166 protein-coding genes, 2 rRNA genes and 1 pseudogene (1 of these 169 cut by a window edge) are annotated in these 178518 nt (G+C 29.0%); 127 read left to right on the forward strand and 42 right to left on the reverse strand.

Annotated features, from left to right (window positions below; translation table 11 throughout):
• The 11 genes from K292_RS0102265 to K292_RS19015 all read left to right on the forward strand — a co-directional run.
• On the forward strand, positions 1 to 261 hold the 3' portion of the coding sequence (locus tag K292_RS0102265; protein WP_027398480.1) for a molybdopterin-dependent aldehyde oxidoreductase. The gene continues 2457 nt to the left of window position 1, outside the view; 261 of the gene's 2718 nt are visible here — the last part of the coding sequence; the start codon falls outside the window, past its left edge; the stop codon is at positions 259 to 261.
• Between the two features lie 68 nt (positions 262 to 329).
• Positions 330 to 2606, forward strand: coding sequence for a pyridine nucleotide-disulfide oxidoreductase/dicluster-binding protein (locus K292_RS0102270; RefSeq protein ID WP_027398481.1), 2277 nt, complete (start codon positions 330 to 332; stop codon positions 2604 to 2606).
• Positions 2607 to 2688: 82 nt separating this feature from the next.
• Positions 2689 to 3162 carry an NADH-quinone oxidoreductase subunit NuoE gene (nuoE, locus tag K292_RS0102280; RefSeq protein WP_037372225.1) on the forward strand — a complete coding sequence of 158 codons (474 nt, stop codon included), beginning with the start codon at positions 2689 to 2691 and terminating at the stop codon, positions 3160 to 3162.
• On the forward strand, positions 3155 to 4948 hold the full coding sequence (locus K292_RS0102285) for an NADH-quinone oxidoreductase subunit NuoF (protein ID WP_027398483.1): 1794 nt from the start codon (positions 3155 to 3157) through the stop codon (positions 4946 to 4948). The genes nuoE and K292_RS0102285 overlap by 8 nt, the downstream gene beginning before the upstream one ends.
• A gap of 5 nt (positions 4949 to 4953) precedes the next feature.
• Positions 4954 to 5712 (forward strand): 2Fe-2S iron-sulfur cluster-binding protein, encoded by a 759-nt coding sequence (locus K292_RS0102290; protein WP_037372227.1) that lies wholly within the window; start codon positions 4954 to 4956, stop codon positions 5710 to 5712.
• A 372-nt stretch (positions 5713 to 6084) separates the two neighbouring features.
• Positions 6085 to 7113, forward strand: coding sequence for a GGDEF domain-containing protein (locus tag K292_RS15630; RefSeq protein ID WP_037372229.1), 1029 nt, complete (start codon positions 6085 to 6087; stop codon positions 7111 to 7113).
• A gap of 220 nt (positions 7114 to 7333) precedes the next feature.
• Positions 7334 to 8236, forward strand: a complete 903-nt coding sequence (locus tag K292_RS0102300) for a radical SAM protein (protein ID WP_027398485.1) — start codon at positions 7334 to 7336, stop codon at positions 8234 to 8236.
• 66 nt (positions 8237 to 8302) lie between these two features.
• Complete coding sequence (locus K292_RS0102305) at positions 8303 to 9553, forward strand: coproporphyrinogen-III oxidase family protein (RefSeq protein ID WP_027398486.1); 1251 nt, start codon at positions 8303 to 8305, stop codon at positions 9551 to 9553.
• 191 nt (positions 9554 to 9744) lie between these two features.
• Positions 9745 to 11082, forward strand: coding sequence for an amino acid permease (locus K292_RS15635; protein ID WP_037372301.1), 1338 nt, complete (start codon positions 9745 to 9747; stop codon positions 11080 to 11082).
• A gap of 39 nt (positions 11083 to 11121) precedes the next feature.
• A complete protein-coding gene (locus K292_RS0102315; protein WP_027398487.1) occupies positions 11122 to 11313 on the forward strand; it encodes a YgaP family membrane protein in 192 nt (63 codons plus the stop codon).
• A gap of 258 nt (positions 11314 to 11571) precedes the next feature.
• Positions 11572 to 12330, forward strand: coding sequence for a prepilin-type N-terminal cleavage/methylation domain-containing protein (locus tag K292_RS19015; protein WP_245570816.1), 759 nt, complete (start codon positions 11572 to 11574; stop codon positions 12328 to 12330).
• Between the two features lie 159 nt (positions 12331 to 12489).
• Here the strand turns inward: K292_RS19015 and K292_RS0102325 are convergent, their stop codons facing one another.
• From K292_RS0102325 to K292_RS15645, 3 genes are read right to left on the reverse strand one after another with little or no spacing between them, the layout of a single operon-like run.
• Complete coding sequence (locus K292_RS0102325) at positions 12490 to 13089, reverse strand: type II secretion system protein (protein ID WP_027398488.1); 600 nt, start codon at positions 13087 to 13089, stop codon at positions 12490 to 12492.
• Positions 13090 to 13096: 7 nt separating this feature from the next.
• A complete protein-coding gene (locus K292_RS0102330; protein WP_027398489.1) occupies positions 13097 to 13531 on the reverse strand; it encodes a type II secretion system protein in 435 nt (144 codons plus the stop codon).
• Entirely contained in the window at positions 13528 to 15738 is a 2211-nt protein-coding gene (locus tag K292_RS15645; protein WP_037372232.1) for a hypothetical protein, read from the reverse strand. The genes K292_RS0102330 and K292_RS15645 overlap by 4 nt, the downstream gene beginning before the upstream one ends.
• Before the next feature lie 253 nt (positions 15739 to 15991).
• On the opposite strand from K292_RS15645, the gene K292_RS17645 reads away from it, so the two are divergent.
• From K292_RS17645 to K292_RS0102400, 12 genes are all read left to right on the forward strand, one after another.
• Positions 15992 to 16351: a prepilin-type N-terminal cleavage/methylation domain-containing protein gene (locus K292_RS17645; RefSeq protein WP_051280165.1), complete on the forward strand. Its 360-nt coding sequence runs from the start codon at positions 15992 to 15994 to the stop codon at positions 16349 to 16351.
• A gap of 151 nt (positions 16352 to 16502) precedes the next feature.
• Positions 16503 to 16970, forward strand: a complete 468-nt coding sequence (locus K292_RS19230; RefSeq protein ID WP_037372238.1) for a prepilin-type N-terminal cleavage/methylation domain-containing protein — start codon at positions 16503 to 16505, stop codon at positions 16968 to 16970.
• A gap of 80 nt (positions 16971 to 17050) precedes the next feature.
• Positions 17051 to 18661, forward strand: coding sequence for a hypothetical protein (locus K292_RS0102350; RefSeq protein ID WP_027398490.1), 1611 nt, complete (start codon positions 17051 to 17053; stop codon positions 18659 to 18661).
• A gap of 15 nt (positions 18662 to 18676) precedes the next feature.
• Positions 18677 to 19324, forward strand: a complete 648-nt coding sequence (locus tag K292_RS0102355) for a hypothetical protein (protein ID WP_027398491.1) — start codon at positions 18677 to 18679, stop codon at positions 19322 to 19324.
• Positions 19321 to 20112: a prepilin peptidase gene (locus tag K292_RS0102360; protein WP_027398492.1), complete on the forward strand. Its 792-nt coding sequence runs from the start codon at positions 19321 to 19323 to the stop codon at positions 20110 to 20112. Before K292_RS0102355 ends, K292_RS0102360 begins: the two co-directional genes overlap by 4 nt.
• Positions 20113 to 20152: 40 nt before the next feature.
• The gene (locus tag K292_RS0102365) at positions 20153 to 21829 is read left to right on the forward strand and encodes a GspE/PulE family protein (protein ID WP_027398493.1); all 1677 of its coding nucleotides are present in this window, start codon (positions 20153 to 20155) and stop codon (positions 21827 to 21829) included.
• A 16-nt stretch (positions 21830 to 21845) separates the two neighbouring features.
• Positions 21846 to 22877, forward strand: coding sequence for a type IV pilus twitching motility protein PilT (locus K292_RS0102370; protein WP_207637150.1), 1032 nt, complete (start codon positions 21846 to 21848; stop codon positions 22875 to 22877).
• Between the two features lie 14 nt (positions 22878 to 22891).
• On the forward strand, positions 22892 to 24157 hold the full coding sequence (locus K292_RS0102375) for a type II secretion system F family protein (protein ID WP_027398495.1): 1266 nt from the start codon (positions 22892 to 22894) through the stop codon (positions 24155 to 24157).
• Between the two features lie 190 nt (positions 24158 to 24347).
• On the forward strand, positions 24348 to 24998 hold the full coding sequence (locus K292_RS15660; protein ID WP_051280167.1) for a pentapeptide repeat-containing protein: 651 nt from the start codon (positions 24348 to 24350) through the stop codon (positions 24996 to 24998).
• A gap of 150 nt (positions 24999 to 25148) precedes the next feature.
• Complete coding sequence (locus K292_RS0102390; RefSeq protein ID WP_027398496.1) at positions 25149 to 25634, forward strand: PH domain-containing protein; 486 nt, start codon at positions 25149 to 25151, stop codon at positions 25632 to 25634.
• Positions 25627 to 27027 (forward strand): PH domain-containing protein, encoded by a 1401-nt coding sequence (locus K292_RS0102395; protein ID WP_027398497.1) that lies wholly within the window; start codon positions 25627 to 25629, stop codon positions 27025 to 27027. Before K292_RS0102390 ends, K292_RS0102395 begins: the two co-directional genes overlap by 8 nt.
• A gap of 101 nt (positions 27028 to 27128) precedes the next feature.
• On the forward strand, positions 27129 to 27833 hold the full coding sequence (locus tag K292_RS0102400; protein ID WP_051280168.1) for an SIMPL domain-containing protein: 705 nt from the start codon (positions 27129 to 27131) through the stop codon (positions 27831 to 27833).
• Positions 27834 to 27911: 78 nt separating this feature from the next.
• Here K292_RS0102400 and K292_RS15665 read toward each other — a convergent pair whose 3' ends face one another.
• Positions 27912 to 29348: a glycoside hydrolase family 18 protein gene (locus K292_RS15665; protein ID WP_051280170.1), complete on the reverse strand. Its 1437-nt coding sequence runs from the start codon at positions 29346 to 29348 to the stop codon at positions 27912 to 27914.
• Between the two features lie 272 nt (positions 29349 to 29620).
• Here K292_RS15665 and K292_RS0102410 point away from each other — a divergent pair, with 272 nt between their 5' ends.
• The 10 genes from K292_RS0102410 (at position 29621) to K292_RS0102455 (ending at position 41293) form a co-directional block, all read left to right on the forward strand.
• The gene (locus K292_RS0102410; protein ID WP_027398499.1) at positions 29621 to 29881 is read left to right on the forward strand and encodes a hypothetical protein; all 261 of its coding nucleotides are present in this window, start codon (positions 29621 to 29623) and stop codon (positions 29879 to 29881) included.
• 121 nt (positions 29882 to 30002) lie between these two features.
• A complete protein-coding gene (locus tag K292_RS17650; protein WP_051280174.1) occupies positions 30003 to 30878 on the forward strand; it encodes a type II secretion system protein in 876 nt (291 codons plus the stop codon).
• A 253-nt stretch (positions 30879 to 31131) separates the two neighbouring features.
• On the forward strand, positions 31132 to 31935 hold the full coding sequence (locus K292_RS0102420) for a class I SAM-dependent methyltransferase (protein ID WP_027398500.1): 804 nt from the start codon (positions 31132 to 31134) through the stop codon (positions 31933 to 31935).
• Positions 31936 to 31952: 17 nt separating this feature from the next.
• Positions 31953 to 32489, forward strand: a complete 537-nt coding sequence (locus tag K292_RS0102425) for an FmdE family protein (RefSeq protein ID WP_027398501.1) — start codon at positions 31953 to 31955, stop codon at positions 32487 to 32489.
• Positions 32490 to 32492: 3 nt separating this feature from the next.
• On the forward strand, positions 32493 to 33584 hold the full coding sequence (locus K292_RS0102430) for a FecCD family ABC transporter permease (protein WP_051280176.1): 1092 nt from the start codon (positions 32493 to 32495) through the stop codon (positions 33582 to 33584).
• The gene (locus K292_RS0102435) at positions 33581 to 34333 is read left to right on the forward strand and encodes an ABC transporter ATP-binding protein (protein WP_027398503.1); all 753 of its coding nucleotides are present in this window, start codon (positions 33581 to 33583) and stop codon (positions 34331 to 34333) included. The genes K292_RS0102430 and K292_RS0102435 overlap by 4 nt, the downstream gene beginning before the upstream one ends.
• A 40-nt stretch (positions 34334 to 34373) precedes the next feature.
• Positions 34374 to 35486 carry an iron ABC transporter substrate-binding protein gene (locus K292_RS0102440; RefSeq protein WP_027398504.1) on the forward strand — a complete coding sequence of 371 codons (1113 nt, stop codon included), beginning with the start codon at positions 34374 to 34376 and terminating at the stop codon, positions 35484 to 35486.
• Between the two features lie 247 nt (positions 35487 to 35733).
• On the forward strand, positions 35734 to 37935 hold the full coding sequence (locus K292_RS17655; protein ID WP_051280177.1) for a diguanylate cyclase: 2202 nt from the start codon (positions 35734 to 35736) through the stop codon (positions 37933 to 37935).
• A 451-nt stretch (positions 37936 to 38386) separates the two neighbouring features.
• On the forward strand, positions 38387 to 40561 hold the full coding sequence (locus tag K292_RS17660; protein WP_051280182.1) for a sensor domain-containing diguanylate cyclase/phosphohydrolase: 2175 nt from the start codon (positions 38387 to 38389) through the stop codon (positions 40559 to 40561).
• 114 nt (positions 40562 to 40675) lie between these two features.
• The gene (locus K292_RS0102455; protein ID WP_027398505.1) at positions 40676 to 41293 is read left to right on the forward strand and encodes an HDIG domain-containing metalloprotein; all 618 of its coding nucleotides are present in this window, start codon (positions 40676 to 40678) and stop codon (positions 41291 to 41293) included.
• A 65-nt stretch (positions 41294 to 41358) separates the two neighbouring features.
• On the opposite strand, the gene K292_RS18445 is transcribed toward K292_RS0102455, so the two are convergent.
• Positions 41359 to 41526 (reverse strand): hypothetical protein, encoded by a 168-nt coding sequence (locus tag K292_RS18445; protein WP_156900444.1) that lies wholly within the window; start codon positions 41524 to 41526, stop codon positions 41359 to 41361.
• A 61-nt stretch (positions 41527 to 41587) separates the two neighbouring features.
• Between K292_RS18445 and scfA the strand changes: the two genes are divergently transcribed.
• Positions 41588 to 41737, forward strand: a complete 150-nt coding sequence (scfA, locus tag K292_RS18160; RefSeq protein WP_084145869.1) for a six-cysteine ranthipeptide SCIFF — start codon at positions 41588 to 41590, stop codon at positions 41735 to 41737.
• A gap of 87 nt (positions 41738 to 41824) precedes the next feature.
• On the forward strand, positions 41825 to 43228 hold the full coding sequence (gene scfB, locus K292_RS15685) for a thioether cross-link-forming SCIFF peptide maturase (protein WP_084145878.1): 1404 nt from the start codon (positions 41825 to 41827) through the stop codon (positions 43226 to 43228).
• Between the two features lie 205 nt (positions 43229 to 43433).
• On the opposite strand, the gene K292_RS15690 is transcribed toward scfB, so the two are convergent.
• Positions 43434 to 43775 carry a NifB/NifX family molybdenum-iron cluster-binding protein gene (locus K292_RS15690; RefSeq protein ID WP_051280184.1) on the reverse strand — a complete coding sequence of 114 codons (342 nt, stop codon included), beginning with the start codon at positions 43773 to 43775 and terminating at the stop codon, positions 43434 to 43436.
• 442 nt (positions 43776 to 44217) lie between these two features.
• Between K292_RS15690 and K292_RS0102475 the strand changes: the two genes are divergently transcribed.
• Positions 44218 to 44727, forward strand: coding sequence for an O-acetyl-ADP-ribose deacetylase (locus tag K292_RS0102475; RefSeq protein WP_027398506.1), 510 nt, complete (start codon positions 44218 to 44220; stop codon positions 44725 to 44727).
• A 129-nt stretch (positions 44728 to 44856) separates the two neighbouring features.
• Here K292_RS0102475 and K292_RS0102480 read toward each other — a convergent pair whose 3' ends face one another.
• Positions 44857 to 46452, reverse strand: a complete 1596-nt coding sequence (locus tag K292_RS0102480) for a zinc-binding metallopeptidase family protein (protein WP_027398507.1) — start codon at positions 46450 to 46452, stop codon at positions 44857 to 44859.
• 198 nt (positions 46453 to 46650) lie between these two features.
• Here K292_RS0102480 and glgB point away from each other — a divergent pair, with 198 nt between their 5' ends.
• The 9 genes from glgB (at position 46651) to rpmB (ending at position 59977) form a co-directional block, all read left to right on the forward strand.
• Positions 46651 to 48555 (forward strand): 1,4-alpha-glucan branching protein GlgB, encoded by a 1905-nt coding sequence (gene glgB / locus K292_RS15695; RefSeq protein ID WP_037372317.1) that lies wholly within the window; start codon positions 46651 to 46653, stop codon positions 48553 to 48555.
• The gene (locus K292_RS0102490; protein ID WP_084145879.1) at positions 48539 to 49762 is read left to right on the forward strand and encodes a glucose-1-phosphate adenylyltransferase; all 1224 of its coding nucleotides are present in this window, start codon (positions 48539 to 48541) and stop codon (positions 49760 to 49762) included. Before glgB ends, K292_RS0102490 begins: the two co-directional genes overlap by 17 nt.
• Positions 49763 to 49764: 2 nt before the next feature.
• Positions 49765 to 50895 (forward strand): glucose-1-phosphate adenylyltransferase subunit GlgD, encoded by a 1131-nt coding sequence (gene glgD, locus K292_RS0102495; protein ID WP_051280186.1) that lies wholly within the window; start codon positions 49765 to 49767, stop codon positions 50893 to 50895.
• 9 nt (positions 50896 to 50904) lie between these two features.
• On the forward strand, positions 50905 to 52326 hold the full coding sequence (glgA, locus tag K292_RS0102500) for a glycogen synthase GlgA (protein ID WP_027398510.1): 1422 nt from the start codon (positions 50905 to 50907) through the stop codon (positions 52324 to 52326).
• Between the two features lie 24 nt (positions 52327 to 52350).
• On the forward strand, positions 52351 to 54786 hold the full coding sequence (locus K292_RS0102505) for a glycogen/starch/alpha-glucan phosphorylase (protein WP_027398511.1): 2436 nt from the start codon (positions 52351 to 52353) through the stop codon (positions 54784 to 54786).
• Positions 54779 to 56590 carry a glycoside hydrolase family 13 protein gene (locus K292_RS15700; RefSeq protein WP_051280188.1) on the forward strand — a complete coding sequence of 604 codons (1812 nt, stop codon included), beginning with the start codon at positions 54779 to 54781 and terminating at the stop codon, positions 56588 to 56590. The genes K292_RS0102505 and K292_RS15700 overlap by 8 nt, the downstream gene beginning before the upstream one ends.
• A gap of 150 nt (positions 56591 to 56740) precedes the next feature.
• Entirely contained in the window at positions 56741 to 59086 is a 2346-nt protein-coding gene (locus tag K292_RS0102515; RefSeq protein WP_027398512.1) for an anaerobic ribonucleoside triphosphate reductase, read from the forward strand.
• A complete protein-coding gene (gene nrdG, locus K292_RS0102520) occupies positions 59083 to 59574 on the forward strand; it encodes an anaerobic ribonucleoside-triphosphate reductase activating protein (RefSeq protein ID WP_027398513.1) in 492 nt (163 codons plus the stop codon). Before K292_RS0102515 ends, nrdG begins: the two co-directional genes overlap by 4 nt.
• Before the next feature lie 211 nt (positions 59575 to 59785).
• Complete coding sequence (gene rpmB / locus K292_RS0102525; protein WP_027398514.1) at positions 59786 to 59977, forward strand: 50S ribosomal protein L28; 192 nt, start codon at positions 59786 to 59788, stop codon at positions 59975 to 59977.
• A gap of 41 nt (positions 59978 to 60018) precedes the next feature.
• On the opposite strand, the gene K292_RS18450 is transcribed toward rpmB, so the two are convergent.
• The gene (locus tag K292_RS18450) at positions 60019 to 60195 is read right to left on the reverse strand and encodes a hypothetical protein (protein WP_156900446.1); all 177 of its coding nucleotides are present in this window, start codon (positions 60193 to 60195) and stop codon (positions 60019 to 60021) included.
• Between the two features lie 3 nt (positions 60196 to 60198).
• Positions 60199 to 60360, reverse strand: a complete 162-nt coding sequence (locus K292_RS18455; RefSeq protein WP_156900447.1) for a hypothetical protein — start codon at positions 60358 to 60360, stop codon at positions 60199 to 60201.
• Positions 60361 to 60508: 148 nt separating this feature from the next.
• Between K292_RS18455 and K292_RS0102540 the strand changes: the two genes are divergently transcribed.
• The 10 genes from K292_RS0102540 to rpmF all read left to right on the forward strand — a co-directional run bounded on the left by K292_RS0102540 (position 60509) and on the right by rpmF (position 69033).
• Positions 60509 to 60898, forward strand: a complete 390-nt coding sequence (locus K292_RS0102540) for an Asp23/Gls24 family envelope stress response protein (RefSeq protein ID WP_027398515.1) — start codon at positions 60509 to 60511, stop codon at positions 60896 to 60898.
• A 22-nt stretch (positions 60899 to 60920) separates the two neighbouring features.
• Complete coding sequence (gene recG, locus K292_RS0102545; protein WP_027398516.1) at positions 60921 to 62966, forward strand: ATP-dependent DNA helicase RecG; 2046 nt, start codon at positions 60921 to 60923, stop codon at positions 62964 to 62966.
• A 92-nt stretch (positions 62967 to 63058) separates the two neighbouring features.
• Positions 63059 to 63265, forward strand: a complete 207-nt coding sequence (locus K292_RS0102550) for an alpha/beta-type small acid-soluble spore protein (protein WP_027398517.1) — start codon at positions 63059 to 63061, stop codon at positions 63263 to 63265.
• A 129-nt stretch (positions 63266 to 63394) separates the two neighbouring features.
• The gene (rsmD, locus tag K292_RS0102555) at positions 63395 to 63973 is read left to right on the forward strand and encodes a 16S rRNA (guanine(966)-N(2))-methyltransferase RsmD (protein ID WP_084145871.1); all 579 of its coding nucleotides are present in this window, start codon (positions 63395 to 63397) and stop codon (positions 63971 to 63973) included.
• Complete coding sequence (gene coaD, locus K292_RS0102560) at positions 63970 to 64473, forward strand: pantetheine-phosphate adenylyltransferase (protein WP_027398519.1); 504 nt, start codon at positions 63970 to 63972, stop codon at positions 64471 to 64473. The genes rsmD and coaD overlap by 4 nt, the downstream gene beginning before the upstream one ends.
• Positions 64473 to 65003 (forward strand): ATP synthase subunit B family protein, encoded by a 531-nt coding sequence (locus tag K292_RS0102565; protein ID WP_027398520.1) that lies wholly within the window; start codon positions 64473 to 64475, stop codon positions 65001 to 65003. Before coaD ends, K292_RS0102565 begins: the two co-directional genes overlap by 1 nt.
• A 42-nt stretch (positions 65004 to 65045) precedes the next feature.
• Positions 65046 to 66257: a hypothetical protein gene (locus tag K292_RS0102570; protein WP_027398521.1), complete on the forward strand. Its 1212-nt coding sequence runs from the start codon at positions 65046 to 65048 to the stop codon at positions 66255 to 66257.
• On the forward strand, positions 66232 to 67449 hold the full coding sequence (locus K292_RS0102575) for a nucleotidyltransferase (RefSeq protein WP_027398522.1): 1218 nt from the start codon (positions 66232 to 66234) through the stop codon (positions 67447 to 67449). The genes K292_RS0102570 and K292_RS0102575 overlap by 26 nt, the downstream gene beginning before the upstream one ends.
• A 128-nt stretch (positions 67450 to 67577) precedes the next feature.
• The gene (locus K292_RS0102580; protein WP_027398523.1) at positions 67578 to 68780 is read left to right on the forward strand and encodes an acetate/propionate family kinase; all 1203 of its coding nucleotides are present in this window, start codon (positions 67578 to 67580) and stop codon (positions 68778 to 68780) included.
• Between the two features lie 70 nt (positions 68781 to 68850).
• Positions 68851 to 69033 (forward strand): 50S ribosomal protein L32, encoded by a 183-nt coding sequence (gene rpmF, locus K292_RS0102585; RefSeq protein ID WP_027398524.1) that lies wholly within the window; start codon positions 68851 to 68853, stop codon positions 69031 to 69033.
• 178 nt (positions 69034 to 69211) lie between these two features.
• On the opposite strand, the gene dapB is transcribed toward rpmF, so the two are convergent.
• From dapB to K292_RS0102600, 3 genes are read right to left on the reverse strand one after another with little or no spacing between them, the layout of a single operon-like run.
• Positions 69212 to 69964, reverse strand: a complete 753-nt coding sequence (gene dapB, locus K292_RS0102590) for a 4-hydroxy-tetrahydrodipicolinate reductase (protein ID WP_027398525.1) — start codon at positions 69962 to 69964, stop codon at positions 69212 to 69214.
• 32 nt (positions 69965 to 69996) lie between these two features.
• Positions 69997 to 70875 (reverse strand): 4-hydroxy-tetrahydrodipicolinate synthase, encoded by an 879-nt coding sequence (gene dapA / locus K292_RS0102595; RefSeq protein WP_027398526.1) that lies wholly within the window; start codon positions 70873 to 70875, stop codon positions 69997 to 69999.
• A 45-nt stretch (positions 70876 to 70920) separates the two neighbouring features.
• On the reverse strand, positions 70921 to 71913 hold the full coding sequence (locus tag K292_RS0102600; RefSeq protein ID WP_027398527.1) for an aspartate-semialdehyde dehydrogenase: 993 nt from the start codon (positions 71911 to 71913) through the stop codon (positions 70921 to 70923).
• A 399-nt stretch (positions 71914 to 72312) separates the two neighbouring features.
• On the opposite strand from K292_RS0102600, the gene K292_RS0102605 reads away from it, so the two are divergent.
• The 13 genes from K292_RS0102605 to trpA all read left to right on the forward strand — a co-directional run bounded on the left by K292_RS0102605 (position 72313) and on the right by trpA (position 87916).
• Positions 72313 to 74895, forward strand: coding sequence for an FtsK/SpoIIIE family DNA translocase (locus K292_RS0102605; protein WP_051280191.1), 2583 nt, complete (start codon positions 72313 to 72315; stop codon positions 74893 to 74895).
• A gap of 12 nt (positions 74896 to 74907) precedes the next feature.
• Positions 74908 to 76224, forward strand: a complete 1317-nt coding sequence (rimO, locus tag K292_RS0102610; protein ID WP_027398529.1) for a 30S ribosomal protein S12 methylthiotransferase RimO — start codon at positions 74908 to 74910, stop codon at positions 76222 to 76224.
• A gap of 1 nt (position 76225) precedes the next feature.
• Positions 76226 to 76756, forward strand: a complete 531-nt coding sequence (pgsA, locus tag K292_RS0102615; protein WP_027398530.1) for a CDP-diacylglycerol--glycerol-3-phosphate 3-phosphatidyltransferase — start codon at positions 76226 to 76228, stop codon at positions 76754 to 76756.
• 16 nt (positions 76757 to 76772) lie between these two features.
• Positions 76773 to 78014 carry a competence/damage-inducible protein A gene (locus K292_RS0102620; protein WP_027398531.1) on the forward strand — a complete coding sequence of 414 codons (1242 nt, stop codon included), beginning with the start codon at positions 76773 to 76775 and terminating at the stop codon, positions 78012 to 78014.
• Positions 78015 to 78051: 37 nt separating this feature from the next.
• Positions 78052 to 79563, forward strand: a complete 1512-nt coding sequence (locus K292_RS0102625) for a stalk domain-containing protein (protein WP_027398532.1) — start codon at positions 78052 to 78054, stop codon at positions 79561 to 79563.
• A 355-nt stretch (positions 79564 to 79918) separates the two neighbouring features.
• Positions 79919 to 80968 carry a recombinase RecA gene (gene recA, locus K292_RS0102630; protein ID WP_037372251.1) on the forward strand — a complete coding sequence of 350 codons (1050 nt, stop codon included), beginning with the start codon at positions 79919 to 79921 and terminating at the stop codon, positions 80966 to 80968.
• Positions 80969 to 81536: 568 nt separating this feature from the next.
• Complete coding sequence (gene trpE / locus K292_RS0102635) at positions 81537 to 83009, forward strand: anthranilate synthase component I (protein WP_207637151.1); 1473 nt, start codon at positions 81537 to 81539, stop codon at positions 83007 to 83009.
• The gene (locus K292_RS0102640; RefSeq protein ID WP_027398535.1) at positions 83009 to 83602 is read left to right on the forward strand and encodes an anthranilate synthase component II; all 594 of its coding nucleotides are present in this window, start codon (positions 83009 to 83011) and stop codon (positions 83600 to 83602) included. The genes trpE and K292_RS0102640 overlap by 1 nt, the downstream gene beginning before the upstream one ends.
• Entirely contained in the window at positions 83580 to 84593 is a 1014-nt protein-coding gene (trpD, locus tag K292_RS0102645; protein WP_027398536.1) for an anthranilate phosphoribosyltransferase, read from the forward strand. Before K292_RS0102640 ends, trpD begins: the two co-directional genes overlap by 23 nt.
• A 2-nt stretch (positions 84594 to 84595) precedes the next feature.
• Positions 84596 to 85381, forward strand: coding sequence for an indole-3-glycerol phosphate synthase TrpC (trpC, locus tag K292_RS0102650; protein WP_330364912.1), 786 nt, complete (start codon positions 84596 to 84598; stop codon positions 85379 to 85381).
• Positions 85374 to 85973 (forward strand): phosphoribosylanthranilate isomerase, encoded by a 600-nt coding sequence (locus K292_RS0102655; protein ID WP_027398538.1) that lies wholly within the window; start codon positions 85374 to 85376, stop codon positions 85971 to 85973. Before trpC ends, K292_RS0102655 begins: the two co-directional genes overlap by 8 nt.
• Positions 85966 to 87150, forward strand: a complete 1185-nt coding sequence (gene trpB / locus K292_RS0102660) for a tryptophan synthase subunit beta (protein ID WP_027398539.1) — start codon at positions 85966 to 85968, stop codon at positions 87148 to 87150. The genes K292_RS0102655 and trpB overlap by 8 nt, the downstream gene beginning before the upstream one ends.
• Complete coding sequence (gene trpA, locus K292_RS0102665) at positions 87143 to 87916, forward strand: tryptophan synthase subunit alpha (RefSeq protein ID WP_027398540.1); 774 nt, start codon at positions 87143 to 87145, stop codon at positions 87914 to 87916. The genes trpB and trpA overlap by 8 nt, the downstream gene beginning before the upstream one ends.
• 130 nt (positions 87917 to 88046) lie before the next feature.
• On the opposite strand, the gene K292_RS15705 is transcribed toward trpA, so the two are convergent.
• On the reverse strand, positions 88047 to 88358 hold the full coding sequence (locus K292_RS15705; protein WP_027398541.1) for a helix-turn-helix domain-containing protein: 312 nt from the start codon (positions 88356 to 88358) through the stop codon (positions 88047 to 88049).
• A gap of 168 nt (positions 88359 to 88526) precedes the next feature.
• Here K292_RS15705 and K292_RS0102675 point away from each other — a divergent pair, with 168 nt between their 5' ends.
• The 10 genes from K292_RS0102675 to K292_RS0102720 all read left to right on the forward strand — a co-directional run bounded on the left by K292_RS0102675 (position 88527) and on the right by K292_RS0102720 (position 99244).
• Positions 88527 to 88709, forward strand: coding sequence for a helix-turn-helix domain-containing protein (locus K292_RS0102675; protein WP_027398542.1), 183 nt, complete (start codon positions 88527 to 88529; stop codon positions 88707 to 88709).
• Between the two features lie 158 nt (positions 88710 to 88867).
• Positions 88868 to 90622, forward strand: a complete 1755-nt coding sequence (locus K292_RS15710) for a HAMP domain-containing methyl-accepting chemotaxis protein (RefSeq protein WP_051280193.1) — start codon at positions 88868 to 88870, stop codon at positions 90620 to 90622.
• A gap of 192 nt (positions 90623 to 90814) precedes the next feature.
• Positions 90815 to 91645, forward strand: coding sequence for an HD-GYP domain-containing protein (locus K292_RS15715; RefSeq protein ID WP_051280195.1), 831 nt, complete (start codon positions 90815 to 90817; stop codon positions 91643 to 91645).
• A gap of 227 nt (positions 91646 to 91872) precedes the next feature.
• On the forward strand, positions 91873 to 92802 hold the full coding sequence (gene rbsK, locus K292_RS15720) for a ribokinase (protein WP_037372254.1): 930 nt from the start codon (positions 91873 to 91875) through the stop codon (positions 92800 to 92802).
• Between the two features lie 461 nt (positions 92803 to 93263).
• Complete coding sequence (locus K292_RS0102695) at positions 93264 to 93818, forward strand: hypothetical protein (protein WP_027398543.1); 555 nt, start codon at positions 93264 to 93266, stop codon at positions 93816 to 93818.
• A gap of 107 nt (positions 93819 to 93925) precedes the next feature.
• On the forward strand, positions 93926 to 94414 hold the full coding sequence (locus K292_RS0102700; RefSeq protein WP_027398544.1) for a flavodoxin family protein: 489 nt from the start codon (positions 93926 to 93928) through the stop codon (positions 94412 to 94414).
• Positions 94415 to 95038: 624 nt separating this feature from the next.
• Positions 95039 to 96532: a long-chain-fatty-acid--CoA ligase gene (locus tag K292_RS0102705; RefSeq protein ID WP_037372257.1), complete on the forward strand. Its 1494-nt coding sequence runs from the start codon at positions 95039 to 95041 to the stop codon at positions 96530 to 96532.
• Positions 96533 to 96719: 187 nt separating this feature from the next.
• Entirely contained in the window at positions 96720 to 97175 is a 456-nt protein-coding gene (locus K292_RS0102710; RefSeq protein ID WP_027398546.1) for a hypothetical protein, read from the forward strand.
• 317 nt (positions 97176 to 97492) lie between these two features.
• On the forward strand, positions 97493 to 98422 hold the full coding sequence (gene cysK / locus K292_RS0102715) for a cysteine synthase A (protein WP_027398547.1): 930 nt from the start codon (positions 97493 to 97495) through the stop codon (positions 98420 to 98422).
• 231 nt (positions 98423 to 98653) lie between these two features.
• Positions 98654 to 99244 carry a hydrolase gene (locus tag K292_RS0102720; protein WP_027398548.1) on the forward strand — a complete coding sequence of 197 codons (591 nt, stop codon included), beginning with the start codon at positions 98654 to 98656 and terminating at the stop codon, positions 99242 to 99244.
• Positions 99245 to 99332: 88 nt separating this feature from the next.
• Here K292_RS0102720 and K292_RS0102725 read toward each other — a convergent pair whose 3' ends face one another.
• Positions 99333 to 100064 (reverse strand): acyl-ACP thioesterase domain-containing protein, encoded by a 732-nt coding sequence (locus tag K292_RS0102725; RefSeq protein WP_169515414.1) that lies wholly within the window; start codon positions 100062 to 100064, stop codon positions 99333 to 99335.
• An 835-nt stretch (positions 100065 to 100899) separates the two neighbouring features.
• Between K292_RS0102725 and K292_RS19500 the strand changes: the two genes are divergently transcribed.
• The 10 genes from K292_RS19500 to K292_RS15735 all read left to right on the forward strand — a co-directional run bounded on the left by K292_RS19500 (position 100900) and on the right by K292_RS15735 (position 110454).
• Positions 100900 to 101010, forward strand: coding sequence for a hypothetical protein (locus tag K292_RS19500; protein ID WP_408605242.1), 111 nt, complete (start codon positions 100900 to 100902; stop codon positions 101008 to 101010).
• A 34-nt stretch (positions 101011 to 101044) separates the two neighbouring features.
• A complete protein-coding gene (locus K292_RS15725) occupies positions 101045 to 101995 on the forward strand; it encodes a TRM11 family SAM-dependent methyltransferase (protein ID WP_037372259.1) in 951 nt (316 codons plus the stop codon).
• Between the two features lie 2 nt (positions 101996 to 101997).
• Complete coding sequence (locus tag K292_RS15730; protein ID WP_037372261.1) at positions 101998 to 102231, forward strand: hypothetical protein; 234 nt, start codon at positions 101998 to 102000, stop codon at positions 102229 to 102231.
• Between the two features lie 338 nt (positions 102232 to 102569).
• Positions 102570 to 104090 (forward strand): ABC transporter substrate-binding protein, encoded by a 1521-nt coding sequence (locus K292_RS0102750; protein ID WP_027398550.1) that lies wholly within the window; start codon positions 102570 to 102572, stop codon positions 104088 to 104090.
• 74 nt (positions 104091 to 104164) lie between these two features.
• The gene (nikB, locus tag K292_RS0102755) at positions 104165 to 105091 is read left to right on the forward strand and encodes a nickel ABC transporter permease (protein ID WP_027398551.1); all 927 of its coding nucleotides are present in this window, start codon (positions 104165 to 104167) and stop codon (positions 105089 to 105091) included.
• 9 nt (positions 105092 to 105100) lie between these two features.
• Positions 105101 to 105961, forward strand: coding sequence for an ABC transporter permease (locus K292_RS0102760; RefSeq protein WP_037372263.1), 861 nt, complete (start codon positions 105101 to 105103; stop codon positions 105959 to 105961).
• A complete protein-coding gene (locus tag K292_RS0102765) occupies positions 105954 to 107522 on the forward strand; it encodes an ABC transporter ATP-binding protein (RefSeq protein ID WP_027398553.1) in 1569 nt (522 codons plus the stop codon). Before K292_RS0102760 ends, K292_RS0102765 begins: the two co-directional genes overlap by 8 nt.
• Positions 107523 to 107534: 12 nt before the next feature.
• On the forward strand, positions 107535 to 108266 hold the full coding sequence (locus tag K292_RS0102770) for a class I SAM-dependent methyltransferase (protein WP_027398554.1): 732 nt from the start codon (positions 107535 to 107537) through the stop codon (positions 108264 to 108266).
• A gap of 56 nt (positions 108267 to 108322) precedes the next feature.
• Entirely contained in the window at positions 108323 to 109075 is a 753-nt protein-coding gene (locus K292_RS0102775) for a class I SAM-dependent methyltransferase (protein WP_037372265.1), read from the forward strand.
• A 20-nt stretch (positions 109076 to 109095) separates the two neighbouring features.
• Complete coding sequence (locus K292_RS15735; protein WP_037372267.1) at positions 109096 to 110454, forward strand: MATE family efflux transporter; 1359 nt, start codon at positions 109096 to 109098, stop codon at positions 110452 to 110454.
• Positions 110455 to 110487: 33 nt separating this feature from the next.
• Here K292_RS15735 and K292_RS0102785 read toward each other — a convergent pair whose 3' ends face one another.
• Positions 110488 to 111933, reverse strand: coding sequence for a sensor histidine kinase (locus tag K292_RS0102785; RefSeq protein WP_027398556.1), 1446 nt, complete (start codon positions 111931 to 111933; stop codon positions 110488 to 110490).
• A gap of 4 nt (positions 111934 to 111937) precedes the next feature.
• The gene (locus K292_RS0102790; RefSeq protein ID WP_027398557.1) at positions 111938 to 112633 is read right to left on the reverse strand and encodes a response regulator transcription factor; all 696 of its coding nucleotides are present in this window, start codon (positions 112631 to 112633) and stop codon (positions 111938 to 111940) included.
• 164 nt (positions 112634 to 112797) lie between these two features.
• Between K292_RS0102790 and K292_RS0102795 the strand changes: the two genes are divergently transcribed.
• The 7 genes from K292_RS0102795 (at position 112798) to K292_RS0102830 (ending at position 118981) form a co-directional block, all read left to right on the forward strand.
• Positions 112798 to 113826, forward strand: a complete 1029-nt coding sequence (locus K292_RS0102795; RefSeq protein WP_027398558.1) for a hypothetical protein — start codon at positions 112798 to 112800, stop codon at positions 113824 to 113826.
• A gap of 188 nt (positions 113827 to 114014) precedes the next feature.
• Positions 114015 to 114353, forward strand: coding sequence for a DUF6054 family protein (locus tag K292_RS0102800; protein WP_027398559.1), 339 nt, complete (start codon positions 114015 to 114017; stop codon positions 114351 to 114353).
• Between the two features lie 181 nt (positions 114354 to 114534).
• Positions 114535 to 115398: an AAA family ATPase gene (locus tag K292_RS0102805; protein WP_027398560.1), complete on the forward strand. Its 864-nt coding sequence runs from the start codon at positions 114535 to 114537 to the stop codon at positions 115396 to 115398.
• A gap of 17 nt (positions 115399 to 115415) precedes the next feature.
• Complete coding sequence (locus K292_RS0102810; RefSeq protein ID WP_027398561.1) at positions 115416 to 116240, forward strand: VanW family protein; 825 nt, start codon at positions 115416 to 115418, stop codon at positions 116238 to 116240.
• Positions 116241 to 116301: 61 nt separating this feature from the next.
• Positions 116302 to 116538, forward strand: a complete 237-nt coding sequence (locus tag K292_RS0102815; RefSeq protein ID WP_027398562.1) for a hypothetical protein — start codon at positions 116302 to 116304, stop codon at positions 116536 to 116538.
• Between the two features lie 419 nt (positions 116539 to 116957).
• Positions 116958 to 117986: a potassium channel family protein gene (locus tag K292_RS0102825; protein ID WP_027398564.1), complete on the forward strand. Its 1029-nt coding sequence runs from the start codon at positions 116958 to 116960 to the stop codon at positions 117984 to 117986.
• 95 nt (positions 117987 to 118081) lie between these two features.
• Positions 118082 to 118981 carry a ribonuclease Z gene (locus tag K292_RS0102830; RefSeq protein ID WP_027398565.1) on the forward strand — a complete coding sequence of 300 codons (900 nt, stop codon included), beginning with the start codon at positions 118082 to 118084 and terminating at the stop codon, positions 118979 to 118981.
• Positions 118982 to 119024: 43 nt separating this feature from the next.
• Here the strand turns inward: K292_RS0102830 and K292_RS0102835 are convergent, their stop codons facing one another.
• Positions 119025 to 120824, reverse strand: a complete 1800-nt coding sequence (locus K292_RS0102835; RefSeq protein ID WP_027398566.1) for a sigma-54 interaction domain-containing protein — start codon at positions 120822 to 120824, stop codon at positions 119025 to 119027.
• 207 nt (positions 120825 to 121031) lie between these two features.
• Here K292_RS0102835 and K292_RS0102840 point away from each other — a divergent pair, with 207 nt between their 5' ends.
• From K292_RS0102840 to K292_RS15765, 31 genes and pseudogenes are all read left to right on the forward strand, one after another.
• A complete protein-coding gene (locus tag K292_RS0102840; RefSeq protein ID WP_037372271.1) occupies positions 121032 to 122426 on the forward strand; it encodes a transaminase in 1395 nt (464 codons plus the stop codon).
• Between the two features lie 241 nt (positions 122427 to 122667).
• On the forward strand, positions 122668 to 123942 hold the full coding sequence (gene uvsE, locus K292_RS0102845; protein ID WP_027398568.1) for a UV DNA damage repair endonuclease UvsE: 1275 nt from the start codon (positions 122668 to 122670) through the stop codon (positions 123940 to 123942).
• A gap of 34 nt (positions 123943 to 123976) precedes the next feature.
• Positions 123977 to 124705, forward strand: coding sequence for an AAA family ATPase (locus K292_RS0102850; protein WP_027398569.1), 729 nt, complete (start codon positions 123977 to 123979; stop codon positions 124703 to 124705).
• Between the two features lie 43 nt (positions 124706 to 124748).
• Positions 124749 to 124928: a hypothetical protein gene (locus K292_RS0102855; RefSeq protein ID WP_027398570.1), complete on the forward strand. Its 180-nt coding sequence runs from the start codon at positions 124749 to 124751 to the stop codon at positions 124926 to 124928.
• Between the two features lie 207 nt (positions 124929 to 125135).
• A pseudogene (gene rplU / locus K292_RS19025) lies at positions 125136 to 125441 on the forward strand (50S ribosomal protein L21); the annotation flags it as partial.
• Between the two features lie 277 nt (positions 125442 to 125718).
• Positions 125719 to 125979, forward strand: coding sequence for a 50S ribosomal protein L27 (gene rpmA, locus K292_RS0102865; RefSeq protein ID WP_027398571.1), 261 nt, complete (start codon positions 125719 to 125721; stop codon positions 125977 to 125979).
• A gap of 100 nt (positions 125980 to 126079) precedes the next feature.
• Complete coding sequence (gene obgE, locus K292_RS0102870) at positions 126080 to 127369, forward strand: GTPase ObgE (protein WP_027398572.1); 1290 nt, start codon at positions 126080 to 126082, stop codon at positions 127367 to 127369.
• A gap of 144 nt (positions 127370 to 127513) precedes the next feature.
• Positions 127514 to 127714 (forward strand): stage III sporulation protein AC, encoded by a 201-nt coding sequence (spoIIIAC, locus tag K292_RS0102875; RefSeq protein WP_330364913.1) that lies wholly within the window; start codon positions 127514 to 127516, stop codon positions 127712 to 127714.
• A 22-nt stretch (positions 127715 to 127736) separates the two neighbouring features.
• Entirely contained in the window at positions 127737 to 128132 is a 396-nt protein-coding gene (locus tag K292_RS0102880) for a SpoIIIAC/SpoIIIAD family protein (RefSeq protein WP_051280198.1), read from the forward strand.
• Positions 128133 to 128162: 30 nt separating this feature from the next.
• On the forward strand, positions 128163 to 129257 hold the full coding sequence (gene spoIIIAE / locus K292_RS0102885; protein WP_027398575.1) for a stage III sporulation protein AE: 1095 nt from the start codon (positions 128163 to 128165) through the stop codon (positions 129255 to 129257).
• On the forward strand, positions 129248 to 129415 hold the full coding sequence (locus tag K292_RS18170; RefSeq protein WP_084145874.1) for a stage III sporulation protein AF: 168 nt from the start codon (positions 129248 to 129250) through the stop codon (positions 129413 to 129415). Before spoIIIAE ends, K292_RS18170 begins: the two co-directional genes overlap by 10 nt.
• Before the next feature lie 38 nt (positions 129416 to 129453).
• A complete protein-coding gene (locus tag K292_RS0102895; protein ID WP_027398576.1) occupies positions 129454 to 129906 on the forward strand; it encodes a hypothetical protein in 453 nt (150 codons plus the stop codon).
• Positions 129907 to 129959: 53 nt separating this feature from the next.
• On the forward strand, positions 129960 to 130622 hold the full coding sequence (locus K292_RS17665) for a SpoIIIAH-like family protein (protein WP_051280200.1): 663 nt from the start codon (positions 129960 to 129962) through the stop codon (positions 130620 to 130622).
• Between the two features lie 119 nt (positions 130623 to 130741).
• Positions 130742 to 131107, forward strand: coding sequence for an Asp23/Gls24 family envelope stress response protein (locus K292_RS0102905; protein ID WP_027398577.1), 366 nt, complete (start codon positions 130742 to 130744; stop codon positions 131105 to 131107).
• A 3-nt stretch (positions 131108 to 131110) separates the two neighbouring features.
• Complete coding sequence (gene nusB, locus K292_RS0102910) at positions 131111 to 131515, forward strand: transcription antitermination factor NusB (RefSeq protein ID WP_027398578.1); 405 nt, start codon at positions 131111 to 131113, stop codon at positions 131513 to 131515.
• Entirely contained in the window at positions 131508 to 132482 is a 975-nt protein-coding gene (locus K292_RS0102915) for a tRNA (adenosine(37)-N6)-threonylcarbamoyltransferase complex transferase subunit TsaD (RefSeq protein ID WP_027398579.1), read from the forward strand. Before nusB ends, K292_RS0102915 begins: the two co-directional genes overlap by 8 nt.
• Positions 132473 to 133684 (forward strand): exodeoxyribonuclease VII large subunit, encoded by a 1212-nt coding sequence (gene xseA, locus K292_RS0102920; RefSeq protein WP_027398580.1) that lies wholly within the window; start codon positions 132473 to 132475, stop codon positions 133682 to 133684. The genes K292_RS0102915 and xseA overlap by 10 nt, the downstream gene beginning before the upstream one ends.
• A complete protein-coding gene (xseB, locus tag K292_RS0102925; protein WP_037372275.1) occupies positions 133684 to 133899 on the forward strand; it encodes an exodeoxyribonuclease VII small subunit in 216 nt (71 codons plus the stop codon). Before xseA ends, xseB begins: the two co-directional genes overlap by 1 nt.
• Before the next feature lie 17 nt (positions 133900 to 133916).
• Positions 133917 to 134813, forward strand: coding sequence for a polyprenyl synthetase family protein (locus K292_RS0102930; RefSeq protein WP_027398582.1), 897 nt, complete (start codon positions 133917 to 133919; stop codon positions 134811 to 134813).
• A gap of 33 nt (positions 134814 to 134846) precedes the next feature.
• Entirely contained in the window at positions 134847 to 136727 is a 1881-nt protein-coding gene (dxs, locus tag K292_RS0102935) for a 1-deoxy-D-xylulose-5-phosphate synthase (RefSeq protein ID WP_027398583.1), read from the forward strand.
• A complete protein-coding gene (locus K292_RS0102940; protein WP_027398584.1) occupies positions 136711 to 137505 on the forward strand; it encodes a TlyA family RNA methyltransferase in 795 nt (264 codons plus the stop codon). The genes dxs and K292_RS0102940 overlap by 17 nt, the downstream gene beginning before the upstream one ends.
• A gap of 31 nt (positions 137506 to 137536) precedes the next feature.
• Complete coding sequence (mutS, locus tag K292_RS0102945) at positions 137537 to 140161, forward strand: DNA mismatch repair protein MutS (protein WP_027398585.1); 2625 nt, start codon at positions 137537 to 137539, stop codon at positions 140159 to 140161.
• Between the two features lie 30 nt (positions 140162 to 140191).
• The gene (locus K292_RS15755; RefSeq protein ID WP_037372278.1) at positions 140192 to 140677 is read left to right on the forward strand and encodes a DUF6054 family protein; all 486 of its coding nucleotides are present in this window, start codon (positions 140192 to 140194) and stop codon (positions 140675 to 140677) included.
• A 24-nt stretch (positions 140678 to 140701) separates the two neighbouring features.
• The gene (mutL, locus tag K292_RS0102955) at positions 140702 to 142675 is read left to right on the forward strand and encodes a DNA mismatch repair endonuclease MutL (RefSeq protein WP_051280202.1); all 1974 of its coding nucleotides are present in this window, start codon (positions 140702 to 140704) and stop codon (positions 142673 to 142675) included.
• Positions 142676 to 142679: 4 nt separating this feature from the next.
• A complete protein-coding gene (miaA, locus tag K292_RS0102960; protein WP_027398587.1) occupies positions 142680 to 143612 on the forward strand; it encodes a tRNA (adenosine(37)-N6)-dimethylallyltransferase MiaA in 933 nt (310 codons plus the stop codon).
• Between the two features lie 47 nt (positions 143613 to 143659).
• Entirely contained in the window at positions 143660 to 144787 is a 1128-nt protein-coding gene (locus K292_RS0102965; RefSeq protein WP_027398588.1) for a tyrosine-type recombinase/integrase, read from the forward strand.
• A gap of 66 nt (positions 144788 to 144853) precedes the next feature.
• Positions 144854 to 146146 carry a methionine gamma-lyase family protein gene (locus K292_RS0102970; protein WP_037372281.1) on the forward strand — a complete coding sequence of 431 codons (1293 nt, stop codon included), beginning with the start codon at positions 144854 to 144856 and terminating at the stop codon, positions 146144 to 146146.
• A gap of 24 nt (positions 146147 to 146170) precedes the next feature.
• Entirely contained in the window at positions 146171 to 146902 is a 732-nt protein-coding gene (locus tag K292_RS15760; protein ID WP_051280204.1) for a TVP38/TMEM64 family protein, read from the forward strand.
• 379 nt (positions 146903 to 147281) lie between these two features.
• Entirely contained in the window at positions 147282 to 147590 is a 309-nt protein-coding gene (gene yneA / locus K292_RS0102980; protein WP_051280206.1) for a cell division suppressor protein YneA, read from the forward strand.
• Positions 147591 to 147877: 287 nt separating this feature from the next.
• Entirely contained in the window at positions 147878 to 148786 is a 909-nt protein-coding gene (gene speB / locus K292_RS0102985) for an agmatinase (RefSeq protein WP_027398591.1), read from the forward strand.
• 26 nt (positions 148787 to 148812) lie between these two features.
• On the forward strand, positions 148813 to 150330 hold the full coding sequence (locus K292_RS15765; RefSeq protein ID WP_051280208.1) for a BCCT family transporter: 1518 nt from the start codon (positions 148813 to 148815) through the stop codon (positions 150328 to 150330).
• 875 nt (positions 150331 to 151205) lie between these two features.
• On the opposite strand, the gene mprF is transcribed toward K292_RS15765, so the two are convergent.
• The 5 genes from mprF to K292_RS0103015 form a co-directional block, all read right to left on the reverse strand.
• A complete protein-coding gene (gene mprF / locus K292_RS0102995) occupies positions 151206 to 153782 on the reverse strand; it encodes a bifunctional lysylphosphatidylglycerol flippase/synthetase MprF (RefSeq protein WP_027398592.1) in 2577 nt (858 codons plus the stop codon).
• A gap of 22 nt (positions 153783 to 153804) precedes the next feature.
• A complete protein-coding gene (ruvX, locus tag K292_RS0103000) occupies positions 153805 to 154239 on the reverse strand; it encodes a Holliday junction resolvase RuvX (RefSeq protein ID WP_027398593.1) in 435 nt (144 codons plus the stop codon).
• Positions 154240 to 154352: 113 nt separating this feature from the next.
• Positions 154353 to 154601, reverse strand: a complete 249-nt coding sequence (locus tag K292_RS0103005; RefSeq protein ID WP_051280210.1) for an IreB family regulatory phosphoprotein — start codon at positions 154599 to 154601, stop codon at positions 154353 to 154355.
• Positions 154602 to 154716: 115 nt separating this feature from the next.
• Positions 154717 to 157338 carry an alanine--tRNA ligase gene (gene alaS / locus K292_RS0103010; protein WP_027398595.1) on the reverse strand — a complete coding sequence of 874 codons (2622 nt, stop codon included), beginning with the start codon at positions 157336 to 157338 and terminating at the stop codon, positions 154717 to 154719.
• Between the two features lie 278 nt (positions 157339 to 157616).
• Positions 157617 to 157805 (reverse strand): hypothetical protein, encoded by a 189-nt coding sequence (locus K292_RS0103015; protein ID WP_027398596.1) that lies wholly within the window; start codon positions 157803 to 157805, stop codon positions 157617 to 157619.
• 156 nt (positions 157806 to 157961) lie between these two features.
• Here K292_RS0103015 and K292_RS0103020 point away from each other — a divergent pair, with 156 nt between their 5' ends.
• Positions 157962 to 158918 (forward strand): aldo/keto reductase, encoded by a 957-nt coding sequence (locus K292_RS0103020; RefSeq protein ID WP_027398597.1) that lies wholly within the window; start codon positions 157962 to 157964, stop codon positions 158916 to 158918.
• A 111-nt stretch (positions 158919 to 159029) separates the two neighbouring features.
• On the opposite strand, the gene K292_RS0103025 is transcribed toward K292_RS0103020, so the two are convergent.
• The 20 genes from K292_RS0103025 to K292_RS0103120 all read right to left on the reverse strand — a co-directional run.
• Positions 159030 to 160355: an HD-GYP domain-containing protein gene (locus tag K292_RS0103025; RefSeq protein WP_051280212.1), complete on the reverse strand. Its 1326-nt coding sequence runs from the start codon at positions 160353 to 160355 to the stop codon at positions 159030 to 159032.
• Positions 160356 to 160385: 30 nt separating this feature from the next.
• A complete protein-coding gene (gene mnmA, locus K292_RS0103030; protein WP_037372285.1) occupies positions 160386 to 161471 on the reverse strand; it encodes a tRNA 2-thiouridine(34) synthase MnmA in 1086 nt (361 codons plus the stop codon).
• Between the two features lie 4 nt (positions 161472 to 161475).
• Entirely contained in the window at positions 161476 to 161928 is a 453-nt protein-coding gene (gene nifU / locus K292_RS0103035) for a Fe-S cluster assembly scaffold protein NifU (RefSeq protein ID WP_084145880.1), read from the reverse strand.
• An 8-nt stretch (positions 161929 to 161936) separates the two neighbouring features.
• Complete coding sequence (gene nifS, locus K292_RS0103040; RefSeq protein ID WP_027398601.1) at positions 161937 to 163106, reverse strand: cysteine desulfurase NifS; 1170 nt, start codon at positions 163104 to 163106, stop codon at positions 161937 to 161939.
• Positions 163107 to 163228: 122 nt separating this feature from the next.
• Positions 163229 to 163678: a hypothetical protein gene (locus K292_RS0103045; protein ID WP_027398602.1), complete on the reverse strand. Its 450-nt coding sequence runs from the start codon at positions 163676 to 163678 to the stop codon at positions 163229 to 163231.
• 91 nt (positions 163679 to 163769) lie between these two features.
• The gene (locus K292_RS0103050) at positions 163770 to 163973 is read right to left on the reverse strand and encodes a DUF896 domain-containing protein (RefSeq protein ID WP_027398603.1); all 204 of its coding nucleotides are present in this window, start codon (positions 163971 to 163973) and stop codon (positions 163770 to 163772) included.
• 20 nt (positions 163974 to 163993) lie between these two features.
• Positions 163994 to 164806: a sporulation transcription factor Spo0A gene (gene spo0A / locus K292_RS0103055; RefSeq protein WP_334290769.1), complete on the reverse strand. Its 813-nt coding sequence runs from the start codon at positions 164804 to 164806 to the stop codon at positions 163994 to 163996.
• A 132-nt stretch (positions 164807 to 164938) separates the two neighbouring features.
• A complete protein-coding gene (gene spoIVB / locus K292_RS15770) occupies positions 164939 to 166048 on the reverse strand; it encodes a SpoIVB peptidase (RefSeq protein ID WP_084145876.1) in 1110 nt (369 codons plus the stop codon).
• Between the two features lie 11 nt (positions 166049 to 166059).
• Positions 166060 to 166569: a hypothetical protein gene (locus tag K292_RS0103065; protein WP_027398605.1), complete on the reverse strand. Its 510-nt coding sequence runs from the start codon at positions 166567 to 166569 to the stop codon at positions 166060 to 166062.
• A gap of 24 nt (positions 166570 to 166593) precedes the next feature.
• Entirely contained in the window at positions 166594 to 167307 is a 714-nt protein-coding gene (locus K292_RS15775; RefSeq protein ID WP_051280214.1) for a helix-hairpin-helix domain-containing protein, read from the reverse strand.
• Between the two features lie 128 nt (positions 167308 to 167435).
• Entirely contained in the window at positions 167436 to 168134 is a 699-nt protein-coding gene (locus K292_RS0103075; protein ID WP_051280216.1) for a TIGR03936 family radical SAM-associated protein, read from the reverse strand.
• Entirely contained in the window at positions 168131 to 169975 is a 1845-nt protein-coding gene (locus K292_RS0103080) for a TIGR03960 family B12-binding radical SAM protein (protein WP_027398607.1), read from the reverse strand. The genes K292_RS0103075 and K292_RS0103080 overlap by 4 nt, the downstream gene beginning before the upstream one ends.
• Positions 169972 to 170772 (reverse strand): site-2 protease family protein, encoded by an 801-nt coding sequence (locus K292_RS0103085; protein ID WP_156900451.1) that lies wholly within the window; start codon positions 170770 to 170772, stop codon positions 169972 to 169974. The genes K292_RS0103080 and K292_RS0103085 overlap by 4 nt, the downstream gene beginning before the upstream one ends.
• 107 nt (positions 170773 to 170879) lie before the next feature.
• Positions 170880 to 171533, reverse strand: a complete 654-nt coding sequence (locus K292_RS0103090) for a M23 family metallopeptidase (RefSeq protein ID WP_027398609.1) — start codon at positions 171531 to 171533, stop codon at positions 170880 to 170882.
• A gap of 59 nt (positions 171534 to 171592) precedes the next feature.
• Positions 171593 to 172129: an HD domain-containing protein gene (locus tag K292_RS0103095; protein ID WP_027398610.1), complete on the reverse strand. Its 537-nt coding sequence runs from the start codon at positions 172127 to 172129 to the stop codon at positions 171593 to 171595.
• 109 nt (positions 172130 to 172238) lie between these two features.
• Positions 172239 to 172784, reverse strand: a complete 546-nt coding sequence (locus K292_RS0103100; protein WP_027398611.1) for a manganese efflux pump MntP — start codon at positions 172782 to 172784, stop codon at positions 172239 to 172241.
• A gap of 247 nt (positions 172785 to 173031) precedes the next feature.
• Positions 173032 to 176211 (reverse strand): AAA family ATPase, encoded by a 3180-nt coding sequence (locus K292_RS0103105; RefSeq protein ID WP_027398612.1) that lies wholly within the window; start codon positions 176209 to 176211, stop codon positions 173032 to 173034.
• Positions 176211 to 177365: an exonuclease SbcCD subunit D gene (locus K292_RS0103110; protein ID WP_027398613.1), complete on the reverse strand. Its 1155-nt coding sequence runs from the start codon at positions 177363 to 177365 to the stop codon at positions 176211 to 176213. The genes K292_RS0103105 and K292_RS0103110 overlap by 1 nt, the downstream gene beginning before the upstream one ends.
• Positions 177366 to 177794: 429 nt before the next feature.
• Positions 177795 to 177911 (reverse strand): 5S ribosomal RNA (gene rrf, locus K292_RS0103115).
• A gap of 296 nt (positions 177912 to 178207) precedes the next feature.
• Positions 178208 to 178518: ribosomal RNA gene (locus K292_RS0103120) — 23S ribosomal RNA — on the reverse strand; the annotation flags it as partial.

Genomic DNA, 178518 nt, shown 5'->3' on the forward strand with positions numbered 1-178518 from the left:
TTATCAGAGGACTTTGAAGATTTAAATAAGCATACTACACTTTTAAGATGTGGGATTCCTCGTATTAAAGATGTGCCAGATACTATTGATATTATTCATCAGGAGACTAAAAGACCAAATGGACCATTTGGTATGGCAGGTTCGGGAGAAATGCCTCTTTCATCACCTCATGCAGCAATAATAAATGCAATATATAATGCTTGCGGAGTACGTATAACTAAACTTCCTGCATATCCTGAAAAAATAATGGCTGCTTTATAAATTGAAAATGGTATAGATTTTATGTGGGCAAAACGGGACAGTCTGTATTTGCCCACAGGGAGGTATATATGGATAAGAACCTTTTTGAAGAATGTGAAAAATGCATACAAGATGAACCTGCAGCATCTACAGCTTGGTGTCCTGTTCATGTTGATGTGGCATTGCTTAACAGCGAAATAGAAAAGGGCGATTTCAGGAAAGCATATAGAGTTCTGGAGAAGAAAATTCCTTTTGCTGCAATTATTTGCAGCATATGTGATCATCCATGTGAAAAAGTTTGTGTCAGAAATAAAGTAGATCAAGCAATAAATATATCTGAATTAGAAAGAGCAGTTGTTCATTATGGTTATAAACCATTTAAAAAAGGTGTTTTACTACCTAAAAAAAATGGAACAGCAGTTGTTATCGGAGGAGGCATAAGCGGGATTATCACAGCTTTTGAACTTGATAAAAAAGGTTTTCAAGTAACCATATATGAACAATCAGAAAGATTGGGTGGCAGAATTTGGGATTATAAAGGAATACTGCTTGATGAAGATATAATAAATGAAGAATTACAAATTATTAATAAGCTTGGTATAAAAGTCAATTATAATAAAAAAATTACAGAAGATGGATTAGAAGAGCTTATTAAAGAATATGATGCGGTATATCTTGGAACTGGAGAATGGAAAAGAGAGCTGAATATAAACCCCGAAACCTTTCAGGTTTTAAACCTGCCTATATTTGCAGGAGGCAGACTTTATAACAAAAATGATTCTGTAATATATTCAGTGAGTTCAGGCAAAAGAGCTGCTGTTTCAATGGAAAGATATATAAAAAAAATATCTTTAACAGCTTCACGTGATAGAGAAGGTTCTTATGAAACTCCCCTTAAATATAATTTAGATGACGTTAAACCCAATACTAGAATTGAAAAAACTGATAAAATTTACACTGAAGAAGAGGCAATAAAAGAAGCAGGAAGATGTCTTAAATGTCGATGTATTGAATGTTTTAAAGCATGTAGTCACATGCAAAAATTTAATATTACACCTAAAAGTTATGCAAGACAAATTCAAATTAATGAAAATGTAATTATGGGAACGCGTTATGCAAATAAGATGATTAATTCGTGTACAATGTGCGGATTATGTAAAGAGCAGTGTTTTCTTGATATTGGAATGAAGGATTTAATTCATCAAACTAGAGAAAACATGGTTGAAAAGAATAAAATGCCTCCATCTGCGCATGATTTTGCACTCTCAGATATGGAATTCAGTAACAGTAAGAGATTTTTTATGGTGAAATCACCTCCTCCAATAAAAGGTACAAACAAGATAGATTATATTTTTTATCCGGGTTGTCAGCTAGCAGCATCATATCCAGAATATGTGGAAAAATCCTATAAATATTTGATCTCTCAAATTGAAGGTGTTGGTATTATGCTTGGATGCTGTGGTGCTCCTGCAGATTGGGCAGGCAGAAAAGATCTTATGAATGAAAGTATTGAAAGATTTAAAAATATATGGCTTGAGAATGGAAAACCTGTTTTTATCTTTGCTTGTTCCAGCTGCATAGGTATTTTTGAAAAATATCTGCCTGAAATATCTTATATCTCTTTGTGGCAAATATTTGAAAAATATGGCTTACCTAAAAAAGTAAATTCAGAATATAATCATGTTTTAAATATACATGATGCTTGCAGTACAAGATACAATAAAGAAGTTCAGGAAAGCATAAGAAATATTGTTTTGAATCTGGGATATGAAATAGATGAACTGAAATATAGTAAAGCTAAAACCAAATGCTGCGGTTATGGAGGTTTAGTCTATTATGCAAATAAAGAACAAGCAAAAGAATTCGCAGAAGACAGAATAAACGAAAGCAAAGAAGATTTACTAGTATATTGTTCAATGTGCAAGGATATTTTTGTTGATAAGGGAAAGAGGACATTTCATATATTGGATTTGATTTTTGGAGAGGACATGGAAAAGCTTTCTCTTAAGAAAATGCCGAACCTTTCTGAGAGACATTCAAATAGGGCAAGTTTAAAAAATAAGCTTCTTAGAGAATTATGGGAAGAAGAACCTGAAACAGATTTACAAAAAAATGATATGGATCTAGTAATTTCAAAAGAAATATGGAATACCATGGAGGACAGGTTTATTCTATTTGAGGATATAGAAAAGGTTATAAGACATTCCCAGATATCTAAAGAACGCTTCTTTAACAGCTTAGATTCAAGTTACCTAGCTAATTTACGTATTAAAAATGTAACTTACTGGGTTAGATATAAAGAGAAAGAGGACGGTATTTATATAGTAAGTGTTTACAGCCATAGAATGGAAATAGCAAAGGAGTAAAACATGCAGAACGAAAGTAGACATTGTGAGCTTTTTCTCGTAGATCGCGAGATTAAGATTTTTGTGAATAGGGGCGGTAAATATGGAGAATGAGAAAAGGATTGAAGAAATAATATATGGATATCCTGCTGAAAAAAGATTTTCTTTAGCTATTATGCAGGATATACAAAGGGAATTTAATTATATTCCAAGGAATGCAATGGAAACCATTTCAGAATATCTGTTGATACCACTTAGCAAGCTTTATGGCATGGCAACTTTTTATAAAGCGTTAAGTTTAAATCCAAAAGGTAAATATATTATTAAAGTATGTGATGGTACAGCCTGTCATATTAGATCATCTATGGTAATTGTTTCAGAATTAGAAAAAATATTAGGAATAAAAGTTGGAGAAATTACTCCGGATGGATTGTTTTCTATTGAAACTGTTAATTGTGTGGGAGCATGTGCTCTTGCACCCGTTATGGTTATAAATGGTGAATATCATGGAAAATTGACACCTCAAGATATCGCCGGCATTATTAACATGTATAAGGAAGGTGAAGTCAATGAGTGACAGAAAAGTGATGGTTTGCTGCGGAACAGGCTGTCTTGCTAATGGCAGTAAAAAGGTACTTGAAGCTTTTAAGGATGAAATAGAAAAACAGAAGCTGAATATTGAAGTTGTTCCTTATGTTAAATCAACGGGTTGTAACGGGCTTTGCGAAAGAGGACCCATTGTTAAAATTGAGCCTGACGATATTGCTTATTATCATGTTAAAACAGAGGATGTAAAAGAAATTGTATCTAAAACTATTGCAAAGGGAGAGGAAATTCAAAGGTTATTATATTTAGATAGTAAAACAAAAAAAAGAATACGTTCACATAAGGATTCAGATTTCATTAAAAAACAGACTAAAATTGCCCTTAGGAATATTGGTGAAATAGATCCTTGCGATATTAATGACTATTTGAACGCAGATGGATATAAAGCATTAAAAAAAGCTCTTTTTGAAATGTCAAATGAAGATATAATTAATGAAATTAAAGCTTCTGGACTTAGAGGCAGAGGCGGCGGTGGATTCCCTACTGGGGTAAAATGGGAAAGCTGCTATAAAATTGACAGACCCCCTAAATATATTATTTGCAATGGTGATGAGGGTGACCCTGGTGCTTTTATGGATAGAAGCATTATGGAAGGTGATCCGCATACAGTATTAGAAGGAATGATTATAGCATCTATCGCACTTAATTCTCAAAATGGATACATTTATATTCGTGATGAATATGGTTTAGCATTAGAAAATATGCATAGAGCCATAAATCAAGCTAAGGATTTAAATTTTTTAGGAGATAATATTTTAGGAAGCAATCACAGTTTCGACATAGAAATTGTAAGAGGAGGAGGTGCTTTTGTATGTGGAGAATCTTCGGCATTAATGGCATCGATAGAGGGAAAAGCCGGAGAACCTAGGGCTAAATATATAAGGTCAGCTGAATTTGGACTTTGGGGACAGCCAACAGTTTTAAATAATGTTGAAACTTGGGCTAATGTACCTGTTATTATTCAAAAGGGGAGTGAATGGTTTTCAAAAATTGGAAGTCCTAAAAATTCCGGAACAAAAGTATTTTCTCTTGTTGGAAAAGTTAAAAATACAGGTCTGGTTGAAGTTCCTATGGGTATTACATTACAAGAACTTATTTTTGACATTGGTGGAGGTATCGTAGGAGATAAAGAGTTTAAAGCTGTTCAGACAGGAGGACCTTCAGGAGGTTGTATACCTAAAGAATTAATGAATTTAGGTGTTGATTTTGATACGTTGAGTGATGCCGGATCAATGATGGGCTCTGGAGGAATAATTGTTACAGATGAGAGAACTTGTATGGTTGAATTTGCAAGGTATTATGTTGCATTTCTTGCTGAGGAGTCATGCGGAAAATGTGTATCTTGCAGAGAAGGAATACGGCAAATGCTTAAGATACTTACCGATATTTGTGAAGGTAAAGGAAAAGAAAGTGATCTTGATCTTTTAACTGAAATAGCTCATATGGTTGAGCAGGCTTCTCTGTGCGGACTTGGTAAGACAGCACCAAATCCTGTAATGAGTACATTAAAATATTTTAGGGATGAATATTTGGAACACATTATAGATAAAAGATGCAGAGCAGGAGTTTGTAAGGCATTGACAGAATTTTATATTGATAAAGATAAGTGCATTGGCTGTGGTCTATGTAAACGAGGATGCGCTCCTGAAGCAATTGAAGGAAATGCAAAAATGCCTCATATTATTGATCAGGATAAATGTATAAAATGCGGTAACTGCATAGATCTGTGCAAGTTTAAAGCTGTGAAAGTGAGGTGAGGTCATTGGATAATGTAAAAGTAATTATTAACGGAAAAGAGTGCATTGCAGAAAAAGGCGAATTGTTAATGGATATAGCGAGCCGCAATGGAATTTATATTCCACATTTATGTCACCATGAATCACTTAGAGGGCAGGCTACTTGCAGAATTTGCATTGTAGAAGTTATGGAAAATGGAAAAAAGAAGATAGTTACGTCTTGTATTTTCCCTGTAGTGAGAGACATTGTTGTAGAAACTAATACTGAAGATATAATAAATATGAGAAAAACTTTATTCAGCCTTCTTATGGCAGAAGTTCCCGGTAATGAGACAATTAGATCAATGGCTGAAGAATATGGGATAAGAGAAAATTTACGTTTTTATAAGAGTAGGGGAAATGAGTGTATTTTATGCGGTTTATGCGTTAAAGCATGTGAAGAATTAGGATGTAATGCCATCGCCACTGTAAGTAGAGGTACTACAAAAAAAGTGTCAACACCGTATGAAGAACCATCAATAGAGTGTATTGGCTGCGGGTCATGTGCTTCTGTATGTCCGACAGGATGCATTAAAATAGAAGAAGGTTATGGCAAACGTAAAATTTGGAATAGAGAATTTGAAATGATTAAATGTAGCGTTTGCGGTAAGTATTTTATAACAAAAGAAGAATATGATTATATAAACGAAAAATGTGAAGTGCTAGAAGCTCCTGTTTGTAAAAGCTGTAAACAAAATGAGGTTGCAAAAAAAGTATTAGAATCATTAATGATAGAAGAAAAATAAAGTTTGAAAAGAGCATTTCTTTTGATATACTCTACCTTATAGTGGATAGGTTTTTTAAATTGTTTACCATAAGAGAGATATTATAGAGGTGCTTTTTTTAATTTTTTGTATTAATAAAAGCTATAAGATTAAAGTGTGTAAAGTTATGTTGTAAAAGTATTAAAATATAATTTAAAAATAAGAAAACCTGCTATTATAGAATTAGTTTGAATTAAGATGTATAATAAATTTACTTTTTTATAATGAGCTGAAATAAATTTGTTATCCCCCATATTAATGATGAAATAAAAGTTTGACATAATTGAGCTTATAGAATAAACACAAGTCCATTTATAATAAACTGAAATTAAATATTCAGTTAAGGAGGAAAAAATGAATCAGGCAGATATTCAACTACGTCTTTATAGAGCAATTTTGCTAGCAGGAGCAAGTCTGTCCATTATTAGCATTATCGGAAATTATTTTACTCATTTTCCATTTTTAGCAAGTGTGAAATGGATAGTACTTTTTTTTATAACTGTTGTTGCTTTTATACTATCAAACAAAAAATATTCTAACCATATTATGTTTGGTGTATTTATATTCTTAAATTTCATTTTTTTACCTTTTGCATTTATAAATTCAGGGGGAAGTAATAATAATGCTATGGGTTACATTTTTCTTCTTTTAATAGCAATAACTTATCTTTTTAAGGGATGGAGAAGAAATTTTTTGATTATTACACTTATAATTATTTTTATGGTCATGCATGCTTTAGAATACTATTATCCGCAACTAATTCTCATTTATACTGGTTGGAATCAGTTTGTTGACCGCATGCTTCAAATTCCATTACTATTATTTGCAGCTTTTCTTATAATTCTTCAATTTTCTAAAGAATATGAAAGGGTAAATAAAAAGCTTAAAGTTTTTGCAAACTTTGATGAATTAACAGGTCTTTATAATAGAAGGATGTTTAATAAAGCAATGGAAGAAGCTGAAGAGAATAACAATAAATTTATTCATCTTGCTCTTATAGACATTGATAATTTTAAAGAAGTAAACGATAAACACGGACATTATGTTGGGGATGAAGTTTTAAAAAGATTATCATTTCTTCTACAAAATACATTTGAGCTTGATAAACATATTGTAAGTCGTTGGGGAGGAGATGAATTTGCTATTATCTATTATGGAGAAAAGGTTGAGTTGATTCAGAAAATGGAAGAAATCAGAGAGTCTTTTAGAGATTATGTTTCTGCATATGAGAAAGAGACAAAAGGCATAAGTATGAGTATCGTTTCAGTTAGTGATTATGATAAAGTATCGCAATCATTAATAGAGGCAGATCATCTTTTATATAAAGAAAAAGAAAAAAAGACATTAGGAGGTAAAGACCAAAAAAATACTATTGAAAAATAACTAATGTTATTGATTAATTTATACTCTATTTTAATACTATAACTTTAATATGCATTAAAATCATATGGTCTAATGAAGTGATTATAATACCTAAATCATAAATACTATCATTATTAATATTGTTGACATCTATTCACTTATAGTGTAATATTACACTATAAGTGAACGGCAAATTTGATTAAAACTGTTTGCCTTAAAAATTTATACAAAAGGGGTTAATATGAAAATAACATCTTTAATAAAATTTTCAATTTTTGGGATCAGCAGTATAGTATTTAAAAGAAAAAAGCCTATACTTGGTACTATTATTTTAACAGATAAATGTAATTTAACTTGTAAGCATTGTTCTGTTAATAATTTAACTGCAATTATATATCCTTATGAACAGATCAAATCAGAAATGAGATTATTATATAAAAGAGGTATCCGTATATTGTTTTTTTGTGGGGGAGAAACTTTTATGTGGAATGATGGTTCAAAAAACATACGTGATCTAGTTATTGAAGCTAAATCTATGGGATTTTTAATCGTAAATGTAGTGACTAACGGTACTTTTAAAATTGACCTGCCCGAGGCAGATCTTATTTTACTTAGTCTTGATGGTGACAAAGAAAAGCATAACATTATTAGAGGGGATACATATGACATAATAATTAATAATATTAATACTGCCACATCAGGTAATATTTGTTTATATATGGCGATTAATCAAATTAATATAAATACAATTGAAAGTGTATGTAATGTAGCAAAAAATATGAAAAATATAAGAGCGGTATCATTTAATTTTCATACTCCTTATCCGGGTACAGCAGAATTATCTTTAACAGCTTCGGAAAAAGAAAGATGTTGTAAAGTAATTGAGAAAATGATAAAGAGAGGATATCCTATTTTCAATTTAAAAAGTGCTTTTCCTTATTTAATAAATAATACTTTTCCAACTCCATGCCACCAATGTGTTGTTATGGAAAACGGAAAATTATCTATTTGTGGAAGATGCATTGATATTCCAGGTCTATGTAAAAAATGCGGATATTTTTTCGTTGCAGAATATTCACTGATTTTCAGAGGAAATCTTCGTGTAATATTTGAAATGTTTAAGACATATTTACGGTATATATAAACGGCATATATAAATAGTATAAGAAAGGATAGATCCAATTTACATAGTTGGATTATGTATTATAAAATGAGTATAATAACAACCGTTACAAGAATGTGGCTTACAAGATCAACAAAGCCATTTTTATTTGTTAATGATTATGATAACAAATTACAATATGTGAAAACAAATAATTTAGGGCTTTATATACATATTCCATTTTGCAAAACTATTTGTAGTTTTTGTCCCTATTGTAAAGTTGAATACAGAGAAGAGCTTGCTGAAAAATATGTAAATGCTTTAATTAAAGAAATTAACCTTGTTTGCGACTCAAAGGAAAGAAAAGAAATTACAAGCTTATATTTTGGAGGTGGTACACCTGCGCTATTAATAGATAAATTAGATGAAATTATAACTGTAATTAAAAAATATTTTATTATTAGTGAAGGTATAGGAATAGAACTTCATCCAAATAATGTTTCAATAGAAACACTAAAAAAACTAAAACAGTTAGGTATTACAAAGATTAGTATTGGTATACAATCTTTTCAGGATAAATTTTTACATATTCTAGGAAGAGAAAAAACGGATTATTCAAATATGTTTAAAGCTTTGGAAAGAGTATCCTTTGAAACAGTATCAATGGACTTTATATTTGCTTTACCTGGACAGACTTTTGAACTCATAAAAAGAGATATTGATATCGCTTTTCAAAACGGGGCAAATCATATTGCAATTTATCCTTTTATTGATTTTTCATTTACAGAAAGTACTTTAAAAAAAATGAGTAATAAAGAAAAACGAAAACTTCTTGATGATATTACAAATTATTGCGTAGATAAAGGATATATCAGAGATTCTATATGGACATTTGCTAAGAACAGCAATAAAAAATATTCCTCAATGACAAGAGATAATTTTTTGGGATTTGGGTGTTCTGCCACAACTTTACTGGATAAACAATTTAAAATCAATACTTTTTCAATAGAAGATTATATAAAACGTGTAGATAATAGGAAAATACCAACTTCATTGACATTAAGATTTACAAAAAATCAACGAATGATATATTACTTATTTTGGACCGCTTATACAACAAGAGTAAATTTAGCAGAATTTGAAAAGTTTTTTAATATAAAGCTGAAAACCCAATATGGTTTTGAAATATGGCTTATGAAGATTTTAAAACTAATAAAAGAACGTGATGGCTATTTGGAAATGACATTAAAAGGTGCATTTTATTATCATTATTATGAGAATTATTATACACTTGCATATATTGATAAAATGTGGAGCGTTATGCGTAAGGAGGCTTTCCCTAAAGAATTAATATTATAATTCTTTTCGTAATTAAAAATAAGAAATTAAAAAATAAACAAAAATAACGGATGATGAAATAAGCATAAATTAAAAAATCATAAAGGTAATTTTTCTATATCCTTATATATTTCTAAATTTATGGAATAATAGTATAAAAACTATTAAATAAAAAATAATTTTATTTTTAATATAAAATTTAGGAGATTATAATGGATAAAGATGAAAAAGGTTTATCTGCAGGTCATCTTACTATGATGGCATTAGGTACTGTAATAGGAGGCTCTTTTTTTGTTGGATCATCGGTTGGTATTCGTGCGGCAGGTCCCTCTATTGTGATATCATATATTTTAGGTGGTATTTTGGTTTATCTAATACTTCTTGCACTATCAGAGATGACTGTTGCAAATCCTGATTCAGGATCTTTTAGAACTTTTACAGCGCAGTCTTATGGCCCAGGGTCAGGATTTATTGTTGGATGGGTATATTGGACAGGAATGGTATTAGCTATGTCCAGTGAAGCCACGGCTGTATCTATTTTAATAAGTAAATGGATTCCTAATATTTCTATTCCTTTTCTTGGTAGTGTAATTATAATTTGTGTTACTATGCTTAACCTTCTTGGAGCGGATAAGTTAAGTAAGTTAGAAAGTAGTCTCGCTGCGGTAAAATTATTAGCTATAATATCTTTTATAATTATAGCAATTTTGTTAATAGCAGGGTTATTTTTTAAGACATCTCCAATTGGAGCAGGGGCATTAGCAAATGAACCATTTATGCCGGGAGGTATAAAAGGAATCGCAGGCAGTATGCTTATAGTTATGTTTACTTATGCAGGATTTGAAATAATAGGTTTAGCTGCTTCAGAAGCTGACAATCCCAGAGAAACAGTTCCTAAAGCAATTAAATACACTGTTTTAAGTTTGGTAGGATTATATATAATTTCTATTGTATTGATTTTTCCATTAATTTCTACACAGAGCATAAGTCAGGATGTAAGTCCTATTGTAGCAGCTCTTAATAATCAAGGTATCGGATGGGCTAGTATTGCTATTAATTTAGTAATGATTACAGCGATAATTTCCACAATGCTGGCAGCAATGTTTGGAATTGGCAGAATGATGAGATCTCTTGCAGATGAAGGTCTTGCTCCCGTTTTTTTAAAAGATAAAAAAGATGTACCATATCGTGGAATATTGTTTTCCGGTTTTTCTATGATGTTAGGTTTAGGTATAGGAATATTTTTACCTAAGATTTACATTTTTTTGGTAAGCTCTGGTGGATTTGCATTGCTATTTACTTATGCAGTAATTATGGCAACACATATAAAATTTCGTAAAAAAAATGGTTGCCCTCCGGATGGAAAATGCCAAATGTTTGGTTATCCATATACATCTTGGATAGCTCTGATAAGTATAGTGATTATTATTTTCAGTATGCCTTTTATTCCAGGGCAAGTTTCTGGGTTAATAGCAGGAATTGCTATGGTTATCTTATATTTTTTAATTTATATTATTATGAAATATACAAGAAAGAATCAATTGAATTAAATTAAAAATTTTGTATAAAATATTCATGAGGTGATTTAATTGAAATGTAATGTAGGAAAAACAGAACAGATTATTAGGATTATAGTAGGTATAGTAATTATTTTTATAGGTATTTACTATAAAAGCTGGTGGGGGCTAATTGGCATAATACCTATAATAACAGGATTAATAAGATATTGCCCAATTAGTGATATTTTAGGAATTTCAACTTGTCATGTGAAAAAAAATTAGCAATTAAAAAAGACAATAATATTATATAATATTGAGCAAAAAGAACCTAGACTATATTAGGTTCTTTTTGTAAAACTTAAAATTATACTTTTAAAATAAAAGAATTATGGTATAATTTAAAAAAGTAATTTTTATTAAATTTATATTAAAATATTTCTGTTCAGATTATATAAATAAAAAAGTAAGAATCATATAAATGTGATAACTAATAAAATTATTTATAAAATACAGTACAGTTTATAAGAAAGGAAATAAATGATGAATAAAAGGAAAGGATTTACTCTAATAGAATTGATTGTTGTAATTGCAATTTTAGCTATTCTAGCAATTATTGCAATTCCTGTTGTATCTGGATTTGTTAAAAAAGCTGAAGCAACTACCTGTCAAACTAATAGAAATACAATAGAGAGATCGTTTGAATTATATCGTATAGATCATGAAGATTGTACGCTTCAAGATGTGTTAGACGGTAAATGTAAAGATTTTCCTGTGGATATGACGAAAGAATTATGCCCATGTGGAGGCTCATACTCGATTAAAGATGGTGAGATAGTATGTAGTGTACATAATGAGGGAAACAGTGATGAAGAAGATGATAATAATAATGACAATGATGATGGTGATAACAACAATGACTACTATCCTGGCACTGATATAGCTTTAATTGATAATTATTGGCCTGAAGCTGAAGATTATGCAGATAACCCAGATGGAAACAAAGAAGTTTCTCCTCGTGGAATATTTAAATATAAGGATGGCAATTATTATGTTGTTACAAAAAAATATTCATTGTCAAAGGCGCAAGCTAGTACAGGACCTGGAGGAAATTTATATAACTGGTATGGCTCAGAAAAAATTACAGGAAATATAGTTACTTTCCAAGACAATGAAGATAAATATGTAGTCAGAGGTGATATGTGTAAGATTGGCTCAGATTATTATGTCTTTAATGATGGCGGTATAGTTGGACATAACCCGAAAACTCATCCAAGTCAATGGTATAAGTTACCTAAATAACATATATTGAAAATATTATTTATTGAACGAAAAAAGTCTTTGAATTTCAAGGACTTTTTTCATTTTTATATTCAATTCATTAAGATTTGTTTAACAGAGAATTAATTATAATGAGGCTATGATTCCTAATTTATAACAATATTATTATGTTAACTATCATCATTCGTTGGGAATAAGAAAATTTAATGTTAAAGGAGAAGTATATCCATTTGGGTTATCTTCCATATATTTATCAATAGTTATATTATTTAATATAATACCTCCTTCAATATAAAAATTACCTTTTTCATCACTGCTTTTTATTTTATAATTAAGTTGGCTTCTAATACCTAAAGGAATAACTTGAATTGCAAATTCATCTATTGCATCAAATTCCATTTTTAAAGGTGAACCGTTTTTTAATACATTATTGTATATAAAAACTTTAAATATTGGAGAATCTGAATTTGTATTATCAAGGTAGAAGCTGGAATACAATTTATTTCCAATATAGCCGCTGTTATGTGAAGCAGGATTTTCTCTGATTTTTAAAGATTCAGTGGTAGAAGCAGCATTTTGCAGCATACTTTCCAGTGAGCGGGCCTGATTATAAGCAGCAGAAGTTTTGCTTGTTTTTATAAAGGTTTCAGTACCTGAATACCAAGCTAAAGTTGCAGCTCCAAAGATAAGCACAACAAAAATAAGACTTATAATTAACTCCGTTAAAGTAAAACCTTTTTTTGAAATTTTTATTGAGGGCAATATAAATTTTTTTATCATAGGTTAATTACCATCCTTTGTGAGAAAAACAAATTAACTCTGACATTTCTCTTTTGTTTTCAGAGCCATAATATATTCTTGTTGTAATTTTATAGAGATCTGAAGTATCATCAGAAGGTTCTTCAATAGTAAATTGAATATTATCATTGAATTTATTAAAATCATCTTTAGTTGGACAATAAACATATTTATTGTTTTCTCCACGTGAGGATTTGCTAGCTTTGCTTATATCGTTTCCATTTGTAATTTTAGAATTAATATAACACATAATTGCATCGGATGCAGCTTGCACCTCAGCTGCATAAGCGTCCTTAGTGCTGCTTGTTTGTACGATAGTTCTGGAAAAGGTAAGCATATAAATTATAGAAGTTGATATAATGGCTAAAATAATTGTTGCAGCTAATACTTCAATAAGGGTAAAACCTTTTTTATTATTTTTCATTTATAAATTCCTCCCATAGTAACTTTAGGAATATTTATAGAAAAGTAAGGGTCTTTTTTTACTTCTGAGCCTGGAATTATAAATAGAGGATCGATAGGTATTCCTATCATTGCAATACCTTCATAACCTTGATTTGGAACCCCTGAAGGGGCAGTACTTCCATCACCGATTAAATTCTCAATTTTTAAAGAGTTGCTATTAATATTATAAAATCCTGATTTTATTAAAAAGCTTCTTTTTTTCTGCCATTTTTTGCCCTCTACAGTTACTAAAGTATCTTGCGCCCAGTAAACAGTAATTGATTCATTCTTATCAGATTCAAATTCAAAAGACCCGGTTTTTCCATTTCCATTAGCATAAAAATAAATATTAGGACAATCTATTGTTGCGCAAGCTTGATTTTCAATGTTGATGCTATAAGTATTAGGAATATATAAAGTTTCTTTTTTAAAATTAAATATTACATTTTTGCTTTTATCATCATCAATATATATTCTTGATTTGCCACGAGAATCAATTATTGTAGTAATTTTATCCTCCAGAAGATTAAGCCCGGAAGGAAAAAGATAGTATCCTTGTGGGTATATAATATCTCCAATTTGGCTTGCTCTTTCAAAATAAATAGGCACAGCAGAATTTCCGGAAGGAGAGATTACTTTAAAGCTGCCGCTGGGTTTCCATTTTCTTGCTGAATAATCATATTTATATTCTGTCGATAAAGGTTTTCCGTAATAAGTAAGTAAAGCAGTATGGAAAGATAATGATTTATTTGATGGTATAATAAATTTCTTCATTGGTTTATTATTATAATCAGTTACAAAGCGAATTTGTTTTGCTGAATAAGATAAATTTTTATTATCCATTTTTTCGGCATATAGCATAACTAAGTCATTTGGAAAAGTGTTCGTACTACTTTTAAGAGAATATGAATCCCATAAAGATGTTGACGGAGAGACTTTATTTGTCCATCCTTCGTTGTTGCCTGATATAATATTTAAAGATATATTATTTTTTTGGATTACATAAGGATCAAATTTTTGTTTGATTTTTTCAGCTGAAGTTCCTGTTATCTTCATAGAGTCATCTATAAGTTCTTCACTAGGTATTTCCGGATTATAATCATAAGCAATTTCATCAAGTCTCTTAAATTCGAAAAGACAAAGATTAGTATTTCCATTTGAAATCAGAGGTATTTTGTAAATGCCATTCAGCTGTTTTGAACTTAATTCGTTGGAATCCTTTATAAAATGAAATGTAACATTGTCAAAATACGCATAGCAATAGTTTTTTTCAGATGTAGGTGTTAATTTAATGGTAGCATAGTTACCAATAGATGCATCAGTAAAATCAAAATTCATGTTCCCGGACATATATATATAATTTGCAGAAAGCTGTATATCAGTATCATTATTAACATTTATGTTTCCCAAGCTTTTATTTGTAAAATATATTTTATCGGCAGTAATGTGCCCGTTTGAGCCGGATAGTGTTTTGGTAATTACTGCGCAGTGGTAAGGAGTATTTATTTCTCCTTGTATCATATTATCTTTTGATAAATATTGAGTTAGATTTGCAGAAATATTAGAATCAATTAAGAAATCACTAATTTTTGTACCTCCGCCAACAATATTGTTTCCTCCCCCAATGATACCAGCTTTTAAAGGTTCTATATAATATTTTAATTTTATCTTATTATTTTTACCCCAAATAGATGAGCTTTTATTTAAATCAGCAGAAGATATAACATTTACTGTCATATTATAATCATAATTTATTGTTTCTACAGGCTGACCTTCTATTTCTGTGATTGCAGAAGAAGATGTAACTTCATGATTAATTTTACAAGTAATCTGTATCTCTGCATTTTTATTTAATTTATCATCATTATGAAAACCATTTTTGCTACCTGAAGCATAAATGTATTCTATAGCAGGAAGAGAAGTAACATATTCTGGATTAGCAGATATATTTGATTCAATTATTGATTTTTTATTTTCTATTAATACTTTTGAATATTCGATTCCTGATTTTGCATTTAAATAAGATTGTCTTGACTTAATTCCATTGTGAGCAGAATTATTTGTACTTACAGCTAATAGTGTAGCAGAAGATACTAATATAAAAAGAACAGCAGCTATGATTATTACATATATTAATACTGCACCTTTTCTATTATTTAATGTTTTTATATCGTTATTAAAATTCATAATTTTAGTCCTTTATCAAAGTTATATAAAAATTTTTTAATAATAGTTTCTAATGATAAATAAGTTATTTTAAGTTATTTAATGTTCATAATTTTATTTTATATCTATAAAATAAAAAAGTAAATTAAAAATAATTTAATAAAAAGATAAAATATGAAAAAGTATTGACAAAACTAATGTAAGATATATAATAAAATTCTAGTGAAAGATAATAAAAATAATAATTCTATATGTTAGAAAAGGGGGGAATCGAATGAAAAAGAAAAATAAAAAAGGATTTACTTTAATTGAACTTATTGTTGTTATTGCAATCTTAGCGATCTTAGCAATTATAGCAATTCCTGTAGTTAGTGGACTTGTAGATAAAGCAAATGATTCTGCGATGGCAGCTAATGCAAGAACTTTAGAGTTAGCGGCTAAAGCTTATTTGACAGAAGAAGATGATTCTAGTCTTGATTCAGATGATTTAGATAATGCTTTAGATAGGTTTGAATTAAAAGAGACTGATATTACTGATAATGGAAAGTTCTCTTATACTATAAATTCAAAAGGAACAGTAACTCAATCTACTAAGGCTAATACTAATGGAAAAATTTCAGTAAGTAATCAGTAAATAATTAGAATTATTTATACATAAGATAAAAAGTATTATTACTTAAAAAGATAAAAGCCCGAACAATGTTCGGGCTTTTAAAGTTAATAAATAACTTACAATAATAAGTAAAATTTAGAAACATATAGAAACAAATTGAGGTATTAAAATTATGAAAAATAAAAAGGGATTTACATTAATAGAAATTATGTTAGCTGTAGTAATTATTGCAATTTTAGCTGCTATTGCAGTACCATCAATGTCAAGTGTATTAAATAATGCAAATAAATCTACAGATAAAACAAATGCTATTATATATGAAAATGCACTAGAAAATTATGTTTCACAAAAAGTACAGCAAAGAGAATATGTTTATATTGATAAAACAAATTCTAATACCAGCGGAGAAGGAAGTAAATTTGAAGTTGCAAACAGTATTGCAAAAATCCTTGATCAAGGGATTTTAGAGTTTAAATGTAAAACAAAAGGATGGGCTTTTTATTATAATCCTGTTACTTTGCATATAATAGCAATGAAATATACGGGCAATACAGAAGGGGAATTTATTTCGTTTACTTATAAAAACGGAGAGCCTATTGAAGGAGATCCTACTGGTGCCACTTTAAATATAAAAGAATAAATTAAATTGTAATTTATATAGTTTTTTAGTAAAATTATATATAGTATATATAATTAGTTTTGACAAAAAGGGAACACGATATGAATTTATTAACAATAAAAATTGAAAAAAATATTATACAGTTTGCTGAAATAAATAGTAAAGCTAATTCTACTCATATTAAAAAAGTTAGATTTTTTATTATGCCGACAAACTTAGAAAATGGTGGTTATTTAAATAATAGTGAAAGCTTTGCAGATTTTATTGTTGATTGCATTGAAAAAAGTAATTTTGATAAGAAAAATAAGATAATACTTCTTATGGATGTATCAGGTGTTTTACAGAAAGAATATACCCATGAAAAAGTTAAATTGCCATATTTATTATCTCTTGCAAGATTGGAAGCAGAGGCCATTTTACCTGAGAATGAAGGGGAATTTATTGTTGAAAATGAAAATTATGGAGAAAATTTAAACTCTCAAGGATTACAAACAAGTGTAATATATGCTGTTAGTGAAAAATTTATTGTAGAAATATCTGAACATATGAAGATAAGAGGGACATCTGTAGTAGCTGTATTTCCAACTACTGTTGTTCATAGCAAAATTATGGAAATTTTAATTAGTCCTAAGATAAGTGCCGAAGAATTTTGGGGGAAAACTATTTTAGCACTTGATTTATCAAATTATGAAGTAAGAGCCGCAATTTTTAATGATAGGCAATTATTTCATCAAAGAGCTGATGATATTTTAATTGAAGAATTTTATAGAGATATAGCTGAAATTTACCATATTTCAATAGATGAAGCCATTGGATTTTGTACAATAAATGGATTTGATTTAAATAGTAAAGAAAATAAAAAAAATCCGGAAGCTTTTGCTTCTATGATTCAAGCAGGTAATTCTCTTTTTACAAAGTTATACAGATCTCTAAAACTCATTCTATCTGCTGAAAAATTAGAACTAGATGAAGTTATTCTTTCTGGTACTTTAGCTTCCATATCAGGCATAGAAGAAATAGTGGAAAGCTGTATGGGGGTTAAGTGTAGAAAGTTAAATGATTATTATGAAAGACTAAGTGAAAAAATTATTTTAGAAGATGAAATGAAAGAACGAGAATTTTTATTTCAAGAAATATTTTGCCTTGCAGGAATAGATTATAAAAAAACAAAAGAATTAAATTTTTTATATAATATCATTTCAAAGAAAAAGAATAAAATATCAAATATTATTGTTTGTATTATTATTTTATTATCAATGTTATCAGTTATGGCTATATTGCCTGTAATGTATTATATTACTAATCAAGATTATAAAAATAATGAGAAGGCTATTAACAGTGCTTCCTATGGAGAAGCGAGAGAGTTATTGAACGAAAAAAATTCACTGCAAGAAGACTTAAATAAACAAAAAGAAGAAAAGGTAGATTTTCAAAATGCCCGGTCAAATATGTCTTCTTTACTTTTAGAGTTACAAAACACCTTATTGGTTAATAATACAATTTCTAATATAGTTTATGATTCCAATAAAGATACATTTGAAGTTGTTGTTAAGACTACAGATCTTGATAATTTTATAGAAGCAAAAAATAAATTGAATAAAGACGAAAGATTTAATGTATCAATACCTTTGATATTATCAGTTGTAGACGGAGAATGGAATTGTCAAATCAGTATTGAAATTCTACCATATGATGAATCAGATAGTAAATAATAGAGGAACGTTTATATGAAAAATTCAAAAGTGATAACACCTACTTTGGTATTTTTAATAGGAGTACTTTTATTAAGTGTATTATACTATAGTCTAGTATACAAACACTTAAAAACTGCATATGATTCTTTAAGCATAAGTAATGATTTGCTAAAAAATGAAAGAATTGAATTAGAGAATATAATTAACGATAAAGTAGCTTTTAATGAAAAACTTAGCGATTTAAAAGGGCAGATTGCAGAAAATAATGTAAATCAAATTATAAATGCAAAAACTTTTTCTGATGATATAAATATAAAAGCAAAATTAGCAGGAATTTCTTTATCTAAAATTACTGTAGGAGAGCCGCAGATATTTATGGGAGATGAAGAAAACCAATCATTATTAAGTATTATAGGATCTATAGCTTTTACAGGATCTTATGAAAAAGGCATTGATTTTATAAATAACTTTGAAAAAAGTGAAAATAGCGTATATAAAGTCATTAACCTTGAGATAAGAGAATCGGAACTAATGGATTTAGAATGGTATTTAGATTTACAGCTTATTTATTATGGAAATGCAGATACTGTATCAAAGGTATCAAGTAATGATAATGAGAAAGATTCTCAAGATCAGAAAGACAATGATGATCAAGGGGGAAATAATACGTGGGCGCAATGACAGTAAAGGTAATTTTGGCAATTATTATAGGAATATGTGCTGGATTTTCTACCATCTATGTATTTAATATTATACCCCCACGCTGGTTATGTGATTATGGTGAGGAACCAAAAGAGGAAATTACGGAGTTAAGAATTAAAAAAAATCCATGGTGTATATTTTCTTTTATATTCTTTACATTAGCTTCATTTAAGCTTATGGAACACCCCTCATTCGTTATATTTTTTAATAAAGAGTTGTTTATGGTTACTTTATTATCCCTTGTATCCCTGATTTTGAAAACAACTATTCTTTGGCTATTATTACAAATTGCTATTGCTGACAAAAAGTACATGATAATTCCTGATCAATTTATAATAGGGATTGCAATAATAGGATTTATCTATATAATAACTGATTTTATTATATACGGAGATACAAATAGACTTATAGATTTTTTAAGATATAACTTTTTACATCATTGTTTTGCTGCATTGATTGGTGGAGGAACATTCTTTTTTATTGGTATTCTTGGAAGTATTATTTTTAAAAAAGAAGCTATGGGATTTGGAGATATAAAACTGTTAACTTCAGTAGGATTTTTTGTAGGTATTTCCGGTATTATCAATACTTTGATTTTTACTATTTTTGTAAGTGCTTTTGTCTTTTCTATAGGTATTCTTATTAAGAAAATAGATAATAAGGCAGAGCAGCCGTTAGCACCATTTATAGTATTTGGAGCTATAATTGTAACTTTATTTAAAACCGAAACGGATGGATTATTATATAGTTATTTAAATTTATTATAAATAAAACTAAGATTATATATTTTAATTTGGAGAGAGAAATATGAAATATACAACATTAAAATTAGGGCAAATTTTAGTTAAAGATGGCTCCATTACGGAAGAAGCCCTGCAAAATGTACTAAAAGAGCAAAAAGACAGTGGAAAGCGTATTGGTGAGATTTTAATAAATGGAAATTATATTACAGAAAAAGATCTTATAAACTCTCTTTCTTCTCAGTTAGATATTGATTATATAGATTTAGATACAGTAAAACTTGATAAAAGCTTATCTGAATATGTACCTGAAACCCTTGCAAAATCGAATATGATAGTGCCAATAAAAAAAGAAGGGAAAATCTTAACCATAGCTGTTACAGATCCTTTAGATTATAATATTATAAGTGACGTTGGTACTTATTCAAAGTTAACTGTAAAAATTGTAATTTCGGAAAAAGCTAAAATACAACAAAAAATATATGAACTTTATGTTTCACAAAAGGCTTTAAAAGCGGCTAATGAACTTTCCAAAAGTATTATGGTTGTTCCCAAGATTGAAGAAACAATTCAAAATTCAGATCAACCAATAGTTAGATTGGTGAATATGATGATTGAAGAAGCTGTGATCTTAAAGGCAAGTGATATTCATATTGAACCTCAAGAAGAAAAATTGAGAATACGCTTTAGAATTGATGGATATCTAGTTCCATATATAGAAGCAAGTTCTAAAATTGCTCCTGCTGTGGTTTCACGTATTAAGTTTATAGGTTCTATGAATATAGCTGAAAAACGTATTCCGCAGGATGGACGTATTAATTATAAAAGTGCAGGACAAGACGTTGATTTACGTATTTCTTCAATTCCCTCAGTTTTTGGAGAAAAAATAGTAATTCGTATTGCATCGGCCTTAGATTTAAATTTAAATAAAGGTCAGATTGGTTTTATACCTGCTAATTTAATAAAATTTAATAAAATAATAAATAAAGATCATGGGATAGTTCTAATTACAGGACCAACAGGAAGTGGTAAATCTACTACGTTATATACGGTATTAAGAGAAAAACGCAGAGATGATATTAATATAATTACTGTAGAAAATCCCGTTGAAACTATCATTACAGGTATTACACAAGTAGAAGTAAATACAAAGGCAGGACTAACTTTTGCTTCTGCTCTTCGTTCAATTTTAAGACAGGATCCAGATATTGTTATGGTTGGAGAAATTCGTGATGAAGAAACAGCAGACCTAGCAATTGGTGCTGCAATTACAGGTCATTTAGTATTTAGTACCTTACATACATATGACGCTTCCAGTGCTGTAATTAGGCTTATTGACATGGGAATAGAACCATTTATGGTTTCTGCAGCCCTATCAGGTGTAGTATCACAAAGATTGATTAGAAAGATTTGTCCTAAATGTAAGATTAAATATGAAGCTACACAAGAGGAGATTGAGATTTTAAATTTAGATAAAGATAAAAAATTATATTTATATAAAGGTGAAGGCTGTGAATATTGCAATGGTACAGGGTATAAAGGAAGAACTGCTATTCATGAAGTAATGTATATTTCTTCTAAAATAAGAAAAGCCATATATGAAGGTCAAAGTGTAGATGATATAAAAAAAGCTGCTATTGAGGAAGGCATGATTACTCTTTTTGAAAATGTTAGGATAAGAGTTTTGGAAGGCGTTACCACATATGAAGAAATGTTAAAACTTTATTCTAATGATGTTTTATAAATTATAGGAGGAAATAATGAATTTTTATGAAATGGCCCAAAAAGCTTTAGAAGTAAACGCTTCTGATATTCATTTATCTTCGGGTAATTATCCTGCCGTTAGAATAAATGGACAAATTATGTTAATTGGAGATAGTCCTTTAACTAAAGAAGGAGTAGAATCGATTGTGCAAATATGCATACCTCCTGATAAATTTAAGGAATATAATAGAACTGGGGATATAGATTGTTCAATTGATATGGAGAATATTGGTAGATTTAGAGTAAACGTATTTCGTCAAAATAAAGGAACAACAATTGTTTTTCGTACTATAAAAGCTAAAGTCCCTGATTTAAAAGAATTAATGCTGCCACCTCAGATCAATAAAATCCTTGAATTGAATGATGGTCTTGTATTAGTTACCGGACCAACGGGAAGTGGTAAATCAACTACTTTAGCAGCACTTATTAATGAAATGAATAAAAACAGAAGATCGCATATTATTACAATAGAAGATCCAATAGAATATGTTCATACTGCCAAAAATTGTATTATAAATCAAAGAGAGGTAGGTTCAGACAGTAAATCATATGCAAGAGCATTAAAGGCAGCACTTAGAGAAGATCCTGATATAATTTTAGTAGGAGAAATGAGAGATCTTGAATCTATTTCCATTGCTCTCACTGCTGCCGAAACGGGTCACTTGGTTTTATCAACTTTGCATACTATGGGAGCAGCAATGACTATTGACAGAATGGTTGATGTTTTTCCTCCGCAGCAGCAGCAGCAAATAAAAACACAGCTCTCTTTAGTATTAAAATCTGTTGTATCTCAAAGATTATTGCCAAAATCAAGCGGTAATGGGAGAATTGGTGCTTTTGAGATAATGTATGTAAATAATGCTATTAGTAACTTGATAAAAGAAGGTAAAACTTCCAATATAAATCAAATGATTCAAACTGGCTATTCAAGTGGAATGATTACTTTAGAAAGAAACATTAAATATCTTGTTGATAAGGGAATTATAACTGAAGATGTGGCTTCTACTGCAACATATGACATTAAATAGAGGAGATTTAACAATTGGTTTTTAATTATAAAGCAGTAAATGAAAAGGGTAAAAAGAAAACTGGTCAAATTAATGCAGACGATAAGGCTGCTGCTGTTTCTATGCTTAAAAATCAAGGTTTTGTACCTATTACAATTACTCAGGTAAATAATAAAATTTCCCAAAATAATAATTTTGAAAAATTAGCATTACAAAAGAAAAAGTTAAGTGAAATAGAAGTACTGGAAAAAGATATACATAAGGTAAAGATAAAGAAAAAGAAGATATTATCAATATTAAATCAATTTGCAATTATGATGAGAGCAGGGGTAAGCTTATCATTATGTATGGAAGTGTTATTAGAGCAAGAAAAGGATAGACAACTAAAAAAAATATTACAAGAAATAAAATCAGACATGTATTCAGGACAGACGCTTTCTTCTTCTATGGTAAAATTTAAAGCATTTAATCAAATTATAATTAATATTATTTCTGCTGGTGAAGTTAACGGAAGACTGGATATGGCGTTCGAAAGAGCTGCTAAAATCATGGAAAATGAAATTAAAATAACATCAAAAGTGAAGAATAGTTTAAGTTATCCATTATTCTTGCTAATTATAACAATAGTAGTTGTAATTATTATGAACATTGTAGTTCTGCCAATATTCTCTGATATGTTTTCAAATATGGGCGCGGAATTGCCTTTAATTACAAGGATGGTCATAGGATCATCAACTGCAATAATACATTATTGGTATTTAATTGTACTTACTGTCCTTTTAATTACTTTCTCGTATATATATTCAAGAAAACGTTTTGAAGATTTTAAAATCGAAACTGACAGATTAATATTAAAAATTCCATTAATAGGCAATATATTAATAAAAATGTATATTGCTAGATTTTGCAGGGTAATGGCATCATTAGTGGAAGCTGGAGTAGAACTTGTATATGCCTTGAAGGTTTCTTCTGACATTGTGCCAAATTCATATGTTAAAAGGTCTTTAGAAAAAGTTCGTGATGATGTAAAAGTAGGTATAGCAATTAACCAAGCTATGAGTAAATTGCCAGTGTTTGACTCTTTACTTGTATCTATGATTAGAGTAGGAGAGGAGTCTGGTATGCTATTTGATGTTTTAGATAAGATGGCAGATATGCTTGAAACGCAAACTGAAGAAAAAACAAAACAATTAACAGCATTATTAGAGCCTAGCATGACTATTATTATTGCATTACTTGTTGGTACGGTGGTTATTTCAGTTGTAATCCCAATGTTTGGTCAATATAAGCTAATGATGTGATTTTATAATAAAATAAGATACGTCCTTTGATATAGGGGATTTTATTAAAAATTGCAGTTGAAAGATAAAATGAAACTTTTTGCCCTCCATAAACTTTACGATAAAATAATTATGGTAAACTTATGGCGTTTTTATTAAATGTATTAGCGTAATTAAATTGTTGAAAATCATATCTATTTAAGAGGTTATAATGATTACTAAAAATATTAAAACTGAGGAAAATTTTGAAGTGAGCAATGATTTGTTTTCTTTTGTATCCCAATATAAAGAACAAGAGTGTGATATAAGGTATATTAGATTTAAAGATATAAATATTACTAATTGCGATTTGGACAATCTAGCATTTGATAATGTTATTTTTGAAAAATGCAATATAACAAATTCTTCTTTTAACAGAACTGATTTTACATATGTTATTTTTGATTCATGTGATATTTCAAATAACGATTTTAGTAACAGTTGGTTTAACAAATGTAAATTTAAGAATATAAAAAGTTTAGGATCAAAATTTAATGATTGCAGTTTTAAGCTTGTATCTATTAATGACAGTAATTTTAAATATTCTAATTTTACTTCTTCAAAATTAAATGATTTTTCTGCTGAAAACAGTAATTTTAATAGTTCATTTATTACAAATTGCAAACTTAAAGATATAAATTTTGATAATGTAAATTTTATAAAATCTGATTTTTTTAATACTCCGCTAAAACAAGTTGATTTAACTTCTTGTGAAATAGAAGATATAATTATTTCTTCTGATTTTAAAGAGCTAAAAGGCGTAAGATTAAATGTATATCAAGCAGCAGAAATAGCAAAGATGCTAGGAATCGTAATTATGTAGTGAAGATATAGAGGGGAAAAATATGAATGAAAAAAATTTGTGAAAGCTGCCGTATGCCAATGAAAGAAATTGTCAAAAATGCCGGCTTGAAAAAAATATTTTTAAGTTAATTTATACAAAAAGATATGCTTATTTATAAAGGGGATTTACATGGATTATAGTAAAATTAATAAAAATGCAGTAATAGCTTGGTTGATTGGAAGAATAATTTTTCTTTTAATATTTTTAGGGATATATTTGCCTGTAGTATATAAGTTTATTATGCCTAAATTCGGATATATTACAATGCTAAAGTATGGTTTAAATATATTAAGTATAGTCTTAATTCTTTTTTTATTCATAAACACTTTTATATTACCAATGATTGAATATAAAGAATGGAAATATAAAATAAAAAATGATCGAATAGAATTAATAAATGGTGTATTTATTAGGAATAAAGTAATTATACCTATTTCTAGAATACAGTTTTTAGAAATAGAGCAAGGTCCTATTTACAGAAGATTTCATCTTGCTTCATTAAATATACATACAGCAAGTGATGCACATGAAATACCGGCCTTAACATTAGAAGAAGCAAACGATATATCTGAGAAGTTAAAAGAAATAATAGAAATGAGTGGAAATATTGAATAGTTTGGAAAGAAATCATTGGTGTATAATTTTTTCATTGTTTTTTAAAAAAACTATGACTTGGATTATTTTAATTATTCTTATATATAAAAATTTTTATGCGGAGTTAGGATTTGGGAAAACAAGCCTGATAGTATTGGCTTTTGTATTTTTTATTTTTTTATTTTCTGTTTTAAACTGGTATAAGCAAACTTTTTATTTTAAAGAAGAGTCTATTTATTTTAAAAGTGGCATTGTAAATATTAAAACGAGAGAAGTACCTTTTAATAAAGTAAATACAGTTGATCTTTCACAAGGTATTATAGATATTCTATTAGGATTATCGAAAATTAAGATTGATACAGCAAGTGTAGGGAAAGGTGAAAATGAACTTTTTCTCCTTTTAAAAAAGGATAGAGCCATTGAAATAAAAAATACTATTTTAAACAGAGAAAATGATAGTACCATTTTAGAAAAAGAAATATATGACAGTTATAGTTTAAGTTATAAAGAATTATTGATTTATGCTTTAACTTCCAATGTTATTCTTAATGGTATGGGTATTATTTTTGTTATTTATTCTTTTTTAGATGATTATATCTTTCAGATATTTAATATAAAATTGTTTGAGGAAGATGATATTACAATGCAATATTTTTTGGAAAAAGGTATATGGATAATCTGTTTTATAATATTTTTAAGTGTATGTTTATCCATAATAAATAGTTTTGTTAAATATTATAATTTTAAGGTCTATACAGAAAAAGATAAGTTGAACATAACTTATGGTTTATTTAATAAAAAGCACTATTCCTTCGATAAAAATAAAATAAAAGGAATATATAGCAAGCAAAATTTAATGAAGCAGTTTTTTAATATAAAAACAATAGAAGTAGAAAGTATAGGGTATGGTGATGAAAAAGGTGAAAAGGCAATATTATATCCTATATGTAATAGAAACCTAGAGCTTGACATATTAAATAGATTATTGCCTGAATTGGTATTCTCAGGAGATGAACATAAATCTCCCAAAAGAGCATTAGTTAGATTTATTTGGAAAAAAATAATATTTGTATTAATTATAGCGGGAATATTAATTTATTATTCTAAATATGGTTTTATAAGTATTTTACTGTTTCCTTTTGTAATTTTTTTAGGATATATGCAGCATAAAAATACAGCAGTTGGAATGGAAAAAAATCTAGTATATATATCTTGTAATGGATTTAATAAAGTTCAGTCTGTTGTTAAAATGAATACAGTACAATCATTTACAATGTCTTATACATATTTTCAGAAACGACGCAGTTTATGTAATTATGAAATTAGTATTTTTAGTAATGAACTTTTTAAAAGTATAAAGGCTAAAAATTTAAATTCCAATTTAATTAAAGAATATTTGATAGAAGCAAAATAAATTAATTTATTAAAAATATTTTAAAAAATTTTCACATTTAATTTTAAATTTCATACTTAATATTATAAGTTATTTTCGAAAAATTAAAGGTGAAGATGATAATGTTATATAATAAAAAAGAAAATTTAATTAAAAAGAATGATTTTAATATTTCAAATGAGTTAGAGGACGAGATGTGCATAGATCCTTTTGCTTGCAAAATGAGTTTAATTGGGCAAGGAACTATTTCAGTAAAGCCAGATGTAGCTTCTGTTGTATTAGGAGTTAGAACAGAGAATTTACAACTAGAAATAGCTCAGGATGAAAATACAATGAAGATTAATCAAATAGTAAGTTCATTAAAAGAAATAGGCATTTCTCCAAATAACATACAAACTCAATCTTATATGATTTATCCTCAATATGATTTTATTGATAATAGACAAATTTTAAGAGGATACATAGTAATACATGATTTAAAGGTTACAATTAAAGATATGAATACTATCGGAAATATAATTGATACAGCCATACAAAATGGCGCAAATCAAGTTAATAGCATAACCTTTTCAGTCGGTGACCCTTCAATTTATTATCAGCAAGCTTTAAATTTAGCAATTGATGATGTTTTAGGAAAAGCAAAAACTTTAGGAGAAAAACTAAAAATAAATATATCTGAAGTTCCGGTTCAAATTATTGAAGAAGGGGCTCAAAATGAAGTTCCTATTCAGCCTTTTTTAATGCAGTCTAAGGAAAGTACTCCAATACAGACAGGACAAATAGAAATAACAGCGCGAATAACAGCAATTTTTAGTTATACTAAATAATATAAGATAAATTGCCTTAAAAAGGAATAGAGATTGTATTTTATTAATATAATCTCTATTCTTTCTTATAAATTTTTTTTATTTTAATCCTTCTGATAAAGCATTAAGAAGTATATTATTTGAATCTTGACTAAGTTCCCAAATCATAGCACCACCTAAATCTTTTTCTTTGATATAGTTTGCTTTAATTTTAATTGACTGAGGATCGTCATATGTTATAAATATAGAACCATTAAATAACCACGGTACCATAGACTGTGAATGAAAATATTTACTAAATCCTGGAGTATTAAGATATTTTGTCAAAATTGTATTGTAACCTATTGAATTTGCCCCGGAAAATGTTTGATATAAACCATTATTAATATTATTTACCGAAGAATATATATATCCGTAAAAAGGAATCCCTATAATGAGTTTATCTTTTGGAAAAGAAGTACTTAACCAAGCATTTACACTTGAATCTACACTCCATTTATATTGAGGAGAGTCATCATTATTAGTATATAAGGGAGAATTAAAGTCTGTATAAGAATCCCAAGTCCCATGAATATCATAAGTCATAATCATTGCATAATCTAAATATTCGTGAATTAATGATAGTTCCATATTATTTATAGCAGAGCTGTATGCACTGCCGGCTATTGTAAGTAAATAATCTTTTTGATCTATTGTTTCACGTTCATCTAATTTTTCTCTTATTTCTTTAAGTAATAATGTAAAATTGTGTTTATCTTCCGGACGGTTTACGTTGGTGGGTAGACCTCCGCTTACAGGGTATTCCCAATCGATGTCTATTCCATCTAATCCGTATGTAGTAATAAAGTCAATACAGCTATTTGCAAAATTTGTTCTTGACGTTTCTGAGAAGGCTGCATCAGAAAATTTATCTGACCATGTCCAACCACCTACTGAAATAAGAATTTTTAAATTAGGGTTTATTTTTTTTTGCTCATTTAATAATTGAAAATTATAAGGATCTATATCAGGATAACCTAGTGAAATTTTTAAATCTGAACTTATATTGGCAAAGGCATAGTTAATATGAGTAAGTTTAGATACATCTATTTTATCTGGTGTGTATCCACTATAACTAGACCATGCTGCATAATAGCCAACCACTTTTTTTGATAAAGCTTGATTAGCTAGTGATGTTGAAGAAGAGGTTGTCACTGTTATTACATCGCTTGATTTAGATATTTTTCCTCTTGTATCTACAGCTTTAATATAAAAGTTATAAGCTGTTGACGGATTTAAGTCTGTTACCGTATATGTTGTAGTGTTAGTTGAAATTAAATAAGTATTATTCATATATATGTAATATGATTTTACATTGCTGCTTGCTGAGTAATCCCAACTTAAAGTAATTGAAGTATCAGTAACAGCAATTGATTTTAGGTCAGTTGGTATTGTTGGTTTTGCTGCAAATGAATAATTATTTAAGGTACAGCTAAAAACTATTAGTGCAGCCAGTAATACAGTAAAGACTGTTAAAGTTTTATGTATAATTTTCAATTTTTATATCCTCCTCCTTTAAATTATAAAGTAAGTATAACATAATCTTTAAATATTAAAATAATGAAATATATGGGATTTTTAATGATTCATAATAGAAGTTTGAATAAAGAAAATTTACTTTATATATTTTAAAATTCTATTAATACTTAAAATACAATTAAAATTTAATTGCATATACTATATTAAAATCCAAAATTTGATTGTTATATGAATTAAATAAATGTGAAATAGTATTACTATAGGATAATAATAGAATGAGGTGTATTTTAATGAAATTGCGAAAATTTTTAGGCAGAAGGATTTATGAAGAATATTATTATGAAGATGTAGATTTAAAATTTATAGTTCATAAAAGTTTAATTAATGAAAATACTCGAAACTTAATACTCGATTATCTAAAAACTGGAAAAATCAGAGATGATATCTGCGTAATAAAAGCAGATAATATCTATTGTTTTGGACCTTTTTATAATGAGAAAGAGCAATTTTTTGAAGAACAAAAAGATGATTATCTTTGGTTTGTCCTTTAATAAATTATATATATTCTACAATAAAATTAATTTAATCTTGAAATAAAGATAATAATATAATATATTAATTATAGTATTTCATAAATTTACTAATTTTATAAAGAAGGGTATTACTTATATAATGAACCAATTGACTAAAAAACAAAATATAATTGAAATTAAATCAAAAAAGGGATTTACATTAATAGAACTAATAGTAGTTATAGCAATTTTAGGAATTTTAGCTTTTAGCGCAATTGCAATTTTCCCTAAATTTATAAGTGAAGCAAAAAAAGCAGCGGATGAAACAACGCTAAAAACTTTAGATAGTGTTACAGCTTGTTATGGATTAGATGAAGGAATATCTGGAAGTGCCATTTTTGGTAATTTATCAGATTCGGATAAATTGAACCAATTGGTTGAAAAGGGTTTACTTAGTTCTGTTCCAACGCCTCAGCAGAGTAAGGCTAATTTCATATTTAATGAAGATACGGGTAAATGGAATTTATCTTTTTCTGAACAAGAGCAAACTACTTTATTTGCTGAAGCTCTAAAAAATAATTCTATTTTAAGTTCTGAGGACCTTTTAAGTAAGGATATAACATGGAAATTTGGATCCAGTTCTAATTACGATACTGCAAGTTGGAGCGGGTATTTAGAAAAGATTCTTGAAAAAGGTGAAGGAGATAATAAGAGGATTAGTGAAAATGATGGTAAAAATACAATAAACTATTATAATCCTTTATCTAAGAAAACATCTATTTTTAATTGGAATAATTGGGATAGTATAAAAAATTCTTCTGATTATAAAAAATATTTGCCTCCTGCTATTATCATAACAAATTATAAAAATTTGGAACCGAACAATTCTTATATTAAAGAAAATATAGATACTTTAAAAGGTGCAATAGTAATTTATAAAGATGATTTAGATTCAATAGATAAAGGAGTTATTTATAATATTAAAGAAGATGGCTCAGTAACTGCTCCTAAAAAACTTATTGATGTAATTAATTAATAATCAAGAAAGCGTAAAAAGATTTTGTTTGCATTTATAATAATATAAAAGTTTTATTGACAGAATATGATAAAATATATAAGAGTAATATAGTAAAGTAATGTTTTGGTATGAAACCTTAACACTATATTAAATAATTCAAAGCTCAATTAATTTAATAAAGGGTACAGAAATTTAACCACGAAGGTTTAATTGCCTATATAATAGGCATATCTTTCGTGGTTTTTTGTATCTGTTGAAAGGAAAGGAACCAATGAATATAGAAAAACTAAAAGAAGTTTGGATTAATCATGCTGATAAGAATGTGGATGAAAGTATTAAGATGTGGGATAGCTTTTCTGAAAGTTATAAAGAAAAGCCAACTCTAAAATGGGAAACAAATGAATTCTTAAAATTAATAGATAAAACTGTAAATGTATCAAAAGATATGAAATCTTTAGATATAGGATGCGGAGCAGGAGGTTATACCATGGCTTTAGCAGAAAAAGTTAAGAAAGCTGTTGGAATAGACTTTTCTCCTAGTATGATTAAGCTTGCAAAAGAAAAAGAGGTGGATAATGCAGAATTTATATGTGCAGATTGGGATAAATTTGATATAAAGAAAGAAAAATTTGAAAAAAATTTTGATATAGTTTTTGCACATATGACTCCGGCCATAAATAATGCTTATACATTTGAAAAACTCATAGCTTGTTCAAAAAAATATTGTTTTATAGCCAAACCGACAAGACGCAAAGATCCAATATTGGAAGAAATAAAAAAAATAGCCGGACTGGAAGATTATTATCAAAATTTTGATGAAAGTATTACATATGCATTTGATATGGTATGGCAATTAGGTTATTGCCCTTATTTTTTCTATCGTGACGAAGTATGGGAATCAGAAAAAACTTTGGAAGAAGCTTATGAATGGTATATAAGAAGGGTAAAAACCTATAAAAATATAAGCCAATCTGTGGAGAATGATCTAAAGAAATATCTTAATTCTATATTAGTTAATGGAAAAATACATGAAAAGACAACAACTACTATAGTAAATATGTATTGGCAAATTTAATGTTAGGAGGAAATTAATTGAATAAAAAATTATGGGATGAATGTGTAACATTTCATGGACATGAATGTCCGGGGTTAGCAATAGGCTATCGTGCAGCTGAAATTGCTAAGGAACAATTGGGAGATATTTTTTCTCCTGAATTTGATGAGGAAGTTGTATGTGTTTCAGAAAATGATGCTTGCGGAGTAGATGCAGTTCAATGGATTACAGGATGTACTATTGGCAAAGGCAATTTAATCTATAAACCATCAGGTAAAATGGCATTTTCTTTTTTTATCAGAGAAACAGGACAAGGGATTCGCTTGGTTATGAAACCAAATGCATTTGATGACAATATTAGTCGTGAAGAGCTACAAAAATACATACTGGAAGCACCAGCTGAAGAAGTTTTTTGGGTTAAAAAGCCAAATTATAAAATTCCTCAAAGAGCTAGACTGTTTAAAAGTGTTATTTGTGAAAATTGTGGAGAAGCTTCACCTGAATATAAAATGCGTTTAGTTGATGGAAAAAGGGTATGTATTGATTGCTTTGATGATTATGAAAGAGGATGGTAAGTTATGACAGATATAAAATCTGAAGTAACAAATAGCATTGGAGGAATAACAGCATACAGAAGTCATATAAAAAAGAAGAAAATTACCGTAGTTATATTAATATTTCTTGTATTTTTCTTTATCCTTATATCAATCAATGCAGGAGCTGCTGAATTAAATCCTTGGAAAGTATTTAAAACATTAATAGGAATTACTGATGAAAAAGCAAATATTGTTATCTGGAGGATAAGAATGCCCAGAGTTATTGCAGCAGTAGTTGCAGGTGCAGGACTTTCTGTTGCCGGTTGTGTTATGCAAAATAATTTAAAGAATCCACTTGCTTCACCATCAACTCTTGGTATTGCAAGTGCTGCTACATTTGGTGCAAATCTTGCAATAATTGTATTTGGTGCAGGAACAGTATTAAATACAGCAGGTGATTCAGTAGCAATAAATAATCCATACATCGTAACTATTTGTGCTTTCATTTCTTCAATGAGTGCAATAATAATTATTTTAGGTTTAGCCAAATTAAGATCATTTTCTCCAGAAGCAATAATCCTTGCAGGAGTAGCTTTAAGTTCAATTTTTGGAGCCGGTATAACTATTTTACAATATTTTTCATCAGATATAAAAATAGCTGCTGCAATTTTTTGGACATTTGGAGATTTAGGGAGAGTATCTTGGAAAGAAGTTATAATTATAAGTGTTATTGTACTAATTTCAATTGTATACTTCTCCTTTAAAAGATGGGATTACAATGCTCTTTCTAATGGCGAAGAGACAGCAAAGAGTTTGGGTGTTAATACTAACAGAGTTCGTTTTTGGGGACTTTTAATATCAGCTCTAATCACTTCCGTAGCAGTATCTTTTTTAGGAATGATAGGTTTTGTTGGCTTGATTGGGCCTCAAATTATGATGAGAATTGTGGGTGCTGATTACAGGTTCCTTATACCTACTTCGGCACTTATGGGTTCTGTAATTCTTTTAATAGCAGATACTGCTGCCAGGATATTGATATCTCCAATAGTTTTACCTGTTGGAGCACTTACTTCTCTATTAGGCGGACCTATGTTTTTATATATGTTGATGAGAGGGACAAAAGGAAAAAAATGAGTATGATTGTAAAAGATATCTCCTTTTCTTATTCAAAGCATAAAATTTTAAATAAAATATGTTTTGAAGTAAAAGGTGGAGATTGTGTTGCTGTATTAGGTACAAATGGAGTTGGAAAATCAACTTTACTGAAATGTTTAAATAAAGTAATTCTAGCTCAATCAGGTGAAATTTCAATAAAAGAGAAGACACTTAAAGAAATGTCTGGAGATGAATTAGCAAAGTTGATAGGATATGTTCCGCAAAATGAATCTTTTTCTGATAGTACTGTTTTTGATGCAGTACTCCTTGGAAGAAAACCGTATATTAAATGGGATGTAACTAAAAATGATTTAGAAATTGCAGAAAATGTTATTAATGCGTTATCCTTAGATAAATTTTCCCTTCGTAAGGTGAATAGAATGAGTGGAGGAGAAATGCAGAAAGTTGCCATTGCAAGAGCTCTTGCACAGCAACCATTAGTATTGTTATTTGATGAACCAACAAGTAATTTAGATTTGAAAAATCAACTAGAAGTAATCCAAATAATTAAAGATATTGTTAGAGAAAAACAGATATCAGCTATTGTAACAATGCATGATTTAAATTTAGCTTTAAGATTTGCAGATAAATTCTTAATGATGAAAGAAGGTAAAATATATGCTACAGGTGGAAAAGAAATAATAACTCGAGAAAATATTTTAGAAGTATATGGTGTTGATGTATCAATAGAAAATTTTAATGGATATGATGTTGTGATTCCTAATTAATTATAGCTATAAAACAAAATATTTATAAGAGGAAAGAAAAATGAAATTAAAAAAGTTTGTTAGTACAATTATTATTATTAGTTTATTATGCTTTATATTTGCTGGATGCGGAACTAAAGCTGAAAATGAAAATAACCATGAAAACGGTGATTTAAAAATAACAGATACACTTGGACGTGATGTAACAATCCCGGAAGGATCTGATAAATTTGTATGTATTGGTCCAGGATGTTTAAGGCTTTATTGCTATGTAGGTGATACTTCAAAACTTGTGGGAATTGAAGATATTGAAAAAGATACAAGTGGTAGACCATATATAATGGCAAATGATGATCTTATTACTTTACCAATTATAGGATTGGGAGGCCCTAATAATGCTCCTGATGCTGAAAAATTACTAGAAGTGGTACCAGATGTAATTTTTTCAATGTATAATTCAGATGTATCTTCTGTAAATGAATTACAAGAAAAAACAGGTATACCTGTTGTAGCTTTAAGTTATGGAAATACAGAGGTCTTCGATAATGATGTTGATTTATCTATACAACTTATAGGTAAAGTGACAGATAATCAAAAACGGGCTGATGAAGTTATTGATTATTTCAATGAATTAGAAGCTGATTTAAATAATCGTACTAAAGATATAGATAATTCAAAAAAGCCTACTGTTTATCTTGGTGCTCAATCAATGAGAGGTGCGCATGGCATTGAAAGTACAAGTGGTAATTATTCTCTTTTTAATGCAATTGGAGCAAGAAACGTTGTAGACGAAGCAAATATTGATCAGTATATAATGCTTGATAAAGAAGCTCTTCTTGATATGGATCCGGATATCATTATTATTGATGCAGGTGGTCTTTCACTTGTATTAGATGATTATAACAAAAATAAATCTTTTTATGAAGGTCTTAACGCCGTAAAGAATAATAAACTATATCTTCAATTACCATATAATCATTATTATACAAATATTGATATTGCTTTAGCAGATGCTTATTACATAGGCTCTGTTCTTTATCCAGAACAATTTTCTGATATTAATCCTGAGAAAAAGTTTGATGAAATAACACAAAAGTTACTAGGAAAGGAATTATATAAAGATATAGCTAAAGAATATTTTGGAGGTTATCAACAAATAAATCTTGATAAATAAATATTAATATATAATACAAGATATACTATTTTTTAAAATAGTATATCTTTAATTTTTTGATAATTTGGTTAATTTTATTATAATTAATTAAATTTTTGTAAAAAATATGTCGAATTTTGTAGAAAAATTAATAAAAAAGTCGTATAATTCTAATGAATGTTAAGCTCGTTATTCATATAAATAGTTATATTTTTTTAGTTTGTATTAAATTTGTATTAAATTATATTGTTAAGGAGTTTATTCCTAAATGAAAATTTGTCATATAATAAAATTAAAAAATAATTTGGGTGTAAAAATTGGAATTTTTTTATTCATTATTGTTTGTATAACACAAATTATAAATTTTACTTTAAATAATTTTTTTGTATCTAAATATTTTTTAAATATTGAAAATGAAGATATTAATTCCAAGGTAGAACATTCTATGAAAATATTTCAATTAAAGATAAATGAACTTGAAACATTAGTAGAGGATTATGCTTTATGGGATGTAAGTTATAATAATATACTTAATAAAAATAATGATGAAACATGGATTAAAGAAAATTTTACAGAATCTCTTCCTGATAAGTATGGTATAGATTTAATTGTTATGTTGGATAAAGAAAAAAAGGTTCTTACTAAATACGGTTTAAATAATATTAATGAAATTATAAATGATAATAAAATTTTACGAGCACTAAATTATAATAAATATAATGACAATACAAGAGTTAGTGGATTTAAAAAATATAATGGAGATATTTATATAATAAGCTCCTGTCCTATTTACGATATAAATGCCGAAGGAGTTTGTCAAGGTATTCTTATTATGGGGAAAAAAGTATCTTCTTCTTTTATAGAAAAAATAAAGGAAGATTATGGCATAGATATATTTATATCATATCATGATAAGTTTATATTAAATAATGAAATAAGAAAAGAAGTTGTTAACAACAAAGAAATAATTGATCAAAATAGAAATAATAAAATATTTAAACTTAATAATTCAAAAATAATAGGTACATTATCAATTAGAGATATTTCGGGAAATACAATTGGAAACATGAATGTAATACAATCAAGAGATATTTTTTTATCAACTCAAAATTTAACTCAAAGAAATATTTTAGTTGCTATGATTTTATCTATTATTATAGTTTTGATATTAGGTTATTGGTTTAAAAATATTATAGTTATGCCAATTAGAACCCTTGAAGCTCAAATAAAAAAAATGGAAGAGGAAAACCTATTAAAGCATGTAAACCTGAATAGAGAAGCTCCTAACGAAATATCTAATTTAGCTGATAGTTTTAATCATTTGATAGATAGTCTTCATGAGCATAAAATGGAAAACCAACAATTAAAATTATCTGCAAATACTGATTTCTTAACTTCTGTTTATAACCACAAATATTATTTTGAAAGTATTAAAAATAAGATAAACGAAAATCATAAGTGTATATCTTTGATGTTTTGTGATTTAGATAAATTTAAAATAACAAATGATACATTTGGTCATGAAATCGGAGATTTTATTTTAAAGGAAACTGCAAAAATAATAAGTGATCAAGTAAAAGAAATTGGCAGTGTTTATAGATATGGTGGAGAAGAATTTTTGGTTATATTATGCGATTATACTTGTCAAGAAGCTTATGATATTGCAGAAAAAATTAGAAGAAAAATTATTGATGATAAATCATTACAAAAGTATGCAGACTATTTTCCCATTTCCATAAGCGTTGGGATTGCGTGTTACCCGGAAAATGCATTAGATGGAGAAACTTTAATAAAAAAAGCAGACTGTGCAATGTATTATTCAAAGCAAAGTGGCAGAAATCAATGTAATATTTACAATAATAATATGAATGTATTTTCAACTGATAATAAAATTAATAACTATATTAACAGAGAATTTCTTATTGATTCCGCTCTTGCATTAGCAGAGGCCGTAGATGCAAAAGATCCTTATACAGGAAAACATTCTAAAATGGTATCAAAATATTCAATTTTACTTGCTGAAAAATTAGGATTATCGGAAAAAAGAAAAAACAGTTTAAGAATAGGTGCTTTATTACATGATTGCGGTAAAATCGGGATACCTGATAATATAATTAATAAGCCTGAGAAGTTATCCGATTATGAATTTAAAATAATTAAAAATCATACTTTACAAGGATATAATATTATAAAACATATTACAAAAGATGAAGAAATTATAGATTGTGTCAGAAGCCATCATGAAAGATGGGATGGAAAAGGTTATCCTGATGGAATTGGAGGACATTCTATTCATCTATTTGCAAGAATAGTGTGTATTGCAGACGTATATCATGCTATGACATCTGATAGACCTTATAGAAAAGCTCTAACACAAGAAAAGGCATTAGAAGAAATTAAAAGAATGAAAGGAACTCAATTTGATCCTAAATTGGCAGATGTTTTTATAAATGCCATTAATAATAACTAATATATAAATAAGTATAATTAAAAATTATATAACAATAGATAGCTTTGTATGTATTGGCAGTTTTATAGTTTTAAACCCTGCCAATTTTACTTTTTTATATTTAGTCTATATTACAAAATAATATTTCACATTATTCATAATGATGAGAGAAATTTGTTCATATAATATTTTACTTTAATAGGAAAATTTTTTATTTGTTTTTAAAATTTGGATAATAAGTATTATAATGGAGAAATAATATATTTTTTCAATTAATAACTAATAATTAAAATTAAGTTGAAATGATATATAATATATTTTAAAATAATATCTATAAAAATATTAATTACATAATAACTCCTCTTGGTATTTGACAACAACTAAAACTTTCCTGGCAATTATTTATTGTTATTGTGAAAGAATGAAAAAGTAATATGTAATTCAAGATAATAATAAGAGGAGGTTTTTTCTGATGGAAAAAACTAATAAAGAATTAATAAAAATAATCTCTCAAATGGATATCATATTGGATTATTTGCCTTTTCATGTATGGTATAAAGATATTAACGGTAAATATCTCTTTGTAAATGATAGTTTTGCAAAATATACTAATAAATCAAAAGAAGAAATAATTGGCAAAGATGATTATGAACTTTATCCTAAAGAGGAGGCTGAAATTTATAGGAAAAGTGATTCACATACAATTTTAAGTAAAAGACAAGCTTATTATGAATCGGAATATCCGAAAGGCAAATATAAAGAAGAATATAAAAGTCCTGTTTACGATAAAGACGGCAAAATTATTGCTACCACTGGATATGCTATAAATATCACAGAACGAAGAAAAACCAATGAGGCATTAGTTGAGAGTGAACGCAGCAAAGCTATTTTACTATCGAATTTACCTGGTGTTGCATATCGATGTAAAAATGATAAAGATTGGACAATGACATTTATTTCACAAGGGTGTTATGAATTAACTGGCTATACAGCAAAAGAATTACTTGAAAAAAATCCTTCTTATTATGATTTAATTGATTCTCAATATCGTAATGCTTTATTTAAAAAATGGGAAACAGAACTTAATATGAATGTACTTTCAACAGATGAATATCCAATAACTACGTCTTCGGGAGAAATAAAATGGGTATGGGAGCAAGCGCAGGGTATACATGATTCTGATGGTAAGTTAATTTCCACAGAAGGTTTTATTACCGATATAACTGAAAGAAAAATAGCAGAAAAAGCGTTGATACAAAGTGAAGAACGTTTTAGAACAATTTTCGAAGAAGCACCTTTAGGTATTGGTATTTTTGATTCAATAGATGGCAAAGCATATGAGATTAATAATAGGTTTGCTGAAATAGTAGGAAGAAAAAAAGAAGAAATTCTTAATTTGAATTGGAAAGATTATTCTCATCCTGATGATTTGGAAGAAAATCTTCATAATATGCATCTTCTTAATATGCATGAAAGTTCTGGATTTTCAATGAATAAAAGATTTATAAGACCGGATGGATCAATAATATGGGTTAATATGACCATTGCTCCTTTTAAATTGGAGGATTATATTAATCCGCGTCATTTATGTATGATTAAAGATATTACTTCTCAAAAAAAAGCAGAAGAAGAAATTTTATATTTAAGCTATTATGATCAGTTGACAGGCTTATATAACAGAAGGTTTTATGAAGAAGAAATTAAAAGACTTGATACCAAAAGGAATTTACCAATTACTCTAGTACTTGCTGATGTAAATGGATTAAAATTAATTAATGATGCTTTTGGTCATTTAGTGGGAGACAAGCTATTAAAAAAAATTGCCCAAATTATTAAAAGTGGATGCAGATCAGATGATATTATTGCCAGAATTGGTGGAGATGAATTTATCTTGTTACTTCCTAAAACTGATTCAATTGAAGCAGAAAAAATTGTAAAACGTATTAATTTAGCTATTTCTAAAGAGAAAGTTGAACAAATTTTTTGTTCAGTTTCATTTGGATGGGAAACAAAGAAGGACGTTACACAAGATATTAGACAAGCATACAGGCAAGCAGAAGATTATATGTATAGACATAAATTATGTGAAAGTACAAGTATGAGAAATGAAACAATAAAAGTAATTATGAATACTTTCTATCAAAAAAATAAAAAAGAACAGCAGCATTGTGAAAGAGTAAGTAAGATTTGTGAGAGTTTTGGAAATGCATTAAGTATGAGTATTTCAGAAGTTAAGGAACTTAAAATGGCAGGACTCTTTCATGATATCGGTAAAATTGGAATGAATGATAAATTATTAGGAAAGAAGCATTTAAATGAAAAAGAGGAGGCTGACATTAAGCGTCATTCAGAAATAGGATATCATATACTAAGATCCGTTAACGAATTTGCACCTATTGCTAAATATGTATTATATCATCATGAGAGAATTGACGGGAAAGGGTATCCGAGGGAATTAAAAGGAAATGAAATTCCTATCCAATCGAAAATTATAAGTATTATAGATTATTATGATATTTTAACTAACGAAAATAATAATAATTATAGTAAGCTAAAAATTATTGAAGAACTTCGTAAAAACGCCAATACAAAATTTGATTCAGAGCTAGTTGAATTGTTTATTGAAAAAATGTTAAAAAATAATTGATCAGTATTAAATTATAATAGATAGAGAGATAGAGTTATCTGTCTCTTTATTTTAATATATAATAAATAAATATAATGTTATTCTATATAATATAATTATATAGAGGAGAACAATATGATTATTAATAACAATGAATTATTTTTTGAAATAAATAAGCATTTAGTAAATGATAAAACCCCTTCAAAATATATTAATCTTATTTGTGAAAAACCATTTTTTAAGAAAAAACCTTTTGATTTATTATATAACTTGAAAAGAACAGGGCAATCGCCTAAACATCATCCTGAAGGTAATGTATGGAATCATACTATGCTTGTTATTGATGAAGCTGCTGAGATAAAATATAAAAGTAAAAATATAAAAGTATTTATGTGGGCAGCGTTACTGCATGATATTGGTAAGCCTGATACTACCAAAATTAGAAAAGGCAGAATTACTTCATATGATCATGATAAAAAAGGTGCTATACTAGCAGGAGATTTTTTGAAAGCGCTTATAGATGATGATAAATTTATTAAAGAGGTTACAGCACTTATTAGATGGCATATGCAAATTCTTTTTGTAGTTAACGATTTACCTTTTGCTGATATCCATGCAATGAAAAAACAATCGGATATTAATGAGGTTGCTTTACTTGGATTATGTGATAGATTAGGAAGGTTAAATGTAGATAAAGAAATTGAACAAAAAAATATATCTGCATTTATTAAAAAATGTAATAATTTTATTTGATTGTTGTCGAAATATGTTTATATGTATTGACAAAACAGCTAAATTCTAGTAATCTGTTGTTTAGGTTATAAATATAATAATTTATGATTTCTAATATTAAGACAGCGTTGCTGTAAGGTGGAAATCATTGAAGCATGCTTGATAGCTTGTGTCATGTTATAATGATTTCTAAGATTAAGACAGCGTTGCTGCAAGGTGGAAATCATTGAAACATGTTTGATAGCTTGTGTCATGTTATAATCTTTATTATTAATATTAAATGAAATTTAGGATATAAAATAGGAGGAAAATATTATGAAAAATATTAAAACAATAGCAAAGCCAACTTTGAAAACTACTGCTAGTAAAGGTTGCGGAGAATGTCAAGCATCTTGCCAATCAGCTTGTAAGACTTCCTGTACAGTAGCAAATCAAGAATGTGAAAATATAACAAAAAGAAGATAGTTTTAAAAAGTTGAACATTTAAAAAGCAGCATTTTTGCTGTTTTTTTAGTGAAAAGATTCAGCTTATTATAGACTTTGATTGGAGGAATTAATTTGATTCATAAGTATAAATTTAAGGATCAGTATATAGTTATGGATGTTAACAGTGGTGCAGTTCATGTTGTTAATAATATAGTTTATGATATTTTAGATTATTATAATGAAAAATCAACGGAAGAAATTGTTTCTTTGCTAAAAAATAAATATAATGAACAAGAAATTTTAGAAGCAATAGAAGATATAAAATATTTAATTGATAATGAAATGCTATATACTGATGATTCTCAAGTTACAATGGATATGCTTGAAGGCAGAGGAGCAATTATTAAAGCCATGTGTCTTCATGTAGCGCATGATTGCAATATGAATTGTAAATATTGTTTTGGAGATAAAGGAGCATTTGAAGGGATTAGATCTTTACTTCCTTTAGAAACAGGAAAGAAAGCTATAGATTTTCTTTTAACACATTCTGGAACAAGAAGAAATTTAGAACTGGATTTTTTTGGCGGAGAACCATTGATGAATTTTGAAGTTGTAAAAGAATTAGTTAAATATGGTAGAGAAGCAGAAAAACAATATGGTAAAAATATTCGTTTTACCATTACTACCAATGGTTTATTACTTGATGAAGATAAATCAAACTTTATAAATGAAAATATGTCTAATGTCATTTTAAGTATTGATGGAAGACCGGAAGTTAATGATAAAATGCGTAGAACTGTAAATGACAAGGGAACTTATGATGTCATAATGGAAAACTATTTAAATTTTGTAAAAAAAAGAAAAGGAACATATTATGTAAGGGGAACTTTTACAAGAGAAAATCTTGATTTCTCAGAAGATGTGAAACATCTAGTAGAAAAAGGATTTAAAAGTGTTTCTGTTGAGCCTGTCGTTACTGATTTATCATATAGTTATGCATTACAAGATGAAGATAAAGATAGAATTTTTAAAGAATATGAGAAACTGTCTGATTTATTTTTAGATTACCATAAAAATGGGAAAACCTTTGAATTTTTCCACTACAATGTAGATTTAAATCAGGGGCCTTGTGTTATTAAGAGAGTTTCTGGATGCGGAGCCGGTACAGAATACGTTGCAGTAACTCCGGAAGGCGATATATATCCTTGTCATCAATTTGTTGGAAACACAGATTTTTTAATTGGCAATGTAAATAATGATCATTTTGAAAATAGATTATATGATGAATTTAATAAAGCACATATATATAATAAAGAAAAATGTAATGAATGTTGGGCAAAATTTTATTGCAGCGGAGGGTGTCATGCCAATGCATATAATATGAATAAAGATATCAGAAAACCATATGAACTTGGCTGTGAGATGGAAAAAAAGAGAATTGAATGTGCAGTGGGTATTAAAGCAGTAATTTCATGTCAAGAAGAGGAAGAGCAGATTTGCAAAAATGATTGTGAAAACTGTAACTTATGATTGATAATTTTTATAAAAGAGCAAATTACGAAATCAAAAATTTATATTAAAACTGAATTTTGCTAATTATTTATGCTCTTTTGATATTCTGTAGATATCGTGAAGCGATATCTACAGAATAATAAAAAAGCTATGAAAAAAATTCATAGCTTAAAAAATCAAAAATTAATTAAATATTATTGCGATAAAAAATAGAATTATATAGTTAACAACATTTTTTGTTGTAAGTAAAAACTTTAGTATTTAAAAGAGTATTATCCATATAAGATTCTATTACCTGTTCAACATTACCACTTGCACCAGTTACAAGTTCTATTCCACATCTGTCTAACGCTTCTTTTTCAGTACTTTTAATATTGTTACATATGACTATATCAATATTATTTCCTGATAGAAGTGTCGCTAGGGTGGAATGTTCGCTTTCTCCGGCTTTTAGAATTGTTTTACTTTTTATTTCATTATTTTCGATTTCAAAAACTGAAAAACTTTTACATTGATCGAAATGTTGAAATACCTTATTATTTTCGTTCGTCACAGCAATTCTCATAAGTAATTTTCTCCTTGTTTTATACATACCTTTTATATAAGCTACTAAAAGATAAAAATTTTTTAGTAATCTTATATGCTATTGTTTTTTGCATAATAAAACAACAGCCACCTTATATGTGCATTGTTGCATTACTTTTTCACCCACATTTTGAAGTAATGTAACTAGATTCATAATAAATTATTAAATAAATGTGAATTATTATAATAAATAATATATTATCAACAAGATTTATTATAAACAGTATGATTATGCACAATTAAATTATATGGCTCATTTATGGGAAAGTCAAGCAATATGGATAAGTTAATAAAATAACGAAAGGATTTTAGATAATCTATATAAAGTTTTAAGATAAATTTTATATAGATTATAACAATTTTTAACAAAAAAATATATACTTAAATGTATACATTTGATGTTATAGAAAAAGGAGATTTATATGGAAAAAAGAATAGAAATAGTTAAAGCTGATATTACTTGTCTTAGGGTAGATGCAATTGTCAATGCTGCTAATAATTCATTACTTGGTGGTGGTGGCGTAGATGGAGCAATACATAGAGCTGCGGGGAAAGAACTTTTAGCGGAATGTAAAAAACTTGGTGGATGTAATACAGGAGAAGCGAAGATTACAAAAGGTTATAATTTACCTTCAAAATATGTAATCCATACTGTAGGACCAATATGGCATGGAGGTAATGATAATGAACATGATTTATTAAAATCATGTTATGTAAATTCTATTGAAATCGCTGTAAAAAACGGAATAAAAACTATTGCTTTCCCATCAATAAGTACAGGCGTTTATAAATATCCTGCTGAAAAAGCTGTTATTATTGCATATGAAACAGTTTGTGAATTATTATATAAATATGAAACTGAAATAGAGAAAGTATATTTTGTTTGTTTTAATGAAAATATTTATGATTTATATTGCGGTATGGAACAATAAATATAAAGATATTGTATAAAAACAGACAAGGAAATACTCATATATTTCAAAGAAAAATGCGGTGAAATAATAATACCAAATAATATAAAAAGCTTCAGTATTGAAGCTTTTTATATTATTATATTAATTTTATTTAGTTTCCATTGAACCTTCAGAAGTGATAGCCGAATCAGTTATAATGGGAATTTCCGGCTTTTCTTTTGTTTCTTTTAAGAATTCGATTATTAACGTTGTTGGTTTAGTAAGGACATTTAAATACAATTGTTTATTTGATTTTGATTTATAGTCAATGTTTCCAATTGATATAATATCTAAATCCGGATTTTTTTCATAAAATAAAGCACATTCTAAATAGGAATCAGTAGGAGTAATTTTTATTTCTTTATTATACAATTTATTGTAAATTGAAGAAATAGAAGGTATTAACGTACTGTTTTCCTTAGTAGGCCAACCAGGCATATAATCCAAAATGTTATGATTTATACTACATATTCTGGCAAGAGTATCGTGTGATTGTGTTAAATCTAATGTTTTTTCATCAGATAAACTTCTTACTGAAATTTTACTGGAAAAATTGCCTGTATACGTATATGCAGTTCCGATATTCGAAGAACTTTCAACAATATTGTTGTTATCCGGAAGCATTGAATTTACACAGTCAACAATTCCGTATAAATAACTTATTAAACTGTTGCAATCTTCTCTTGATAATACTTTTTCAGGAAGAGGAACTTCTGTTAAATTAATGCTTGCATTTTTTTCGGTTGATCCAAATTCATTTTTGAATTCACTTACAACTGAATCATATGTTTTTTTAAATTTTTTGATATCATAACCATTTAATACAACTACAGCTGTGGCATCTGTAGGAATTTCATTTTCAGAAATTCCACCATTAAAACTTGCTAATTCCAATACAATTCCTTCACTTTGAGCTTGAGCTAATAAATTACCTAAAACCTTGATAGCATTTGCATCTTTGTTATTTTTTTTATCTTCTGTTAATCCGCCATTTAAATCACGAATTGTAACTTCATATGCATTCTTATTATGAGGGGCTTGCCAAGAAACATTTTTTGTCATCTCAAAAGTTGTAAGACTGACACTGCTGTTACAAAAACTATAATCACTTTCACTGTTAAGATTTATAAGATAATCTGCTTTTAAATATTTAGAATTTAATTGCTTTGCCCCAGTAAATGAGTTTTCTTTTCCAATGGTAAATATAGCTCTAAGGGGTCCATGATTTTCTGCATTTTTTAAAATACTCAAAATAGAAGCTATATCAGCTTTTCCATCAGATTCCAATTTAATATTACTTGCTGTTACCATTTCTTTATCTTTGGAATCGTTAATGGATTCTTCGGTAGTATTATCAATATTAACAGTATCCATTTCATTAACATCTGATATATTGATATGACCTTGTAATATAGAGGTAGGAGCATTTTCATATCCTTCACTGGCAGGCTTTTCTATTATTACATTGTTTGTTTTATCAATATATACCTTATATCCCATTTCTTTTGCCCAATTTTTCAAATAATTTCTTATGTTTAAAATGTTATCTGTATTTGCTGGAATTTCTGAAAGATTAATATATTCCTGTAAAATTCCATTTTCTATAGGATTAGTTTGAGCAACTGGTTTTTCTTCACCATTTTTTGGAATAAAAATAAATATAATGCATATAATTAATATTGCAACTAAAATTTTTTTCTTCATAAAATATAATCTCCAATCTTGTTTCATAAGTCCAATATAGCTATTATAATAAATAATCATATTAAAAAGCAATAATCTCTTTTAAAAAATATGAATTAATATAAGATTAAATTGAATTTTTGAGTATGCAAGTATTGGTATTCGTAGATTTTATGTGATTCTTGATAATAAATTAACAAAATTCAGGGGAGAAAAGGTATGAACAAAAGCTTAGAGTTACTGGAACTATTTCATCAAGGTACTGCAACAAAGATTTATGAAGTAATGGGTGCCCATCCTTACATTAAAAATGGTGAGGAGGGGTATATTTTTAGAGTATGGGCTCCAAAAGCAAAGAATGTATATATAATAGGCAGTTTCAATGAATGGGATGAATCTAAAGATTTAATGAATAAAGTCAATGAAAAGGGAATATGGGAAATTTTTATTGAAAATATTAAAGAATATACAGGATATAAATATGTAATTGAAGATTATAAAGGCAGAAAAATAGCTAAGGCAGATCCTTATGGTTTTCATATGGAGACAAGACCTGCTACTGCATCAAAGACATATGACATAAGTAATTATGTATGGAAAGATGAAAAATGGATTAAAAAACGCAGAGAAACTCCACCATATAATAAACCTCTTAATATATATGAAGTTCATTTAGGATCTTGGAGAAAATACCCAGATGGAAATTATTTTGATTATTATAAACTAGCATATGAGCTTATACCTTATGTAAAGAATATGGGATATACACATATTGAATTAATGCCTGTTTGTGAATATCCTTTTGATGGTTCATGGGGGTATCAAATCATGGGATACTACGCACCTACTTCTAGGTATGGAAATCCAGAAGGCTTTATGAATTTTATTGATAAATGTCATAAAGAGGAAATTGGTGTTATTTTAGATTGGGTCCCCGGTCATTTTCCAAAAGATAGGGCCGGATTATTCGAATTTGATGGATCATCTTGTTATGAATATGAAGATCCACTAAAAAGAGAGCATGAAGAATGGGGAACTATGATTTTTGATTGGGGTAAAAATGAAGTAAAAAGTTTTCTTATTTCTAATGCTATGTTCTGGCTTGAAAAATATCATGTTGATGGACTAAGGGTAGATGCTGTAGCAGCTATGTTATATTTAGATTACAATAAAGGTTACGGAAAATGGAGACCTAATGTTTATGGTGGAAAAGAAAATTTAGAAGCTGTTGAATTTCTTAAGGATTTAAATAAAGCTGTATTTGCAAATTTCCCCAATATATTAATGATTGCAGAAGAATCCACAGCTTGGCCAATGGTTACAAAGCCGGTAGATATTGGCGGCTTAGGCTTTAATTTTAAATGGAATATGGGATGGATGAATGATACATTAAGTTATATGAAAACAGATCCATTCTTTAGAAAGGGCGGTCATAATAAGTTGACTTTTAGCCTTACATATGTTTTCTCAGAGAATTTTATTCTACCTTTATCACATGATGAAGTTGTTCATATGAAAGGCTCTCTTATAAATAAAATGACTGGAGAGTATGATAATAAATTTGCAAATTTAAGAGCATATTATGCACTAATGATGGCACACCCAGGGAAAAAACTTTTATTTATGGGAGGAGAATTTGCACAATTTGAAGAATGGCATTATGAAGAAGAACTAGAATGGGGTATTTTAAATTTTGAAAAACATAAAAAAATGAAAATATTTACAAAAGAGTTAAATCATTTTTATTTAAAAGAGTCTTGTTTATGGGAAATGGATGATTCCTGGGATGGATTTCGTTGGATTGATCCTGATGACAGTAAAAATAATGTTATATCATTTAAAAGAATTAATATAAAAGGAGAAGAATTAATCGTTGTATGTAATTTTTCACCTTTAAAACAAATAGCTTATAAAGTCAATGTAGCTTTGGCTGGGAAATATAAACTAATAATGAATTCAGATAACAAAAACTACGGAGGTGAGGGGATAGGTATAAATACTGTAATTTCAAAGGAAAAGTCAAATAAAGATAAAGGAAATTTTATAGAAATAATATTACCGCCTTTATCAACAGTATTTTATAAAAGGATTAATGGAGATGATTATTATGATACAGACAAATAGTAAAGAAATGATTGCAATGCTTTTGGCCGGAGGTCAAGGAAGCAGATTGGGAGTACTAACAAATAATGTAGCCAAGCCTGCGGTTCCTTTTGGAGGTAAATACAGAATTATTGATTTCCCATTATCGAATTGTGTTAATTCCGGTATTGATACAATTGGTGTTTTAACTCAATATCAGCCATTGGAATTAAATGCATACATAGGTAATGGCCAGCCATGGGATTTAGATAGATTATACGGAGGAGTTTCAATTCTTCCTCCATATGTAAAGGGCAGCGAAGGAGAATGGTACAAAGGTACTGCAAATGCAATATATCAAAATATACATTTTATTGAAATGTACAGACCTAAATATGTGTTAATTTTATCCGGTGATCACATTTATAAAATGAATTATGATCTTATGCTTAAGCATCATAAAGAAAAAAATGCTGATTGTACAATAGCTGTATTGAAAGTTCCTATAGAGGAAGCTAGCAGATTCGGTGTTATGAATGCTGATGACAATTTAAAAATATATGAATTTGAAGAAAAACCCAAAGAACCAAAAAGTAATTTAGTTTCAATGGGAGTGTATATTTTTACTTGGGATAAATTAAAAGAATTTTTAATAAAAGATGAGGGTAATAAAAACTCTGATAACGACTTTGGAAAAAATATAATACCGGCTATGTTGGAAGAAGGCCAAAATCTATATGCTTATGAGTATAATGGTTATTGGAAAGACGTTGGTACGGTTGAATCCTTATGGGAAGCTAACATGGATCTTTTAAATCCAAATGTGCCTATTGAACTAAATGATCCGCCATGGAAAATATACTCAAGAAATGGCATTTTGCCACCGCAATGTATTGGTGAAAATGCTAAGTTACATAATTCCAGTATCTCTGAAGGCTGTAAAATCGACGGAGAAGTGGAAAATAGTATTATATTTCCTGGAGTTATAATTGAAAAAGATGTTATAGTCAGCAATTCAATAATTATGCCTTCTACAATAATTGAGAGTGGGAGCCTTATAGAATACTCTATCATAGCTTCTAACGTAGTAATTGAAAAGAATTCACAAATTGGATTAAATAAAAAGCCTATTTTAAATAATGAAAAAAGAGAAATTACTGTAATCGGACAGGAACTTATAATTACAGAAGGCACAATAGTACCGGCAGGTGTTATGGTGGATAAAAGCATATTGGAAAAGGGGGCATAGTTATGATGAGCAATGTACTGGGATTAATTTTTTCATATTCTGAAAGAGAAAATTTAAGAGAAATGACAAAGACAAGAACTCTGGCATCACTTCCTTTTGGAGGTAAATACAGAATTATTGATTTTATTCTATCAAATTATGTTAATTCAGCTATTTATGATATTTTTATATTAACAAGGAATAATTATCATTCACTTGTAGATCATTTAGGATCAGGAAAAGAATGGGATTTAACGAGAAAAAGAGGGGGGCTTAGAATTTTATCTCCTTTTTCTAATCCTGGTTCCAATGAAACAGGAGTATATAAGGGAACAATTGAAGCTCTTTCTCGTAACATGCATTCAATAAGACGCTCCATGGCTGAATACATTGTTATATCAGGAAGCAGCATTTTATGTCAAATGAATTTTCAAGATATTTTAAAATCACATATTGAAAGAAATGCAGATATTACTGTAGCTTATACAAGAGCTATGAATGGATGCAATATTATACCTCAAGGAGTTAATCTATTGAAAATGGACGAAGATGAAAGAATTCATGATCTAATTATTAATAATGATGATATTAATGCTCAAGATGTTACATGCGATATTGGTGTTATTGTTTTAAAAAAATCATTATTAGAATCCTTGGTAGCCGATGCCATGTCTTATGGTAGATATGATTTTTACCGTGATATAATTCAAAGGCTATCAAGTACGTTAAACATACTAGGATATGAATGTAAAAATCATATCTTTGAAATTAGCAGTGTAACTGGATATATGCAGGCAAATATGAATTTGCTCAATGAAGATGTCAGAAAAAATGCCTTTGTGCAGCCAATTTATACAAAAGTAAAAGATAGTGTACCGGCCATCTATTTAGAAGGGTGTCATGTAAAAAATTCAATTATTTCTGATGGTTGTAAAATTGAAGGCAGTGTGGAAAATTCCATTCTTTCAAGAGGTGTAAAAATTGGAAAAGGTGCAATTGTAAAAAATAGTATTATCATGCAGAACGCTGAAATAATGAAAACAGTTATACTAGATCATGTTATTTTAGATAAAGATGTTATGGTTAGAGAAAACAGACATATAACAGGTCACGATACATATCCAGTTGTAATAGAAAAATTTAGTATAGTATAGGAGAAAAATTTGAGAATTTTATTTTTAAGTACAGAAGCAGACCCCTTTGCAAAAAGCGGAGGATTAGGAGATGTCATTGGCAGTCTTCCAAGAGAATTAAAAGATCAAGGCATAGATGCCAGAGTAATGTTACCTTTATATAAGAGTATAAAACAAAAATATATAAAAGATATGAAATTTATTTCAGACTTTAGTGTCGATTTAGCATGGAGAAATATTTATTGTGGTCTTTTTGAAATTGAATATGATGGAGTAACTTTTTATTTCTTAGATAATGAGTATTATTTTTACAGAGATAATTATTATGGGTATTTTGATGATGGTGAACGTTTTGCTTATTTTTCAAAAGCTGTTTTAAGTTCACTTGGAGTCTTAGACTTTAAACCTGAAATTTTACATTGCAATGAATGGCAAACGGCATTAATACCAGTTTATTTAAAGACTTTATTAAAAGATGATCCTAATTATAACACTATAAAAACTGTATTTACAATCCATAATATCGAATATCAAGGCAGGTTTGATAAAAATTTGTTAAGCGATATTCTTGGATTATCAGAAGAATTCAGAAATCTAATAACTTACAATAACGATATAAATTTTATGAAAGGTGCTATTGTAACTTGTGATAAGTTAACTACAGTAAGTCCTACTTACGCGGAAGAAATAACGTATTCATTCTACGGAAGAGGTCTTGAAGAAATTATAAAAGAAAATCAGTATAAATTAAAGGGTATTTTAAATGGTATTGATACAAAACTTTACGATCCAGAGAAAGATAAAACTTTAGCAGCAAATTATGCAATTAACAATTCAAAAAACAAAGAAATGAATAAGAAAGATTTACAGAAAAATTTAGGTCTGAAAATTGACTCTAGTATTCCAATTTTTGCAATAGTCGGTAGAATGGTAGAGCATAAAGGTATTGATATGATTATAAATATTTTTGAAGAACTAATGAATGAAAAGATACAAGTTGTTGTACTTGGTACAGGCATGAAAGAATATGAAGATTTCTTTAAAAAGAAAGCCTATGATTATGGAGATAGGATGAATACTGTAATAGGCTTTTCTTCAGAATTGGCCACAAAAATTTATGCAGGATCAGATTTTTTTCTTATGCCATCCATAAGTGAACCTTGTGGCTTAGCACAAATGATTGCATTAAGATATGGAACAATACCTATAGTAAGAGAAACTGGAGGTCTTAAGGATAGCATTTCTGCATTCAGCCCTGAAAACGGTATCGGAAACGGCATTACATTTAAAAGCATAAATTCACAAGATTTATTAGGTGCAGTCAAAAGGGCAATTAAATTTTATTGGAATAAAGATAATTGGCATGTTTTAATAAAAAATGCATTAAAATCAGATTTTTCGTGGAAACAGTCCACAAAAGAATATATGAGTATGTATGAAGAAATTTATTAAATATAAAAAAGGAAGGATTTGTTCATGATAAATAAATTTACTGTTAATGAAATAAAAGAACGAATTGAAGAAAAATTGCTACATCATTTTGGAAGAGAAGCAAAATCTGCTACTAAGCATCAAATTTATAAATCTACTTGTCTTGTAGTCAGAGATATTATGTCAGAACTTTGGAATAAAAACCATGATTTGATTGATTCACATAAACAAAAACAAATTTATTATCTTTCCATGGAATTTTTACCAGGAACTTCTTTAAAAAATAATATATTTAATTTGGAAATTGAAAATGTTTTTAAAGAAGCATTAAATGAATTTGGAGAGAATATAGAAACTTTATATGAAATGGAACCTGATGCAGGACTTGGAAATGGAGGTTTGGGCAGACTGGCTTCTTGCTATTTAGATGCCATTGCAACTTGTGGTATGGCAGGTCATGGATTTTCAATATGTTATGAATATGGTATTTTTAAACAAAAAATAAAAGATTGCAAACAAATTGAAGAGCCTGATGATTGGCTTAATTTAGGAGATATATGGCTGATTCCCAAATATGATGAAGCTGAAGAAGTTCATTTTGGCGGTAAACTTGAAGAAGTGTGGGATGAAAACGGAAAAATGAAACTGATTCATAGGGATTACACTACAGTAATTGGTATACCAAAAGATATGTTGATAACAGGATATGGCAGCGAAGTAGTAAACACACTCAGATTATGGAAATCCACATCACCAATTAGTATAAATATGGAACTTTTTGCAAAAGGAAAATATTTAAAATCTATGGAAGAAAAACATTTTGCAGAAGTAATTTCGAAAATTCTTTATCCTGAAGATGCACATGTTGAAGGCAAATCTCTTAGAATAATGCAGCAGTATTTCTTTATTTCAGCGTCTATGCAGGCTCTTGTAAAAAGACATTTGATTCGTTTCGGAACATTAGATAATTTTCATGAAAAAGTAGGAGTGCATATTAATGATACACATCCAACCATGGCAATTCCTGAGCTAATGAGGATTTTTTTAGATGAATATGAATATGAGTGGGATAAAGCATGGGAGATTGTTTGTAAAACAATAACTTATACAAATCATACAATTATGTCTGAAGCTCTTGAAAAATGGCCAGAGGACTTATTTGCCAAGTTATTGCCTAGATTACATTCTATTGTTGTTGAGATAAACAGGAGACATACAGTTATGCTCATGAGAGAATTTCCAAATAATGAAGCCCTAAGGAATGAAATGGCAATTATTTATGATGGAAAACTGAAAATGGCAAATCTATGTGTTGCGGCAGCTCATAAAGTAAATGGTGTTTCCGCACTCCATAGCAAAATTATAAAGGAAAAATTATTTAATGGTTTTGTTAAACTGACTCCAGATAAATTTACAAATGTGACAAATGGAATTGCATATCGAAGGTGGCTTTGTCAAGCTAATCCAAAGTTATCTGATTTTATAGAAGAACTTTGTGGATCTGAATTTAAATATAATGCTATGAATCTTGAGAATCTCATGAAATATAAGGAAGATTCAAATGTTTTAGAAAGATTAAGTATAATAAAAAGGGAAAATAAAATCAGACTAGCAGATTATATTAAAAAACATAATAATATTATTGTAAATCCAGACTCTATTTTTGATGTGCAAGTTAAAAGGCTTCATGAATATAAAAGGCAGTTATTGAATTTATTCCATATAATGGATTTATATAATCAATTAAAGGAAAATCCAAATAAAGATATTTATCCTAGAACTTTTATATTCGGAGCAAAAGCTGCAGCAGGATATCATATGGCAAAACAGATAATAAGTTTAGCTTGTCATTTATCTAAAATGCTTGAAGATGACCCTGTAGTAAGAGATCGCTTAAAAATTGTATTTTTGGAGAACTATTCTGTTTCATTAGCTGAACTAATTATGCCGGCAGCTGATGTTTCTGAGCAAATTTCCTTAGCAGGTAAAGAAGCCTCTGGAACGGGAAATATGAAACTTATGATCAATGGTGCTATTACATTAGGTACTATGGATGGTGCTAATGTGGAAATATTAAATGCCGTTGGAAATGAAAATATTTTTATATTTGGATTATTGGTAGATGAAGTAGAAAAAATTATTCAATCAGGAATATACAGGCCCTGGGCATATTGCCATGAAAATAAATATATAGCTAATATAATAAAGCTTATGACTGATGGAATTGATGGTATAGTTTTTGGAGATATTATTAATTCGTTGACAGCTGGATATAACAGTAATGCCGATCAATATTTTGTTTTAGCAGACTTTGATTCTTATAAAATGGCTCAAGAGGATGTTTCATTAGCATATCAGAATAAAACAAAATGGGGACAAATGTCCATTACAAATATTGCGAAATCAGGTATATTTTCTGCGGATAGAAGCATTAAAGAATACGCAGATAAAATTTGGGGGATTAAACCTATTAATGATTAAATATAATTCAAAAAATCTATTTTATAAAAAACCATTCGGAGCAGTACCGGTAAATACTGATATATTCTTTAGAATAGGTGTAGAAGATAAGCCCATAGATAGGGCTTATCTTATTATGTCTTTAGATAATGGAAAAAATATTGAAATTGATGGAATTTTAGAAAATAAAATAGATTTAAAGAATAACACAATTGAAAATGAAAATTATTACTACTTTCATTGGAAAGCTGAGGAAAGTGGTCTGTATTTTTATTATTTTGAAGTGATATGTAAAAATAATGACAGGTTTAAAACGGATATCAATCAGCTTACAATTTATAGCGAAAATAATTATGTTGATTTAGAATGGATGAAAGAAGGATTAATGTATCAAATTTTTCCTGATAGGTTCGCCAGAAGTAAAAAGTATATACCTCCAAAACAAAATAAACCATATATTTTGCGAGAAGATTGGGGTGGGACTCCTATTTTTTCTCCAAATGATCAAGGAGTTATATTAAACAATGATTTTTTTGGAGGTAACATAATAGGTATTATAGAAAACCTTGATTATTTAAAAGAATTAGGAGTTACAGTAATTTATTTAAATCCCATATTTCAAAGTTTTTCTAATCATAGATATGATACGGGAAATTATATGAAAATTGACCCAATTTTAGGAACTTTGGAGGATTTTAAGTATTTATGCTCAAAAGCCTCTAATTTAAATATAAGGATTATTTTAGATGGTGTCTTTAATCATACAGGAAGTGACAGTTTATATTTTAATAAATACAATAGATATTCAGAATTGGGAGCATTTCAAAGTAAGGAATCTAAGTATTATGAATGGTATAATTTTATAGAATATCCCAATAAATATGAATCGTGGTGGGGAATTGATACCCTTCCCAGTGTAAATCAGGAGACAGAATCATATTTAAACTACATGCTCAGAGATGAAAATTCTGTAGTAAAATATTGGCTAAAATGTGGTATATCAGGCTTTAGACTTGATGTTGCTGATGAACTCACAGACAAATTTTTAGATGAACTTCGTGTTACTGTTAAATCAATAAATCCTAATGCCGTTATAGTTGGTGAAGTATGGGAGGATGCATCAAATAAAATTTCTTACGGAAAAAGAAGAAGATATTTCCAGGGAAAACAATTAGACAGTGTTATGAATTACCCTATAAAAGATGCTATTCTAGATTTTATTTTATATTCTAAAGATGGTAGAAAAATGGCATATACAGTCGAATCTCTCTGGGAAAATTATCCTAATTATATATTCTATTCTCTAATGAATATATTAAGTACCCATGATACAGAAAGAATTTTAACTGTGTTTTTGAAAAACAGTGCAAATTATGAATCTGCCCGTCAAAAACTATTTTTAGCACTTTTATTATGGGCATTTTTACCAGGTATTCCTTGTATCTACTATGGAGATGAAATAGGGATGCAGGGTGGAAGAGATCCATTTTGTCGAGGGTGTTTTGAACCTTCAAAAAGAGATAAAGATATTTATTTATATTATAAAAAGCTTTTTGCTTTTAAAAGTAATATAACAAAATTAAGCAAATTAGAATTTTTCCCTGAATACTCATCTGATAATATCTATTCTTTTTCCAGAAATGGAGAAAATCAAAGACTTATAATTTTAACAAATTCAGGAAATGAGGATTTTCTACTTGAATTAGAACTAAGAAAAAATGAAATTTTAAGAGATTTTTTTATATGCGGCTCAGTTAAATTTGACGGAAAACAAAATTTTATTATCGGCAATAACTCCGGAATAGTTGTTTATATTACAAAGTAAAAATGATCTATGTTTTTATAAAATATACTATTGACATTATGAAGCAAGAGATTTATGATTAAAAATACATGATATACTAGATGTGGTGTGGTTAATGCGCGGCATGCAATAAATATTGTTAAAAACGTTGAAAATGAGAGGGGTTAAACCGTGGACAAAATTAAAAAAATTATAAAACGAGACGGACGAAGTGTTGATTTTGATAAAGAGAAAATTGCTACTGCAATTTATAAAGCAGCAAAAGTTCTCGGAGGAAAAGATTTTGATATGGCATTGGATTTGGCAAATAAAGTAGAAGATTATATTTTTGGAACAATACATACCGAAAGTCCTACTGTTGAACAAATTCAAGATGCTGTAGAGAAAGTTTTAATTGAAAATGGTCATGCAAGAACTGCTAAAGAATATATTTTATATCGAGCTGAACGTACAAGAATAAGAGAAATGAATACGAGATTGATGAAAGTATATGAAGATCTTACTTTCAAAGAAGCGCAGGATAATGATATAAAAAGAGAGAATGCAAATATTGATGGAGATACTGCCATGGGAACTATGCTTAAATATGGTTCTGAAGGTGCAAAACAATTTTATGAAATGTTTGTATTAAATCCAGAGCATTCCAAAGCTCATATCGAAGGAGATATACATATTCATGATTTAGATTTTTTAACTCTTACTACAACATGCTGTCAAATAGATTTAGAAAAGTTATTTAAGGGCGGATTTTCAACAGGACATGGATTTTTAAGAGAACCTAATGACATACAAAGCTATGCAGCTTTGGCATGTATTGCTATACAGTCGAATCAAAACGATCAACATGGAGGTCAAAGTATACCGAATTTTGATTATGGTATGTCTAATGGTGTTAAAAAAACATATAAAAAATTATATTGGAATAATTTGGGGAAATGTTTGAATATTTTTTGTAATCTTGAAAATGGTGAAATAAAATCAAAAGAAATAGGGAAAAAAATAGAAAATGAAACAGGACTCTGTCCAAAGATGGGTGATGATTCAGAATACAGAAAAGCAGAAGCAGATGCTTTAAAAGAAATCATTTCAGAAGAAGATATCGAAAAAGTTCAAGGCTTTGGTAAAGAATATGCTGATAAGGAAATAAAACGCGCAACTTATCAAGCTATGGAAGCATTAGTACATAATTTAAATACTATGCATTCAAGAGCAGGAGCACAAATTCCATTTAGTTCAATAAATTATGGAATGGATACATCTCCGGAAGGAAGATTGGTTACAGAAAGTGTTTTATTAGCCACAGAAGCAGGTCTTGGTAATGGTGAAACAGCGATTTTCCCAATACATATTTTTAAAGTCAAAGAAGGAGTAAGTTATGATCCAGGGGATCCGAATTATGATTTATTTAAACTTGCCTGCAGAGTTTCAGCAAAACGTTTATTCCCTAATTTTTCCTTTATTGATGCACCATTTAATTTAAAATTATATGATCCAAATAATCATGATACAGAAGTAGCTTATATGGGATGCAGAACTCGTGTTATTGGAAACGTATATGATCCAAGCAGACAAGTTGTGGGCGGTAGAGGAAATTTAAGTTTTACTTCTATTAATCTACCTAGAATAGCAATTAAAGCAAACGGCAATATTGACATCTTTTTTGAAGACTTAGACAGAAAGATTTCTTTAGTGATAGATCAACTTATGGAAAGATATAAGATACAGGCTGCAAAGAAAGTAAAAAATTATCCATTTTTAATGGGACAGGGAATTTGGCTTGATTCTGATAAACTAGGACCTAATGATACAGTTGACCAAATATTAAAACACGGAACATTGTCCATGGGCTTTATAGGTCTTGCGGAATGTTTGAAATCACTTGTTGGTAGCCATCATGGTGAAAGCCTTGAAGCAAGAAATCTTGGACTTGACATTGTTGGATTTATGAGGAAACGTTTAGATGAAGAATCAGCAAAGACAGGTTTTAACTATACTTTGCTTGCAACACCAGCTGAAGGTTTATCAGGAAGGTTTGTCAGATTAGATAAAGAAAAATATGGAATAATTGAAGGTGTTACAGATAGAGAATATTATACAAATTCATTTCATGTGCCTGTTTATTATAATATATCAGCATTTGATAAAATTAAGATTGAAGCACCATATCATAATTTAACAAATGCAGGACATATTACATATGTGGAATTAGATGGAGATCCATGTAAAAATCTTGATGCATTTGAACGTATAGTAAGATGTATGAAAGAAAGCGGTATTGGATATGGTTCTATCAATCATCCTGTGGACAGAGATCCAGTTTGTGGATATACAGGTATAATTGATAATGAATGTCCCCATTGTCATAGAACAGAAGGCCAGGATGACTTAGGTTTTGAACGAATTAGAAGGATTACAGGATATTTAGTAGGTACAGTTGATAGATTTAATAATGCAAAACGTTCAGAAGAAAGTCAAAGGGTTAAGCATAATGTTTCGGAAGGATATGAAATTATATGAGTGAGGAAACCACATTAAGACTTGCGGGCGTTATAAGAGAATCTATTGTTGACGGTCCGGGAATTAGGTTTGCTGTTTTTTCTCAAGGTTGTCCTCATCATTGCAAAGGCTGTCATAATGAACAAACTCATGATTTTAATTTGGGATATGACTGCGATATAAATAAAATAATTTATGAAATAGATAAGAATCCTCTTATATCAGGTGTAACCTTTACAGGAGGAGAGCCATTTTGTCAAGCGAAAGCTTTTTATGAATTAGGACTTTTAATAAAAGAAAGGGACTTGAATATTGTAGCTTATTCCGGTTATACGTTTGAGCAGTTGAAAGAAATGGCAAAAGATGATGAATCTATTAGTAATTTATTGGGAATTATAGATATATTAATAGATGGTCCATTTATTTTAGAAGAAAAAGATTTAACTTTAGAATTCAGAGGAAGTAAAAATCAACGCATTATAAAGATGGGACAAAATAATTCAATATAGGTATTATGAATAAATTCCCAATTTTTTTACTGTAATAAAATAGAAAATAATTTTATAAATACTAAAAAAATGTTGTACAATATATTTTGTTTATGTTATAATGGCTATTGTTCGAATTTAATTAACGGAGTTGAGCCCGTCTTTAAATAGGAATAATAATATTGAAAATTAATTGCGAAAAAGCATTAGATAATAAAAGGAGGTGCGGCAGATGTCAAGAAAATGTGAAATTTGTGGTAAAGGTCAGGTTTCTGGAAACAATGTTTCTCACTCAAACAGACACACTAGAAGAAAGTGGAATGCTAATATTCAATCTGTAAGAGTTTCAGAAAATGGAACTGTTAAAAGAATTAATGTATGTACTAGATGTATCAGATCTAATAAAATCAACCGCGCTATCTAATTAATTTAGAAATTAAAACCTGCAAGTTTATTGCAGGTTTTTTAGCATGTAAATAATTTATATCCACAGAAGATCATAAGACCGCCCATAATCAGTAACCATATCTTTGAAGGCAAAAGAAAAGCGCATAAAGTTATAATACCTATAACTAATAAAATTAATCCAAAAAGTTCTATTTCGCCTCTTTTTCTATAGTAACATTTTTTATTATATTTCATATGTTATGTCCCCCAATATATAATAATAAATAGTGCAAAGACAAGTCCTATAAGTATAATATACCAGCCTATCAAAGGAATAGTATGAATAACAATAACTCCGCCAGTGATAGCCATTGCTATACCAAGAATCTTAAACCGCACATTCTTCCTAATCTTTATCAATGAACATCACCCGTTATTATTATATGATTAAAACTTGTTTATTGTGCATCGAAAAAAATAAATTTAAAATATAGTATTTATATGATAAAATTACGTTATTATATAATTAATAATATAAATTTAAAATAGTAATAAGGAGACGGTAAATTTGTTTTATAAAATAGAAACATCGGATGGAAATATTTCTATAGAAAAGGTTGTGGTAGGTAGGATTATAACACAAACTGTTGATAGCTTTCATGGTAAAGTTTTACTGTCTAATCATAAGGGGAAATCACGAGGTATAGTAGCTAAAATTGGTGGTATTGATGATATAAATTACATGGATATAGAGTTGGGAGAAGAGGGTCTTGATATTAAAATTTATGTAGTAATAAAATTCGGTACAAGTATTAAAACAGTAACAAAATTATTAATACAAGAAATTAAAAAAAATATAGAAGAATACGCTAGCATTAAAGTTAATTCTGTTTCAATCATTGTAGCAGGAATGGTCTCTAAACAAATTGCAAGAAGAAATATAGAAGTTAAAGGGTAGCAAAGCTAATTAAGGTTTAAAAATGGGAATCAATGATGAGATAAAAACAATAAAGGGAATTGGGACTAAGAAGGCAATTGCTCTTGAAAAATTGGGTATAAAAACTAAAGAAGATTTAATAAATTACTATCCAAGAGATTATGAAGACAGAAGTAATATAAAAAATATTAATAATATTAATAATGGAGAAACAGCGTTATTAAAGGGAAAAGTAACATCAATAAGTAAAACAAATAACAGAAACAAAAGAAAAAAGCAGATATTAAAACTTCTTATCGAGGATAATACAGGTTCAATAGAAATAGTTTTTTTCAATGCAAACTATTTAGAAAAAGTATTATTAAAAAATTATGAATATGAATTTTTTGGAAAAGTAAATATTTTAAATGGGAAAAAAAGTATGCTTCATCCGGATATTTCAAAAATAAAGGAGGAAGAAAACCTTAATATATTACCTGTATATGCTTTGACAAAGGGTATCACTCAAAAAGATTTAAGAAAATGGCAAAAGATTGTTATTTCGGAATTAAACGATTTAGAAGAATACTTGCCTTACAGTATAATTGAAAGAAACAGGCTTTGTGATATTAAATATGCAATAAAGAATATTCATTTTCCTGAAAATAAACAAAAACTGAAAGAATCTAAATATAGATTAATCTTTGATGAATTATTTTTACTCCAACTTGGACTTTTATCCATACGTAACAAAAATAAAATTGATGGAAAAGGAATATGTTTTTCTAAAAAAGTTGAAATGCAGAGCTTTACTAATAATTTATCCTATAATCTAACAAAAGCTCAAACTAGGGTTATTGAAGAAATAAATAAAGATATGGAATCACAAAAGATTATGAACAGATTGGTTCAAGGCGATGTAGGTTCAGGAAAGACAGTAATAGCTGAGGCAGCTATTTATAAAGCTGTAAAAAGCGGATATCAAGCTGTTATGATGGCACCTACAGAAATTCTTGCAAGACAACATTATGAAAATCTGCAAAAAGATTTTGACGAATACAATATATCAGTGGGATTTTTAGCAAGCAGTATAAAAATAAAAGAAAAAAAAGAGATTTTAAATGATCTTGAAATGGGGAAAATAGATTTATTAATTGGAACTCATGCAATTATTCAACCATATGTTAAATTTTTTAACCTAGGGTTAGTTATTACTGATGAACAGCATAGATTTGGAGTAAATCAAAGAAATCTTCTTTCTGATAAAGGTAAAAATCCAGATATAATAGTTATGACTGCAACTCCAATTCCAAGAACTCTAGCTATAATTTTATACGGCGATTTGGACATTTCATTAATAGACGAAATGCCTCCCGGAAGAAAAGAGATAATTACTAAAGAAATTAACTCTAAAGGAAGGAAAGCAGCATACGGTTTTTTGAATACGGAAATAAAAAAAGGCAGACAAGTATATGTTGTGGCACCGTTAATTGATGAATCCGATAGTATTAATGCAAGGTCTGCTGTAAGTATTTATGAAGACTTAAAAAATATATTTAAAGAATATAAAATAAATTTGTTACATGGGGCGATGAAACAAAGTGAAAAAGATACTGTAATGGAACAATTTAATGCAGGTGAAATTAATATTTTAGTATCAACTGTAGTTATAGAAGTAGGTATAAATGTTCCTAATGCAACAATAATGGTCATAGAAAATTCAGAACGTTTCGGTCTTTCACAACTTCACCAGCTTAGGGGCAGAGTAGGAAGAGGTAGTTATCAATCATATTGTATATTGGTAAATCAAAGCAATTCAGATATTGCAAAAAAAAGAGCCCAAATTATGACTTCTACAAATGATGGATTTATTATTGCAGAAAAAGATTTAGAATTAAGAGGGCCAGGAGAATTTTTTGGTATTAAACAACACGGAGTACCAGAGTTAAAAATTGCTGATTTAGCTAAACATATTAAAATTTTAAACACTACAAAAAAAGAAGTTAATTTATTATTAGAAAAAGATAAATTTTTAATTGATGAAAACAATAAAAAAATTAAAGAAAAAATTATAATGACATTTAAAAATATTGATAATATAAATATATAGATTAATCCAAAACTAACCATGAAAAGAAATTATTACATCGAATACTTTATTACCATCAGGTTAAATTAAGAATATAACAGGAGGTGATAAAAATGACATTACAGAAAAAAATGAAAGTTGATGCAAAACCTGCATTAAATAATTTAAAAACTGAAATTGCAAGTGAACTAGGATTATCAAATTATCAATCTATGGATAAAGGCAACCTTACTGCTAGACAAAATGGTTATGTAGGCGGATATATGACTAAAAAATTAGTTGAAATGGCTGAACAGCAATTATCAGGAACAAATAGCTAAAAGAGATAAAAATTATAGTTTAAATTAAAAAGATAAGACAGAATGGTTTATATTATATAAACAAGATATTTTCTGTCTTATTCTTTTTTCTTGCTATTTTCTTACATTATGGTAAAATAAATTTTAGAAATAAAGAAAGGAAATACTAATTTGCGTATTATTGCCGGAGATTTAAAAGGAAGAAAATTAATTACGCCAAAAGATAGTAGAGTTAGACCAACTACTGACAAGGTAAAAGAATCAATTTTCAATATTATAGCACCATATATTGAAGATGCCACCGTAGTTGATTTATTTTCAGGTACAGGAAATTTAGGCCTGGAATCAATTAGCAGAGGGGCTAAGTATTGCTATTTTGGAGATAAATCACGAGAAAGTATTAGTTTGATTTTACAAAATATAAAATATTGCAAGGTTGAATCAAAATCTTGCGTTATACAAGGAGATTTTCAAAGAGTATTAGATAAAATAATAGAAAAGCCTCAGATTATATTTCTTGATCCTCCTTATAATATGGGATTAGTTGAAGATAGTTTAGAATCAATTTCAGAAAAAAATATTTTACACGATGATGGAATCATTGTTGCTGAACACGGTATAAATGATATAATTGAAGGACAAGCTTTTGGTTTTCATAAGTTAAAAGAAAAGAAATATGGATCTATTTCAATTACTATTTTTACTAAAATTTTGGAGGAAAATACATGATACAAAAAGCTCTTTATGCAGGCTCTTTTGATCCCATTACAAATGGACATTTAGATTTAATTAACAGAGCCGCAAAGCTCTACGATAAATTAATAGTAGGTGTAATAAAAAATCCGTCTAAAGAATCTTTTTTTACAGAAAAAGAAAAAAAAGACTTGATAATTAAATCAACAAAGCATTTGAATAATGTAGAAGTTGATTCATTCAGCGGATTGCTTGCTGATTATGTAAAACAAAATAATATTGATGTAGTAGTAAGAGGTTTAAGAGCTACTATGGATTTTGAATACGAAATACAAATGGCGCATATGAATGCTAGATTATATAATGAGAATGTAGAAACGATTTTTTTGATGACGAGTCCGGATTATTCATTTGTCAGCTCAAGCATGATAAAAGAAGTATTTAATCTAAATGGTAATATTAAAGGTTTGGTACCGGAGGAAGTTTTGGAATATATGACTTATAAATTAAAGGGAGATATGGGAGGTAAAAAGTAATGAAAGTTCTTGAGTTACTAGATGAAATAGAAGAAATAGTTGATACCAGTTCTGGATTTCCTTTAACTGGTAAAATTTTAGTAGATGCAGAAGAAATTTTAGAAATAGTAAAAGAAATAAGAGTTGAACTTCCAGATGAAATTCAGCAGGCACAATGGATAAAAGATGAAAGACAAAGAATATTAGACGAAGCAAAAAAAGAGTATGAAACAATTTTAAAAGATGCAAAGATGCAGGCTGAAGCTTTAATAGAGAATGATGATATTACAGTGAAAGCAAAGATTAGGGCAGATGAGATTATGCGAATAGCAGAATCTAATGTTAAATCATTAAAAATGAGTACTTTTGACTATATAGACAGTATTTTGTTTAATTTTCAGGACAAAATGGATCAATTAAATGGTGTATATTTCCATGATATGTTCAATAATTTGCAGAAAACCTTTGAAGAAATAAATTCAACAATTTCTGAAAACAGAAATGAAATTAAAGAGATGGCTTACAGAGCTCAAGTAGAAAATGAAGAATAAATAAAGAGGTATAAAACTCATGCTGAAAGAATAAAATTTAGCATGAATAAGAATTATAATTTTAATAAAACTGGATATATAATAGCTGGTGTTATTGCAAGTATGGGATGTATTGTAATGATATTATTTCCCACTATTTCTTTAAATGCCGCACAAAAAGGAGTTGCTTTATGGGCAAGCTCGGTTTTACCTGCATTACTGCCCTTTTTTATATGTGCAAATTTTATTACAGCACTGGGTCTTCCTATTCTAATTGGCCATTTATTTGAAAAACCTTTTAGAAAATTATTTGGTGCACCAGGAGCATCTGCTTTTGTTTTTACAATAAGTATTACTTCTGGATATCCTATGGGAGCTAAACTTATAGGTGATATGGCAAGAAGAGGTGAAATAACAAAAGCAGAATCAAAAAGAATGTTAACCTTTTGCAGTACATCAGGACCTTTATTTATGCTTGGAACAGTTGGAGCAGGTATGTTATTTTCCCCTGCAGCAGGTGTTGTTATTGCCCTATCCCATTATTTGGGAGCTGTTTTAAACGGCATAATATTTAATATTTTTGAAGTATTAAAAAAACCTTTCTATACTAATAAAAATACATATATTAATAATGTTCAAAAACAAGATAAACATCATTTAATTAAATTACCAAAAGGCAGTCTTCTAGATATATTTACAGATTCTATTATATCTTCTTTTAAAGCTCTTGGAATTATATGCGGCTATATTGTTTTATTTACTTTGATTACAGATTTTATTCAATTTTCAGGTTTATTAAATTTCATAAATTGCTATATTGGAAAAGGTATTATAAAAGGGTTTTTTGAAATGACAATAGGATGCAGTAGCATTTCTATATTACCAAATCTTTCATTAACTTTAAAATGCATTATTTGTTCTGTTATAATTTCTTGGGGAGGTTTATCTATTTTTGCTCAATCTATGAGTATGCTTTCAGGATTATCTATAAGCCCATTTTATTATATTTGGACTAAATTTACTCATAGTATATTTTCCGGATTTATAGCTTTTTGTACCGCTCCATTTATTTTAAGTATAGATGTAATTAATACAGGAGCATTTTCAAATGAAATTGTTACAAAAAAATTAGGTTCAGTCTATAGTTTAATGTTTTCAACAAAAATGGTTATAATTATTATAGTAATATTTATGATTTTAATATTTATTGAAAGCAGACTTCAAAAATATAAAGAACATAGGAGTTCTCATGAAGGTACTGGGGATAATATCTGAATATAATCCATTTCATAATGGGCATTTATATCATTTAGAAGAATCAAAAAGGATAACAGGAGCTGAATACACAGTATCAGTTATGAGTGGAGATTTTACTCAACGCGGAGAACCTGCAATGGCAGATAAATGGTTGAGAGCAAAAATGGCTGTGAATAATGGAATTGATTTAGTTCTTGAGCTTCCATTTGTTTATGCATGTAATAATGCTGAATATTTTGCGAAAGGTGCAATTAAAATTTTAAACGGCCTAGGTTGTATAACACATTTATCTTTTGGAAGTGAATCAGGTGAAATACAAGATTTAATGCTTATTTCAAAAGAAATAACAAATGAAAGTGAAGAATATAAGAAGCTTTTAAAAGAATTTTTAGATTTAGGTTTATCTTATCCAAAAGCAAGGGAAAACGCTTTGGCAAAATGCATGGATCTAGAAACAATGGAAATAATAAGAAAATCTAATAATATTTTAGGAATTGAATATTTAAAACAATTATCTCTTAATGAGAGCAAAATTATACCTATCACTATAAAAAGAAAAGGATCTGATTATAGTGACTTAAAGATGTCAAAAGATTTATCCAGTGCTATGGCAATTCGTAGAGAATTGGAAATCAATTTTGATTTTAAAAAAATATCTGAACATATTCCATTAAATACACTTAAAATTTTAGAAGAAACGACAAAAATAAAAGTAAAAATGGATGATTTATATGAAGTTTTGTCATATCAGATTGTAAAGAACAGTAAAGAAGAATTGTCTGAAATTTTTTCAGTGGGAGAAGGTCTTGAAAACAGATTAAAAAATCAAACAGAAAAAAGTTCTAATATGCAAGAGCTTATAAAAAATATAAAAACAAAACGATATCCATTTACCAGAATACAAAGACTTCTTATACATACTTTATTTAATCTAACAAAAGAAGAATTCTTTGATATAGAAAAAAACGGCAAAATTTATGGACGAGTATTAGGTTTTAATAAAAATGGAGCAGCTCTTTTAAATTGCATAAAAAAAAGACAACTAACTAAAATACCTATTATAACCAATATAAATAAAGAAACAGCAAAAGAGGAATCCATACAAAAGATTTTAAAATATGATATATTTTCATCTAATATTTATAATTTAATAGGAGACGGAAATTTAATTAAAAATTCAGATTTCATAAAGAAACCATACATTAAATAAAACATTTTAGGTAAATTACGGAAACAAAGAAATTATTGATTCTGAATTTATGTAAAACTCTTGAAAAAAACTGTATAAAGCTTATAATAATATAAGTTGATTAAATAATAAACGGAGGGATAAGTTGAATGATAATATTAGTTATTAATTGTGGTAGTTCATCACTTAAATATCAAGTTATTGATATGACAAATGAAACAGTGCTTGCCAAAGGGTTAGTAGAAAGAATCGGAATAGAAGGTTCTGCATTAACACATGAAAAAACAGGCATGGATAAGTATAAATTAATTACGCCAATGGAAACACATAAAGATGCTATAGGCCATGTTCTAGAAGCTTTGATAGATGAAGGCCATGGAGTAATAAAATCTATGGATGAAATTGGTGCAGTAGGACACCGTGTTGTACATGCAGGAGAGAAATATGCTCATTCAGTATTAATTAATGATGAAGTTATTTCTGATATTGAAGATTGTGTAGAATTAGCTCCTCTACATAATCCGCCAAATCTTTTAGGTATTGCAGCTTGTAAAGAGTTGATGCCAAATACACCAATGGCAGCAGTTTTTGATACAGCATTTCATCAAACTATGCCTCCTGAATCATATATATATGCTATACCATATGAATATTATGAAAAATATGGAATAAGAAGATATGGTTTTCATGGAACAAGTCATAAATATGTTGCTGAAAGAACAGCGCATATTTTAGGAGTCAATATTAAGGACTTAAAGATTATTACTTGCCATCTTGGAAATGGAGCTTCTGTATCAGCTATTAAGAGAGGTAAGTGTATAGATACAAGTATGGGATTCACTCCTCTTGAAGGACTTGTTATGGGTACTAGATCAGGTGACTTAGACCCTGCTATTGTATCATTTATTAAAAAGAAGGAAAAATTACCTTCAGGAGAATCAACAAATATTTTAAATAAAAAATCTGGAGTGTTAGGAATTTCAGGTGTAAGTAGTGACTTTAGAGATCTGGAAGAAGCTGTAGCAGAAGGAAATGAAAGAGCAGCACTTGCACTTAAAGTTTTTGCACATAAAGTTAGATTTTACATTGGTGCATATATTGCAGAAATGAATGGAGTAGATGCCATCGTATTTACAGCAGGTGTTGGTGAAAATGATATAGGCATGAGAGATATTATATGTAATGAACTTGGAAATCTAGGAATTAAGCTTGATTTAGTAAAGAATAAAGTAAGAGGTAAAGAAACTATCATAAGTAGAGATGACTCAAGAGTAAGTATTCTATTAATACCTACAAATGAAGAGCTTATGATTGCCAAAGATACTTTAAAATTAGTACAAGGCAAAAAATAAGACTTGACAACTAATAACTATAGCATATATAATTTAGGAGTTAGTTTTAAGGGACAAGGAGGTGTAGAAAATGGCAGTTCCAAAGAGAAAAACATCCAAAGCTAGAAGAGACAAGAGAAGATCACCAAATATGAAGATGGCAGCACCAGGATTATCAGTATGTCCTCAGTGTCATGAGCCTAAACTTCCACATAGAGTATGTCCGAATTGCAATTACTACGACGGTAAGGAAGTTGTTGCTTCTGAGGCATAAACTATGAATATGATTAATGATAATTTTATCTTTTTCATAACAGCAGTATTACTTATCATCTTGGTATCAATTCAGTATACATTAAACAAGATATTAAGAGTATTAAACGAAATAAAAAATAAAAATAAAATGAAACAGTGAAGTTTTCACTGTTTCATTTTATTTTGTTTTTATATAATTAAATTAAATCTTCCATGGAATATAGACCTGGTTTTTGATTTGCTAAAAATTTTGCAGCTTTAACAGCTCCTACAGCAAATATATTCTTTGAATAAGCTGTATGTTTTATTTCTATAACTTCATCAGGGCCTGCAAATATTACAGTATGTTCACCCGGAAGACTTCCACCTCTTATTGCATGAATACCTAAATCTGTTATTTTGCATTCATCATTTTTCCCATGTCTGCCAAAGATATAATCTTTTTTAACCAAGCAAGCCTTATTAATTGAATCTGCAAGAAGTAAGGCAGTTCCACTCGGTGAGTCTACTTTTTTATTATGGTGTTTTTCAATAATTTCTGTATTAAAATTCTCCTCAAAAATTGGAACTGCTACTTGAAGCATTTTAGATATTGTATTAATTCCAAGTGACATATTGAAAGAATTAAATACAGGTATAGTTTTTGCGGCTTCTAAAAGCAGCTTTTTTTCGTCATCTCCTAGAGCAGTAGTTGCAACTACTACTGGTGTTTTTGTGTTAACGCAATAATCAAGTAAGCTTGGAATTGCAGTATAATGAGAAAAATCAATTATAACATCTGATTTTAAATCGCAATCATTTGGAGATGTATAAATCTTAAAATCAACAGGTTCATTTGATTTATTCTGGTCAAAACCTGCTATTACTTCCATTTCATTATCCTCTTGAATGATATTTTGTAAAACTTTACCCATTTTACCATTGCAACCGTGTAAAATTACTTTTATCATAATTATTACTCCTTTGTCTGTTGATTATATGTTTAAATTAATCCATAATCTTTCATTTCTTTTTCTATTATTTCCATTGAGTTATCGCTAGGAGGGCATAGAGGCATTCTATATTCAAGTTCTAGTTTACCCATAAGGCTAAGAGCTGCTTTAACCGGTATTGGGTTTACTTCTACAAACATTGCATCAATAAGGTGCTTCATTTTCAATTGTAAGTTTCCGGATTCTTTTATATTACCGTTTAAATATTCTATTACCATATTATGTGTATCTTTTGGAGCCACATTGGCAACTGTGGAAATTGCACCGCAACCACCAACAGATAGCAGAGGAACAATCATATCATCATTTCCTGAATAAAGACCAAAATCAGGTGAAACACATTTTGCAATTTCTACAACTTGAGACATATTTCCGCTTGCTTCTTTAATTCCTACGATATTTGGATGTTTAGCAAGTTCAAAAACAGTAGAAGGGCTTATATTTACGCCAGTTCTTCCTGCAACAGAATATAATATTATTGGAATATCAATTGAATCTGCTACAGCATGGTAATGGTCAATAAGCCCTTTTTGTGTACATTTGTTATAGTAAGGGGTTACCAATAACAGACCATCTGCACCGGATTTTTCAAGCTCTTTGCTCATATAAATGGCATGCGCTGTATCATTACTACCTGCGCCTGCGATAACTGGAACCCTTGACTTAACTTTTTCTACCGTATATTTAACAACTTTTATGTGTTCTTTATCATTAAGTGTTGAAGCTTCTCCTGTAGTACCGCAAATTATGATTGCATCAGTACCTTCAGAAATTTGCCAGTCAATGAGACTGCTTAGGCTAGGAAAGTCAACTTTACCATCTTTAAATGGAGTAACCATTGCAACTCCCGCACCCGTGAATAGTGTCATATAGAGCACTTCCTTTCACTTAATTGGATAATAAAATATGTTAAATTATTTAATTAGTTTTTCTGCTATTTGAACTGCATTTGTAGCTGCACCTTTTCTGATATTATCCGCTACAACCCACATATTAATTCCGTTTTCCACACTGAAATCTCTTCTTATTCTGCCTACAAATACTTCATTTTTTCCTGCCGCGTCTCTAGCAAGAGGATAAACATTGTTTGCAGGATCATCCTGTACTACAATTCCCGGATAATTTGCTAAAAGAGTCTTAACATCTTCAATTTCAAATGGTTTTTCAAATTCAACATTTATAGACTCACTATGTGAATCAAATACTGGAACACGAACTGTAGTTGCTGTTACTGCAATAGAGTCATCTCCAAGAATTTTATGTGTTTCATTAATCATTTTCATTTCTTCTTTTGTATATCCGTTCTCAAGGAATACATCAATATGAGGTAAGCAATTTCCTGCAATTGGATGAGGATATGCTTTCATGATATCATTTCCTTTTAATCCTTCTTTAAGGTCATTAATACCTTTTAATCCTGAACCGGATACTGCTTGATAAGTAGAGTAAATAACTCGTTTAATTTTATATTTTTCGTGAAGTGGTTTTAATGGTACTACTGCTTGTATTGTTGAGCAATTTGGATTAGCAATTATACCTTTATTCCATGAAACATCCTCAGGATTTACCTCAGGAACTATTAGAGGTACTTCTTCATTCATTCTCCAAGCACTGCTGTTATCAACTACAATACATCCATGAGCAGCTGCAATTGGTGCATACTTTTCACTTGTAGAACCTCCCGCAGAGAATAAAGCAATATCTATTGGTTTATCAAAAGAGTGCTCTGTAAGCTCTTCTACCACGTATTCTTTTCCTTTAAATGTAACTGTGCTTCCTGCAGACTTTGCAGATGCCATCATATATAGGTTATCAAAAGGGAAATCTCTTTCCTCTAATACCTTTAGGAATGTGCTACCTACAAGTCCTGTAGCTCCAACGATTGCCAAATTTGGTTTCTTGTTCATTCTTTTGTCCCTCCATTTTTATATAATGTTTTATTATATACTATTTTCAGTGCTTTGTGCTACACTTTTTAATAATTTATATAAATTATTAATTAATTTTATAATAAACTAACATATATCATTGTATAAACTTTTATGGTTACTAAATTGAAATTTATGGTATAATATTTTTGATACGTAAAAAAACAGATATTATGAAAATATAAAATAAAGATAATGGTATAATAAGTTTTTTAATGATTAATGTTTCAAATAATTTTTTTAGAATAATAAATTTTATTATGAAAAAGTTGAAAGTTGATTTTCTTATTAGTATATTCAATTATCACTTTAATTGTGATGTTATTAAATATAAATAAGTAGATAAAAATTTTTATAAATTTAATGAGGAGCTTATAAATGGCAGAAACAAAGAAAAAACCAGGCAGACCTCCTGGTTCGAAAAATAAAGGTAGTTCTAAAACTAAATCTACGGCAAAAGCAAAAGAAGCTTTATTACAAAAAGAAAAAAAGAATAGAATGAAAGATGAAATCTGGTCAATTGTAATTACAGCAATTGGTTTATTTTTAGTAGTCGCATTACAAACTGAAGCGGCAGGGCAATTGGGACATGCCATAAAAACAATATTGATGGGTACTTTTGGAGCTGTTGCATATATATTACCTTATTATATGATTGTATATGGCTTTTTACTCTTTACAAAACGTACTGTACATATTGGAAGTCGTTCCGTTGTTTTAGTATTTTTAATTTTTTCCATGATTACAATACTTAATTCTGCAAGGTATTTAGGGCATGGAGAAACTGCTCTCTCAGTAAAATATATTATAAAAATGTTCGATGCAGGAGTAGCAGGAGACAGCGGTGGAGTATTTGGTATGTTTGTGGGATCTCTTTTAATAAAAATAATAGGAATGACTGGATTATACATTCTTACTATTATGGCAATTTTAATCTCAATTATGTTAGTTGTTAACACTCCATTTTCACAATTTCTTGATGAAATAAAAGCTAAAAAACAATTAAAAAATGAAGAATTATATGTTGAAGATGATGAATATTTTGATGAAAAAGATTTAAATGAAACAAATAATATTTATGAAAACAAAAAAAGAACGAATAAAAATAATAAAGTAAAAAATCATCTACCTGATAAATTAGAAATTGGAGGCATGTCTAAAGGACAAAAGAAAATATTAGATTACATGAAAGATGACGCTTTATTTGAAAAACAATCAAATGAGAATGTTGATATATTAGGAGTAGATGTTATTTCAAATAATATTGAAGAACTGGTAGATGAAAAAGAATACGATAATGATATTATTGTAAATCCGCAAATTCAAGATTCTACAAAAACAAATGTTGATTCAAAAGATGAACTTGAAAATTTAAAATCTCAATTTCAGCAATTTGAAGAGAAAAATACTGATGTAAATGAAAATAAAGAAAAGATTGAGAAAATTTCCAATTCTGAAGCTGCATCAGCTACTTTAAAGCCAGAAGAGCTTAATATACATGAAAAGCCAAAAAAACCATACGAATTTCCTAACATAAATTTACTTAACAAAGGTCCTAAAGAAAATAAACTTGGTGAGAATGAAAGTTTAAGAGCTAAGGCAATGAAATTAGAAAAAACATTGCATGATTTTAATGTAAATGCTAAAGTTATACAAGTTACCAAAGGTCCAGCAGTAACCAGATATGAAATACAACCTAATACAGGCGTAAAGGTAAGCAGTATAGTTAGACTTGCCGATGATATTGCACTAAATCTCGAAGCTAAAAGCATTAGATTAGAAGCTCCAATTCCAGGAAAAGCAGCAGTAGGTATCGAGGTTGAGAATGATAGAGTAAATATGGTTACAATAAGAGAGATAATTGAATCACCAGAATTTAAACATGCGAAATCAAAGATAAGCTTTGCTGTAGGTAAAGATATTGCTGGAAATTCCATTGTAGCTGACCTTAAAGGAATGCCTCACATGCTCATTGCAGGTTCTACGGGCTCCGGAAAAAGTGTTTGCATAAATAGTATTATAATTAGTTTACTTTATAAAGCTAAGCCAGAGGAAGTAAAATTTGTATTAATTGATCCAAAAGTAGTAGAACTTGGGAACTATAATGGTATTCCTCATCTTTTAATTCCCGTTGTAACAGAGCCTAGTAAAGCTGCAGCAGCATTAAATTGGGCTGTTGCTGAAATGACTGACAGATATAAAAAATTTGCAGAAGAAGGGGTAAGAGACTTAGAATCTTACAACAAACATGTAAAAGAAAAGAAGGAAGAGGATAAATTTTTACCTCAAATCGTCATTATTATAGATGAACTTGCAGATTTAATGATGGCAGCACCATCTCAAGTTGAAGAATCCATATGCAGATTGGCACAAATGGCAAGGGCAGCAGGAATGCATCTCATTGTTGCTACGCAAAGGCCATCTGTTGATATTATTACAGGAGTTATTAAAGCTAATATCCCGTCGAGAATTGCTTTTGCAGTATCTTCTCAATTTGATTCAAGAACAATTTTAGACATGGCAGGAGCAGAAAAACTTGTAGGAAAAGGAGACATGCTCTTCAATCCTTTAGGAATGGCAAAACCCCTTCGTGTACAAGGTACTTTTATATCTGATACTGAAGTGCATAATATTATTGAATTTATAAAAGGGCAAGCTGCAGAAGTTGAATATGCAAACGATGTAATTCATAGTATTGAAAAAGTTCAAACTACATCTAATGATGATGATGAAGATCAGCTTCTTCCTGAAGCTATTGAAACTGTAGTTAAAGCTAAACAAGCATCTGTCTCAATGCTTCAAAGAAGATTTAGAATAGGATATAACAGAGCTGCAAGATTGGTTGATATTATGGAATCAAGAGGTATTGTAGGTCCGGCAGACGGAAGCAGACCAAGACAAGTATTTATGACAGAAGAAGAACTTTTGAATTTAGATAAAGAAGTACAAGCAGAAGAATAATAGGAGAATTAAATGAAAATCTATATTGAAACACTGGGATGTCCCAAAAACGTTGAGGACTCTGAAACAGCTGGGGGGATTTTAGAGAGAGCAGGTCATGAGATTATAAATAATCCAAAAGCTGCCAATGCTATTATAGTAAACACGTGTGGATTTATTAATGATGCAAAGAAAGAATCTATTGATAGAATTTTTGATATGGCAGAATATAAACAAAATGATAAATTATTGATAGTATCAGGTTGTTTATCCCAGAGATATGGGGAAGAACTATATAACGAAATGCCGGAAGTGGATATTTTTATGGGTGTAAATGATTATGAAAAACTACCTCAAATATTAAAAAACTACAATCAAGGTAAAAGGGAAAAACATTTCAGTGATTATGAAAAAATTTATAAAGAAAGAGGTGAGCGAAAACTTATTACACCTAATTATAGTGCAACATTAAAAATTTCAGAAGGCTGCGATAATATATGTGCTTACTGTGTTATTCCATTGATAAGAGGTTCATACAGAAGCCGTAAAAAGGAGGATATTTTAAAAGAAGCAAAAAAGCTTTCAGAGAACGGATGCAGGGAACTTATTTTAATAGCACAAGATACCACTGCTTATGGCATTGATCTATATGGTGAATACAAACTAGCTTCTTTAGTAAAAGAACTTTGTAAAATAGCGGGTATAAAGTGGATTAGACTTATGTACTGCTATGAAGACAGAATAACAGATGAGCTGATAAAGGTTATGGCTGAAGAAAAAAAAGTTTGTCATTATATTGATATACCAATTCAACATTCGACAGACAAAATTCTAAAAGCAATGAATAGAAGATCTACAAATTCTTCAATTTTAAATACTATTAAAAAATTAAGAAAAGCTATACCTGACATTCATATCCGTACAACTTTAATAACTGGTTTTCCAGGAGAAGATGATGATGATTTTGAGCAGCTTGCAGATTTTGTTCAAGATATGAAATTTGAAAGATTGGGCGTCTTTCATTATTCAAAAGAAGAAGGAACTCCTGCTGCAAAAATGGAAGGACAGGTAAGTGAAGATATAAAAATTAGAAGAAAAGAAGCTCTTATGACTATGCAACTTGACATATCTTTAACTTCAAATCAAAGTAAACTTGATAAAGTAATTGAAGTAATTGTGGAAGAAAAAGATGAAGATGGCAGCTATATAGGAAGAAGCAGATATGATGCTCCTGAAATTGACAATTCAGTAATTTTCACATCTAAAAAAAATTTGTTACCCGGAGACATTGTAAATGTAAAAATAATTGACGCCTTTGACTATGACCTTGTGGGGGAAATGGAGATTTAATATGAATTTACCTAATAAACTTACTTTACTTAGAATTATTCTTATACCAATATTTATAGTATTACTTATGATGGGATATTATTATATTTCAGCGGTAATTTTTATTGTTGCATCAGCAACCGATGCTTTAGATGGGCATATTGCAAGAAAATATAATTTGATAACAAACTTTGGGAAATTAATGGATCCTCTTGCTGACAAGCTTTTGGTAGTGTCAGCATTAGTTTGTCTTGTTCAGCTTGGAGATGTTCCTGGTTGGATGGTTATTATTATTCTAGCAAGAGAGTTCACCATAACTGCACTGCGTTCAGTGGCAGCAAGCGAAGGTATAGTAATTGCAGCCGGAAAATCCGGAAAACTAAAAACTGTTTTTCAAATGGTTGCCATTACAGCACTTCTTTTAAAAAACTGGCCATTTGTATATATTAATATTCCTTTTGCAACGATAATGCTTTGGGCAGCACTAATTATGACCATATATTCAGGAATTGAATATATGATAAAAAATAAATCTGTATTTAGTATGAAATAATGATTGGAGGAATCAAATGAAATCAGCAATTTTAAGTGTTGGTACTGAAATCTTATTTGGTCAAATTATTAATACAAACTCCGTATATCTTTCAAAACATTTAAATATGCTGGGTATAGATGTGATGTATCATTATACTGTAGGCGATAATCCTAAAAGACTTGAAGAAATGATAAAACAAGCATTTACAGACTGTGATTTAATTATTACATCAGGAGGCCTTGGACCAACCCAGGATGATTTAACAAAAGAAATTGCAGCAAAAGCATTAAATGATGAATTAATATTAAATGAAACTGCTATGCAATGGATTGAAAACTACTTTAAAAAGCTTAACAGAGAAATGACTGAAAATAATAAAAAACAAGCTTATATGCCATCAAGGGCAACGGTCTTTCAAAATGATGCAGGAACTGCGCCTGGGTTTGCATTAGAAGAAAACGGTAAAATTATAATTTGTCTTCCTGGACCTCCAAGAGAAATGACAAGAATGTTTGATCTTAAAGTAAAGCCATATTTAGAAAAAAAATCACAAGGCACTATTTATTATAAAATGATTAGAACTTTTGGTATAGGTGAATCAGCATTAGAAACAGCATTGGAAGACTTAATTAATGATCAAACAGATCCAACATTGGCAACATATGCGAAAGAAGGTGAGGCATGCCTTAGAATAGCATCAAAGAAAAACACACTAAAAGAAGCGAAGCAGTCAGTAGAGAATATGTTAGAAACTGTAAAAGAAAGAATAGAGAAATATATATTCAGCTATGATGATGAAAATTTCCATGAAGTAGTTGCAAAGAAACTTTTAGATAACAATATTAGTATATCTTGTGCAGAATCTTGTACAGGTGGACTGTTTTCTCAGAGAATGACTGATATACCAGGTATTTCAGCAATTTTTGACAGAGGTATTGTAACTTACAGTAATAAGGCAAAAATGGATGAATTAGGTGTGAAATCTGAAACTCTCCAAAAATATGGAGCGGTAAGTGAAGAAACAGCAATTGAAATGGCAGAAGGTTTAAAAAAAGTAAGCAGAAGCAGGCTTTGCATTTCTGTTACCGGCGTTGCCGGACCTGATGGCGGTACAGAAGAAAAACCAGTGGGACTTGTTTATATTTGCGCAATTCTAGATGAGAAAAGAATTTGTAAAGAATTTAGAATGAGAAATATAAACAGACAATGGAATAGGAATTATTCGGTGTTGTGTATGTTAGATATGATCAATAAATTGATCGAAAGAAGTATATAAATTATTTTCGTAAATAATAAGGGGGAAGCAAATTACTATGAAGAAAAAATTAGCAATTGCTATAATTTTAGCGTTAATATTAGGATTATTTTCAGGATGTTCACAATCAGAAATTGGATATTTCAAATTGAATAATGATATACAAGATAATAGTTATGAAGTTAAGGGTAATGTAGATCTTACTTACAATAAAAAAGCTGTTAATGATTATTTTACCAAATTTTTAAAAGATACATATGGTGAATATTATGAAGAAGAAGATAATCCATTTAATGAGATTAACTTTGATGGAACTATAACTCTTAATTATAACGGTAAAATCAGTTATAACAAAATGTATGCAGATCTTAAATTAGAATTAAATATTGAGAATAGTACCATTGACTTAGGAAGAATTATTATAGATTCTGATGATGGTTTATATGTAACAAAGGATTCTATTATTGGTCTTTTAAAAGTTGCTAAAATTTTAGATACAAATGAAGAAGGACAGATGTATACACAAAGAGTAGAAAATGAATTAAACGAATTATTAAAAGAAGATAGTTATATTAATATTTATGAAGGTTATGAAGATTATGAATTAGTTCATTTTAATTCTTTATCAAACAAAAATTTACTGAAGGATAAAGAAATGGAATTTTTTAAATCCGCTTTCAAAAATTATTCTTCAGGTCTTATAACTGACTATTCTAAAGGGTATAAATTATCTGCAACATTGCAACAGATAGGAGATACTCTGGTTGAAACATTAGATTATATTTTAAATAACGAAGATGATTTTTTTGAATCACTTAAAATTTATAAAGATAATCTTAATACAGAAATAGATAATGAAAATATAAATAATTATATAAAAGACATTCTATCAGAACTTGAAGAAAATAAAATAGAATTTAGAAATAACCTTATTATGTTTAAAGACGGTATTGAAATGGGTATGGAAAGCGACATGTTTTCTGATTTTAAAAATTCTTCATTCAACTCAGAGATTAATAGTACTAAAAACGGATTTGAAATTACTACAACTTTAAATATTGTAGCAGAGGGAAAAACATTATTTAATATTTCTGAAAATGCAACAATAATACCAAAAGAGATAAATAATGAAACACCTAAAACATCTTCAATATCTATAGAAGAAATAGAAAAAAAATTAAATGAAATTAATAACGAAATAAGGCCTGTAATAAGCGCTGAAATAACATTGGATTCTTATGACGATACTGCTTGGATAGATTACTATAGATCTGGCAATGGAGCATTTTGGTGCAGTGATTTAGATGATTATGATTATTTAGATTATAAATATAAGAATGGTAGAATTCTCTTACCTGTAAGAAATATTTGTGAAAGTTTTGGAGAAGAAGTAAAATGGGATAAGAAAAATAAAAAAGCATATATAAAGAAAGATGGGAAAGATATTTATTTAGATGGAATTTTTGATAATGATACTTATTTTATTAAAATTCGTGAATTAGAAAAACTTAACTATAAAGTTGAATATGAAAAAGAAGAAGATTTTGAAATCATTAATATTACAAAATAATAGAAAAATTAGTTTATACCGCTTCTTAAATGGAGCGGTTTTATTAACTAATAGACTAATTATTATATAAAAATTAAAAACAATTTTATGTAAAATATTTACAAATTCAAATAAATATAGTATTCTTATTTTATTATTTAAGTATAAGAATATCATAAAAAATATCTACTGAAAATTAACATGCATTTTGATAAAAAAAAACACTTGACCTTGTTAATTCAATAAGGTATGATTATGTCAGAACAAATGTTCTGACATAAGTGAGTAATGTAGATTAAGTTTCATAGAATATTGCATTAATGTGCTGGTGAAAATTAAAGTATTTAATATAATATAAATTAATGGAGGTTACAGGATGGTTATAAACAAGGAAGAAAAAGAAAAAGCATTGGAAGCAGCAATGCTTCAAATACAAAAACAGTTTGGTAAAGGCGCTATTATGAAACTTGGTGATGAAGGTGCCAAGCTGAATATAGATGCAATCCCAACAGGTGCTGTAAGCTTAGATATTGCAACTGGAATCGGAGGAATTCCAAGGGGAAGAATCGTTGAAATTTATGGACCAGAATCCTCCGGTAAAACCACTCTTACACTTCATATTATCGCAGAAGCCCAAAAAATGGGAGGTAAAGCTGCATTTATAGATGCTGAACATGCACTAGACCCTGAATATGCAAAAAACTTAGGTGTAGAAGTAGAGGAACTTTTAGTTTCACAGCCAGATACTGGTGAACAGGCACTTGAAATTTGTGAAATGCTTGTAAGGAGTGGCGCCATTGACATTGTAGTTGTGGATTCAGTTGCAGCATTGGTTCCTAAAGCAGAAATTCAAGGAGAAATGGGTGACACACATGTTGGTTTACAAGCTAGATTAATGTCTCAAGCTTTGAGAAAATTGGCAGGGGCAATTAATAAATCCAACACTTCAGCCGTCTTTATCAATCAACTTCGTGAAAAAGTTGGAGTTATGTTTGGTAGTCCAGAGGTTACAACAGGAGGTAGAGCACTTAAGTTTTATTCTTCCATGCGTCTTGACGTAAGACGAGTTGAAAGTATTAAATCTGGAGATTCTATATTAGGTAACAGAACACGTGTAAAATTAGTAAAAAATAAAGTAGCTCCTCCATTTAAACAAGCTGAGTTCGATATAATGTACGGAAAGGGGATTTCAAGAGAAGGAGATGTTCTTGATTGTGCTGTAGAAGCTAAGATTATTGAAAAAGCAGGTTCTTGGTATAGTTTTGACGGAAATCGCATAGGTCAAGGAAGAGAAAACGTAAAAAATTATCTTATAGAAAATAAAGATATTCTCACAAAGGTAGAAGAGCAATTATTTAATAATATCAAGGGCTCTAAAAATGATGATCTTAAAGTTGATGAAGATGGAGTAGTAATTGAAGATTAATTAATATAACATAGGGTAAACAAAAAATAATAATGTTATTTTTATAATCTAATTTTGTAAATTATTAAGATTCTGCTTTGATATTCCATTTATTTTTCAAGGATATAATCATCTGTGATATATTAAGACATTATCATAATTTAATCATATATAATATAAAAGTTTAAAATTTTTATATTGACAATGATTCAAAATATAGTTATAATAAACAAAATAAATATTAGCCATTAAAAACCGTTGAAGTGGAGATAAAAACAAATCGTGCACTTACAGAGAGTTGGGGTAGATGAGAGCCCAGCAGAACGCAGCTTGTTAAATGGACCACTGAGGGTGCGGTCAAAGGAACATGGTTGTAGTGTTCTGAGTATTCCGCAACGTGAATGCATACGTTAGTTGCAAGGGGTATGTTAGTACTCTATTGAGGTGTGAGATATATTTCTCAAATCAAGGTGGTACCGCGAGTTTTTGTTTTATAAGCTGAACTCGTCCTTGACAGTATTCTGTTGAGGACGGGTTTTTTTATATTTAAAAACGGACTCAACAATTAATATTATTTTAGGAGGATATTATGATTTACAGTCCAAGTTTAGAAAAAGCGAGAAATATAGCGGATAATTACAAAGTTATACCTCTTAGCTGTGAAATATTTTCTGACATAAAAACACCTATTGAAGTTTTAAAGATACTTAAAACTGTTAGTCGTAATTGTTATATGTTAGAAAGTTTAGAAAACCCTCAAAATTGGGGACGTTATACTTTTTTAGGGTTTGACCCAAAACTGGAGTTGACTTGTATTAATGGTAAATTAAAAATTGTTTTAGAAGAAAAAATAATAGAAGAATCAACTACATGTCCTAAAAAATATATAAGGCAAATTGTTAATGAAAATAAAAGTCCTAGATTTGAAAATTTACCTCCATTTACCGGCGGACTCGTAGGATATTTTGCTTATGATTATATTAAATATATTGAACCAAATCTGGAATTGGATGGGGAAAATCAAGAAGGATTTAAAGATGTTGATTTAATGCTTTTTGACAAGGTCATTGCTTTTGATCACTTAAAAAAGAAAATAATTATCATAGCAAATGTTAAAACAAAATATCTTGAAACCAGCTATAAAGAGGGAGTAAAAGAACTTGATAGAATAGTAAAACTAATTAAAAATAGCCATTCTCAAAAAAATACTGATGGTAAATTAACCTCTGAATTCAGACCACAATTCAGTAAGGAAGAATATTGTAATATGGTGAATAAGGCAAAAAATTATATATATGAAGGTGATATTTTTCAAGTTGTTCTTTCTAATAGGCTAGAGGCTGATTTTGAAGGAAGTCTTTTAAATACTTATAGAATATTAAGAACTACGAATCCTTCGCCATATATGTATTATTTTTCAAGCGATGATATAGAAATTGCAGGAGCATCACCAGAAACATTAGTAAAAATTCAAGATAACACCGTTTATACTTTCCCTCTTGCAGGAACAAGACAAAGAGGAAAAACCTATATTGAAGACTTAGAATTGGAAAAAGAGTTGCTATCAGATGAAAAAGAACTTGCGGAACATAATATGCTTGTAGACTTAGGAAGAAATGATCTAGGAAAAGTAAGCGAATTTGGAAGTGTGGAGGTTGAAAAATATCTGTCAATTGAAAGATTTTCACATGTTATGCATATTGGCTCAACAATAAAAGGCCTCATGAAGAATAGTAAAGATGGTTTAGATGCCATTGATGCAGTACTTCCTGCTGGGACCTTATCAGGAGCTCCTAAAATACGGGCATGTGAAATAATAAATGAGCTAGAAAATAAAAAAAGAGGTATTTATGGAGGAGCTATAGGTTACATTGACTTTACCGGTAATATAGACACTTGTATTGCAATACGTATCGCATACAAGAAAAATGGGAAAGTTTTCATACATTCAGGAGCAGGAATTGTTGCTGACAGTGTACCTGAAAAGGAATATCAAGAATGTTTTAATAAAGCTAAGGCTATAAAAGATGCTTTAGAATTTTCTGAGGAGGTAGACTACTAATGATATTATTGATTGATAATTATGATAGCTTTTCATATAATCTTTATCAGCTGATAGGTTCAATAAATCCAAATATAAAAGTAATAAGAAATGATGAAAAAAGCATAGAAGAAATTGAATTAATGTCACCTGAAGCAATTATTCTATCTCCCGGTCCGGGAAAGCCTTCACAAGCAGGCATATGTATAGAAACAGTAAAATATTTTTCAGGAAAAGTTCCTATTTTCGGTGTATGTCTTGGGCATCAGTCAATTTGTGAAGCCTTTGGTGCTGAAGTATCATATGCAAAACAACTTATGCATGGCAAGCAATCTAAAATAGAAATAAATAATAAATGTGAAATTTTTAAAGGAATGCCCAATATTATTGATGGAGCAAGATATCATTCTTTATCTGCAGTTGAACAAACAATACCTGATGATTTAATAGTAATTGCACGTTCACAAGATAATGAAATTATGGCAGTAAAGCATAAAGACTATAAAGTATATGGAGTTCAATTTCACCCGGAATCGATTATGACTCCTAAAGGTAGGAGTATTATAGAAAATTTTTTAGGAGGAATAAACAATGATTACACAAGCAATATATAAGTTGATTCAAGGTGATGATCTTGAATTTGATACAACTAAAGCTGTTATGGAAGAAATAATGGAAGGAAAAGCAACGCAGGCTCAAATGGCTTCATTTCTTACAGCGCTTAGAATAAAGGGAGAAACAATTGAGGAAATCACTGCATGTGCAACAGTAATGAGAGATAAAGCTCTTCCATTAACATCTGCTTTAGAGACTATGGACATTGTAGGTACAGGTGGTGATGAAGTAGGAACTTTCAACATTTCCACGACTACAGCTTTTGTAGTTGCAGCAGGAGGAGTTACTGTTGCAAAACATGGTAATAGGAGCATATCCAGCAAAAGCGGAGCAGCTGACGTTTTAGAAAAATTAGGTGTAAATATAAATATTACTTCAGAACAAAGTAAATTAATTTTAGAGAAAATAGGAATTTGTTTTATGTTTGCTCAAATTTACCATAATTCTATGAAATATGCGGCAAATGTAAGACGTGAAATAGGGGTGCGTACAATATTTAATATATTAGGTCCACTTTCTAATCCTGCTAAAGCCAATATGCAGTTAATGGGTGTATTTGACGAAAATCTTGTTGAACCTTTAGGTCAAGTTCTTTCTAATCTTGGTGTAAAAAGAGGTATGGTTATACATGGTTGTGATGGACTTGATGAAGCTACACTAACATCAGATACAAAAATTTTGGAAATAGATAATGGCAATTTAAAAAACTATTATATTAGTCCTGAAAATCTTGGCTTTAAAAAATGTAAATTAGAGGACTTAATTGGCGGTGATGCAGAAGAAAATGCAAAAATAACCAAAAATATCTTAAATGGTACAGAAAAAGGGGCAAAACGTGATGTGATTATACTTAATTCTGCCATTGCATTATATACAGCAGGTAAAGGAAATTCAATTAAAGAATGTATTCCAATTGCTAAAGAGCTTATAGAAAGCGGCAAAGCAATGGAAAAACTCAATGAATTTATAAAACTGTCAAATGAGGTGTAATTATGCTTGAAATGATTGCAAAACGTACAATTGAACGGGTAAATGAATTAAAAAATCAAAAATCTTTACAAGAGATTAAAAAAGAAGCTGAGTCACTTAATTGTAATACAAACTTTCCTTTTGAAAAAGCATTAAAAGGTAATGAAATATCCTTTATATGTGAGATAAAAAAAGCATCTCCGTCAAAAGGAGTTATCGACGAAAATTTTCCTTATTTACAAATTGCAAAGGAATATGAAGAAGCAGGAGCTTCGGCAATATCTGTATTAACTGAACCTTATTGGTTTTTAGGAAGTAATCAATATTTAAAAGAAATAAGCAGCTTAGTAAACATTCCTGTTTTACGTAAAGATTTCACAGTAGATAGTTATCAAATATATGAAGCAAAACTTATTGGTGCATCTGCAATATTGCTTATTTGTTCTCTTTTAGATACAAATAAATTAAAAGAATATTTAAATATAGCTCATAGCTTAGGTCTTTCCGCTATAGTTGAGTCACATACAGAAGAAGAAGTAAGCTCTGCCATTTCATCAGGTGCAAAAATAATAGGTGTAAATAATCGCGATTTAAAAACCTTTAAAGAAGATATAACCACTAGCATTAGATTACGCAAACTTGTACCAAAAGATATAATTTTTATCTCAGAAAGCTGTATTAAAACAAGAGAAGATATTAAAATTTTATCAGAAAACAATGTTAATGCTGTCCTAATCGGAGAAACTCTTATGAAAAGTAAAAATAAAAAAGAGTTAATAAATACATTAAGAGGCAAAACATATGAGTAAGATAAAAATATGCGGTTTGTTTCGCTCATGCGATATTGATTATGTTAATGAAGCAATGCCTGATTATATAGGTTTTGTATTTGCAAAAAGTCGTCGTCAAGTAACAAAAGAACAAGCAAAAGATATGAGAAAAAAATTAAAAGAATCAATAACTCCTGTGGGAGTATTCGTAAATGAACCAATAGAAAATGTTATAATGCTTTTAAGAGATGATATCATTCAGGCGGCTCAGCTGCATGGAAATGAAAGTGAGGATTATATATACAAATTAAAATCATTAACAAAAAAAACAATAATAAAAGCTGTTTCTGTTAAATCAAAAGAAGATATTAATAATGTTCAAAATACAATAGCAGATTTTCTGCTGTTAGATAACGGAGCAGGAGGGACTGGAAATAGTTTTAATTGGAATTTGATTGACAAAACTTCAAAACCATTTTTTCTTGCAGGTGGCATAAATATTGATAATATATTACATGCAAAAAAAGGTATAAGGCCATATGCTATAGATTTAAGCAGTGGAGTAGAAACAAATGGAGTAAAAGACAGAAATAAAATGCTAGAGATAGTTAGGAGGATTCGATATGTCTAAAGGTAGATATGGTATTCATGGTGGACAATATATTCCGGAAACCTTAATGAATGAAATTATAAATATTGAAGAAAAGTATGAGTATTACAAAAATGATCCTGAATTTAATAAAGAACTAAATAAACTGCTAAATGAATATGCAGGCAGACCCTCTTTATTATATTATGCAGAAAAAATGACAAATGATTTAGGTGGTGCAAAAATATATTTAAAAAGAGAAGATTTAAATCATACTGGTTCACATAAAATCAATAATGTATTGGGACAAGTTCTATTAGCAAAGAAGATGGGAAAAACCAGAGTTATTGCAGAAACAGGCGCAGGTCAGCATGGCGTTGCCACTGCCACAGCAGCAGCTTTACTTGGAATGGAATGTGAAATCTTTATGGGAAAAGAAGATACTGACAGACAGGCACTTAATGTATATCGTATGGAACTTTTAGGAGCTAAGGTTCATCCTGTCACAAGCGGAACAATGACTTTAAAAGATGCTGTAAACGAAACTATGCGTGAATGGGCAAGCAGAGTTTCTGATACTCATTATGTATTAGGTTCTGTAATGGGTCCACATCCATTTCCTATGATTGTTCGTGATTTTCAGAAAATAATAAGTAAAGAAGCAAAGGCGCAAATAATTGAAATAGAAGGAAAATTACCTGATGCCGTAGTAGCATGTGTTGGCGGCGGCAGTAACGCAATGGGCATGTTTTATAATTTTATAGAAGACAGTGATGTAAATCTTATCGGATGTGAAGCCGCGGGTCATGGTATTGATACAGATAAACATGCAGCCACAATATCAAAAGGAACCTTGGGTATATTTCACGGAATGAAATCTTATTTTTGCCAAAATAAATATGGACAAATAGCTCCTGTATATTCCATATCCGCAGGTCTTGATTACCCCGGAATAGGACCTGAACATGCTTATCTCAGTGATATAAAAAGAGCACAATATGTTCCTATTACTGATGATGAGGCCGTTGATGCCTTTGAATACTTAGCTAGAACAGAGGGTATCATTTGTGCTATAGAAAGCGCACATGCCATAGCCCATGTATTGCAAATTGCTCCAAAAATGAAAAAAGATCAAATTATAATTGTATGTCTTTCAGGTCGAGGAGATAAAGATGTTGCTGCAATAGCACGATATAGGGGGGTTAATATCTATGAGTAAGATTTTTAATACATTCAAAAATGAAAAAGCTTTTATTGGATTTCTAACTGCAGGGGATCCTTCTATTGAAAAAAGTAAAGAATTTATTATGGAAATGGTAAGAGGTGGTGCCGATCTTATTGAAATAGGTATACCTTTTTCTGATCCTGTAGCTGAAGGAAAAGTAATACAAGAAGCAAATATTAGAGCATTATCAGTTGATACTACAACTGATAAAGTCTTTGAACTGGTTGATTCTGTAAGAAAAGATACAGATATTCCATTGGTATTCTTAACATATTTAAATCCGGTATTTAACTATGGTTATGATAATTTCTTTACTAGATGTAAAGAGTTGGGGGTAGATGGCATTATAATTCCTGATTTGCCTTATGAAGAAAAAGGAGAATTAGATGGTATTGCAAAAAGTTATGATGTGGATTTAATTTCACTTATTGCACCAACTTCTGAAAATCGCATAAAACAAATTGTAAATGAAGCAGCAGGATTTATATATATAGTATCTTCTATGGGAGTTACAGGTGTAAGAAGCGAGATAAAAACAGATATAAATAGCATAATAAAAATAGTAAAAGAGAATAGTAAAATTCCTGTAGCAGTAGGATTTGGTATAAACACACCAAATCAAGCAAAAGAATTATCACAGATTGCTGATGGAGTTATAGTAGGCAGTGCTATTGTAAAAATAATTGAAAAATACGAAGAAAATGCAGGTTCATATATATATGAATATGTTAAAAGTATGAAAGATGCAATAAAAAAGTAAATTATAAATTAAAGGAAAATACAATAAATACAAATACCCTGAAGATTGATATAAATATCAAAGCTTCAGGGATTTTTTTATCATTAAAGCTTTTACTTATAGAAATCTTTGATTTCGTCATTTGCTTTTTTCACTTTATCCCTAAAAGAATTCGTACCGCATTTTGCAATTCAGGTTTCTTCCTATACTGCCTTATAATTTCTTTTTCTTCATCTGTATAATAAATGTTTGAGTTTGTCCCAAATAGATCTACAACTGAAATTTCTAAGATATCACAAATTTGAGCAACCATTTCAATATCAGGTGAATTTTTTCCTTTAATCCAATTCGTTACAGCTGATTGAGAAACACTTAATTTTTTAGCAAACTCTTTTTGGCTTATTCCCTTTAAGGAAAGATAATAACAAAGATTTCGTGTTACATTATCTCTTATTTCGCCCACATATACACCTACTTTCATGATTAGAATAGCATTAGAATAAAGATTTGTAAATACAAAAATGCAGAATTACTTTATTTTTTGTTGATTAAAGCAATTGACGATTGAGTAAATCTGTATTATTATAATGTCAAAATTAAGAAATACTTAATTAAGATAAGGGGGATAAAAATGATAGTAAAAGAAATAGCAAGGTATATAATTAAACAAGTATCTTTAAGCGAAAAAACAGGTTTATCAAAGGATTGTATTAGTATGTCACTTAAAGGATATAGAAAATTAAGTATTGATGAATATGTGAAAATATGCACAGCTTTAAATGTTCCTTATGAATATTTTTTTGACCACAAATAATAAAAATCAGAAAATATAAATATAATCTAAAGTTAAACATCATAATTAAAATATCAAAACATAATAAACTAAAATATTTTACATAATAAATATAAAATTATAATTAAAAGAAAAATACTAAAGTTAAAGTTGAAGCTGATTAATGAAAGGGCAAAGTTATGATTAAGCAATTAAATATAGGAAAGAAATTATTTTTACTTGTTGCAAGTTTACTAATATGTCTAATTATAGTAGGGAGTGTTTCTCTTTTGCTAATGCGCCATATGAATGTTTCAAGTAAATCGATTAGTGAGGAATGGCTGCCATCTGTAGTTATATCTGAGGAAATTGATACAATGATATCTGATCATAGGATTTATGAGCTAGGACATTTATTTTCCAATGATAGTATTAGTAAAAAAGAATATGATAATAAAATAGAATCAAAACGAAATGAAATAGATAATATGTTTGAAGAATATAAACTTTTAGCAGATGAAGAAGATATGAAATTAATAGAAGATGCAGAACTCAAATGGGCGGATTATATTGTTATCAGCGATAAGTTAATAGAATTAAGCAAGAATAATAAAACTGATAATGCTATGGAATTGATGCTTGGAGAATCCCGAACCTTATTTGATGACGTCTCCGAAATTTGTTTAAAATTAGTTGATTATAATAAAGAAGGTGTAGAAAAAGAAAGTAATGAGACACAGTCATTATTCAGCTTTTCCATTATACTTACTTTATGCATATTAGTAATTGCTATAATTGGATCTATAATATTTGCCGCATATATTATTAAAATGATTACAAAACCTATAAATCAAATAAATATAGCTTCAAATGAAATTATAAAAGGAAACTTAGATGTACATATAGACTATGACTCAAAGGATGAGATCGGTAAAATTTCAAAAGCTTTCACATCAATGAGCTCTGATCTTAAAATGATAATTAAAGATATTGAATATCTGCTTGGCGAAATGTCACAGGGAAATTTTGTAGTAGATACAAAATGTGAAGAAAGCTATGTTGGCGAATATGAATATATTTTAAAAGCTATACGTAGTATTAATATGACATTAAGCAGTACTCTTCTAAGCATTAGTTCCGCTTCTGATCAAGTTGCATGTGGGGCTGATCAAGTATCTAACGGCGCTCAGGCACTTTCACAAGGCACAACTGAACAAGCAAGTTCTATTGAAGAATTATCTGCATCTATAGGAGAAATTTCTGAGAAAGTTAAACGTAATGCAGAAAATGCCCGACTTGCAAATAACAATTCTGAGTTGGCAGTAAAAGAATTATCCAGCAGTAATAATAAGATGAAAAATATGGTTGGAGCTATGGGGGAAATAACATCAAAATCATCTGAAATTTCTAAAATTATTAAAGTTATAGAAGATATTGCATTTCAAACAAATATTTTAGCTTTAAATGCTGCTGTTGAAGCAGCAAGAGCAGGAACAGCAGGAAAGGGTTTTGCAGTAGTTGCAGACGAAGTAAGAAACTTAGCCAGTAAATCTTCAGAATCTGTAAAAGACACAACAAAATTAATCGAAGAAACACTTATTGCTGTCAAAAATGGTTCAAATCTTGCAACTTTCACAGCAGAATCTTTAGAAAAAAGTGCTAAAATAACACATGATGCAGTTGAATTAATTGATAAGATTGCAGAAGCTTCTGACCAACAAGCACAATCTATATCTCAAGTAAACATTGGTGTAGAACAGATCGCATCTGTTGTTCAAACAAATAGTGCTACTGCAGAAGAAAGCGCAGCAGCAAGTGAAGAATTGTCTGGACAAGCTCAAATTTTAAAAGATTTAATAGATAAATTTAAATTACATAAAGAAACAGCTCTAGAAGAAATAAATAGAAATAATATTTCTATAGAAGAGAATATAGTATCAGAAAATAAGTATTAAAATAATTAAGTAGTAATCATATACTTTGACTTAAAAACTTTAGAAGAGTGCAAAATTACGTCATAATTAATTGATAATACAAAAATCCAATTTTGTAATTATATAATAAATTTCAATCCAGTTTGTATTTTTACTAATGTTTAAATTATTTTAAGACGTTATTATATGCTCTTTTAAACTTGGAGATGTATTATGAAAAATAAGCAATTTACAGATATCAGAACAAATTATTTGTTTTTTATATTAATTTTTTTTAATGGAATTGGATTTTTTGTTCTTAATAGCATTATTCAGAATAATCAAGATAAATTTTTTAGCTTTTTGCAAATTTCATTATTTTGGCTACTTCTCATTAGTTTATTTATTACAACGATTTTTTTACTTATATATTTTTTTATAGTATTTCGTATGAGATTATATAAAAATAGAGAAGATATGGATAAGAAAATTATAATCCAATCTCTAAATACTTTTGCTAACTTTATTGATGCAAAAGATTCATATACAAAAGGACATTCTACACGAGTTGCATTATATAGCCATGAAATTGCAAAAAGAATGAAATTGACTGAAAAAGAAATGGACATTTATTATGCTGCACTATTACATGATGTGGGGAAAGTAGGAATCCATAATGAAATTTTGGATAAGCTAGATGAATTAAATGATGAAGAATGGCAAACTATAAAAATGCATACAATTATAGGTGAAGATATTTTGAAGGATTTTACAATATTACCTGATATTATAGATGGAGCAAAATATCATCACGAAAGGTATGACGGCCTGGGCTATCCAAGCGGTCTAAAGGGTAAGGATATACCTCTTTGTGCAAGGATTATATGTGTAGCAGATTCTTATGATGCTATGTCAAGTGACAGAAATTATAGAAAAAAGATGGATTATGATGAAATAGTTGAAGAACTTTATAAATATTCAGGTACTCAATTTGATCCAGATATAACAATACATATGATTTCAATGATCGAAGATGGTTTCGTTAATGAAATACAAAAAGTTTAATACCATAATTACCTATTATAATATAAAAAATATATATGTTTATAAAAATACCCTCTTTTGTTCTTGATTATAAATTAAGAAAAGAGGGTGTTTTAATTAATATTTATATACTTATTTATGTAATATTCATATCTAAAAATAAATCAATAAGATATATTTAACAAAAAAGGGCAAAATAAACCATATTAATAAATAAAATAACTTTGTATATTAGGAGGACAAATACTATGATTACAGTAGTTGGTAGCTTAAACATGGACTTAGTGTTTAATGCAGATAAAATTCCCAGACCCGGTGAAACAGTATTGGGAAAAAATTTTCAACAGATTCCGGGAGGAAAAGGTGGAAATCAAGCTGATACAATTGCAAAACTTGGAGAAAAAGTAAACATGATTGGTTGTATAGGAACTGATGATTTGGGATTTTTATTAAAAAAATTACTAGAGAAAGATGGCGTAGATGTAACTCATATTTTAGAAAAAAATCATGTAGCAACAGGTACAGCTGTAATTATTGTAGAGTCCTCCGGTGATAATTGTATAACAGTAGCACCAGGCGCAAACTATACTCTCACCCCTTCTGAGATTAAAAATTTAAATCAAATAATAACAGATTCACAACTATTATTAGTACAGCTTGAAAATAAAATTGATGCAGTAAAAGCAGCACTTAAAATCGCAAAAAAATCAGGAATAAAAACTATTTTAAATCCTGCACCGGCAGTAAAATTAAATAAAGAAATGTTAATGTATGCAGATATACTAACTCCAAACGAAACTGAACTTGAAATCTTATCTGATATGAAAACAGATTCTTTAAAAAACATTGAAAAAGCAGGGAAAAAGTTAATATCCAAAGGTGCAAATGAATTAGTTGTAACTTTAGGAGAAAAAGGATGTATGTATATAAGTAAAAACAGAGTTGAATATTTTCCAGCATATAAAGTTAAGGTTATTGATACAACAGCTGCCGGAGATAGTTTTAATGGAGCGTTAGCTGTATATTTAAGCCAAAATAAAACCATAGATGAAGCAATTTTATTTGCTATGAAGGTAAGTGCAATCACAGTTACAAAGCCAGGAGCACAAATATCATTGCCAAATATTGATGAAGTAAATAAATTTCATACTTGGATTCATGTACAAGGTTTAAAATAATAAGAATTCAAAGAATAGAATTTATTTATCAAAAATTAAATATAAGAAGCATATTTATATATTTTTTTAGGCCAACCTATTAATTCTGGGAATATAAAAAAAGTTAAAAGTTAAATAAAGAACCTATATTTAGATTTATAAGTTATTCAATAAATTTAATCATATATCTTTAAATTATAATTAATTCTTATTATATTTATGAATAAATATAACTTATAGTTAATAAGAAAACGCCTCCTAGATTCTTTTAAAATATATCGTTGTCATTTTATGCTTATATATGGCAACTTGTGTAAATAGTATTGATTTATACAAAAAGCTTAGTATAATGAAAGAAGTAGTGGAAATAATACCCAAATATATAACTATATAATATGAAATAATTAGAAATAAAAATCAGTTAAAGAATAATACCTTTTTGGTTTACTTTAGCAAAATTAATAATTAAATAGGAGTATATTATGAGAACTGGAAATTTATTAGGAACTAATGTGATCAATACAGAACTTTGGGATAAGGCAAAATGGAAAAGTACAGTTTTTTTATCAGGTAAAGATTCATCACCGTATTTAGGTATCACTTATCAAAACAAAGAAGCTGCTATCGAAATATTTTCAAACTGGATTAAAAAATTTGGACATCGTGATATTTTTGAAGAAATACGAATAGCAATAATCGAAGGGGATATCCCAAATCAAGAATATGGTTATTCTACTCATATAAGCACTAATTTTGACAGTTTTATAAACAATGAATTAGACAATTATAATTTGTCTGGACGTATTAACAGAATGACTCCACCAAAATATTTAAAAAATTTACAATATTTTAAAGAAGAGTTTCATAAATTTGGAAGCTATATCATTATTCCTGTGCATATTAGTAATACTTCTCAAATAGATCCACTATTTGATTACGGAATAGAGAAAAAGGAACTGATTTTTAAACATGCAAATGAATTATTATCAAATGATATAGATTATTGCTGTATAAAACAATTAAACAAAATCAAATGAAATATGTTTACATAATAATTTTATTTGATTTTATTGTACATTATAGTCCTGCCATATTTACCTCAATAATTGGTAGAACTGAAAATTTAAATTGGAGATGAGATAATATGAAAACATTAATAATTTATTATTCCTTAGAGGGAAATACAAAGTATATTGCAGAAAATATTGCAAAGGAATTACATGCGGAATTAATGGAATTAAAAACAAAAAAGATATACCCATCCAAAGGTTTTAAAAAATACATATGGGGAGGTAAAAGTGTTGTTCTTAAAGAAGAACCTGAATTATTAAATACTGATATTGATTTTTCTTCTTATAACAATATTATTATAGGAACACCTATATGGGCAGGGACATATGCAGCACCATTTAATACTTTTGTGAATCAATATAATATTACTGGGAAAAATATTGCATTATTTGCTTGTCATGCAGGTGGTGGAGCCAAAAAATGTTTTAATATGTTTAGACAAAAACTCAAAAATAATTATTTTGTTAGCGAAATTGATTTTATTGATCCATTAAAAAAGAATACCGAAGAAAATTTAAAAAAAGCAATTAAATGGGCTGAGCTATTATCATTTCATAACTAATTTTAAATTCATATTCTTAACATCTACAAGGTATACAATAAAATAATTATGTTATTTATTGCTATGCCTTGTTTTGTTTTGTCAAATTATGTCATAATTTTGTGAATTTTTCACATAAGTTTGAATATTTAATTTAGTATAATAAAAGAAGTAATTAATTATAATTTTATTAATTAGAAAAATCTTTATAGCAATTATTCTTACCATATTAATAATTAATAAATTTCTTTATTTTCTTTTATAATACGGATTTGAAAATTGCAAGCAGGTAGAAAGGATTTGAAAATGAAGTTATTTAGTAAAATAAAACTTTCAACAAAAATTTAGTAATTTAGTAATTATGTAATCTTAATAACAAAAAAACCCCCTATAGGAAAAATGATAGATTCCCTTTTAGGTAGATAGAACTGTTTATCAAGGAGAGAACATATCAAAACTCCATTGGGGGTTTAATATTAAATATAATAAGATTAAAAATTATAAATATTAAGATTATTTTTTTATTAATGGTAATACTTTCTTATTTTTATCTATTATAGTAAAATATAGTGAAATATTTTTACTATATTTTTCAAAATAGAATATAAGATAATAATAAACAAAATTTTTTTAAGGGAGATTAATATGGTTGGCAGTATTTATAAAACAAATTTTAATAAAGAAAAAATTGCAATAAAATTTAAGGGAAATAGTATTAGTTATGGACAACTTGACAAAATGGTATTATCGTATGCAAGTTATTTTAAACAAATTGGACTAAAAGAAGGAGATAAAGTAATACTAAGTTGTCTTAATTCTCCTGAATTCATATATTCGTATATGGGAACTGTTAGGAATAAAAGCATTATCATTCCTATTAATTTAATGCTTACTATGGAAGAAATAATTTATATTGTAAAAGATTCAGAAGCAAAATTTATGATAGTAAATTCAATGATTTTACAAAAATCAAATTTTACAAAAGAACATATAGAAAAAACTCTAGGAATAACACTTATAGTTTTGAACGAAGAATTCTATAAGAAAGTTTCAGAGATTTCAATAGATAATTTTGAAGATTTTACAGATGAAAATACTATATCTACTTTTCTTTATACCTCCGGAACTACAGGAAAACCAAAAGCTGCTATGCTTACACATAAAAATTTAACTATTAATGCAGAACAATGTTATTTAGGACTTCATTCAAGACCAGATGATAACTATATGTGTGTACTTCCCATGTTTCATGTCTTTGCTTTCACAGCATGTATACTTATGCCTCTTTGGTCAGGAGCTACTATATCAATCTTAGAATCATTCCAACCAAAAGAAGTAATTGATATTCTTATAAAAGATGATATTACCATTTTTATGGGTGTTCCAGCCATGTATGTTGTATTATTAGAAGCAAGTAAGAAAAATATTACTTTCCCTAAACTACGTTTAGCTGTATCAGGGGGTGCAGCGTTACCTGTTGAAATTTACAGACAGAGCAGAGAAATTATGAAATTACCTGTTGTAGAAGGTTATGGTTTAACAGAAGCATCACCTGGAGTTTCTTTTAATCCTCCACATGGAGTACAAAAGGAGGGTTCTATTGGATTGCCAATTCCTTATATAGAATGCAAAATCGTAGATGAAAACGATATAGAGCTTCCTGCAAATGAAATTGGTGAGCTTGTAGTAAGAGGTGAGAATGTTATGATGGGATACTATAAGCAACCGGAGGAGACTGAAAAGACATTGCGTAATGGTTGGCTTCATACTGGAGATTTGGCAAAAAAAGACGAAGAGGATTACATTTATATTGTTGACAGAAAAAAAGACATGGTAGTTGTTGCTGGTATGAATGTATATCCAAGAGAAGTTGAAGAAGCAATTTATCAATACTCAAAAGTAAAAGAAGTTGCTGTAATAGGAGTTAAAGATAAGCTTAGAGGTGAAGCTGTTAAAGCTTTTGTTGTTTTAAAAGAGAATGAAGAATGTACTTCAAAAGAATTACTTCAATTTTTAAAAGAAAGGCTTGCTGTATATAAACTTCCTCGTAAAATTGAATTCGTTGAAAATCTTCCTAAAAATGGAACAGGCAAAATAATGAAGCGAGTTCTTAAGGAAGAACAGAATAAAAATATGTAAATATCCATAAAAAGTTTTCTAATAATATTAGAAAACTTTTTATCTTAGATTTTAAAAATTAATAATAAATACTTTTATTTTATAGATTTTCATCTGTTATTTTTGTTTATTTAAAGCAAGTTTAAAGATAACAATAAAAAATTTTTATACATATTAATATTATTTTAGATAGAAAGAAAGAATTATTATGTTAAAATTAATATTTTCATTAAAAATGATTTACTCTATCATTATTTTTTTAGTAATTATGTTTATATTATGGAATTTTATTATTATTATAAACAAATCAAAGCCTTATTTTGATGATCTGGAACAGCATCCAGTAAACTTAGATACAGCAATTGAAAAAGAAATGATCGATACATATAATCTTGTAACATTAAATGAAAACACTACATTTTACGTATACAAATCAAACAGCTATATGTATAAAGTAATTACAAAAGAAAATGGAGAGTTTGAAACTATATCATTTTCTTCTAATGTTACGAAAGTAATAGAAGAGAATTCTATTACTCCACATTTAGAAAAATATAAATCCGAAATACCTGAAAGCAAATATAAAAGTACAGCTGAAACTTATAAACTATATATTCCTGAAGGATCAATAACAGAGGATTTTAATATTGAATGGCGTCTTTAATAATTAAACTAAATATAATATAAAATATTAGATAAACAAAAAAATTTAATATAAGTTAAATTGATAAAAAAGGGAATAAAACTATAAAAAATAAGATAAACGAGAAAAATTTTAATTATTTTAAAGAACTTTGTAAGTTTTATGGATTGACAGAATATTAATTTTGGAATAAATTATTAGGGTGGAAAAATGATTTTATTTTTCCCTTTGACAATTAAATCAGCAGATGTAAAAGTAACAGATTCTGGTTTTTAATATAAAATAGAACTATAAGAAATAATGACAGTATAAAATTGTTAGAGAAAGAGGTTAAATATATGATTCATAATAATATTCTTGAGGCTATGGGACATACACCTATGATACGATTAGCTCATATGGCTGATCCTAACGGAGCCGAAGTATTAGTTAAATTTGAAGGTTTAAATGTAGGCGGCTCTATAAAAACCAGAACAGCTCATAATATGATTCTTTTAGCTGAAAATCAAGGATTAATAACCCCTGATACCATTATTGTTGAACCTACCAGTGGAAATCAAGGTATTGGGCTTGCATTAATTGGTGCCGTAAAAGGATATCGTACAATTATAATTATGCCTGATTCTGTAAGTGAAGAAAGAAGAAAACTTGTAAAACATTATGGTGCTGAAGTCGTGCTAATTCATGATGATGGAGATATAGGCGCTTGTATAGAAGAATGTCTTAATACCGCATTAAATATGCAGAAAGAAAATCCAAACGTCTTTGTACCTCAACAATTTGAAAATCCTGCTAATCCTATGGTTCACAAATACCAAACAGGAATTGAAATTTTAGAACAAGTTGAAGGACCAATTCATGGTTTTTGCTCCGGCGTCGGCACTGGCGGAACAATATCAGGCATTGGTGAAGTATTAAAAGCACAGAACCCTGATATTGAAATTTGGGCAGTTGAACCTGAAAATGCAGCAATTTTAGCAGGAGGTACTATTGGTACCCATCTGCAGATGGGTATTGGTGACGGAGTAATTCCAAAAAATTTAAATCAGAATATATACAATGATCTTTATATGGTTTCAGACTTTGAAGCAATTCAAACATCTAAAGACTTAGCAAGAAAAGAAGGCCTTATGTGTGGTATTTCCAGTGGAACCAATGTAGCAGCAGCCTTAGCTCTTGCTAAAAAATTGGGGAAAGGAAAAACAGTGGTAACAATTTTACCTGACACAGCCGAACGTTATTTCAGTACACCATTGTTTGATGAATAATACATTCTAATTAAATTCAGAATTTTATCATATAGTATAATATAATTTAATAATTATTGATTGGTATAGTATTGATGTATGAAGAAATCTTTGAATCATGTCTATAAAGTATATGGGAAATAATTTTAAATTATGGTATATTTATATTATATGATTTATTAAATGTTTAAAATAATGATTTAAAAGATTTATAAACTAGAATTTTTCATTTAATTTTTGGAGGTTATTTAAATGAATAATACTATTACACGAGAAAAAGCTATTGAATTACTTATGAAATATAACAAAGAGCCATTTCATATTCTACATGGTCTTACAGTAAGTGGTGTTATGACATGGTTTGCCAAAGAACTTGGTTACGGCGATGAGGCGGATTACTGGAGTACAGTAGGGCTTCTTCACGATATTGATTTTGGTATGTATCCAAGGGAGCACTGTGTAAAAGCACAAGAACTTCTACGTGAAGCGAATATAAGTGAAGAAATGATTTATTCCATATGCAGTCATGGATATGGAATATGCGTAGATATGCCACCAATACATGAAATGGAGAAAATACTTTTTGCCACTGATGAATTGACAGGACTTATTGGAGCTGCGGTTCGTCTACGTCCTTCAAAAAGTGCTATGGATCTTGAAATATCAAGTCTTAAAAAGAAATTTAAAGACAAAAAGTTTGCAGCTGGATGTTCACGTGATATTATTAAACAAGGGGCAGAAATGCTCGGATGGAGTTTAGATGAACTTTTCGAAAAAACAATTCTTGGAATGAGAGCTTGTGAAGAATCTGTTAATAAGACTATGAAAGAATTAAATTTATAATAATATAACAAAGTAAAAAATCATCAACTATAAGTCTATCATTTAATAGTTGATGATTATTATTACATATTTCTATAAAAAAATAATACTAAAAACTCATGACGATGTTAAAAGAAACATCGTCTTTTGTTTTATTATAACCACGAATTAAAATTTGTTCTCCATCATAAGCTCTTTCCATGTTAAAGTAATCACTATTTCGTAGTTCAGATAAGAAATAAATATCCATTCTCTTCAATTGTTTAAGGTTTTCTTGTTCTTCTGGCGTAAAGATATCATACGCAAATTCCCCATATCTGCAATTATTAACATGACCGACACAATCGATATAGCTTGGAAAAACAACTCTTTCAATAATAGGTTTAAATGTCATATTAGTTTTAAAATTAGGTGAAGCATCAAGCAAAATGCCTTCTGTAGGTTCAACCATTGGGAAAGGTACTTCTTTTTTACGAAAAATAGAGCGTTTTTCCACATCAAGCAATACAGAATATGTTGACCCTTGAAACATTATATCACCAGAATTATTTTTGAATAATAACTCACGTCTGAAATAAGGTCCTTTATGTTGAGAATACCAAGTATTACCATAGAGAGTCATTCCAGGTTCTATAGGCTTTAAAATTTCAACTGACATAGATATTAATGCCCATGCTAATCCATATTTTATAGTGGAATCAACATTGACGTTTAAATCTGACAAATGCTTTTCCGCCATTTGCTCGAATAAAATTTGATAAGCATATGGTTTCAATTGACTATATTGATTAAAAAAGGAAACAGTAGTTTCCAGTTGATAAACACGTTCTTTTTCTGTCATCATCTTAAACCCCTTTAAGTGAATAATAAAATAATTAATTTGTACAATTATGGAAATATATAATAGTATATCATATTTTTCGTTATATTAAAATCAATTTAGTTTTTGATATAGATAAAAATCTACAATATTCAAACTCTCTTATTACCTAAAAAGCTTATATTTTGTCAACTTGCGCGCATATATGGCAACTTGCACAGCTAATATTGATTTATTCAAAAGTTATTATATAATAAGCGTAGAAGTTTATTAAATTTAAGCATATAGTGCAATTGAGGTTAATAATGCGAAAGTTGTAGCTTATGATTTTATACTAGATTACTTATAAGCGAGGATTTAGATTTATGGAAATAAAAGAATTTTTCAGTAAAGCTATTTTAAACTTAATAATAAGTTCTATAACATTCATTTTAGTATCTTATATAATTAAAGGTTTTGATTTTGAATGGTCCATATTAGTCTTTATTAATTTAGTTTCTTTTTTAACTTTAGTTATAATTTATAAATTACGTAGAACGTAGTGTATAGGGATTATTAAATATAGACTGAATACTCATATTTTATTAACAAACATTATAGTAATAATTGGAAGTCAGTACAGTGTATATTATTTTGTGTGAAATACTTTGGCTAGTTTAATCTTCAAAAATTCGTTAGAATAAAATAATAGAATGAAAGAGGAGTTAAAAAATGAAAATATACAATATTTTTAAAAGACTAAAAAAAGAAATACTTATATATTTAAAAGTATTTGTAAAAGTCAAAAATCATTAAAAGTAGTTTATTAATTGAAACTTATATTTTTAGAAAAATAATATAATTCACATACTATATTATTTTTGTTACCCTAACGGCATTTTGCAACGAAATTATACATATTACAAATTATAAAGAATTTATGAATAGTAGCTGTAAAATATTTCTTATATTTCATATTAGGGTATAATAAATAGAAGTACATATAAAATGGAGATTAGCTAATGAAAATGGATCAATATATTTACAATGTAAACTATAATGAACAAGATGGTAATTTGTGTGCTTTTGAAGTTAGAGCGCTCTTTGACTATAAACTTAAAGAGAAAGTGTTTTTTACAAACAAAGAAGTTGATCCTTCTATTAGCCCTTTTATAAAGAATAGAATAAAAATCATATATAAGGAAAATACATTCAATAAAATTCTTGATTTGATTATGGCAGAAAACTTTAGCGCTAATGATTTTATGGTTAAGTATGTTGCCATGTATAACAGAGATCCCAATATTAACCAAGGTAAAAAATTGTCAAAAGAAATAGGTCTTCGCATATTTGGTTATCCATCTTTTAAATCTCCCAAAATATTATTAGGAATTACAGCTTATAAGGGTTATTGGTATTTTGGTTATTTAGAACAAAATAATTATAAATGGCGTGCACATAAGCAAAAGCCCCACTCGTTTTCTAGCGCATTAGGAGTGGATATGGCTAAAGTACTTATCAATGTGGCAAGTAAAGGAGATACTTCAAAATGCTTAATTGATGCCTGCTGTGGTGTTGGAACGGTTACATTAGAAGGTATTTTTGCAGGATATAATATATGTGGATGGGAGATTAATCCTAAGATAGCGAAATTGGCTCGTTTAAATTTAGCCTACTATAAATATGATGCTAAAATTGTAACAGGTGATATGAAAAATATTAAAGAACACTATGATGCGGTTATTGTTGATTTGCCATATAATAACTTCAGTCATTTTGATGAAGAAAAACAATTGGATATCATTAAGCACGCTAAACAGATTGCCAATAGAATTATTATTGTTACGTCAACGGATATTAAAGAAAAGCTATATGCGAATCAACTAAAGATAATTGACTACTGCAAAGCAGAAAAAACAATCAAAGGGGACTTCGCTCGATATATTTGGATATGTGAGAATAGGAGTAAATAAGTTTGAACAACAATAAAAAAAGTTTAATAATATATATAGTAATTAGGATGTCTATAGGTACTTTGGTAGGTAGTGTAGTTTCATTATTATCAGCAACTCTTTGGCAAAATAAATTTATATCAGTAAGTGGACCAGGATTTGGAGTATATATTGGTTTACTTATAGCAGATATAATATGGTGTTTAAAAAGACATAAAGAAAACCAACATAAAATAACCAAGCAAATAGATTTATGAAAAATGATATAATTTATAAATATAATAAAAACAATATTATCGTAAAAGATAATGATTATATGTTGTATAAAAAAATTCATATTTCTATTTCAATTGTAAATTATTTATCACATTATATAATCTAAAACTTTATCTTTATTACTACGCATTTCTTACCTTTCTCTTCAATTTTATATTCTGTTTAAAATCTTCTTAAGAACATTTAAAAAAAATTATTTATTAATAAAAAAACAACCCCTAGGGGGGCTTGCACAATAAGATATTCTTCCTTTATACTTTGTACGACATAATATTACATAATATGACACAAAATAAATTATAATGGAGGAAATAATATAATGAAAAAAAGCTTAATTGCTATTTTGGCTATGTTTTTGGTAATTGTAACTGCTTTTTCAGGATGCGGTAATAATACTGATAATAGTAAAGAATTAAATGAAAAAATTCTAAAGACTTCAGAATCTTTTGTACTTGAAACATTAAATCCACATTTGGATTACCAAGGGTGGTACACGTCTATTTATGGTTTGACAGAAGCATTATTTGTTATGAATGATAAATCATCTATAGAACCTTTACTTGCGGAAAGTGCTGAATCAGACGGAAATATATGGACTATTAAAATAAAAAAAGATATAAGTTTTTCTAATGGTAATAAAATTACATCAGATATAGTTATTCGTAATTTACAAGATACAGGGAAGATAAATTCACGTTTTGCATATTTAACAGAATGTATTTATGAAAAAATAGATGATAATACATTTACTATTACAACCGACGATATATATCCAACATTATTAAATGACCTAGCAAGTCCTGAACTTGCCATTGTAGATTTAGACAATAGTGGTGATATGAGTACAGAACTTGTAGCTACAGGTCCATTTGTGGTTTCTTCTTTTGAACCAGGTGGAACTATTAAAGTTGTTAAAAATGAAAATTACTGGAATGGAGAAGTCAAATTAGACGGTGCGGAATTTTATTATATGCCAGAGCCAGATACATCATTAATGGCAATGCAAAATGGGGAAATTGATAGTTATGCCAGCGTAACTGCTGATGCAGCAGAAATATATGCAAAAGCTCCAGACACCTATAAATTAGTAACCATTCCGGCAACAAGACTGCAGTTCTATATTTTAAATGAAAACAGAATAGATAGCTCTATTAGAAAAGCAATAAATCTTACTATTGATTCCAAAGCAATTGAAAAATATTTAAATGGTACTGTATCAAGTACGGTGGGACCATTTAGTTCTACCACTGCTTACGGAAAGGTAACAAAGGATGCTATTGATACAAAAGCAGCAAAGGCTCTTCTTGAAAAAGACGGATATGTTCTAAATACAGATGGATATTATGAAAAAGACGGTAAAATTCTTACATTAAATCTTGCATATTATGCAGCAAGAAGTCTGGATACCTTAGCTACACTAATGCAAGAACAGTTAAAAGACATTGGTATTAAAGTGGCATTGACTTGCGAAGAAGATCCTGATGGAACTTATATTGCTACAGGAGATTTTGATATAGCATTATATTGTATGATTGCAGATAAGGCTTGTGATCCTTACTATTTTGTCAGCTGCACGCTTGCAGAAGGAGCACCATATAATTGTGGTGGATTCTCTAATTCGGAAACACAAACATTGATAGATAAATTAAAGGTAGAAACAAATTCTGATAAACGTGCAGAATTGGCAAATCAGATTGTACAGATAGCAATAGATGAAGATGCATTTGGATATGTGGCATTATTTAATAAAACAACTGTTATGAAAACTGGTATAACTAATGTATCTGAAAACTGCCCATTTGATTTTTATTTCTTAAATGCAAATACAGATATGCAATAATCTGTATGAAAGTTAGAGAGCACAACTTTTTAATAGTTATGCTCTTTTTATCGTTATAAATACAGGAGTATATAGTGAAAAATTATATCATAAAACGTTTAGCACAGTTAATACCTATCATTTTAGGTCTTACTTTTTTAACCTTTGCCTTACTTTATATATCCCCGGGAGATCCTGCACAAAAAAAACTAATTGCACAAGGGGTAGCAACTACAACGGAAGTATTAGAAAAAACAAGAGAAGAAATGGGACTAAATCAACCCTTTATAAAGCAATATGCAGATTGGCTTGTCAATTTGCTTCATGGTGATATGGGTATTTCTTATAAAGATGGTACGCCGGTTGCTCAGAAATTAGAAAAAGGAATAAAATATACTTTTATTTTAGCTACTAGTGCTTTCGTTTTATCGATTATAATTTCTATTCCTCTTGGTATGTATACAGCAGTAAGAAAAAATTATTTTTCTGATTACGTCATTCAGTTTTTATGTTTTGCTGGAAATGCTATACCTAATTTTCTTCTCGCAATTATATTAATTTATTATTTTTGTATACGCATGAAAATTTTTCCTGTTATTGCAAAGGGAACTATACAAGGGCTTTTTTTACCAACACTAGCGTTATCATTACCTTTAATTAGCCGATTTATCCGCCAAATCAGAGTAGCTGCAATAGAGCAATTAGGAAAAGATTATGTAAAGGGCGCAAGAGCAAGAGGTATTAAAGAAAATTACATTATAATTTATAATGTATTACGTAATTCCATGATTTCTATTATTACAGTACTGGGCTTATCCATAGGTACATTGATGGGAGGAAGTGTAGTAATAGAAAGTATATTTATGTGGCCAGGAATCGGTAAACTAGTAATGGATTCTATTACTGCAAGAGATTATCCTGTAATTCAAGGTTTTGTAATCATAATGGCAATTATTTATGTTGTTGTAAATCTTGTAATTGATATTTGTTACCATTTTTTAGACCCAAGAATAAAGGAGTAATATGTTAATATGTGCAGGATAAAACTAAATCTAAATAATAGAAATATAACAAAGAGTACTGTTAGAAAAAAGGTGATTTTTTTCTCTATATTGGCAATGATTTTGATATTTGTTAGCTTACTGGCACCTTATATTACACCAAATGATCCATATGCAACAAATTTTTCTTATATGAAATCAGCTCCAACTCTTCAGTTCATTTTTGGAACAGATAAATTAGGACGCTGTATTTTTTCTAGAGTACTTATGGGAACTATGACTTCCATTTTTTCTGCGCTCTTTCTAGTAATAACAACTATGATAACAGGAACCACGCTTGGTGTTATAGCAGGATATTATGGAGGTATTCTTGATAATCTTATTATGCGCTTAGTTGATATTCTATTGACCTTTCCTCAAATGGTTCTTGCAATTGCTGTAGCTGGAGTGTTAGGTGGTAATATGACAAATGCAATTATTGCACTTGGAATCACTGGGTGGACATTATACGCGCGACTGGCAAGAAGTCAGGTAATAGCTTTAAAACAAGAAGAATATATTGATGCGGCAAGACTTTGCGGTAATAGCAGTATACGAATTATTATTGTTCATATACTGCCAAATATTACGGGAGAAATTATAGTAAATGCAACTATACAAATTGGTATAACAATGCTTGGATTTGCCGGCTTATCTTATCTCGGACTTGGAGTACAGGTTCCAGAAGCAGAATGGGGTTCAATGATAAATGAAGCAAGAGGATATATACAGCAAGCGCCTTGGGCAGTTCTGGCACCAGGAATGGCACTATTTGTTACAGTATCGGTTTTTAATCTTTTGGGAAATGCTATAAGTGATTATATTGGTATAAGGAGCAGTAACCATGAATAATACAGTTCTTTCCGTAGAAAATCTATCTGTAAATTATGGCGGTATAGATGTAATATCTAGTATAAATTTTAAATTAAATAAAGGAGAAATTTTAGGAATTGTTGGTGAGAGCGGGAGTGGAAAAAGTACATTGCTAAAGACAATCTTACCTATAGATGATCTTGGTATTTTTTTATCTGGTGGGAAAATAATATTTGAAAATAAAATTTTATCTTCTATGACAATAATGCTAAGAAAAGAATTACGTGGTAAACATATTGGGATAATATTTCAAAATCCTAAAACTTCATTTAACCCAATCCGTACTTACAGAAAACAATTTATTGAGACATTAAAAAGCCATGGAAAATATAAAAAAGAAAATTTTGAAAATCAAATTTTAGAAATTTTTCAAAACCTTAATCTCTTAGAAGGTCAGAGAATTTTAGATAGTTGCCCTTATGAAATGAGTGGGGGTATGAATCAAAGAATTGCAATTGCCTTATCAGTTTTATTAGAACCTTCTTTGCTTCTTTTAGACGAGCCTACCAGTGCATTAGACGTTACAGCACAAGAACAGGTAATTGATGAATTACTTCGCATGAGAGAATATTATCAAACATCAATAATTATTGTAACGCATAATATTAGAGTAGTATCTAAAATAGCTGATAAATTGGGAGTTATGAATAAAGGAAAAATTGTGGAATTTGGTACGGCAAAAGATGTACTGGAAAATCCAAAACATTTATATACAAAAAGTTTGTTTAAAGCTGTTCCTCAAATTGGGAATCTGGTGGATAAAAAGAAAGAAAATAAAACTACAGATCATCTATTAGAACTTAAAAATATAAGTAAAGAATTTCAAAAATACAAAAAATCTTTTCAAGCTGTTTCACAGGTAAATATGTATCTGAAACCAGGAGAAATATTAGGAATTGTAGGAGAAAGCGGCAGTGGGAAAAGTACATTATTAAAGCAGATAGGTGGATTACAGAAAGCTACAGATGGAACAATCTTTTTTAAAGGGAAAAATATTGTTTTAAATCGAACAAAAACTGAGTTCTGTGGTATTCAAATGATTTTTCAAAATGTTTTCGAATCTTTTAATCCAAGAAGAAAGATACGGTCTTCTATTAGTGAAACATTAAAAAATCTTTGCGGGATTAAAAATAAAATTGAATTAAATGCAAAAATTGATAGTCTTATGGAAAAAGTTGGTTTAAAACCAAGCCTTGCAGATCGATACCCTCTAGAATTAAGCGGTGGTCAGTGTCAGCGTGCAGCTATTGCCAGAGCTATTTCTGTCAATCCAGATTTGTTACTATGTGATGAAATCACAAGTGCATTAGATGTTTCGGTTCAATCAGAAATAATGAAATTATTAATAAAGTTGGCAAAAGAATCTCATATGGCAATAATATTCGTATCCCATGATATTGTATTAGTAACTAATATTTGTGAAACTATTATGGTAATGCATGAAGGTAAATGCATTGAATCAGGTACTGCAAAGGAAATTATTACAAATCCTAAAAAAGATTATACTAAGCAATTATTGGAATACGCATTTGAAAGATAAGGAGCAATAAAATTGGAATATGTAAAAGAACGTGTAAAAGGTTATTGGACAAAACGTGCACATGATTTTGCTACAGTACGCAAAATAGAATTGGAAGATAAAATAAGTAATCGTTGGATGAATGAAATTATGAAATATCTTCCTTTAGAAAGAAGATTAAAAATTTTGGATGTGGGAACTGGAACGGGATATTTTGCTTTATTGCTTGCGAAACAAGGACATGAAGTACATGGCATTGATTTAACACCTGCAATGATAGAAGAAGCAAAAAAATTATCTGAAGAAATGAAGTATGAAATCCAGTTTGATGTAATGGATGCACAAAAGTTAAAATTTGAAGAAGAAAGCTTTGATGTGGTAATTACACGTAATCTAACCTGGACATTACCTGAACCAGAACAAGCATATAGTGAATGGAGGCGTGTTTTGGTAAAAGGTGGAATACTTTTAAATTTTGATGCCGATTTTGGTCATGAAGTTCGCAGCATGGAAGAAAATAAAACTATGTACAATATTAATACCACCGGATTACATATTGGAATGACACAAGAGTTATATCAAGAATCTAATCAAATTACAAAATCTATGTCAATTAGTAAAAATAAGAGACCAGATTGGGATCTTAATGTGATAAAAAAGATAGGGTTTTCAAATTATCAATGTGATAGAAAAGCAGGTGCTCGTATTTTAAGAGAAAAAAACGGTAAATTTGCTCCTACTTTTCTTATTACTGCTCAGAAATAAATATAAATTTATCAAATATTTTAAAACCAATTAAAGATATATAAAGGGAAATAAATATGAGACTTTTCGATGAAAATAAAAAATATTGGACTAACAGAACTATAGGATATTCTAAAGTAAATGAAGAAGAATTAAATTCGATACAAAAAGAAAAATGGCTAAATGTTTTAACGGAATCTTTTCCAAAGAATAGAAATGATTTAAAAATACTAGATATTGGTACAGGACCTGGATTCTTTGCAATTCTTCTTGCAGAATCAGGATACGACGTAACAGCTGTAGATTGTACACATTCTATGCTAGAAAGGGCTAAAGTAAATTCCGGGAAATATAGAGATAATATACATTGGCTTCTTTCCGATGCACAAAAACTTGAAATAAAAGACGAAACATTCGATGTCATAGTAAGTAGAAACCTTACTTGGAATCTGGAAAATCCAGAAAAGGCATATTGCGAATGGATTCGTGTATTAAAAAAAGATGGTGTATTGTTAAATTTTGATGCAAATTGGTATAATCATTTGTTTGATGGAAATATGAAAAGGGAATATGAAAATGACAGAAAAAGAGTAAAAGAAATGAGATTTGATGATCATTATACATGCACAGATATTGACAGTATGGAGAAAATTGCAAAAAAATTACCTTTAAGTCAATGTATAAGACCTCAGTGGGATGTTTCAATATTAGAAAATCTTAACGTTACAAAAATTAAATTAAATCTTCATGTATGGAAAAGAGTATGGTCTAATGAAGAAAAAATAAATTATAATTCAACACCTATGTTTTCAATATTTGTGCAAAAATAGAAGGAAGGAAACTTTATTTAATGAGTAAAGTAAAACAGAATTTGACACAAGGGAATATGCCAATACAGGTAATTCTATTTACGTTACCATTAATTGGTTCATTTTTTATTCAACAATTATATAATTCAGCAGATTTGATTTTTGCCGGTAATTTCTTAGGCAAAGAAGCATCAGCCGCAATTGGCGCCAGTTCATTATTGGTTACTTGTATGATAGGAATATTTACAGGCTTATCAGTTAGCACAAGTATTATTTATGGTAAATCGGTAGGGGCAGGGAAAGATAAAACAACAACTGGTTATATATTTTATACATCTATATGTATGTCAATCGTTGGTGGAGGACTATTATCGATTGCAGGTTATTTTTCTGCATCATTCCTTTTACAATTATTAAATACTCCAAATGATATTTTAAAAATAGCTGAAGAATATTTACAAATTTACTTTTTATGTTTGATACCAATCATTTTATTTAATATGATATCTGGAATGATACGAGCTTCTGGTAACTCAAAAGTTCCTATGATAATTCAAACAATTGCAGGATTATTGAATATTTTTTTGGATGCATTATTTATTATAATTTTTAAAATGGAAATCACCGGTTTAGCTATGGCGTCTTTTTTTTCACAATTAATAGCAGCTGCAGGTGTATTTATTTTCTTTTTAAAATATGAACATATTGAAGATATTCATTTCACATTTCAAAAAATAAAAATCCATATGTTAAAAAAAATATTAATTCTTGGGATACCGGTAGGATTCCAAAATATGATTATTACTTTATCAAATATATTTGTACAATATAATATTAATAATTTAGGAGTTAACTCAATAGCAGCTTTTACTAGCTATTTTAAAATAGAACTATTAATTTATTATCCTGTGTTAGCTTTTGGGCAAGCAAATTTGTGTTTTGTAAGCCAAAATATTGGTGCAGGAAAAGCAGATAGAGTCAAAAAAAGCATTAAACTTTGTATTATCTTAGGATTATTAACTGTAATACCAATTGAAATACTCTTATTATATTATGGTGAGTTCTTCTTTTATATTTTTAATCCAGATACAAATGTAATTTCTGAGGGTATCAAAATTATCAAAGTAACCTTTCCTTTTTATTGGTTATATATAATTTTTGAAGTATTGTCAAATTCAATTCGCGGAATAGGAAAAACTACGCAAGTTATGTTAATAACAATGTTTCATTTTTGTATCATGAGAATTGTTTTGTTATTTACTTTTTCATATATTCAAGGAGAAAAAATTATGTATATAGCGTCAATATATCCTATGACCTGGTTATTAGCAGTATTATCACTTGGGATTTACTGGTATAAAAAAAATAATTTAAAATACTGTAAAAACCTGTGTTTATAAAATTGAAAAGGGTACCGATTTTTTTAAATAAGATTAAATATTAAGTTCAATTACAAACAACGCACCACCGTTATCATGATTTTTAGCATAAATTTTACCGTTATGTTTTTCAATAACATTTTTACTTATTGCTAAACCAAGTCCAAAATTACCTTTTTTACCTTTATAAAATCTTTCAAATATGTTAGGAAGATCTTTGGATTCAAATCCTTCACCGTCATCAAATATATTAATATTTAATACATTTTTATCTTTTATTGTAGTTTCTATTGTTACAGTAGTTTTTGCATAGCCTACACAATTATTGATTATATTTGTTATAGCACGGGAAAGTTTTTCTTCGTCTCCAAGTATTTCAATTTCTTCATTTATATTTTTTGTTATAATATTTATATTGTGTTTAATTGTAATTCCGTTTAAACGATCAATAATACAGTATAATAATTTACTAAAATTCAATTTTATAAATTTATAACTTTCCTCTATTGTTTCAAGACGAGATAAGTAAAGAAGCTCTTCAAGCAAAGAAGTCATTCTCTTTGATTCATCTAATATAATATCAATCGCAGTTTCACTTTCAACAACACCATATTTTGTACCTTCAGCATAGCTTTGAATAGACATAAGAGGAGTCCTAAATTCATGGGATACATTTTGCAGAAAAGTCTTTTGAGCTTTATCATAAGTTCCTAATTTTTCTGACATAACATTAATACTGTTCACCACTTCTTGCAGTTCATCATAAACAGGAATTTTAATTTGATTTCCAAAATTTCTTTCTGAAATAGCTTTAATATGCTGACTCAAAGAATCAAAAGGTTTGGATAATTTTTTGGATAAGCTGGAAGAAAGTATTACAGCTATCAAAGAAGAAAAAATTAATATAGTCAAAAGGATTATATTTATTTTATATTGCAGTTGATTTACTTTCTCCAAACTGGAGAATATAATAATCCATCCTAAATCAGAATCACTATTTTGTGATAGTTGTCTTACTACCGCAATATAATCTGTTCCGGATACATTAAGTTTTAAATATTCTTCACTGCTGAAATTCTCTGATAATTTTTCTATATCCTCTATAATTTGATAATTTAAATCAGTTGAATCATTCTCAAAATTTACGGGAGGAAGTATTAAATTTTTTTGTTTATCTAATAAAATATAGTATGCATTCAATATTGAAAGGGGCTCTTTTAATGAACGATCCAACATAAAATAATATCTAAAAACTTTTTCATCTTTAGTATCATCTTCAATTAAATCGGGAGGTTTCTTTGGTGAATGTGGGAAAGGTGCACCTTGATACAAAGCAGCATTAACAGTACGAGACGTAATTTTATCCAACTGCGATATAATATCACTCTCTATATACATTCTAACAGCAATGTTAAATATTATTGATACTAATAGCATTAACAATACAATCATGATAAGATTATATTTAAAGATTCTCCATTTAATTGTGTTACTTCTCATGGCACTATTCCTTATTTAGTATTTTGAAGCCAAATCCCCAAACAGTTTCAATTTTTAGCAAGGAACCTGAATTCGATAATTTTTTTCTTAATCTTTTTATCATATCATCAGTTGCACGAGTTTCTACTTCGTTTTCAAAACCCCAAACTTTATCCAGAAGTTCATTTCGGCTGACAGATCTATTCTTATTGCTTGCTAAATATAAAAGAAGAGAAAATTCCATCATAGTAAGACCAATATCATTTTCTCCAATAAAAGCTTGTTTATTATCAATATCTAATATAATATCAGAAATATGTAAAATATTGTTTGGTTGTTCAATATTTTTATCAAATTCAATTCTACGGAATATACTCTTAACTCTGGCAATGAGTTCCATAGGACTGAATGGTTTTGTTAAATAATCATCACTTCCTAAAGTTAAGCCAGCTATTTTATCGGGTTCAGTATCTTTAGCAGATACTATAATTATAGGTAAACCGCTTTTTTGACGAACAGCAGAACAAACTGAATATCCATCAATATCTGGCATCATTATATCAAGAATAATCATATCAGGTTCTTTTTTATTAAATGCATTTATAATTGAAATGCCATCATTAAAGGTTTCAACTTCATATCCTTCCTTAACTAAAAAAGATTTTATAATATTACATATATTAATTTCATCATCAGCAATATAAATTAAATTTTTTTTCATATATATAAATCACCTCTAAACAAATTTTATCATGAATATATTTTAAATTCTATTTTTAATATTTATTGCCTCATTTTTGCCACAGTTTTGCGGAGATTTTTTTTGAAGTAAAAGCTAGAATATGAATATAGTCAATCAGACTATAGAAAAAGGAGGTATAAAAAATGAAATTAAAAACCGTAACTATCAAATTATCCGCATTGGCAATGACAGGGATAATTGCACTATCAGGAACAGGAACTGTTTTTGCAGCAGAAGGGGGCAGTGTTAACCAAAGAAATATGGAACAAAGACCTCAAATGGCAAACTTTGAGGAAATGTCTAGTATATACAAATCTGCCTTAGATTCACTTGTTGACAAAGGAAATATCACTCAAGACCAGGCTGATGTAGTTACATCAAATATGCCTGCTGGTAAAGCAGAAATATTTAGAGAAAGAAATAATAATTATAATAACTTGGTTTCAAAGGGAACTATTTCTCAAGATCAACTAAATATCATTAATGAAGCAATGAAATCTGCAAAAGATTCAGGTACTACAAAAAATGATATTATAAATCAACTGATAGATAAAGGTACTATAGACCAAAGTCAAGCCGATGCTATCATTGACAATATGCCTGCTAAAGCAAATTCAGGTGAAAGAAAAGGATTTTTAAGTGACCTTGTTTCTGACGGTACTATAACTCAAGATCAAGCTGATTCTATCCATGAAGCTATGAAGGATGCTAAAGATTCTGGTGAAACATTGAGTGATATTTTAAGTGATCTTGTAAGCGATGAAACTATTACTCAAAACCAAGCTGATTCTATCATCGATAGTATGCCGTCAAATGATAACAACTCTTCATTCACAGGTGAAAGAAAAGGATTTTTAAGTGACCTTGTTTCTGACGGTACTATAACTCAAGATCAAGCTGATTCTATCCATGAAGCTATGAGAGATGCTAAAGATTCTGGTGAAACATTGAATGATATTTTAAGCGATCTTGTAAGCGATGAAACTATTACTCAAAACCAAGCTGATTCTATCATCGATAGTATGCCTGTTAGGGATAATAATTCAGATACTTCTAAAGGAAATGATCCCTATACTAAACTAGTTTCTGATGGCACCATTACTCAAGACCAAGCTGATGCTATAAGAAACGCCATAAAAGAAGCAATGGAATCTGAAATAGATTCTGAGTAATATATTTCTATAGCAAAATCCTCTAAAACGTTTGTTTTAGAGGATTTATTTTTTTATATAAAATTTTGTATCCTTTTAAGTAAAAAATATTTGTCTGATAATAGTATTTATAATTTAATAATTTTATAATAAAATATGATGCTATAATTTAATTAAAATACTAATTATAATAATAAGGAGAAGTATATATGGCTAAATATGAAAAAAAAATAAAGGGTGATTTTCAAAAAATACTTTCAACATTGCATAATGAAATATTAAACAGTGGATTTAGTATGGATTTAGTAGATGAAAGTAATTTAAATTTAAATAATGTAAAAGTTGGTGTACGTGTATACGATAAATATTTTATGAGAAATGGTAACAGAGCAAGTTTAAGCCTTACTGTGGTAAGCGAAGATGATAATATTATTATTTCTGCAATTGGAGCTGGTGGAGGTAGCGGAGTCCTCTTCAATTTCAGCCTTGGAGCTGAGTCTGATATGGTATATATTGTAGAAAATTGTGTAAATAAAATGAATCTTTAATTTTGTTTATAAAATTACGTAATATTTTCACCTTTACTTATTTTATCAGTATGACATATAAAATTTTTAAAATTTATATACAAAGTAATACTATATGCTATTAATTATACAAAAATCAATGCAAAAAAATATACTGATATATATCAAAAACTAATTAATAAATATCTTAGGAGTTTTAATAATGATTTATTTAAAAAGTTTTTATTTACCATCACTTTATGAAGAAGAATTTAATAATCCCACACCTAGTGCTTATCCATATGGAATTTTTCCTCATAAAGAATTAAGTGATGTACATTTTAAACCTATCACTATTTTTTATGGCAGTAATGGTTCAGGTAAATCAACTTTGCTTAATTTAATTGCAGAAAAGTTAAAACTGCCAAGAAATACTTTATTTAATACAAATCCTAAATTTAAAGAATATGTTAAAAAGTTTTGTGATTACTCTATGGAAACTAATGATGAAGGCCTATCAATAGATATACCATTGGGCAGTAAAATTATAACCAGTGAAGATATTTTTGACAATATATTATTAATCAGAGATGAAAATCAACTTATAGATAAAAGAAAAGAGCAGAAAGAACAAGATTATTATGAAGCAAAATATAGTGAAATTAGTTTTAATTCTTTAAATGATTTAGATAGATTAAAAGAACAAAATGCTGCACGTAGGCAATCCAAGACTCAATTTATAACAGATCGTGTTGGAGAAAATATTGAACAATTCTCCAATGGTGAAACAGCATTAGCATACTTTGACAGAACTTTTGTACCTGATAAATTATATCTTTTAGATGAACCAGAAAATAGTTTATCACCAAAATTCCAATTACAACTTTCAGAACTAATCCTACAGTGTACACATTATTTGGGATGTCAATTTATTATAGCATCCCATTCACCATTTATTTTATCTATGGAGGAAGCTCAAATTTATGATCTTGATACAATTCCTGTAAAAACAAGCAAATGGCAGGATTTAGAAAATATGAAAATATATTATGATTTATTTAAAAAGAACATGCATAAATTTAAATAAATACGAGGAGAATTAGAATGTCAAAAAATATTTATCCCCTTAAGCCAAAAAAACGCACTGCTTTGAGATTATACCTTGGGAAAAACTACTATACACTTAAACGATATTTATGGTGGATTTTTGGCAAACAAAAATTTGTAAAACAAAACAATCATAAATTAAATAATACATATTTTTATCACTCTACACCGCTTTTAAGACAATTAAAAAATGTAGAAATATATTTGCAATATAATAAAATAATTAATTTAAAAATTGCAGTAAAAAAATTAAACAATGTAACAATAAAACCAGGTGAAACTTTTTCATATTGGAAATTAATAGGAAAGCCCACTAAAAGAAAAGGATATGTAGATGGTATGGTTTTAAACTCAGGTAATTTTACAGCAAAAACAGGTGGAGGGCTTTGTCAACTTTCAAATTTAATTTATTGGATGACTATTCATACCCCATTAACAATTTTGGAAAGATACAGACATAGCTTTGATGTTTTCCCTGATTCAAATCGTACACAACCCTTTGGTAGTGGAGCAACTTGTGTTTATAATTATCGTGACTTAATAATACGAAATGATACCAATTTTCCATTTCAACTTAAGCTTAAAGTAACTGATAAAGACTTAGTTGGTGAATGGAATACGAATCATATACCTCAATATAAATATGAAGTATATGAAAAAGATCATAAAATGGTTGCCGAATATTGGGGGCAATACAGCAGGCATAATATTTTATGCAGAAAAAAATATAATTTGGACGGTATTGAAATAGATGATGAATATGTTACAGAAAATCATGCATTAATGATGTATCAGCCATTTATTACATCATCAATTAAATAAAATAAACAAGAACTTCAATCAGAAATAAAAATTCTTCTATTATAAAAAGGTGGTACAAATTATGAAAACAAAAAATTCAAAATTGCCGTATGTTGCTTTTGCATTAAGAATTATAACTTATTTGGCTGGTCTGTTTATCGCTGCTTTGATATATCTAGAATTTAAAAAGATGGCTACCACATTTTCAATGGAAATTTTAGCATTTATATTTATAATTATATCTGTTATAATTATTTTTATTGACTTATATTTTCAAATAAAACAACTTAAAGAATTTATAAAAACCAAAAAATTATAATTAAGAAACAATTAAAGTAAGGGGGTCTATAAAGTGTTATATTCCTTTTGGAATTATTTAAATAACTTATATTTTAAACTAACTGAAAATCATTCTTTGTACAAAGATTTAAATAAATTCATTATATTTCTTTTTTTTGCATCATTATTATTTCAAGGATTTTTATCTGAATTATTATCTTCTATAGCTATTTTACTTGCTGTATTTATAACATATTTAAACTATAAGATTAAGTTATAAAATTAATAAATTTGTATCTAATTTACAAAAAAAATAATAATTGTAAACTTTTTTAATATAAAATATGGAAGTATTAAGTAAAAAATGTTAAAATAAATAAAATATTTTTGTAATTAATATTAAAATTAATGAGCTAGTTTTAATAAAAAACTAAACAGGCTATTTATCAGGAGTTATTTATGAAGCATAAAAGACAAATTATTTTAACAGCTATTATCTTTTTAACAATAATTATTGTAGGTACAATTGGATACTATAATTTATTAAATGTATCTTTAACAGATGCTTTATATATGACAGTTATTACAGTATCAACCGTAGGTTACACAGAGGTAGGAGTTATGACTCCTGAATCTAAAATATTTTCTATATTTATTATTTTTGCCGGTGTAGGTACTGCAGGATACGCATTTACAAGAATCGTCGTAATCTTCATTGAAGGTAGTCTAAGAGATTTATGGAGGAATAAAAAAATGGAATCAAAAATCGCTAAACTTGAAAACCATTATATATTATGCGGTGCAGGTGAATCAGGACGAGTTGTTGCCGATCTTTTTTTTAAAAGAGATGTTCCTTTTGTAATTATTGAAAAAGATGAATCAATTGTTAGTAATTATTTACAAAAAAATATGTTAATAATCGGAGGAGATGCAACAGAAGAGTCAATACTAGAAAAAGCAAATATAAAAAAAGCAAAAGGTTTAATTAGTGCTCTTTCTAAAGATGTAGATAATTTATATACTGTTCTTACTGCTAGGCAATTAAATAGTAATTTATATATAATTTCAAGATCTATTGACAAAAGTTCTCCTTCTAAACTAAAAAAAGCAGGGGCTAATTATACTATATCCGCAAATGCTATTGGAGGAAGGAGAATGGCTTCATTAATGCTTAGACCATCTGTTGTTTCTTTTTTGGATATAATTTCACATTCCGGTGATATTGAATTTAATCTTGAAGACATCTTTTTAAATGAAAATTCAGAAATGGTGAATAAAAAAATTGGGGAATTAAATATTCCTGCTCGTTTTGGTTTAATCATTTTAGCTATTAAAAAAGATAATAAGAAAATAATAACTTTTAATCCTGGGCCCGAAGTTGTTTTAGAAAAAGGTGATATTTTTTTAGTATTAGGTAAGGATTCACAAGTTTCTGCTCTAAAAGAATATGCACACGACAACGGTGAGCATATTACTTGTTGCTTTTAAAGTGTAATATTATAAGACAAACTATTAAAAAATATAATTTAAAGTTTAATGTATTTAATAAAAAAAGTAAAAAATAATATATAGGAGATTTTAAAATGTTGGACGTATGTTTACCTGGCACAGGAGGGACCATTCCTTTAGAAAACAGATGGCTATCTTGTTGTTGGGTTGAATATCAAGGTAAAGCAATTTTGATTGATTGTGGCGAAGGTACTCAAATAGCTTTAAAAAAATCCAATTGTAAAATAAGTCATCTTGACACTTTACTTATTACACATTATCATGCAGATCATATAGCAGGTCTTCCTGGTTTTTTACTTACTTTAGGTAATAATGGCAAAACTACACCCCTTACGATTATTGGTCCTATTGGTTTAAAACATATAGTCTCAAGTTTAACTGTAATTGCCCCAATTCTTACATTTCCACTCAAGTTAATCGAATTAGAAAACAAAACAGATAGATTAAAAATAGGTGATATTATAATTTCGTATTTACCTTTAAAACACAGTATTCCATGTTTTGGTTATTGTATTACATTAAATCGTAAGCCTATATTTAATCCAGTAAAAGCAAATAATCTTAATATACCAAAAAATTTTTTTAAAATACTTCATAATGGGCAATCTGTAAAATTAGAAGATGGACGTATAATCCAGCCCAAAATGGTTTTAGATGGTATACGTAATCCAATTAAAATTTGCTATTGCACAGATACACAATTAGTAGACAGTATGAAAGATTTTGTTTGTAATGCCGATCTATTTATTTGTGAAGGAATGTATGGTGATGAAAATTTACATTATAAGATGGCGGAAAAAGGTCATATGATATTCTCAGAAAGTGCATTACTTGCAAAAGATGCACATGTGAAACAGTTATGGCTCACACACTATAGTCCGGCTTTATTGGAACCAGAACAATATATTGATAATATACGTAAAATCTTTTCAAATACTTATTTAGCCTATGATGGAATAAGGACAACCCTGTAATTACAAGCAGCTGCAAATATAATGTATAATGATTAAGGATTCTTTATTTTGATTTTATTCCTAATTCACGGATTCTTCTATATAAAGTTGATTCACTAATTTCCAATAATTTTGCAGCTTTTCTTTTACCTTCTACTGAATAACCATTCTTCTCCAAACAATCCTCAATTATCCCTTTCTGAAATAAATCAGTTCTGACATTCAGTGATTGTGTTTCGGCAGTTTTGAATTCATTTATATAATTTGTTAAATGTAATTCAGAATTATTTAATTTTATTCTTTGTGGTAGACTATTCAATTGAACATGCAATTCTCTTTCTATATTCACTGCATATTCTACTGCATTCTCTAATTCTCTGATATTTCCCGGCCAAGAATAATTTAATAATAAATTTAAAACCTCAGGAGAAAATCCTAAAATATTTTTTTCAATTAATTTATTGAATTTATTTAAAGCATAATTAAGAAGAATTGAGATATCTCCCGTACGTTCCCTTAATGGAGGGAGATGCAAAGGAATTACGTTTAATCTAAAAAACAAATCTTCCCTGAATTCTTTATTTTTTATCATTTCTTCTAAGTTTTTATTAGTAGCTGCTATTATACGTACATTAATTGGTATAGTTTTATTTCCTCCAATCCTTTCAACTTCACGTTTTTGCAGTACATGAAGTAATTTAACTTGAAGGTGAAGGGGGAAGTCTCCAATTTCATCTAAAAATATAGTGCCGTTATTTGCTAATTCAAATTTGCCTGTTTTTCCAGTCTTGCTAGCCCCTGTAAATGCGCCTGGTTGATATCCGAACAGTTCACTTTCCAGCAATGTATCTGGAATCGCGCCGCAGTTAATAGTAATAAACGGAGCAGTTTTTCTTTTACTTGCATTGTGAATAGCTCGGGCAAAAAAGCCCTTTCCAGTACCACTTTCTCCCGTTATTAATATAGTAGATTGACTGGCAGCAACTTGTGCAGCCTCTAGCTTTACTCTTGAGATTGATTTACTTTGTCCTATGATTTCAGAAAAAGATGTTGTATTTTCTATTTGCGTCATATTATAAATCCTTGAACGCACATCCGATACGTCTTGAAAAGAAATAACAGAACCCACTACTACTTTTTTATCGCCTATCTCTGTATTAATAGGCATTGCAGTAATTAAAAAATGCATATCATTTCCCGATTCATCTATATATATTTCCTCTACATCTGTTATAAGTTTGCCTTGATTTATTACTTCTGAAAAAGGAAAATTAGACCATATTTTATTTATTGGTTTACCAATTAGATTCTCACTGTTTTTCATTAAAAGTGTTTCGCTCTGTTTATTACAAGACATTATAATACCATCATGATCCAAGGCAATAATTCCGTCATGAATTGACTCTAAAATAGCCTTTAATTCCGAGCTTTTTTGTGTTTCTGCTAGTTTACTTGCAATAAGTGATGCCATTTTTTTTAAAAACAATAATAAATTTTTACTATTGGAAATCAATATATTTTGCTGCTTTTTATTAAATGCTACCAAAGCAATGATGCCTATTACTTGTTTATCTAAAATAATAGGGCAGCATATTTCAGCTAATTCTTTTTCCTTAGCATGATAATTGGGATGATTTTCAGTGCTTTTTAAAATTACTGCCTGACCATTAATTAAAATATTACCATAAAATTCATCTTTACTGATTTTCCCATTTTCTTCAAATGTTCCTAACTTTTCTTTATATCTTCCTGTACCCGCAATGATTTCAAGATTTTTATCCACTATTTCTGTTTCAATTCCTAAAACATGAGTAGTAGCTTCAGCAACTTCCATTACAGTATTTTGTATAATAGCTAAATTCAATATAAATTCCTCCTTATAAAACTTTATATTATTTATAGTATATTTTATTTATAATTTATAGTCAATTGTGACAAATGAATTGTCAAATATGACAATTATTAAAAGTTTTCCGTTAAAATTGTTGATAATATAAGTCTTATTGACCTTGGCACACAATTTGCTGTTTTATATATTAATAAAAACTATTTAATCAAGGAGGATATAAAAATGATTACAGATAATAAAACACCTTATAGACTAATTAGTGACGAAGGTCTTAAAAAATTAAGAGCCCGTGAAGATGAATTATTTGCAAAGCGTACTAAAAAAAGCAAAGATACATTTGATAAAGCACAAGAAATGCTATTAAATGGTGTACCTATGCCTTGGATGGGCGACTGGGGAACTTCTTATCCAATCTTTGTTAATAAAGCTTCAGGAAACATAGTAGAAGATATAGACGGAAATGAGTATATTGATTTTTGTCTTGGTGATACTGGTGCTATGTTTGGACACTCCCCAGAGGCTACTGCCGAAATCGTAGCAAAACAAGTAAAGCAGGGTATTACAACTATGATGCCTTCTATTGACTCCTTAGAAATCGGGAAAGAATTAAGTAAACGTTTTGGACTACCACTATGGCAAGTTGCGATGACAGCGACTGAAGCCAACCGTTATGTTATACGTAATTGCCGTGCATTAACCGGAAGACCAAAAGTGCTTTCAATTAATGAAAGTTATCATGGCAGTCTTGATGAAACCCTCCCACATATTGGACTTGATGGTAAATTAAAATTAAGATCAGAATATGATATGAACCCGGCAGTTCCAAAAGAAGCTTTAAGCCGTGTTGTTGAATTTAATGATATTGAAGCATTAGAAAATGAACTTTCATACAAAGATTGTGCTTGTGTTCTTATTGAACCAGTAATGACCAATTGTGGAATGGTATTACCTGAGCCTGGCTATCATGAAAAACTACGTGAACTATGTGATAAATATGGTACTTATTTGATCTATGATGAAACACATACTTTTTCAAATGGTTATGGAGGTTATACTAAAGCTTACGGTTTAAAACCGGACTTTATAACACTGGGGAAATCAATTGCAGGAGGAATTCCGGTTTCAGTTTATGGCTTTACGAAAGAAATTGGTGATCGTATAAATGAGACTTACGGTCATAAAAGTGTTTCTGATCCTATGGGTATAGGTGGTACTCTTTCTGCTAATGCTTTTGCCATTGCAGCTATGCGTGAAACTTTGCAAAAAGTTGCTACAGAAGAAGCCTTTGAAAAGATGTTTACCGGTCAAAACCGTCTGTCAGATGGGTTAGAAAAAATTTTATACAAATACAATATTCCTTGGAGTCTTACCCGCAGCGGTGCACGATGTGAATTGCAATTTATGCCCAATGCTCCTAAAACAGGTTCAGAAGCTAAAAAATATTTTGACTGGGAGCTGATGTATTATTTACACATTTATTTAGAAAATCGTGGAATTCTCATTACTCCATTTCATAATATGATGCTTATTTCACCAGTAACTACAGATGAAGATATAGATTATTTAATTAAAGGATGGAAAGATTGTTTGACAGAGCTTGTTGAAATAGGAAAATAGAGCAAAAATTACTGTTATAAAGCTATATTTGTAACTAAAAAACGATCATAGTTTAAAATAATGTGACCCCCATAAGTTAGATTTTTAGGTCTAACTTATGGGGGTAAGTTCAAAAAGTTTATACTATGGTCTTTTTTTTATTATAAAATTTCTTATAATAAAAATAATAAGTAATATAGCTATCAACATCAATTTATTTTGTAATATAGATAAATCTTTAAAAAACGAAAGGAGAAAATAATTGCGTATAGGTTATGCTTGTAAAACTATAGGAGTTCCTAATTGTAATTTTAAAAATTGCATACTAAGAAATGCAACACCTGAAAAATTGAGAAGCCTAATTGAACATAATTTAAATTCTTTAGATAGCATTCTAAATTATAATATTAATACAGGAATATACTTGTTTCGAATAAGTTCTGATTTAATAACCTTTGCAAGTAATCCGGCTAATCAATTAGATTGGTCTAATATGTTCAAAAATGAATTTATTAAAATCGGTAATAAAATCAAATCAAATGGTATGAGAGTTTCTATGCATCCTGGGCAATATACAGTTATAAATTCTCCAAATGAAAAAGTAATAAGACAATCTATTAAAGAATTGGAATATCACTGTAAAGTCTTAGATAGTATGAAGCTTAACAGTGAGCATAAATTAATTTTGCACATTGGAGGAATATACGGAGATAAAAAAGAAGCAACAAAACGGTTTATTAAAAATTATAACGCATTATCAATAAATATAAAAAAAAGATTGGTAATTGAGAACGATGAAAAACTATATAACATAGAAGATGCTTTAAAAATCGGAAAAGAAATAAATTGTCCTGTTATTTTTGATAATCTGCATCATGAAATTAATAAACCACAAACATATAATTCCATTCAATATTGGATAGATGAATGTAATAATACTTGGGGAAAAAAAGATGGTAATCAAAAAATTCATTATTCTCAACAAAATAAAACTAAAAAAACGGGATCTCATTCATCAACTATAGCACTCGAAAGTTTTCTTGATTTTACTCAAAATATTAGCTTAAATAATTTGGATATCATGTTAGAGGTGAAAGATAAAAATTTATCTGCAATCAAATGTATAAACGCATTAAGAGACGATAAAACAATTAACCATTTGAAATCGGAGTGGAATCTTTATAAATATTCCATTTTAGAAAAAGATTCTACTATTTATTTAAAAATAAATGATATCTTAAATTACAAAAGCAAAAATAATTATCCAGTAAAAGAATTTTATAATTTAATAGATACAGCATTAAATAAGGATCAGACAGTAAAAGATTCACTTAATGGAATCTTACATGCATGGGAAGGCTTTAATAATATTGTGGAAGTAAAAGAAAAAAGCAGTTTTTTTAAAGAAATAGAAAAATTTAAAAAAGGTAATTTATCTTTAACAGCTATAAAAAATAAACTAAAAAAATTAGCTGTCAAATATAATTATGATGAATTGCTTTATTCATACTATTTTTATATGCATAACATGTTATAATATATTTAATGATTTTTTACTTATGGAGCTACAAATGAATAATAATTTATATATTGAAAAAGTATTATTAAATAAAAAAATGGATAATACATCCTATATTACATCTTTACCAGCAATTAAATACTTAATTAAAAAGCAGGAATTAAAATTTGATAAAAATGTCACATTTTTTGTAGGAGAAAACGGTACGGGAAAATCAACAATGTTAGAGGCTATAGCAATCTGTGCTGGTTTTAATGCTGAAGGTGGCTCTAAAAACTTTAATTTTTCAACAAAATCTACAGAATCAGATTTATATAAACATTTAACAATATCAAGGAAAAGAAAAGAAAAGGATGGTTTTTTTTTACGTGCTGAGAGTTTCTATAATGTTGCGTCACAAGTTGATGAACTAAAATTAAATCTTAACGGATATGGAGGTAAATCACTTCATAGTCAATCACATGGTGAAAGTTTTCTCTCACTTATTCAAAATCGATTTAGAGGAGAAGGTTTATATATTCTTGATGAACCCGAAGCCGCATTATCGCCCCTGCGCCAAATGACTTTAATAGTAGAAATAGATAGGTTAATAAAGCAAAACTCACAATTTATCATAGCTACACATTCTCCCATATTACTTACTTTTCCAAATGCAAGGATATTAGAGTTCACTACGGATGGCATAAGATTAACTAACTATAAAGATACTGAACATTATATCTTAACCAAAGAATTTTTAGATAACCCCGAGAAAATGATAAAATATTTATTGGAAGATTAACCTTATAACTATAAATGGATATAATACATAGGGGGGATACTGTATGTGTAATAAACTAATAAAAATTATTCTTGATGAATTTGCAAATACAGTAGCAGAACAAATTTCTAATAATAATAAAGGTCTTGACGAAATCGGAACAGAATATTGGTTTGGAAGAATCTCAGACAGCGAAGAAATCAAGAAAAAAACTAATAAAATAATTGAAAAATATTATAATTAGCTATAAAAGGCAGAGTATAAAAGCTTTGCCTTTTATTTTTAAGTTAAATTAAATAATTTTATAAATTTATTTAATAAATATATATTAAAAAAATTGACAAATAAAGGCTTGTATGATAATATAAATGACTGTAAGCCGCTCGGAATGGGTAATAAAATGCATAATGCTGCCCAAGATGGCGAGACTGGATAGAGGAGGTAAAAAGCAATGTATGCAGTAATTGAAACTGGCGGAAAACAGTACAGAGTAAAAGAAGGTGACGTAATCACTATTGAAAAATTAAATCTTTCATCAGGTGATGAAGTTGTATTCGACAAAGTACTGCTTTTAAGTGATGGCGACAAAGTTCAAGTTGGAACACCTGTTGTTGAAGCAGCAAAAGTAATTGGTAGTGTAGTTGAAAATGGTAAAGGTCAAAAAGTTATCATATTCAAATATAAAGCTAAAAAAGATTACAGAAAGAAACAAGGTCATAGACAGCCTTACACAATGGTTAAAATTGAATCATTAAACGGCAAATCTGCACCTAAAAAAGCTGCCAAAGCTACAGATGAAGAAAAAGCAGATGCAACTGAAAAAACAGCAGAAAAGAAACCTGCTGTAAAGAAAGCAACTGCTAAAAAAACTACTGCTAAAAAAGCAGCTGACAAACCTGCAGCTGACAAGAAAACAGCAAAGAAACCTGCTGCAAAGAAAACAGCAAAAGCTGAAGAAGCTAAAGATGCAGAATAATAATCTTTAGTATTTTATATATAGCAAAGACAGCACAAGAAAAAAGGAGGTGTAGTCTATGGCAAGTAAAAAGGGAGTAGGTAGCTCCAAAAACGGTAGAGACAGTGAGTCGAAACGTTTAGGTGTTAAAAGAGGAGACGGACAGTACGTAAGTGCTGGAAGCATTCTAGTAAGACAAAGAGGGACTAAATTTCATCCCGGAAATAATGTAGGCATTGGCGGAGACGATACTTTATTTTCAAAAATCGATGGAGCTGTAAAGTTCGAGAGATATGATAAAACAAGAAAAAAGGTAAGCGTTTATCCAAAAGAAGCATAAAACTTTTAAAGCCCCTATATTTTTATAGGGGCTTTTTCATCAAATAAATAGTATATGATTTGTTGCATTGTACAACATATAAAAGAAAGGAGAATGGATTATGTTTGTAGATCGAGCCAAAATATCCATTAAATCAGGCAAAGGTGGTAACGGTTCTGTTTCATTCAGACGTGAACCATTTGTTCCTGAAGGAGGTCCCGATGGTGGTGACGGCGGAAAAGGTGGAGATGTCATCTTTATGGCTGATAATAATCTAAGGACTTTAATGGATTTTAGATACAAAAAAAAATACGAAGCAGAGAATGGCCAAGATGGAATGAAAAAAAAGAAATTTGGTAAGAATGGTGAAGATTTAATTATCAAAGTACCGCCAGGAACTGTTGTAATAGATGAAGAAACAGGTCTTGTCATGAAAGACCTTATAAATAACGGAGATAGTTTTGTAGCTGCAAAAGGAGGGAAAGGCGGAAAAGGAAATGTTAATTTTAAAAATTCCGTAAGACAGGCCCCAAATTTTGCAGAATCAGGAGGTTTCTCTCAAACAAGAACAGTAATTTTAGAAATGAAATTACTGGCAGATGTTGGGTTAATCGGGTTTCCCAATGTAGGAAAATCAACTTTGCTATCAATTGCTACAAGTGCAAATCCTAAAATTGCAAATTATCATTTTACTACAATTACGCCTAATTTAGGAGTAGTAGAGATTTTTAATACAAGCTTTGTTATGGCTGATATCCCAGGTCTTATTGAAGGGGCCCATCAGGGAGCAGGATTAGGATTGGATTTTCTTAAACATATTGAACGGACTAAGATACTAATTCATGTGGTAGATATTTCAGGATCAGAAGGCAGAGATCCTATTTCAGATTTTGATAAAATTAATAATGAACTTTCTTCTTACGGAGAAAAATTGATGAAAAAGCCACAATTGGTAGCTGCAAACAAAATAGATATGATTGATGAAGACGGTGAAGAATATCAACAATTTAAATCATATGTTGAAGATAAAGGATACAGAGTTTTTCCAATGTCAGCGCCTATTAATCAAGGAGTACATGAAATTTTAGCAGCAGCAGCTTCTGAACTTTACAAATTAGAACAAGAACCTCAAGAAGAAGAGACCTATGAATTGTTTGACTTTGATAAGGCAGACTATGATCCTAATTACAGAGAAATTAATGCATACAAGGAAAATGATATTTATGTATTAAATGGAAAACAACTTGAAAAAATCTTTAATTCAACAAATTTCAATGACCTTGGATCTTTAAGATATTTATATAAGTATATTGAAAAAAATGGCGCCATAGATAAACTGAAAGAAATAGGTTTAGAAGAAGGCGATACTATAAGAGTAATCGATTACGAATTTGAATATACAGAAGAATAACAAAATTAGACATGAAAAATTTAAAATATATTGTAGGAAAAATACCACCATCGGTGGTATTTTTTATTGTCATAAAATCTTGTCCACAGAATAAAATGTATGGATAACACAAGCTATCTTATGTACAAGAGAGGAGATTTTGAAATGAACATTAATGTGGATATTATTTTTAAAATAGCAGCCATTGGCATTATTGTAGCCGTTTTGAATCAGGTATTAATAAGAGCAGGAAGAGAAGACCAAGCCATGATGACAACATTAGCAGGAATTATTGTAGTGCTGCTTTTGATAGTCCAAATGATTAATGATTTCTTTGTTACTGTAAAAACTTTGTTCCAACTATAATGTACAAAAAGAGGTTATTTTTATGGATATGGATATTTTCAAAATAGCGGCCATTGGACTATGCGGTGTAATTGTAGCATCAATAGTTAAAGGATATAAGCCTGAATTCGCCACATATATAGTTATTACTACTGTAATGATTATTTTTACTATGATTTTATACAAGCTTACAGCAGTTTTTGAATTTTTAGGCTCTATCTATAGCCAAATAAGCTATGGTAAAACATTTTTCCCTATTATAATAAAAGTTCTTGCTGTGGCATACATTGCTGATTTTACAGCTCAAATATGTAAAGATTCCGGGGAATCAGCAATAGCAGGAAAAGTAGAACTTGCAGGGAAAGTAATAATTTTTTATTTAGCTGTTCCAGTCATGGTTTCTGTCCTTGGTCTTATCGAAAAAATGCTACCGGGCTAAGTTATAATATACGCCAGATAAGGAGGTGAGATGAGTTTGGATTTAGAAGAAATTATTGACAAGCAATTGGCCTCAATGAATTTAGAAAGCATAGATCAACTTACAGATCTAATTGGGAAAGATAAAATTTTTTCTGATATGACACCCGGACAAATTATTAAAGGTATTATTAACGGAGATCCATTATTTAACTTTAATAATATTATAAGCAATATATTAAATTTATTTATGTCAGAAATATATGGAAGTATTGTTTTAGGAGTTCAATTAGTAATAATTTGCATAATAATCGGCCTTTTAAAAAATCTATCCACATCTTTTGGAGATGATACAGTTTCTAAACTGGGAACTGTAGTATGTAGTTGCAGTGTAATGGCCTTATGTTTGAAAAGTTTTATGGAGGTTTATACAATTTGCATGAATGCTGTGGACACCATGTCAGTTACTATGCAAGCACTTCTACCAGTACTCGTTCCTCTTTTGATCAGTATGGGAAATTTCACTTCAGGAAGTATATTAAATCCCGTTATTGTAACTGCAATTACTATTTTTAACAGTGCTCTTCAAAGAATAGTTATGCCTGCTGTACTATTATCATCCATATTTATTTTAGTAAATAGTCTCTCCGATCGAGATTATGTAAAAAAGCTTGCTTTATTTATGCGTGCTTTTGCAATTTTTATGGTAGGGCTTTGTGTAACTCTTTTTTCAGGTCTAACGGCAATTCAAGGTATTGTAACTAAAACTGCTGACGGAATGATAGCTAAAACGGCCAGATACTCTATGGATAATTTTATTCCTATTGTAGGAGGGTTTGCTGCAGATTCTATCGATCTTGTACTAAGCTGTGCTACTATAATCAAAAACGGAATTGGTTTATTTGGACTTTTCATTATTATCACTTTATTAATTCTTCCTCTTATAAAAATTCTAGCTATAGCTTTAGTTTACAAAATAACTGCTATAATCATTGAACCAATTGGCAATAAAACGGTTTCAGACTGCTTAAATGAAATGGGTAATTCTGTTATAACACTGGCAGTTATAATATTTTTAGCAGCAACGATGTTTATTATATTCCTTGCAGTTATCATAGGAATTGGAGGTGGCAATCTATGGAGATAGTACGAGAATGGGTCAGGAATATATTTATAATTATAGTAGCAATATCATTTGTTGAAATTTTATTACCATCAGGAGCTATGAGTAAATATTTAAAATTTATATTTTCACTTATCATAATGGCAATGATTTTATCACCTCTTTCCATTTTACTGGAATAAGTGAAATGTCATTTAATATATTAGTAAGGAGGATAATAATGTGGGATAAATTAAAAAATGACAAATTTATAAAAATGCTACTTTCAAAATTAATTACAGTTTTAGTAGTAGCATCAATAGCACTTTTACTCTTTGATGTTCTAACCAAGAGTAATGATGGAAGACGGCAGATTGTTGATGAAGACGGCGGTTCTGAATACATTGAATCAGAAGAAGATCTAGCAAATTCCAGACAAGAAGCCAGACTTAAAGATATATTAAGCGATATAAAAGGTGTAGGTGATGTAGATGTAATGATTACATATAAAAAAAATGAAAAGACTGCATCTGTATTTAACGAAGAAAATAATAATAGAACTTCAGAAGTAGAAGGTGTCATAGTAACTGCCAGAGGAGCTGAAAATATTATAATTAAAAATAGCATTTCTAATGCTGTTACTGCAGTATTTAATATACCATCATCAAATGTAGTAGTATTTGAAAAAAATTAGTTTAAAAAGGCAAAAGCCTTATAATATAGAGAATTTAAGGGGGTTATAAATAAATGTTTGATTTTACAAAACGTAAAAAATTTGCATTGATAGGTATGTTGGTATTAGTAATTTGTGTAGCCGTTGTAAATAATAAATTACAAACACAACAAAGTCTTTCTGCTAATGCAGACTATACAAATTATGAAGAAGAACAAATGAGGCTTCATGATGGGGACGTCTTAGTTGATAGTCTAAATGTTTCTGAAGTACCAGGGAAAAGCAGTGATTCAGCTATAACTAAAAAAACCGAATCAGAATCGGTTTCAAGCGGTGCCGTTAAAGAAACCGCTGTCATAACATCTGATGATTCTGCAGAGATGACAAATGCAGACGTATATTTTGAAGAACAACGGGCAACTTTAAATATGGATAGAAATCAAGTTATTTCAATGTTAGCGGATGTAATTGCAGAAGCCCCTGACGGAGCGGAAAAAGATAACGCGACAAAACAGAAATTGAAAATTATAGATTATATGAATAAAGAAAAAGTGATTGAAAATCTTATTCAAACAAAAGGATATGCAGATGCATTAGTTGTTATTACTGATACTTCTGTTACTGTTACTGTTAATAAATCTGACATTTCTCAAACAGACGTAGCTAAAATTTGTGATATCGTAATGAGGGAAACCGGTCGTGATGCAGGTCAAATCGTAATTCAAAATAAATCATAAAATCTCTATTAAAAGGTTCTGATTAAATTAGCATCAGAACCTTGTTACTTTATAGATATATAATAAATAGAAATTGTGTATTTACCATATTTCTGATATACTTATTGAGAGGTGATTAGATGAGTATAGATACGGAAGAAAAACTAGGTACTCTAAAAATATCCGATGAAGTAATTGCTCTATGTACTATGAATGCAACACTGAAAACAGAAGGAATTTCAGCATTAAGCGGAGGTATTGGCGGCAGTTTTTCTAAAAATATTTTAGGGAAAGATCCTCTATATAAAGGTATAAAAGTATCTCAAGCTGAAGATGGTATAATTATAGATATACATGTTATTGTTACTTATGGTTTTAAAATTCCACAAGTTGCATGGGATGTACAAGAAAACGTTAAAAAGGAAGTTGAGCTTATGACTGATGCTGACGTAAAAGCAGTAAATATTCACGTTCAAGGAGTTCACTTTTTAGAAGAGGAGGACTAGAGCATGAGAAGAAAAGAAGCAAGAGAGCTATTTATGCAGCTCCTGTTTCAGATGGAAGTGCAAAAAAATTACTGTCAGGAAGAAAAAGAAACATATATTAAAAAATATATGGAAAAATCCAGTCAACTTAATTATTTTAATCGATTATATGATTGCACAATAAACCATCTTTCAGAAATTGATGAAAAATTAGATGAATACAGTAATAGTTGGAAGACAAGCCGTATGGCAAAGGTAGATCTAGCAATTTTAAGATTATCTGCAGCAGAAATCTTATATTTTGAAGATATACCAGACAGCGTAGCAATTAACGAAGCCGTAGATTTAGCAAAAAAATTTGGCGGAGATGATTCAAGTAAATTTATAAACGGAATTTTAGGTAAACTTTTAAAGGAAAAAGATGCATAATGAAAATTATATTCTAGGAATTGATACTAGTAATTATACGACTTCTCTAGCAGTTACAAATAAATTGGGAGAAATCGTCATAGATTATCGAAAACCATTAATTGTAAAGCAGGGCGAAAGAGGGCTTCGGCAATCATACGCCCTTTTTCAGCATATGGAAAATTTACCAAATATGATTTTAGAATTGTTTAATAAAATAGATAAAAATAAAATTGCAGCTGTTTCTGTCTCTGATAAACCAAGACCATTAAAGGATTCATATATGCCCGTATTTCTTTGTGGTGTAAATTACGGAAAAATTATTGCTGCAAGTTTAAGTATACCTTTTTTTAAATTTTCTCATCAAGAAGGACATTTGCAGGCTATTAAAAATTATAGTCCCTTAAATGGGTCAAATAAATTTTTAGCATATCATCTTTCAGGTGGAACTTGTGAGCTTTTAAAAGTATCCATGCTTGGAAATAATTTTGATAAAATTGAAATTATTGGAGGTTCTAAAGATATTTCTTTTGGTCAGCTTATCGATAGAGTGGGAGTAGCAATGGGATTTTCATTTCCTGCGGGAAAAGCATTAGATGAAAAAGCCTTAAAATATAAAAGTCAATTGTTAATTGATAATACAAAACAAAATAAAATACTGTCTCCAATAGCTTTAAACGGACTTTATATCAATTTATCTGGAATAGAAACTCAATGCCAAAGAAATATTGATAATTCAATACTTTCATTTGAATTATTTACTAAAATTTCAAATTGTCTTTGTAAACTTTCGGAAAAAGCAGTAAAAGAAACAGGTATAAATCAAATCATGTTTGCAGGAGGGGTTTCCGCCAGTAAATTTATTAAAGAAGAAATTGAAAAATATTTTAATAATAAAAAAATAACTTTAGCGTTTGGAAATCCAAAGCTGTCATCAGATAATGCTGTTGGGATATCTCTTCTTGGAGGAAAATCATTATGGCAATAAAACCAATAAAAGTTTCACAACTAAATGGATATATAAAACGAGTACTTCAATCAGATCCTCTATTAGGAAATGTATCTGTTATAGGTGAAATTTCTAACTTAAAATATCATGGAACAGGACATGTATATTTTACATTAAAAGATGAAAACAGCAAATTAAACTGCTTTCTGCCCTACGAAAATTTAAAAGATATAAGATATGAGCTTTCTGATGGTATGCAAATCACTGTAAATGGGTATATTTATTTATATGAACGGGGTGGAAGTTATTCACTTAATGTTAGAGATATTATAATAGAAGGTACAGGCAATCTAAGTATAGCTTTTCAAAAACTTAAAGATAAATTAAAAAAAGAAGGACTCTTTGATGAAAAGCAAAAAAAGAAGATTCCTTTTTTCCCTAAAAAAATTGCCGTCATTACATCAGAAACTGGAGCAGCAGTACAAGACATTATTAAAATAATAAAAAGTAGAAACAACATAGTAGATGTACTTATTTATCCATGTATTGTACAAGGCCCAAATGCTGCAAAAGAAATTTCAAACTCTATAGATGAAGTCAACAGACTTTTTCCTGATATAGATACTATAATTGTAGGTCGTGGCGGTGGCTCAATAGAAGAATTATGGGCTTTTAATGAAGAAATTGTTGCAAGAAGCATATTCGCTTCAATTATTCCTGTTATATCTGCGGTAGGACATGAAACAGATTTTACCATATCTGATTTTGCAGCAGATGTAAGAGCTGAAACTCCTTCTGCTGCAGCGCAAATGGCAGTACCTGATATAGAAGCTTTAAAACAATATATAAATTCAGAAGTAATGCAACTTAATCATAGTATTGAAAATTATATTAAATATTTAGAGATAAAAGTTCAAAGTAATAATATTGAAACTTTAAAAATCAATTTAGAAAATAGAATTAATATCAATATTATAAAAGCAGAAAATCTTTATAAGAATTTAGAAAATCTAGTAAAACAGAAATTTAGTAGCTATGAAAGTGTAATAAATAATTATAAAACAACTTTAGATGCTTTTAATCCTTATAATATTATGGATAGAGGATATGCCGCTGTCACTGATGAAAAAGGAATCCTTGTAAGCAGTATTGCTAAATTGAAAAAAGGAGATTTCTTAACAGCCAAATTAAAAGATGGTGAAATAGACTGCAAGATTGAGTACATAAGGAGGATAAATTGATGGCAATCAAAACAAAAGAAAGCGATGTAAGTAATCTTACTTTTGAAGAAGCTTTGGAAAAACTGGAAAAATCCGCTGAAGCTTTAAAAAAGGATGGCTATAGTTTAGAAGATGCAATGAAAAATTTTGAAGAAGGTATAGAGTATTATAATTACTGCAATAAAATCTTAACTATGGCAAAACAAAAAATAGAGGTTTATAATAAAAATCAATAAGGAGATGATATACCGTAATGTTAGATAAAGAATTTTTAAGGCTAAAAGATATTATCGAAGATCATATTCTTGATTTTTTGCCTGAAGTTGACCATAAAAGTATTACGTTATACGATGCAATGAAATACAGTTTAAAGGCTAACGGAAAAAGAGTTAGACCCGTACTGCTTCTTGCAGCATGTAATTTTTCTGGCGGTAATGAAAGACTTGCATTACCATATGCCTGTGCTATTGAATATATCCATACGTATTCTTTAATACATGATGATTTGCCTGCTATGGATAATGATGATTTAAGAAGAGGTATACCTACAAACCATAAAGTTTTTGGTGAAGCTATAGCTATATTAGCAGGTGATGGATTATTAACATCTGCATTTGAAGCTATGAACAAAGATATGCTCTTATATTTCGATAATATAGACAAATTAAAAAGCCGTATAAAAGCAGTATATGAAATATCTAAAGGTTCAGGATGCAGGGGAATGATTGCAGGTCAGATAGCTGATATTGAAGCAGAAGGAAAACAGTGTTCTACGGAAATGCTAGACTATATTCATTTAAATAAAACATCTGCACTAATAAGTTCAGCAGTAAAAGCAGGAGCTCATTTAGGCGGAGCTGATAAAGATATGCTTCATGACTTAGATGAATATGCAGAAAATTTAGGCTTAGCTTTTCAAATATGTGATGACATTTTAGATATTGAGGGTAAAGAAGAAGACATGGGAAAAAAAATTGGTGCTGATAAAGAAAAAAACAAATCTACCTATCCTTCACTTTATGGATTAGAAAATTCCAAGCTTAGAGTTAAAGAACTTACTTCTAATGCAATTGCTGTAATGGAACCTTATTATGACAATGCAGAGTTTTTCGTAAACATTGCTGAAGAGTTAGCAGTAAGAATTAAATAAACTCTCATTTTGTGCAAGAGGAGAAAATTATATATGAAAAACAATTTGTTAAGTCATAATTTACCTGATGATCTAAAAAATATGAATGAAAAACAATTAGAGCTATTATCTTATGAAATAAGAGATTTTTTACTTGAAAAATTAACTAAAACAGGGGGACATGTTGCATCAAATTTAGGGATAGTTGAGCTTACTATTGCGTTGCATACTATCTTCGACAGTCCAAAAGATAAAATTATTTGGGATGTAGGTCATCAGACCTATGTACATAAAATTTTAACTGGGCGAGCTGAAAACTTTGATAACCTTCGCATGTTAGGAGGAATGAGCGGCTTTCCTAAAAGAGAAGAAAGCAATCATGATATGTTTGATACCGGTCATAGCAGCAATTCTATTTCTGCAGCAATGGGATTTGCGGCTTCTCGAGATTTAAAAGGTGAAGACTATTCTGTCATAGCTGTTATTGGAGATGGAGCATTAACTGGTGGAATAGCCTATGAAGGTTTAAATAATGCCGGTTCTTCTAAATCAAAAATGATTGTAATATTAAATGATAATGAAATGTCCATATCAAAAAATACAGGAGGGATTTCACAACATTTAGGAAAACTTCGTGCATCTAAAAGTTATTTGGAATTAAAAAAACAATTAAAGAAAACTTTGAAAAAAATTCCAAAAGTAGGAGACGGAATATATTCTGGTTTAGAACATTTAAGAGATACTCTTAAATATGCCATTGTTCCTGGAGCAATTTTTGAAGAACTTGGATTTAAATATTTTGGTCCTATAGATGGTCATAATATACATGATTTATTGGAAGCTTTATATGTTGCTAAAATAATGGAAGAACCAGTATTAGTTCATGTTATTACAAAGAAAGGCAAGGGATATAGAAATGCAGAAGTTAATCCTTCAAAATTTCATGGAATAGGACCTTTTAATTCAGAAACAGGCAATACTTTATCTTCTTCTGCAAATCTTACTTATTCTAATGTATTTGGAAATAAACTAATTCAGCTTGCAAAAGAAGATTCCAAAATAGTAGCAATATCAGCTGCTATGATTGACGGCACAGGTCTTAGAAAATTTTCTGACCAGTTTCCTGATAGAATTTTTGATGTAGGAATTGCTGAAGCTCATGCGGTTACATTTGCAGCTGGTCTCGCATTAAATGGATTTAAACCGGTAGTCGCAATTTATTCAACATTTCTTCAACGAGCTTATGATGAAATACTTATTGATGTCTGTATGCAGAATTTACCTGTTATTTTTGCCATAGATCGATGTGGTGTAGTAGGAGCAGATGGAGAAACTCATCATGGGATATTTGATTTATCCTATCTCAGTCATATGCCTAATATAACTATTCTAGCTCCAAAGGATGGCAGAGAATTAGCAGAAATGCTTGAATATGCCACTAAAATTGATGGCCCATGTGCTATCAGATATCCAAAAGGAGAAGCAACAAATCATTGTGACGTAATAAAAAAATCTGCCCCAATTGATGGAAAGATAGAAGTTATTAATACAGGAAAAGATGTAACTATTATTGCTTTAGGGAATATGGTATCAATAGGAATTGAGGCTTGTAAAAAGATTTCTTTGCATGGATTAGATGTGGGTCTAGTCAATGCACGCTTTATAAAACCTCTTGATGAAGAAGGAATTTTGGAATTAGCGAATAATACAAAATGTATTATAACATTAGAAGATAATATTCTTGAAGGTGGCTTTGGAGATAAAGTTGAAAAGTTATTAATAGAAAAATGTAAAAAAAATATAAAAATAAAAGCCATGGGCTGGTCAAATCAATTTATTGAACATGGTAGTAATAAGCAATTATTTGAAAAATATGGATTAGATTCTGAAAGTATTGCAGAAAGGGTGTGTGATTTCTTTGAAGGAAAGGCTTGATGTTTTATTAGTACAAAAGGGATTTTACCCATCCAGAGAAAAAGCAAAAGGTTCTATTATGGCTGGTCTTGTCTTTGTCAACAATCAAATTTCAGACAAACCAGGCATGAATATTGATATTGATGCAGAAATTACTGTAAAACAAAATAACTGCCCTTATGTGGGAAGAGGAGGCTTAAAACTTGAAAAAGCACTGAAAACCTTTAACTTTAAATTAGAAAATATGATTGCTATGGATATAGGTGCATCTACCGGTGGATTTACAGATTGTATGTTACAAAACGGAGCCATAAAGGTATATGCCATAGATGTTGGATATGGTCAACTTGATTATAAATTACGAATAGATCCACGTGTTGTTAATATGGAAAAAGAAAACATCAGATATTTAGATACTGAAAAAATCAAAGATCAAATTGATTTCATTAGTATCGATGTATCGTTTATTTCTTTAAACCTAGTATTTCCTGTGGCTGTTAAGCTTTTATCAGAAAACGGAGATTTAGTCTGCCTTGTAAAGCCTCAATTTGAAGCAGGCAGAGAGCAAATAGGAAAAAAAGGAATTGTAAGAGATAAAACTGTACATATAGAAGTAATAAAAAAAGTTATAGGATATGCATACTCTTATGGATTATATCCTAAAGGTTTAACTTTTTCACCAATGACAGGGGCAAAGGGAAATATTGAATATTTACTTTACTTAACAAAGCATGAAGATAATGAAACAGAAATCAATATAGAAGATGTAGTGAAAATATCACATGATACATTAAATTAATATAAATTATAAATTAAAAGAGGTATAAAATATGCAGTTAACACCAATGATGCAGCAATATATGCAAATCAAAGAGAAACATCAAGATTGTATTTTATTCTTTCGATTAGGTGACTTTTATGAAATGTTCTTTGAAGATGCAATTACAGCATCTAAAGAAATGGAAGTAACATTAACTGGTAAAAATTGCGGATTAGAAGAAAAAGCTCCAATGTGCGGAGTACCGCACCATTCAGCAGATACATATATTGCAAAACTTGTCAATAAAGGATATAAAGTTGCTATTTGTGAACAAGTGGAAGACCCAGCACTAGCAAAGGGTATTGTAAAACGTGAAGTTATTCAAATTATAACTCCTGGTACAGTAGTTAGTCAGACCATGCTTAATGAAAAAGAAAATAACTATTTAGCTTCTGTTTATATTGACGAAAAAGGCGCAGGAATAGCATTTTGTGATGTATCTACAGGAGAATTAAATACAACTGAACTTACCGGTAAACAATTTACGGACAAGCTATTAAATGAAATTGTTAAAATTAAAGCAAAAGAAGTTATATCTAATGAGAATATTACACTAGATGGAATTTTAGATGATATGAAAATTGCTTCAGATGCCTATTTTAACATATTAAATGATAAATATTTTAGTCAAACCAATGCAGAAACAACTATTTTCAGGCAATTTAAGATAAAATCCCTAAAAGGCATAGGTATTTTAGAATTTCCTTTAGCAACAAAAGCTTTAGGAGGTTTATTATCTTATTTGTTTGAAACTCAAAAAAATAATTTATCCCAATTGACATATTTAAATGTATACGATACAGCTGGACATATGTCTTTAGATAAATCAACTATAAAAAATTTAGAACTGACGGAAACATTATTCGAAAAGAAAATACAAGGTTCACTTTTAGGCGTTTTAGATAAAACATGCACTGCTATGGGAAGCAGAAAACTAAAACAGTGGCTTAGGGAACCTTTAAACAATATTAATGAAATAAAAGCACGATTAGATTCAGTAGAAACATTAACAGGCAATATACTTTTATGTAATAATTTAAAAGAAAGTTTGAAGAAAATATATGATTTAGAAAGGCTGTCAGGAAGAGTTGCCTGCGGGAATGCAAATGGTAAAGATTTAATTGCCTTAATGAATTCAATTTTTGTTTTATCAGATATCAAAAATGATTTATTAAATTGCGGAGATCCTCTTTTAGAAGCTTTAGAAAAAGAAATTAATCCTCTAACTGAAATATATGAGCTTATTGATTCTTCAATTGTAAGTGAACCTCCATTTACAATAAAAGAAGGAGGTCTAATCAAAGAAGGCTATTCTGAAAAGCTTGACGACATTAAACATTCTATAAAGGACGGACAAAACTGGATTGCAAGTTTAGAAACAACAGAAAGAGAACGTACAGGTATAAAAAATTTAAAAGTAGGTTTTAACAAAGTATTTGGTTATTATATAGAAGTCACGAAATCATATTTTGACCTAATTCCTGATAATTATATAAGGAAACAAACTCTTTCAAATTGTGAACGCTTTATTACTCCGGAATTAAAGGAAGTAGAAGCTGTAGTTTTAAATGCGGAGACAAAAATAAATCAACTGGAATACGAACTGTTTTTAGAAATAAGAAATATTATACAAGGATATATTACTGTCATTCAAAAGACTTCTTCTGCAATTTCAAGTTTGGATGTTTTAACTTCATATTCTGAAATAAGCAATAAATTAGGATATGTTAAACCTATTATAGCAGAAAATGATGTTATCCAAATAGAAAAAGGACGTCATCCTGTTATTGAAGCAACAATAACAGATGGTATTTTTGTTTCTAATGATACATATGTGGATAGAAATGATAGCAGTATGCTTTTAATAACAGGCCCTAATATGGCAGGTAAGTCTACATATATGCGTCAAACTGCTTTGATTGTATTAATGGCACAGGCAGGTTGTTTTGTACCAGCAGAAAAAGCTACAATTGGTATTGTAGACAGAATCTACACAAGAATTGGAGCATCAGATAACCTTGCACAAGGACAAAGTACCTTTTTTGTAGAAATGAGTGAACTGGCATATATTCTAAATACAGCAACAGAGAAAAGCTTAATTATATTAGATGAAATCGGAAGAGGAACAAGTACATATGATGGCCTTTCTATTGCATGGGCAGTAGTTGAATATCTTTGTAATAAAAACTATAAAACCAGAACACTCTTTGCTACACATTATCATGAGCTTACAACACTTGAAGGTATCATGAAGGGAATGAAAAATTTAAATGTTGATGTACAAAATCAAGGAGGCAATATTATCTTTTTACATAAAATTGTTCCGGGAAGTGCAAGTCAAAGTTATGGAATTCATGTGGCAAAACTTGCAGGAGTACCAAGTAGTCTTTTAAAAGTAGCTGAAGAAAAATTAAAAGAATTAGAAAGTAATAGTGCTAATATTGATTTAGAAAAATATAACAAAAAAACTTCAAAACAAATTAATCAAAATAATGATTCTAAACAGATATCTTTTTTTAATTTTGCACCTAATCCTGTTTTAGAAAAATTAAAGTCTCTTGATTTAATGGAAATAACTCCATCAAAAGCTTTTGAGATTTTAGAGGAATTAAAAAAAGCAGCTGATAAAGAATAAGTAATTAAAATTTAAAGGGGGATTGTCGTTATGCCTAAGGATTTTACTATTCCATTAACATTAGAAGAAGCCGTAAACAAATTACCTGCAGAAATTTTCAACAAAGGTATATATTCAGGGGAATTAAAAGATAAATATTCTATTAAAACAGAAGAAGAAAAGGAATGTATTATTCTTTTATATAATAAATCTTTGGGAAATGAATCCGTTACAATAAACGTTACTTTGGATAATTTTTGTGGATATACGAGAGTTCATTGTGCTACAAGCGGTATTACGGAAGGAATATTTTCAAATCCGGGAGAAAAGCTTGAAAGAATTGTAGTAAAAGCTCTTGGCGGTGATTTAACCCAATTTACAAACGATAGTAATGAAAATCTTTTAATAGATATATCTGAAAAATTGGAAAATAGTGCAGTTGAAATTAAAGAAAAGGCTGAGGGTTTTATTAATACATTTTCTTCAAAACTAGATAAAAAGAAAAAAGATAAAGATTTTAAAAAACGTGGACTTTAAACACAAGGGTATAAGGATTTACATATGGATAAGAAAATAAATAAAATAATTAAATTACCAAAAATAGTAGCTGATAAAATTGCAGCCGGAGAAGTTGTGGACAGACCTCTTTCTATTGTTAAAGAGTTAGTTGAAAATGCCATTGATGCCGGCTCTGATTCCATCATAATAGAATTTAAAAATGGCGGTAAATCATATATTCGTGTTACAGATAATGGACATGGAATTGATAAGGAAGATGTAGAAATTGCATTTACACGTCATGCAACAAGTAAAATCAAATTAGCAGACGATTTAGATCATATTACTAGTCTGGGTTTTAGAGGTGAAGCACTTGCCAGTATAGCTGCCGTATCTAAAGTAGAATTAATTACTAAAACTGCTAACGAGAAAAGTGGTATTAGTATAAAAATAGAAGGTGGAGAAATTGCTGAAAAAATTCATACAGGTTGCCCAGAAGGTACAACAATAATTGTACGTGATCTTTTTTATAATACTCCTGCCAGATTAAAATTTATGAAAACAGACTCCACTGAGAGTACGTTAATTATAGATTTTGTATCTAAATTATCACTAGCTTATCCTAAAATAAAAATTAGGTTGATTAATAATGGAAATATATTATTCTCAACGCCTGGTAAAAATAACATTTACACTAATATTTTAACCATATACAATAAGGAAATAGGGAACCATCTTCTTCACTTTAAAGAAGAAAATGATAATATTTCCTTAGAAGGATATATCTCTGTACCAAGCTACAGTAAAAGCAACAGAAAAAGTCAAATATTCTTCGTAAACGGAAGATATATAAATAGTAAAATAATTGAAAATGCTGTAATGGATGGTTATGCAGAAAAATTATTTGAGAAAAGATACCCCATAGCCTTTTTATTTATAAAAGTAATGCCTGAAAAACTCGATGTAAACATTCATCCTAACAAAAAAGAAGTTAGATTCGATGATGAAAAGCTAATAAAAGATTTTATTACCGCAGCTATCAGAAATAGTTTAAACACTAAAGAAGCTATTCCTGAAGTTAAGGTAGAAAATATTTTTAAATTAAAAAATACAAATAAAAAAGATGCTGGTATAATCGATATAAAAATCAGTGATAATAAAAATATACAAGAAAATACTCAAAAAGAGGCAATTTCAATAAAAGAAGAGCAGGTTGACATAAAAAAAATATTGTCAAACAAGCGAGAAATTGAAAGAAAAATGAAGGATTCCCCAGATAATGACAATAATTCTGTAAGCATAAAATCAACCAAAGGAAATGTAGAACTATCTAAATCAGATACTTTTACATATGAAAAAAATATAGAAGAAAAACAAGCTGAAAAGGAATTTTTAGCTTTAGAATCCGATAATATAAATATTTCATATACAGAAAAACCAATAAAAAACCCATTTAATTTCGAAATGTCTGATATTAGAACAAATGGTGCTATATTTAATACATATATTACTGGGGTTGATGATAACAATTTTTTCTTAATAGATCAGCATGCCGCTCATGAAAGAATTTTTTACGAACAATTAATGTCTCAATATGAAAGGGAAGAAAAGTTTCAGCAGGATATCTTAATTCCTTTTGTTGTAAATGTTACATTTGCAGCAAAAAATGATTCTTATAATTGGCTCGGTTTTCTTAGAAATATAGGATATGATATAAATGAATTTGGAGCCAAAGCTTTTATTATCAAAGGGATACCTATGTTTATGGAATTGGATGAAGCTAAAGATTTTTTAGATGATTTTTTAGATAATATTGATCAAGGTACTGATTTTAAAGATCAGAAAAAAATAGATAAAATAATCATGAATTCTTGTAAAAAAGCAATAAAAGCTCATGATTACCTGGATCAAAAGGAAATAGACAGACTGATGAAAGATTTAGCTAAATGTAAGAATCCATATTCATGCCCCCATGGAAGACCTACTTTTATAAAAATAAGTAAATATGAAATAGAAAAAATGTTTAAGAGAGTTTAATAAAATGACAAAAAAAATTATTATTATTGCAGGACCTACTGCAGTTGGTAAAACAAAATATGCAATAGAAGTAGCTAAAAAGTTCAATGGAGAAATTATTTCTGCTGACTCAATGCAACTTTATAAATATATGAATATTGGTAGTGCTAAACCTACAAAAGAAGAATTAGCAGAAGCTAAACATCATTTAGTTAACGAGATTGATCCCAGAATCGAATTTTCAGTTGCCAAATATCAAAAACTAGCTAAAGAATATATAAAAGAAGTAATGAACAGAGGAAATATTCCTATTGTTTCTGGAGGTACTGGACTTTATATTAATTCATTAATATATGAAATGGATTTTTCAGTAATGCCAAAACAATCCAATTATCGTGAGACTTTAGAAAAAGAGGCTTTTAAATACGGTAATGAATATGTTTATAATAAATTAAAAGAGCTAGATTCTGAAGCTGCAAAAAGAATACATCAAAATAATTTAAAAAAAGTAATTCGTGCCTTAGAAATAGTAGAAAATTCAGGAGAAAAAATTAAAGAATTTGAAAAATCTTTTGTAAAAACTTCTGATTATGATTATTTGCTTATAGGCCTAAACAGAGATAGGGAAGAACTTTATAACAGAATTAATCAGAGAGTTGATCTACTTGTAAATATGGGGTTAGTAGAAGAGTTAGAAAAATTATTAAAACTTGGACTAACAGAAAATAATATTTCCATGAAAGGTATAGGATACAAAGAGATAATAGGATATTTAAATGGTGAATACAGTTTAGAACATGCTGTATATCTTGTTAAATTGAACACTCGTCATTATGCAAAAAGACAATTAACATGGTTACGGCGTTATGATGACATTAAGTGGTTCAACTTATCAGAATTTGATACTGAGGATAAGTCTCTTGAAAAGATTTATCAATATATCGAAAATAATTTATAATATTTTTTCCTAAATCTAAATATAAGTTTCTAAGTCGGAGGTATATTATGGCAGTTAAAAAGGAAATAAAAATTCATAATAAGAGTAATAAACCTGACAATATCATTTTAAAAGAATTTGAGATTACAGAAAAAGCTGCTTTTATAGAAAAAGAGCTGCCTAATTTTTTATCTGGATTTTTCGTATATTTAAAAGGGAACGTACTTCCTATGACAAGGTTAGCTTACTTACAAGACATTCGTTTTTTTTGTAATTATTTAATAAACGAAACAGATCTTACAAACGCAAATATTATAAGAAATATTAAAATTGAAGATTTTGAACATATTAAAGCAAGTGATATAAATATTTTTATAGATTACTGCAGAAGATATAAGGTTGAAACAGAAAAAAACATTTATATTTATGAAAATGATAAAAAATCCTTATCCAGAAAAAAATCTTCTATTTCAGTATTATTTAAATTTTTATATAGAGATGAACTTATAAGCCGTAATATAACAGACGCTTTTGATCCAATTAAAGTACCAAAACCTGGCGAAAGGGAAATAAAGGCTTTACAAGATGATGAGGTTATGAAAATGTTAGATGCAGTCAGTACAGGAGAACATCTAACAGAGAAAGAATATCAATATTGGAAAAAAACTAAAAAAAGAGACAAAGCAATTCTAGTAATCTTTTTAACTTATGGGTTAAGACTTTCAGAATTACAGCAATTAAATCTTTCTTCTTTTAATTTTACTCGTGGAGAATTTAAAATATACAGAAAAAGAGGAAAAGAATCTATAATGCCTTTAAATAAATCTGTTTTAAAAGTATTATCCGATTACATAAATAACGAAAGATCTAATATTGATAAATTAAAAGAAAATCAAGACGCTCTTTTCCTTTCGTTACAAGGTAAACGTATGACAGAACGTCAAATAAGAGAACTTGTTAAAAAATATACTTCAATTGGTTTATCAACAACAAGATCGGCAGGATACAGCCCTCATAAACTTCGTGCAACTGCCGCTACATCCTTAATAGGTCGAGGGAATTCTATCTATGATGTAGCAACACTTTTAGATCATGAAAATGTAACAACTACACAACTTTATGCGGCTCATAAGAAGAATGTTAAACGTGATTTAGTTACTAACTTTGAATGGGAAGATGAATTTGATAAAAATTAATAATCTCAAAAGGTTGGTTTACGATAAAATTATTATGTATGCAAAATAAAAAATAAGGAGTACAATATGCAGAAAAATACTTATCAATTATTAAATGAAAGCTTAGGAATTAAAGCCCCTGTTTTAGATACCATTTCAGAAGCAGAAAATCAAGTATCAGATATTTACAACAAACTTGATGATATAATGGCTTTTAATCAATATAAAGTTTTAAATGTGTTCCAAAAATGTAAAATCAGTGATATGCATTTTGCATGGAATACCGGATACGGCTATGATGATGCGGGAAGAGAAGTTCTTGAAAAAGCTTATGCGATGCTTTTTAAAACCGATGCTGCTCTAGTAAGACCGATTATAGTAAATGGAACCCATGCATTAACATTAACTTTAACGGGTATATTAAGACCGGGAGATGAATTAATATATTGTACAGGTGCTCCATATGACACATTAGAAGAAGTTATTGGAATACGTGGAAAAGATAAAGGTTCTTTAGCTGATTTTGGGATAACCTATAAACAAATAGAATTAAAAGAAGATGGTTCCTTAGATTTAGAAGCTATAAAAAATGCCATTTCTCCCAAAACAAGAATGATGACGGTTCAAAGAGCAACAGGATACGGATGGAGAAAAGCAATTACAATACCTGAAATTGAAGAATGGACCAAACTGGTAAAATCCGTTAACCCTAATATCATATGTATGGCTGACAATTGTTACGGAGAATTTTTAGATACAAAGGAACCTACAGAAGTAGGGGTAGATGTAGTTGCCGGTTCACTTATAAAAAATCCAGGTGGCGGTCTTGCACTTACCGGAGGTTATATAGCAGGCAGAGAAGATTTAATTAAGAATATTTCTTACCGAATGACATCTCCTGGCATTGGCGGAGAATGTGGTTTAACATTTGGACAAACAAGAACCATGTTACAAGGATTATTTATTGCGCCAAAAACTGTAAACGGTGCTATAAAAGGTGCTATTTTATGCGCAAAAGTATTTGAAAATTTAGGTTATGAAGTTTGCCCTAAACCAAATGATACAAGAAGTGATATAATTGAAGCTGTAAAGCTTGGAAGTCCAGAAGCTGTTATTGCATTTTGTGAAGGTATTCAAGCAGCTGCACCTATTGATTCACATGTTACACCTGTTCCTTGGGATATGCCAGGCTATGAAGACCAGGTTATAATGGCAGCAGGAGCTTTTGTTCAAGGTTCTTCCATCGAACTTAGTGCAGATGCGCCAATTCGTTCACCTTATATTGTATATTTCCAAGGTGGACTGACATATGAACATTCAAAATTTGGTGTTATAAAAGCATTGCAGGCACTTTATGATAAAAATTTAATTTCATTATAAGCTTTTCTGTAAAGAAGGAATTTTATGAAAAAAATTTATAATAAAAAAAATAAAGTAAAAAAAACATTTTCTATTGTTAAATTATTAATATTATTAGGTATAATAATAGGAATTCCTACTATTATTTATTTTTTATTCCCAGAGTATATACAACAATTCAAAACATTGGATGGGGTAAATGCTTTTTTAGCAAAATACAAAACAGCCAGTATATATGTCTATATCGGACTTCAAATATTACAGCTTATAGTATCAGTTATACCCGGCCAAATACTTCAATTTGCAGCAGGATATGCATATACATTTTGGTTTGGATTTTTGTATTCATTTATTGGAATAATAATAGGTACTACACTTACTTTTTATCTATCAAGATTATTAGGTAAAGATGCTATGCACGTAATATTTGGTGAAGAAAAAATAAATCGCTTTGTGAACTTATTAAACAGTAAAAAAGCTTATATAATATTATTTGTACTTTTTGTTATTCCCGGTTTTCCAAAAGATTTAGTTACTTATGCAGCCGGTGTTTCCGAAATAAAAATCAAACCATTTTTAATACTTTCCCTTGTCGGCAGAACACCAGCTTTAATGACAACTATAATGATGGGAAGTATGTTTCATAATGGCAGTTATTTAGGATTAATTATATTGGGAATTTTAGCTGTGATTGCATTTATCTTAGGAATTTTAAACAGACATAAGTTAATTAACTATACTGATGTGGCTTACGAAAAACTTATAAAGTCAAAATAGAAAAATAATAAAATAATATAAAATTGGCAGATTAAAATATTAACTGCCAATTTTTTTAATATAATTTATTTTAGATTTTTTTAAATATGAAATAAAGAATAGAAAAGAATTCATTTTTAAACATATTAAATATTTCTTATAAATATAAAACAAAAATTCTCTTCATATAATTTCTTTTATAAATTTAAATATTTACTATTTTTATAGTTATAATCTCTAATCGTTATTATTTTCAATAAAAGAATTAATATTAATACAAATTTTAAAAATCGCAGCATAAGAACAAATGTTTTATTTTTCTCTTTACATCGAACATATATTCTGTTATTATAATCATATAAACAAACGTTCTTTGCGGAGAACAAGCGGAGGTATTATAATGTTTAAATTAAAAAAGAGATATAAAATTGTATCAAAGGGAAGGCTTTTTATATTTGTATTATTTATATTAATTCTAGTGATAAGCTTATCCACAAAATTAGTGAATAATTCATCAGAAAATTTCAGTAAAACTAATTATACTGAAATTCAAATTCAATCAGGTGATACTTTATGGGAAATTGCATCAAAATTTAATTCAACACAAGATGATCTTAGAAAAGTTGTCTTTGAAATATGTAAAATCAATAATATAACTGCAAATAATATTTATCCTGGTCAGACTGTTATAATACCAAATTATATTTAAAAATAATTATTAATATAACAACAAATAGAGAATTTATATGTAATTAACGATAACATTATTCAAATATGAATAATGTTATTTACATTTGAATAAATAAAAGATGCTGAAAAATTCAATATATTTAAGATATTTATTCATTAATGAATAAATATCATTTTTAATATTATCATAAAAAATGTTAAAATCAATAAAGAGCTTGATAATTAAGAGTTTTCAAAATTGGCATAATAATTGCGATGTACTAATTATAAGTAGTTATTATCTATTAAAAAATGGAGGATATAAAAATGAAGTATGAAGTTCAAGAACATTTGCATTATGCAGGAATCGCAAGTTGGAATCATGCAAAAGTAACACAGGATATTGAAGGAGCAGACATTGTTGTTATGGGAATTCCTTTTGACAGCGGAGTAACTTTTAGACCAGGTGCAAGATTTGCTCCTAGAGCTGTGAGAGAACAAAGTTTAATCGCATGCTGTTTTAAATATCCATGGGATTACAAATTATCTGAAGAAGCTAAAGTAGTGGATTACGGAGATGTAGGCTATTGGGTAGGCGCTAAGAGTACAGAATTTATGGTAGAGGACTCATATAAAAATGCTAAAAAAATATTAGATGCAGGCTGTAGCCTTATGACTATCGGCGGAGATCATACAATCCCTTATGGTCCGGTAAGAGCAGCAAGTGAAAAATTTGGAAAGCTGGCACTTCTTCATTTTGATTCACATCAGGATAGTACTCCAAGTGAAGATCATAATATTTCACATGCAAATTTTGCATATGATTTACAAGCAGAAGGATGTATCGATCCAACACATTCAGCACAAGTATATATTAGAACAGAAATGACAGAATGTGGATATAATGTATTCCATTCTATGGATGCTATAAGTATGGATCCAAAAGATTTAGCAGATAAGATTAAAGAAATTGTAGGAGATATGCCAGTATATTTAACATTTGATATTGATGCTCTTGATCCTGCAGCAGCTCCAGGAACAGGTACACCTGTTATCGGCGGACCTTCATCAGACCATGTAAGAAAAGTATTATTTAATCTTAGAGGAATAAATGTTGTTGCAGCAGATTTAGTTGAAGTATTACCAGATAAAGATCCAAGTAATATTACAGCCATTGCAGGAGCAGCAATAGCTCAGGATATCATGTATTTAATGAATGAAAAAAGAAGAAAATAATATGCACCTAAAGAGGAGGGCAATTTATGGAGAATGTTAAAGAAAACATTTCACGCAAAGCAATAGCCAATAAGCCTATTTCAATAGTATGTATAGTTCTTGTCTTTGCGTTTGTGCTTGTAATGTGCACAAAACCAGATGCAACTTTAGCTGTAGTAAGTAAAACCTTTGATTACGTAACAGCAATCGTGGGAGTTCCCATTCTTTGGTTTGTATTTATAGGTCTGTTTATCACCTTATATTTAGCACTAAGTAAACATGGCAGAATTAAACTAGGTGAAGGTAAACCAGAATATTCTCTCTTTAGTTATATAGGTATGATGATGTGTGCTGCACTTGCAGCAACAGCTGTATTTTACTCTTTTATAGAATGGTCTTATTATTATGCTGAACCAGCATTTGGAATACAAGCATACAGCAAAGAAGCTGCTGAACAATCATTATCATATGCATTTTTTCACTGGGGATTTTCAGTACAAGTTGTGTTTGTACTAACTGCAGTTTCTCTGTCTTATGCTTATTATATAAGAAAGGTTCCTGTTTTGAGAATAGGAGCTACTTGTGAAGCAATGATGGGTAATTTCAAATACAAGAAACAGCTAGGTAAAATAATAGATGCCCTTACGATATTAAGTATAGTAGGAGGTATGGGCGTATCTCTTGGTGTAGGTGTACCACTCATAACTGCTGGATTAGGAAAAGTCTTTGGTATCTCAACAGGATTTACCACAAACGTAATTGTTCTTATAATAATTGCCATCGTATTTTCCATCACATCTGTTATTGGAATAAATAAAGGAATGAAAAGACTTAGTGATTTAACCATGTATATTGCCATAATTATGATAGCTTTCATATTTATAGCAGGACCAACAAGCTTTATCATTAAAAATACCACTTATTCAGTAGGAAAAATGTTTAGTAATTATATTGATATGAGTTTATATACAGACCCTATTGGTAATTCTGGATTCCCTGAAGCAAATACTATTTTCTTATTTACATTAGCATTAAATTATGCAGCGCTTATGGGAATTTTTATAACAAAAATATCTAAAGGCAGAACTTTAAGAGAATTAATTATTACATGCCTTGTTGGTATAAGTGCTGGAACTTGGATTATGTTTGGAATCAACGGAAGCTTTGGATTAGAAGCTGAGCTTTCAGGGAAATTTGCATTATCACAAGCAGAATCAGGTCAGGCAGGTGTTATGGAATTATTAGGAACTTTACCTGGAGGTATACTTATTCCTATAATATTTACAATAGCAACCATAGGATTTTTGGCAACTTCACTTGATTCAGCATCATTTACATTAGCAGTTGCAGCCTCAAAACAGTTGGACGAAAATGGTAATCCTAATCCTAAATTCAGATTACTTTGGTGTCTTGTATTAGCTTTAGTACCATTAAGCATAATGTTTGCAAACGGTCCTTTCAGCGCAATCAAAACTGTTTGTATCTGTTTATCCGTGCCATTTTTAATAATAATTATAGGCATGTTAATAGGTCTTTTCCGATGGTTTAAAGAGGATAATTTATAGAGTTCAAGATAAATCATAATATATCTATAATCAATTTATCACTCAATTAAGAGTTCAATTAAATATAATAATAAAAATGTGGAATTAAATTAAATTTTAACTCCACATTTTTATTATTACTATACCACAATATTATAGTCGTAAATAATACATAAAAACGTATACATATATTAATTAATCACACAAATTTATTTTTTAATTTAATATATAATAAACTAATTATTTTTAGAAAAAATAGTTTCTCAATTAAATACAATACAATTTAGATTTCTTACATGCATATATGCATGTTTTTAATAAGTTGTAGATTGATCGCTTAACATTAACGATGTTTTATATTACTTTTTAAAAAAAATCGCTTAAAACGCAAAATAAAGCCTCATATTTTTAAAACGTTAAAATTGATTGATTTTTAGCCAATTTATAATTATTTTATTAAAAATAGCTAAAAAGTAAGATAAAAGTTAAATATAAGGAAGATGTAAATAAAAAATAATTTTTCATTAAAAATCAAAGCTAAAGTGCAATAAATATATAATCATTAAACATTAAAAGAAGTAATTTAGAAAAATAACAGAAAAGAAAAGTATAAATGATATAGAATAAAAATTATATATCTAATAATAAATAATATATATTAATAAAACAAGAATTTACATGAAAAAGACAAAAAAGCTGGAAATAAAGCCTCAAGGGGTTTTATTATGCAAAAAACTTTAGTAACTATTCCGAAAAGTTAGATTTTAGGAATAGTTATATTCCCAATTAAAAGCTTGCTCATCCTCTACTAGCGGCCTTTATTACTTAAATTTTTTACTATTTATATAATAAGTTATCAATTATTTTTGATTTTAAATACTAGTTTAACTTATGAATTAATTTTTAACGCCCTTTTTATTTTTATTTACAAGTAATGAAAGTTCCAAAAATAATGCCGGTAAAAAAATCAACTGCGGATAAGCTAAGTATCTTGGCTCCCAATTGGGATCGAATTTATCTTTAAACTTTCTTAATCCTTCGAAACTATAAATCTTCATTCCATGTTTAGAAACAAAATTAGCCATTTTTTCAACTCTGTGCGATTGTGGAGCATATCCAACTTTAGACAGCGGTGCAACTCCCAAACTAAAATATTTATATCCTTTTTCCTTAAAATAAATAAGTGATTTGATAAAAATAAAATCCATTGTTGAATTAGGTACCTCATTTCTAAATCTCATTAAATCAATACCAACATTATCCTTTACTTGTTCTTGGCACATTAAAGAAACAAATGCAATAATTTTATTTTCCGATATATTCTTTACAATTGCTATAGGAGCTTTCTGTAAATATGATCTGTCAAACCACCCTACAGAAAAGCCCATTTCCTTTCGTTTCCCTAGCCACTCTAAAGAAATGCCCTCTAATTCATCCAAGAAGTCATTATTAAAAGGAGGTTCTAAAACTTCAAAACCATATCCGTCTCTTTCAAAGCGTTTTACTATATTTCTAAAATTCCTTCGATTAGAACCTATCATTTCAAATTTTTGTAAATTCACAATTGCCTCTTCTCCCTGCTTAAAGAAATAATAACCATTGTCATGATACATTGATAAATTACTTTCATTAACTTCATAAAATACTACACGGTAACCATAACTATCCATAAATCTTTGAAATTCTTGAATACCATCAGATAAAAAAGAGTTTTCACCCACTGGATCTCCTAAAACAATCGCTTTATTTGAATATATCGAATAAGCAATCAGAACTTGATTATCAACAGCCCAAAATAAATTCTTATCACCAAGATAAATCAAATGGCTTAGATGATGCCCTTTATATTTTTTCAAAAATAAATTTAGCCTTTCAGATTCCATATTTTCAAAACGCAAATCATTTTCAATTCTTTTACGTTTAAAATACCATACAATAATAAATATCAAAAAAATTGAATAAACAATTATGCCAGAATGTATAAATGCATTGATATTATGAAATATAATATGAGGATAATGAAATCTGTTTATATAATCCGAAAACAATATGTGACTTACTTTTAGATATGCTATTAAAAGTATAAATACACTAAGTGCAATAGTTATTAAATGACTTGGCTTTATAATGATACTTTCACGATAAAAATTAGTCTTTGACAAACGCATAATAGCCATAGATATTACTATAAAGATTAATTCTTCTACATCAAGTCCTTTAATAAAAGTAAAAATGCCTCCGGCTAATAACAAAGTCATTGCCACATAATAAGATCGTTTTACACGATTAAAAATCTCTTTTGAAGTAATTATAAGCATTAATCCAATTGCAATAGAAAAACTTCGTGAATATTGTAAAAATGGAATAGAAATAATATCTGAAATCAATTTACTCCTTGTAATCAAGCTTGGTGTTAATGCTGAAATTAAAAGAACAATACCACAAGTAATTACAATAATAGTCATGGTAGTTGCAACAAATTGTCCATATACATTAGATTTAATTACGTAACCCTTCTCTTCTGCTTTCTTAAGTACTTGTAACGAAAATACTATAATCGCAAGAGCTGAAGGAGTAAAATAATAAAAAATACGATATAGAATAACAACACTTAATGCTTCATTGGGGGTTAAGCCCATATTTTGCAGCCCAATAATTGCAATCAAATCAAAAGATCCAATTCCACCAGGCAAAAAACTTACTATACCTGTTATGGATGATATAACAAAAACTGAAATTACATTAATAAAATTCAAATCACTATGGAAATATGTAGTTATAGTAAAGAAAAGAACACTAGCTAATCCCCACTCTATTATAGAAACGACTGCCAATTTAAACTTCAATTTTATAAGTCTTGATATACCAAAAGTAACTGCCCATTGTTTTAATTGTTTTATAATTTTTTCCATGAAAAAATAGAATATAAAATAAAAGCTAAAACCTACTAAAAAAATCAATAACCATTTATGTTGATTAATTTGCAAATAAGTATTATGAAAATTAATCAAAGTAAAAATAGAGAAAAAACATAATCCTGTAATTGACGATGTCATTATAACACCATTATAAAAAAGCATTTCTTTCAACTCAATATTATGTTTTTTTAATAATAAAGTTTTTACAGATGCTCCCGTTAATCCCCCTAATCCAAGTAACGTATTCAAAGAATTAGCTACAAAAGATATACTAAAAAGATACTTCTTTTCAATTTCGTATTTAAATTCCTTCAATCCAAACACATCATATAAAACCATGGAAACAGAAGCAATAATCCCTAATATTAAAAATAAAATAATATATTGTATTGGAATTAAACGTATAATATGTAATGTAGAAGTAATATGTATGCTTTGAATTTGACTTTTACCTTCAAGTAGAATTAATAAAATTAGCACAAAAGCAAAAATAAGTTTTAATAAATTTTTATAATATTTTAAAATGAAAATTGAAACTTTTTTAAAAACATTCATAACAATCTCCTACAACGTCTTTTTATTTTTTATTTACTCTATCCAAATAGCTTTGTAATATAATAACAGCAGCCTGTTTATCAATTACGTCTTTTCTCTTTTTTCTGCTGATATCAGCTGCAATTAAAACTTTTTCCGCCATTACTGTAGTAAATCTTTCATCTTGATAAATTATACCCACATTTGTAATTCCTGTACTGCGCATTTTATTTTCCAGCATTTCTTTAAACTCATAAACTTTTTCAGTTTGTATACTATCTGTACCATTTAAATTTTTAGGAAGTCCAATTACAATAGTTGTACAATTATGTTCTTTTACAAGATTTATTACTTTATCACAATCTTTTCTGATTCCTATGCGACTAATGGTCATTAACCCTTGTGCTGTTATTAATAATTCATCACTAAGTGCAACTCCAATTGTTTTATCACCAACATCCAATGCTATTATCTTCATTTTTATTTCAACCTCTTCCTTTTCTGTTTAAGTAAATTATAGAATTAAAAGTAAACTTAAATTTATTTTTTAATAGAAAAATAAAAGCGAACCAAAAGTTCGCTTTTAGATTATTATTTTTTTAAAAATGACCTTAGCAATTCTTCAACCAAGTCATCCCTCTCTATATGTCTTATAACATTCCTTGCATTATTATGACCTGTAATATAAGAAGGGTCTCCGGACAAAATATATCCAACCATTTGATCAATGGCATTATAGCCTTTTTCTTCTAAAGCATCATAGACCAACCTTAAAATATCTTCAGTTGTGTTACGTTGATCCACTTCTGAACTGTTAAACAATATAGTATTTCTGTCCATCCTTCTCACCTACTTTCCTATGTTGTTTATTATAACAAAACAATTGTAGTGTAAACAAGGGCATATTAAAATTTTAACATTGTTGTAACAATAACAATATAATATTACAATTATATTACAATAATGATTTAGCTACATTAAAGGCATCATCTATTTTAGAAGGATCTTTTCCTCCTGCCTGAGCCATATCGGCTTTTCCGCCGCCACCACCACCGGCTGCTGCTGCAATTTTTTTAATCATATTACCTGCATGATAACCTTTTTCCAATAAATCATCTGTAATAGATGCCATAAATGTAACTTTACCATCATTTACAGTAGCAAAAACAATTATAATTCCTTTATTATTATTTTTAATATCATCTGAAAGATTTCTTAAATCATTGATGGAGTAATCATTAAATTTCTTTGTTATTAATTTTACTCCATTAATCTCTAATGCTTCTTCATATATCTTATCAAGTGAATTAGTCATAGACTTTTTCTTAAATTCTTCCAATTCTTTTTTATATGCTTTAGCTTCATCTATTAAATTATTTATTTTCGTCAGAATACCTGCTGTATTAGTTTTTAAACTATCCCCAGCTGATTGAATTATCTGCTCATTTTCATTTGATTTTTTATATAATCCCATAGCTGTTACTGCTTCAATTCTTCTAACCCCAGCAGCTACACCGTTTTCACTGATAATCTTGAAAGCACCAATCTGTCCTGAGTTATCAACGTGTGTTCCTCCGCACAGTTCTAAACTATATTCACCAACAGAAACAACTCTTACAATATCACCGTATTTTTCTCCAAATAATGCTGTAACTCCTTTATTAAGAGCATCTGCTATTTTCATTTCTTCTACTTTTACAGGTAAAAATTCAGAAATTTTTTCATTCACAATCGTCTCGACTTTTTCTAAATTTTCCTTTGATATAGCTTCAAAATGTGAAAAATCAAATCTTAATGAATCTGAGGTTACATTAGATCCTGCTTGTTCAATATGTTTCCCAAGGACTTGCCTTAAGGCTTTATGAAGAATATGAGTTGCAGTATGATTTCTTGCAGTATTATTTCTATTTATTTTATCAACAGCTCCTGTAACTTCATTCCCTATATTTAATTCACCAGATATTACTTTTACTTTATGAAGAAATAAACCTTTTAATTTAGAAACAGAACTCACTCCTAGCCTGCAATTATCATTATAAATTACACCAGTATCTGAAGCCTGTCCACCACTTTCCGCATAAAATGGTGTTTTATCCAAAATTACAATAGCTGAGTCTCCTTCTATAATTTTATCTCTAGACTGTTTGTCTACAAAGATAGACTTTACTGTACTTTGACTTTGTAAATTATTATAACCAATAAATTGAGTTTTTGAATCTTCATCTAAATCTAAAAATTCATCAGACCAACCTGCATCTGTATCTGATTTCCTTGCAGAACGCGCCAATTCCTTTTGCTTCGCCATATGTTCATTAAATCCATCCATGTCCACAGAGCAATGATTTTCTTCTAATATCTCCTGCGTTAACTCTACAGGAAAACCATAAGTATCATAAAGCTTAAAAGCTTGTTCACCGCTTAATATATTTGATTTATTTAATTTCAACTCTTCAACAAAATCATTTAATATAATTGTTCCTTGATCTATTGTAGAACTGAATTTTTCCTCTTCTATACTTAAAATTTTATAAATATAATCTTTCTTTTCTTCCAATTCAGGATAAGCTAAGCCTGATATTTCAATTACTTTCTTTGATAATTCAGCAAGAAATGAGCCTTCAATTCCTAACAATTTTCCATGTCTTGCTGCTCTTCTTAATAATCTTCTTAGAACATATCCCCTTCCCTCATTGCTCGGCATAATACCATCAGCAATCATAAAAGTAACTGAACGAATGTGATCTGTTATAATTCTAATGGAGATATCGGTTTTTGCCTTTCCTCTTTCATACTTTACTTTACATAGGTTCACAACTTCATCTAAAATATATTTAATTGTATCTACGTCAAATATAGAATCTACATTCTGCATGATACATGCTAAACGTTCAAGACCCATACCAGTGTCAATATTTGGATGTGCTAATGGAGTATAATTCCCATTTTCATCTTTATTGAATTGTGTGAATACATGATTCCAAAATTCTACATATCTATCACATTCACAACCAGGTTTACAATCAGGATTATCGCATCCATACTTTTCACCTCTGTCAAAATATATTTCAGAACATGGTCCGCATGGGCCTATACCTATTTCCCAAAAATTATCATCTTTACCAAGAGGAACAATTCGTTCTTCAGGTAAACCGATTTTATTTTTCCAGATTTCTACAGCTTCATTATCTTCTTCATAAACACTTGCCCATATTTTTTCTACTGGCATTTTGAGTACTTCAGTTATAAATTCCCAACCCCAAGTTATAGATTCTTCTTTAAAATAGTCTCCAAAGGAGAAGCTTCCAAGCATTTCAAAAAAAGTACCATGTCTTGCTGTATATCCTACATTTTCTATATCACCTGTTCTGATACATTTTTGACAAGTTGTCATTCTTTTGCTTGGCGGCGTTTCTAATCCTGCAAAATATGGTTTCAGAGGAGCCATTCCAGAATTTATTATAAGTAAGCTCTTGTCTTTCTCTGGAACTAAAGAAAAACTCTTTTTTGCATAATGTCCTTTGCTTTTATAAAACTCCTGAAACATACTTCTTAACTGATTTAGCCCTAATTGCTCCATATATCGTAAACCTCCTAATAATTATTAATTATATATGTAACATCTTAATTCATACAAAATCTAAATTATTCAATAAAAAAAGACAATATATTATTACACTAATTTAAAAATTATATCATATTTTTACAAGTCTTTCTAGTTTTTATATATAAAAAGAAATCAAAGATTTATTTGTCATATTGAAGTTGACAATCTAAATTTAAGATAAATTGCTAATATTGTTCTAAAAATAATAATTAATAAAATAATAAAAGCGCATCAGCGCTTTTATTTAAATACTATCTCATATTTCTAATGGTTTGACCAATATCTTCAGCTACATTTGCCATATCATCAGTTGCTCTATTAATAGATTTTCTGAGTTTTTTCTGATTGCTTGGAGGCATATTCATATAAGCATAATAACCTACCAATCCTCCGGCAAGTCCTAATCCCAATGCACACGAAAAAACATTTCTACATTTCATAGTACTTTTCTCCTTTTCTTATAACTAAAAATTATACTTATTTAATGTTTTTATTTTGCCCACTAATTAGAAAAATTATGATATGATATTTTTTATAAGTTATAAAATCGTATTTATATTAAATAATTTAACATTTATATTTAGGAGAATTAAAATATGAAAAAAAATATTTTAGGGAAAACAGGTTTAGAGGTAACGCCAATAGGTTTTGGGGTTTTAACTATGGGAAATACCCAACTAAACTTAAGTCTTGAAGATGGCTCTGATGTATTAAGATATGCTTTGGAAAAAGGAATAAATTTTCTCGATACAGCTCAATACTATGAAACTTATCCATATATAAAAAAAGCATTAAAAGGTACAAATTTTGATCCTATTATTGCGTCCAAATGTCTTGACCCAGGATATGAGGATATGAAATTTGCTATAGAAGAAGCAAGAAAAGAAATGGATCGTGATGTTATTGATATTTTTCTTTTACATGAAGTTAGAAGTGATCCTGATTTTGAAAACAGAGCCGGAGCATGGGAATATTTACAAGAAGCAAAAGCCAAAGGTCTTGTTAAAGCTATTGGCGTTTCTACCCATCATATTGATGTGGCTGAGAAAATCTCTTCAATAAAAGAAATGGATGTACTTTTTCCTCTTATTAATTTTCAAAGTTTAGGCATAAGAAAAGGAGCAGAAGCTGGTACAAAAGAGGAAATGTCTGCTGCCATAAAGAAAGCTGCTATTTCAAATATTGGAGTTTTTGCAATGAAAGTTTTCGGAGGAGGAAATTTAACAGGCCATTATTTAGAGGCTCTTAATTATGTTAAAAACTTAGAAGGAATTTCATCAATGATGATAGGCTTTGGCTATAAAGAAGAAATTGATAGAATTATAGAATATGCTGAAAATACTATTGATCCCAATTATATTCCTGACATTTCAAATAAAAAAATAACAATTGATCTTAGCACTTGTGAAGGTTGTGGAGCATGTATTAAAAGATGTCCAAATAAAGCTATTTACAGGAATTCAGACGGACTTGCTGAAATAAATTATGAAATTTGTCTTAATTGCGGATATTGCGCTCCAAAATGTCCTGTACGAGCAATTATTATGTTATAATTTTACTATGAATAAAAACAACTGCCTTGTAAATCATTTTATATTACAGACAGCTGTTTTTTTATTATGTAAATATAAGTTATTTTATAAAGTTTTTATATTAAATTGAATTTACTTTACTGGGAAATTAGAATTTAAGTGTTTATACTCTTGTGCAATATTTAAATAAATTGGTGTTATTTGATTACTTACCATCCTTACTCTATTTATTATTTCATCATAATTACAAATTACTAAATTACATATTTTAGGACATAATTTTCCACCATCTCTCATTTGCTTTATTATAGAAATTGTTTTCTCCGGAGAAAATGGCTCTTTATAACTTCTTTTTCCATTTAAAGCACTGACAATATCTGCTACAGCCACAATTCTTTGACTTTCCGTCAAATTTTCTCCTTTTAGCCCATCAGGATAACCTGTTCCATCTAATTTTTCATGATGACGTACTGCAATATCACATATGTCCTGATCAATAATTCCTTCAATAATTTCTCTTGTAATATCAATATGTGTTTTCATTATAGTCATTGCATTATTATTTAATTTTCCGGGATATTCCACTATATTCATGGGGATTGCAATTTTGCCTATATCATGCAGCATAGAACCATAATATATGTATGCCAATTCTTTTTTATTATAATTTAGGAGTCTGGCAATCTCCATACTTACACAAATCGTATCAATAGTATGCGTTACTGTATTTACACTCCTAAAATCTATTGAAAAAATCAACATAATCAAATACGAATTTATTTCTTCATTAGTAAACTGAATATTTGTTAAAAAATTTTGTAATTTATTTTCGTATTCTCCATTTAATAATTCCGCTTTAAGATTAGTTTCTTTATAACATTTTTCGAACATTTCAATATGTAATGGGTCAAATTTCAAAGCACTATGTATAGTTATTTCACTCGTTTTAAAATTATCTCTATGATTTTGTAATAAAATATCAATTCTATCTGCTAAATTTATTAAAAGTGCTATATCTTTATAATCTGAATTGATTTGATTAAATTTTACATACTCCATATGATGATATAAAATAGCTTCAGACATTTTCCCAAATGGAGTAAGATACTTTAAAAATAAATAGCCGTAAATTGAATGGTCCAAAATATTATTAGTTTCAAATTTAAGAAGTTTATCAATTTCATCAGTTTTATAAGCCCCTATGTCATGAAAAATACCTAAAATACAAATATTGTTTTTTTCTTGCTCATTATATTTGTTAGAATGTTTTAACATATTATATAATATATATGCAACTCTCCCACCATGATCCATTAAACGTTCATCTACTAATTTTAAAGTATTTCTAATAATATTAATTACATCTTTACTTTCCATAACAGATATCTTATTTATTTCATCCATGAAATAAATTTTTCTCATACTATTAGCTATTGTTATTTCTTTTTCTGGTTCCACTTCTACCTCTTATATTTTCATATTTTATTATTAATAACAAATAACTCCTCCACCGATTACAATATTATTTTCATAAAAAACAATAGATTGTCCGGGAGTTACAGCTCTTTGTACTTCATCAAATGTTGTTTGTATTTTTCCGTCTGATAATCCATGTAAAACAGCTTTGGCAGGCTTTGCGGAATAGCGAATTTTAGCTATGATCTTTTTTCCTTTATATCTCATAGGTAAATTACTGTTCCCTTCTTGTGAAACAATAAAAAAATTGTTATTTGAAATTACATTATTTGTAAATAGCTCTTCATTATCTCCAAGTGTTACAGTATTATTTTCCTTATCCATAGATATTACAAAAATTGGTTTTCCGAATGTAATTCCAAGACCTTTTCTTTGTCCAATTGTATAATTAACCAAACCTTGATGTTTTCCTAAAATTTTCCCTTCTTTGTCAATAAAATTGCCTATTTTGTTAACTTCATTAAAACTTTTTCTGTTTTTTATAAAATTAACATAATTATTATCATTAATAAAACAAATTTCTTGACTATCCTTAGTATCTGCATTATTAATGCCTTTTTCACGAACTAAATCTCTTGTTATTTCTTTATTATTAACTGTTCCAAGTGGCAATAATAATCTACTTAAAATACTTTGATTTAGTCTATATATCATATAAGATTGATCTTTCTTTTCATTATCACCTTTTTTAACAAAATACTTTTTTATTTCAGCATCATAAAAAATCTGTGCATAATGACCTGTTGCAATATAATATATTCCAAGACGGTCAGCTTCTTCTAATAAGGTCTTAAACTTAATAGTTGGGTTACATTTTACACAAGGATTAGGCGTTTCACCTACTAAATAAGAATTACAAAAATATTCAATTATATTACATTCAAATTCTTTTGAAACATCTGTATAAATAAAATCAATATTTAATTCTTTCGCTGCATTCTGGGCTTTTTCTTTTGCTTCTGACTGATCACCTAAAACATCAAAAAAAAGACCTGTAACCTCAAATCCTTCTTTTTGTAATAATAAGGCAGCGGCCGTGCTATCTACACCGCCGCTTAAACCTAGCAAAACTTTATTATTTTTCTGCAAATCATGCATATTTTTATTCCTCTATTTGACATCCATGTTCATGCTCATGTTCATCTTCATTGGGATCAAACCCTTCAAGACCTTTATATGTTTTACCCGTTTTTTGTGCATAATCATATACAGCAGATCTTATTGCATGATCAGCAAGTACAGAACAGTGCTCTTTAATTGCAGGTAATCCACCTAATTCATCAAGAACATCTTTGTTTGTCAAAGCTAAAGCTTCTTCCACTGATTTACCAATAATCATATCTGTTGCTACACTAGAAGATGCAATTGCCGAACCACATCCAAATGTTTTAAATTTTGCATCAACTATTTTATCATCTTCAATCTTAAGTGAAATTTTCATCATATCACCGCAAATAGGACTTCCGTAAGTACCTATTCCATCAGCATTTTCAATTTCACCAACATTATGAGGATTCATAAAATGGTCCATTACTTTATCATTATACATTGCCATGTTTAAATCTACCAACCTTTCTCATTAGAAACTGACGAAATGCTACGTAGTTTATCAACTACTTTTATTAATACTTCAACTGTATAATCAAGGTCTTCTTTAGTCGTAAAATCACCTATGGAGAATCTGAGTGAACCATGAATTTTTTCAACAGGAATACCTATAGCATCTAATACATGTGAAGGTACTAAAGATGCTGAAGAACATGCTGAACCAGTTGAAACAGAAATACCATTCATATCCAAATATAAAAGTAAAGCTTCTCCTTCAATGAATTCAAAAGTCAAATTAGCATTTCCGGGCAATCTCTTTTCCAAATCTCCATTTACATAAACATTAGGAATCTTATCTAATACTTCTTTAATAAAATAGTTTCGTAAAGAAGTAATTTTTTTTATATGCTCATCTAATCCTTCTTTTGCCAATTCTGCAGCTTTGCCAAATCCAACAATACCTGCTAAATTCTCAGTTCCTGCTCTTCTCTTGTTTTCTTGTGCACCGCCATTCATGTAACTAGGCAAAATTAAGCCTTTTCTAATATAAAGCGCACCTATTCCCTTTGGACCATAAATCTTATGAGCAGACATAGATAACATATCTACTCCTAATTCTTTTACATTTATATCAACATTTCCAACTGCTTGGACAGCATCAGTATGAAAAAGGATATTATGTTTTTTAGCAATTTCACCAATTTCTTTAATAGGTTGAATAGTTCCGATTTCATTATTTGCGAACATAATACTTATAAGAATAGTATTCGATGTAATAGCATCTTCTAATTCCTTTAAATTAACTATTCCCTTTTCATCGACACCAATATATGTTACTTCATATCCATTTTTCTCTAAATACTCACAAGAATGTAATATTGCGTGATGTTCAATTTTTGTCGTAATAATATGATTACCATATTTCTTTTTCAATCTGGCACTGCCAATGACAGCCCAGTTATCAGCTTCTGTTCCACAAGATGTAAAATATATTTCGCGTTCTGAAGCTCCTATAAGCTTGGCCACTTTTTCTCTTGATATATTTAAATCCGTCTTGGCACTTGCACCTAACTCATATAAGCTTGACGGATTACCGAATTTCTCAGTGAAATAAGGAATCATCTCATCTAAAACTATTTTCTTTACTGGTGTGGTTGCTGAATAGTCTAAATAAACTCGTCGCATTTATTGCTCTCCTCTCAGCTTTCATTATTATTTTTAATACTATTCTATTATACCAATTTTTTTTCAAAGATAAACAGTTATTTTTAGAAAAATAAAAAATTCCTACTATTTTACTGGGAAAGCTATTCCAAATTAAATTCCGAAAGCTTATAATTACGTCCTTCTGACTTGATAACTACAGAATATTGACCATCTGTAAGATAATCTCCTGACAGTCCGCTCATACTCCAATCAATATCCACATCAAATGATATAAAATTAAACATTTTCACATTCCTTTCAATAGTTTTGATATCCATAGATTTTACAACATCTATCTGACATCCATCTTCTATAGACTGTAATGCGTCAATATCTTTGCTGAGTAAAGGATATGTCTCAATTTTTTTTAATAATTTAACAACTTTTTCTTTATCCATATTACAATAATAAGCATTTTGTAATACGCTTGTCCTTTCTTCTAATAAATCACTTACAGTTTTTTCATGAGTTTGAACACTAAAACCTGAAAAAACAACTCCAACTATAACTATTATTGCCGGAATCATAATTAATTTATAATACTTATACAAAAACTTGTCCCCCTCTTTTTATTCTATATAAATACTATAAATTAAAAACAGCGAGAAATTTGTAAATCTCGCTGTTTATATTAATAAATATTTAATTTTCTTTCTTATTTTTTTCGACATCTTCATCTTCTACAAACTTAATTCGATCTAAATGTCCTTTAAAATGTTCTCTAAATTTTATCAAATATTCATTTCTTAATTTATGTTGTTCTTGTTTTTCTTCAGTAGTAAGTGATTTTTCTTTCGATTTTTTTGCCAATTCATTTATTCTATCTAATTTTTCCTTTGGTAACATAATTTTTTCCTATTCTAATTTTAACTTACTTTTCTTTCTAATCTAAGCTTATCTGCAATAATTGCTATAAACTCACTGTTTGTAGGTTTACCTTTGTCGTTATGTACAGTATAACCAAATAAATTGTTTATGGTTTCTATTTTTCCTCTGTTCCATGCAACTTCTATAGCATGTCTGATTGCTCTTTCTACTCTGCTGGGTGTTGTATTATTCATTTTAGCAATTGCTGGATAAAGCTCTTTTGTAACTGCACTAAGTAAATCCATATCTTCAACTACCATTGTTATGGCATTCCTTAAATATTGATATCCTTTAATATGTGCAGGAACTCCCACTTCATGAATTATATTAGTAATGTCTACTTCTAAATCATTTTTAGTATTTTCTTCTCCACTAATTATAGATCTGATAGTAGCCACTGCATTTTGATTTTGATTCTGATTTCCTTCTTGTTCTAAACCTGCCAATTGATAGATTCTTTTTACAAGAATATTCAAATCAAATGGTTTTACAACATAATATTCTGCTCCTAAATTTATAGCTTTTTGAGTTATGGATTCTTGGCCAACAGCTGATAGCATTATAACTTTTGGACTTACTTCCAGATTCATTCCGTTAATTTTTTCTAATACTCCAAGCCCGTCTAAATGTGGCATTATCATATCCAAAATAAGAACATCCACATCTTCTTGACTAACCGCATCTACTGTTTGAATTCCATCATAAACAGTAAATGCAATTTCGATATTTTCTTGAGCTTCAAAAAAATCTTTAAGAATTTCGCAAAAATCTTTATTATCGTCAGCAATTCCCACCTTTATTTTTTTCAACATCATAACTTCCCCCCTAAATTCTCTTTTAATACTTTTTTTTAGATTAGATAACAAGAATAATCATTTCCCACAACTACTATTGTAAAGATTTGCAGAATTTTTGCAAGTAATTTTTTTTCAAATATTCTGACACTATTCGACCTTTGCTTCATCCAACATCCATTCAATAAAGATTCCATAGCCCTTTTGTGGGTCATTTACAAACACATGTGTAACCGCTCCTATTATTTTATTTCCTTGAATAATAGGGCTTCCACTCATTCCTTGTACAATTCCTCCGCTCTTTTTTAATAGTCTTTTATCAGTAACTTTAATTACCATACTTTTTGTTTCAGCTTTCGACTGTCGATTAATTTTTTCAATATTAATAGTATATTTTTCTATCTTGTTTCCATCTAAAGTTGTTAAAATGTATGCTGGTCCTTTTTTTATTTCTCTTTGATAACCTACAGCTAATGGGGTTGAATACAAGGAATTTTCAATTTGGTGATATGTCTTACCAAAAATTCCAAAATTTGTATTCTTATAAAGTTTTCCTAAAGGTGAATCTGCTTCGTAAAAAATTCCTCTTATTTCACCGGGGACTCCAGCTTTACCTTGTTTAACTGATTCAACTTTTGAATTTAATAATTCACCCTCTGCTACAGAAAGAACTGTACCAGTTTCAATATCAGTTATAGCATGTCCTAAAGCACCAAAAGTTTGATTATCAGGATCATAAAATGTTAAAGTACCAATGCCGGCTGTTTTATCCTTTACCCAAATGCCAAGCTTATACAAATTGTCATCAGCTGACAAAACAGGTGTTAGATTGACATTTATAATATCACTTTTTCTCTTTATTTTCAAGTTAACTTCTTTTTTTAATTTATTAATTATTTTTTGGACTTCATTTGCATTATTTACTTTTGTTCCATTAATTTCCAAAATACTATCGCCAATTTGCAAACCTGCTTTTAATCCCGGATTAATTTTTTTCCCACTTTTATTTTCAATTTCTTCAAGTCCAACAATTAATACTCCCTTTACATCCATTTTAACACCCACAGAATGACCTCCAGGTATTAATCTTTTTTCTGGTAATACACTTATAGTAACATCTTCTGATTTTAAATCATTTTTATTAGCTTTAAAAAAATTAATATCATTATGAACCGCAGATAAACCTCCGCCAGCTAAAAATAGTGCAATAATAAGGGTCAAAACTATATATGACCCCTTTTTAATATTTTTCTTATTCATTTTACTCCTCACTAGCTCTCAAAATCCTGTAATAATTCATTAAGTTCTTCTTGTGAATCTTTCTTAATACCATTTTTAAACAATAATTGATCTTCTTTGCTTAATAGTGAAAATTCAATATTAGTTGTTCTTATTAATTTTTCGTTTCCAAAGCTATCATAATAAAATAATTTAATTTTTCCATCTATTTCTTTAACTAAATAATAATCTTTACATTCTTTTTCAATAGCTTCTGCATCCATTAGATTTTCATTATCTAATGCTCCTTCGCTAACATTTGAAACATTTGTTTTTTTATCTTTTTTTGTCCCTATAATATTATCTAAAATATCACTTTTATAATCTTCTTTTGTGTTCTTTTCTGCTACATTTTCTACAGGCTGTTTACTGTCTGCTTTAATTCCCTCAGCATCCTTTAAATCATTTGAACCTTGATTTATCCAATAACCAAATATAAAAATTCCAATTAAAAAAACATAAAAAAGTTTGCCTCTAAAAAAGCTTTTTTTCTGACTAAACATACCATCACCTCATGGCTAGTATTGTCAATTTATGCATATGTTATTCTTTAATTTTTCAAAAATTTTATCACCTATACCGTTGACATTTTTTAAATCTTCAATTTTTTTAAATAAACCATTACTCTCTCTATAAGATATTATTTTTTCAGCAGTTGACGGTCCTATACCTGTAAGCTGCTGCAATACCGTAGAATCAGCTGTGTTAATATTTATTAATTGCTTATTATCATCAGATTTTTTATTTATTCCATTATTTTCAAATTCTCCGTTAATTTTAATTAAGTCTTGCTGCTCTGTTTCTGCTTCTTCTTTTTCTTTTATCTCCTTTTTTGTGGGAATATAAATTTTTTCTCCATCAGATAATTTTTCAGCAAGGTTAATATATTTAGTTTCGCCTTCCGAAGTAATACCTCCGGCCAATTCAACAGCTTCAAAAACTCGGCTTTCTTCAGGCAGTTTTATTACAGAAGGTTTTACTACTGCTCCTGTAATATCAACATATATAACACCACTCTTTGATGTTGTTTCTACAGGCTGCTTATTTTCTAGTTCCAAATTCTCATTTTGAATCGGTTCACTGATACTAATTGTATCATCTTTTATCTTTATTTTTCCTAAATAAACAGTAAAGGCAACCACAAAGAGAACAACTCCTGCAGTTACCTTTAACGCAAATTTTTTATTTAGTCTAAATTGTAAATTGGGGATATTATTTAAGAGTTCAAAAAGCTTTTTCATATTATACCTCTCTTATTTTCGAAAAAACATTCTGAAATTCCCCTTATATATTTTCCAATCAGCTATATTTTATTACCATATATTGTAAAAGTCAACAATTTTTACACTAATCATTAACAATATTATTGTTAACTAAAATATTGTGCTAATGTAATTAAATTTTCTTTATCACTACAATATAGCTCGTTTCTTTTTATATCTATGTCTGATCTTTCTATTTTAATTTCAAAAAAATCCAAAAAAGCACCAAGTAAATTTTCTGGGCTTAAATTTGATAAACTTCCTGTGCTTATTTTTGAAGTCAACATAATATGGTTATCGTCAATTTTGTTGTGAGATAAGTTTAAAATCATTGGTTTAATATCAATTTCCACTATTTTTCCACTTTTCTTTTGTATTTTATTAATAATTATATGTTCTTGACTTAAAAACTCCGTCATTTTATATTTTAAATAATCATTTTCATTATATGGAACCTTAATATCATATTCACCATAAGAAACCATGGATGCCATTGATTTTAGATTTTTAGTAATTCTATGACATTCTAATATTCCAATGCCGTCAGGTAAAATAGAATTTACTTTCAATTTTATTTCTTTTACATCTTTATCTTCTATAGTTTCAAATTCTAAATATTCTCCAATACTGTAATAACCCAAAGAAAGAGGCTGTGCAAAGCTCATTTTAGGATGAGGATTAAATCCATGTGAATGTTGAAGTTTAATTCCTGACCTTTTAAAAGTACGTTTAAATAATCTTAACATATCTAAATGTGAAGTATATCTCATATAACCTTTTTTATAGAATTTTATAAAATATCTCATAATGTTCCCTCCTGTGAGCATGTTGTCTTTTGATTGATCCCACAGCCAACACATCCTTTTCGGCAATCACGGGTTTGAACTTCTGATTTTGCTTTTTCATTTTCTGAAATAAGAAATTCTTTAGTAAATCCTGCATCAATAAGATCCCAAGGAAGAATATCTTTATAATTTTTTTCTGAAGTATAAAAATTAATATCTATTCCAGTATCTTCAAAAGCTTTCATCCAAAGATCATATTTAAAATGCTCAGTCCATCCATCAAATTTACAGCCTAATTTGGCAGCTTGAATAATTGATTTTGAAACCCTTCTGTCACCCCTTGCAAATATTGCTTCTAAATGACTTGTTTTGTTGTTATGATAATTAAATGTTACACCTTTTATAACTCTTAATCTCTCTCTTAAATAATTATGTTTATAATTAAATTCTTCTATAGTATTTTGTGCAACCCATTGAAAAGGAGTATGCGCTTTTGGTACAAAATTTGAAACACTTATAGTTACATTAAATCGTCCGCTCTTTCCTTTTAAGTTTTTCTTAATTTCTATTATATTTTTAGCAATATCTACAATACCATCTAAATCTTCTTCAGTTTCAGTGGGTAATCCAATCATAAAATATAATTTAATATTATTCCAACCTAACTCAATAGCTTGTTCAACTGAACTGTAAATATTTTCATCTGTTATCGATTTATTGATTACATTTCTTAGTCTCTGAGTACCTGCTTCAGGTGCAAAAGTAAGCCCAGATTTCTTATACCCTTGGATTTCTTCCAGCACCTTAAAAGAGAAAGAATCTAATCTTAAAGAAGGTAATGATAAAGATACATCATTATTCCTGCACATTCCCATTAGCTCAGTTACAAGAGGCTCTATCTTTGAATAATCACTAGTTGATAAAGAAAGGATTGATAATTCATCATGTCCTGTAGTTTGTAATTGTTTTTCCGCAATTGCTTTAATTTTATTCTTTGAGCGTTCTCTTACAGGTCTGTATATCATTCCTGCTTGGCAAAAACGGCAACCCCGTGTACATCCTCTGAAAATTTCTACAACTGCCCTGTCATGAACAACCTCAATAAGAGGAACTATAGTGCTCTCAGGATAGTCCACATTATTTAAGTCATCAACAATTTGCTTTTCAATTGTATCAGGTGCTTTATCATATACTTTTTTTATTTCTAATATTGAACCATCTTCTTTATAAACAGGCTCATAAAATTTAGGCACATAAATTCCCTTTATATTAACTATTTTCTTTAAAAATTCCTCTTTTATTTCTCCTGATTCTTTCCATTCTTTATGTGCTTTACTGAGCTCAACAAGGACATCCTCACCGTCTCCTATCATAAAGAAGTCAACTATATCTGCAAGAGGCTCTGGGTTAAAAGCACAAGGACCACCGGCGCAGATAAAAGGATGACTCTCATCTCTTTCAATACTTTTAACTGGAATTTGCGCTAAATCTATCATATTTACAATATTTGTAAAAGACAATTCGTATTGCAGTGTAAATGCTAAAAAATCCATATCTTTTATTTTACTCTTGCTTTCTAATGTAAATAAAGGTAATCCTGTTTCTCTCATAAGCTTTTCCATATCTAAAGCAGGAGCAAAAACTCTTTCACAAAATACATATTCTATCTTATTTAATAAATGATATATAATTTGAAGACCTACATAGGACATTCCTATTTCATATGTGTCAGGAAATGCAAATGCAAATCTTGTAGAAATATTATCAAGATCTTTATTAACAGAATTTAGTTCACCGCCTATATATCTAGCTGGTTTTTCAATTTTCATTAAAAGCTTGTCCAATTGATGATTTACTGTCATGAATGATTTTCTCCATTTCTTTTTTTCTTTGATTTTAATAGCTTATTAAAATCAGCATAAACACCGCAGTCATATATACCTTGAAGAAGTTCTTCCTCAGATAGTTGTCCTTTATAACTACCTTTATCATTTACTATTGTAAAAAGTCTTCTTTCCAATGGTTTATATGTTTCTATTACTTTCATAGCAGGAAAATTTTCTTTACAAACTACGATTTTACTTTTATTGGATATTATACCCGATTCTATATCTTTAGAAACCTTATAAAAGATAAAACTATTCTCTTGCCTTCTTGCAATATAAAGATTAATGGCTAAAGCACATATAATTATATTGAATAAATTATATTGGAGCAAGTAAATACCTAAAATAAAAAGCAAAAATACAAATAGAAGTGAAAAACTTCTAGAAATTTTTTCAGCTCTACCATACCCCAAAAAGAACGCGAAATAAAGTTTTATAATTTTACCCCCATCTAAAGGATAAAATGGCATAAGGTTAAAAATACCTAATATAAGATTTGCAATAAGAATAGATACAAATAAATTTCTTATGAAATCAATTCTCATAAATATATAATAATTAGTAATTATATAAAAAAGTGTTGCAACTGCAATATTAAAAAGTGGTCCGCAAAGATGAATTATAATCTCATGTTTAGGCTTTATAAATTCTTCTCTGACATGAAGAATACCTCCGAATAATCCCATAGATATTTTTTCCGGAGTATAACCCAAGCATTTAGCTGCCTTTCCATGTACAAGTTCATGTAAAAATGAAAAGATTATGGAACACACAGTAAAAACGCTTCCTCCTGTCAAAGCAATAATAAAAACTAAAAGAAAAAAAGAAAAATGTAATTCAATTTTTACTTTAAAAAAATTAATCTCTAACATAATAATATTTAAAACTCAATATAGTTATTAGGATTTACCACATTTCCATTATCCCAAAGTTCAAACTTTAATTGACCATTATCGCTTTTAGAGATATAAGCTATAAGCTGCCCTTTTTTAACTTTATCTAGCGGTTTTACATAAATCTGTGTACAGCCTCCATATATTGAACTTATTCCATTTTCATGTTTTATCTTTATATACTTACCATAATCACTGCTTTCACTTACTTCTTCCACAGTTCCTCCACTCACAGAAAAAATTTGCAAATCTTCATCTGAAGCAAATGTCATTCCTCTTGAAAATCCGGAATTTTCTCCTCCAAAATAGGTTGATTTTTCTCCAAATGTTGAAATAACCTGAGCCCCATCTGTAGGAGGTGAAAAAGCCAGTTTCTCTTCCCCTTTATTAAAAGCTGCTGTAATTGATACAGGTAGCCCCTTTACTTTATCTGCCAAACCCTTTGTTGTTGCCACAATTTCACTTGTATTATAATCTTTTTTGAGTTCTGCTTTAAAAGTCTCTACAGTATTATTTACAATCGCAATATCCATCTTTTTTATTAAAATCGCAAGTAATACTATTATAATACAAGCAATAACTTGCTTAATTACTGTACTTCCCAAGTTTTTTCTTCTAGAATTTCCTCTGTATCTATTCATAAAAATACCCCTCCTTGTTTTCTACTTAAAGTAAGCATATTACAAAGATAGGGTAAATATTACTTTCTCATTAAATGAAATATTGACATACCAATTTCATTTTCAATTCGGTCAATAAAAAACTGAGCATCCTCAACTCGTTTTCCAATTCTTTCTGTGGCTTCTTTATTACCTTTATATTTATCTAAAACGTATTGCATACGTTTTTGTAATCCTACAAATTTATTTTCTTTTACCATACGGTCTGACAAACAAATTATATCCAATTCAGTAATTTTCTCTTGAGTCTTTTCTCCTATGTAAAACATATGAACCCTTACAATATCTGCTTCTTCATCATATCCCAAGCTAGAAAGATAATCTGCCCCTACATCCCAATGCTTGTCTTCAACTCTTGCAATGTCATGAAGTAACCCAGCAGCTTGAATTAAATCCATATTTAAATTATTTCCATGCTCATTTAATGCACCAGCAATTTTTAATGCAGTATCAGTTACAGCAATACAATGCCTTATGACATGTTCCGGTGTATTATACTCTTTCAAAAGTGCCATACATTTTTCTCTTGACGGATGTTTGTTATTTTCCCTTTCCATATCTTATCTCCAATATGTTCTAAATTATATAATTAAGTATAACATAAATTTTTAAGTATTGATATGTAAATAATTTGAATATAATTGTTAACCTAAAAAACATACTTTATTAAATTATTGCTTTTATCCCAATTATTATTAAAATAATACCTCCAAGCATATGAGCCTTTGATCCAAGAATATTTCCAAAGCGTTTACCAATAATAATGGCTAAAAAACTACATATAAATGTTGTTATTGCAATAATTGGAGCTGCAAAGTTAATATCTACCCCTGTGGCACAAAAACTAACACCTACAGCAAAAGCATCTATACTTGTTGCTAATGCCTGAAAAAGCAATACTTTATAAGTAAGACTAATGTTATTATTGTTATTTTGATCATCATTAAAGGAATCTTTTATCATTTTTCCCCCAATAAAGCCAAGTATTATTAAAGTTATTATTCCTGAATATTTGCTTATAAATACTGTAAAAAGGCTTCCCGCAAAATATCCCAAAAGTGGCATTCCGCCTTGAAATAATCCAAAAGCTATTGGCATGGCAAGTTCCTTGCCTTTAGTCATATTTTTATATACCATTCCATTTGTCATTGAAACCGCCACAGCATCCATACTTAAACCAATGCCAATTAAAATTATTTCTAATATATTCATAAAGTCCATCCTTTGTTTTATTTTGCAGTTTATAATATATCATACATGTAAGCATTTGTTAATTATTTTTTCATTTACAAATATTATTTCCAATATTTAATTAATTTAATATAATATTAAATTATGATTCTTTATTAAATTATACATTTAGTTTTGTTATAATAATTAAATATATTTATGTAAAAGCCTTTAAAAACAATAAATATAATATCTTATAATTAAATTTACAATAATATTATTATGGTATCTAAACAAATATTTCCAAATAGCTTCCTCCATGTATTTTTGAAGCTTTACAATTATAAACCATTATTTTTTTATCTATAGATGCTTTTAATTCCTCAACATGAGAAATTATTCCTATGAGCCTATCTCCTTCACTAAGTTGATTTAAAACGCTTATTGCTTGATCAATTGAATCAGAATCTAATGATCCAAACCCCTCATCTATAAACAGTGTATCTATTTGAATTCCTCCCAATCTGTTCTGAATAACATCTGATAAGCCTAATGCCAATGCCAACGCTGCTTTAAATGATTCTCCTCCTGAAAGCGATTTAACACTGCGAATCTTACCTGTATAATTATCAAATATATCTAATTCAAATACTACTTGAGATTTTAGATTGTTTCCATATTCTTTTCGCTTCAATTCATATCTATTTCCTGTCATTTTGCTCATTCTCTTATTAGCTTGTTCAATAATTAAGGAGAAATAAGCAGCTTGTACATATTGCTCAAATACAATTTTTGATTTACCTGCTAATGTTCCATTTGCAGTTTCATAAAGCTCTTTAATCATTAAAGAATTTTTCTCTGAATTTTCATATTGATTAATAAATTTTTCAATTTTTTCTTTTACAGATATATTTTGAAAAACCTTCATAGAAATTTCATTTTTCCTTTGTGAAATAAAATTTCTTTCAGATTCATTTTTTTCTATATCTTCATGAAATTTCTCGGTATCTATATAACTTTTACCTTTTGTTTGATTTTCCAAATGCAATATTAATAATTTTACTTCATTTAAACTGGAAGTATAGGTATTTACTGATTCTTCAAGCTTATGTACTTCTTCCTGTAAAAGAATCGCATTTTTATATTCCATCTCATCTTGAAATCCTAAATTTTTAATTTCGTTTTTATAATTTTCTTCATTTATAATAAATTCTTTCTCATAATTAGGAAGTATATTTTTTTGTTCTCCATAAACAGCAGATTTTTCATCCAAAACTTTTTTTGAATCATTATAATTTTTCTCAGAAGTTTCTAGTTCAAGCATTAGTTCCTTCTTTTTCTCTTTCATTACTTCTATTTGCTTTATTGCTTCTTTTTTACTTAAACTACCAATATTTTCTTCAATATTCTTTAACTGACCCTTTTTTTCATATAGAACTGTATTTATCTCCTGTAATTCCTGTTGTTCATTACTTAATATATTTTCATTATTATTAAATATTTGTTCAATCTTTAGCAATCTCTCTTCTTGTGTTTTTAATAATACTTGATAATCTTTAAGATTATCTAATTCATTTTTAAATATATTATTTTGAGAGACCAAAGCATTAAAAAAATAATTAATAATACTTTTTATATCTTCTATAGAAGAATACTTATCTTTATCAATTGGTGTATCACTTTCTCTTCTTATAATTTTTTCTGCTTGGTTTTTGATTTGCAACTCAATTGATTCAATTTCTGCTTTTTTTATTCCTAAAGCTTCACTTAATTGTTTTAAAGTATTAAACATTACCTCTAGATTAAGTTTTTTATTTTTAAGTTCTTCCAAAGATAGTGTGTTTTTAGAAAGCTTTGCTTTATTAGGATGATGGATAGAACCGCAGACAGGACAAGGATCACCTGAGGCTAAATTATTTGCAAGGATTCCAGCCTGCTCTCTTAAATATAATATTTCACATTCATTATATTCCCTTTGAAGGATTTCCACTTCAGATTCAAACTCCTTATATTCACCTGTTTTCATATCATAATGATTACTCATTTCAAAATACTTTTCAACATTGCTTAAAACATCTTCACACTGCTCTGTTTTTTGATTATTTAATTCTATATCATTTTTTAGCTTTGAAATTTTAATTTCATTTTCCATAAAAAGCTGAGGGATATTTGATAATTCTCTTTTACTTTTTAAAAAAGAGTTTTGCTTTTCGTTCAATGCTATGATACTTTTATTTTTATCTTCGTACACTTTGCTTAATTTATTTATTTCTTTTCTTAATGAATCTGACATTTCATACTTAGATATTTTAGATTCCCATGTAGCTATTTCTCCTATCAAATATTCTATTTCTTTATTATTTTCTTTTTTCTCTATAAAAATATTTTGCAATTTGTATACTAATTCACTCTGCTCATCGATAAAAGTTTCTAAGTTAAGGCATCTATTACTTATTTTTTTAAATTCATCTTTTGATTTTATATAGTTTTTTTCAATTGGTATTATTTTACTTGATTTTTGAGCAGAAAATAAAACTTCATTGTTTTTATTCATTTCATGTTTCTTTTCTTCTAATAAGTCTCTCTCCTTTATCTTTTTTTCTAATTCAATAAATAATAAATTATTTTCTTCCGCTTTTGCCATTTCATTTGATATTTCCCTGATTATTATTTCTATTTGTCGTATTTTATCTAATAGCTCATTTTCTTTTTTTACATCTTCGTCTATTAATTTTTCCAGTAATATACCTATTTCAAAGACTTTATGAATATTATTTGAGTCTCTTATTTCCTTAATATTTTCATAATAACTATCATTTTTATCGCAAGAAATATCATTTATATATTGCAATATACTTCTTTCATAACTTTCCCTATCCTTTTTTACGTTAAAATACATATTCTTTAATTCTTCTTGAAAACTAACAAAAATATTTGTATTAAAGATACGCCTTAATATATCTCCTCTTGTTTTACTATCTGAATTTAAAAGATTTAAAAATTCACCTTGTGCAATCATTGCAATATTTCTCCATTGCTTATAATTTACCCCTAAAATATCTTCGATTGCTATATTTACATCTTTCCATTTATTTATAACCTTATTTTTAGGTAAATATAAAACGGCTTCTGCTTGCTTTATTGTTGTTCCATTTCCTACTTTTTTTACTCTTTCATACTGAGGGCTCCTATATACTCGATATTCTTCTCCTTTATGCTTAAAAGAAAGTTCCACATAAGTTTCCGTATATCTGTCTGCAAAGTCACTACGTAATGTATCTACAGTACGAGTACTGCCGCTGACATTACCAAATAAAGCATAAGTTATTGCATCAAAAATTGTAGTTTTCCCCGCTCCTGTATCTCCTGCAATTAAAAATATACCCTTATCACCAAACTTAGAAAAGGGTACATTAATTGTTTTGGCATAAGGTCCATATCCACTCATCGTAAGCAAAATAGGCTTCATTATGCCCCACCTCCCATAATTTTTTCCATTATACTACCAATTAGTTCTCTCTGATCATTACTCATTTTAATCCCGTTTTGTTCTGTATAAAAATTTTCAAATAATTCTATAGGACTTTTTTCAGATATTTCATTTGTTGATAGATTAACCTCAGATTCTCTTTTTCTTGATTTAGAATTTTCGAATTCAAGCCTCATAATATTAGGATAAACTAATCTTAATTTTCCAATAGGATCCATTATGCTTTCTTCATCTGTAAGTATCACGGATAAGTAATCCTCTTTATCTCCTATATTGTATACTTCTGGCTTCAAAAGTTCCTTAATAGGACCTTTTATCTCTCTAAGATCTTTTCTTGATTTTAAAGGTATTGTTCTAATATTTATATCTTGTTTTGAACCCATTTCAATTATAGTTGCAGACTTTTTTTGATGTACTTCTGAAAAAGAATACTTTAATATTGACCCTGAATATCTAATAGTATCTCTAGCCATTTTTTGAGGTCCGTGCAAGTGCCCAAGTGCAACATAATCAAAGCTATCAAATAAACTAACATCAACATTATCAACCCCACCCACATTAACCATTTCTGAATCACAAGTTTCAGGTATTATACCACTGCCTGTAACAAATTGGTGTGCAATCAAAATATTTCTATTGTCACCATTTATTTTTTCATTTTCTAATATAGCTCTGATTGCATCTTCATATGTTAAAATCTCATGATTTTTAAAATAATGTCTAACCATCGACGGTTTTAAAAATGGCATCATATAAATATGTACATCACCCCATTTATCAGAAATTACTTCTTTCTTTAAATTCCCATCAAAACTACCAGAAATATATATCCTTCGTTTAGACATAATTCTACTTCCATAATTTAATCTCTCCCCGGAATCATGATTTCCGCTTATAATAAAAATGGAGCAATCAAATGCAGAAAGTTCAGTAATAAAATTATCAAACAGCTCAACTGCTTCAGCAGAAGGAACAGCTTTATCATATATATCTCCAGCTATTATAACCGCTTCCGGTTTTTCAGAAACAATTATTCCAATAATACTATCCAAAATATATTTTTGATCATCTATCATAGAAAACTCATATACTCGCTTCCCAAGATGTAGATCAGATATATGTAAAAATTTCATAGAGTCCTCCATAGTTATATACCAATAGTTTATGTATTATAGATTATTGTGCTTCATTATATGTTACTATATAAATCATTAATTAAATCTGCAATCTTAAACTATATCTTACCATTTTTATTAGCAACCATCAAACTATATTTAATTTTAAATCTATAATTTTATCTTTACATTTCTATGTACTCCTACACAAGCAAAACTTGTTTCGCTGCCTTTTTTCTAAATTCACAAAGTGAATTTAATGGAAAAACGGACAGCAGCACGAAATGCTGGAATGAGCACAGCGAATGTTGTCCTGTTTTACACTGCGGCTAAAGCCGCGTAAAATAGGCAGCTTCCCGCCAAATAATGATACTTGGCTAGGTTTTAATATATTTAATATTTTATCTAAAATAAAAATACACCCCATTTGGAGTGTATTTTTTACTAAACTGGCAACGTCCTACTTTCCCAGGCAGCTTCCCGCCAAGTATCATCAGCGCTAATGAGCTTAACTACTGTGTTCGAGATGGGAACAGGTGTGACCTCATCGCTATTATTACCAGATCTTCGCTTGTTAATTTTTCATATTACTTTGTTGCTAACTTCTTTCAGCCTCAATCATGTATGTTAATACACTCTTTCGCCTTTTCTCGTTGCGCCTCGTTATATAAAAAACGCGATTTATTTTACTCATTATTTTTGTGTAATACTATGTCATATTTTCTTTCATCCTCAGTTAAGTACACTAGTACATGCCTTCGTCTTCAATCAATATTCCTTGTCTTACTCAAAACTAACTTCGTAATTAAGAGTATTGTACCCTCAAAACTGAACAATGTCAAATCTTTTTCCTTGAAACCTTGGTCAAGCGTTCGACCTATTAGTATCGGTCAGCTTAATACATTACTGCACTTACACCTCCGACCTATCAACGTGATAGTCTCTCACGGGTCTTACCATTTAATGGAGGAAATCTTTTCTTGTGGGGGGCTTCGCACTTAGATGCTTTCAGCGCTTATCCCGTCCATACTTAGCTACCCAGCTATGCCCTTGGCAGAACAACTGGTGCACCAGAGGTATGTCCATCCCGGTCCTCTCGTACTAAGGACAGCTCCACTCAAATTTCCAACGCCCACAGCGGATAGGGACCGAACTGTCTCACGACGTTCTG

The sequence above is a fragment of the Anaerovorax odorimutans DSM 5092 genome (assembly GCF_000426305.1).
Taxonomy (GTDB): Bacteria; Bacillota; Clostridia; order Peptostreptococcales; family Anaerovoracaceae; genus Anaerovorax; species Anaerovorax odorimutans.

Excerpts from the sequence above, each read along its gene's own strand:
- K292_RS0102270 (WP_027398481.1), top strand. The coding sequence starts at position 330 with ATGGATAAGAACCTTTTTGAAGAATGTGAAAAATGCATACAAGATGAA.
- nuoE (WP_037372225.1), top strand. The coding sequence starts at position 2,689 with ATGGAGAATGAGAAAAGGATTGAAGAAATAATATATGGATATCCTGCT.
- K292_RS0102285 (WP_027398483.1), top strand. The coding sequence starts at position 3,155 with ATGAGTGACAGAAAAGTGATGGTTTGCTGCGGAACAGGCTGTCTTGCT.
- K292_RS15630 (WP_037372229.1), top strand. The coding sequence starts at position 6,085 with ATGAATCAGGCAGATATTCAACTACGTCTTTATAGAGCAATTTTGCTA.
- K292_RS0102300 (WP_027398485.1), top strand. The coding sequence starts at position 7,334 with ATGAAAATAACATCTTTAATAAAATTTTCAATTTTTGGGATCAGCAGT.
- K292_RS0102305 (WP_027398486.1), top strand. The coding sequence starts at position 8,303 with ATGAGTATAATAACAACCGTTACAAGAATGTGGCTTACAAGATCAACA.
- K292_RS15635 (WP_037372301.1), top strand. The coding sequence starts at position 9,745 with ATGGATAAAGATGAAAAAGGTTTATCTGCAGGTCATCTTACTATGATG.
- K292_RS19015 (WP_245570816.1), top strand. The coding sequence starts at position 11,572 with ATGAATAAAAGGAAAGGATTTACTCTAATAGAATTGATTGTTGTAATT.
- K292_RS0102325 (WP_027398488.1), bottom strand. The coding sequence starts at position 13,089 with ATGATAAAAAAATTTATATTGCCCTCAATAAAAATTTCAAAAAAAGGT.
- K292_RS0102330 (WP_027398489.1), bottom strand. The coding sequence starts at position 13,531 with ATGAAAAATAATAAAAAAGGTTTTACCCTTATTGAAGTATTAGCTGCA.
- K292_RS15645 (WP_037372232.1), bottom strand. The coding sequence starts at position 15,738 with ATGAATTTTAATAACGATATAAAAACATTAAATAATAGAAAAGGTGCA.
- K292_RS17645 (WP_051280165.1), top strand. The coding sequence starts at position 15,992 with ATGAAAAAGAAAAATAAAAAAGGATTTACTTTAATTGAACTTATTGTT.
- K292_RS19230 (WP_037372238.1), top strand. The coding sequence starts at position 16,503 with ATGAAAAATAAAAAGGGATTTACATTAATAGAAATTATGTTAGCTGTA.
- K292_RS0102350 (WP_027398490.1), top strand. The coding sequence starts at position 17,051 with ATGAATTTATTAACAATAAAAATTGAAAAAAATATTATACAGTTTGCT.
- K292_RS0102355 (WP_027398491.1), top strand. The coding sequence starts at position 18,677 with ATGAAAAATTCAAAAGTGATAACACCTACTTTGGTATTTTTAATAGGA.
- K292_RS0102360 (WP_027398492.1), top strand. The coding sequence starts at position 19,321 with ATGACAGTAAAGGTAATTTTGGCAATTATTATAGGAATATGTGCTGGA.
- K292_RS0102365 (WP_027398493.1), top strand. The coding sequence starts at position 20,153 with ATGAAATATACAACATTAAAATTAGGGCAAATTTTAGTTAAAGATGGC.
- K292_RS0102370 (WP_207637150.1), top strand. The coding sequence starts at position 21,846 with ATGAATTTTTATGAAATGGCCCAAAAAGCTTTAGAAGTAAACGCTTCT.
- K292_RS15660 (WP_051280167.1), top strand. The coding sequence starts at position 24,348 with ATGATTACTAAAAATATTAAAACTGAGGAAAATTTTGAAGTGAGCAAT.
- K292_RS0102390 (WP_027398496.1), top strand. The coding sequence starts at position 25,149 with ATGGATTATAGTAAAATTAATAAAAATGCAGTAATAGCTTGGTTGATT.
- K292_RS0102400 (WP_051280168.1), top strand. The coding sequence starts at position 27,129 with ATGTTATATAATAAAAAAGAAAATTTAATTAAAAAGAATGATTTTAAT.
- K292_RS0102410 (WP_027398499.1), top strand. The coding sequence starts at position 29,621 with ATGAAATTGCGAAAATTTTTAGGCAGAAGGATTTATGAAGAATATTAT.
- K292_RS17650 (WP_051280174.1), top strand. The coding sequence starts at position 30,003 with ATGAACCAATTGACTAAAAAACAAAATATAATTGAAATTAAATCAAAA.
- K292_RS0102420 (WP_027398500.1), top strand. The coding sequence starts at position 31,132 with ATGAATATAGAAAAACTAAAAGAAGTTTGGATTAATCATGCTGATAAG.
- K292_RS0102430 (WP_051280176.1), top strand. The coding sequence starts at position 32,493 with ATGACAGATATAAAATCTGAAGTAACAAATAGCATTGGAGGAATAACA.
- K292_RS0102435 (WP_027398503.1), top strand. The coding sequence starts at position 33,581 with ATGAGTATGATTGTAAAAGATATCTCCTTTTCTTATTCAAAGCATAAA.
- K292_RS0102440 (WP_027398504.1), top strand. The coding sequence starts at position 34,374 with ATGAAATTAAAAAAGTTTGTTAGTACAATTATTATTATTAGTTTATTA.
- K292_RS17655 (WP_051280177.1), top strand. The coding sequence starts at position 35,734 with ATGAAAATTTGTCATATAATAAAATTAAAAAATAATTTGGGTGTAAAA.
- K292_RS17660 (WP_051280182.1), top strand. The coding sequence starts at position 38,387 with ATGGAAAAAACTAATAAAGAATTAATAAAAATAATCTCTCAAATGGAT.
- K292_RS0102455 (WP_027398505.1), top strand. The coding sequence starts at position 40,676 with ATGATTATTAATAACAATGAATTATTTTTTGAAATAAATAAGCATTTA.
- K292_RS18445 (WP_156900444.1), bottom strand. The coding sequence starts at position 41,526 with ATGACACAAGCTATCAAACATGTTTCAATGATTTCCACCTTGCAGCAA.
- scfA (WP_084145869.1), top strand. The coding sequence starts at position 41,588 with ATGAAAAATATTAAAACAATAGCAAAGCCAACTTTGAAAACTACTGCT.
- K292_RS15690 (WP_051280184.1), bottom strand. The coding sequence starts at position 43,775 with ATGAGAATTGCTGTGACGAACGAAAATAATAAGGTATTTCAACATTTC.
- K292_RS0102475 (WP_027398506.1), top strand. The coding sequence starts at position 44,218 with ATGGAAAAAAGAATAGAAATAGTTAAAGCTGATATTACTTGTCTTAGG.
- K292_RS0102480 (WP_027398507.1), bottom strand. The coding sequence starts at position 46,452 with ATGAAGAAAAAAATTTTAGTTGCAATATTAATTATATGCATTATATTT.
- glgB (WP_037372317.1), top strand. The coding sequence starts at position 46,651 with ATGAACAAAAGCTTAGAGTTACTGGAACTATTTCATCAAGGTACTGCA.
- K292_RS0102490 (WP_084145879.1), top strand. The coding sequence starts at position 48,539 with ATGATACAGACAAATAGTAAAGAAATGATTGCAATGCTTTTGGCCGGA.
- glgD (WP_051280186.1), top strand. The coding sequence starts at position 49,765 with ATGATGAGCAATGTACTGGGATTAATTTTTTCATATTCTGAAAGAGAA.
- K292_RS0102505 (WP_027398511.1), top strand. The coding sequence starts at position 52,351 with ATGATAAATAAATTTACTGTTAATGAAATAAAAGAACGAATTGAAGAA.
- K292_RS15700 (WP_051280188.1), top strand. The coding sequence starts at position 54,779 with ATGATTAAATATAATTCAAAAAATCTATTTTATAAAAAACCATTCGGA.
- nrdG (WP_027398513.1), top strand. The coding sequence starts at position 59,083 with ATGAGTGAGGAAACCACATTAAGACTTGCGGGCGTTATAAGAGAATCT.
- rpmB (WP_027398514.1), top strand. The coding sequence starts at position 59,786 with ATGTCAAGAAAATGTGAAATTTGTGGTAAAGGTCAGGTTTCTGGAAAC.
- K292_RS18450 (WP_156900446.1), bottom strand. The coding sequence starts at position 60,195 with ATGAAATATAATAAAAAATGTTACTATAGAAAAAGAGGCGAAATAGAA.
- recG (WP_027398516.1), top strand. The coding sequence starts at position 60,921 with ATGGGAATCAATGATGAGATAAAAACAATAAAGGGAATTGGGACTAAG.
- K292_RS0102550 (WP_027398517.1), top strand. The coding sequence starts at position 63,059 with ATGACATTACAGAAAAAAATGAAAGTTGATGCAAAACCTGCATTAAAT.
- coaD (WP_027398519.1), top strand. The coding sequence starts at position 63,970 with ATGATACAAAAAGCTCTTTATGCAGGCTCTTTTGATCCCATTACAAAT.
- K292_RS0102565 (WP_027398520.1), top strand. The coding sequence starts at position 64,473 with ATGAAAGTTCTTGAGTTACTAGATGAAATAGAAGAAATAGTTGATACC.
- K292_RS0102570 (WP_027398521.1), top strand. The coding sequence starts at position 65,046 with ATGAATAAGAATTATAATTTTAATAAAACTGGATATATAATAGCTGGT.
- K292_RS0102575 (WP_027398522.1), top strand. The coding sequence starts at position 66,232 with ATGAAGGTACTGGGGATAATATCTGAATATAATCCATTTCATAATGGG.
- K292_RS0102580 (WP_027398523.1), top strand. The coding sequence starts at position 67,578 with ATGATAATATTAGTTATTAATTGTGGTAGTTCATCACTTAAATATCAA.
- rpmF (WP_027398524.1), top strand. The coding sequence starts at position 68,851 with ATGGCAGTTCCAAAGAGAAAAACATCCAAAGCTAGAAGAGACAAGAGA.
- dapB (WP_027398525.1), bottom strand. The coding sequence starts at position 69,964 with ATGATAAAAGTAATTTTACACGGTTGCAATGGTAAAATGGGTAAAGTT.
- dapA (WP_027398526.1), bottom strand. The coding sequence starts at position 70,875 with ATGACACTATTCACGGGTGCGGGAGTTGCAATGGTTACTCCATTTAAA.
- K292_RS0102600 (WP_027398527.1), bottom strand. The coding sequence starts at position 71,913 with ATGAACAAGAAACCAAATTTGGCAATCGTTGGAGCTACAGGACTTGTA.
- K292_RS0102605 (WP_051280191.1), top strand. The coding sequence starts at position 72,313 with ATGGCAGAAACAAAGAAAAAACCAGGCAGACCTCCTGGTTCGAAAAAT.
- rimO (WP_027398529.1), top strand. The coding sequence starts at position 74,908 with ATGAAAATCTATATTGAAACACTGGGATGTCCCAAAAACGTTGAGGAC.
- pgsA (WP_027398530.1), top strand. The coding sequence starts at position 76,226 with ATGAATTTACCTAATAAACTTACTTTACTTAGAATTATTCTTATACCA.
- K292_RS0102620 (WP_027398531.1), top strand. The coding sequence starts at position 76,773 with ATGAAATCAGCAATTTTAAGTGTTGGTACTGAAATCTTATTTGGTCAA.
- K292_RS0102625 (WP_027398532.1), top strand. The coding sequence starts at position 78,052 with ATGAAGAAAAAATTAGCAATTGCTATAATTTTAGCGTTAATATTAGGA.
- recA (WP_037372251.1), top strand. The coding sequence starts at position 79,919 with ATGGTTATAAACAAGGAAGAAAAAGAAAAAGCATTGGAAGCAGCAATG.
- trpE (WP_207637151.1), top strand. The coding sequence starts at position 81,537 with ATGATTTACAGTCCAAGTTTAGAAAAAGCGAGAAATATAGCGGATAAT.
- K292_RS0102640 (WP_027398535.1), top strand. The coding sequence starts at position 83,009 with ATGATATTATTGATTGATAATTATGATAGCTTTTCATATAATCTTTAT.
- trpD (WP_027398536.1), top strand. The coding sequence starts at position 83,580 with ATGATTACACAAGCAATATATAAGTTGATTCAAGGTGATGATCTTGAA.
- trpC (WP_330364912.1), top strand. The coding sequence starts at position 84,596 with ATGCTTGAAATGATTGCAAAACGTACAATTGAACGGGTAAATGAATTA.
- K292_RS0102655 (WP_027398538.1), top strand. The coding sequence starts at position 85,374 with ATGAGTAAGATAAAAATATGCGGTTTGTTTCGCTCATGCGATATTGAT.
- trpB (WP_027398539.1), top strand. The coding sequence starts at position 85,966 with ATGTCTAAAGGTAGATATGGTATTCATGGTGGACAATATATTCCGGAA.
- trpA (WP_027398540.1), top strand. The coding sequence starts at position 87,143 with ATGAGTAAGATTTTTAATACATTCAAAAATGAAAAAGCTTTTATTGGA.
- K292_RS0102675 (WP_027398542.1), top strand. The coding sequence starts at position 88,527 with ATGATAGTAAAAGAAATAGCAAGGTATATAATTAAACAAGTATCTTTA.
- K292_RS15710 (WP_051280193.1), top strand. The coding sequence starts at position 88,868 with ATGATTAAGCAATTAAATATAGGAAAGAAATTATTTTTACTTGTTGCA.
- K292_RS15715 (WP_051280195.1), top strand. The coding sequence starts at position 90,815 with ATGAAAAATAAGCAATTTACAGATATCAGAACAAATTATTTGTTTTTT.
- rbsK (WP_037372254.1), top strand. The coding sequence starts at position 91,873 with ATGATTACAGTAGTTGGTAGCTTAAACATGGACTTAGTGTTTAATGCA.
- K292_RS0102695 (WP_027398543.1), top strand. The coding sequence starts at position 93,264 with ATGAGAACTGGAAATTTATTAGGAACTAATGTGATCAATACAGAACTT.
- K292_RS0102700 (WP_027398544.1), top strand. The coding sequence starts at position 93,926 with ATGAAAACATTAATAATTTATTATTCCTTAGAGGGAAATACAAAGTAT.
- K292_RS0102705 (WP_037372257.1), top strand. The coding sequence starts at position 95,039 with ATGGTTGGCAGTATTTATAAAACAAATTTTAATAAAGAAAAAATTGCA.
- K292_RS0102710 (WP_027398546.1), top strand. The coding sequence starts at position 96,720 with ATGTTAAAATTAATATTTTCATTAAAAATGATTTACTCTATCATTATT.
- cysK (WP_027398547.1), top strand. The coding sequence starts at position 97,493 with ATGATTCATAATAATATTCTTGAGGCTATGGGACATACACCTATGATA.
- K292_RS0102720 (WP_027398548.1), top strand. The coding sequence starts at position 98,654 with ATGAATAATACTATTACACGAGAAAAAGCTATTGAATTACTTATGAAA.
- K292_RS0102725 (WP_169515414.1), bottom strand. The coding sequence starts at position 100,064 with ATGACAGAAAAAGAACGTGTTTATCAACTGGAAACTACTGTTTCCTTT.
- K292_RS15725 (WP_037372259.1), top strand. The coding sequence starts at position 101,045 with ATGAAAATGGATCAATATATTTACAATGTAAACTATAATGAACAAGAT.
- K292_RS0102750 (WP_027398550.1), top strand. The coding sequence starts at position 102,570 with ATGAAAAAAAGCTTAATTGCTATTTTGGCTATGTTTTTGGTAATTGTA.
- K292_RS0102760 (WP_037372263.1), top strand. The coding sequence starts at position 105,101 with ATGTGCAGGATAAAACTAAATCTAAATAATAGAAATATAACAAAGAGT.
- K292_RS0102765 (WP_027398553.1), top strand. The coding sequence starts at position 105,954 with ATGAATAATACAGTTCTTTCCGTAGAAAATCTATCTGTAAATTATGGC.
- K292_RS0102775 (WP_037372265.1), top strand. The coding sequence starts at position 108,323 with ATGAGACTTTTCGATGAAAATAAAAAATATTGGACTAACAGAACTATA.
- K292_RS15735 (WP_037372267.1), top strand. The coding sequence starts at position 109,096 with ATGAGTAAAGTAAAACAGAATTTGACACAAGGGAATATGCCAATACAG.
- K292_RS0102785 (WP_027398556.1), bottom strand. The coding sequence starts at position 111,933 with ATGAGAAGTAACACAATTAAATGGAGAATCTTTAAATATAATCTTATC.
- K292_RS0102790 (WP_027398557.1), bottom strand. The coding sequence starts at position 112,633 with ATGAAAAAAAATTTAATTTATATTGCTGATGATGAAATTAATATATGT.
- K292_RS0102795 (WP_027398558.1), top strand. The coding sequence starts at position 112,798 with ATGAAATTAAAAACCGTAACTATCAAATTATCCGCATTGGCAATGACA.
- K292_RS0102800 (WP_027398559.1), top strand. The coding sequence starts at position 114,015 with ATGGCTAAATATGAAAAAAAAATAAAGGGTGATTTTCAAAAAATACTT.
- K292_RS0102805 (WP_027398560.1), top strand. The coding sequence starts at position 114,535 with ATGATTTATTTAAAAAGTTTTTATTTACCATCACTTTATGAAGAAGAA.
- K292_RS0102810 (WP_027398561.1), top strand. The coding sequence starts at position 115,416 with ATGTCAAAAAATATTTATCCCCTTAAGCCAAAAAAACGCACTGCTTTG.
- K292_RS0102815 (WP_027398562.1), top strand. The coding sequence starts at position 116,302 with ATGAAAACAAAAAATTCAAAATTGCCGTATGTTGCTTTTGCATTAAGA.
- K292_RS0102825 (WP_027398564.1), top strand. The coding sequence starts at position 116,958 with ATGAAGCATAAAAGACAAATTATTTTAACAGCTATTATCTTTTTAACA.
- K292_RS0102830 (WP_027398565.1), top strand. The coding sequence starts at position 118,082 with ATGTTGGACGTATGTTTACCTGGCACAGGAGGGACCATTCCTTTAGAA.
- K292_RS0102840 (WP_037372271.1), top strand. The coding sequence starts at position 121,032 with ATGATTACAGATAATAAAACACCTTATAGACTAATTAGTGACGAAGGT.
- K292_RS0102850 (WP_027398569.1), top strand. The coding sequence starts at position 123,977 with ATGAATAATAATTTATATATTGAAAAAGTATTATTAAATAAAAAAATG.
- K292_RS0102855 (WP_027398570.1), top strand. The coding sequence starts at position 124,749 with ATGTGTAATAAACTAATAAAAATTATTCTTGATGAATTTGCAAATACA.
- rpmA (WP_027398571.1), top strand. The coding sequence starts at position 125,719 with ATGGCAAGTAAAAAGGGAGTAGGTAGCTCCAAAAACGGTAGAGACAGT.
- obgE (WP_027398572.1), top strand. The coding sequence starts at position 126,080 with ATGTTTGTAGATCGAGCCAAAATATCCATTAAATCAGGCAAAGGTGGT.
- spoIIIAC (WP_330364913.1), top strand. The coding sequence starts at position 127,514 with ATGAACATTAATGTGGATATTATTTTTAAAATAGCAGCCATTGGCATT.
- K292_RS0102880 (WP_051280198.1), top strand. The coding sequence starts at position 127,737 with ATGGATATGGATATTTTCAAAATAGCGGCCATTGGACTATGCGGTGTA.
- spoIIIAE (WP_027398575.1), top strand. The coding sequence starts at position 128,163 with ATGAGTTTGGATTTAGAAGAAATTATTGACAAGCAATTGGCCTCAATG.
- K292_RS18170 (WP_084145874.1), top strand. The coding sequence starts at position 129,248 with ATGGAGATAGTACGAGAATGGGTCAGGAATATATTTATAATTATAGTA.
- K292_RS0102895 (WP_027398576.1), top strand. The coding sequence starts at position 129,454 with ATGTGGGATAAATTAAAAAATGACAAATTTATAAAAATGCTACTTTCA.
- K292_RS17665 (WP_051280200.1), top strand. The coding sequence starts at position 129,960 with ATGTTTGATTTTACAAAACGTAAAAAATTTGCATTGATAGGTATGTTG.
- K292_RS0102905 (WP_027398577.1), top strand. The coding sequence starts at position 130,742 with ATGAGTATAGATACGGAAGAAAAACTAGGTACTCTAAAAATATCCGAT.
- nusB (WP_027398578.1), top strand. The coding sequence starts at position 131,111 with ATGAGAAGAAAAGAAGCAAGAGAGCTATTTATGCAGCTCCTGTTTCAG.
- K292_RS0102915 (WP_027398579.1), top strand. The coding sequence starts at position 131,508 with ATGCATAATGAAAATTATATTCTAGGAATTGATACTAGTAATTATACG.
- xseA (WP_027398580.1), top strand. The coding sequence starts at position 132,473 with ATGGCAATAAAACCAATAAAAGTTTCACAACTAAATGGATATATAAAA.
- xseB (WP_037372275.1), top strand. The coding sequence starts at position 133,684 with ATGGCAATCAAAACAAAAGAAAGCGATGTAAGTAATCTTACTTTTGAA.
- K292_RS0102930 (WP_027398582.1), top strand. The coding sequence starts at position 133,917 with ATGTTAGATAAAGAATTTTTAAGGCTAAAAGATATTATCGAAGATCAT.
- dxs (WP_027398583.1), top strand. The coding sequence starts at position 134,847 with ATGAAAAACAATTTGTTAAGTCATAATTTACCTGATGATCTAAAAAAT.
- mutS (WP_027398585.1), top strand. The coding sequence starts at position 137,537 with ATGCAGTTAACACCAATGATGCAGCAATATATGCAAATCAAAGAGAAA.
- K292_RS15755 (WP_037372278.1), top strand. The coding sequence starts at position 140,192 with ATGCCTAAGGATTTTACTATTCCATTAACATTAGAAGAAGCCGTAAAC.
- mutL (WP_051280202.1), top strand. The coding sequence starts at position 140,702 with ATGGATAAGAAAATAAATAAAATAATTAAATTACCAAAAATAGTAGCT.
- miaA (WP_027398587.1), top strand. The coding sequence starts at position 142,680 with ATGACAAAAAAAATTATTATTATTGCAGGACCTACTGCAGTTGGTAAA.
- K292_RS0102965 (WP_027398588.1), top strand. The coding sequence starts at position 143,660 with ATGGCAGTTAAAAAGGAAATAAAAATTCATAATAAGAGTAATAAACCT.
- K292_RS0102970 (WP_037372281.1), top strand. The coding sequence starts at position 144,854 with ATGCAGAAAAATACTTATCAATTATTAAATGAAAGCTTAGGAATTAAA.
- K292_RS15760 (WP_051280204.1), top strand. The coding sequence starts at position 146,171 with ATGAAAAAAATTTATAATAAAAAAAATAAAGTAAAAAAAACATTTTCT.
- yneA (WP_051280206.1), top strand. The coding sequence starts at position 147,282 with ATGTTTAAATTAAAAAAGAGATATAAAATTGTATCAAAGGGAAGGCTT.
- speB (WP_027398591.1), top strand. The coding sequence starts at position 147,878 with ATGAAGTATGAAGTTCAAGAACATTTGCATTATGCAGGAATCGCAAGT.
- K292_RS15765 (WP_051280208.1), top strand. The coding sequence starts at position 148,813 with ATGGAGAATGTTAAAGAAAACATTTCACGCAAAGCAATAGCCAATAAG.
- mprF (WP_027398592.1), bottom strand. The coding sequence starts at position 153,782 with ATGAATGTTTTTAAAAAAGTTTCAATTTTCATTTTAAAATATTATAAA.
- ruvX (WP_027398593.1), bottom strand. The coding sequence starts at position 154,239 with ATGAAGATAATAGCATTGGATGTTGGTGATAAAACAATTGGAGTTGCA.
- K292_RS0103005 (WP_051280210.1), bottom strand. The coding sequence starts at position 154,601 with ATGGACAGAAATACTATATTGTTTAACAGTTCAGAAGTGGATCAACGT.
- alaS (WP_027398595.1), bottom strand. The coding sequence starts at position 157,338 with ATGGAGCAATTAGGGCTAAATCAGTTAAGAAGTATGTTTCAGGAGTTT.
- K292_RS0103015 (WP_027398596.1), bottom strand. The coding sequence starts at position 157,805 with ATGAAATGTAGAAATGTTTTTTCGTGTGCATTGGGATTAGGACTTGCC.
- K292_RS0103020 (WP_027398597.1), top strand. The coding sequence starts at position 157,962 with ATGAAAAAAAATATTTTAGGGAAAACAGGTTTAGAGGTAACGCCAATA.
- mnmA (WP_037372285.1), bottom strand. The coding sequence starts at position 161,471 with ATGCATGATTTGCAGAAAAATAATAAAGTTTTGCTAGGTTTAAGCGGC.
- nifU (WP_084145880.1), bottom strand. The coding sequence starts at position 161,928 with ATGGCAATGTATAATGATAAAGTAATGGACCATTTTATGAATCCTCAT.
- nifS (WP_027398601.1), bottom strand. The coding sequence starts at position 163,106 with ATGCGACGAGTTTATTTAGACTATTCAGCAACCACACCAGTAAAGAAA.
- K292_RS0103050 (WP_027398603.1), bottom strand. The coding sequence starts at position 163,973 with ATGTTACCAAAGGAAAAATTAGATAGAATAAATGAATTGGCAAAAAAA.
- spo0A (WP_334290769.1), bottom strand. The coding sequence starts at position 164,806 with ATGTTGAAAAAAATAAAGGTGGGAATTGCTGACGATAATAAAGATTTT.
- spoIVB (WP_084145876.1), bottom strand. The coding sequence starts at position 166,048 with ATGAATAAGAAAAATATTAAAAAGGGGTCATATATAGTTTTGACCCTT.
- K292_RS0103065 (WP_027398605.1), bottom strand. The coding sequence starts at position 166,569 with ATGTTTAGTCAGAAAAAAAGCTTTTTTAGAGGCAAACTTTTTTATGTT.
- K292_RS15775 (WP_051280214.1), bottom strand. The coding sequence starts at position 167,307 with ATGAAAAAGCTTTTTGAACTCTTAAATAATATCCCCAATTTACAATTT.
- K292_RS0103075 (WP_051280216.1), bottom strand. The coding sequence starts at position 168,134 with ATGAGATATTTTATAAAATTCTATAAAAAAGGTTATATGAGATATACT.
- K292_RS0103080 (WP_027398607.1), bottom strand. The coding sequence starts at position 169,975 with ATGACAGTAAATCATCAATTGGACAAGCTTTTAATGAAAATTGAAAAA.
- K292_RS0103090 (WP_027398609.1), bottom strand. The coding sequence starts at position 171,533 with ATGAATAGATACAGAGGAAATTCTAGAAGAAAAAACTTGGGAAGTACA.
- K292_RS0103095 (WP_027398610.1), bottom strand. The coding sequence starts at position 172,129 with ATGGAAAGGGAAAATAACAAACATCCGTCAAGAGAAAAATGTATGGCA.
- K292_RS0103100 (WP_027398611.1), bottom strand. The coding sequence starts at position 172,784 with ATGAATATATTAGAAATAATTTTAATTGGCATTGGTTTAAGTATGGAT.
- K292_RS0103105 (WP_027398612.1), bottom strand. The coding sequence starts at position 176,211 with ATGAAGCCTATTTTGCTTACGATGAGTGGATATGGACCTTATGCCAAA.
- K292_RS0103110 (WP_027398613.1), bottom strand. The coding sequence starts at position 177,365 with ATGAAATTTTTACATATATCTGATCTACATCTTGGGAAGCGAGTATAT.